This is a genomic window from Pseudomonas sp. NFPP12, assembly GCF_900103205.1.
GTDB classification, from domain to species: Bacteria; Pseudomonadota; Gammaproteobacteria; order Pseudomonadales; family Pseudomonadaceae; genus Aquipseudomonas; species Aquipseudomonas protegens.
The window spans coordinates 1-225,802 of sequence record NZ_FMWW01000007.1 but is presented as its reverse complement, the minus strand read 5'-3'; the positions used below and the strand labels follow the sequence as shown (position 1 = coordinate 225,802).

Below are 225,802 nucleotides of genomic sequence, written 5' to 3'. Positions count from 1 at the left end.
CGTTCTTCATTGCCGGGGTGGCATCGATGTTCGTCAGCCTGCGCTTCTTCGGCGGCTACAAGCACGCCCTGATCGCCACCCAGAAAGCCCTGGACACTCCCGAGGAACCGGCGGCCTGGATCAACCTTGCGGCCAGCCGGCGGGTGGCGTTCCTGGCGGCGTCGCTGCCGGCCTGGATCGGCACCCTGGCGGTGTTCGTCGGCCTGGAAGCGGTGCCGCTGATGCTTCTGGCGGTGTCCACGGCGGTGCTGTTCTACCTCTATCGCATTCCGCGTCAACTGGGCTGATGCTGCGCTGGCTGGCGGTCCTGTGCCTGCTGGCCAGTGTTCCGGCGCTGGCGGCGCAGCGGGTGGTGAGTCTTGCACCATCGCTCTCGGAAATCGTTGTAGAGCTGGGGGCCGCCGAGCTGCTGGTGGGCGTGCTGGATGCCGGTGAACGGCCCGCGCCGCTCAAGGACCTGCCTTCGGTGGGGCGCTACGGCCAGCTGGATATCGAGCGTTTGCTGAGCCTCAAGCCTGATCTGCTGTTGCTCTGGCCGGGCAGTGTCGGCCCGGCCCAGCGCGATCAACTGGCGCGCCTGGGGATCCCCACCCTGGTTGCCGAACCCCATGACTTCCCGCAACTGACCGCGCAGATTGCCGAGATCGGCGAGCGCCTGGGTCGCCCGGCGGCCGGCCGCGAGCTGGCCGCCGAGTTGAACGGGCAACTGGCTGCATTGCGCGTCCGCTATCACCGCGAACCGCCGTTGCCGGTGTTCTATCAGGTCTGGGACCAGCCGCTGTACACCGTGGGTGGTGGGCAGATCATCAGCGAAGCCTTGAGTGTCTGCGGCGCGCGCAATGTGTTTGCCGACCAGCAACTGCCGGCGCCCCAGGTCAGTATCGAGTCGGTGTTGCAGCGCAATCCGCAGGCGATCCTCGCCACCGCCCAGGGACAACTGGATGCCTGGAAGGACTGGCCGCAGGTCGCGGCGGTGCGGCAAGGGCGGTTGCTGCTGGTAAGGGACAAGGGCCTGGAGCGGCCCAGCGGGCAGATGATTGCCGCGACGGCCAGGCTCTGTGCCTTGATCGCACCTGAGCGCTGAGCCCCTTCACCGGCAGGCCTTGCCCTAGGGGCCTGTAGGAGCCGGCTTGCCGGCGAAGGCGGCGGACCTTACAGCTCAGGCGTCCAGGTCACGCCGAGCATCCAGGTACGGCCTTCGCTGCGGTAGCCATAGTCGTTGCCGTTGTACTCGTAGAGCGCGCGGCTATAGGACTTGTCGAAGATGTTGTCGAGTTTCAGGTCCAGCTTCACTTCCTGATTGATCGCCCAACTGCTTCGCAGTCCGAGCAGGCCGTAGCCGCCAATCGGGACCTGCTTTTTCGTGCTCAAGTCTTCACGGCTCTTGCTCACCAGTTGCCAACTGGCACCTAGCGCCAATCGGTCGAACTGCCGGTCTAGATCCAGATTCAAGGTGCGGCGGGCACGGCGCGGCAGTTGATGGCCATCCTTGCGATTGCGCGGATCAATGATCGCGGTGCCGATGCTGGTCTGCCAGCCGAACAGTTCCTGTTTCAGGGCCGCTTCGAAACCGTTGATTCTCGCTGCGCCAACGTTTTCCGGGCGTTGGGCTATGCGGTCATAAATGATTGCGTCCTTGATATCGGTGCGGAAGATCGAGGTCTCCAGGCGAGTGCTTTGCGTCAGCTGGTTACGCCACTGCAATTCATAGCTCTTGGAGTGTTCCGGCTTGAGGTCGGGGTTGCTGAAGCCGGGGTAATACAGGTCGCTGAAGTTGGGCGCCCGGAAACCTTCGCTATAGGAGAGCAGCAAGTCATTGTCCGGGTTGAGCGGCAGGGTAAAGGTGCCGCTCCAGGTGTTCTGGCTGCCATATTGCTGGTTCTGGTCGCGGCGCAGACCCAGCTCGGTGGAGAAACTGTCACCGCGAAAGCGGTGCTGAATGAAGGCCGCCCGGTTCCAGCGGCTGTCTTCGGCAAATCGCGCCGGGCTGGTATTGAGCCGGTCTTCGTACCAGTCAGCGCCGAGGATCAGGCTGTTGTGTTCGTCCAGGCGCAGATCGTTCTGCCAGTTCAGCGAGTCCCGGTAGGTATTGAATACGTTTCGTTCGTCACTGAGTTTGTCGCGCTTGAGGTCGCGGTTCTCGCTATGCCCCAGCTCTACTCGCGACGTCCAGTAATCATTGATGTGCGCATCGAGATAGCCGTTGACGCTGCTGACACTGAAGTCGGTGTAAGGATCCTGGGCGAAGACGTCGTAGCTTGAGTCGTAGCGCCCAAAGGGGTTGTCATAGCGCGTGCGACCACGGTTATCCAGCAGGTTGAGGCCTACCTCCAGGTCATCGTTCAGCGCATGGCTGAGGGTGAAGCTCAACGACTTGTTGCGGTAACCATCATGGTCGGCATCGCTGGGGAACGATTCGTGGGTCCAGTCGATCCCGGCGGTTTCATCCAGGTTGGCGCCGAGGCTGAAGCGTGTCTGTTGATCTCCACCGGACAGTCCCAGGCTGCGCTCCCAGGTCTGGTTGCTGCCAGCGGCGACGCGCATGCGCCCATGGAGCCCCGAGTCCGCTCCGCGTCGGGTGAAGATCTGGATCACCCCGCCAATGGCGTCGCTGCCATAGATCACTGAGCGCGAGCCACGCAGTACTTCCACCCTTTCTATCTGCTCGATACTGATGAACTGCAGGTTACTGTCGCCGCTCGATGAGCTGCTGATGCGCTGGCCGTCCACCAGCACCAGGCTCTGGGCCGAGTTGGTGCCGCGGATGAAGATATTCGGCAGGTTGCCGCGCCCGCCGCCCTGGGCTACCTGCACCCCCGGCACCCGCTGCAGCAGGTCGGTGAGGCTGGTGGGTTGCAGGCGGTCGATGTCTTCCCGGGTGAACACGGTGTTGGCGGCGCTGCTGTCATTGCGCGCTTCTACCTGGCGGTTGGCGCTGATCAGCATTTCGGGCAGTTTCAGGGCCTGATCGCGGTCGGGGGTGTCGGCAAAGAGTTCGGCGCAGGGCAAAAGGCAAAGCGGCAGGGCCAGGCGAGAGAGTTTCATGGCTATTCCGTTGGCGCGGCTCGGCCTTTGCCGCAAAGTGGGAGAGGCTGCACAGTGAAGGCCAAAAAGCGACGCCCGCATGGCGGGCGTGCAACAGCGGCTACAGCTGGCCGTTGTGGATCAAGCCAGGCCCAGCAGCGCCAGGCGCTGGCGCACCGAGGCCTCGATGCCGGCTTCGTCGAGGCCGCACTCGGCGAGCATCTGCGCCGGTTTGGCGTGCTCGACGTAGGCGTCCGGCAAGCCCAGGTGGAGGATCGGCTTGAGGATGTTTTCCCGTGCCAGGTATTCGCTGACCGCACCGCCGGCGCCACCCATGATGGCGTTTTCCTCGATGGTCACCAGCAGTTCGTGGCTGCTGGCGATCTCGCGTACCAGGGCTTCATCCAGTGGCTTGACGAAGCGCATGTCGACCACCGTGGCGTCGAGTTTCTCGGCCACTTGCAGGGCTTCGGCCAGTTGCACGCCGAACACCAGCAGGGCCACTTGCCTGCCCTGGCGGCGGATCACGCCCTTGCCGATCTCGATCGGTTCCAGGCTCTTGTCGATCGGTGCGTTGGGGCCGGTGCCGCGCGGGTAGCGCACGGCCGCAGGGCCGTTGTACAGGTGCCCGGTGCTGAGCATCATGCGCAGCTCGTTCTCGTCGCTCGGGGTCATCACCAGCATGCCGGGGATGCAACGCAGGTAGGAGAGGTCGAAGCTGCCGGCGTGGGTCGGGCCGTCTTCGCCCACCAGGCCGGCGCGGTCGATGGCGAACAGCACGTCGAGGTTCTGTACCGCCACATCGTGGATCAGTTGGTCATAGCCGCGCTGGAGGAAGGTCGAATAGATCGCCACCACCGGCTTGGCGCCCTCGCAGGCCATGCCGGCCGCCAGGGTCACGGCGTGCTGCTCGGCAATTGCCACGTCGAAGTAGCGCAGCGGGAAACGCTCGCTGAAGGCCACCAGGTCCGAACCTTCCTTCATCGCCGGGGTGATGCCCACCAGGCGCGGGTCGGCGGCGGCCATGTCGCACAGCCATTCGCCGAACACACCTGAATACTTCGGCCCGCCGGCCTTTTTCGGCGCGGCCGCCGGGGCGTCCAGGGGTTCCAGCTTGGTAATCGCGTGGTAGCCGATCGGGTCGACCTCCGCCGGGGCGAAGCCCTTGCCCTTCTTGGTCACCACATGCAGGAACTGCGGGCCCTTGAGGTCGCGCATGTTGCGCAGGGTGGCGATCAGGGTCGGCAGGTCATGGCCGTCGATGGGGCCGATGTAGTTCCAGCCCAGTTCTTCGAACAGGGTGCCGGGGACCAGCATGCCCTTGGCGTATTCTTCGGTGCGGCGAGCGATTTCCCAGGCCCCGGGCAGGCGCGACAGCACTTTCTTGCTGCCTTCGCGCATGCTGGCGTAGGTGCGGCTGGAGAGAATCTTGGCCAGGTAGTTGGACAGCCCGCCGACATTGCGCGAGATCGACATGTCGTTGTCGTTGAGGATCACCAGCATGTTGGCGTCCACCTCCGGCGCGTGGTTCAGGGCCTCGAAGGCCATGCCCGCGGTCAGGGCGCCGTCGCCGATCACGGCGATGGCCTTGCGCTCGCTGTTCTGCAGGCGTGCGGCGATGGCCATGCCCAGGGCAGCGCTGATGGAGGTACTGGAGTGGCCGACGCCGAAGGTGTCGTACTCGCTCTCGGAGCGCCGCGGGAAAGCGGCCAGGCCGTCTTTCTGGCGCAGGCTGGCCATCTGCTCACGGCGCCCGGTGAGGATCTTGTGCGGATACGCCTGGTGACCCACGTCCCACACCAGCCGGTCGTCCGGGGTGTCGAACACGTAATGCAACGCGATGGTCAGCTCGATGACCCCGAGGCCGGCACCGAAGTGCCCGCCGGTCTGGCCGACCGTGTAGAGCAATTCCAGGCGCAACTCATCGGCCAGGGTTTCCAGCTCGGCTTCGCCTAACCGGCGCAGGCCGTCCGGCGTCTGGGCGCGGTCGAGCAGCGGCGTGGTCGGGCGTTTGCGGGGAATCTCATGAAACGTCGTGGGCATCAGGCGAATCGTTATAGGTATAGAAAGAGGCGGCAGTTTACCTTATGCATCGCAAGCTGCCCACGCAGAGCGCCGAACTTGGCCGATATGCGGTCCTGCTACGGACCGCCGATCAGCTGCGGCGTTCGACGATATAGCGCGCCAGCTCGCGCAGCGGCTCGGCCGCTGCGTCAAACGGACGCAGGGCATGCAGCGCCTGGTCGCGCAGTTCCAGGGCGTACTCCTTGGCTGCGGCCAGGCCCAGCAAGGCCGGGTAGGTCGGCTTGTCCCGGGCGATATCGGCGCCCTGGCGCTTGCCCAGGGTGGCGGTATCGCTTTCGACATCGAGAATGTCGTCCTGCACCTGGAACGCCAGGCCAATGGCCTGAGCGTAGGTTTGCAGGGCCTTGAGCTCGTCCTTTTCGGCCCGGCCACTGGCCAGGGCGCCAAGAATCACGCTGGCTTCGATCAGTGCCCCGGTCTTGTGCCGATGCATGTATTCCAGGGCCTGCTGGTCCAGCTTGAGCCCCACGGAGCCGAGGTCGATGGCCTGGCCGCCGACCATGCCCGCCGGGCCCGCGGCCTGGGCCAGGGTGGTGACCATGCGCAGGCGGATCTCGGCGCTGGCGTCGCTCAGGGCCGGGTCCAGCAGGGCGCTGAAGGCCAGGCTCTGCAGGCCGTCGCCGGCGAGGATCGCGCAGGCTTCATCGAAAGCCTTGTGGGTAGTGGGCTGGCCGCGGCGCAGGTCGTCATCGTCCATGGCCGGCAGGTCATCGTGCACCAGGGAATAGGCGTGGATCAGCTCCACCGCGCAGGCGGCGCCGTTGGCTTGCTCGGGCTTGCCGCCCAGGGCCTCGCAGGCGGCGTAGGCCAGCAGCGGGCGCACGCGCTTGCCGCCATTCATCACGCTGTAGCGCATGGCTTCATAGAGGCGGGCAAGTTCGGGGCTAGGGGCGGTGAACAGGGTGTGCATTGCAGCGTCGACGCGGGCCTGGCTGGAGGCCTGATAGGCGGTAATCATTCCGGCTGTTCCGCATCGAAGGGCTGTTCCGCCAACTCGCCATCGCGCTCCAGGAGGATCTGCACCTTCTGCTCGGCCTGGGCCAGGGCCGCCTGGCAATCGCGGGTCAGGCCGATGCCTTGCTCGAAGGCGGTCAACGAGTCTTCCAGCGACAGCTCGCCGTTCTCCAGACGCTCGACCAGGGTTTGCAGGTCGGCGAGGGATTGTTCGAAATCTAAGGCAGCTTTTTTGCGGGCCATGGCGGCTATCCCGGTTGACGTTAAACCGGCGCGACACTAGCAGACAGCGGGGTTTCGGGCAAATGAGAAGCGCCCGCTGGCGGGCTTCGGGCGGGGGGCGTTGGGGTAGGGGGGTTGGGGTTTTCACGACGCGCATTGCTCCCGGGATTGAAGGGGGGTGATGGCGCTGTAATGGCACTTGCTGCGGGGGTTTCAGGGCATTGCCGATTCCCTCGCAAATTCCTTTTCCGGCAATTGTGCAACAGGCGCCAAGTCGCTAATCTGCGGCCTTTCCAACGCCCTTTGTTGCCGGGCACTCTTTCTGAATATTTGCAGCCGCGCCGAGGATCTGGCGCCAGGGTTTTCCCATGCATGGCAGGACGCATTACATGCGCGCTCTATCCTCCCTTCTGCTGACCTTGCTGCTGGCCGGGCCGGCATTCGCCGAGCCTTCTGCCGAGCTGCAGGAACCCCTGGCCGGCTGGCGTTATTCCGGCCTGCTGGACCGCACCGAGCAGGATCGCGTGGCCTATCCGACGCCGCCCATCGACCGCGGCATCCAGCGCAACCGCACCCTGATCGAAGGCCAGCTCAAGGCCATTGGCCATTTGCGCCAGCCCCACAGCCTGTCGGTCAACGGCAACCCGTTGAATCTCTATACCGACGAGCAGGGCCGTTTTGCCCGGCCCTATGCGTTCGGTGCCGGCTCCAACAGCGTCGAAGTGCGCAGCTCCGAGGGCAAGTCCCTCAAGCGCGTGCAGTTCTATGAAGCCAACCTGAACAAGACTCCACCGCGCATTCGCGTAGTGCTGGGCTGGGACGATCCCAAGGCCGAGCTGGACATGCACATCATTACCCCCGACGGTCAGCACGCCTTCTTCGGCCACCCCGGCCTGACCAATGGCGGCGGCCTGGACCCGGACGGCGTCGATGGCCCGGGCCCGGAAATGTTCACTATGACCGCACCGCTGCGGGGCACCTACCTGATCTACGTGAACTACTGGGGCAACTTCGGCAGCGGCGGATACAACTTCGACGAAGGCAGCAATCAGAACGAGGTGATCACCTCGCAGATCAACCTGATCCTTAACGAAAACACCGTCGATGAGAAACGCGAGACCTTTATCGTGCCCATGCGGGCCATCGGCGACCTGTTGCTGGTCAAGTCTTTCAACTATTGAACATCCCGCACCACGGATGAATTGGGCTTTGTGAATCATGAGCGAAAACACAGCATCCCCGGCAGCCGGCGTGCCCGGTACTGAACAACCCGCCAGCAAGCGGCGCTGGCCGGTCCTGGTCATGGGCCTGTGCCTGGTGGCGGCCGCGGTCACCGGCGTGGGCTGCAAGCCCAAGACTCCGGTGGCGGAGCTGGCCGGCGACAAGCTGGGCCTGAGCCGCCCCGATGGGCTGCTGGAAACCCATTCCCTGGCGCAGTTGCCCAAGGCCCTGCTGGCAGTGCCTTTCCTCAAGGAAACCCTGACCGAGGATTTCGTCTTCTATTACCAGACCCACGCCGACCGCCTGGGCCTGATCGGCAGCCTGCGGCGGATCATCTACGAGCATGACCTGAAGCTGCAGGACAACCTGATCGAGCAGTTGTTCGACCAGCCGGCCGACGTGGCGCTGTGGCGCGGCGCCGACGGGCGTCTCAAGGACTTCCTGCTGGTGATGGACCGCGGCGGCCTGGCCAAGCTGCTGGAGCCCCTGGCCAAGGTGGCCCTGGATGACACCCAGTTGAGCAAGCTGGCGGACCTGAAGGTCGGTGGCGATGCGGTGACCCTGTACCAGTTGAATTACAACGCCAGCCGGTCCCTGGCATTCGCCTCCCACGGCGACAAGCTGGTGGTGCTGTCCAACCCCGCCAAGCTGTATGACCCCGCCACCGGCGCCGACGACGAGCATGGTGCGGTGTCCACCACCGCCCTGGAGGCCCTGCTCAACGGCGACAAACTGTTCCCCGAGGCCTTTGGCCTGGAAGCGCGCAAGCCTGAAGTGCAGCAGCGGCTGGCAGTCAATTCCAGCGTTCTGGCCATGGGTTACCAGCGCTTTATCCCCAACTTCGCCGGCCTGCGCTTCGACATGGACGACAAGGGCTGGCACAGCTACCTGGCCATGCAAGAGCAGGACAACCAGCCGGCGTTCGACTTCAAGCCGATCTGGCAGGCCATGCCCATGGGCGCCAGCGCCTGCGTAGCCTTGCCCCTGGCGGCGGAGCAGCAGAAGCCGTTGCTGGTCAAGCTGGGCGCCGAAGAAGCGGTGGCCACCACCCTGACCGAGCACATGGCCGGGACCGCCGGCCTGTGCTGGTACGCCGACTCGCGGCTGTACACACCGCTGCTGGTGGCCAGCCTCAAGGACAAGGACAATGCCAAGCTCGATGCGGACCTGGGCAAGCTGTTCGGCTCCATGGTCGGCACCCGGGAAAGCAAGGTGGCGGAGCGCATCTTCCCGGTGGTCGAGCAGCAGAACGGCGACGTGCACCAGTGGCAGCGCCAGGTCAGTTCCAACTTCGGCCAGTACCCGGCCAAGGAAGCCAAGGACCCGCAAACCATCACCGGTCGCGCCTTCATGCAGGTCAGCCTGGCCCGCCATGGCTCGACCTTGGTGTTCTCCCTGGATGACAAGCTTGTGAGCAAGGCCCTGGGCACCCTGGACAAGCGCTTCCCGCCCCTGGCGGACGTGGTGCCCAAGGATGCACTGATGCCGGTGTACCTGGGCCCGCAGTCCCTGGCCCAGCTGATCCAGCAGGAAACCTTCGACAGCCTGCCCCAGGACATGGAGCCGGTGTTCAACAACGCCGCGCAAACCTACTTGGTGCCCAAGCTGCGTACCCTCGGCGGTTATGGCAAGTACGCCCTGACCCTGCCCGAAGGCAGCGAGCCCGACGGTCACTGGCAATGGCTGCCTCTGCAATGGCGTGCCCTGTGAGTGCACTGCGCAAAGGTCTGAGCAGCCTTGGCCTGTTGGCCTTGTTGCTGAGCAGCGCCGTGGGCGCGACCCAGGCTCCGCCCCTGGACGTGCAGCAGTCCCAGGTGTTCCGTGCCTGGTTCGTGCGCATCGCCCAGGAGCAGTTGAGCCAGGGCCCGAGCCCGCGCTGGTACCAGCAGGACTGCGCGGGCCTGGTGCGCTTTGCCGCCAACGAAGCGCTCAAGGTCCACGACAACAAATGGCTGCGGGCCAACGGCATGTCCAATCGCTACCTGCCGCCGGAGCTGCAACTGAGCGAAGGCCAGCGCGGCCTGGCCCAGCAGTGGCAGCAGGGCGGCGGCCAGACCGGGCCCTACGTCAATGCCATCAAGCTGATCCAGTTCAACAGCCATCTGGTGAGCCGTGACCTGGGGCAGGCGCGCCCCGGTGACCTGTTGTTCTTCGACCAGGGCGACGACCAGCACCTGATGATCTGGATGGGCCGCAACATCGCCTATCACACCGGCACCACCACTCCCACCGACAACGGCATGCGCTCGGCTAGCGTGCAGCAACTGATGACATGGAAGGACACTCGATGGATACCCGACTCAGCCAACCCCAACTTCATCGGCATCTATCGACTGAACTTCCTCACCCAATGAGCGAATCCCGTATGTCCCGTTTTCTGTTTCGCCTGACCCTGGCCTTGACCCTGCTCACCCCCGTGGCCCTGGTCAACGCCGAAGACTCGGTGCCGCCCAGCGACTATGCGGCGGTCTCCGGCGAGAGTTTCTTCCTCCTGGCCGACAGCAGTTTCGCCAGCGACGAACAGGCCATGGTGCGCCTCGAAGCCCCGGGCCGTGACTACCGGCGCTTTCGCATGGAGCCCTATGGCGGCGCGGACATCCGGGTGTACCGGATCGACCAGCCGCTGGACTTTCTCAAGCGCCAGAAGAACCTGCACCGGGTGGTCAGCGACGGCCAGTTCAAGGGCGAGGGCCTGTCCAACACCCTGGCCTACCTGTGGGACAACTGGTACCGCAAATCCCGCCGGGTGATGCAGCGCGCCTTCTCCTACGAGTCACGCAAGCAGGTCACCGAAGAGGTGCCGGAACTGAAGGTGGGCAACTCCATGCTGGCGCCGACGCCGTATGACGCCCAGCCGCAATTCGCCCTGATCCCGGGGCTGCCTCTGGTGACCCAGTTCCGTTATCCGCTGTGGCAGGCCAAGCCGATCCAGCCGCCGGCCGGGGTAAACCTGTCCGGTTCCTCCAGCCAGTTCATCACCGTCGCCCCGGGCAACGTCTACATCCCGCTGGGGCAGCTCAAGCCCGGCCTGTACCTGGTGGAGGCCCTGGTGGGCAAGTACCGCGCCACCACCATGGTCTTTGTTTCCAACACCGTGGCGGTGAGCAAGATCGCCGGCGACGAACTGCTGGTCTGGGCCGCGGGCAAGCATGAAGGCAACTCGGTGCCCAAGGTCAATGTGCTGTGGACCGACGGCCTCGGCGTGATGAACAGCGGCGCCACCGACGAACAGGGCCTGGTGCGCCTCAAGCACGTCAGTCCCGAGCGCTCCTACGTGATCGGCGAAGACCAGGAAGGCGGGGTGTTCGTCTCCGAGAACTTCTATTACGACAGCGAAATCTACGACACCAAACTGTATGCCTTCACCGACCGGCCGCTGTATCGCCCGGGGGACTGGGTATCGCTGAAGATCGTCGGTCGCGAGTTCAAGAACGCCCGGGACTCGGTACAGCCGGGTGCCGGCACGGTGAACGTCAGCGTGCTGGATGCCGCCGGCACCGCCCTGCAGAACATGACCCTGAACCTGGACTCCAAGTCCGGCACCCAGGGCCGCTTCCAACTGCCGGAAAATGCCGTGGCCGGTGGTTATGAACTGCGTTTTGGCTACAAGGGCCAGGTCTACAGCAGTGCCTTCCGCGTGGCCGAGTACATCAAACCGCACTTTGAAGTTTCCCTGGCCCTGGCCAAGCCGGACTTCAAGACCGGCGAGCCGGTGAAGGGCAACCTGGTACTGCTCTACCCCGACGGCAAACCGGTGGCCAACGCTCGCCTGCAACTGAGCCTGCGGGCCCAGCAGCTGTCCATGGTGGACAACGAACTGCAGTACATGGGCCAGTTCCCGGTGGAGTTGACCAGCGCCGAACTGACCACCGATTCCAAGGGCAGTGCGACCCTCGACCTGCCGGCGGCGGACAAGCCCAGCCGCTACATGCTCACCGTATTCGCCAGTGATGGCGCTGCGTATCGGGTCAAGACCACCAAGGAAATCCTCATCGAGCGTGGCGCGGCGAGCTTCAGCCTCAGCGCGCCGCAGCGTTTCAGCGCGGCCGGCGACAAGGTGCAGTTCAGCTACGCCAACCAGAACACCAGCGAGCAGAGCAAGAACGTCAAGCCGAGCCGCTACGGTTGGGTGCGCATGGAGGACCAGTCCACCGGCGAGGGCAAGCTGGCTGCCGCCGACAGCGGTTTCGCCCTGGCCTTCGAGCGCCCCGGTACCTACAACCTGACCCTGCGCGACGAGCACGATCGTGTACTGGGCGGCACCAGCCACTCGGTCACTGGCGAGGGCGTGAAAGCGGTGCCGGGCACCGTGGAAATCGTCCTCGACAAGCCCGAGTACAAGGCTGGTGACGAAGCCCTGGCGCTGATCACCTTCCCGGAGCCGATCAACGACGCCCTGCTGTCCCTGGAGCGGGACAAGGTCGAGGCCACGGCGCTGCTGTCCAAGGGCGGCGATTGGCTCAAGGTGGAAAAACTCAGCCCCACCCAATACCGCGCCCGGGTGCCGGTGAAGGACGGCTTTGCGCCGAACCTGACCTTTTCCGTGCTCTACACCAAGGGCGGCGAGTACAGCTTCCAGAACGCCGGGATCAAGGTGCTGACGCCGCAGATCGATGTGGCCATCCATACCGACAAGGACAAATACCAGCCGGGTGACATGGTCACCGTCGACCTGTCTACCCAGTTCGCCGGCAAGCCGGTGCCCGCACACCTGACGGTCAGCGTGGTGGACGAAATGGTCTACGCCCTGCAACCGGAAGTGGCGCCGAGCATCGACCAGTTCTTCTACCACCCGCGGCGCAACAATGTGCGCACCAGCGCCAGCCTGTCGTTCATCAGCTACGACGTGGCCCTGCCGGGCAGCCCCACCGCCCCGGGCAAGGCCAACCGCAGCGAACGCGGGGTCAAGGTACTGGAGCGTCCGCGGCGCGAAGACGTCGACACCGCTGCCTGGCAGCCTGAGCTGGTCACCGACGGTAGCGGCAAGGCGCGTTTCACCTTCCGCATGCCGGATTCCCTGACCCGCTGGCGCATCACTGCCCGGGCCATCGCCGATGATGGCCAAGTGGGGCAGAAAAAGCAGTTCGTGCGTTCCGACAAGGCCCTGTACCTGAAGTGGAGCGGTCCGACCCGCTTCCGCACGGGTGACAAGCCGGACCTGGGGGTATTCGCCTTCAGCCAGTCCGAACAACCCACCAAGGCCGAACTGGTGATCCATTACGCCGGGGAGTCCCAGCGCCTGCCGCTGACCCTCAACAGCGGCATCAACTATGTGGCGCTGCCGGCCATTGCCCCAGGCAATGGCGAGTGGAGCGCCGAGCTGGTGCAGGGCGGCAAGACCGTGGATGCCCTGGCGGTGCGCCTGGTGAGCAGTGCGGCCGGCTGGCAGAGCGTGCAGACCCAGAGCCTGGACGTGGTCACCATCAGCACGCCGCTGGGCCTGCCGGCCGATGCTGCGGACATTCGCCTGCGCCTGGACGACAGCCCGCAAGCGCTGTTCCGTTCGGCCCTGGATGACCTGCTGGAATACCCGTATGGCGGCGTCGAACAGACCGCCAGCCAGTTGCTGCCGTTGAGCGTTGCCTACCCGGCGCTGGCCAGCAATCCGCAGATCCGCGACCGGCTGCGGCTGATGATGCAGAACAGCCGTCTGCGCCTGGTGCACATGGCCGGGCCGGAAGCGGCATTCACCTGGTGGGGCGAAGATGCCGAGCCGGATGCCTTCCTCACCGCCTACGCCTATTACGCCGACTGGAATGCGAGCAAGGTGCTGGACCTGAACCTGCCGCCGGAGCACTGGCAGCGGGTGCTGGAGGTCTACGCCAAGCAGGCTGGCAATACGCCGTTGCTGCAACGGGCGCTGATCCTGTCGTTCGCCCGTGAAATGAAACTGCCGATCAACACCCTGGTCAGCGGCCTGATGGACGACCTGGCCAAGGCCGGTAGCGGCCCGGCAGCCAGCATGCAGGACAACGGCAGCGACAGTCTGGTGATGGACGATCCGGATTCGGCCCTCGGCCTGGCCAGCGCCCGGGTGCTGGCCGCGGCCCTGGCGCGGGATGCCAAGGTCACGCCACCCGCGGCGTTCGTCGCCCAACTGGAAGCGGCGCAGCAGCAATTGGATATCAGCTCCCAGCCGTTCACCCAGGCCCTGAGCCTGTCGCTCAAACCGTTCGACCAAGGCGCGGCGCGTGCCTTGCTGCAACGCCTGCTGCCGTCGCAATCGACCCTGGAACGGGCCCTGGCCCTGACCTGGCTGCAGCGCAGCATCGCCCAGTCGACCCCGGCGGTGGCCTTGAACCCGGGGCAGGGCTGGCAACAGCGCCAGGGCGCCAGCGGTGAAAGCTACTGGCAGTGGCAAGGGGCGCAGGTGCCGACGGTACTGGCCCTGGGCTCTGTGCCGGAACGTCCGCTGCGGGCGTCGGTGAGCTACCTGAGCAAGCTGGACATGGGCACGCCGTCGCCGGTGAACATCACCCGCCGCCTGTTGCGCCTGGTGCCGGGGGACGAAGCCTTCACCTTCAAGCTGGAACCGGTGGGCAACAAGCCGATCGCCAGTGACGGCCTGTACCTGGACGAAGTGATCATCGCCAACGAAGGCAACCGGCCGCTGCTGTACGGCATGCTGGAAGTGCCGCTGCCGCCGGGTGCCGATGTCGAGCGCACCACCTGGGGCATCAAGCTGGCCGGCCCGGCCGGTACGGAGGCGGCGTCCCTGGAGAAGGCTCGTTCCGAACCTGGGCAGATGAGCTACGCGGTGCCGCTGGATGCGTTGAACGACGGCAGCGAAGTGCGCCTGCGCCATCTGGTTCGCTTCTCCCAGAAAGGCCAGTTCAATCTGCCGCCGGCACGTTTCTACCAGGTGTACGCACCGGAGCATCAGGCTCAGGAACGCACCCCGGCCCTGGGTCAGGTCACGGTCAAATAACATGGTGCGGTGCTGGGCCTGGCTATGTCTGTGTTTGCTTCCTGGGTGGGTGACGGCCCAGGACGAGCCTCTGCGCCTGGCCTGGAAAACCGCCCCGGACAGTGAGCTGGTGAGCCTGAGCAAGACCCAGGTTCTGTCTCGCGAGCCGTTGCCCAAGGATCTGCAAGCGCCCCTGGGCAGTGTCTGGAAACTCTTTGTCTACGCCTGGCTGGTGGACACCGGCGCCCAGGAGCCGGCCTATGCCTGCCAGGGCAAGTCCAAGGAAGAGGTCTACTGCTGTGCGGTGGGCGCCAGCATCGCCCGTGATCAGGCGCTGGTACGTTCCTGCGGTTTGTATTTCGAGCCCCAGCGCTTGCAACTGTCCGCCGCTGACTGGCGCCATTACTGGCAGGCCCGCAACGCTCCCGACTGGTTGCAGGACCTCAACCAGCTGCAGCCCCAGACCCGGGTCCCGGTAGCGGAACTGCTGCAGGTGCTGGCGCTGTTGCCGGCCCGGGACACGGCCCGGCGCGTGCTGCTGGATGTGGTGCTCAATGCCGCCGACGGCGCTGTAGTGGGCGCCTTGGGCGGGCGCTTGCGGGTCAAGACCTGGAGCTGGCTGGCGGATCAGGACCCGCAATCGCGCCAGGGTGGTTTTGCCGGCTGGCTGGTGGATGGCACACCTCTGTGGGTGGGCGGGCGTGGCACCAGCCAACGGGTGTTGAAGGACTACGCCCAGGCCCTGAACCAGGAACTGCCGGACAACCCGCCTGTGGATAAAGGCCGCTGTGTGGAGGTCAGCCTGTTTTCCCGCTACCCGCTCAGAAGCGTCAGCCAGGGCGGCCAGCCGGCTAAACCGGGTGCCTTGCAAGGGGATTACCGGGTGGAGTTTGCCAACGGCAACCAGCTGGATATCCACAGCGCCGGCGAGCTGTTCCTGCAGCAAGACCCTGCGGCCCAGCGACTGGTGGCGCGCCTGGACCGTGAGGAATATGTCGCTCGGGTACTGCAGCGCGAAGCCACCAGTGAGCCAGTGGAGGCCGCCAAGGCGCTGGCCGTGGCCATCCGTACCTACCTGTTGCAGAACGCCGGGCGCAGCGGCGAATGCCTGAGCATCGACGACAGCAGCAACCGCCAGCGGGTCGCGCCGCGCCCGGCCACTGCCCAGGCCCGGGCCATTGCCGCCTGGACCAGCGACCTGGTGCTGGCCGGCACTCAAGTCACCTATCACTCGGACCTGAAGGCGCCGGACAAACTGTCCTGGCAACAGGCCGTGGAGCAGGCCCGGTCCGGGCAACGCTACGACGCCATCCTGCTGCACGCCTATCCCCGGGCCAGCCTCAGCCGCTGGGACAACCCCGTGGCCTCCTGCGAACCCTTGCCGGCGGCCCAGGAGTGGCTGCTGCAGCAGCGCCGGCGCTGGCGCCAACCGCTGGAGCAAGAGATCGGCTACAACGAAATCAGCCAGTTCGCCGTGTGCCGCCTGAGTTTCGGCCGGCCCTACGTCGACCGTGAACGGCAACGCATCTATGTGCGGGGCGTGCTCTCGCTGCAAGACCGCCTCGACCTGACTCACGAATACCTGCACCTGGCCTTTGAAGCTCATCCCAACGGCCAGGATGAAACCTACATCGAAGGGCTCGCCCGTCATCTTTTATTGGAATAGGCCATGAAACTTCCTGCTCCCCCGGTCCTCCTGTTCCTTTGTGGAATGTTCAGCCTGCCCATGGCCCTGGCCGACAGCGGCATCCAGCTCGACACCCCCAAGGGCGGCTGGCGCACTCGAGCAATGAATGGTGAACAGTACCTTCAGGAGGTCAACTACCCGGCCTCCTCGGTGAATACCCCCCAGGGCCAGGCCGATACCGCGCGTATTCGCGGGCAGATCAAGGGTGCGCCCAAGGCGAACAAAGAGCCCGGCAAGCTGATCGTCAATGGCGTCAGCATGCCGCTCAAGTTCGATGAGCAAGGCAGCTTCGACCGGCCGTACGCCTTCCCCAACGGCAGCAACAGCGTCGAAGTGCGCAGCCCGGATGGCCAGCAGCGCAAGCGCGTGCAGTTTCTCAACACCGGCGGTGGCGTGACCCCGCCCAAGTTGCGCGTGCTGCTGTCCTGGGACAGCGACAATACCGACCTCGACCTGCACCTGGTAACCCCGGACGGCGCGCACATCTGGTACGGCGACCGCGTGGCTCCGAACGGCGCGACCCTGGATGTGGACGTGACCACGGGCTACGGCCCGGAGATCTTCTCCATGCCGGCGCCGCTCAAGGGCCAGTACCTGGTCTATGTGAACTACTACGGTGGCGGTTATCGCAGTGACGACGATGAAGACGGCGGCCAGGAAAATGCCGTGCAGCCCCTGACCACCGCCCAGGTCACAGTGATTACCGAGGAAGGCACGCCGGATGAAAAGAGCGAGACCTTTGTGGTGCCGATGCGCGCCCCCGGGGAACTGACCCTGGTGCGCAGTTTCAGTTATCCATGACCGGGCTCAACGGATGCGCTTTCCCGGCCATCCGTTCATTGCCCTGAGACAATACGGGCCCCCGGTGTTTGCCTTGCAATGAATCACCATTCATTGGCAGGGAAATGCAGAACATGGGTGCTTTTCAATCGTGGTTGAAGTGCTGTGTAGTGGCCGGAAGCTGTGCCTCCAGCCTGGTGTTGGCCGCGGGCGCCGACGGTTTGCAGCGGGTCAAGGTGGACCTGGTGGCGCCGCCCCAGGTGCATGCTCATGAGCAGGCTGTCAGCGGGCCGCCGAAGGTCGTGCAGTTCCGCATGAACGTGGAAGAGAAAAAGATGGTGGTGGACGATCAGGGCACCACCCTGCAGGCCATGACCTTCAACGGCTCTATGCCGGGGCCGACCCTGGTGGTGCACGAGGGCGACTACGTCGAGCTGACCCTGAGCAATCCGGCCAGCAACAGCATGCCCCACAACATCGACTTCCATGCGGCCACCGGTGCCCTGGGCGGTGCGGCCCTGACCCAGGTGCTGCCGGGGCAGGAAGTGGTGCTGCGTTTCAAGGCTGACCGCAGCGGGACCTTCGTCTATCACTGCGCGCCGCCGGGCATGGTGCCCTGGCACGTGGTTTCGGGCATGAGCGGGACCTTGATGGTGCTGCCGCGCGAAGGCTTGCAGGACCCTGCCGGCAAGCCCTTGCACTATGACCGGGCCTACACCATCGGCGAGTTCGACCTGTACATCCCCAAGGACAAGGACGGGCATTACAAGAGCTACCCGGACCTGGCCTCCAGCTACCAGGACACCCGTGAAGTGATGCGTACCCTGACCCCGAGCCACGTGGTGTTCAACGGCCGTGTCGGCGCCTTGACCGGAGCCAACGCCCTGACCGCCAAGGTCGGCGAAAGCGTGCTGTTCATCCACTCCCAGGCCAACCGCGACAGCCGTCCGCACCTGATCGGCGGCCATGGCGACTGGGTCTGGACCACCGGCAAGTTCGCCAACGCCCCGCAACGCAACCTGGAGACCTGGTTCATCCCCGGCGGTTCGGCCCTGGCGGCGCTCTACACCTTCAAGCAGCCGGGCACCTACGTGTACCTCAACCACAACCTGATCGAGGCCATGGAGTTGGGGGCCCTGGCTCAGGTCAAGGTCGAGGGGCAGTGGGACGATGACCTGATGACCCAGGTAAAGGCCCCCGGGCCCATGACTCCGGCCAAGTGATAGCAGCCGGGGCTCAAGCCCCGGCACCTGGCATCAGAGGTTCAGGGCGAACTTCAGGTAGCCCGGATACACCTGGCGCCAGTCGTCCTGGAAGGTATGGCCTTGCTCATGCTCATGGCTCTGGACCTGGTTGCCGGGTTCCAGGGCCTGTTGCGTGGCGGCGGTGAGCTTCTGGTTGCTCTCGTGCTCCTTGGCGCCATGGACGATGACGATGCGCTTGTCCCGGGCCTTGGTTTCGCCGAAGGGAATCCGGTAGCCGCCGGGTGACAGCAGCAGCGCGCCGCTGTAATGCTGCGGGTACTCGGCGATCAGGTGCGAGGCGTGCTCGGCACCTTGGGAGAAACCCATCAGGACGATGCGCGAGCGATCGATACGGGTCTGCTTTTCCAGTTTCTTCAGCGCTGCGCTGACCGCTTCTTCGGTCGGTGCTACCGAATGCTGCTGCCACATGAATTGGTGCTCGTCGCGCTTGAGAGTGCCGTTGATGCCCACCAGCACGGCTTTTTCCCCCACAAGGTCCGTGCGCATGTCGATGCCGTCGCTGCCTTCGGTACCGAACCCCGACAGCCAGACCACTACCGGCCAGCCCTCGCTCGGGACCTTGCCCTGGGGAATGCTGAAGGCCGCAAGGCCCGCATCCCTGGCCTTGGCCGGGTAGTTCTTCTCGGCGGCCTGCAACAGCTTCTTGTAGGCCGGGTCCTGCTGCAACGATTCCAGTTCGTCGTCTTCCTTGAGCAGCACCAGCTGCCAGAAGCCACGCTCGCGGGCCTGGTCGAGGTATTCGGCGGCGCGCTTGTTCTTGTCCATGGCCGCCAGGCTGCCGGCGGCCTGGTAGGAGGCGTAGGCATTCTTCGGGTCGAGGCGGGCAGCGGTCAGGTAGTAGGCGAGGGCGCCGGCGTAGTTGTCGTGCTGGCTCTTCTCATTGTCCCCGGCCTCGATGAAATCCGCTGGCGTGGCTTCGTCCAGGTACAGGTTGGCCATGCCGGCCAGGCCTTGCCAGCGCCCCTTGGCGACGTCCTGTTGCGCATCGGCATGGGCCCAGGAACTGCTGAGGCTGAGAGCGCTGAACAGCGAGATAAATGACAGGGGCAGGCGTACTGCGGCCGGCAACGACATGACTGAGAGTCCTTTTTCAGTGAAGGAGGTCCCGGGCCGTTGCCCGAAACGGCGCGCAGCTTAGCATGGCGGATCGCCCGGATGGACGACCCGCGCTGTGGCCGGAGTCAGCGCCGAAGCGGTAGGTCAATCGCTCTGGTCGGCAGTGGAAATCACTTCATCGATCTTCCAGCAGCCCTTGTCCTTGATCATCCGCACATCGACGATCTGGGTGGTGTCCGGGGTGTTGCCCAACGTCACTTGCTCCTTGGCGCTGGAGCCCTGGACTTGTGGTTCGCTGACCTTGATCTGGGTCAGCCACTCATCCATGTAGTCTTGGGCCTTGAGGAAGTAGTCCTCTTCCAGGCCGTCGGGGCTGGCCATCTGTTTCTTGATCTTGGTGATCAGCGAGTCGGAGACGTACTTCTTCATTTCCGCCACGTTGTCGGTCAACGGATCCTTGTCTTCGCTGAAGGTTTGCAGGTACCAGCTATAAAACGCCTGGGTTGCGGGCTTTGGCGAACTGGCGCAGTCGGCCAGGGCGACCGACTGATGCATCGCGACCGCTGCCAGCAGCGAGCAGAACAGCATTCTCATGGGGGACCCCTTACGGATGGCGATAGATTTTGTAGGCAGGTTTCTGCACCCGGTAGGAATGCCCCGGGTAGAAACCGTGCAGTTGCTTGAAGTCTGACACCCAGAGTGTGCCGTTGAACATCGCCATGTGACCGTGGGGGTGCCCTGGAATGGGCTGGATGATCACCACATCGCCCGCTGCGGGCGTCTGGCCGGCCGGCTGTTCGATGAAACCTGCAGAAGTCAATGATGAGCCGAAGTCCTTGGCCGAGTGCTTCCTGTGCAGAATCACCCCACCGCCACCGGCTTCGATCGCCTGGCGAGTATAGGCCGCACAGCGCCCCGTACTACCGGCGTGAGCGTGAGCGTTCAAGTGACTGATAGCGGCTTCTTTATTCCACATTCCTTGTCATCCGAGAGTCCTGGAGAGCGGCGAGTTTATTCTTGCCCAAGGGCGCCGGAAATACTGGCTAAGTGCCTTATTTGCCGCCTTTGGGGGGCGTATCACAGTTATCCCGCTGATTGGCAAAACCACGCAGGAGCCAGGCGGCTTGGCCGTTCAGTCCGGCTGCAACTCCAGGGCGCTGCGCGATACCGTGTGCACTCGGTTGCGCCCCTGGTGCTTGGCGTCATACAGGGCTTCGTCGGCCAGGGACAACAGGCGCGGCAGGTCGTAGCCCCGGGTTTCACTGCTGACCACACCGATGCTGACGCTGAGCAACCCGGGTTCCAGCAGAGGCAAGCGGGCAAAAGCCTGGCGAACCCGCTCGGCTACCGTTACTGCGGCCTGCTCATCGGTCGCGGCCAGGAGGCAGGCGAACTCTTCACCGCCAATGCGGGCATATACGTCTTTTGTACCCAGGGTTTCTGCAAGTACCTGGCTGAATGCGACCAGCACCTGGTCGCCGGTCTGATGACCGTAGGCGTCGTTCAGGCGCTTGAAATGGTCCAGATCGCACAGCAGCAGGGCCATTGGTGAGCCCCGGCGCTGGCATTCGATCAGCATCCGCTCGCCATTGACCATGAACGCCCGGCGGTTGCCGATACCGGTCAGGGCGTCGCAGAAGGCCGCCGCCTTGAAGCGCAGTTCGACTCGTTCCTTGACCATGCACAGGGTCACGTAGGCAATGCCGATCACATACAGCATCGATTCGAACAGCATGAAGGAGAAGAGTGGCACCCCGGCACCGTAGCCTTTGAGCGCCTGATCCATGGCCACACCCTGGTCAATAAGGGCACGCACGATGTAGTACGTCGTGTGCAGCAGGGTCAGGACCACCGCCGGCATATAGGCGACCTCCAACTGCTGGCGGCTGCGCCAGAACTCCAGCAGGGTCAGCACGCCATAGGCCGCCGCCAGTAGCGAATACACCGAGACCCGAACCGGCATTGACTGGTAGAACGCCGGCACCACACACAGGATCAGCCAGATGCCGGCCCCGGCCAGCAGGCCCGGGACATGGGGGCGACGCCCGGCGAAGACCCGCATCGCTGTCCAGTTGAGGCCGGCACTCAGCAGCAGGACCACGTTGCCGAGGATTTTCGGCACGAAGTCCATGCCCGTGTCGCGCAGGCTGACCAGCACCACGCCCACCGCCGCCAGCAGCATCATGCCGCCCAGATAAGCCAGTGGCCGCTCACGGGTTTCCCGTAGCCAGGCGTGGAAGGTCAGCAGGCTCATCAGAAAGAAAATGAACACCGAGACTACGAGCAGGGTGGGGATGTGCAGGGCCATGTCCGGAATTCTCGTTAACGTCGCGCTCAAGGGGCAGGAGTCGAAGCCGGCCGCTGCAGAGCGGGCGAATTGCCATCAATGGGCGGGATTGTAGCGAGAACGTGAGTGCCTTGGTGTGGGGGGCAAGGAGTGAAGGTCCTAGCGGAACCTCCCGCAAAGCGCGTTGCCCTGGTAACCGTGCGCGATTGGCCCGAGGAACATGAATGGGCCACAGGCGTAGAAGTCCGAACCGACTTTCTGGTTCACATACAGCAACGCAGCTTCGGCGCCGTTTATATCGTTGCCGTACGAGGTGGCGCTGTAGGACTCGCAAACCGGCAGTTTCAGCGGGATTGGCAGGATCACGAGCAAAACGGTGGTGCCGCACCACTGGCGTTCGGCGGGGCTCTTCTGCGTGCGGGTGATGACTGGGGTCATGGAGTGGCCCACCAGCGTTTGGTGAGCGTCGGTCTTGGTGACTTGCCTTTCGGGCATATCCATCCAGGCACCCACGCACCCGCAAAGGCCAAGGGCTGTCAGCGCCGCCAGCAATGCACCGTTGATGGCTCGCCGCAGGGGCTGAAAATTCACCGCAGGGGATCTTGTGGGAGCTGCAAAGCTGCGTAGGTCGTGCATCCTGCACCTGCTGTCGGAGTGGCCAGTCCTTCCCGTGCTCGGGTTCCAGGCATTAAAAAGCCGGCTTGTGGCCGGCTTCTCGGGGACTGGCTTGGTTCATTTTTGGTAAACCGCACCAGCCTTCAAAACGTACACCCAGCTCTTGCGGCTGGCTGTGGGACTGGGCGAGAAAGTCATCCGCTTCGTCAGGCGCTCTGACCGCTTGAAGGGTCGATGCGCAAATGTGGGGCGCAGCATACGCATATTCGCCGGGAATTCCCAGTGCGAAGCGCGTTCCAGAGGCCTTGAAGCAGTAAAAAGTGCGAAGAATATGTTGCTGGATGCGTGGTCAGCCCGAGGAAGCGGTTCACCGGCAAGCGGGCGCCAGCAGGCAACCGGTGCTGCGTGCGGGCATAAAAAAGCCCCGGATGACCGGGGCTCTTTCTTGAAGCTTGTTGCTCCAAGCTTGCAGTTGCTGCTTAGCCTTTGTAGGCAGCAACCGACTTCAGGATCTCGGCGCGGGCTGCATCGGCATTGCCCCAGCCGTCGATCTTCACCCACTTGCCTTTTTCGAGGTCTTTGTAGTTCTCGAAGAAGTGCTTGATCTGTTCCAGCAGCAGGGCTGGCAGGTCGGTGTATTCCTTCACGTCGACATACAGCTGGGACAGCTTGTCGTGTGGTACCGCGATCACTTTGGCATCGCCGCCGCCGTCGTCGGTCATGTTCAGGATGCCCACTGGACGGGCACGGATCACCGAGCCTGGCGCTACTGGGTAAGGGGTCACGACTAGTACGTCGAGGGGGTCGCCGTCGTCAGCCAGGGTGTTGGGGATGAAGCCGTAGTTGGCCGGGTAGAACATCGGGGTGGCCATGAAGCGGTCAACGAACAGGCAGTCGCTGTCTTTGTCGATTTCGTACTTGATCGGCGCGTGGTTGGCCGGGATTTCGATAGCGACGTAGATGTCGTTCGGCAGGTCTTTGCCCGCCGGAATCTTGCTGTAGCTCATTGGGCGTTGCCCCCGTTAGTTGACCAAATGACTTGGCCGGATTGACCAAAAAGTGGCGGCGATTATAGACACACTCCGCTACCGATGCCACGTACCAAGGGTCGTAGAACCTTGGTTGTACTGTGTCGCGGGCGTGTTCGGGTTTACCGAGCGACCGGCGGCCTGGTTGTCAGGTAACCGGTCTTCAGATGAACAGCTTAAATAGCGCGACAGGACATTAGTGGTGCGTTTGATAGACCGGATCTTCTGCTTGAAGTTGCTGTAACCGGGCCAGTGGATTCTGCCGATAAAACAGCTGTAGTTGTGCATAGACTTTCGGATAGGCCGCCACCAGCAAGTCCGGGGCGCTGAAGAAGTATTCGCTGGTGACGGCGAAGAATTCCGCCGGGTTTTCCGCGGCGTAGGGGTCGATGGCGGTTTCTGCGTCTGGATTGCGGTCCAACTGGTGGTTGAGGTCGTCGTAGGCGCTTTGCATCACTTGCGCCCACTCGCTGACCCGCATGTCGCTGTGCAGCGGCGGCAGGCCGTTGGCGTCGCCGTTGAGCATGTCCAGCTTGTGGGCCAGTTCGTGGATCACCAGGTTGTAGGCTTCCCAGCCTCCGCTGGCCAGGACTCCGGGCCAGGCGAGGATGATTGGCCCCTGCTGCCAGGCTTCGCCGCTGTGCTCGCCATCCCATTCGTGCTCGATACCGCTGGCGTCGCGATGGCGTTGCGGGCTGAGGAAGTCGTCGGGGTAAAGGATGATTTCGTGGAAGCCCTGATACCAGTTCAGGTCCCCCAGGTGCAGCAGCGGCAGCTGTGCCTGGGCCGCCAGTAGCAGGCGCTGTTCCTGGTGCAGCTCGACCCCGGGCAGGGCGGTGAGGTGCTTGTCGTCGAGAAACAGCACGCTGGCCTCGCGCAGCCACTGGTCCTCGGTGGCACTGATGCCGTCGAGGAAGGGCAGGTGCTGGCGTACCCGCTGCCAGGTTTCATCGCTGACCGGGTGCCTGGCCAGCCGGCGCTTGCGGCGCCAGGCGCTGAGGGACCACATGGCGCTTAGCGGGTTTCGGCTTTTTCGGTACTGCGGCCAAAACGGCTGCGCAGTACGCCAATGATCATCGGTACCAGGGACAGGAGGATGATGGCCACCACCAGCAGCGAGAGGTTTTTCTTGATGAAGGGCACGTTGCCGAAGAAGTAGCCCAGGGTCACCAGGCCGCCGACCCAGAGGATGGTGCCGGCCACGCTGAAAGCGAAGAACCGTGGGTAAGGCATGCGCGCCACGCCAGCGACGAAGGGCGCGAAGGTGCGGATGATCGGCAGGAAGCGCGCCAGGGTCACGGTCTTGCCGCCGTGCTTTTCATAGAAGTCATGGGTTTTCTGCAGGTAGTCGCGGCGGAAGATCTTCGAGTCGGGGTTGCTGAACAGCCGCTCCCCTGCCGTTCGTCCAATCACATAGTTGGTGCTGTCGCCAAGGATCGCCGCCAGCATCAGCAGGCCGCCCAGCAGCACCGGGTCCATGCCGCCGCCTGCGGCCACCGCGCCGGCGATGAACAGCAAGGAGTCGCCGGGCAGGAAGGGGGTTACCACCAGGCCCGTCTCACAGAAAATCACCAGGAACAGGATGGCGTAGATCCAGGGCCCGTAGTTGGTCACCAGCATGTCGAGATAAACGTCGAGATGAAGGATTAGGTCGATCGGGTTGAAATCCATTGGGGCACCTGTGATGACAGCCTGGCTCGGCAGGCCTGTGCGATGACTCGGAGAAAGGGACTACAGGGGGGTGTAGCTTTTCTTACGATCCGAAAAGGTCGGCATTATAAGGGCTGACAAGTGAAATGCGTGTTCAGATTGTAGCGGGGCGTTTCGGCTTGGCCGGTGCTTGGTAGGTTGCCGGGAGGGCGCGCGCCAGGGGCGGAAATACCAAAGCGGCCCTGGGGCCGCTGTCTGCAGAGTCAGTCGTCGCTGAGGGGCAGGACGTAGTTCTTGAACTCGGTATCTTCGCGAAAACCCATGGATTCGTAGGTTTTGCGTGCCACTTCGTTGTTGCTGCTGGTGGACACCCGCAGGCGCACGGCGTTGGTTTCCTTGGCCATCTTCTTCGCGGTGCGCATCAGGTTGTCCGCCACCAGCTGGCGCCGGGCGTCTTCAGCAACGTAGATGTCGTTGAGAATCCACACACGCTTGAGGGAGAGGGAGGAAAAGCTCGGGTACAGCTGGCAGAAGCCCAGCAATTTGTTGCTGTCGTCGTCGGCCAGGGCCAGGTAGATCACCGATTCCTTGCGCCGCAGGCGTTTTTCCAGGAAGGCCCTGGACGAATCCGGGTAGGGCAGTGCGCCATAGAATTCGCGGTATTTGACGAATAAGGGGGTCAACAGATCCAGGTGCTCGAGGGTTGCTTGAGTAATCCGCATGGTGGCTCTCAACTTCAAGTGGATGTGACGGCACAGGTTGGATGACTCGGGCAGCCGTGTTGCGATGCTGCCCAAAGCGGCGAAAAAGCGCAATCGTCTTGCAAAGTCACGCTTGGGGCGGGCCCAGGAGGAAGTTGCCCTTCATATCTGCCGGCTCGTCGCTGTCCAGGGTCTGCACTTGCGCCTCGTCTTTGAGGTTCACCCCCGACAGTTGGCGGCGGCAGGCTTCACGCATCAGGTAGAGCAGGCGGTGAGCGGCCATGCCGTAGCTCAGGCCCTCCAGGCGCACATTGGAGATGCAGTTGCGATAGGCGTCGGTGAGGCCGATTTTCGGCTGGTAGGTGAAATACAGCCCCAGGCTGTCGGGGGAACTGAGCCCCGGGCGTTCGCCGATCAGGATCACCGTCATCTTCGCCCCCAGCAGTTGCCCGACCTCGTCGGCCACCGCCACCCGGCCCTGTTCCACCAGCACCACGGGCGACAGCGACCAGCCTTCGGCGGCGGTCTGTTCCTCCATGCGTGCCAGAAATGGCAGGGTATGGCGATGCACCGCCAGGGCCGACAGGCCGTCGGCTACCACCACTGCCAGATCGAACCCGCCGGGATGGGCGCTGGCGTAGTCGCGCAGGGCCTGGGCCGAGTCGTCACTGAGCCGGCGTCCCAGGTCGGGGCGTTGCAGGTAGCTGTGGCGGTCGGTGGCGGCGCTGTGCAGCAGCAGGCTGTCACGGCCGCGCTCGGCCAATTGGGCGCTCAGGCCGGCGTGGTCGAAGGGCAGGTGCACGGCGTCCCGGGCCTGGGCGTGGGCGTATTGGAAGTCCAGTTGAGCATCGGTGGGCAGGCTGGTGCCGGTACGGCCCAGGGCAATGCGTGCCGGAGTCAGGCGGCGCAGTTCCAGCCAGGGGTTCTGCGAATCGGTGGGGTGTTTTTGCATGAGCCTGTTCCTTATCCCAACTGGGCCAGCGCCTGGCGGAAAGCCGGCGGCAGGTTGTTGCCGAAATGCACCTTGCCGTCGGCCTGGGTGAAGATGCCGGTCCTGGCCAGCCATTGCTCGAATTCGGGAGCGGGTTTCAGGCCAAGGGTCTGCCGGGCATAGAGCGCGTCGTGGAAGGACGTGGTCTGGTAGTTGAGCATGATGTCGTCGGACCCGGGGATGCCCATGATGAAGTTGATTCCTGCCACCCCCAGCAGGGTCAGCAGGTTATCCATGTCGTCCTGGTCGGCTTCGGCGTGGTTGGTGTAGCAGATGTCACAGCCCATGGGCACGCCCAGCAGCTTGCCGCAGAAGTGGTCTTCCAGGCCGGCACGGATGATCTGCTTGCCGTTGTACAGGTACTCGGGGCCGATGAAGCCGACCACGGTATTGACCAGGAACGGCTTGAAGTGCCGGGCCACGGCATAGGCGCGGGTTTCGCAGGTCTGCTGGTCGATGCCGAAGTGGGCGTTGGCCGACAGGGCGCTGCCCTGGCCGGTCTCGAAGTACATCAGGTTCTGCCCCAGGGTGCCGCGGTTCAGGCTCAGGCCCGCCTCGTAGCCTTCCTGGAGCACGTTGAGGTTGATGCCGAAGCTGGCATTGGCCGCTTCGGTGCCGGCAATCGATTGAAAGACCAGGTCCAGGGGCACGCCGCGATTGATCGCCTCGATGGAGGTGGTGACGTGGGTCAGCACGCAGGCCTGGGTGGGGATCTCGTAGCGCTGGATGATGGCATCGAGCATTTCCAGCATGGCGCAGATCGAGGCGATGCTGTCGGTGGCCGGGTTGATGCCGATCATCGCGTCGCCGTTGCCGTACAGCAGGCCGTCGAGAATGCTTGCGGCGATGCCCGCCGGCTCGTCGGTGGGGTGGTTGGGCTGCAGGCGGGTGGACAGGCGTCCACGCAGCCCCAGGGTGCCGCGGAACTTGGTCACCACGCGGATCTTCTGCGCCACCAGGATCAGGTCCTGTACGCGCATGATCTTCGACACCGCGGCGGCCATTTCCGGGGTCAGGCCCGGCGCCAGGGCCCGCAGGCTCTGTTCGTCGGCGGCGTCGCTGAGCAGCCAGTCGCGAAAGCCGCCCACGGTGAGGTGGCTGACCGTGGCGAAGGCCTCGCGGTCATGGGTGTCGATGATCAGCCGGGTGACTTCGTCGGACTCATAGGGAATCAGCACCTCTTCGAGAAAGTGCTTGAGTGGGATATCCGCCAGGGTCATCTGGGCGGCAACCCGCTCGCCGTCGTTGAGGGCGGCAACCCCGGCCAGAAAGTCGCCGGAACGGGCCGGGCTGGCCTTGGCCATGACGTCCTTGAGGCTGTCGAAGCGATAGGTCTGAGAACCTACGCTGTGGGAAAATTGGGCCATCTCAGTCTCCGTTTCAACGATGTAGGGGCGTTGCCGAGTGCTGGCGGATCATCAGGATGCCACCTTCTTCAGCAGGTTTTCCAGACGGTTGCCGGCAGCCCGGTGATGGAGGATGGCAAAGGCCTTTTCCGCCACCAGGCTGCCGCCTTCCAGCGGCGGCAGGCCACCGCTGTAGATGTTCGAGATCACGGTGTATTCATAGCGAATGTCGGCATTGCCGCTGAACTGGGCGGCGGCGCGGCGGGCCTGCTCGTCCGGCAGGCGGTAGCCCAGGTAGGCGGACATGCTCCGTGAGGCCAGGGCATCGCCGCCGGGCCGCTCGCCGATCAGCACGATGATCAGCTGGGGTTGCAGGGCCTCGCCCACCGATTCCGCCAGCTTGACCCGGCCATAGGGCGCGAGGATCGGCTGGCCGATGCGCAGCTCGCGGCTGTGCAAGCCGTCCAGCAGCACCGGCAGCAGCTCGGGAATGTTGTGGTGGATGGCCTCGGCACTGAGGCCGTCGGAAATCACGATCTGCACGTCGTTGTATTCTGGTTTAAGGCGCCGCAGCACTTCCTCGGTCAGCCGCGCGCCCAGCTCCGGGTCTTGCAGATGGGCCAGCTTGTCCGGGGCGGCGGTGCGCAACTCACGCAGGGGAATGGCGCCGATTTCGCTGGGGCGCAAGTCGACGTAGATTGCCTCGCGGGCCACTGCCAGGTTGGCGCGTACAGTACGCGACACGCTGTTGGCCGGGCGCGGCCCGGCGTTGTCGAAGCCGTAGGTGGCCGGGGTGGATTCCAGCAGGCGCTGGAAGTCGATGTCCGACTGGCAGAAAATCCTCGGGTTGCCCCAGTTCGGCCCGCGTTCCACGTTGCCGTGGGCGTCTTCCTGGAAAATCCCCTTGCCCAGGGCCCAGCGCAGGTATTCCGGGGCCGGTGCCAGGTCGTGCACCTCGCGCAGGGTCTGGTTGTCGTGGGCGCTGGTGTCGAAGTAGGCGAGCATGCGGTCGGTGCTCAGGTACACGTCCATGAAGAAGTTGGCCCCGGCCGCGGTCAGCAACTCGGTGGCCATCTGCTGGCCTTCCAGGGTTACTTGCGAGTGCAGGGTGTAGCAGGGGGCCATGCCCATGGGCAGGCCCAGCAACTTGCCCATGAACTGGTCCTGCAGGCAGGAATAGGTCATCTCGAAGTTGTCGAGGTGGGTTTCCGGGCCGATGAAGCCGGTGACGTTGTTTACCATGTACGGCCGGTAGCGCCGGGCAAGCCCGTAGCACAGGGCTTCGCAGGTGGTCATGTCGATGCCTTCGTGCTTGCCGTAGGTCAGCTCGCTGCCCTGGCCAGTCTCGAAGTACATGAAGTTTTCCGCCACGTCCCGCAGCGGGCCGCGCTCGGCCATGGTCTGCCAGGCCTGGTCCAGCAGTTGCACGGTAACGTCGAACTCGTCGGTCAGGGTACGTTCGGTGCCCGCCAGGCTCTGGAACATGATCTCCACTGGAGCGCCCTGGTCGAGGCAGGCCAGTTGGGTCTTGATATGGGACAGCACGCAGATTTGGGTGGGTGCTCCGGTTTCCCGGCGCAGCTTGTCCAGGTGGTGGAGCGTGGCGCTGATGTTGTCCACGGTATCGATGGCCGGGTTGAGGCCGATCAACGCGTCCCCCGAGCCCATGCTCAGGCCGGTGTAGACCAGCAGGGTGATGCCGCTGAGGTTGTCGGTGGGATGGTTGGGCTGCAAGCGCGACGACAGGGTGCCGGGCAGGCCCACCAGGGTTCGGGCCTTGGCGGCCGCGCCACTCTTGAGCTTTTTCGACAGCAGGATCAGTTCATGCACATCCAGCAGCTTGGCCAGGGCGGCCACCATCACCCCGGTCAGGGCGCGGCCGATGCGGCGTATTTCGGTGCCGTGGCTGCGCAGCAGGCGATCTTTCAGGGCGCCCAGGGTAAGAGGGGCGATTTCCCCGAACACTTCGTGGTCGATGTCGTAGTTGACCTGCATGACACTGTCGATATGGCCGTGGCGGTCGGTCAGCGGGTGCTGGAAATAGTGATCCAGGGTCAGTTCCGAGAGCACCTTGCGCGCTGCTTCGCGAGTGATTTCATCCACGGCGGCCAGCCCCGCCACACGGTCCCCGGCCTTGCTGATGTCGGCGGCGCCGAGCACCGCCTTGAGGCTGTCGAAGGCGATCTGGCGATCCAGCACCCGGGTGCTGTAGCCACGTTCGGCCGGGACGACGGGAAGGCGGATGTGCTGCAGTTCGGTGAGTGACATGGCAAGACTCTCCTTGGCCGGCATCGGCATCAGTGCACACCGTAAAAGGCGACGGGCACTATGTGCTGATGGGGTGTTCCCAGATTGATGAAGTGCGCCGAGCGTTCACGTACTTCGTCGATGACGATCAGGTTGCAAGAACTGCGCCCCCAATCCGTGGCGTAGTTGCCCAGGACCTTGCCGACGTTGCTCTCCAACAGCAGCACCAGCGGCCATTGGGCTGCCGGGCGGGCAGTGCCCAGGGCCCGGCACAGCAGGGCGCCGAGGTGGCGTATTTCTTCCAGGCCCGGCGCCTGGCCGCCATCGAGCAGTTGCAGGCAGGCACCGTCGCGGCTGCTCAGGGCCAGTTTCAGGGCCGCCTCCAGTTGCTGCCGGGAGGCGCGCACCGATAGACGGGCCACGATGGGCAGGTCCTTGAGCGGCAGTGCTTCGGGCCGGGGCAGGAACAAGGTGCTGCCGGAGATTTCGGTGTTGTGCAGGGTCAGCCCGTAGACCGTGGCCCGGCCACGGTTTTCCGGGACCAGGCGGCGGGCGTCACGCACCAGCCGCGGCTGGCGGGCAATGGCCAGGGCCAGGTCGATGCCCAGGTCGCCGTAGTGGGTGGTGCCGGGCAGGGTTTCACCCTGCAAGTGCCGATACAGCAACTCGCCGACGCCACCGGAAAAGGTCAGCGCCACATCAGGTTCGTGAGCCGGCAGGTTCAGCGGCAGTTGCTCCGTCAACCGGCCCAGCGGGCTGGCAAAGAACGCTCGGTCCCCCGACACGAGCGCCAGCAGGGCGTCGATGTACCAATCCAGCACGGCCTGCAGTTGTGAGCTGTCGAGGAGTTGCCCGGATGTTTTGCCAATCGCCAGGTGATCGAGCAGGGCCCGGCCGAACTCCGACATTCCGCTGAGCCGATAGCTGCCCGGCTCGAATTGCAGGTGCCGGGCACCGATGAAATGGCAACCGCTGGCCAGCACATTGCCCTCCAGGCCCCAGGCGGCATTGGTGGTGCCACCGCCGATATCCAGGTTGAGCATGGGCTGCTGCGCGTGAAAGCGGCTCAGGGCCGAGCAACTGCCCATGAACGCCAGCCAGGACTCCAGGCCGCCATCGTCGGCACGGGTGATCAGTGCGTTACCGATCAGTTGCCCCACCAGTTGCGCCAGGGCCTGGGCGTTGTGCCGACGGGCCGCCAGCCCGGTGATGATCACCCCGCCGGAAAACAACTGCTGCGGACGCACGTCCGCCTGTTCAAGCCAGGTTTCGATCAGGCCGCGGATCGCGGCTTCATCGATGACCTCATCCTTGAAGGGCGTGAACACCGGGTCGCCGCGAAACAGCACCCGGGGTTCGTTGAGGGCCATGCGCCCGGTGATGCAGTGGCTGCTGAGGCTGGCCTGGGCAATCAGCACGCTGCTGGTGGTGGACCCGAAGTCCAGCCCCAGCAGCAAGACCTGGGCGCCGCCGGTGAAGGCTTGCATGCAGGCGTTCCTCGCCGCGACGGAGTCAGGCCGTGGCCTTCTGGCCTGCCGGTTCCGGGGTTTCCAGGGCCGTGCCGCCCAGGTACTCGCCTTCGCCGATGATTCCGGCAGCCCGGTCCTGGGCTTCCAGTTGCAGGGCCTTGGGCACCGACAGCCAATAGGCCAGTCCCACCGCGACGAAGCCGGCGCTGATTTTGCCGATCAATACCGGGAGGATGATGGTCGGCTGGAAGTTGGCGGTGAAGGACAGGTGGTCCCCCAGCAGGAAGGCGGCGCAGACACCGAAGGCGATGTTCACCACCTTGTCCTTGGGCGGCATGAAGCGCACCAGGCGGAACATGGCCAGGATGTTGGCGATGGTGGCCAGCATGCCGGCACTGCCTACCGCGCTGAGGCCGATCTTGCCGCCGAGGTTTTCCAGGGGCTTGCCCAGGTACTTGCGCAGCAGGTAGACCATGGGGAAGGCGCCGGCCAGCATGATGCCGATGTAGCCGGCGGTTTCCAGGGCGCGGGTCTGGTCCTCTGCGTCGGCGATGATCGGGTGGAAGCCCCAGCCGCCGAACACCGCGGAGAAGGCCCCGGTGAAGTACTCGACGATGGAGAACACCAGTACCAGCTTGATCGCCGCGTCCATGGCCCGGCCGAAGATGATGAAACCCTTGATCATCATGTCCGGCAAAAAGCGCAGGCCCAGGGCCAGGGCCACGACGAAGATCAGGATCGGCAGCAGGTTGGCGAAGATGCTGCCCAGGCCCAGGGCCAGTTGGTAGCTGGCTTCGCCGCTGGTGCTGACCAGTTCGCGTACCTGCGGGTTGCTGAAAGCCAGGATCAGGCTGGCGATCATTACGCCCACGGGAATGGTGAGGATCCCGGACATGATCCCCAGGGCCATGTACTTGTGGTCGCGCTTGTCGAGCATCGCCAGGCCCATGGGGATCGAGAAGACGATGGTGGCGCCACCCATGAAGCCGGTGATCAGCGCCATTACCAGCGCTTCCTTGCTGGCGGCCAGGGCCGAGGCCAGCTGATAGCCGCCCATGTCCGAGGCGATGATCATGGTCGCCGCCAGGGCCGGATCGGCTCCCAGGGAATTGAAGAACGGTCCGAAGACGGTTTCGATGACCACGGTGAGATAGGGGATGGAGGCCATGATGCCTGCGGCCGGCACGAAGATGTAGCCGGTGGCGTGAATGCCTTCCATGAATTCCTTGCCCAGGCCTCGCTCGCTGTCATAGATGGCGGCGAAGGCGCCAAGTACGGCGCAGAGCATGATGAGGTAGAGCACGTAGTTGCCGATCTGATCCATTGCGTTTGTCCCTTGTTATTGTTTTTCAAGCAGGGTCTGTGCACGACTGGTTTGGCGCAGAACTTCCGACAGCAGTGTCCCGTCCGGCAAGCCGTCGGCACCGGATCAGAGCAGGTGAACCTGTGCGGCAAGGCCGCGAAAAGGCCTCCCGGCGGCCTGGGCCGCCGGGAGGATCGATCAGAAGAAGCCCAGCGGGTTGATGTCGTAGCTCACCAGCAGGTTCTTGGTCTGCTGGTAGTGGTCGAGCATCATCTTGTGGGTTTCACGGCCGACGCCGGATTTCTTGTAGCCACCGAACGCGGCGTGGGCCGGGTACAGGTGGTAGCAGTTGGTCCACACGCGGCCGGCCTTGATCCCGCGGCCCATGCGGTAGGCACGGTTGATGTCGCGGGTCCAGACCCCGGCACCCAGGCCGAACTCGGTGTCGTTGGCGATCGCCAGGGCTTCGGCTTCGTCCTTGAAGGTGGTGACGCTGACCACCGGGCCGAAGATTTCCTCCTGGAACACGCGCATCTTGTTGGTGCCCTTGAGCAGGGTCGGCTGGATGTAGTAGCCGCTGGACAGGTCGCCCTCGAGTTTTTCCACCTTGCCGCCGGTGAGCAGCTGCGCACCTTCGTTCTTGGCGATGTCGAGGTAGGAGAGGATCTTGTCGAACTGCTGCTCGGAAGCCTGGGCGCCGACCATGGTGTCGGTGTCCAGTGGGTCGCCACGCTTGATCTGCTCGATCTTCTTCATCACCACTTGCATGAATTCGTCGTAGATCGATTCCTGCACCAGGGCGCGGGATGGGCAGGTGCAGACTTCACCCTGGTTGAAGAATGCCAGCACCAGGCCTTCGGCGGCCTTTTCGATGAACTTGGGCTCGGCCTGCATGATGTCTTCGAAGAAGATGTTCGGCGACTTGCCGCCCAGTTCCACGGTGGACGGAATGATGTTCTCGGCGGCGCACTTCATGATGTGCGAGCCCACCGGAGTCGAGCCGGTGAAGGCGATCTTGGCGATGCGCTTGCTGGTGGCCAGGGCTTCGCCGGCTTCGCGGCCAAAACCTTGCACCACGTTGAGTACGCCGGGTGGCAGCAGGTCGCCGATCACTTCCATGAGCACGGTGATGCCCAGCGGGGTCTGCTCGGCGGGCTTGAGTACCACGCAGTTGCCCGCTGCCAGGGCCGGGGCGAGTTTCCAGGCGGCCATCAGGATCGGGAAGTTCCACGGAATGATCTGCCCGACCACGCCCAGGGGTTCATGGATGTGATAGGCCACGGTGTTGCCGTCGATTTCCGCAGCGCTGCCTTCCTGGGCCCGCAGGCAACCGGCGAAGTAGCGGAAGTGGTCGGCGGCCAGGGGAATGTCGGCGTTCAGGGTTTCGCGCACGGCCTTGCCGTTGTCCCAGGTTTCGGTGATGGCCAGCAGTTCGAGGTTCTGTTCGATGCGGTCGGCAATCTTCAGCAGGATCAGCGAGCGCGCCTGCACCGAGGTCGCGCCCCAGGCGTCAGCGGCGGCATGGGCGGCGTCCAGGGCCTTGTCGATGTCTTCGGCAGTGGAGCGGGGGAATTCGGCAATCGGCTGGCCGTTGACCGGCGAGGTGTTGGTGAAGTACTGGCCTTTGACAGGCGCGACGAACTCGCCGCCGATGTAGTTACCGTATTTGCTCTTGAACGAAACGATAGCGCCTTCAGTACCGGGGTGTGCGTAACGCATGGTGGGTATCTCCTGGCTTTTATGCTTATGGGGGAGGACGCGCCGTAGCGCATATCAAGCGTAGAGCAAAGGTCGGGCCAGCGTGCTACAGGCCATATGCATCAAGGGTTTGCGGATGTTTCGAGAGGGCCGCTACGGGGCGCTGTGACGGATCCGGTACAGGCTTGAGTGACAGTTTGTAACCTAAGTGGCACAACCTGTGACTCGGGAGTCAAGCCGGCATTGCAATGCAGCAGCGCCTGGAGGATGCTGGTTCGCGTGTCGAATCTTGTCGGACAAGTCTGATGAGCATTCCTCCTTCATAGTCGATTGCAGCCCGGCAGTGGCGACAGTATTTCGTCTGAGCGTGACAGCGCAGCAGGAGAATAATAAGAAATGCACACTAGCAATTACTTGAGCCGGCATGCCCAGCAGGTGCTCACCGTGGCCCAGGGCAAGGCTCATTTGCAGGGCCCGGGCAGCGATCCTTCCATTGCCCGCTCCTGGCTGCGCTGCCTCGAGGACTATCATCTCGACCCGGCCCAGGTCATGGCCCCTACGGTGCTTGAACATGGCCGCCTGTTGGAGAGCCGCGAGCGCCTGCAAGATGTCTTGCAGATAGCCGGCACCGAGATGGCCAACCTGCACCAACAACTGTCCGGCGCCGGGCATGCGGTGCTGCTGACCGATGCCCGGGGCGTGATCCTCAACTGCATTACCGCCCCCAGCGAACGCAAGATCTTCGAGCATGCCGGACTGTGGCTGGGCGCCGATTGGAGCGAGGCCCGGGAGGGCACCAACGGCATCGGCACCTGCCTGGTGGAGCGCCAGCCGCTGACCATTCACCAGGGCGAGCATTTCCGCGGCCGGCACACCGGCCTGACCTGCTCTGCGAGCCCGGTGTTCGACCCCCATGGCGAGTTGCTGGCGGTGCTGGATGTGTCGTCGGCGCGCCAGGACGTGTCCCGGCAGAGCCAGTTCCACACCATGGCCCTGGTCAACCTGTCGGCGAAGATGATCGAGAGCTGCTATTTCCTGCGTTATTTCGAGAACCAGTGGCTGCTGCGCTTTCATCTGCAGGCGGAGTCGGTGGGGCTGTTCAGCGAGGGCCTGCTGGCGTTCGATGGCGATGGCCGGATCTGTGCGGTGAACCAGAGCGCCCTGAACCTGCTGGGGCATATTCGCGGCGGGTTGCTGGGCAAGCCGGTGGAAAGCTTTTTCGACTGCTCCCTGGATGAACTGCTCGGCCGCGCCAGTATCAATGCCAGCGCCAGTTGGCCATTGCGCACCCGGGACGGGCGACGCCTGTTCGCCTTGTTGCGCGGCCAGCCACAGCCGGCCGCACAACCAGCGGTGCTGCGGGCACCGCAGGCCATTGCGCCGGCGCGGCCCTCGGGGATCTGCCTGGGGGATGACGGCCTGCAGAACGATTTTCGCCGCGCCTCGCGAGTGTTCGAGCGCGATGTGCCGTTGCTGATCAATGGCGAGACCGGCTCCGGCAAGGAGGCCTTCGCCAAGGCGGTGCACCAGGGCAGCGCGCGGGCGGACAAGGCCTTTGTCGCGCTCAACTGCGCGGCTATCCCGGAAAGCCTGATCGAGAGCGAGCTGTTTGGTTATCGCGGCGGCAGCTTTACCGGGGCGCGCAAGGAGGGCATGCGCGGCAAGTTGCAGCAGGCCGACGGCGGTACCCTGTTCCTCGATGAAATCGGCGATATGCCCCTGGCCCTGCAGACCCGTTTGCTGCGGGTACTGGAGGATCGGCTGGTGGTGCCGATCGGCGGCGAGCCGCAACCGGTCAACGTGCGCATCATCAGCGCGACCCACCGTGACCTGCTGGAGCGGGTGCGCGACGGTAGCTTCCGTGAGGACCTGTATTACCGGCTCAATGGCCTGGAGATCGCCTTGCCGGCCTTGCGCGATCGCAGCGACAAATCCCAGTTGCTGGATTTCCTCCTGGCCGAAGAGGCGGGCGGCCAGCCGGTGATGCTGGAGGACGCGGTGCGCCAGAGCCTGTTGAGTTATTCCTGGCCGGGTAACGTGCGGCAATTGCGCAACGTGCTGCGCACCCTGGCGGCCTTGTGTGAAAACGGCCGCATTGGCCTGGATGATCTGCCGCCGCTGATCCGCCACAGCCGCCCGGCGCCGCTGGGCGAAGCGGTAGCAGAGGTGCTGGAGCGGCCACTGGAGGACGCCGAGCGGGTGGCGTTGCTGGCGGCCCTGGAGCAGCAGCGCTGGCACATGACCCATACCGCCGAGCAGTTGGGCGTGAGCCGCAACACCCTCTATAGAAAGCTGCGCAAGCACGGCATCGCGCGCTAGTCCGAGCTGGCGGCCCGTCGGGCTTGCGCCAGCGCAGGCCAGCAGCAACCTCCCGGTCAGCTAATGGGTGCGATTTGCAGCCCTCTACGCTAACCTGCGCCGATGTTTTTCGAGGTCGACTATGCACATCCATATTCTCGGTATCTGCGGCACTTTCATGGGGTCGATGGCGGTTCTGGCCAAAGAGCTGGGCCATCACGTCACCGGTTCCGACGCTAACGTGTATCCACCCATGAGCACCCAGCTGCAGGCCCAGGGCATCGAGCTGACCCAGGGCTACGATCCTGCCCAGCTGGACCCGGCGCCGGACCTGGTGGTGATCGGCAATGCCATGTCCCGCGGCAACCCGGCGGTGGAGTACGTGCTGAACAAGGGCCTGCCCTATGTGTCCGGCCCGCAATGGCTGGCCGACCATGTGCTGCAGGGGCGTTGGGTACTGGCGGTGGCCGGGACCCACGGCAAGACCACCACCAGCAGCATGCTGGCCTGGGTCCTGGAGCATGCGGGCATGAGCCCGGGCTTCCTGATCGGCGGCGTGCCACAGAATTTCGCCGTCTCCGCGCGCTTGGGCGGTACGCCGTTCTTCGTGATCGAGGCTGATGAGTACGACAGCGCCTTCTTCGACAAGCGCTCGAAGTTCGTCCACTACCGCCCACGGACCGCGATCCTCAATAACCTGGAATTCGACCATGCGGATATCTTCCCTGATCTTCAGGCTATCGAGCGGCAATTCCACCATCTGGTGCGGACCATTCCCAGCGAAGGCCTGGTGATCCATCCCACCACCGAGCCTGCCTTGCAGCGGGTGATCGAGATGGGCTGCTGGACCCCGGTGCAGACTACCGGCGCTGGCGGCCAGTGGCAGGTCAAGTTGCTGAGCGCCGACGGTTCGGCCTTCGAGGTGATGTTCGAAGGCGTGAGCCAGGGCGTGGTGGAGTGGGAGCTGACCGGCCAGCACAACGTTGCCAATGCCCTGGCCACCCTGGCTGCGGCACGCCATGTGGGCGTGGTGCCGTCGATGGGCATTGCCGGCCTGAGCGCGTTCAAGAGCGTGAAGCGGCGCATGGAGAAAGTCGCCGAAGTGCATGGCGTGACCATCTACGATGACTTCGCCCATCACCCGACGGCCATCGCCACTACGCTGGATGGATTGCGCAAGCGGGTTGGCGATGCCCCGGTGATCGCCATCATCGAGCCGCGCTCCAACTCCATGAAGCTTGGCGCGCACCGCGATGGCCTGCCGGAAAGCGTCAACCAGGCCGATCAGGTGATCTGGTATGCCCCGGCCAACCTGGGCTGGGACCTGGCCGCCACGGCGGCCTTGTGCACGGTGCCGTCGATTGTCAGCGACTCTCTGGAAGGCATCATCGAGCGGGTGAAGAGCCAGGCCAAGCCGGGCACCCAGGTGGTGATCATGAGCAACGGCGGCTTTGGCGGCCTGCACGGCAAACTGGCCGAGGCGCTGCGATGAACAACGGCCCGGAACGCATCACCCTGGCCATGACCGGTGCCTCGGGCGCCCAGTACGGCCTGCGCCTGCTGGACTGCCTGGTGCGTGAGGACCGAGAGGTGCATTTTCTGATCTCCAAGGCTGCACAATTGGTCATGGCCACGGAAACCGATGTGACCCTGCCGCCCAAGCCGCAGACCATGCAGGCCTTCCTCACCGAATACACCGGTGCGTCGGCGGGGCAGATCCGCGTTTATGGCAAGGAGGACTGGATGTCGCCGGTGGCCTCGGGCTCCGGCTCGCCGGCGGCGATGGTAGTGGTGCCGTGCTCCACCGGCACCTTGTCGGCGATTGCCACCGGTGCCTGCAACAACCTGATCGAGCGCGCCGCGGACGTGACCCTCAAGGAGCGCCGGCAGTTGATTCTGGTGCCTCGCGAGGCGCCGTACTCCAGCATCCACCTGGAGCACATGCTCAAGTTGTCGAACATGGGCGTGACCATTCTGCCGGCCTCGCCGGGCTTCTATCACCAGCCGCAGACTATCGATGACCTGGTGGATTTTGTCGTGGCGCGGATTCTCAATCTGTTGAACATCCCGCAGGACATGTTGCCGCGCTGGGGCGAGCATCATCTGAGCAGCGATGAGTAAGTCCCTGCTGGTGCTGTTGGCCGCCCTGCAACTGGGCGGCTGTGCCACGGCCCGGACCTTGAATGCCGCCCAGCCCGGGGCGCCGGTGGTGTATTCGGGGACGCGCCTGGACTTGTATGCGATGCAGGGTGGGTGCTGCGCCATGGACCGCTTTGGCGCCGAGGCACCGAGCTATCCTGGCGTGGATCTGCCAGCCAGTGCCCTGCTCGATACCCTGTTGCTGCCGCTGTCGGTGCTGACGGTATTGGGGGTGGGGTTTCAGGCAACGGGCGGGTTGTAGTGCTTCGCCGGCAAGCCGGCTCCTACAGGTACGTGCAGGAGCGGCTTGCGGGCGAGCGATTCATTTGCCCAGCTTGCGTAGTTCGTCGGACTCGACGATCCGCGTGCCGGTCTGCTCTTCCAGGGCCAGGCGCCACATGGCCCGGGCCAGTTGGCAGGCTTCGATCCCGCGGTACTTGCCCGGTATCAGCCGCGACAGTGGTCCGGCCAGCTGTTCGCCCAGGCGCGGTTCGATGCGATCCCCCAGCAGCAGGGATGGTCGGCAGATGGTCAGTTGTGGCCAGCCCTGCAGTTTCAGCGCTTCTTCCATTTCACCTTTGACCCGGTTGTAGAAGATCGACGACTTGGGGTCGGCGCCCAGGGCGCTGATCACGATCAGGTGCCGTGCGCCCAGCTCCCGCGCGCGTTTGCCGAAGGCCACCACCATGTCCAGGTCCACCGCACGAAAAGCGGCTTCGGAACCGGCCTGCTTGAGGGTGGTACCCAGGCAGCAGAAGGCGATTTCCACTTTGCCGCTGAGTTGCGGCAGGAATACGGCGGGGTCGCCGACCGGGTTTTCCAGGCGTGGGTGTTCGCTCAGTGGGCGTCTGCTGGGTGCCAGAACACGGATAATGGTGGGCTCGTTGAGCAGACGATCGAGCAGTTGCTCCCCGGTCAGGCCGGAGGCGCCGGCGAGCAGGATATGCTGAGGCGTCAAGTACATGGTCATTCCCCCTTGATACTGTTTCAGCTTAGTTGCTCTGTGCTTCCTTGCTGCTTATAGAGACACTCTGCAGGGCCTTTCGTGCCTGCTGTTTGCGCAATTGTTGCCAATGGGCAATGACGCCTCTGGGCGCCCAGATCTGCGGTTCCGACGCTTCGAAGCCGTCTGCCTGCTCACGCTCGGCAACTATGCCCCGGGCCAGCTTGAATGCATGCTCAAGGTCGTCGGTCTGGTTCAGCGCCTGGGCGAACAGGGCATCGCCAAAGTAGGTGAAGTCGGCCTCTTCCGAGCAGCCGAAGGACACCCGGTCTGCCTGGGATGCGGTCATGATCAGGGTTCGCTCATCCTTGAGGGCCGGAATGAAGCCGCCGGAGTAGCAGGAAGAGATGACGATGATCTTGTCGCGGTTCTTCAGCGGGGCCAGGGCGGTGGCCAGTTCATCGGCGGGCAGGTCTGCCAGCTCCAGGCGCGGCTGGTCCAGCACCAGTTCGTGGGCGCTGGTGCCGTGGCTGGTGAGGTAGATGAACACCAGGTCTTCCGGGCCGCTGCGTTCGGCCAGGGTCTGGGCGGCGCGGCGCAGGTTTTCCCGGGTGGCCATGGGCCGGTTCATCAGGTGGTCGCGGTGATTGACCAGGCGGATCTGGCCGTAGGCGCCGAAGCGACTGGCGAGCATGTTGCTGACATAGTCGGCCTCGCGCAGGAACACGCTCTGCTTGCCGTCGCCGGCCAGAGTCAGGCTGTAGAGTTCGATGGCCGGGGTGGAGGCGGGCACCGTATCGAGGGCTTCCTTGAGCAAGCGGCCCTGGACCAGCAGCGCAGTTTCCAGCGGGTCTGGCAGTAGCTTGCCATCGGCGTCGCGAACCCGCAGGCCGTTGTTCCACACACCGCTTTGCACGCTGCCATCGCGCAGTACCAGCACGCCGTGGCCTTGGTAGTTGTCACTGTCGAAGCCGCCAACGTAGAAGCTGCCATCGCTGAGGTTGAGCCGCCCCTCACCGCTGAAGCGCCAGTCGCTGAAGGTGCCGACATAGTGGCTGCCGTCGGCGCCGGTCAGTTCGCCCTTGCCACTCAGGGCGCCTTCCTTGAACTGGCCGATCCAGACGTCGCCGTCGGAGTTTTCGTAGCGGCCCTTGCCGTTGAGCTGGTTGTGCTTGAAGCCGCCGACGTAGATGTCGCCTTCGGCACTGTTGAAGGTGCCGTTGCCTTCCAGCTGGCCGTTGACGAAGTTGCCGGTGAACTGGTTGCCGCTGGCGTCGCTGCGCTGGCCTTCGCCATTGGGCTTGCCCTTGGCGAACTGGCCCTGGTACTGGCTGCCGTCGTCCAGTTCCAGGCGCCCGAGGCCCGAATACAGGTCGGCCTTGAATTCGCCGCGGTAGGTCATGCCGTCTTCTTTGAGGGTGCCTTCGCCATCCCGGCGGCCGAGCTTGAAGCCGCCGCTGTAGCTGCTGTCCTTGGTGGTCAGCGTGCCCTGACCATGGAACAGCCCTTGCTGGAACTGGCCGCGATAGACCTCGCCGTTGCTGCCGTGCCATTCCCCCTGGCCATGCCACTGGCCCTTGTCGAACTGGCCGGCGTACCAACTGCCGTTGGGGTAGTCGATGCGCCCTTGTCCCTGGAGCAGGCCATTGACCAGGTCGCCTCGATAGCGCCCGCCGTCCGGCAGGCGGGCATCGGGCGGCAACAGCGATTCGCCGTCGCCACAGGCACTGAGCAATAGGGTCAAAACCAGGGGTGCAAGTGGGCGCATAACGGGTTCCGGATAATTAGGGGACCGAGTATGCCGCAGCGGTGTGTCTTATATATAGAGAGGTTGAGCGAAACAGCGTGAGCTGTTTCGCATCGGAGGGATTTCAGACGAAACAGAGCGACAGCGGCTCGGCGATATAGGCCGGTTTTTCCTGGCCGTCGATTTCCAGGGTGGCGGTCGCCTTGAGCAGCCACTGACCGGGTTTCTTTTCGGTGACTTCAGTCAGGTCGACCTTGAGCCGCACCTTGGAATTGACTGGCACCGGCTGGATGAAACGCACGCTGTCCAGGCCGTAGTTGACCACCATCTTCAGGCCCTGGGGCAGCACGAGGATGTCTTCCATCAGTTTGGGGATCAGCGACAGGGTCAGGAAACCGTGGGCAATGGTGCTGCCGAACGGGGTCTGTGCGGCCTTGACCGGATCCACGTGGATGAACTGGAAGTCACCGGTCGCCTCGGCGAAGAGGTTGATGCGCTCCTGGTCGATGGTGAGCCATGGGGAACGTCCGAGTTCCTTCCCGACATAATCTTTGAGCTCTGCAACAGGAACATGGGGCATTGAGACTCTCCTTGGATCAACGATTTATTAGTATTCGACGTTGTGTGGTGCGCTCTGAAACTTCCACTTTAGATCATCATGGCGATCCTTCCCGGTAAACATCCATGCTTTTGGCGAATGCCGGTTCATAGCACCTGCGTGCTTATAATGCGCGACGGGATCTGGCTGGAGAGGCGGTATGTTGTTACGCGGTTTGACATGGCTGGTGCTGTTCCAATTGCTCGGAACGGCGCTCAATCACCTGCTGTTGCCCGTGCTTCCCGGGCCCATCATCGGCCTGTTGCTGCTGCTGGTTTTCCTGGTGGTGCGCGGTGAAGTGGGCGAGCCGCTGAATCTCGCGGCTGGCAGCCTGCTGCGTTACCTGCCGCTGCTGCTGGTGCCGCCTGCGGTGGGGGTCATGGTCTATGCCCGGGACATCGCCGCGGACTTCTGGGCCATTACCGGCGCGCTGGTGTTGTCCCTGGTGATCTCGATGGCTTTTGTCGGCGTGCTGATGCAGCGCCTGGTCAAGCGCCAGGGCCGGCAGGAGGACAGTCAATGATCTTCGATTGGCAGGGGGCCTGGGCCGCGGTGATCCATCACCCGCTGTTTGGCATCGGCATCACGCTGGGTGCCTATCAACTGGTGCTGGCGGCGTTCGAGAAGACCCGCTGGATGTTCCTGCAGCCGGTGCTGGTGTCCATGCTACTGGTGATCGGCGTGCTGCTCGGCTGCGGCCTGAGCTATGCCGAGTACCGCAAGAGCACCGAAATCCTGAGCATTCTGCTGGGCCCGGCGACGGTAGCCCTGGCGGTGCCGCTGTACCTCAACCTGCGACGGATCCGCCAATTGTTCTGGCCGATATTGGCTACGCTGGTGGTGGGTGGCGTCGTGGCTACCAGCCTGGGCGTACTGCTGGGATGGTGGTTTGGTGCCGAGCACATGATCCTAATGACCATGGCGCCCAAGTCGGTGACCTCGCCCATTGCCATGCTGGTGGCCGAGCAGATTGGTGGCGTGGCGGCGTTGGCGGCGGTCTTCGTGCTGATTACCGGAGTGATCGGAGCGATATTTGGCCCGGGCCTGCTCAACCGTTTGGGGGTGCATGGCCCGGAAGCGCGAGGCATGGCCCTGGGCATGACCGCCCACGCAGTGGGCACCTCGGTGGCCTTGCAGGAAAGTGAGGAGTGCGGCGCCTTTGCGGCGCTGGCGATGAGTCTGATGGGCGTGGCCACGGCAGTGTTGCTGCCGTTGGCGGTGTCGTTGCTGGTTTAAGGAAGGAAGTATGAACCTGGCGCTTTTTCCTCTGAATACCGTGCTGTTTCCCGATTGCATTCTCGATCTGCAGATTTTCGAGGCGCGTTATCTCGACATGATCGGGCGCTGCATGAAGCAGGGCAGCGGGTTTGGGGTGGTGTGCATCCTTGAAGGGGAGGAGGTCGGGACGGCCGCCCAGGGCTATGCGCAAATTGGCTGTGAAGCCTTGATCACCGACTTCCACCAGCAGGACAACGGGCTGCTGGGAATCAGGGTCAGGGGCGGTCGGCGTTTTCGCATTCTGCAAAGCGAAGTGCAGAAAGACCAACTGACGGTGGCCCGGGTGCAATGGCTGGAAGAGGCCCCCGAGCAGCCGTTGCAGGATGAGGATGCGGACCTGATTGCGCTGCTCAAGGCCTTGGCCGAGCATCCGATGGTCGAGGCCCTGGATATGGGGGTCGAGGCTACGGGGCAGCTGTCACTGGCCAATCAGTTGGCCTACCTGCTGCCTTTTTCCGAACAGGACAAGATCGACCTGCTGCAACTGGATGACCCGCAGCAGCGTCTGGATGCCATCCAGCAGTTGCTGGACGAGCTGCAAGGCGAACTCTTCGCCTGAGCCGCAGCCTGTAGTGACGGCCGCAGCTTGCCTCTGGCGCCTTTAATAGGCGTACCGCAGCAGGGCGTGAGGCAAGTGCCGTGTCGCCATGTATCCGCACATCAACAGCATGACCGGCAGTAGTAGCCACCAGGCCCTGGCCGGCATCGGCTTGAGCGGGCCTTGCCATTGGCTCAGGGACAGGCTGGCGGCGCAGACACAGGCCGCGAGCATGGCGCCGGCGAGAATGTCGGTTGGCCAATGGGCCCCCAGATAGACCCGGGACAAGGCAATGGAGGCCGCCGGCAGGCAGCCCAGCAACAGCCAGGTCAGGCGCATGCGGGGTGGCTGGCCACGGCCGGCCAGAACTGCCAGGGTCAAGAACAGGGCGAAAGAGCCGGAAGAGTGACCGCTGGGCATGCTGAAACTGGTGAGAGGCTCGCTCAGCACTTCAGGGCGTACCCGTGCGAAGAACCATTTGCTGCCGGTGTTGGCCAGGGCAGTACACAGCAGGGTCGCTCCGGCGAACGCGGCCTGGCGCCATTGGCGCAGGGCCAGGAGCAGCAGGGTCAGCACTGCGCTGAGGATGAACATGGCGCGGAACTCGCCGATCTGGGTGACCATGACCATGATCTTGTCCAGAGCCGGGTCCCGGTGCTCCTGTACCAGGGCGATCAGGCCCTGGTCGAACTGCGTCAGGTACGGATAGCCGATGAACAGCCCTGCCAGAATCAGCAGGCTCAGGCCGGACATCAACAGGGTTGCCCGGCGATGACGCCGCAGGCTGCTGTTGACACTCAGGCCGACAAGCACCACCAGGCTGCCAATGACGATGCCCGCCTGGGGCCAGAAGCCTTCGGGCAGGGGCAGGCGAATCGCCGCACCCGTGGCCCAGCCCGGCAGCAGATAGGCCAACGACCAGCCCGCCGCCGCCAGCAGGCTGACAGCGAGAAAGCGTGGGAACGGCATGTCGAACATTCCAGCCACCATCGGCAGCATTGGCCGTAGCGGGCCGATGAAGCGGCCCACCAGCAGGCTGGCGATGCCATAGCGCTGGAAGTAGCTTTCCGCACCGCTGATCCATTCAGGGTGGTGACGAAGGCCGGGCAAGCGGCGAATGCCTTGGTGGAAATGCCGTCCCAGCAGATAGGACATCACGTCCCCCAGCAATCCGCCGGCAGCACCCAGGAGCAGGGTTTCCCCCAGTGACAGGGCGCCATTCCCGGCCAGTACCGCAATTGCGAACAGCAGGACCGTGCCCGGCACGATCAGGCCCACGATTGCCAGGCATTCCATGCAGGCCACGATGAACACTGCGGCTGCCAGCCATTGGGGGTTGCTGGTTAGCCAGGCGGTCACGCTGTCGAGCCATGGGCCCATAAATTCAACTCCGTTGTTGTTTTTTGCAGAGGTGGGACGGTGGCGTCAGCCGAGCACCAGGTAGTCGCGCCCTTCGACCTGGCCGCGACGCATTGGGTTGCGCGTGCAGTAGGGGGCGTAGGCGGCATCGACAAAGCGATACATCAGGTGTTCGTCACGCCCATGGGGGATGCCCAGGCGGGTGGTCTGGAGGATGTGTGGCACGGCGGCGCCCACATCTTCGACGAAGAGGATCTCGTGATCGAAGCGTTTCGCATCCCAGACCGGAACCTTCAGGCCCAGGGCCTTGCACAGCAGGGTCTGGCCGGCGCAGAGCTTTTGCGCGGGGCGCGGCCGGCCACTGGCGTCCGGATTGTTAAGCAGCATCTGCGCCAGGCTGGCAGGGCCGGAGACTTCATCGACCCAGGGATAGGCGGACTTGATCAGTACGGCATTGCCAGGGCCCCGGGCGCTGAAGTTCAGGGAGTCGCCGCCGCGGGCGTAGTACATATAGATGTGGCCGCCGTCCAGAAACAAAGCCTTACGCTTTTCTGTGTAGCCGAGGGAGGCGTGGCTGCCTTTTTCCTCGCAGTAATAGGCTTCGGTTTCGATAATGCGCGCGGACAGCCACAGATCGCCGACTTTATGGCGGATGACTTTGCCCAACAGTTCGCGGGCCAAAAGCTCGGCATCACGGTCGAAAAAGCCGTCCGGCAGGGCTTTTGGCAGTTTTGCAGAGGTCAGAATGGACATGGTGGCGAAGGGTTATGGCGGAAAAGGTGACGCAATGGTAACAACTCCAGGCTTAATTCAGGCTGAACGCTGGGTATTTGCACTCCATTTCGACCATCCGCCCGTGACCGCTGTCCGTGGGCCGGCGCGACAGCTATAATCAGCCGCTTTCCTCTTTGCCAAGACCACACCAGACCATGACTGAGTCCGTTCTTGACTACATGACCCGCCTGGGTCGCGCTGCCCGCCAGGCTTCCCGGGTGATCGCCCGTGCCACCACCGCGCAAAAGAATCGTGCGCTGCTGGCGGCTGCCGATGCGTTGGACGCGGCACGACCGGAACTGACTGCGGCCAACGAGCAGGACCTGGCCAACGGCCGGGCCAATGGTCTGGAGCCGGCTCTGCTGGATCGCCTGGCGCTGACCCCGGCGCGTATCGACGAAATGATCGAAGGCCTGCGTCAAGTGGCCAAGCTGCCTGACCCCATCGGTGAAATCCGCGACATGCGCTACCTGCCGTCGGGTATTCAGGTGGGCAAGATGCGCGTGCCCCTGGGGGTGATCGGCATCATCTACGAGTCGCGCCCGAACGTGACCATCGATGCGGCCAGCCTGTGCCTGAAGTCGGGCAACGCCACCATCCTGCGCGGCGGTTCCGAGGCGATCCATTCCAACCGCGCCATCGCCACCTGCATTCAGCAGGGCCTGGCGGCGGCCGACCTGCCGCCTCACGTGGTGCAGGTAGTGGAAACCACCGACCGCGCTGCGGTTGGAGCGCTGATCACCATGCCCGAGTTCGTCGACGTGATCGTGCCCCGTGGCGGCAAGAGCCTGATCGAGCGGGTCAGCCGTGACGCCAAGGTGCCGGTGATCAAGCACCTGGACGGCGTCTGCCACGTGTATATCGATGTCGCGGCGGACTTGGACAAGGCCATTCGCATTGCCGACAACGCCAAGACCCAGCGCTATGCACCGTGCAACACCATGGAAACCCTGCTGGTTCATTCCGCCATTGCCGAGCGCGTATTGCCGCCATTGGCCGCGATCTACCGCGACAAGGGCGTCGAGCTGCGTGGCTGTGCGCAAACCCGCGCACTCCTCGGTGCCGGTGTGTTGGAAGCAACCGAAGAAGACTGGCGCACCGAGTACACCGCGCCGATCCTCTCGATCCGCGTGCTGGACAATCTGGAGCAGGCCATCGAGCACATCAATACCTATGGCTCGCACCACACCGACTCGATCGTCACCGAAAACTTCAGTGACGCCCGGCGCTTCCTTAACGAGGTGGATTCCAGTTCGGTCATGGTCAATGCCTCGACGCGCTTTGCCGACGGCTTCGAGTACGGCCTGGGCGCGGAGATCGGCATTTCCACCGACAAGCTGCACGCCCGTGGCCCGGTTGGGCTGGAAGGGCTGACCAGCGAGAAGTACGTAGTCTTTGGCGACGGTCACGTGCGTACTTGATGGGCAAACGTATCGGTCTGCTGGGCGGCACCTTCGATCCAGTGCATATCGGCCACTTGCGTGGCGCGCTGGAGGTGGCGGAATCCATGCAACTCGATGAGCTGCGCCTGGTACCCAGTGCCAGGCCGCCCCATCGGGATACACCGCAGGTGTCGGCTCTCGATCGTCTGGCGATGGTCGAGTGTGCGGTGGCGGGCGTTTCACCCCTGGTGGTGGACGACCGTGAGCTGAAACGGGACAAGCCGTCCTACACCATCGACACCCTGGAACAGATGCGGGCCGAGCTGGCCGCAGATGACCAGTTGTTTCTGTTACTGGGCTGGGACGCGTTTTGCGGCCTGCCCACCTGGCATCGTTGGGAAGAGTTACTCCAGCATTGCCACATCCTGGTGCTGCAACGCCCGGATGCCGACAGCGAACCGCCGGATGCCTTGCGCAACCTGCTGGCAGCGCGTTCGGTGAGCGACCCTTTGGCCCTGCAAGGGCCTGGGGGACACATTGCATTCGTCTGGCAGACGCCGCTCGCGGTGTCCGCCACCCAGATCCGTCAACTGCTGGCCAGCGGTAAGTCGGTACGTTTCCTGGTGCCTGACGCGGTCCTGGCCTATATCGATGCACACGGGCTTTACCGTGCGCCGAACTGAAGGAGCGCTGCCGGCCTGTGCTGAGCGGCGTTCCAAACATACGAGCTAAACGAGTTTTATATGACTAACCAAGTAATGAAAGGCGAAGATCTGGTCAAGGTGGCTGTCGCCGCGCTGGAAGACGTCAAGGCCCAGGACGTCCTGGTGATCGATGTTCGCGACAAGCAGAGCATCACTGACTACATGATCATCGCTACCGGTACCTCCAACCGCCAGATCGGCGCGATGCTGGAAAAGGTCCGTGAAATGGTCAAGGCCCAGGGCGTGCGCCCATTGGGTGAAGAAGGCAAGGGCGACAGTGACTGGGTGCTGCTGGACCTGGACGACGTGATCGTGCACATGATGACCGCCTCGGCTCGTCAGTTCTACGACCTGGAGCGTCTGTGGCAGGGCGCCGAGCAGAGCCGCGCGGCCGATGGCAAGCACCACAGCCCGGAGCATGGCCACGAGCACTTCACCAAGCTCAACAAAGACCAGCAATAAGGGACGGCTGTGCGCCTGCGTCTGATCGCTGTCGGTTCACGCATGCCCAAGTGGGTGGAAGAGGGTTGGCACGAGTATGCCAAGCGTCTGCCATCCGAGCTGGCGTTGGAACTGGTGGAAATTCCGCTCAATACCCGGGGCAAGAACGCCGACGTGGCTCGCTTCATCCGTCAGGAGGGCGAGGCCATGCTGGCCAAGGTCGGGCATAACGAGCGCATCGTCACCCTCGAGGTGCATGGCAAACCCTGGAGCACCGAGCAACTGGCGGTGGAACTGGATCGCTGGCGTCTCGATTCGCGCACCGTGAATTTCATGGTCGGCGGCCCGGAAGGGCTGGCGCCGGAGGTCTGTGCGCGGGCGGATCAGCGCTGGTCGCTGTCGCCGCTGACCTTGCCGCACCCGCTGGTACGGATTCTCATCGGTGAACAGCTGTATCGCGCCTGGACCGTGCTGTCCGGGCACCCTTACCACAAGTAGCCCGCGCCCCTCATGTCCCAGCCGATCCGCATCAAGGACCACGAAAAAGACGCCCGTCTGGTGCGTGGCCGTGTCGTGTTCGGCGCCATCATGGTGGTTTGCCTGATCGGTGTGCTGATTGCCCGGCTGTATTACCTGCAGGTGATCCAGTACGACTATCACTCCACCCTTTCGGAGAACAACCGAGTCCACGTGCAGCCGATTCCACCGACTCGCGGGTTGATTTTCGACCGCAATGGCGTGGTGGTGGCGGACAACCGGCCCAGCTTCAGCCTGAGCATGACCCGCGAGCGCTCTGGCGACTGGCAGCAGGTGCTCGACGTGATCGTCGAGGTGCTGGAGCTGACTCCGGAAGACCGGGTGCTGTTTGAAAAGCGCATGAAGCAGGGGCGTCGGCCTTTCGAGCCGGTGCCGATCCTGTTCGAGCTGACGGAAGAGCAGATCGCCCGGATCGCGGTGAACCAGTTCCGCCTGCCCGGTGTGGAAGTGGTGGCCCAGTTGGTCCGGCATTACCCCCAGGGCGCGCATTTTGCGCACTCCGTGGGCTATATGGGGCGGATCAACGAGAAAGAGCTCAAGTCCCTCGATCCGGTGAACTACAGCGGCACCCACCATATCGGCAAGACCGGCATCGAGCGCTTCTACGAGCCTGAGCTGCACGGCCAGGTGGGTTACGAAGAGGTCGAGACCAATGCCCGTGGCCGGGTGCTGCGGGTGCTCAAGCGCACCGACCCGATTCCCGGCAAGGACATTGTCCTGAGCCTGGACATCAAGTTGCAGGAAGCCGCGGAACTTGCCCTGGGCGGGCGCCGTGGCGCGGTGGTAGCCCTGGATCCGAGTACCGGTGAAGTGCTGGCGATGGTCAGCCAGCCGAGCTTCGACCCCAACCTGTTCGTCACCGGCATCAGCTTCAAGGCCTATGCCGAGCTGCGCGATTCCATCGACCGGCCGCTGTTCAACCGGGTGCTGCGGGGCCTCTATCCGCCGGGTTCGACCATCAAGCCGGCGGTGGCCATTGCCGGGCTGGATGCCGGCGTGGTCACGGCTTCGACCCGGGTCTACGACCCGGGCTACTACCAGTTGCCCAACTACGACCACAAGTACCGCAACTGGAACCGTACCGGTGACGGTTATGTCGACCTGGATACCGCGATCATGCGGTCCAACGACACCTATTTCTACGACCTGGCCCACAAGCTGGGGATCGACCGGCTGTCCGCCTACATGAGCAAGTTCGGTATCGGCCAGAAGGTCTCTTTGGACATGTTCGAGGAGTCGCCGGGCTTGATGCCGACCCGCGAATGGAAGCGCGCCACCCGGCGCCAGGCCTGGTTCCCGGGGGAGACCCTGATTCTCGGGATCGGCCAGGGATACATGCAGTCCACGCCGTTGCAGCTGGCCCAGGCCACCGCCCTGGTCGCCAGCAAGGGCAAGTGGAACCGGCCGCACCTGGCCAAAAGCATCGAGGGCGAGAAGCCGGTGGATCACAACCCGATGCCGGACATTGTCCTGCGTGACCCCTCGGACTGGACGAAGGTCAACCATGGCATGCAGCAGGTGATGCACGGTGCCCGGGGCACCGCGCGCAAGGCTGCGGCCGGTTCGCCGTACCGGATTGCCGGCAAGAGTGGTACCGCCCAGGTGGTGGCGATCAAGCAGGGCGAGAAGTACGACCGCTCCAAGGTCCAGGAACGGCATCGTGACCACGCCTTGTTCGTCGGCTTCGCGCCGGCGGAAAACCCCAAGATCGTGGTCTCGGTCATGGTCGAGAACGGTGAGTCGGGCTCCGGCGTCGCGGCACCGGTAGTGCGTCAGGTGATGGACGCCTGGCTTCTCGGCCAGGACGGCCAGCTCAAGCCCGAGTTCGCCAGCCCTATCAGCGCGGAGGCTACGGCCCGTGAAGAGTAATTTTGACCGCATCCTCTCCAGTGAGGATGTGATGCGCCGTCGCGCGACGCTGTTGCAGCGCCTGCATATCGATGGCCCGCTGCTGGTGCTGCTGCTGACCCTGGCTGCCGGCAGCCTGTTCGTGCTGTATTCCGCCAGCGGCAAGAGTTGGGACCTGCTGGCCAAGCAGGCCACTTCATTCGGTATCGGCCTGGTGTCGATGATCGTCATCGCCCAGTTCGAGCCGCGCTTCATGGCCCGCTGGGTGCCGCTGGGCTACGTGTTCGGCGTGGTGCTGCTGGTGGTGGTAGATGTCATGGGCCACAACGCCATGGGAGCGACCCGCTGGATCAACATCCCCGGGGTGATCCGCTTCCAGCCATCGGAGTTCATGAAGATCATCATGCCGGCGACCATCGCCTGGTACCTGTCCAAGCGCACCCTGCCACCCCATCTCAAGCATGTGGGGATCAGCCTGGTGCTGATTGGCATTCCGTTCATCCTGATCGTGCGCCAGCCTGACCTGGGTACGGCCTTGCTGATCCTGGCCGGCGGCACCTTCGTGCTGTTCATGGGCGGCCTGCGCTGGCGCTGGATCCTCAGCGTGCTGGCGGCTGCGGTTCCCGTGGCCATCGCCATGTGGTTCTTCATCATGCACGACTACCAGAAGCAGCGGATCCTGACTTTCCTCGACCCGGAGAGCGATCCGCTGGGCACCGGCTGGAACATCATCCAGTCCAAGGCCGCCATCGGCTCCGGTGGGGTGTTCGGCAAGGGCTGGCTGCTGGGCACCCAGTCGCACCTGGACTTTTTGCCGGAGAGCCACACCGACTTCATTATCGCTGTCATGGGTGAGGAGTTCGGCCTGGTGGGCATCTGTGCGCTGCTGCTGATCTACCTGCTGCTGATCGGGCGCGGGCTGGTGATCACCGCCCAGGCCCAGACACTGTTTGGCAAATTGCTCGCGGGCAGCCTGACCATGACGTTTTTTGTTTACGTTTTCGTCAACATCGGTATGGTCAGTGGCTTGTTGCCGGTCGTAGGGGTGCCGTTGCCGTTCATTAGCTACGGAGGAACTTCGCTGGTGACGCTACTGTCAGCGTTTGGGGTTTTGATGTCGATCCATACCCATCGCAAGTGGATCGCGCAGGTTTGATTAAGGTGAAGAATTCAATGCAAGCAATGCGTGGCTGGGCCGCTCGGCAGGCGCCGTGGGTCGGTCTGGTAAGCATCCTTGGTGCAGCGCAGCCCGCGTTCGCCGGTGATTACGAAGGTTCGCCCCAGGTGGCCGAATTCGTGGGCGAAATGACTCGGGACTATGGTTTTGCCGGGGAACAGCTGATGGCTGTGTTCCGCGAGGCCGAGCGCAAGCAGTCGATTCTTGACGCCATTTCGCGGCCCGCCGAGCGGGTCAAGCAGTGGAAGGAATACCGGCCGATGTTCATCACCGACGCGCGCATTGCCCGCGGTGTGGATTTCTGGCGCCAGCATGAAGCGGTGCTGGCCCGCGCCGAGCAGGAATATGGCGTACCGGCCCAGGTAATTGTCTCGATCATCGGCGTTGAAACCTTTTTCGGTCGAAATACCGGGAATTACCGGGTGATCGACGCATTGTCCACCCTGGGGTTCGATTATCCACCCCGTGCCGAGTTCTTCCGCAAGGAACTGCGCGAGTTTCTGCTGCTGGCGCGTGAGGAGCAGGTCGATCCATTGAGCCTCAAGGGTTCCTACGCCGGAGCCATGGGCCTACCACAGTTCATGCCCAGCAGTTTTCGGGCTTATGCGGTGGACTTCGACGGTGACGGCCACATCAATATCTGGACCAACCCCGATGATGCCATCGGCAGTGTGGCCAGCTATTTCAAACGCCACGGCTGGGTGGCCGGCGAACCGGTGGTCAGTCGCGCCGATGTGCGTGGCGATCGGGTAGATGAAGGCTTGACCACCGGGATCGAACCGACGAAAACCGTCGGGGAGTTGCGGGCCCTGGGCTGGTCGAGTCATGATGCGCTGCGCGATGATATGCCGGTCACCGCTTTCCGTCTGGAAGGTGACAATGGCCCGGAATACTGGATGGGCCTGAAGAATTTTTACGCGATCACTCGCTATAACCGCAGCGTGATGTACGCCATGGCCGTACATCAGTTGTCTGAACAGCTGGTCCAAGCACGGGGCGTCAAGTAATGCTGGCAATGCCAATTCGCAAACCCCTGAAGCTGGTGGCTTTTGCCGCGTTGTCCTTGCTGGTGGTCAGTTGCTCGACGAGTCGCTCGCCGCAGCAGAAATCTTCCACCGCTGTGCGTTCCATGCCGGGCCTGGACGTCAACCGCGCCCACAAGGATGGCGCACCGTGGTGGGATGTCGACGTTTCGCGCATCCCCGATGCGACCCCGACCCTGCATACCGGCCCCTACAAGGCCAACCCCTACACGGTACTGGGCAAGACCTATTTCCCCATCCAGGAATCGAAGAACTACGTGGCCTCCGGCACGGCGTCCTGGTATGGCACCAAGTTCCACGGCCAGAACACCGCCAATGGCGAGGTCTATGACCTGTACGGCATGAGTGCCGCGCACAAGACCCTGCCGTTGCCCAGTTACGTGAAGGTCACCAACCTGGACAACAATCGCAGCGTGATCCTGCGGGTCAACGACCGTGGGCCGTTCTATTCCGACCGGATCATCGACCTTTCCTACGCCGCGGCCAAGAAGCTCGGCTATGCCGAGACCGGCACCGCCCGGGTCAAGGTCGAGGGCATCGATCCGCAGCAATGGTGGGCTCAGCGTGGCCGTCCGGCGCCGCTGATGCTCAACGAGCCGCAAGTGGCGCAGAATAGCGCGCCGGTGGTCACGGCCTCGGCCGGCACTGTCGAACAATGGACCCCGCCGCCCCAGCAGCACGCGGCGGCTGTGGTTCCCGTACAAGTGAAAAACACGGCAGCAGCTTCTGGCCAGTATCTGCAGGTGGGCGCCTTCGCCAACCCTGACGCTGCCGAGCTGTTGAGGTCGAAATTGAGTGGCATGGTGAGCGCCCCGGTGTTCATCAGCTCGATCGTCCGCAATCAACAGACGCTGCATCGGGTCCGCCTGGGGCCATTCGGCACGCCGGGTGAGGCCCAGCAAGCGCAGAACAGCGTACGCCTGGCGAACCTTGGGCAGGCCAGCGTGGTCTCTGCCGAGTAAGAATACTGAAGATTGAAGATCCGCTTGCGGTATTGGGGGGTGGGTCCTGGTTGTTGGCTCGTCGAACAACAAAAGCCCGGCAAGGGTCAGTGAGTGAACAACTGCACACGCGACAGCCCTTTAGAAGGCTGTCTGAAATAGTTTTGCCCGCAAGGGCAAGTTTCCATTAGCAACTTCGAGAGACGGATGAACATCACCACCTTTGCCAAACGCCTGTGCCTGCTTGTCCCGCTGATCATCACGCCCGCCGCCTGGGCGGTCGAAGCGATGCCGTCGCCACCACAACTGGCCGCCAAATCCTATGTGCTCATGGACGCCAGCAGCGGTAACGTGCTGGTGGAGAACAATGGTGACCAGCGCCTGCCGCCGGCCAGCCTGACCAAACTGATGACCGCCTACATCGCGACCCTGGAAATCCGTCGCGGCCAGATCGGCGAGAACGATCCGGTGACCGTCAGCGAGAACGCCTGGCGTACCGGCGGCTCGCGGATGTTCATCAAGGTGGGTTCGCAAGTCACCGTCAGCGACCTGCTGCACGGCATCATCATCCAGTCGGGCAACGACGCCAGCGTCGCGGTTTCCGAGCATATCGCCGGTAGCGAAGACGCGTTCGCCGACATGATGAACAAGACGGCTACCGACCTGGGCATGAGCAACAGCCACTTCATGAACCCTACCGGCCTGCCGAACCCAGAGCACTACTCGTCGGCCCACGACATGGCGGTGCTGGCTCGCGCGATCATCCACGAAGACCCTGCGCACTACGCGATCTACTCGCAGAAGGAGTTCTTCTGGAACGGCATCAAGCAACCCAACCGCAACCTGCTGCTGTGGCGCGACAAGACCGTTGATGGCCTGAAGACCGGCCATACCGACGAAGCCGGCTACTGCATGGTGTCCTCGGCGGTGCGTGATGGCATGCGCCTGATCGCCGTGGTGTTCGGAACCAACAGCGAACAGGCTCGTGCTGCTGAAACCCAGAAGCTGCTGACTTACGGTTTCCGTTTCTTCGAAACCCAGACCTTCTACCAGAAGGGCACCGAGCTGGCCCAGGCCCAGGTCTGGAAGGGCACCACTCATCAGGTCAAAGCCGGTCTGGCCGAAGACCTGACCATGACTATGCCTAAAGGCCAATTGAAAAAGCTCGCCGCCAGCATGACCATGAACCCGCAACTGATCGCGCCGATCGCCAAGGGCGACGTGATTGGTAAAGTCGAAGTGAAACTGGACGACAAGGTGGTGCACAGCGCTGATCTGATCGCCCTGGAAGCGGTCGACGAAGGTGGTATCTTCCGTCGCATGTGGGATAGCATCCGTCTATTCTTCTACGGCTTGTTCAACTGATATTGTCGACCTGCGTGGCCCTCGTTCCCCAGTGGAGCGGGGGCCATGTCCGTCGTCCGGCTATACGAGGCCGTTACCGCCATGACAGACACTGACGTTAAGTCGCACAAGATTGAGTTTCCCGTCGATGACTATCCGATCAAGGTGATCGGTGACACGGTTGTCGGCTTCAAGGACACCGTGATTGAGATCCTTGCCAAGTACGCCAAGCTGGACATCAAGTCCCTGGCCGAGCGTCAAAGCAGCAACGGCAAGTACACCACCGTACAACTGCACATCACCGCCACCGGTGAAGACCAACTGCGTGATATCAATAGTGCCCTGCGTGCTACCGGTGTCGTCCACATGGTGCTGTGATGCCACAGACGCTGGGCTTTCGTGAGCTTGGCCAGATGGCTTACGAGCCGGTCTGGCAAGCGATGCAGCGCTTTACCAATGAACGCGGTACCGATGCACCGGATGAAGTCTGGCTGGTGCAGCATCCACCGGTATTCACCCAGGGCCAGGCCGGCAAGGCCGAGCACCTGTTGCTCCCGGGGGATATCCCCGTGGTGCAGGTGGACCGCGGCGGCCAGGTGACCTATCACGGCCCTGGCCAACTGGTGGCCTACCTGCTGCTGGATGTGCGCCGATTAGGTTTCGGTGTGCGGGACCTGGTCAACCGCATGGAGCACTGCCTGATCGAGCTGCTGGCCAGCTACGGCGTGCCGGCGGCGGCCAAGCCCGATGCACCGGGCGTCTACGTCAATGGGGCGAAAATCGCCTCCCTGGGCCTGCGTATCCGTCACGGATGCTCTTTTCACGGTCTGGCCTTGAACGTGGACATGGATTTGCAGCCGTTTCGACGGATTAACCCCTGTGGTTATGCCGGGTTGGCGATGACCCAGCTGAGCGACCATGCAGGGCCGATTGAATTTGCCGAGGTAAGTGCCCGGCTGCGTGCGCAGCTCGTCAAACACCTCGACTATGCTGAGCAGACGACCCTAACGGGCGGAATCGACTGATATGACTACTGCGCAAGACGCTGTTCAAACCCTGATCCCGACGCTGGATATCTCCGAGCGAGCGGCCCGTCCGAAAGTTGAAACCGGCGTCAAATTGCGCGGTGCGGAAAAGGTCGCGCGCATTCCGGTGAAGATCATTCCGACTACCGAACTGCCGAAGAAACCGGACTGGATTCGCGTACGCATCCCCGTCTCCCCGGAAGTCGATCGGATCAAGCAGCTGCTGCGCAAGCACAAGCTGCACAGCGTCTGCGAAGAGGCGTCCTGCCCGAACCTGGGCGAGTGCTTCTCCGGCGGCACCGCGACCTTCATGATCATGGGCGACATCTGCACCCGTCGTTGCCCCTTCTGTGACGTTGGTCATGGCCGTCCGAAGCCTCTGGATGTCGACGAGCCGATGAACCTGGCGGTGGCCATCGCCGATCTGCGCCTGAAATACGTGGTGATCACCTCGGTGGACCGCGATGACCTGCGTGACGGCGGTGCCCAGCACTTTGCCGACTGCATCCGTGAAATCCGCAAGTTGTCGCCGAACGTGCAGTTGGAAACCCTGGTTCCCGACTACCGTGGCCGCATGGATGTCGCCCTGGAAATCACCGCAGCCACGCCGCCGGACGTGTTCAACCACAACCTGGAAACCGTGCCGCGCCTGTACAAGGCCGCCCGTCCTGGCTCGGACTACCAGTGGTCGCTGACCCTGCTGCAGAAATTCAAGCAACTGGTGCCGCATGTGCCCACCAAGTCCGGGCTGATGCTGGGCCTGGGTGAAACCGATGACGAAGTCATCGAGGTCATGAAGCGCATGCGCGAGCACGACATCGACATGCTGACCCTTGGCCAGTACCTGCAACCGTCGCGCAACCACCTGCCGGTCCAGCGCTTCGTGCACCCTGACACCTTCGCCTGGTTCGCCGAGGAAGGTTATCGGATGGGCTTCAAGAACGTTGCTTCCGGCCCGCTGGTACGTTCTTCGTACCATGCCGACGAACAAGCGAAACTGGCCAAGGCAGGCCTGGTTTCCTGATCTGCCTGCCCGCAAGGCGCACGTCTTGCGGGCAGTTCCCCGGCTCTTTCGAGCACTTTCGCAGCGCCCGCCGCTTTTTAAATCCCGCCTCTTCTGTTTGACACCATTCATGGCTACTGTGCTTGGGTGAATTCACACAGGGAGAATCTGCATGCCTATCCAACCGACTGCTGCGCTGAACGCCCACCTGCCGGTGCCGGCGCTGGCCGCAGAAGGCGTTATCGGCCTTATTGCACCTGCCGGTCCCGCAGCGCTGGATACTGAAAAAGCCCACCAATGGATGCGCTCCAGGGGATACAGCCTACGGATCTTCCCGGGTGTCGGGTTGCAGGAGGGGTACCTGGCCGGTAGCGACGAAGCGCGCCTCAAGGACCTGCATGAGGCTTTCGCCGACACGGACATAGACGCCATTCTGTGCCTGCGTGGCGGCTACGGCAGCCCCCGCCTGCTGGACAAGATCGATTTCGATCTGTTGCGGCGCAATCCCAAGCCCTTTGTCGGCTACAGCGATATCACCGCCCTGCACCTGGCGATCAACCGTTATGCCGGATTTGTGAGCTTTCACGGGCCGATGCTCAACGCCGACCTGTTGGGCGACAAGCAGGCGCCCACCGAGGCCTCCTTTTTCAATCTGCTTCGAGGCCAGGCCCGGGCTGGCAGCCTGCTGCCCCATCCCGTGGCCTTCCCCTTGACCACCATCGAGCCGGGCATTGCGCTGGGCTCCCTGCTGGGCGGGAACCTGTCGCTGATCGCCAGTACCCTGGGCACCCCGTATGAGATCAATACCGACGGCATCATCCTGTTTATCGAGGATGTCAATGAGCCGCTGTACCGCATAGATCGCCTGCTCAATCACCTGCGCCTGGCCGGCAAGCTGGAAAATCTGCGTGGGGTATTGGTGGGGGATGTGGCCGGTGTGGATTTTGCGGCGTTGTGCGCTTTGCTCAAGCAGACCTTCGAACCGCTGCGGATTCCGGTGCTGGCGGGATGGCGCAGTGGTCACTGCGACCCCAACCTGACCTTGCCCATGGGCGCGTTGGTCAGGCTGGATGCGGGAGCCAGGGAAGTGACCCTGGCGCAGGATGTGGTCTTCAAGTAATCGCAGGGCCGGAGAGGGGAGTGTTTCCACTGCGCCGGACCGGCTCCTAACGATTGCGCAGGCTTTCCAGCAGCTTGTGGGTCGGATAGCCATCCGCGGGCCAGCCCAGTGCCTGTTGGGCATTGCGAATGGCCTTGCGGGTGTTGGCGCCGATGATGCCGTCGGGATTACCGGCGTCATAGCTGTTGGCTCTGAGCAGTGTCTGTAGCTCGATGCGCTCGGAGCGGCTCAGGGGCAGGTCGTCCTTGGGCCAGCTGCCGCTGATCTGGCCGGCTCCGCCGAAGCGTTCGGAGAGCAGGTTCACCGCCAGGGCATAGGACGAGGAGTTGTTGTATTTGAGCACTGCCCGGAAGTTGTCCAGGATCAGGAACGCCGGGCCGCGGTAACCCGCTGGCAAGAGCAGTGAGGCCGACAGGTGTTCCGAGCCGTAAGGCAGGGCCTTGCCATTGGCAGGAGTCATGCCCAGGCGCATCCATTCGCCCACGGTCTTGCGGGTGGAGGCGTCGGCCAGGGCGTAGTCGAAACCACTGTTGAGCTGTACTTCAAGACCCCAGGGCTGTCCTTGCTGCCAGCCGGAACTCTGCAGATAGTGCGCGGTGGAGGCCAGTGCATCGGCCGGGCTGTTCCAAATATCCCGGCGGCCATCGCCGTCGAAGTCCACGGCGTGGGTGTTGTAGGTGGTGGGAATGAACTGGGTCTGGCCCATGGCTCCGGCCCAGGAGCCGAGCATTTTCTCGGGCTGTATATCGCCATGCTGGATGATCTGCAGCGCAGCGATCAATTGGCTGTTGGCAAACGCCGGGCGCCGACCTTCATAGGCCAGGGTGGCCAGGGAGCGAATGACCGATTTGTTGCCCTGGAAGTCGCCGAAATTGCTTTCCATGCCCCATACCGCCACCAATGCCTGGCGGTCGACGCCGTAGCGCTGTTCGATCCGTTGCAGGATGTCGCTGTACTGCACCAGCAGTGCCTGGCCCTTGCGTACCCGGACCGGGGACAGCGCCCCCTCCAGGTATTCCCATACTGGGCGGCTGAACTCGGGCTGGCTGCGGTCGGCCTTGATCACGCTCATGTCCGGTGTCACGCCGGCAAAGGCGCGATCAAATACTTCGGCACGGATACCGGCGCCCAAGGCTTCGGCACGGAAGGCGTTCAACCATTGGTCAAAGGTCTGGGTGGGCTGGATATCCAGGTTGTCGACGGTCAGGGGCGCGACAGTGGCAGGTGCGGCAAGAGGGGCTGCCTGGAGGTTGGGCAGTGGCTGGGCGTCGGCGGCGGTGGGTTTTTCCGCGCAGGCGACTAGCAGAATAAGGCTGGAGGCAGCGATCAGTTGGCGCATGTGCCAACGACGGGAAAGACAAAAGGGCATGCACGGGTCCAGAGAGAATAACAATCAGGTGCAGACCTTATCATGCCGGCGGGGTTCTGGGCTTCAGGCAGCCAGAAAGTAAGAAGCCTCCCAGCTTTTAGACTGGAAGGCTTCGCGGCGGTAGCTGCCTTTGCCCTTGGCCGGGCGTTCCTGACGGCTGCGGAACAGTGGCTGGGCGACGATGGATTTGGCCTTGTTGGGGCCATGCTTGGATGGCTTGCTCATGCTCAGTACTCACTTTGGGAGGGAGGTGTTGCGGCGCAGATCATCGGCCAGAGTCGGGCCGCTGTCCAGCATCATGGATGCAGAAAATTGTAAGCGTGACGGGGTGGCAGCTTTACTCGGCCGCAAGCGCCAGGCGCTGGCCGGCCATCAGCAGCGATAAGCGGCTCAGGCTGCTCCAGGGCGAGCCACTGGCCTGTCCCTTGATCTGCGCATCAATGCGCTGGGCATCGAGCAGCAGTTGGCCCCAGCGTTGTGCGGAGTAGCGCTGCAGGGCTTTGCTCATCAGGGGTTTGCGTTTGTCCCAGACGGGCGGGCGAGCCTGGCTGAAGACCTTGTCCAATGGCACGCCCTGGCTGAACTGCAGGGCCAGGTTGGCCAGCAGGCGCAGTTCCCGGGACAGTGCCCAGAGAATCACCGGTGGTTCCACGCCTTCGCCGCGCAAGCCTTCCAGCATGCGCAGGGCATGGGCCGCCTCACCATTGAGGATGGCGTCCACCAGGCCGAATACGTCGAAGCGGGCACTGTCGGCCACCGCCGCCTGGACCGTTTCGACGGTAATCTGCCCGCCCTCGGCCATCAGCTTGAGCTTCTCGATTTCCTGGGCTGCGGCCAGCAGGTTGCCTTCGACCCGGGCGGCGATCAATTCGACGGCATCCTGGCTGGCGGACAAGCCGGCCTGGGACAGGCGCTGGCGAATCCACTGCGGCAGCTGGTTGGCATCCACCGGCCAGATCTGTACGAACTGAGTCTGGACACCCTCGACCAGAGCCTTGCCCCATTTGGTTTTCTGCGCGCTGCCATCGAGTTTGGGCAGGCTGATCAACAGCACTGTGTCTTCGGCAGGCCGCGAACAGTATTCGATCAGCGCTGCTGCGCCTTTGTCACCAGGCTTGCCCGAGGGCAGGCGCAATTCCAGCAGGCGTTTTTCAGCGAACAGCGACATGCTGGCGCCTGCTTGCAGCAGGGTGCCCCAGTCGAAGCTGGCATCGGCGCTGAATACCTGGCGCTCATCGAACCCCTGCTGGCGTACGGCAGAGCGAATGGCGTCGGCGGCTTCCTGGCAGAGCAGGGGATCATCGCCGCTGATCACGTAGATCGGCGCGAGAGTGCCTTGCAGGTGTTTGCCGAGTTGTGCAGGGGCGAGTTTCATAGGCGGGTGCCAGGGGGGCGCCGGAGCGCCCCGCGTGGCTTACTGGTTCGGCAGTTCCATAGGGGACTGTTGCGGGGTTTCCGCCTCAGCCTTGCGTGCGGCTTCCAGGGCGTCGGCTTCTGCCTTGGCCTTGGCTTCGGCGGTCGCCTGCAGCTGGGCAAGCTGGTCCGGGGTCAGCAATTGCAGACGGATCAGCATGCGCTGGATCAGGTCGCGACGCATTTCCTTGCGGGTCTCGGAAGACTCCTGGTCGGAACCGGTGATGTTGTTGCCGTCGTGCAGGAAGACTTTCTGCACTTCCAGTTTGTCGTCCAGCAGGTGCAGGTTGTCGTGAGTCAGGATCTCATACTTGAGCGTGGTGCCAATCTCGTACTCGGCCGAGCTGCCACCGCCGGTGTAGCTGAGGGTACGCTGGGAGTTCTCCTCGCTCAGCAGCACCAGCTTGTAAGGTGCGCCGGCGTGCACTCGCACACCGCTGCTTTCCAGCTGTTGCTTGAGCATCTTGATGGTGGTGCCGTAGGCGTCCCGGGCGCTCAGGTCCAGTTCCTTGATGGACAGCTCCTGGGTTCCAGTACCGCGCAGCTGGAAGCCACAGGCGCTCAGCAGCACGGCCAGGCCCATCACCAGCAGATTACGTTTGATCATGTATTGCTCCCCTTGAAACCAGATGGGCCAACCTTGTGGCCCTGGAGGTTTTATTCGGCGCCCGATCCTGGACCGTGCGCCTGATCCAATTAGCTGGCGACGATGTTGACCAGTTTGCCCGGCACCACGATGACCTTGCGAATCGTCAGGCCTTCGGTGAAGCGCAGTACGTTCTCGTTGCTGCGAGCGGCCGCTTCGACTTCTTCACGGCTGGCGCTGGCTGGCATCTCGATCTGGCCACGCAGTTTGCCGTTGACCTGGATCACCAGTTGCAAGCTGTCCTGCACCAGCGCGCTTTCGTCCAAGGCTGGCCAGCCGGCATCGATGATCGCGCCGCTTTGACCCAGTTGGCCCCACAGCTCATGGCTGATGTGTGGAGTGATCGGGGCGAGCAACAGGGCTACGGTCTGCAAGCCTTCCTGCAGCAGTGCACGGTCCTGCTCGCTGCCTTGCGGCGCTTTTTCCAGGACGTTCATCAGAGTCATCACCTGGGCGATGGCGGTGTTGAATTTGTGATGCTGACCCACGTCCTGGCTGGCCTGCTTGATGGCCAGGTGGATTGCACGGCGAATGGCTTTCTGTTCGTCGCTCAGTGTCGCTACATCCAGAGCCCCCGGCAGCCCCTGGCTGACGTGGGCCTGGGCCAGGCGCCAGACGCGCTTGAGGAAGCGGTGCGCGCCTTCAACGCCAGAGTCGGACCATTCCAGGCTCATGTCGGGCGGCGAGGCGAACATCATGAACAGGCGGCAGGTATCGGCGCCGTATTGTTCGATCATCGATTGCGGGTCGACGCCATTGTTCTTCGACTTGGCCATCTTCTCGGTGCCGCCGATCTCCACCGGCAGGCCGTCGGAGATGAGTTTGGCGCCAATGATCTTGGCCTTGCTGTCACGCTCCAGCTCGACATCCGCCGGGTTGTACCAGGTGTAGCTGCCATTGGCTTCGCGACGGTAGTAGGTCTCGGCAATCACCATGCCCTGGGTGAGCAGGTTCTTGAACGGCTCGTTGGAACTCACCAGGCCTTCGTCACGCATCAGCTTGTGGAAGAAACGCGCGTAGAGCAGGTGCAGGATGGCGTGTTCGATACCGCCGATGTACTGATCCACCGGCAACCAGTGGTTGGCCGCGGCCGGATCTACCAGGCCGCCTTCATAGTGCGGCGAGGCGTAACGGGCGTAGTACCACGAGGACTCGACGAAGGTGTCCATGGTGTCGGTTTCACGCTTGGCAGGTGCTCCGCATTTCGGGCAGTTGCACTCGTAGAACTCGGGCATGCGCGCCAGTGGCGAACCGGCGCCATCAGGAACCACGTCTTCCGGCAATACCACCGGCAACTGCTCTTGCGGGACGGGTACATCGCCGCAGCTGTCGCAGTGGATGATCGGGATCGGGCAGCCCCAGTAGCGCTGGCGGCTGATGCCCCAGTCCCGCAGGCGGAACTGGGTGCGCGATTGGCCGAGGTTCTTCTTCAGCAGCGCCACTTCGATGGCATCGAACGCGCCAGGGAAGTCCAGGCCGTTGAACTCGCCGGAGTTGATCAGCTCGCCATGCTCGCCGTAAGCGTCCTGCCAGGGCGCCGGAGTTTCATCGCCAGCGCTGGTGCGTACCACGGCCTTGATCGGCAGGTTGTACTTGGTGGCGAACTCGAAGTCGCGCTCATCGTGGGCCGGTACGGCCATGACTGCGCCGTCGCCGTAGTGCATGAGCACGTAGTTGGCGACCCAGACCGGGAGTTTTTCACCGGTCAACGGGTGCTCGACGAACAGCGAAGTCGGCAGGCCTTTCTTTTCCTGGGTCGCCATGTCGGCTTCGGCGACGCTGCCACCCTTGCATTCGGCGATGAAGGCCTGCAGTTCGAGGTTGTCCTGCGCCGCCAGGGTGGCCAGCGGGTGCTCGGCTGCCACGGCAACGTAGGTCGCGCCCATCAGGGTGTCTGGACGGGTGGTGAAGACTTTCAGGGTCCCGGCTTCGCCGATGGAGGCCTGGTCGTAGGGAAATTGCACTTCCATGCCACGGGACTTGCCGATCCAGTTGCGTTGCATGGTCTTGACCTGCTCGGGCCAGCCCGGCAGTTCGTCGAGGCTCTCCAGCAGTTCATCCGCATAGGCGGTGATCTTGAAGTAGTACATCGGAATTTCGCGCTTTTCGATCAGCGCGCCGGAACGCCAGCCGCGGCCGTCGATCACCTGTTCGTTGGCCAGCACGGTCTGGTCGATGGGGTCCCAGTTCACGGTGCCGTTCTTGCGGTAGATCACGCCTTTTTCGAACAGACGGGTGAACAGCCACTGTTCCCAGCGGTAGTAGTCCGGCTTGCAGGTGGTGACCTCGCGGGACCAGTCCACCGCCAGGCCCAGGCTGCGCAGCTGGGTCTTCATGTAGGCGATGTTTTCGTAGGTCCACTTGGCGGGAGCCACGTTGTTTTTCATCGCGGCGTTTTCCGCCGGCATGCCGAAGGCGTCCCAACCCATGGGTTGCAGAACGTTCTTGCCTTGCATGCGCTGGTAGCGGGAGATCACGTCGCCGATGGTGTAGTTGCGCACGTGCCCCATGTGTAGCTTGCCGCTGGGGTAAGGGAACATCGATAGGCAGTAGTAAGTTTCCTTGCCTGGCTGTTCACTGACTTCAAAGGACTTTTGCTCGTCCCAGAACGACTGGGCGGCGGCTTCGATTTCACGGGGCTGATAGTGTTCGTGCATGGCTACTTTTGTACTGAATAGGGGTGGCCTAATCCTCTTCAACGCAACTTCGGGTGGCGATGACGCCAAATGCGGCGTTTTTCAGTGCCCGATGGAGCTGGAAGTGGAGTTACAGGAAGCGCCGTAGCATACATGACCGCACTCTGCCGAGGGAAACCCTGATTGCTCGGGCGGGCCGTTGGTCGCGGCGGCGCGTCGCTTTCGGCTGTCCGACTAAGCTCAAAAAGGGGAGTGAGTCTTATCTTCGATGAGGTGAACGGATGCTTGAATCGCAGCGAAAAGCAACAGAACCGGAGGTGTATGAAAGGCTCCTCAATCGACTGGCTCTGGCCCTGGATGCGGCAAAAACGGCGGATCGACTGCGCAATGAGCGGCCTATCGAGCTGGAGCTGCGGGGTTTGAGCCGGGCGGAGTTTGAATTGATCAGGGCTTATCTGGCCCGCCATCAACGTGAAATGCAGATCAATCCAATGGGCAGTCTGCAACACCAGGAGGTGCCTCGTTCGGCCAAGATCATTTGGCTGAAGGATCAGGCGCCCCTCAAGGCATCGGTGGAAGTCCGATCTCAGCAGTTCAAGTAGGTCCCAGGGCCCCTTATCGGGTTGAGCGAGGTCGCGGCCGAGGACCTCGGGAGCAAAAATACCAGGCATTGGTTGTTGCTGGGCAGGTATCCCCTTTAGGCTTCGGGCATCTTGTTGGAGATGCTCGATGCCTTTTCGCTATTTCATCAAACAGTTGCTGCTGCCGCCCGGCATTCTATTGCTGTTGCTGCTGCTTGCCTGGGGCTTGCGCCGTTCCCGGCCACGGCTGGCAGGTTGGTGTTTTGCCTTGGGGCTGGGCGGTTTCTGGCTGATGAGCCTGCCGGTCATGGTGGAGTGGGGGGCGCGCAGTCTGGAGCGCCTGCCGCCTTTGCCGCAAAGCCAATGGGCGAGCCTGGCCGAGCAGGCGGATGTGATAGTGGTGCTGGGTTCGGGGCGGGAGCGGGGCGATCCGGCGTGGGGCTCCGATCAGCCCACCGGCGTGGGCCTGGAGCGCGAACGCTATGCCGCGCGTCTGGCCAAGGCCTCCGGGCTGCCGGTGCTGACCAGTGGCGGCCTGCATTACGGTACGCCGCCCACCGAGGCTGCGTTGATGGCGCAATCCCTGCTCGATGACTTTGGCGTGACGGTGCGCTGGCAGGAAGGCCGCAGCCGCACTACCTGGGAGAACGCGCAGTTCAGCGCCGAGGTCCTGCTGCCATTGGGGATCAAGCGTGTGGTGGTGGTGACCCAGGCCTGGCACATGCCCCGCTCGGTGTGGAGTTTCGAGCACGCCGGGTTTGAAGTGGTGCCTGCGCCCGTGGGGTTCCTGGGAGTGGATAACGCCCGTCCGCTGGGAGGCTGGATGCCCGAGTTCAAGTCGATCTGGCAGAGTGGCCAGTTGCTCAACGAGGCAGTGGGCCAATTGGGCTACCGGTTGTTCTATCGCTGATGGCAATCCGGCACCCTCGGGAGCCGGATTGCCAGCGAGGGCCCTCAAACGGTCTTGGCAATACGGCTGGCCAGCAAGGCCCAGCCAAATAGCAGGGTGCAGAGCACCACCAGCGGCCAGGAGCGCCATTGCAGATACGGCGTCAGGTTGTGCATGGGCACGACCTCGCCGTACAGAATGCCGCGTTCGAACTGGGGAATCTGCACCGTGATCCTGCCGAACGGATCGATCAGCCCGGTGACGCCGTTGTTGGTCGCGCGAATCATCCAGCGCCCGGCTTCCAGGGCGCGCATCTGTGCCATCTGCAAGTGTTGCAGGGGGCCGATGGAAGTGCCGAACCAGGTGTCATTGCTGATGGTCAGCAGCAGGTCGCTACGGGCCGAAAGGCTGGCGGCGAATTCGGGGTAGACCACTTCGTAGCAGATGAACGGCGCTATCTGATAGCCCTTGGCCTGCAGCAGCGGCTGGTCGGCCGGGCCGCGGGCGAAGTCCGACATCGGCAGGTTGAAGAAGTCGATCAGGCCGCGCAGCACTTCCTGCAGGGGCACGTACTCGCCAAAAGGCACCAGCTTCTGCTTGAGGTAGGTGCCGTCCCCTTCGCCGGTCACGGTGATGCCGTTGAAGTAGCGTTTTTCATGGCGTACCAGTTGGCGCACCGGAACGCCGGTAATCAGCGCGGAATGACGGTCGGCGGCAAAGTTGCCCATCATCGTCAGGTAGCCTTCGGCCGACTCCTTGAGCACCGGTACTGCGGTTTCCGGCCAGACCAGCAGGTCTACGCGCTTGCTGCGAAAACTCATGTCGCGATACAGCGCCAGCTGGGCGTTGAGCTCGGCCGGGTCCCACTTCATGCTCTGTTCGATATTGCCCTGGATGGCGGCGACCGATAGCGGCTCTCCGGCCGGGCTGGTCCAGGCATGGCCTTTCAGGGCCAGGCCCACGACCCAGGGGGTTGCCAACAGGAGCAGGCCCGCAACGATGAAGGCTTTGCGCCCGGCCTTGATCAGTCGCGGCAGGTTGTAGAGCAGCGCTGCGGTGAGGGCCAGGGAGAAGGAGATCAGCCAGATGCCACCCAGCGGCGCGAGCCCGGCCAGTGGGCCGTCAAGCTGGCTGTAGCCGGAATACAGCCAGGGGAAGCCGGTGAGGAACCAGCCACGAAAGGCTTCCTGGCCCAGCCACAGGGCCGCAAATGCCAGGGCGTCCGCCAGCGGCGCTTCATTGCGTCGCAACCAGCGGGCCCAGAGCCAGGCAGGCAGTGCGAAAAACCAGGCGATGGCGGCGATGAAGGCCAGCATCAGCAGGCCGGCAAGCAGAGCCGAGGCGCCGCCATAGGTGTGAATGCTGACGTAGATCCAACTGGTGCCGGCCCCGAACAGGCCGAAGCCGAAGCACCAGCCGCGGCCCAGGGCCTGGCGCGGTGTCAGCTCGCGCAGCCCGGCATAGAACAGGCCGACTGCCAGCAGCGCCAGAGGCCAGATGTTGTAGGGGGCCAGGGCCAGGGTGGTGATGGCGCCGGCGATCACGGCCAGCAGGTTGCCGGGCCAGCCGGGGCGGGTTGAGCGCTGCAAGAGGCGTTTCATCAGCTCTTTCCTGTGTCGTACCGGGCGAGGCACGAGGAGAATGGTTGGGTTGTTTCAGATGAGCGTCGAGTCACGCAGCGCTGCTCGGCCGATGCGTCCCCGCACTGTATCGCCTGAGGCCGGGCAAGTGGCCTCAAGACGATATCGCGGTGCGGGGGAGGGCAGATGACCCGTTTCCTCAGCGGGAAATGGGGGTCAGGCGCAGCAGATGAATCCGCCGGCTGTCGGCGTTGAGCACGCGGAAGCGATAGGCGCCGATTTCAGTGATTTCGTTGCGTTTTGGCAAGTGGCCGAACGCACTCATGACCAGGCCGCCTACGGTGTCGAATTCGTCGTCGGAAAAGTCGCTGTCGAAAAACTCGTTGAAGTTCTCGATGGGCGTCAGCGCCTTGATCAGGAAGTCGCCGCTGGGCAGTGGCTTGATGTAGCTGTCTTCCTCGACGTCATGTTCGTCCTCGATGTCGCCGACGATCTGTTCCAGCACGTCTTCGATGGTCACCAGGCCCGCCACGCCGCCGTATTCGTCGATGACGATGGCCATGTGGTTGTGGTTGGCGCGGAACTCGCGCAGCAGCACGTTCAGGCGCTTGGACTCTGGGACGAAGGTCGCCGGGCGCAGCAGGTCCTTGATGTTGAAGCTGTCACCGTTCTCCTTGAGGATCAGCGGCAGCAGGTCCTTGGCCAGCAGGACGCCCATCACGTCGTCATGGCTTTCGCCGATCACCGGGTAGCGCGAGTGCGCCGAATCGATGACTGCGGGCAGGAACTCCCGAGGGGTCTGGGTCGCCTTGATGCTGATCATTTGCGAGCGCGGAACCATGATGTCCCGGACTTGCAGGTCAGCGACCTGGATGGCGCCTTCGACGATGGCCAGCGCTTCGCTGTCCAGCAACTTGTTCTGATGGGCTTCGCGCAGCAGCTCCAGCAGCTCCTGGCGGTTTTTCGGCTCATGGGCAAAAGCCTGGGTCAGTTTGCCCAGCCATGACTTTTGCCCGTTGCTCGATCGATCTTCGCTCATAGCGATTGCTCTGAATCCTTGGTTGTTACAGGGGGTTGTTGATCAGCTTTCGTCGTCTGCATAAGGGTCCGGATGGCCCAGTTCTGCAAGCAACGTTCGTTCCAGCGCTTCCATTTCTTCGGCTTCGTCGTCATCTATATGGTCGTAGCCCAACAGATGCAAGCAGCCGTGAATCACCAGATGGGCCCAGTGGGCCTGAAGTTCCTTGCCTTGTTCAGCCGCTTCGCGCTCGACCACCGCAATGCAGATCACCAGGTCCCCCAGCAATGGGATATCCAGCAGCTCATCCGGTACATCGGCAGGAAATGACAGCACATTGGTGGCGTAATCCTTATGACGCCAGGTGTGGTTCAGCTCACGCCCTTCTGCTTCGTCCACCAGGCGGATGGTCAGTTCCGAATCGGCGGTGCGCTGGCGCAGGGCCAGCTCGCACCACTGGCGGAACTGTTCATCGCTGGGGGCCGGCTGTTGGCTGGCGCGCTGCAGGTCAAGCTCAAGCATCGTGGCGGTTGCCTCGGTCTGCGGCAGCCTTGGCGGCCTCGTCGGCAGCGTGCAGTTCGAAGCGCTCATAGGCTTCGACGATGCGTTGCACCAGCGGATGGCGCACCACGTCCTTGGGCATGAAGTGAGTGAAGCTGATACCAGGCACATCCTTGAGTACGTTGATCACATGGGCCAGGCCGGACTTGGTGCCCTTGGGTAGGTCGACCTGGGTGATGTCGCCGGTGATCACCGCAGTGGAGCCGAAACCGATCCGTGTCAGGAACATCTTCATCTGTTCCACGGTGGTGTTCTGGCTCTCATCGAGGATGATGAAGCTGTTGTTCAAGGTGCGGCCGCGCATGTAGGCCAGGGGCGCGATCTCGATGACCTGGCGTTCGATGAGCTTGGCCACGTGTTCGAAGCCGAGCATTTCATACAGGGCGTCGTACAGCGGGCGCAGGTAGGGGTCGATCTTCTGGGCCAGGTCGCCGGGCAGGAAACCGAGCTTTTCGCCGGCTTCTACCGCCGGGCGCACCAGCAGGATGCGTCGCACCTGCTCGCGTTCCAGGGCGTCCACGGCGCAGGCCACGGCCAGGTAGGTCTTGCCGGTACCGGCCGGGCCAATGCCGAAGTTGATGTCGTTGCCGAGGATCTCTTTGACGTAGCGCTGCTGATTCAGGCCGCGGGGGCGAATCATGCCTTTCTTGGTGCGCAGGGCCACGGCGGCATCGGCTACCGAAGGGTTGTCCAGCTCTTGCACGGCAGACTCCTGCAAGAACAGGTGGACCAGGTCCGGCGACAGCTCGGTGCCCTTGGTTTCCCGGTAGAGACGGCGCAGAAGGTTTTCCGCGGAGGTGGTTTGCTTGGGTTCGCCGATCAGTTCGAACTGATTGCCGCGGTTGCGGATCTCGATCGTCAGGCGCTGTTCGATCAAGCGCAGATGCTCGTCGAATTGCCCGCACAGATTGGCGAAGCGGCGAGCCTCGAAGGGCTCGAGGATGAAACGATGAGGTTCTATGGGTGCGTTCAAGGTCGTTTTTAGCCGCCCAACGGCAATTAAGATGAATTCAAGGATAACGCCAGCAGCCTGGGTGCGAAAGCTCTTATGCGGAGCAAGGGCTGCTGGGGCTTTTCCCTGCCAGGTTATTGCAGCAGGGAGCCGCGCAGCGAGTGAGGCTGCGCCGAGTCGATGTACACGTCGGCGAACTGGCCGATCAGCGTGGGATTGTCACAGCGGAAGTTGACGATGCGGTTGTTCTCGGTCCGTCCCTGCAGTTCGCCCGGGTCTTTCTTCGAGTAGTCGGTCACCAGGATGCGCTGGGTAGAGCCGACCATTTGTCGGCTGATTTCAAAACCTTGCTGGTTGAGGCGGTGCTGCAAGGCGTTGAGCCGTTCCTTTTTCACCGCCTCCGGTGTTTCGTCGGCCAGGTCGGCGGCCGGTGTTCCCGGCCGTTGGCTGTAGACGAAGGAGTAGGAGAAGTCGAAACCGACGTCTTCGATCAGTTTCATGGTCTGCTGGAAATCCTTCTCCGTCTCGCCTGGGAAGCCGACGATAAAGTCCGAACTGATGCAGATTCCCGGAACAGCCGCCCTGAGCTTGCGCAGCTTGGACTTGTACTCCAGGGCGGTGTGATTGCGCTTCATGGCCGCGAGGATCCGGTCCGAACCGGATTGCACCGGCAGGTGCAGGTGCTTCACCAGTTCTGGTACTTCGGCATGCGCCTGGATCAGGCTGTCGGAGAACTCCAGCGGATGTGAGGTGGTGTAGCGGATTCGCTCGATGCCATCGATCGCGGCAACCACACGAATCAATTCGGCCAGGTCGGCCATGCGCCCGTCGTGGGTTTGGCCGCGATAGCCGTTGACGTTCTGGCCCAGCAGGGTCACCTCGCGGACGCCGTTTTCCGCCAGGTGGATGATCTCGGCAATCACATCGTCGAAGGGCCGGCTGACTTCTTCGCCGCGGGTGTAGGGCACGACGCAGAAGGTACAGTACTTGCTGCAGCCTTCCATCACCGAGACATAGGCGCTGGGGCCATCGATCCGGGGCTCGGGCAGGTGGTCGAACTTTTCGATTTCCGGGAACGAGACGTCGACCTGCGGCAATTTGGTGATGCGCGCGACGTCGATCATTTCCGGCAGGCGGTGCAGGGTCTGCGGGCCGAAGACCACGTCCACATAGGGGGCGCGGTCGCGGATGGCCGCGCCCTCCTGGCTGGCCACGCAGCCGCCTACGGCGATCACCATGTCCGGATTGGCCAGTTTGAGCTCACGCCAGCGCCCGAGCTGGGAGTACACCCGGTCCTGGGCGCGTTCGCGAATGGAGCAGGTGTTGAGCAGGATGACGTCCGCATCTTCGGCGCGTGCGGTGACTTCCAGGGCCTGATGTTCGCCCAGCAGGTCCACCATGCGCGAGCTGTCGTACTCGTTCATCTGGCAACCGTGGGTTTCGATGTAAAGCTTCTTGGCCATGGACGGGATCATCACGTGATTCAAAGAACCGCGCATTATAGGGGCCATGCCCACAGGTTCCTAGGGTTGTGCATCGGGTAGCTATGCTATAGTTCGCGCCCTATTTTTGTCCCCTGATGTGTTACCCGCCCGCCATGACCAAACGTGAAGCTCCAATCTACAAGGTGATTTTCCTTAACCAGGGCCAGGTGTTCGAAATGTACGCCAAGCAGATCTATCAGAGTGATCTGTGGGGTTTCCTGGAAGTGGAAGAGTTCGTCTTTGGCGAGCGCACGCAAGTGGTCGTTGACCCGAGCGAGGAGAAGCTCAAGGCCCAGTTCGAAGGTGTAGTGCGCAGCTTTGTGCCGATGCATTCGATCGTGCGCATCGATGAAGTCGAGCGCCTGGGTACGCCGAAGATCAGCGAGGCCCGCGGGGTGAGCAACGTCATGCCGTTCCCGATGCCGATGCCGGAAAAGTAAGCCTGGCCGATTCCGTCTTACCGGGAGGGCGGTTGTCTGTGTGGAAGCCGGCTCACCGGCGACTGAGGCGCAAATGCCTACGGCAGGGGCGAGAAAGGTGAACGCCCATCGGCGCTCTGCAGTTCCATCAGGTATTTGCGGAAAATCTGTCCCAGTACCTGGGTCGCAACTTCCAGTTCGTCGCGCTGCATGTGCTCGGCGACTTCGTCGGCGGTGTCCAGGGCGTCTTCGGCGCCATTGACCGCAGCCATCTTCAGCACGATGTAAGCCTGGACGTTATTGGCCGGCACGCCTTCGCCGTGGAAGAACATGGTGCCCAGCTTGAATTGCGCCTGGGCATGGCCTTGCAAGGAGGCCTTTTCGAAGTAGCTCAGGGCTTGATTGAAATCTTGCGGCGCACCTTTGCCCTCGTAGTAGAACTCACCCAACTCGTATTGCGCCTCGGCATCCCCCTCGTCGGCGGCCTTCTGGCAGGCGGTGAGGGCCTCGGCCTGATCCTGAGCCTGGGGATCGAGGGTGCAGCGACCCAGCGCCGGGATCAACAACGAGTTGCCACCTGCTTGTGCATGCGCGAGCAGGGGCTGAAGGAGCAACAGGCAGCCCAGTGTCAGGGCGCGGCCGGTGCGGTTCATGGGAATCGACTTACCTCTGAGGGGCGCGGGGCCCAGCGTGGGGCCCAATAAGCGCGCATTATGAAATAAGCAGGGCCCACCTTACAAAGTCTTTACTCGTTTTTCTGCTGCGTGGGCGCTATATCCCAAGGATTCATCAGCATTTCCAGGTTTCACTGGAGAAAATTCAAGTAAAGACTACAACGGGCGTGATTTTTCACACGCCCGCCGTTCAGCGCTTACTTCAGGGCGGCGAATGCCCGCTCTGCCGCATCCAGCGTCAGTTGCAACTCGGCCTCGCCGTGGGCGATGGAGGTGAAGCCCGCTTCGAAGGCACTCGGCGCCAGGTACACGCCGCCTTCCAGCATCAGGTGGAAGAAGCGCTTGAACAGGTTGGCGTCGCTGGCCATCACATCGTCGAAGGTGACGATGTCATCGGCACCGCTGAAGTACAGGCCGAACATGCCGCCAGCCTGGGTGGTGACGAACGGAATGCCTGCTGCATCGGCGCGTTGTTGCAGGCCTTCGAGCAGACGGCTGGTGTAGTCGCTCAGTTCGGCGTGGAAGCCCGGGCGGCTGATCAGGCGCAGAGTGGTCAGGCCAGCGGCCATGGCCAGCGGGTTGCCGGACAGGGTGCCGGCCTGGTAGACCGGGCCCAGGGGCGCGATGTGCTCCATGATCTTGCGCTTGCCGCCGAAGCAGCCTACCGGCATGCCGCCGCCGATGATCTTGCCGAAGGTCGACAGGTCGGGTGTCACGCCGTAATGGGCCTGAGCGCCACCGAGGGCAACACGGAAACCGGTCATCACTTCGTCGAAGATCAGCACTACGCCGTGCTGATCGCAGAGGCGACGCAGGCCTTCGAGGAAACCCGGTGCCGGGGGTACGCAGTTCATGTTGCCGGCCACTGGTTCAACGATGATGCAGGCCACTTCCTGGCCTACTTCGGCGAGCATTTTTTCCACCGCCGCAATGTCGTTGAAGGGCAGGGTCAGGGTGTGCTTGGCGAAAGCCGCGGGCACACCGGCGGAGCTCGGCACGCCTTGGGTCAGGGCGCCGGAGCCAGCCTTCACCAGCAGGCTGTCGGAGTGGCCGTGGTAGCAGCCTTCGAACTTGATGATGCTGTCCCGGCCGGTGAAGCCACGGGCCAGGCGAATGGCACTCATGGTGGCTTCGGTGCCCGAACTGACCATGCGCACCATTTCCATCGACGGCACGATGGAGCACACCAGGTCGGCCATTTCGGTTTCCATGGCGGTCGGTGCGCCGTAGGACAGGCCGTGTTCCAGTTGCTTGCGCACGGCGTCCAGGACATCAGGGTGGCTGTGGCCAAGAATCATCGGGCCCCAGGAGCCAACGTAGTCGACATAGCGCTTGTCGTCTTCGTCGGTGACGTAGGCACCTTCTGCGTGTTTGAAGAACAGCGGGGTGCCGCCCACGCTCTTGAAGGCGCGGACAGGCGAATTGACGCCACCTGGGATGTGTTTCTGGGCGTTGGCAAACAGGGTTTCGGAACGAGACATGATCGGGCTCTCAAAAATCAGCTGTTGAATAGGGCGTTGAAGGCGCGGGCGCGGCGGGTCACTTCCTCGGCGCTCTCGGCGCCGAACAGGCCGTGGACCACCGCCAGCAGGTCGGCGCCGTGGTTCACCAGTGGCGCGGCGTTGTCCAGGGTGATGCCGCCGATCACGCAGATCGGCAGGTGCAGGCTGGCCCGGGCCTGGTCCAGCAGCTCCAGGCTGGCCGCAGGCGCGCCGGGTTTGGTGGTGGAATTGAAGAAACGGCCGAAGGCGACATAGCTGGCGCCTTCCTTGGCGGCTTGCTCGGCCAGTGGCAACTGGCTGTGGCAGGTGGCACCGATGATCGCCTGGCGGCCCAGCAAGGCCCGGGCCGGGGTCAATGGGCCGTCAGTCTGGCCCAGGTGCACGCCGGCACCGATACGCGCCGCCAGCTCGGCATCATCGTTGATGATCAAACGGGTCTTGTAGCGCTCGCACAAGGCCCGCAGGGTTTCGGCTTCCCGCAGTCGGCGGGCCTGGTCGTCGCTTTTGTCGCGGTACTGCAACAGCGTGACACCGCCTTCCAGCGCCGCCTCCACGTACTTCAGAAACTTGCCGGCCAACAGTTGGCTGTCGGTGATGGCGTACAGACCACGTAGTTTCATTGAGCAGGCCTCATGACATTACGAGCAGAAATCCAGCGGCAAACGGCGCGGAACGAACTGGCCACGGCCAAGCTGTTCGGCATCGCGCAGGGTGCGCCAGGTGTAATCCAGGGCGGACTTCACCGCACTGGCCTGGTGTTCACCTTGGGCCAGGCGGCCGGCCAGTGCGCTGGCCAGGGTGCAGCCGGAGCCGTGGTAGCTGCCCGGCAAGCGCTGGCAGGTATAGGTTTCGCGCAGACCGTCACGGCTGTACAGGCGATTGTGGACTTCGTGTTCATCGCCGTGGCCGCCGGTGATCAGCAAATGCTTGACGAAGGGCAGGAGTTTTTCGGCGCATTGGTCGGCGCTGCCTTCAGGCAGTTCCGCGAGAATTCGGGCTTCGGGAAGGTTGGGGGTGGCAATGGTTGCCAGGGGCAGGAGGCGCTCGCGCATGGCGTAGCCGACCTCATCCTTGCCCAGCCGGCCACCGCCGCCGGCGCGCAACACCGGATCGCAGACCACTGGCAGGTGCGGGTGGGCCTGGAGCAGCTCGACCACGGTGTCGACCATCTCCAGGGAACCGAGCATGCCCAGCTTGACCGCCGCTACCGTGGAGTCGTTGAGCACGGCATTGGCCTGGGCCAATACCCACTCGCGATCCAGGACGCGGAAGTCGCTGACATTGACCGTGTCCTGCACGGTCAACGCGGTGACAGCCGGAGCTGCATGACAACCCTGAGCCAGCAGGGCTTCGATATCTGCCTGCAGGCCGGCGCCACCACTGGGGTCGTGGCCGGAGAGACAGAGGACAACGGGGCGAGAGCTGTAGATATTCATGGGCGGCGAGCTTACCACCAAACGTTTTTTTTCGCGGCGCTCGACATATAAGAGCGGGGCGATCTGGCGCCGGCCAGCCCACTTGACCGAAGCAACAGCTCTAGCCCGCTGGATTGCGCTGAAAGCCCCGTTCTAGAGCCTTTAGACTAAAACTTACAATGGTGTTCAATGGCCATCAGCGGCTATGCTAGAGTGGATTCAAATCAATAACAGGTCATGCCGGTTCTACGTCTGCTCAAGGGAAATGGGGGACTTCCTGACACCACCGGACAAGCCACGCTGGGGCTTTATGCACTATTTGCTGATGTTGCTGTTGAGCTTGCCGATGCTGGCTGGCGCCGCCGAGTTCGACGAGTTCACTCAACGCCTGTCCTTGGGCCGAGTGATGCAAGTACTCGAAGACGCGGGGGGTGAGGCGACCATTGCCGATGTCAGCTCGGGGCCTCTGGCTGAACAATTCAAACCCCACGATAAAGACACCCTCAACGCCGGTTATTCGCGCTCGGCGTTCTGGCTGAAGATCGACCTCGACTACCGCCCCGCCAACCCGAGCGCACAACGCAGCTGGTTGCTGGAGTTGGCCTATCCGCCTCTGGACCACCTTGAACTGTACGTCCCTGACGAGTCTGGTGGTTATCGCCTGGCGGGTCGTACCGGGGATGCCTTGCCCTTCGACAGTCGAGAGATTCGCCAGAACAACTACCTGTTCAACCTGAATTTTTCTCCCCACGAGCACAAGACCGTCTACCTGCGGCTGGCCAGCGAAGGCTCGATCCAGGCGCCGGTGAGCCTGTGGTCCAGCAGTGCTTACCTGGAAGCCCAGCCGGTGCGGTTGTATGTGCTCGGGCTGATTTACGGCGTGCTGCTGGGGATGTTGGTGTACAACCTGTTCATCTACCTCAGCGTGCGGGACACCAGCTACCTCTACTACATCTTCTATATCGCTTCCTTCGGTCTCTATCAGCTGTCGGTCAACGGCGCCGCAGTGGAGTACTTCTGGCCCGACAGCCCCTGGTGGGCCAATGCCGCGACACCGTTCTTCATCGGTTCGGCAGGTTTGTTCGGCAGCCAGTTCGCCCGCAGCTTCCTGCAGACTTCCCGCCACAGCCCCTGGGTCGACCGCGTACTACTGGCCTTGATGGCCTTTGGCGCGCTGGTCATGGCGCTTTCACTGATGACCAGTTATGCCCTGGCATTGCGCCTGGCCACCACCCTGGCCCTGGTGTTCACCGTGGTGATCTACGTGGCCGGGATTGTCGCCTGGTGTCGAGGCCTGCGCGTGGCACGCTATTTCATCATCGCCTGGTCGGCCTTTTTGTTTGGAGGGGTGATCAACACCTTGATGGTGCTGGGTTACCTGCCGAATGTGTTCCTGACCATGTACGCCAGCCAGATCGGCTCGGCGATCGAAGTGGCGTTGCTGTCCCTGGCCCTGGCCGATCGCATCAATGCCATGCGTGAGCAACAGGCCCAGACACTGCTCGAAGCCGGGCAGAAGCTTGAAGTGCTGAACCAGCAACTGGCCCACAGCAACCGGCTCAAGGACGAATTCCTGGCCACCCTGACCCATGAGCTGCGGACCCCGATGAACGGCGTCATCGGCTCCCTGGAACTGATGCAGACCCTGGAACTGGATCCGGAGCTGGAGCAATACCAGCAGACAGCGGCCGGCTCGGCGCGGGACATGATGCGCATGGTCAACGGCATTCTGACCCTGACCGAGCTGCAGGCCGGCAAGCTCAGCGCCCAGCGTCAGCCGTTCAGCCTGCGCTCCCTGCTGACGACACTGCAGACCCAATACGGCGCCAGTGCCGCCGCCAAGTCGCTGGCTTTCCAGATCGACTTGAGCGCCGGGCTGCCCGATCGCTTGCAGGGCGATCGCTGCAAACTCAGCCATTGTCTGGAGTGCCTGCTGGACAATGCCATCAAGTTCACCCCTTCGGGCAGCGTGGTGCTGCGGGTGCTCACGCGTTCCGTGTCGGCGCAGCGGGTCAGCCTGAGTTTCGAGGTGATCGACAGCGGTATTGGCTTCGTCAACCTGGATGAAGCGACCCTGTATCAGCGTTTCTTCCAGCTCGATGGTTCCATGACCCGTGAATATGGCGGGCTGGGTATCGGCCTGGCGATCTGTCGGCAGTTGGTGGAGTTGCTGGGCGGGCAATTGACCCACGAATCCACGCCAGGCCGAGGCAGTTGTTTCCGCCTGCTGGTGGAGTTCGACGCCCAGGAACCCGCCCCGCGCTCGCCGGCGGCAGTGGCGCGACGCTTGCCCCGGGACTGCACCGTGCTGCTGGTGGACGACAACGACGTCAATCAGTTGGTGGTCAGGGGCATGCTGCTCAAGCTGGGCTACCAGGTGCGCACCGCCGGTAGCCCTACTGATGCCCTGCAATTGCTCGGGCGTGAGCTGGTCAGTGCGGTGTTGATCGATGGCGAGATGTCCACGGCGCAACTGGGGGCGTTTCGCTTGCAGGCCCAGGCGCTGCCCGGCTATTCCCAATTGCCCATCCTGCTGGCCTGCGTGCCCGGCAAAGAGGGCTGCCCGGCGGGGGCTGGCTCCGACTATCTGGCTAAACCGGTGAAGTTCGAGGCCTTGCAAACGGCATTGTCGAGATATGTGCTCTCTGTGGAACAGGGCGAAAGCGCCGACATTTAGGCAAGTATGCCACTTTGTTCGGGGTGGGGGCGGTGCTTAACTGGGGTCTTGGCACACCCTGAAGGAGCCCCGCGATGAACCTCCACCAGTTCGCTGAAACCCACGAAGTCACCAACCAGCCGCCAGCTTTGGACGGCGCCAATCTCTATCGGATCGACCTGCCGCTGCAGCAATGGATGCGCCGTTTCGATGCCGGTTGGGCCGAGTCGCGGGTCGACGCCTATGGCGCCCTGGCCGGTGGTCCGTTGATGGAGGCGGGGTTCCTGGCCAATCAGAACAAACCGGTATTTTCCAGCCACGACCGCTTTGGCCATCGGATCGATCTGGTGGAGTTTCATCCCGCCTATCACCAATTGATGCAGGCGGCGATCGAAGCCGGCCTGACTTCGCTGCCCTGGACCGATCCGCAAGCGGGGGCCCACGTTGCCCGCGCCTCCATGACCTATCTGCACAGCCAGGCCGAGGCCGGCAGCGGATGCCCGCTGACCATGACCTTCGCCTGTGTACCGGCCTTGAAGCTGCAACCGGATATCGCCGACCAGTGGCTGCCCAAGATCCTTGCCACCCGGTACGACCCGCGCAATGTCGGCATGCAACACAAGGCCGGGCTGACCATCGGCATGGCGATGACCGAGAAACAGGGCGGCACCGATGTGCGTGCCAACACCACCCGGGCCTACCCGGTGGGGGCTGGCGGCCCCGGGCAGGCGTACGAGCTGGTGGGCCACAAATGGTTCTGTTCGGCGCCGATGTGCGATGCCTTCCTGACCCTGGCCCAGACCGACAAGGGCCTGACCTGCTTCCTCCTGCCCCGGCACCGTCCCGATGACACGCGCAACCAGTTCTATATCCAGCGCCTGAAGAACAAGCTCGGCAACCTTTCCAACGCTTCCAGCGAAGTGGAGTTCCGCGGCGCCCTGGCCTGGATGATTGGCGAGGAAGGCCGCGGCGTGCCGACCATTATCGAGATGGTGGCCATGACCCGTTTCGATTGCATGGTCGGCTCCAGCTCCCTGATGCGCCAGGCCCTGACCCAGGCCAGCCATCACTGTGCCCATCGCACCGTGGGCGGGAGGGTGCTCAGCGAGCAGCCCCTGATGCAGAACGTGCTGGCCGACCTGGCCCTGGAAAGCGAAGCGGCCCTGGCCCTGAGCATGCGCATGGGGCGGGCCCTGGATCATCTGGACGATGCCCAGGAGGCGAAGTTTTCCCGGCTGGTGACGGCGGTGGGCAAGTACTGGATCTGCAAGCGGGCCCCGGCGATGATCAACGAGGCGGCGGAGTGCATGGGCGGTGCCGGTTATGTCGAGGACAGCATCCTGCCACGGCTGTACCGCGAGGCGCCGGTGAACTCCACCTGGGAAGGCTCCGGCAACGTGCAATGCCTGGATGTGCTGCGAGCCTTGTCGAAGGAGCCGGGCGTGCTGGACGCCTTGTTCGCCGAATTGGGCGATGGCCATGGCGACAAGCGCCTGGCCGCCCATATCAACGGGCTGAAGGAGAGCTTCAAGGACACCGGCGACATTCAATACCGTGCTCGTCAACTCACCGAGGACATTGCCCTGGGCCTGCAGGCCAAGCTCTTGCTGGAAGCCGGCAACCAGGTGGTCAGCGACGCCTTTATCGCCAGCCGCCTGGGCGGCCAGGGCGGGCGGGTCTACGGCACCTTGCCGCGTGGCCTGGACGTGGCAGCCATTGTCGCCCGCTCCTCCCCTCAGGGCTTCTGACCCTCCCTGGCGCCGGCTTCCCGGCGCCTGCGGTGATTACGCTGTTCCCGTGGGACGGTCTTGCAGGCAAGATGAACACCTGCAAGTTCAGAACACAGGATGCTTATCGTGACCGAAGCTTTTATTGTCGTTCAAACCGCCGAGCAAGCCGTGGACCGGCTTGCCGCCCTGCATGAGCGGGCCACCACGGCGCTGAGCCAGGCGCTCAAGCGTTATCTCAAGGACCGGGTCGAGCCGGATGCCGAGCAACGAGCACTGTTTCGCTACCCTGAGTTGCGCCTGACCTACCACTGCCACGGCGAAGTCCCACAGACCACAAGGGCCTATGCCAAGGTCCAGTTGCCGGGCACCTACAGTGTCACCGTGACCCATCCTGCAGCCTTCCGTAATTACCTGCTCGAACAATTGGTGCCGTTGATGCACGACTTCACCGTGACGGTGGAAGTGGGCGTCAGTGAGCAGAACATTCCTTATCCCTATGTCGTGGAGCAGGGCGACGAGCTGGCAGGTTCCGGCGTGACCGCTGCGGCGCTGGCGCGGGTGTTCCCGAGTACCGACCTGTCGGCCGCCACCGACGGCATCGCCGATGGCCTCTACGATTGGGAAAATACCCATCCGCTGCCCCTGGCGCTGTTCGATGCCGCGCGAGTGGATTTCTCCCTGCGGCGCCTGGTGCACTACACCGGTAGCGACTGGCGTCATGTGCAGCCGTGGATCCTGCTGACCAACTATCACCGCTATGTGGACCAGTTCATCGTTCATGGCCTGGAGCAGTTGCGCAGCGATCCGCGCTTTGTGCGCATGGTCCTGCCGGGCAACGTGATCATCGAAAAAAGCATGGATCACGGCGAGGCCTCGGCCATCGCCGCCGGTGTGGTCTGGCACCGCTACCAGATGCCGGCCTACCACTTGCAGGCCAGCGATGGCCACGGTGTGACCCTGGTGAATATCGGTGTCGGCCCGTCCAACGCCAAGAACATCACCGACCACCTGGCGGTGCTGCGTCCGCATTGCTGGCTGATGATCGGCCACTGCGGCGGCCTGCGGCAGTCCCAGACCATTGGCGACTACGTGCTGGCCCACGCTTATATGCGGCGCGACGGCATTCTCGACCGCGTGGTGCCGCCGAACATTCCGATTCCGGCCCTGGCCGAAGTCCAGTTGGCGTTGCAGCAGGCGGCGGCCAATGTCACCGGGGAAAAGGGCGAACAACTGAAGAAACGCCTGCGCACCGGCACCGTGCTGACTTACGACGACCGCAACTGGGAGTTGCGTTGGGCCGAGGAACGCCCGCTGATCAACCTGTCCCGGGCCGTGGCGGTGGACATGGAAAGCGGCACCATCGCCGCCCAGGGGTATCGCCTGCGAGTGCCGTACGGCACCTTGCTGTGTGTCTCGGACAAGCCATTGCACAGTGAAATCAAGTTGCCGGGCGCGGCCAACGCCTTTTATGAGCGTGCGGTCAGCCAGCATCTGAAGATCGGCATCGAAGCGGTGGACCTGATGCGCAGCGAGCTCAACTCCCTGCACTCGCGCAAACTGCGCAGCTTCGACGAGCCGCCTTTCCGCTAAGCGTTTAAGCCATGGTCATTTGGCGGTCAGGCCACTAGCATTGTCGGTCCTGATCGCTGAATGTTCCTGCTCCCATGTCCCGTCCGCCCCGTCCCGCTTCCCGCCGTCCTGGCGCCAAACCGTTTTCCTCCTCTCCCGCCAAGCGTGTGGCCAAGGCCGCGCCGGTCGAGCCGAAGCTGATCCTGTTCAACAAGCCTTTCGATGTGCTGACCCAGTTCAGCGATGGCGAGGGGCGGGCCACGCTCAAGGACTTCATTGCAGTTCCCGGGGTCTACCCGGCCGGGCGCCTGGATCGCGACAGTGAAGGGTTGCTGCTGTTGACCAATGACGGGCAGTTGCAGGCGCGCATCGCCGATCCCAAGCACAAGCTGGCCAAGACCTATTGGGTGCAGGTCGAGGGCGAGCCCAGTGCCGAACAGCTGCAGCGCTTGCGCGAAGGTGTGCAGTTGAATGACGGCATGACCCTGCCGGCCGAGGCGCGCCAGCTCGAAGAACCGACGCTATGGCCGCGCAACCCGCCGGTGCGCTTTCGCAAGAGCGTGCCCACCAGTTGGCTGGAGCTGGTGATACGCGAGGGGCGCAACCGCCAGGTAAGGCGCATGACCGCTGCGGTGGGGCTACCGACCTTGCGCCTGGTGCGGGTCAGGATCGGCGACTGGACCCTGGACGGCCTGGAGCAGGGCCAGTGGAAAGAGGTGGCTGCGCGCTTATAAGGCGCCGGACTCGATCAGGCCGATCACCACGCTCTTGATGATGAATGCTGCAACGCCCAGGCCCAGCACGAAGAACAGGATGAACGAGCCGAAGCGCCCGGCCTTGGACTTCTTGGCCAGGTCCCAGACGATGAAACCCATGAAAATGATCAGAATGCTGACCAGGCCGGTCATCATCCACTCTTCGAATACTGCTGGGTCCATCACTCATCTCCAGTGCAGGCAGGGCAAAAAATGCCGGGCGAGTATACGCCAACGCCCGCGGCCCAAGCATTGATCTGCATGCGTTATGTCGCCACAGCGGGGGCCGGGATTCAGTTGCGCAGGTGGGTCAGCGGCAGTTCGGTGCTGTTGAGCACCTGATTGAGCACGAAGCTCGAACGCACGCTGGTCACGCCCTCGATACGGGTCAGATGGCCGAGCAGCAGCTTCTGGTAATGGTCCATGTCCGGTACCACCACCTTGAGCTGGTAGTCGGCATCGACCCCGGTCACCAGGCTGCACTCCAGCACCTGGGGCAGGCTGCGGATCGCGGCTTCGAAATTCTCGAAGCGTTCCGGCGTGTGCCGGTCCATGCCGATCAGGACATAGGCGGTCAGGCTCAGACCGAGCATCTTGCGGTCCAGCAGGGCGACCTGGCGGGAAATGTAGCCATCGTCCTCCAGCTGCTTGACCCGGCGCGAGCAGGGCGAGGGTGACAGGCCGATGCGCTCGGCCAGTTCCTGGTTGGAGATACGGGCGTCGCGTTGCAACTCCGCCAAAATGCTCAGGTCGTAGCGGTCGAGTTTGCTCATCAATCGGGCCTTTGTCGTAACTATTGCGTTGAATTATCTATCTTGAGTTAAAAATTGCGCAAGTGGTGTTTTTACAAGCAATCTTCGCAATCCTCTGTCTTCGCTGCGCGCCTATTCTTATCACCAGAATCACTGCCCGGACATAGAGTCCACTGCGGCCCGCCGAATCAGGCCTGCCGCGGCCGCCAATCCCACAGGGTTGAGCCGGCCCCCGGGCTACACACTGTCCAGAAGACGGAGTGAGGTGAGCCGGCGTCAAAAGCGCCGAGCACGGACAAAATCTCAAAGGGCGGCCGACGGGCCGCCCTTTTTTATTGCCTGCGAAATAAGTCTCGTGACTGATAACCTGATGCAGAACCGCCCATGGCTTTTTCAGTCTTATGTACAGGCCCCCCCTATCCGCAGTGAGGAATAGCATGAAGTCGCGCATCTGGCGTATGGCAGGTGTTGGTGTGTTGTGCCTGAGCGTCAACGCTCAGTTGCTCGCCGATGAGCGAGACGAGAATCGGCCGCCTGCGCAGCATGGCGCTCCCGGGGGCGAGCAGCGAGAGCATCAAGGCCAGGGCCGCCCGGAAAATGCCCCGCCGCGGCCCGCCAATGTTCCCAACCGTCCACCACCCAGTGCGCAGCCACAGCGGCCGCAGAATGAAATCATTCGCGGCGATAACAGCCGTCAGTTTGAGCACAACGGCCAGAACCCGGGAGGGCAGTGGCAGAACCGGCCTCAGCACGATCCCAATCAGCAGGTTCGCCCGGCCCCTGTGCCACAACCCCAGGTGCAGCAGCCAAACAACCTGCCGATCCAGGGCCGCCCCGACACCGTGCGCCAGACCCAGGAGCCACAGCGTGGCTACTATCAGGACATTCCCCGGCGCAACGACTACAACCAGCATTGGCAGGCTGGCGGCCCGGGCTCTCGGCCAGGTGGCGGCCATCCCAACGACTACCGCTGGCCGGGCCGCCCTGATGGCCATGGCAATGGCTGGGGCCCCGGGCCGCAGTACCGCCCCGGGTATGTGATCGACCGCTTCCCCGGGCGCAATGACCGGGTCGCCTATCGCGGCCAGGATTACTTTTTCTCTGGTGGTTACTGGTACCGCCCGCAAGGCCCGCGCTATGTGGTGGTGCGCCCGCCCTATGGCATTCGCGTGACGTACCTGCCCGACTATGCGCGGGAAGTCTGGATCGGCAGCGCGCTGTTCTTTCTGGCGGCAGGGGCCTACTACACCTACGAAGCCAACACCCAGCAGTACGTGGTGGTCGAGCCACCTGCCGGCGTGCCGGTTGCGGACCCGCAGCAGAGCGGCAATGGCTATGACGTGCTGGCCTACCCGGTCAACGGCCAGTCGCCGCAGCAGATCGACCAGGACCGTTACGACTGCTATCGCTGGGCGGTGCAGCAGAGCGGCTTCGATCCTGCGAGCGTGACCTATCAGCCGGCCCCGCAAGTGGTCCAGGCCTACCGCCAGGCCCAGGGCAACTGCTTGAGCTCACGGGGCTATCAGGTGACCTACTGAGCCCTGGCTGCCTTCACCACTTCCTGCGGGTCGGCGTGCACCAGCACTTCGGCCCGTGGATAGGCCTTCTGGATGGCATCGGCGGCCTGGTCGCTGATGCCATGGGCCACCGAAAGGGTCAGTTCCCCGGGTAATTCCAGGTGCAGTTGGACAAACCAGTGGCTGCCGGAAATCCGTGTGCGCAGGTCATGGGCCCCCAGTACTCCCGGCACACTGCACGCCAGCTCCAGCATGTGCTGGCTGACGTCCGGTGGCAGCTCCTGGTCCATCAGCACCGAGAAGCTCTCCCGGGCGATCTGGATCGCGCTCCAGAGAATGTAGACGGCAATCCCCAGGCCGAACCAGGCGTCCACCTGATGCAGGTCGAACGCCGCCAGTACCAGGGCCAGCAGGATGCTGCCGTTGAGCATCAGGTCGGAGCGGTAGTGCAGGGAATCGGCGCGCACTGCATTGGAGCCGGTCGCCCGGATCACCCGGTGCTGCAGGAGCAGCAGGGCGATGGTCAGCGCCAGCGACAGGACGATCACCCCGATGCTCAGCCAGGGCGCGCCTACCGGTTCCGGATGTTGCAGGCGTTGCGCCGCCTGGAAGGCAATCAGAACCGCGCTGCCGGCGATGAACAATGCCTGGGCCATGCCCGCCAGGGACTCGGCCTTGCCGTGGCCATAGCGGTGGTCGTCGTCTGCCGGGCGCAGGGCGTAATGCACTGCCAGCAGGTTGAGCAGCGAGGTGAAACCGTCCAGCACCGAGTCGGTGAGCCCGGCGAGCATGCTCACCGAGCCGCTGAGCCACCAGGCGACAGCCTTGGTCACGATCAGTATGCCCGCCACGGTGACCGAGGCGCGGGTGGCCAGGCGCAGGAGGCGGGCGTGTTCCGAGTTGGCGGTCATTGATGGCGGGTTCCTGGGTAAAAGTGATCAGGCAGCAGGTTGCAGGCCGTACAGCGCCAGTTGCTGCACGCTGCCCTTGTGCTGGATCAGGCGTGGGTCATCCAGGGGGAAACTGCCCCCCAGTTCGCTTTCCAGGATGGCCTGCAGCTTGCGGTTGTCGACTTTACCGTCGGCGCCGATGGCCTGTTGCAGTTTTTCCGGCGCGATCTGCGCGGTCTTGCCCGGCTCCAGGTAGATGGCCCCGGTGGCGAAGTCGACGCCGAAGGCGATCAGCCCCGGGATCACGTAGAACAGCAGGCCAACCGCATCCAGCACAGCCACCAGGGGATCGATCTTGCCGTCGATCTGGCCGCGCCGGTCGGGGAAGAAGATCGAGCCGCAGGCGGTGAGTTGGGTCAGCAGGGTGGCCACCAGAACGCCGCCGATGACACGGTGGGAAATACGCATGGAAATCTCCTAGCAAGCACGAAAGCAACGAGGGATGAAGCGGGGTGTTGAGTCTTGTCGATCAGCACTCAGACCATGATTAACCCCAGGCAGTTCGCCGTTATACTCGCGCCTCTGTTTTGGAGCCAGCATGAATTCTTTGCCAATTGATGAAGTTTTGCCTGCACTGCGTACCGCCCTGGCGACACGCCATGAAGCGGTGCTCGAAGCCCCGCCCGGTGCCGGCAAGACGACCCGCGTGCCCCTGGCGCTCCTGGACCAGGACTGGCTGGCCGGACAGACCATCCTCATGCTCGAGCCCCGGCGCCTGGCCGCCCGGGCCGCCGCCGAGCGCCTGGCCAGCGAGCTGGGAGAGAAAGTCGGCGAGACCGTGGGTTATCGCATCCGCCTGGACAGCAAGGTCGGCCCGCGTACCCGCATCGAGGTGGTCACCGAAGGCATCCTCACCCGGCGCCTGCAGGATGACCCGGCCCTGGAAGGCGTCGGCCTGCTGATCTTCGATGAATTCCACGAACGCAGCCTGGACGCCGATCTGGCCCTGGCCCTGAGCCTCAATGGCCGCGAGCTGTTTCGTGACGAGCAACCACTGAAGATCCTGCTGATGTCGGCGACGCTGGAAGGCGAGCGCCTGTCGACCCTGCTCGGCGATGCGCCGATCCTGCGCAGTGAAGGGCGCATGTTCCCGGTGGCCCAGCGCTGGGGCCGACCCTTCCAGCCCGGTGAATTCATCGAGCCAAGGGTGGTGCAGACGGTGCTCGAGGCCCTCAACGATGAAAGCGGCAGCCTGCTGGTGTTCCTCCCCGGCCAGGCGGAGATCCGCCGGGTGCACCAGCAGTTGGCCGAAGCCTTGGGCGAGCGCAGCGAGATCCTGCTCTGCCCGTTGCATGGCGAGCTGGACCTGGCAGCCCAGCGCGCAGCCATCGACCCGGCGCCGTCGGGCAAGCGCAAAGTGGTGCTGGCCACCAACATTGCCGAAACTAGCCTGACCATCAATGGCGTGCGGGTGGTGGTGGATGCCGGGCTGGCGCGGGTACCGCGTTTCGATCCCGGCAGCGGCATGACCCGCCTCGATACCCAGCGTATCTCCCGGGCCAGCGCCACCCAGCGCGCCGGGCGTGCCGGGCGTCTGGAGCCCGGCGTGTGCTACCGCTTGTGGTCGGCCGATCAACAGGAGCAACTGGCCGCCTATGCCAGTGCGGAAATCCTCCAGGCGGACCTGGCCGGATTGGCCCTGCAACTGGCGCGCTGGGGCGTGACGCCAAATCAACTGGTATGGCTGGACGCTCCCCCCAGTGCCGCTTATGCCCAGGCCCAGGACTTGCTGGTGCGCCTGGGGGCGTTGAATGACGATGGCAGCCTGACCCGCCACGGCCAGGCCATGGCCGAGTTGCCGGCTCACCCGCGCATTGCCCATCTGCTGCTGCGCGGCCAGTCCCTGGGGTTGGCGCCGATGGCTTGCGATGTCGCGGCGCTGCTGGGGGAACGGGATATCCTGCGCGGCGCCGGCGCCGACCTGCACAGCCGCCTGGTGCTGCTTGGCGGGGAAGAGCGTGCCGCTCGCGGAGCCCAGGGCGGGGTGCAGCGTGCCCGACAACTGGCGCGCCAGTACCGGGGCTATCTGCGCGGGCAGCCCGAGGCTGCGGTGGCCGACCCGGAGCACCCGCGCTGGCTCGGCGCCCTGTTGGCCCTGGCCTATCCCGATCGGGTGGCCCAGCAGCGGCGCCCCGGCGGTGCCGAATACCGCCTGGCCAACGGCCGCGCGGCGCTGTTCAGCGAAACTGACAGCCTGATGAAGCAACCCTGGCTGGTGATCGCTGACCTGGGCAGCCGCCAGGGGCAGCGCGAGGAGCGCATCTACCTGGCGGCGGATTTCGATCCGGTGTTGTTCGATTCGGTACTGGCGGAGCAGGTGCGGCAAGTCGATCAGCTGGATTGGGACGAGCGCGAAGGCGTGTTGCGGGCCGAACGCCAGCGCAAGGTCGGCGAACTGGTGCTCAGCCGCGAACCGCTAAGCGGGCTGGATGAGTCCGCCCGCACTCAGGCCCTGGTCAATCTGGTCCGGCGCAAAGGCCTGGAGCTGCTGCCCTGGACCCCGGAGCTGCGCCAGTGGCAGGCCCGGGTAGCGTTGCTGCGCCAGCTGGACCTGGAGGCCACGGGCGCCAGCCAATGGCCGGATGTCAGTGACGGGGCCTTGCTCAAGGGGCTGGAGCAGTGGTTGCAGCCCTACCTGGGCAAGGTCTCGCGGCTCAGCCACTTCGCCAACCTGGAACTGGCCGGAATTATCCACAACCTGCTGCCCTGGCCACTGCCTCAGCGCCTGGATGAGCTGGCCCCCCATCACCTGACGGTGCCTTCCGGGTCGTCGATTCGCCTGGACTACAGCGAGCATCCACCCATCCTGGCGGTACGCCTGCAGGAGCTGTTCGGCCTGGCGCAAACACCGCGCATTGCCGGTGGCCGCCAGGTGGTCAAGTTGCACCTGCTGTCTCCGGCACGACGTCCGGTACAGGTCACCCAGGATCTGGCGAACTTCTGGCGCAGCACCTACGCCGAGGTGAAAAAGGACCTCAAGGGCCGTTACCCCAAGCACTACTGGCCGGATGACCCGCTGATCGCCGAAGCCACGGCGCGGGTCAAACCGCGCAAATAACCCGAACTCCCGTACTGCCCTGTAGCCGCTGCCGAGCGTGCGAGGCTGCGCCCGGGGGCGCAGCCCCCGCAAAACGGACGCCTCGGTGTGTCAGGCGGAATCTGGGCCAAGCTGTTGCGATCGCCGCCTCGGCAGCGGCTACAGGTGATGGGTGCCGCTCTGGGGGTTATTGCGCCGGCAAGAGGAACCGGGCCAGCACCGGCAGGTGGTCGGAGATGCGCAAGGTATCGTCCTGGCGCACCCGGGATTCGACTCGCTTGAGCCGCGGGCTGTAGAACAGATAGTCCACCGTGCGATCCGGGCCGTCGAGGCTCGGGTCGTTGGGGTAGTGGGTCAGCCAATGCGCGCGGTCGACGCCGCTGGCCTGGGTGTTGCTGGGGATCATCGGGTATTTGTCCCACAGCAGGTGCAGCGGGCTGTCGGCACTGTAGGGCGCCCGTTGCACGTCGCTCAGTCGCTGGTACTGGCCCAGGGGCAACAGGTTGAAATCCCCGCCAATCAGCCAGGGCGTGCCGCGGCCTTCGAGTTTATCCAGGACTTTGCCAATGGCTGCGACCTGCCTTGATTGCGTCTGGCCAGGCGTGCGAGCACGTTCCAGATGGGTATTGAGCACCGCCACCTGGCCGCCGTCGTTCAGGGGCAGGTAGCTCAGCAGCAGGGCCTCCCTGGGCTGGAACTGCCGGCCGATGAAGCCGTGTTCGGCTGTGGGCAGTTGCAGGCGTTCGGCGTGATCGATGCGATAGCGGCTGAGGGTGGCCAGTTGTCGGCCGACACTGCCGAAAATATGCGGCGATGGTACGAAATCGGCTTTCCAGTCGTAAGCCTGGGTGCTGCAGGGGTAGAGATCGGTAAGGCGTTCCTGCAGGAGTTTGAGCTGGTCCTGGTAGGCGCTGGCCTTGGCACCGTTGTCCACTTCCTGCAGCAGCACCAGGTCCGGTTGTTCGTCGCGGATCACGCGAGCCACTTCGTCGAGGCTGAAGGCCATGTCCTCCAGGGTCGGCTGCTCGTCCTCGCCCTGTGCCTGGTCGTTCCAGAACACATAGCGCTTGCCCGCCAGGTACTGCAGGTTCCAGGTCATCACTTTCAGGGCCTGGCCCGGCACCAGCGGCGCGGCCTGGGCACTGCAACTGACAGCGAGGCTTTCCTTGGCTTCCGGGCGCCAGGTCAGGCTGTAGACCAGCCCGGCCAGCACCAGACCGATCAACAACAGGCTCAACAGGGTGATGCGAAGTAGACGGATCATCGGCTCGGCTTATGGCGTTGCAGGATGGCCCCGGAGCATAACCGAGAGCACGGCCGTCACCCAAGGGGCAGAGCGGCCGGGGGAGGATTCAGCGCTTGTCCGGCTGCTCGCTGATCAGCATGAACAGGCGGAACAGCACCACGCTAGTGAACAGCTGCAGGAAGCTGTAGGCGCTATCGATGGCCAGGGACAGCAGCGGGTTCAGCGGTTCGGAATAGGCCGCTTCACTGGCACCCTTGAGCAGCCACAGCGGGGTCATTACCGCCAGGATGCACACCAGGATCCGCAGGAAGTGCCCACGGCTGAGGCGGAAACTTTCACTGATGGCCGCCAGCGGCGCCATGCCCTTGAGCACCAGCAGGTACTCGGCGAAAGCCAGTACCACCATCAGCCACAGCCCCGGCAGGAAATACAGCGACAACCCCAGCAGGATCAGCAGGGTGCTGACCGCCGTCAGCAGGGCAAAACGCGGCCACAGGGTCAGGGCCATGGCCAGCAGGTCCCGGGTACGCGGCGACTCGCCCCGGGTGCGGGCGTCGAGAAACAGGATCAGCGCACCGGTGTACAACGGATACACCAGAAGGCCCACCACCACGCTGTAGCCCGGGAAGGTATCGGGGCCCAGGGCACTGTTGACCCCTTGCTGCAGCAAGGCTTCGAGAATCACCAGCGGCAGGCACAGCTGGGCGATCTGCCCGAGGTTGCGCTGGAAGAAATACAGAGAGTCACGCAGTACATCTAACGGATTCATTCGATGAGATCGCAGTTGAAGAAGCGGTTGCACACTTTAACCGATGCAGGCCCCGCCCGAGCAAACGTAAACCTTGGGTAAAGACCATTGAAAGTCGTCGCACCAGCCCCATAACTGGTGCGTACCACCGCTCTGTCCGAGCGGCGGACCAGATTTCTACCGGCAATCTAAAGAGGTCGCCATGAACAACCAAGAGCAAACCCTGATCGATGGACTGTTTTCACGGTTGCAGCAAGCCGAAACGGATTCAGCCCCGCGCGACGCCCAGGCAGAGGCGCGGATCAAGGAGCATCTGACCCGCCAGCCTGCGGCCGGGTATTTCATGACCCAGGCGATCCTGGTGCAGGAGGCCGCACTCAAGAGCCTCAACGAGCAGAACCAGCAGCTGACCCAGCAAGTCCAGCAATTGCAGGCTGACCTGCAACAGGCCCGGGCCCAGGCCAGTGCTCCGGCACCGGCGGCCAGTGGCGGTTTCCTGTCGAGCATCTTCGGCGGTTCCCGCGAGCCACAGCCGGCACCGAGCCAGAGCGCACCGCCACCGTCGTCCGGTGGTGGCTGGCGTGAACCGGCGCGTTCTTCCTTTGGCGCCCCCGCGCAACAGAACTTCGGCGCGCCGCAGCAGAATTACGCCGCACCGCCACAGAACTATGCACCGCAGCAGGCACCGGCGGCGGGTAGCAGTTTCCTGGGCGGCGCCTTGAAAACTGCCGCCGGCGTTGCGGGCGGGGTCATGCTGGCCCAGGGCATCAGCAGCCTGTTCCATAACAACCAACAGCCCCAGGAAATCGTCGAAGTCATCAAGGAAGAGCCGGCGCCGGCCAGCGACAACAGCGGCTGGGGCAATGACGAGCAGCGCCTGGCCAACAACGACTCCTGGGGCAACAACGACCAGGGTGGCTTCAGCAACGCCGACTACGACAACGACGACAGCTCGTTCTTCTCCGACGACGACTCCTTCGTCTGACCTGCGTCGGTCCGGGGCAAACACCTGCCCCGGACCGATTATTCGCGGAACAATCCCTGCGACTGGCATACTGGGCGACTTTTCGGGGCCCGAGGCCCGATCCAGCCCCTGCGCTGCTGCGCCATGAGGATTAGCGGTGAAGAAAATCGCTGTGTTCGCCGATGTCCAGAACCTCTACTACACCGTTCGTCAGGCCTATGGTTGCCACTTCAACTATGCGGCGCTGTGGGCGGATATCAGCAAGCAAGGGCAGATTGTCGAAGCCTATGCCTATGCCATCGACCGTGGTGACAGCAAGCAACAGCAGTTCCAGCAGATCCTGCGCAACCTGGGCTTCACGGTAAAACTCAAGCCCTATATCCAGCGCAGCGACGGCTCGGCCAAGGGCGACTGGGACGTGGGCATCACCATCGACATCATGGACGCTGCGGCCCATGTCGACGAAGTGGTGCTGGCTTCTGGCGACGGTGATTTCGACCTGCTGCTGGAGCGCATCATCCACAAGCACGGGGTCAGCGCGGTGGCCTATGGCGTGCCGGGGCTGACCGCCAATTCGCTGATTCGCGCGGCTACGCGCTATGTACCGATCGAAGGCGCCTTGCTGCTTAAAAGCTGATCAATTTTCATACGGAGCAGGACAGGTTTGGAACGCATTGCCGTCATCGACTTTGAAACCACCGGGATCTCCCCGAGCAGCAGTTGCCGGGCCACGGAAATAGCCGTGGTGATCCTTGAGCAGGGGCGCATCGTCGAGCGTTACCAGAGCCTGATGAACGCCGGCGTGCGGGTGCCGGCCTTTATTGAGCAACTGACCGGCATCAGCAATGCCATGCTGCGCAGCGCGCCGCCGGCGGAGCAGGTGATGAACGAGGTCAACGAGTTCGTCGGCATCACGCCGTTGCTGGCCCACAACGCGGCCTTCGACCAGAAGTTCTGGGATTTCGAGCTGGGCCGGATCAAGCGCACCCGCCTGCAGAACTTCGCCTGTTCGCTGCTGCTGGCGCGGCGCCTGATGCCGGCGGCTCCTAATCACAAGCTGGGCACCCTGACTTCATTCGCCGGCCTGCCGCACACCGGCCAGGCTCACCGCGCCATGGCCGACGCCGAAATGGCCGCCAACCTGGTGGCGCATCTGGCCGGCGAACTGAGGCACAAGCATGGCCTGCGCGAGCTGTCCCATGACTTCCTGTGCAAACTGCAGAAGGTTCCCGCGGCCAAAGTCCCCGAACACCTCAAGCGCCACCGCGGGTTCTGAGGCCCGAGGTTCATTTGCTTTCCAGTTGCCCCAGGGGCACGCGCCGTTCAATGGCGCTGGAGAGCACGATGGAGGTCTTGCTGAAACCGAACTGGGCCACGCGGTTGATCAACTCCTCCAGCTCCGGCATCGATCCCACTGCGGCCTGCATGATCACGCAGGGGTCGCCGGTGACCCGGTGGCACTCGGTGAGCTGGGGAATCTTGATCAGTTCGTCATAGGCCTTCTGGTTGCCGTGCTGGGCCAGGCGCAGTTCGATCACGCACTGGATCGGCAAGCCGACCTTGGCCATGTCGACTTTGGCCTGGTAGCCGGTGATCACTCCGCTGGCCTCCAGCTTGGCCACGCGTTCGGCCACCGCCGGTGCTGAGAGATTCACCTTGCGTGCCAGTTCGGCGTAACTCGCCCGGCCATTTTCCAGCAGGCTGGCCAGGAGCATGCGGTCGTACTTGTCCATGGAAGGCTCTCGATCTATCCAGCTTTCGAAAGCACGGTATATAGCCCTTATCTCCATCTTTTGGAAAGTGTACGGGCGTTATAAACAGGTTTTGTAACTTAAGTTCCCTGGGCCGAGTTTCTAGAATAGACCTCCCCCTGCCTGCCTCAGAGCCGCCCCCCATGCCTGGCCAAAGCCGTTTTCCGCTGCCGTTGATCGCCGCCTTTTTTGCCCTCTACGTGATCTGGGGCTCGACGTACCTGGTGATTCGCATCGGCGTCGAATACTGGCCGCCACTGATGCTCGGCGGCATTCGCTTCATCATCGCCGGTAGCCTGATGTACGCCTTTCTGCGCTGGCGCGGGGTGCCGGCGCCGACCTGGGCGCAATGGAAGGCCGCAGGGATCATCGGTGTGCTGCTGTTGAGCTGTGGCAATGGTGCGGTAACGCTGGCCGAACACTCCGGGGTGACCTCCGGCGTCGCGGCGCTGGCGGTGGCCACGGTGCCTTTGTTCACCCTGCTCTGCGGGTATTTCTGGGGCGCACGCAACACGCGCCTGGAGTGGGCCGGGATCGTCCTCGGGATGATTGGCATCGGCATGCTCAACCTGGGGTCCAACCTGCAGTCGAGCCCGATGGGCGCCGCCTTGCTGCTGTTCGCTGCGGCGGCCTGGGCTTTCGGCTCGGTGTGGAGCAAGCATTTGCCGCTGCCCCAGGGCGCCATGGCCAGTGCCGCGGAAATGCTCGTCGGTGGCGTGGTACTGATGATCGGCAGTGCCCTGAGCGGTGAGCATCTGGACACCCTGCCTCCGATGGAAGGCTGGCTGGCCCTGGCCTACCTGGCCGGTTTCGGTTCGATCATCGCCTTCAACGCCTACATGTACCTGCTCAAGCACGTGCGCCCAGCCGCGGCCACCAGCTACGCCTATGTCAACCCGGCGGTGGCGGTGCTGCTGGGCATCGTCTTCGTCGGCGAAACCATTGGCATCGAGGAGGCCATGGCCATGCTGGTGATCATCAGTGCCGTAGTGCTGATCGGCCTGCCCCAATGGCGCAAGCCCAAGGCCGCGGCCCAGGAAGAGGCGGCCTGATCACTGTCCCGGTGGCAGGCCGGCCAGGCTCCGTTGGAGAAAGTCGCCGATGACCTGGCTCGCTTGCTGGTGAATCGCTTCGCGGCTGCGCTGGCCGCCGTCCCGGCAGATGATTTCATCCTCGGGGTTCTCTTCCCGGAGCAGGGCCGGGGCACCTGGCTTGCAGATTTGCATGAAGCTGAAATGGCTGGCATCGGCGATCACCAGCAGGCTGGAGGTGGCCGACGGCAGGAGGGTTTCCAGGTAGCCCGACTCCTGCTCCACCGGCATGCTGGCAATATCGACTCCTGCTCCCAGGATCAGGGTCGGCGTCTGCACCGCTGACAAGCTTTGCGGGGTGAACCCACGGACCAGCCCCGGGTCCAGGGAGACGACCGCCTTGATTCGCGGGTCCCGCAGGTCGGTGCCCAGAGAACCCTGGTTTTGCGGCGCAATCCCCAGCTCCGGAGCCAGCCCGCACAGACGCGGGTTGGGATGCAGCCGACATTCCTCCAGGAAGCGTTGCGGGCTATAGCGGGCGCCGGCCAATGCGGTGACCGTCCAGCCGCCCAGCGAATGGCCGATGGCGGCGATGCGCTGCGGGTCGACCGCGCCTGCCAGGGACTTGTCAGCGCTCAGTGCGTCTATGACCCGGCTCAGGTCCCGGGGACGCTGCCAAAGCTTCGCCGCTTCTTCCGGACGCTGGTCGAAACTCGTGGTGCCCGGGTGGTCAGGGGCGGCGACCACATAACCCTGGCCGACCAGCGAAGTGACCAGCCAGCTGAGGTTGCGCCAGTTGCCGCGATAGCCGTGTGACAGGACCACCAAGGGATGGGCCGCAGGGGCAGGAGAGGCATCCTTGATGGTGGGCAGGCCCTGGAAGATCGGGTTCTCTGCCGATACCAGAAGCGGGCTGGCGGTTTCGGTGGGGTACCAGAGGGCGACATGCAGGGGGCGCTGCTTGCTTGCATCGGGCAGGGTTATTTCACGAAAACCGACGAGCTCGGCGGCGCAGGCCAGGGGCAGCAACAGGGAGAGTGAAAGGCCCGCTAGCATCCGTGCGGACAGGGCAATCTTGGGCATTGAAGAACTCCATGGGCAAAACGTCAGTGGTCTGCCAATGGGCGCGCTGGGTGGAATCGAGCGGCGATCGACGGCAGTGGGGGGGGGGCGACGACTGGGGCAATCGCCGCCCACCCTTTTAACCCACATTGCCCGGAAAGGGTGACCCGATTGTGCAGCTGGCTGTCACCCACTTCGCGTCAGTTACAGGTACCGGCGTCGAGCCAGACCTTACCGGAGCCGTCTGGCCCGGTGAACGCCGGGTTGCCCGGCTCACTGCCCTTGACCCACCAGCGAGCGATGTAAAAGCGCCCGTTATGGCTGACTCGGTCCTTCGCCACATAGGTGCCCTGGGCCGACCATGGGCCCTGGCAAGCGGCACTTTCTGCCTTGACCGTCACGCTGTGCTCGCGAGTCACGCTGTGATGGCCGTTGCCCAGGCTCAGGGTGATGCGGTAGGTGACGTCTTGTGCTGTTTTGGGGGCGACGAACTTCATCGAGGTCCCGGCCGCCTGGAAGTCCACGCTCGGGTTCACATTCCAGCGATAACTCAGCGGCAGGCCAGCAGGGTCGCTGGAACCTTTGGCGTCGAGCACCAGCGTTGCTCCGGCTTTGGCCTGGCCCGGGCCGTCGATGCTGGCCACTGGCGGCTTGACCGCCGGCTTTTCGCCTTCGCTGTTGCACGGACCCAGGTCACGCCAGACCTTGCCGGAGCCATCGGGCCCGGTGAAGGCCGGGGTGCCCGGTTCACTGCCCTGGGTCCACCAGCGCGCTTCGTATTGACGGCCTTTCCACTGCACCTGGTCCTTGGCTACATAGGTACCGTGAGCCTGCCACTGGGGCTTGCAGCTGCCGCTGCCGGCCTTGGCTTTGATCAGTATTTCGTGGGTCTTGAGGGTGCTCTGCTTGCCGTTGCTCAGGCTCAGGGTGAAGCGGTAGCGGGTGTCATCGGCCAATTCTGGTGCGGTGAAGGCAATGCGCGGACCGTCGTAGGTAAAGTCCAGCTTGGGCGAGGCTTCCCAGGCAAAGCTCAGGGCCGCGCCTTGTGGGTCGCTGGAGGCGGACGCATCCAGCACGATCTGTTCGCCTGCATTGGCTTCAGTCTTGCCGCGGATCACGGCCACTGGCGGGGTGCCGGCATCCACAGGTTTGAGCGAGGTCACCTTGACCTGGTTGTCGGCGCTGAACTCACCGTCTGCCAGCAAGCTCCAGGGGCCATTGAGGCTGTGGCTGGAGTACACCTGGTAGCCCTTGATATTGCCCGCCTGGCCCTGGTCCTGGCGTGGCAGGTAGCGCAATTGAGAGAAACTGTTATGGCTGCCCATGTCGATCACGATCTGGTGGGGATAACGCGCGTCGGTGGCCGAACTCCAGTAGGAGTTGGGGTTGTCATCGAGCACGTTCGAGCCCGAGGTGGTGCCGGATGCCACGCTGCTGGTTGAGTGGACACGCCAGCTGTTTCGAGGAAGGGGCTCGCCTTTGGCGCTGGCCAGCATCAGTTCGGCGATGCTGGCGTTGTTCTTGCCGTCCACCGAAGAGGTCGCTACGAGCTTCAGGTAGGTGCCTTGGGCCGTTTCCTGGGTGTGGCCGTAAGCGTTGCCTTGCAGGATCAGGTCTTCAGCCGCCATACCTTCGGTCCTGATAGCCAGGTACCAGCGGCCCGGCTTTGGATCCTTGGCCCCGAGACCGACTATCTGGCTGAGGGTCGAGCGGTAGTCGTAGCTGGTGGTGGTTGGTTGAGCACCATACTTGAGCGACAACTGGACCTGGCCGCCCTTGTTGGTACTGGTGCCGGGCACCACGGTGAAGGCCAGGCGCTGGGTGCCTGCCGGTACATCCAGTGGGAAGTAGCGGGTCTGGCCTTTGGCCTGGTTGATCCGTTCTTCTAGAATCGTGATCAGGTTTTCACTGTCCAGCGGCACGAGTGAGGGGGCGTAGGCGGAAATCTTCGCAGCGTTCTCGCGCCAGACCCGGGCCATGTTTGCCGTTCGAGCATCGCCCAGGGGCACGCCGAGGTGGTCCTTGAGGTCCGGGTTGGAGAAGTAGCCGACGTGGTTGCCGCAGAGGATGGTGCCGACCCGACCGTTGTTGTGGCCGAAGCGGTAGTTGTCGTTGCCGTCGTTGCAGTGGTTGCCGCCGATGTTGTGTGCCAGTTCGTGGCGGAAGGCGGCCGAGGCGCTGATGGCGTTGACCGAGTAGCGGCCGTTCACGTAGGCCCAGCCGGCGGCGGTGTCCACCCCGGGTGTACCAACGGTGAATGCGGCGACCAGGTCCGGGCTGTATTTGCGCATGCCATCGGCGAACAGGTTTTTGACATCGGCCAGCACCGGGGTGGTGATCGGGTAGTCGTTGGCTATCACCTGGGTGCCGGCCAGGCGCACACGCACATTCTTGATCTGCGAGTTTTCCACGGCACGGTTGACCGAGGCGACCTGGGCCAGGGCATAGGCCTCGTGGTCACCGATGTAGTTGGCGGCTTTCTGGGTGAAGCCTGCCAGCAGATCGATGACGATCTCGCCCTGGGCGTTGCGGTGGGTCAGGTAGCTGCGCTGACCGCTCTGGGTCTCGATCAGGTTGGGTACGTCGTCGCCTTCGTTGGGCACGGAGTCGATATTGCGCGGGTCGAAGGAGTGTTGGTTGTTGAGGCGAATCAACGACTGTTCGCCACTGGCGTTGCCGCGAATCATCAGGTTACTGTCAGGCATCAGGGCGATGAAGCTGCCGTCGCCACGGGCGGCGACAAACATTTCCTGTGCGGCGCTCTGGGAGCGGTTGTTGCTTTGCAGCGTGCCGACCATGACCTTGAGGCCCTTGAAACTGTCGTTTCGGTCCGGAATGAGGCTGCGCAGGCGCATGCCGATTTCCTGCTGCAGACGTTCGGTTCCCGCGTCGACGATGTTGCGCTGGGCCGGATTGGCCATTAGCGCCTGGATATTGATGAAGGGGCCGTCGGCTGCGCTTTCGGCGCGTGGCAGGGCCGCATCGGCAGGTTCATCGGCGGCCTGTACCAGGCCCGCCATGGGTAGCAATACAACAGTTCCCAGGCTGGCCACACAAAGGCGGGTGGCACGAGACAGGGTATTCAATCTGAAGGTCGGCATAACCATTCCTGGATATACACAGCGCGGCGCAAACCTGGCGAACAGGATCGTGAAAGCGTCCGCGCTGATGATGTGGATGAGGAGTTGTGCCGGCGGCGGGCATCATAGGCAGCGGCGCTGGTGCCGTATATTCGAAGCCTGGCTTTTAGTACCTGTCCTAGGGAACTTGCCCGTACGAAGGGCAAGAGCACTGTTGTGCCAGGGGCGTTTGCCGTGTGTCGGGTGCTGCCGGTGGAGGGGGCAGAAGGGGCGGCGAGTTGGCCAGAACGGCCGGGGAGACGGGGTGGTTGCAATAAAAAAACGCCGGGCAATGCCCGGCGCGGTGGCTTCAGCCTGAACAGGTCACTCGAACCCGCTCAGCAAGACGAGGGCGAATAACACTGCCGCCAGGGCCAGGGAAAACAGCAGGCTGATTCCCGCCACTCGCCATAGCGAGAAGAAGCGCCCGTTGCCGGCCTTGTGCTCTATCACCTGGGGGCCGAACAGTTGGCGTGCGTAGGCGTTCATCCCGTAGATCGGCGGAAGGATGAACACCACCGCAGGGATACTTTCCGGAAGGAAAAAGCCTGCCACGCTCATGGCAATGAAAAGGCCGATGCCCATGGCCCAGACTTTGTTCACTTCGCTCTCGCGGCCCATGGCCTTGAGGTTCTGGCTGATGAAATAGGCGCCGGCCACGGAGGTGCCGATGAAGGTGCTCAGGCCAATGGCCGCCACGCTGTAGAGGCACAGGCTCTGATCGGTTGGCTTGCTGGCCCGGAGTTCGGCGGCAGGGGCCTGGAAGGGATTTTGGTTGTCCATGCGCGGTGAGGCTCCTTGGGAAGGGCAAAGGGGCGGTTGAGTGCCAGCTCGGGTGTTGCGCCGCCCTTGTGCGCGACCCGTGGCAAACAGTGGGGCGAGCATACACTTACCGGGGCGGGCTTGGCAGGCCTGGGGCGGCCCGGAAGCGAGCCCCTGAATTAGGGTAAACTGCCGCCCATTGCGTCCCTGTGCTGACTTTTTCCTACGGTACCCCCATGACATTCGCCACTCTTGGCCTGATCGAACCCCTGCTGCGCGCTCTCGAAACCCTCGGCTACCAGACCCCGACCCCGGTGCAGGCGCAAGCCATTCCGGCAGTGCTGGGCGGGCGTGACCTGATGGCCGCGGCCCAGACCGGCACCGGCAAGACCGCCGGTTTCGCTCTGCCGCTGTTACAGTTGCTGACCCTGGAAGGGCCGAAAGTCGATAGCAACTCGGTACGCGCGCTGATCCTGGTGCCGACCCGGGAACTGGCCGAGCAGGTCCACGAAAGCGTGCGCCAGTACGCCGAACACCTGCCGCTGCGTACCTATGCGGTGTACGGCGGGGTCAGCATCAACCCGCAAATGATGAAGCTGCGCAAAGGCGTGGACCTGCTGGTGGCGACTCCGGGGCGTCTGCTGGACCTGTTCCGTCAGAATGCGGTGAAGTTCAGCCAGTTGCAGACCCTGGTGCTGGATGAGGCCGACCGCATGCTCGACCTGGGTTTCTCCGAAGAGCTCAAGAGCATCTACGCAGCCCTGCCGAAGAAACGCCAGACCCTGTTGTTCTCCGCCACCTTCTCCGACGCCATCCGCCAGCTGGCCGGGCAGATGCTCAACGATCCGCTGAGCATCGAGGTCAGCCCGCGCAACGTGGCTGCCAACACGGTCAAGCAATGGGTGGTGCCGGTGGACAAGAAGCGCAAGCCGGAGCTGTTCAGCCACCTGCTGCGCAAGAATCGCTGGAAGCAGGTGCTGGTGTTCGCCAAGACCCGCAACGGTGTGGATGCGCTGGTGGAGAAACTCCAGGGCCAGGGCGTGAATGCCGACGGCATCCATGGCGACAAGCCACAGGCCACGCGTCAGCGCGCCCTGGACCGGTTCAAGGCCAGTGAGATCCAGATCCTGGTGGCCACCGATGTGGCGGCCCGCGGCCTGGACATCGAAGACCTGCCCCTGGTGGTCAACTTCGACCTGCCGATCGTGGCCGAGGACTACATCCACCGTATCGGGCGTACCGGCCGTGCCGGTTCCACCGGCGAGGCGATTTCCCTGGTGTGCGCCGACGAGGTGAACCTGCTCTCGGCGATCGAGATGCTCACCCGCCAGACCCTCAAGCGCCATGAGGAACAGGATTTCGAACCCGAGCACCGGGTGCCGGAAACCGACGCCAGTGGCCAGGTGGTGAAAAAGCCGAAGAAGCCCAAGAAACCGAAAACCTCCGGCGGTGGCGGCAAGCGCAACCTGGGCAAGTGGGTGGACAGCGGCGAAGTGGCCGAAGCTCCGGCGGTGAAACCGGTGCGCAAGGTGCCGGCGTTCAACACCGGGCCGCGCAAGCGCAAGCCTTGATCTGATATCGCGCCGGGCCCTTCGCCGGCAAGCCGGCTCCTACCCTTGCGTAGGTGCCGACTTGCCGGCGAAGCTGTTTATGGCTGGCGCCGCAACCACTTCAGCATCCCCAGCCCCGCCTGGCGCCCGCTGGCAAAGCAGGCGGTCAACAGGTAGCCGCCGGTCGGCGCTTCCCAGTCGAGCATTTCCCCTGCGCAAAAGACCCCAGGCATCTGTTTCAGCATCAGGTTTTCGTCCAGGGCTTCAAAAGGCACGCCGCCGGCGCTGCTGATGGCTTCGTCCAGCGGCCGGGGCCTGACCAGCGTCAACGGCAGCGCCTTGATCGCGGCGGCCAGGAGCGCCGGATCGTTGAAGCTCTCTGCCGGGGTCAGCTCCCGCAGCAACGCCGCCTTCACCCCCTCGATCCCCAACTGGCTCTGCAAGTGCTTGGCCATGGACCGCGAGCCGCGTGGCTTGGAAAGGGCGGCCTGGACCTTATCCAGGGGCTTGTTCGGTAGCAGGTCGATATGGATCGTCGCCTGCCCGTGCCGGTTGATGGATTCGCGAATCGGCGCCGACAGTGCATAGATCAGGCTGCCCTCGATGCCGCTGGCGGTGATCACGCATTCCCCCAGCCGTGGCACGTCGTCATCAAGGCCGATGGCCACGTTCTTCAGCGGCGCGCCGGCGAATTTGCTGCGCAGCAGTTCGCTCCAGGCGTTGACCTCAAAGCCGCAATTGCTCGGTTGCAAGGGCGCAAGCTGCACACCGCGCTGTTCCAGCAGGGGCATCCAAGCCCCGTCGGAACCCAGTCGTGCCCAACTACCGCCGCCCAATGCCAGCAGGACCCCATCCGCCCGTACCGCACTTTCACCCTCGGCATGCCGGATGCGCAGGCTGCCGTCGGCATTCCAGCCCAGCCAGCGGTGCCGGGTGTGGATAACGACTCCGGCATCGCGCAGGCGCTTGAGCCAGGCGCGCAGCAGCGGCGCAGCCTTCATGTCGGTAGGAAACACCCGGCCGGAGCTGCCGACAAACGTCTGGATACCCAGCTCATGAATCCATTGGCAGAGTGCCTCGGCGCCGAACTCGCGCAGCAGCGGGGCGATTTGCGGCGCACGCTCGGCGTAGCGCGAGAGGAAGGCCGGATAGGCTTCGGAGTGGGTGATGTTCATGCCACCGACCCCGGCCAGGAGGAATTTTCGGCCCACCGATGGCATGCCGTCGTACAGGTCGACCTGAACCCCGGCCTGGCTCAGTACCTCGGCGGCCATTAGGCCGGCGGGGCCGCCGCCGATAATCGCGACGCGGGAAGTAAGGGTGGGGGACATCAAAAAGCCTAGAAAATGGAAGGGGTGGTTATTGTAAGCAATGCTCGGGAACAGCGCCTGCTGGATGAGTTGCCGGCCAGTGCCGTCTTCATTCAAACGACCTGTACCCATCCGGGTTATTCGACTGCCAACGCCACGTATCTTCCATCATCTCCTTCAAACCGCGTTCTGCCTTCCAGCCCAGGTCGTGCAGTGCCTTGGACGGATCCGACCAGCATTGCGCAATGTCGCCCTGACGGCGTGGGGAGAGGGTGTAGGGAATGGTGCAGCCAGAGGCATCCTCGAATGCCCGGATCATTTCCAGTACTGAGTAACCCACCCCGGTCCCGAGGTTCCAGGCATTTATACCGGTATGCTGGGAAATGTAGTTCACGGCTGCTATGTGCCCTTTGGCAAGATCAACTACATGAATGTAGTCACGAACACCGGTGCCGTCGGGGGTGGGATAGTCGTTGCCATAGATGGAAAGTCTTTCGAGCTTTCCCACAGCGACACGGCTTATGTAGGGCAATAGGTTTTCCGGCAGGCCGTTTGGGTCTTCGCCCATCAGTCCACTCTGATGGGCGCCCACCGGATTGAAGTAGCGCAACAGGGCGACTGACCAGCGTGGATCGGCGGCTGCCATATCCTGCAGTATCTTCTCTACCATCAACTTGGAGGTGCCATAGGCGTTGGTAGGTGTTCCCAACGGGCTGCTTTCGACCAGCGGTATCTGCACCGGGTCGCCGTACACTGTGGCAGAGGAACTGAACACCAGGCGGTAGACGCCTGCGGTGGCCATGGCCTGGCACAAGGTGATGCTGCCACTGACGTTGTTCTGATAGTAGGGCAAAGGCTGTTTTACGCTCTCTCCGACGGCTTTCAGGCCCGCGAAGTGCAATACCCCATCGATCTCGTGCTGGCTGAAAATACGGTCAAGGATGGCGCGGTCGCAAACATCACCTTGAACAAATACAGGGGTGGCACCGGTTATTTGTTGCACGCGCTGTAGCGAGAGCATGGAACTATTGCACAGGTTATCCAGAACCACCGCCTCATGGCCGGCCTGAAGCAATTCCAGCACCGTGTGTGAGCCGATATACCCTGCACCGCCAGTTATTAAGAACCGCATAGTTATGAGCCTGTTTCAAGTGAGTGCTGACAGTCCGGTCGCAATGTTATCTGGAACTGATGGTGGAAATTGAAAAAATGATACAGCACTGCCAACAGTTTTCTGTGTGAGTTCGTTGCGGGCTCTTTGCTTGAGCAGCACTTCACCCATGTTTTCCAGCTAATAACAAACTACTTGAGCTCTACCCGAAGATCGTAATCTCAGGGTTTAAGGTGAGATTGTATTCGTCGGTTTTGATCATCACTGTTTTCAATAAACTGTGGTGTTATGGAAAGGTGGTTTTTATATCTGGGTAACTTTTCTGTGTGGGTGCCTTCACGCAAATACACGGTGAGGTGCTGGTAAAAAGCGCTCGACCATGTTCATCCACGTGTTGAAAGTTGAACTAAACGTTTATGCCTTTCCTGAAACGCTTTCATATTGGGGGGCGTGCTTGTCGGCGATCAGGTGCAGTTGGAGATGCTTGGGCGTTTCTCGATTGATCTTCTTGAGAAACTCCAGCCACTGCTGATGTTGTCATTCAATACTCCCCATCCCCCTTGAAGCCAGTCCAGGTTTGCGAAAAGCGCCAGGGAGGCGGGTCTGCGCCCTGATCAAAAAACAGGCACCGCTCTGCAGGCCTTGCAGAGCAAGGGGCCTAGCGTCTTTCGCGCAGGTTATCCACAGGCGGCTCCACAGGGATTGGGGGTAAGACACTCACAACTGTATGACCGTCTGATGTCACTGATCAAAAAACAGGCGATGGCCTTGAGGCCCCGTGGGACAAGGGCTGCAGAGGCTTTCTCCCAGCTTATCCACAAGCGGTTCCACAGTGGATGTGGGTAAGGCCTGCGGATGTCAGTAGCACCCTGACGATTCCCAGACCTTCTGGGCACTGTGGTGAAGAATGCCGTGGCGCCGGGCCAGGGCCTGGCGGTCCTTGCTGTAGCCGCCGCCGATCACGCCGACTATCGGGATGTCGCGGCCCAGGCAATGGCGCATGACCCGTTCGTCGCGTTCGGCCACGCCGGCATCAGTGAGTTTGAGGTAGCCCAGGGCGTCGTCCTGATGCACGTCGACCCCAGCGTCGTACAACACCAGGTCCGGCTGGTACAGGGGCAGCAGGTAGTTGAGGGTGTCGTCCACCACGTTCAGGTAGTCGGCGTCGCCCATGCCCATGGGCAGCGGGATATCCCAGTCGCTCTGGGCCTTGCGCGCGGGGAAGTTCTTTTCACAGTGCAACGAGACGGTCACCGCGTCGGCGGTATGTTGCAGGATCCGCGCGGTGCCATCGCCCTGGTGCACATCGCAGTCGAATATCAGCACCCGGCCCACGCGCCCGCTTTCCAGCAGGTAATGGCTGATCACCGCCAGGTCGTTGAAGATGCAGAACCCCGCCGGGTAGTCATAGTGGGCGTGGTGGGTGCCGCCGGCCAGGTGGCAGGCCAGGCCATGTTCCAGTGCCTGTTCGGCGGCCAGCAAGGAGCCGCCGACGGCACGCACCGTGCGCCGTGCCAAGGCTTCGCTCCAGGGCAGGCCAAGACGCCTCTGGTCCTCCCGGGACAACTCGCCGCTCATGTAGCGTTCGATATAGGCCGGGTCGTGGGCCAGGGCGAGGATTTCTGCCGGGCACAGCTCGGGGCGCAGCAGGTCGGCGTCGCGGGTCAGGCCGCTGGCCACCAGGTGATCGCGCAGCAGGCGGAACTTGTCCATGGGAAAGCGGTGCTCCGGCGGGAACTCGGGGCTGTAGTCGTCGTGATAGATCAATGGCAATGGCATGGCATTTTCTTAGAGGAACCCGTGAAGGATCCTACCAGCGATGTAGACTTGCACCCACGGAAACGGAGGGCACTGATGGAGCCGATACTGCAACTCGAAAGCGCGCGCCTGCTGCTGCGTCAATGGCGCGACGATGACTTGCCGGCATTTGCGGCGATGTGCGCCGATCCGCAGGTCATGCGCTACTTTCCGGCGCCTTTGAGCCGTCTGGAAAGCGCGGCGCTGATCGGTCGGGTGCGTGGGCATTTCGCCGAACATGGCTTCGGACTCTGGGCCCTGGAGCGTAAGGATAGCGGTGAGTTCATCGGTTTTACCGGTCTGGGCGTCGTGGGTTTCGAAGCGCCCTTCACGCCGGCGGTGGAAATCGGCTGGCGCCTGGCCCGCGAGCACTGGGGCCTGGGTTACGCCAGTGAGGCCGCCTGGACCGCCCTGCGCTGCGCTTTCGATCGTCTGGCGCTGGAGGAGGTGGTGGCGTTCACGACCCGGACCAATCTGCCGTCGCAGAAGGTCATGCAGGCCATTGGTATGCATCACACCGTCGAGGATGACTTCGAACACCCGAACCTCGCTGGCGATCACCCGCTGCGCGAGCATGTGCTGTACCGCATTACCCGCGAACAATGGTTGGAAACCTTGCATGGATAGCAAGCGCGCACGTTTAGAATGTGCCGATGAGGTGCGACCCCAATTGATTTGACCGCCGCAGCCGAGATTGCGCGGTTTTGCTCTGTGTGAGGAGAGTCTGAATGAGTCATGTGCTGGATGATCTGGTCGATCTGTTGACCCTGGAAGCCATCGAAGAAAACCTGTTTCGCGGTCGCAGCCAGGACCTCGGTTTTCGCCAGCTGTTTGGCGGCCAGGTGCTCGGCCAGTCGTTGTCCGCGGCCAGTCAGACGGTGGAGGAGGCGCGCCATGTACATTCCATGCATGGCTACTTCCTGCGCCCCGGGGATGCCGCGCTGCCGGTGGTCTACCAGGTGGACCGGGTGCGCGACGGCGGCAGCTTCAGCACCCGGCGAGTGACGGCGATCCAGAAGGGCAATCCGATCTTCACCTGCAGCGCCTCGTTCCAGTACGACGAACAGGGTTTCGAGCACCAGAACAGCATGCCCCAGGTGGTCGGGCCGGAAAACCTGCCATCGGAGCTGGAGATCACCACCCAGCGCGCCCACCTGATTCCCGAGCACATGCGCGAGAAGCTGCTGTGCCCCAAGCCGATCGAAGTGCGCCCGGTGACCGAGAAGGACCCCTATAACCCGCAGCCCATGGATCCGGTGAAGTACGTCTGGTTCCGCGCCGACGGCGCCCTGGCCGACAGCCCGGCGCTGCACAAGTACCTGCTGGCCTACGCTTCGGATTTCGGCCTGCTGACCACCTCGATGCTGCCCCACGGCAAGTCGGTGTGGCAGAAGGACATGCAGGTCGCCAGCCTCGACCACGCTCTGTGGTTTCACGCCGACCTACGCGCTGACGACTGGCTGCTGTATGCCATGGACAGCCCCTGGGCCGGAAACTCCCGGGGCTTCTCTCGGGGCAGCGTGTTCAACCGTGCCGGGCAGTTGGTGGCCTCGGTGACTCAGGAAGGGTTGATCCGCCATCGCAAGGATTGGGCATGAGTCTTTCAGAGATAAAACATTGGGTGTTCGACATGGACGGCACCCTGACCATCGCTGTGCATGATTTCGCGGCGATCCGCGAGGCGCTGTCGATTCCTGCCGAGGATGACATCCTCACACACCTGGCGGCCTTGCCGGCGGACGAATCCGCGGCCAAGCATGCCTGGCTGCTGGAACACGAGCGCGACCTGGCCCAGGGTTCGCGCCCGGCGCCGGGTGCGGTGGAACTGGTGCGGGAACTGGCCGGGCGCGGTTATCGCCTGGGCATCCTCACCCGCAATGCGCGGGAGCTGGCCCATGTGACCCTGGAGGCCATCGGCCTGGCGGACTGCTTTGCCGAGGCCGACGTGCTGGGCCGCGACGAAGCACCGCCCAAGCCCCATCCGGGCGGTTTGCTGAAGCTGGCCGAAGCCTGGGATGTCTCGCCGTCACGGATGGTCATGGTGGGGGACTACCGCTTCGACCTGGACTGCGGGCGGGCCGCCGGGACCCGTACGGTGCTGGTCAACCTGCCGGACAACCCCTGGCCGGAGCTGACCGACTGGCATGCCCGGGATTGTGCGCAGTTGCGCGACCTGCTGTCGGCCTGAGGGCCCTGTTCGCCGGCAAGGCTCCCGTCGGAGCCTTGCCGGCGAAAGCGTCGTTCCAGGCAGCGCCTTTCTTTACTTGAACACTGCCGCCTGCCCCTCGGGCGAGGTGAACATCCGGTCACCGTCATGCCCGACTCCGGGCACCTCCACCAGCCGTTGCAGCAAGCCTTGCGGATGACGCCGCACCAGGTAGTCGAAGTAGTTGTGCCCGCGAATCAACCGGTACGCGCCCTGGGTCTCGGCGGCGCAGCTCTTGTCCAGGGCGGGATGGTTGGGATCGGTGTCCTGCTGGCCCAGCAGGTAGGTGATGTCGCGCGTCACGTAGCCCTGTTCAAGCTGCGCCGGGGAATGGCCGCCGGCATAGGCCGGTAGCCGGTTCAGGCCGTACTTCCAGTCGTTGAAGCCCGGGCAACTGGCCGGTTCGAATGCCACCGGGCGCCATGCGTCGAAGTAGGCGTAGGACGACGGATTGGCGATCACGTAGCGCAGGCCGATCCCGGCCTTTTCCAGCTCGGGGTGGCTGCCGGTGCTCAGCGCATAGCGCTGCACCACCTGGGCGCCGCCGGAGTGACCGGCGATCACCACTTCCTTGAGTGCCGGAAAACGTTTGCGGTCTTCCAGGCGCTGGAGGATGGCATCGAGCACCGCATAGGAGCTGACGGCCTGCGGGCCCACTGAAGGCTCGCCGGCCATCCAGCCATTGCCCTTCCAGCGCAGTAGCGCGTCTGGCAATTGATGGCGGGCGATGTCGCTCTGGTTGAGAAACTGCGGGGCGATCACCAGGGTTGTTGTGCTTTGCCCGGCCTGCCCGGCAGCGCTTTGCCCACTGTGCAGATACGTCTGGGCGTTGCGCAGCCGGCCGTGAACGATGATCAGGGCCCGCTCTACGCCCGGCAGCGGCTGGCGCCAATCCTGGCTCAGGCCCAGGGCCAGTTGCCCGCCCTCCAGGGGCAGGCGTTGCGGGCTGATGACCTTGACCCCCTGTTCCGCCGCCTGGGCGCCGCAGCCACCCAGGCACAGCAGCAGGGCCAGCAAGCGGCGCATCTACAGGCTCCTGGCGCTGAAGGTATCGCACTGGCTGACCTGGCCCTGGCTGAAGCCGGTCTTGAACCAGCGCACTCGCTGCGCCGAGGTGCCGTGGGTGAAGGAGTCCGGCACCACCCGGCCCTGGCCTTGCTGCTGCAGGCGGTCGTCACCGATGGCATTGGCGGCGTTCAGGGCTTCTTCCACATCCCCGGGTTCCAGCCAGTTCAGGCGCTTCTGCGCGTGATAGGCCCAGACCCCGGCAAAGCAGTCGGCCTGCAGCTCCTGGCGTACCAGCAGGCCGCCATCGCCTTGCATTTGCTGGCCTTGCTGGCGCGCGGCCTGGATTTTTGCCGAGACCCCGAGCAGGGTCTGCACGTGGTGCCCGACTTCATGGGCAATCACGTAGGCCTGGGCGAAGTCGCCGGCGGCGGAAAAGCGCTGGGCCATCTCCCGGAAGAAGTCCATGTCCAGGTACACCTGGCGATCGGCGGGGCAGTAGAAGGGCCCGCTGGCGGAAGTGGCCGCGCCACAGGCGGAATTGACCCGGCCCCGGAACAGGATCAGCTTGGGCGGCTGATACTGGCGGCCGGCTTGCTGGAAGATCTGGCCCCAGGTGTCTTCGGTGTCACCGAGGATGGCGCGGACAAACTCTGCCTGTTCGTCATTGGCCGGTGGTGCCTTGCGTGCCTGGGTGGTGGCCGGCGCTGAAGTCTGCCCGCTCTGCTGGCCCAGCAGTTGCCCGAGGATCTGCAGCGGATCCTGGCCGGTGGCCCAGCCGATGCCGACGATCAGTACGATCGCCGTCAGGCTCAAGCCCTTGCCTCCACCGAACCGCATGCCACCGCCACCGCCGGCGCTGCTGTCATCTCGCGCGTCCACGACGTTGTCGCTGCGCCGGCCTTTTTTCCAAAGCATGGGGGTGTCCTCGTTTTTTCTGCTGGTCAGTGTTGCTGGTGGCTCGAACCGGCGCCAGTCCGGTCGTCAGGGATTTTTCTGCACGCTACCATGGCCCGGTTACGGATCGATCCGGTCCAGGCGCATTCGGGGCTCCCTATTGAACATCGATACCCGCATCAAATTCCGTCACTTGGTGTGTTTTCTTGAAATGGCCCGCCAGGGCAGCCTGGCCCGGGCGGCCGATGTCCTGGCGGTGAGCCAGCCGGCGATGTCGAAAACCCTCAAGGAACTGGAAGCGTTGCTGGAGACCCGGCTGTTTGCCAGGAGCAAGGCCGGCCTCAGCCTGACCGAGGCCGGGCGGGCCTTCCTGCGTTATGCCGGGCCTTCGGTGCAGGCCCTGCGGGAAGGTGTCAGCAGCCTGCGCGGCGGTGAGTACGCCGCCGGGCTGGTGCGCATCGGTGTGCTTTCCACGGTGGAAAGCCTGCTGCTGCCGGAGGTGATGCGGCGCCTGCATCAGCGCCATTCGGCGCTGACCGTGAGTGTGCTGACCGGCCCCAGTGCTTACCTGCTGTCGCAATTGCGGGTCGGCGACCTGGACCTGGTGGTGGGGCGCATGACCGAGAGCCCGGAGATCCACGGCCTGAGCTTCGAGCACCTGTACAGCGAATCCATGACCCTGGTGGCCCGCCCGCAGCATCCACTGGCAACCGGCCCTCTGGACCGCGACGCGGTGAGCGCCTATCCCCTGGTGCTGCCCCTGGCCGGCACCAGCATTCGCAAGCACGCCGACAGCCTGTTCATCCAGTGCGGCATTGCCCCGTCGCAACAGCGTCTGGAAACCCTCTCGGTGGCCCTGAGCCGACGCTACACCTTGTCCAGCGATGCGCTGTGGATCGCGCCGCTGGATGCCGTGCGCCTGGACCTGGCCAATGGTGAACTGCGGGAGCTGGACCTGGGCCTGCGCGAACCCGGTGGCTCGGTGGGGATTTCCAGCAATGCCAGCCTGCCCTTGTCGCTGGCGGCGCAATGGGCGGTGGAGGTGCTCCGGGAAGTGGGGCTGGCCTATCGCGAGGGCAGTTATCCATAACCATTTGGTTATTGATTGAGGGCGGCATTTCAATTTTCCCCGCTCCTGGTTTGTTTGAAACTGCGCCGGCTGCGCTCCATAAATCAAACAACAGGAGATCGACATGTCTGATGCAGACAGCAGTCGCTTCGTGATTCGCGACCGTAATTGGCACCCCAAGGCCCTGACCCCCGACTACAAGACCTCCGTCACTCGTTCCCCGCGCCAGGCGCTGGTGAGCATTCCACAATCGGTCAGTGAAACCACAGGCCCGGACTTTTCCCACCTGCGCACCGGGCGTTTCGACAACGACCTGCTGCTCAACTTCAACAACGGTGGCTTGCCCGTGGGCGAGCGGATCATCGTTTCCGGGCGGGTCTGCGATCAGTACGGCAAACCCATTCCCCATACCCTGGTGGAAATGTGGCAAGCCAACGCCGGCGGCCGCTACCGGCACAAGAACGACCGCTACCTGGCGCCCCTGGACCCGAACTTCGGTGGCGTCGGCCGGGCCCTCACCGACCGTGATGGCTACTACAGTTTCCGCACCATCAAGCCCGGCCCCTACCCATGGCGCAACGGCCCCAATGACTGGCGCCCGGCGCATATCCATTTCTCCATCAGTGGCCCGTCGATCGCCACGCGCCTGATCACCCAGCTGTATTTCGAAGGCGACCCGCTGATCCCGCTGTGCCCGATCGTCAAGTCCATCGCCAACCCGGACGCGGTACAGAGCCTGATCGCGCGCCTGGACATGGGCGGCGCCAACCCCATGGATTGCCTGGCCTACCGCTTCGACATCGTGCTGCGCGGCCAGCGCAAGACCCACTTCGAGAACTGCTGAGGAGCCTGACATGCCTGTTCAACTGCTGCCTGAAACCCCCTCGCAAACGGCCGGCCCCTATGTGCATATCGGCCTGGCCCTGGCGGCCGCGGGAAACCCGCCGCGCCCCGAGGAAATCTGGAACCAGATGGCCAAGGCCGATGCGCCGGGTGAGCGGATCCTGCTGATCGGCCACGTCTACGATGGCAATGGCCACCTGGTGCGCGATTCATTCCTGGAGTTCTGGCAGGCCGACCACGCCGGGGTCTACGACCCGGTGTTCGATACGGAGAAACCGTTCAACTGCTTCGGTCGCACCGCCACCACCTTCGATGCCGGGGAGTGGACACTCAACACGGTCAAGCCCGGGGTGGTGAACAACGCTGCTGGCGTGCCCATGGCGCCGCACATCAACCTGTCGCTGTTTTCCCGGGGGATCAATATCCACCTGCACACCCGGCTGTACTTTGCCGATGAGCCGGAAGCCAACGCCCAGTGCCCGGTGCTGAACCTGATCGAACAGCCCCAGCGCCGGGAAACCCTGCTGGCCCATCCTTGTGAGGTCAATGGCCAGCGTGCCTACCGTTTCGATATCCGCATCCAGGGTGAAGGCGAGACAGTGTTCTTCGATTTCTGAAGCATCGCCAAGCCAGGGATGGCCAGCGCTCGAGAATCCGCCCCCTGACGCCACGCTGCGGTGTCAGGGGGCGCTTCGTTTCAGTGGTCGAAGTGGTCCCACACCGGAGCGAAATCCGGGCTGACCTGACGCTGGTCCTTGGGCAGGGCGGCGATCAGCGCCCGGTCTGCATCGTCCAGGTGGATCTTCAGGGACTCCAGGTTGGCCAGCTGGTTGGCCCGGCTGCTGGCCTTGGGGATGGCTGCCACATTGTCCTGGTCGAGCAGCCACTTGAGGGCCACCTGGGTCGGCAGCACGCCGTGCTTGGCGGCGATCTGCTGGATTTCGGCCACCTCTGAGACCTTGTTGCGCGCCAGCGGGGTATAGGCGGTCAACACCATGTCGCGTTCGCGGGCGTAGTCCAGAAGGCCGCTCTGGCCCAGCAGCACGTGGTACTCCACCTGGATCGCCGACAGCGGCGCGCCCAGCCCTTCGATCACTCGGCGCAGCAGGGCCAGGGGAAAGTTGGCCACGCCAATGTGTTTCACCAGCCCCTGCTCCTTGAACGACACCAGGGTTTCGATGCTGCGTTCCAGTTCCCAGTCGCTGGTGGGCCAGTGAATGTGGAACAGGTCGATGTAGTCGGTTTGCAGGGCTTTCAGGCTGCGCTCCAGTGAGTGGCGCATGGCGGTGGGTTGCAACTGGTCCCACCAGACCTTGGTGGTGACGTGGATCTGCTCCCGGGGCACAGGAGTGTTGGCCAGGGCCTGGCCCACCGCTTCTTCGTTGTTGTAGGCCTGGGCGGTGTCGATATGCCGGTAACCCAGTTCCAGTGCCTGTTCCACGGCGCGGGTGCATTCCTGGTCGAGCATTGGCCAGGTGCCCAGGCCGAGCTTGGGCAGGTGCAGGCCGCTGTGGGTGAGGACGGGGCAGTCAAGGGTATGAGGCATGGGCAATCTCCCTGTGGATAAAAGAGCACAGCCGGTTGAGGGGCGAGTGACGATCCGGGCTGCGGGGGTGTTGCTGAAGGTTGGACAGCATTGGCGGGCGGAAAATGCCCGGAAAATCGATGCGGCGGGCAAGCCGTTATTTTGCGTTTTATGGAAGCGGGTTCCAAAAAATATACGAGCTCGGCTACCCTGCCACAAGGCGCCGTGCCGGGTACAAGACTCGAACGGCGCCGATTCCGGGCGGTAATCGAACACCGCTGCCCGGTTCCCCAACCGGCCGCTTGTCTCTAGAATCGGCCAAATTTTGTCGGGACCCGACCATGGCTGGCAGTCAAATCGAACGCGTCTTCAGTGTTCTCGAACGTCTTACCGCTGATCCCCGTGGGCTGCCGCTGCAGACCCTGGCCGAGCAACTGGAGATTCCCAAAAGCGCCACCCACCGCTTGCTGGCGGAGCTGATCCGCCTGGGTTATGTGCGGCAGAACCCGGACAACCTGCGCTACCAGCTGTCCACGCGGCTGGTAGCCATGGGCTTTCGCTACCTGTCCGCCAGCGGCGCCGATATCGTTCAGCCAGTACTGGACCGCCTGGCGGTCGAATCCGGCGAGCTGGTGCGCCTGGGCGTGATCGAAGGCGAGCGCCAGACTTGGATCGCCAAGTCCCAGGGCGCCCGTTCCGGCTTGCGCTACGACCCGGACATGGGCCGTGAGGCACCGTTGTTCTATACCGCCTCCGGGCATGCCTGGCTGGCCACCCTGAGTGATGCCGAGGCCCTGTCCCTGGTGGAGCGCCAGGTGGCCGAGCCCCCGACGGACCTGGGGCCCAACGCTCCGCGCTCGAACATCGAACTGCTGGAGCGTCTGCGCCTGGCCCGGGAGCAGGGCTATGCCTGGGTCGAAGAAAGCTCCGCCGTGGGCACCTCGGCGATCGCCGCGGTGGTGCGCCATCCCATTGATGGCCGGGTCGTGGGCGTGCTCAGCGTTGCCGGGCCCAGCGCACGCCTGCCTCTGGCGCGGCTGCACGAACTGGCGCCACTGCTGTTGCAGTTTGCCGAGGAACTGTCGGCCGCCAGCCAGGCGTCCGAGTTGTTCAATTGAGGTAACGCCGCAGGGCCTTGCTTGGCGATCTGCTGTCGGGCGAGTGATGGCCTTAATACCGCCGCGTCTGTTGCACAGCCGTTCGCAGCCTGCGGCAGCGGCTACGTAGACCTCGACTCGGCACAAAGCTGTTCGATAATCGGACGGTATTTTTTATCCCTCTTGTGTGAAAGTGGAACTGAGTTCTAAATATTTGAAATTCAGTGTCCCTATAACAATCACAAGAGGATCTTCCATTGAGCACGCCACTGCGCATCGCCCTGATCGGCGTCGGCAATATGGGGCAGCAGCACTATCAGCACCTCAAGACTCTGGCCGAGGCCTGCCTCTGCGCGGTGGCCGATCCCGGCCCCCAGGCGGCGGCTGTCGCCGCACAATGGCAGGTGCCGCACTTTGCCGATCACCAGACCTTGCTCCGGGAAGTCCGCCCGGATGCGGTGATCGTTGCCAACCCTAACAACCTCCATGTCAGCACCGCCCAGGATTGCCTCGCCGCAGGCGTGCCGGTGCTGCTGGAAAAACCGGTGGGCGTGCATCTGGATGAAGTGCGCGAATTGGTAGCGGCCACGCGGACCACTGGGGTCCCGGTGCTGGTGGGGCATCATCGACGGCACAACCCATTGATCGCCCGCGCCCATGAACTGCTGCGTAGCGGCGCCCTGGGGCGCCTGACCAACGTCACCGCACTCTGGCAATTGCAGAAGCCCGAGCGCTATTTCGACATTCCCTGGCGCCGCGAGGCCGGGGCCGGCATGTTGCTGACCAACCTGATCCACGACCTGGACCTGTTGCGCCACCTGTGCGGCGAGGTGCGCCAGGTCCAGGCCATCACCAGCAACAGCGTGCGCGGCTACGCCAACGAGGATTGCGCAGCGGTGCTGCTGCAATTCGACAACGGCGCCCTGGGCAGCCTGACCGGTTCCGACGCCGCGGCCGCGCCCTGGAGCTGGGAGCTGGATTCCGGGGAAAACCCGGTGTACCCGCGCCAGCCAGACCAGCCCTGTTACTTGCTGGCCGGGACCGCAGGCGCCTTGAGCATTCCCCAACTCAAGCGCTGGCACTACGCCGAAGCCGGGGCCGGTTGGCATGAGCCTCTGCTGATGGAGCAAGAGGCCTTTGACCCGGGCGAAGCCCTGCGCCTGCAGTTGCAGCACTTTGTCCAAGTGGCCCGGGGGGAAGTCGAGCCTCTGGTCAGTGCCGCCGATGCCGCGCGCACCCTGGCGCTGATTGAAGCGATTCGAGAGGCCGCCGCCACCGGCCGTGCCTGCACCCCAACCCTGATTGAGTGAAGAACGCATGAGTGAGCGGATTTTCTCCCTGGCCAGCCTGACCGTGCTGGAGCTTTCCCCGCCGCAGATGGTCGAGGTGGCGGCCCAGGCCGGCTACAGCCACGTTGGCCTGCGGCTGGTGCCGGCGACGCCGCAAGAGCATCATTTTCCCTTGGTGGCGGATGCCGATCTACGCCGCCAGACCCTGGCCCGGTTGCGTGATACCGGAGTGCGGGTGCTGGATGTGGAAATCCTGCGGCTCAAGCCGCAGACCCGGATCAAGGACTTCGAGGGCGTGCTGGCAGTGGGCGCCGAGTTTGCCGCCAGCGAGTTGCTGGTGGCGGGCAATGACCCGGATGAAGCCCGCATGACCGACAACTTTGCCGCCTTGTGTGATCTGGCGGCGCAGTATGGCTTGCACCCCCATCTGGAGTTCATGCCCTGGACCGATGCGCGCAACCTGGAGCAAGCCGTGCGCGTGGTGGAGAACGCCGCTCGCAGCAACGGCTGCGTGCTGGTGGACGCCTTTCACTTCGACCGCTCGGGATCGCGCCTGGAGGACCTGGCCAAGGTGGCTCCGGCCCGGTTGCGGTATGCCCAGTTGTGCGACGTGGCCGGGCCGCGGCCGGACGATATGCAGGAAATCTTGCGCCAGGCCCGTAACGAGCGGCGTTTCCCGGGGGAGGGCGATTGCGATCTGGCGGGGCTGCTCAAGTGCCTGCCGGAAAACCTGCCCCTGAGCCTGGAGATTCCTACGGTGCAATTGCTGGAGCAGGGCGTGAGTGCCTTGCAGCGAGCACAGATGGCCCTGGACAGAACCCGGGAGTTGCTGGCTCGGATTTGAAGCCGCGCAGGCCTTTCGCCGGCCTGCCGGCTCCTGCCAACATCCGGTAGGGGCCGGCTGGCCGGCGAAGCCGTTTCTACACTTGCCCCAAGGAAAGCCCATGACCCGCAGCACGCCCCTTTCCGGGATCAACCACCCTTTCAAGGGCATTGTGCTGATCGTCCTGGCGACCTTTCTGTTCGCCAGCCACGATGCCCTGTCCAAATACCTCTCGGGATTCTTTCCGGTGATCATGGTGGTCTGGGCCCGTTACCTGATCCACACCCTGCTGATGGCCGGGATCTTCCTGCCGCAATCCGGCCTGCGGGTACTACGTAGCAAGCGACCGCTGCTGCAACTGCTGCGGGCCTTGTGCCTGTTGAGCACCAGTTTGCTGTTCACTTCGGCGCTGCTGTTCATTCCCCTGGCCGAGGCCACGGCGGTCAACTTTCTCGCCCCGGTGCTGGTCACCGCGTTGTCGGTGCCTTTGCTTGGCGAGCAGGTGACCCGGGGCCAGTGGCTGGCGGTGATCTGCGGTTTCGTCGGGGTGCTGATCATCGTGCATCCGGGCGGCGAGCTGTTCACGCCGGCGGTGTTGCTGCCGTTCTGTTCGGCGCTGTTCTTCTGTTTCTATCAACTGCTCACACGCAAGCTGGCCGAGCATGACAGCCCCACCACCAGCAACTTCTTTGCCGGGCTGTGCAACACCCTGGTGATGACGGCGCTGGTGCCGTTCTTCTGGCAGACCCCCGGGTTCCTCCATGGTTTGCTGATGCTGGCATTGGGCGCCTGCGGCATGAGTGCCCACCTGTTCCTGACCCAGGCCTTTCGTCATGCGGCGCCGGCGCTGCTGGCGCCCTTCGGCTATTGCCAGATTGTCTTTGCCGGGTTGCTGGGCTGGTTGCTGTTCGGCCACGCGCCGTCGTTGATCACCCAGGTGGGCATCATCGTGATCTGCCTCAGCGGGCTGGCGGCGGCCTGGCAGCAACGCCGCCGCTGAGACGGTTCAGAAACGCAAGCGCACCACCAGGTTCTGCAGGCCGGCCGCCAGGTGCGACAGCTCCTGGCTGGTGGCGTTGGTGCGGGTGGCGGCGTCGGCGCTTTCCAGGGACAGGTCGCGGATGTTCAGCAGGTTGCGGTCCACTTCACGGGCCACCTGGGCCTGTTCTTCCGAGGCACTGGCGATCACCAGGTTGCGCTCGTGGATCTGTTCCATGGCCCGGGTGATTTCCCCCAGGGCCAGCCCGGCCTGCTCGGCGATGGACAGGGTCTGGGCCACTCGCTGACTGTTGCCGTGCATGGACTGCACCACGCTGTCGGTGTCGCCCTGGACCCGGCCGATCATCTGTTCGATTTCCTGGGTCGACTGCTGGGTGCGATGGGCCAGGGCCCGCACTTCGTCTGCCACTACGGCAAAACCACGGCCGGCTTCCCCAGCCCGCGCGGCCTCGATGGCGGCGTTCAGGGCCAGCAGGTTGGTCTGTTCGGCAATGGCGCGGATCACGTCCAGCACCTTGCCGATTTCCCGTGACTGCTCGGCCAGGGTCTGCACTTGCTGCAGGGCAATGCCGACATCGCTGCTCATGGCCTGGATCGAGTCCAGGGTCTGGGTCACCCGGGCTTGTCCCTGGGTGGCCTGGGCGGTGGACTGGCGGGTGGTATCGGAGGTGGACACTGCGTTGCGTGCCACTTCCTCGACGGCCGCGGTCATCTCGTTGACGGCCGTGGCTGCTTGCTCGATTTCGTTGTGTTGCTGCTGCAGCCGGCTGGAGTCCTGATGGGTGCTCTGGCTCATCTGTTGCGCGGCGGCGGCCAGTTGGGTCGAGGTGCTGCTGATCAGTTGCAGGGTTTCACGCAGGCTGGCCTGCATCCTGGCCAGGGCCTTGAGCAGGCGCGCGGTTTCATCGCTGCCCTCGCAGTGGATGGGGTGGCCGAGATCGCCGGCGGCCACTTGCTCGGCCACGCTCACAGCCTGGCGGATGGGCACGACGATGCTGCGAATCAACAGCCAGGCCAGGCACAGGGTCAGCAGGGCGACGGCGATCAGGGCGCCGATCACCGTGATTTTTACTTGGGTGTAAAGCACGTCTGCATGCTGGGCCGACTGGCTGACTTCCTCGGCCGTCAGGTTCATCAGCTCGGCGAACTGGTCGCCGGTCTGGGTCGAGTAATCCTGGATCTTGCCGTTGAGCAGAGCCGTCATCTCGCTGCTGCGATTGTCCCGGGACAGGGCTTCGTACTGGGCCAGGGCCTGTTGGTAGCTCTTGACCGTGGCGAGGAATGCTTCGTATGGCCCCCGATTGTGATCGCCCACCAGCGGCGCGAACCTGGCCAGGGCCTGGTCGAGCCAGGCTTGTACCTGATGCAGGCGGGCAATGGTGCTTTCCAGCACTTGCGGTTCACGGTTGAGGGCCATGCGCAGGCTCAGCACGCGGATGCTCAACACGTAGTCGCGCACTTCTCCCAGGTAGCGGGTGCTGGGCAGGGAAATGTTCTCGGTGTGTTGGCCGGTGGCGCGGACTTCGGCCACTTGCTTGAGGGCGAACAGCCCCTGCAGCAGGACCAGCAGGGCAATCACGCCGAAGCTGATCACGGCGCGTTGGGCGATGCTCAGGTTACCGAGCGTCATGGGACGATCTCCGAGTCTGGAAAAACAAAAGGGGGGGAGGGCGAGCAGATAAAAAAACGCAGGCCCGGAGTGGGCCTGCGTGAAAGGAGCATCAGTCTTCTACGCGGGGAATCTTGCGCGGGGCCATGAAGTACATCCAGGTCAGGGCAATGAAGTACATCGCCGGGATCAGGGTGAACAGCAGGGTGTAGTTGTTGTTGGTCACGGTCAGGATGTGGCCGACGATCTGGGTCATGAACATGCCGCCGATGGCCGCGCACATGCCGCCGAAGCCGAACACCGTGCTCATCATGTGCTTGGGCGTGTAGTCCATCACCAGGCTCCAGATGTTGGCGGTCCAGGCCTGGTGCGCGCCGATCCCCAGGGAGATGGCGAACACGGCCAGCCACAGGTTGGCGGTGCCGGCGGCCATGATCACGCCGATGATGCAGCAGGCGAACAGGAACATCGACAGCAGCCGCGCCTTGATCGGGTTCATGCCGCGCCCGATCAGGAACGAAGAGAGGATGCCGCCGCCGACGCTGCCGAAGTCGGCGGTCAGGTAGATGATGATCAGCGGGATGCCCATCTGGGTCACGTTGATGCCCAGGTTGTACTGCTGGTTGAGGAACGGCGGCAGCCAGTACAGGTAGAACCAGAACACCGGCGCTGTCATCGCGTAGGCCAGGGCGAAGGCCCAGGTGCCGCGCATGCGCAGGATGCGGCTGAAGGGCACGCGGGTTTCTTCCGGCTCCACCTGTTGCTGGATGTAGGCCAGCTCGGAGGCTTTGACGCTTGGATGATCTTCAGGGTTGAAGTACTTCAGGCCCCAGAACAGCAGCCAGATGCCACCCAGCGCGGCCATGCACAGGAACGCGGCCTGCCAGCCCCAGGCGTGGAGGATCAGCGGCAGCAGCATGGGCGTGAACATTGCGCCGACGTTGGTCCCGGCGTTGAAGATCCCGGTGGCCACGGCCCGTTCGCCGGCCGGGAACCACAGCCGCGTGGTCTTCACGCAGGCCGGGTAGTTGGCGGCTTCGGTGAGCCCGAGAATGAACCGGCAGACCATGAAGCCCGCCGCCGAGGTGGCCAGGCCGTGGGCGCCGGTGGCCAGGCTCCACAACAGCACGGCGAAGAAGAACACCCGCTTCACCCCAACCCGGTCGATCAGGCGGCCCTGGAGCACGAAGCCCACGGCGTAGCCGACCTGGAACCAGAAGTTGATGTTGGCGTAGTCCATCGCCGTCCAGTTCATTTCCTTGGCCAGGATCGGCTGCATCACGCCCAGTGCGGCGCGATCTATGTAGTTCAGGGTGGTGGCGAAGAACACCAGGGCGAGCATGCCCCAGCGGGTCTTGCCGACCGCCATGGCGCCGCGGATCTTGTCGCCGATGCCGCCGGCAACGCTGAGGCTCGGGGCGATGCGAGAGCTTTGGGAAGGAGTCATGTGGGCCATCCGTTCAGTGACTGGCGAGCCGGGGCTCGTCGGAACTCAAGGGCGCGTGACCAACCGTCGGCGGGGGCATGGCAGCCCGGGAACCTGCGGGTTGATCGGCTGGGGCGGCGCGTCGCTGCGGCAGATGCCGGGCAGGCGAACGCCATCGGGTCGGCTGCAGCTCAGGGCTGTAGCGCGGCGTATTCCAGGGTGCCGGTTGAGGCCGTTGGCGGTATCAGCCAAAGGGATGTGCAGCAGTGAAGGGCGTTGAGTGCAAGCATGAGGGTGTACCCGATTTTTGAAATTTTTATGGTGTGTTCTGGGTCTGGGTGATTGAAGCCGGGGGTTTGGGGCCGGCTCAACGTGCTATCGATGGTGCGCAGTGGCTGAAAAATCGTCAATTCGCCAATCTGTATTTTGTTCGATAATCGAACACAAAACTAACTGGTTCGTACACTTTAACAAGGCCTGTGGAATAATCCGCAACATCCAATAAAAAGCCGCGGTCCCCCTGTGCCCGACTGGCCGTCCTTACCCGGGAGTCGAATCATGCAGCGTTCCATTGCCACCGTGTCCCTGAGCGGTACCCTGCCGGAGAAACTCGAAGCCATCGCCGCCGCCGGGTTCGACGGCGTGGAGATCTTCGAGAACGACCTGCTCTACTACGACGGCAGCCCTCGGGAAATCAAGCAGATGTGCGCCGACCTGGGCATTGCCATCACCCTGTTCCAGCCATTCCGGGATTTCGAGGGCTGTCGTCGCGACCGTCTGCCGCGCAACCTGGAGCGCGCCGAGCGCAAGTTCGACCTGATGCAGGAGCTGGGCACCGACCTGGTGCTGGTGTGCAGCAACGCCTCGGCGGACAGCCTGGGGGACCGGCAGATCCTCATCGACGACCTGCACCTGCTGGCCGAGCGGGCCGCTGCCCGGGGCCTGCGCATCGGCTACGAAGCCCTGGCCTGGGGCCGTCACGTGAATACTTATCAACAGGTCTGGGACATCGTGCGCAGCGCCGATCACCCAAGCCTCGGGGTGTTGCTGGACAGCTTCCACACCCTGTCGCTCAAGGGCGACCCGGCGGCGATTGCCGAGATTCCGGGGGACAAGATCTTCTTCGTGCAGATGGCCGATGCGCCGATCCTGGCCATGGATGTGCTGGAGTGGAGCCGGCATTTCCGCTGCTTCCCCGGCCAGGGCGAATTCGACCTGCCGGGCTTTCTGGCGCCGATCATCAAGAGCGGCTACACCGGGCCGCTGTCCCTGGAGATCTTCAACGACGGCTTTCGCGCCGCGCCGCCGCGGGCCAACGCCGCCGATGGCTTGCGCTCGCTGCTGTACCTGGAAGAGAAGACCCGCGAGCGCCTGCTGCAGGAAGGCCAGCCGGTGGCGAACATCGACACCCTGTTCGCGCCGCCTGCGGTGCAGGCCTATGGCGGCACCGAGTTTCTCGAGTTCGCCGTGGACGAGGCCCTGGGCGCCAAGCTCGGCGGCTGGCTGGAGCGCCTGGGTTTCGCCAGGGCCGGGCAGCATCGCTCCAAGAGCGTCAGCCTGATGCGCCAAGGGGATATCAACCTGATCCTCAACTCCGAGCCCTATTCCTTCGCCCACAGTTTCTTCGAGGCCCACGGCCCTTCGGTGTGTGCCACGGCAATCCGGGTCAAGGACAGCGCCAAGGCCCTGGAGCGGGCGGTGGCCTACAAGGGCCAGCCCTATCGCGGCCTGGTGGGCCCCAATGAGCTGGAGCTGGCGGCGGTGCGCGAGCCCGATGGCAGCCTGATCTACCTGGTGGATCAGCAGCAGGGCGGCCAGCACCTGTACGACACCGATTTCAATATGCACAGCGGCGTGGTGGCCAAGGGTGGCCTCAAGCGCATCGACCACATGGCCATGGCCCTGCCGGCGGACAGCCTGGACAGCTGGGTGCTGTTCTACAAGAGCCTGCTGGACTTCGAGGCCGACGACGAAGTGGTGCTGCCCGACCCCTACGGCCTGGTGAAAAGCCGCGCCCTGCGCAGCCGTTGCAGCTCGATCCGCCTGCCGCTGAACATCTCGGAAAACCGCAACACGGCGATCTCCCATGCTTTGTCCAGCTATCGCGGTTCCGGAGTGCACCACATCGCTTTCGATTGCGACGATATCTTTGCCGAAGTCAGCCGGGCCAAGGAGGCTGGAGTGCCGCTGCTGGACATCCCGCTCAACTACTACGACGACCTGGCGGCACGCTTTGATTTCGACGACGAATTTCTCAGCGAACTGGCCTACTACAACGTCCTCTACGACCGCGATGCCCAGGGCGGCGAGCTGTTTCACGTCTACACCGAGCCTTTCGAAGGGCGCTTCTTCTTCGAGATCATCCAGCGCAAGAACGGCTATGCCGGCTACGGTGCGGCCAACGTCGCGGTGCGCCTGGCGGCCATGGCCAAATCACGCAGCGGTGCCGTGCGCCAGGCCAAGTTGTAGAAGATTGTTAACGACGGCGGTAACGGCCGCCGTCGCGCTTTCTTTCGCAGGGTGACGCGGCCCATAATCGCCCGCGTGTGCAGTGATGGCCGTGAGCCCAGAATGACAATGACCAGTGAACGCTCGATTGCGCCCGATGAGCCTGCTCTCGAACCGCGCAAGAGTCGCAAGAACAACCCGGAAAAGACCCGCGAGAACATCCTTCAAGAAGCCATTGTCGAGTTCGTCCAGCAGGGCTTGTCCGGCGCGCGAGTGGATGCGATCGCCGAACGCATCCATACCTCCAAGCGCATGATCTATTACTACTTCGGCAGCAAGGAGCAGCTGTACGTCGAGGTGCTGGAGAAGCTCTACGGCGATATCCGCAGCACCGAGAGCCGCCTGCACCTGGCAGAGCTGGCGCCGCAGGAAGCGATTCGCCGGCTGGTGGAGTTCACCTTCGATCACCACGACCGCAACGTCGATTTCGTGCGTATCGTCAGCATCGAGAACATCCACAAGGCCGAGTACGTGAAGCAGTCCGGCGTGATCAAGGCCATGAACAACACCATTCTCCATGCCCTGGGCGAGATCCTCGAGCGCGGCGCGCGCGAAGGCGTGTTCCGCGGCGGCCTGGATCCGCTGGACGTGCATTTGCTGATCAGCTCGTTCTGTTTCTACCGGGTCTCGAACCGCCACACCTTTGGCGAGATCTTCCAGATCGACCTGCCGGATGAAGGCATCACGCAACGCCACCGGGAGATGATCTGCGAGTCGGTGCTGCGCTACCTGCAGGCCTGATCCCACTCTTTGTAGGCGCTGGCTTGCCAGCGAAAGCGCCCGTAAGATCGCCATCGCCACCAAGGCTTCTGCAACCTGCACCACGACAAGGAAGGCACCATGGGCAACCCCGTTCCAACCCTGAAAATAATCCTGATCCTGATGATCGTGGTCGACACGTTCTGGTTCGGCGAGCGCCTGCTGTCCCTCACCGGGTTCAGCATGTTCGACTGGTTGCCGTCGTCGGTGATCAGCCTGGTGGGCATCCTCGGCAGCCTGCTGATGATTCTCTTCAATGTGCTGCTGATCGGCCTGCTCTCGCGCCTGCAGCTCAAATCCGACTAAGCAGGCTGTAGCCGCTGCCGCAGGCTCGCCAGCGCCCTGAAGGCAGCAGCTGCTACCGAAGCCTGTCTCAGCCGTTCATGCTGTGAAAGTGCGCCAGCATGCGCTGCGGGTCCGCGCGCTGGCCGCTGAACAGCTCGAACGCCTTGACCGCCTGGAACACCGCCATGGTGCCGCCGTCCAGGGTCCTGCAACCCAGGGCCCGGGCGTTGCGCAGCAGTTCGGTTTCCAGGGGAAAGTAGACGATCTCGGCAACCCACAACTGCGCTCGCAGCAGTTCCACCGGCACCGGCATGCCCGGCAGCTTGGCCATGCCCATGGGCGTGGTGTTCACCAGCCCGTCGGCGCTGTGCAGGGCACTCGACAGATCACCGCCTGCCCGGGCCCGGGCGCTGCCGAAATGCTGGTTGAGGTTGTCCGCCAGGCTTTGCGCCCGCTGCGGCTCCACGTCAAAAATGTTCAGTTGCTCCACGCCTTCACTCAGCAGGGCGTGAGCCACTGCGGCCCCGGCACCGCCGGCGCCCATCTGCACCACCTGGCGCCTTGCCACGTCCGGCAGGCCGCGGCGAAAGCCCTCGGCAAAACCCAGGCAGTCGGTGTTGTGGCCGACTCGTTTGCCATCCTTGAGCACCACGGTGTTCACCGCACCGATGCCCCGGGCTTCCGGGGACAGTTCGTCGAGCAGCGGCAGGATGCTCTGCTTGCAGGGAAAGGTGATGTTCAGGCCGGTGAAGCTCATCTGCTCGGCGGCGCGCAACAGTTCAGGCAGGGCGCTGCTGTCCAGGCCCAGTTGATCCAGATCGATCAACCGGTACAGGTAGCGCAAATGCTGGGCATCGCCCTCTTGTTCGTGCAGGGCCGGGGTGCGGGAGGCCTGGATGCCGGCGCCAATCAGCCCGGCCAGAACACTGGCTTGCCGGCTCATGCGCCTTGCTCCTTGAACCGCTGGCTGAAGTGTTCCAGCGCCAGGCGATAGCCATGGCTGCCAAAGCCGCACATCACCGCCTGTGCGATGGCGGAAACGAAGGAGTGATGGCGAAACGGTTCGCGCGCGTGGACGTTGGACAGGTGCACTTCGATCACCGGCAGCTCGCTGGCCACCAGGGCGTCACGGATTGCCACCGAGGTGTGGGTCCAGGCGGCCGGGTTGATCAGGATGCCGGCGCAGCGACCACGCGCCCCGTGGATCCAGTCGAGCAACTCGCCTTCGTGGTTGGTCTGGCGAAACTCCACGGCGAGGCCGAACTCCTCGGCGGCGCGGCCGCACAGGGCGGAAATGTCAGCCAGGGTTTCGTGGCCGTAAGTGGCCGGCTCGCGGGTGCCGAGCAGGTTCAGGTTCGGGCCGTTGAGCACCAGAACGATAGGACGCATGGGGTAAATCTCCGTTGTTATTGTCGGCCTCGGGAGAGCGTACGAGGCGTTGAAAGGTAAATTGTACTAACTGGTTAATTTGGTCAATTGGCGGTAGATGCGCAACGGGGGGCGGGCGGATTAAGTGTTCGGTAATCGAACGGCAGCGTAGGGCTCGCAGGTGCAAGGCTGCCGCCAATGAGTGCTTATATCAATTGAAAATCATTCTCGACTGACCGTAAGATGCCCGGCAATTTCCTTCATGTTCCAGGGAGTCGGTTTGTCGGACGTGGATCTCAAGGGACTGTTTCTCAAGCATGCCGCTGCCTTGCGTGGGTACCTGGCGCGCAAGATACGGGACCCGCAGTTGGCCGCTGATCTGGTGCAGGAGAGTTTCCTGCGGCTGGCCGAGCACACGCGCGGCGAGCGTATCGACAACTCCCAGGGCTATCTCTACCGCACGGCGAACAATCTGCTGATCGACCATGTACGTCAGGAGGCGCGGCGCAAGACCGAGACCGTGCCCCATGAGGTGCTGGCCGACATCGAGGATGAGGCGGCCGGGCTGGAGGCTCAGGCGATGGCGCAGCAACAGCGCAAGGCACTGAAACAGGCGATCATGGAACTGCCCCCGCGGACCCAGGAAATCTTTCGCCTCAACCGTATCGAAGGCATGACCCACGCCGAGGTGGCCCGGCACCTGAATATTTCCGACAGCTCGGTGCAAAAGCACTTGTCCCGGGCGCTGGCCTATGTGATGCAGCGTTTGCAGGCTACCGACGGTCGGCCGGTCGACGAGTGAGTTACGGTAAAAGTCGGGGTCAGACGTCACTGCTTATATATAACGAGAAATCGAGATTCACACGTGAATAGCCAGGGTCCGCAAGAGCGCAGTATCACCGAGGCCGCCGCCGACTGGGCGGTGCGTTTGCACGCGGGAGGCCTGAGCGCCACCGAGCAGGCGCAGCTTGCCCAATGGCAGGCCGCCGACCCGCGTCATCCCCAGGCTCTGGTGTTTGCCCGGCAGACCTGGGAGGCCCTGGGCGAGTTGCGCCTGGACCCCGAACTGGCGGCCACTGCCCCACCACGGCGCCAGGCGGCGCGGCCTGCGGCGACAATACCGCGCCCGCGCCGTCGACGCCGGCTGGTGCGGGCCGCCAGCGCGGCGATGCTGGTACTGGTGGTGGCCCTGGGCTGGCTGCAAGGGCCGCAGGCGCTGCTGTACCTGCAGGCTGACTACCTTACCGGCAAGGGCGAGGTGCGCACCGTACAACTGGCCGATGGCAGCCAGGTGGAGCTGGATTCGGGCAGCGCCATTCGCCTGGACTACAGCGGCGACAAGCGCCAGGTTCAATTGCTGGCCGGCTCCGCGGTGTTTGACGTGGCGCCCATGGCCGGCGAGGAAAAACGACCTTTTATCGTGCAGAGCGCCGGCGGCCAGACCCGCGCCCTGGGCACCCGTTTCGTGGTCGGGCGCGAGAGTGCTCAACAAGCCTGGGTCGGCGTGTTGCAGCACAGTGTCGCGGTGAGCCTGGATGCCCCGGCGCAACGCGGGGCCTCCGAGCGGGTGCTGCAAGAGGGGCAGAGCGTGCGCTATGACCCGCAGTCGGGGGTGGTGGCGCTTGATGGGCTCGACCTGCAGCGGGCTACCAGTTGGCGGCGCGGCGTCCTGGTGTTCGACCGCCAGCCCCTGGGCCTGGTGGTGGAGCGCCTCAATCGCTATCGGCCCGGGCGGGTGGTGCTGACCAACAGTGCCCTGGCCCAGCGTCAGGTCAGCGGTGTCTTCCGCCTGGACATGCTCGATGCAGCCCTGGTTACCCTGACCCAGGAACTGCAGGTGCAGCGTTTCGACCTGGCCGGAGTCAGCCTGATTTACTGAGGCCTGCGGGCCTTTTTCCACCCTTGTGCAAAATAATTCAAAAAAACCTTACTGAGTTTTCCTGCCTGGCACGTCTAGCTAATTGAGATGCATTCGCATAAACAAAAATAGCCAGCGCAGGAACAAGGGACATGAGGGTAGGCAGTCGCACTGGAATTCACGCAGCAAGTCGTTTGGCCCTGGCCATTCACTTGGGCGTCGCAGGGCTGTTGGCAGGAGGCGGTTTGCTGCACGCGGCGGAGCCTGTGGGTGCAGCCCCACAGAGCGCCCAGCAGCAACGCGAGATGGATTTCGATATCCCCGCCCAGGCCCTCGGCAGTGCAGTGCTGGTGTTTGCCGAGCAGGCCGGGGTGCAAGTGCTGTTCGACAGCCTGCGCCTGCATGGCTTGCACAGCTCGTCGCTCAAGGGCCGCTACAGTGCCGAGGAGGGCCTGGCGCGGCTGCTGGGCAATGCGCCGGTGCAGTACCGCTTCACCGGCGAGCGCCAAGTGACCCTGAACCGGGTGGAAACCGGCCGTGACGGCGCCCTGGCCCTGGCGCCCACCACCATCTCCGGCAACCTCGAAGGCCGCCAGAGCGACTGGGTGTATAACGCGCCGCGTTCGGTGAGCGTGGTCGGCCGCGAGCAGCTCGATCGCAACCCGCCCCGGCACGCGGCCGACATGCTGGAGGAAACCTCCGGTGTGTATTCGGCAGTCAGCCAGCAGGACCCGGGCCTGTCCGTGAATATCCGCGGCCTCCAGGACTATGGCCGGGTCAACATGTCGGTGGACGGCATGCGCCAGAACTACCAGCAGAGCGGCCACCAGCAGCGCAACGGCACCCTCTACGTCGACCCCGAGCTGCTCTCCGAGGTGGTGGTGGAGAAGGGCGCTACTTCGACCATGGGCGGCGCCGGGGTGATTGGCGGGGTCGCCAATTTTCGCACCGTCGAAGCCCGTGACCTGCTCAAGCCCGGCCAGGAAATCGGTGGCCGGATCCGCGTGACCAGCGGCCTGGGTGGCCGCAGCAACGGCACCCATTTCATCGGCAGCACCGCCTTCGCCATCGGCACCGAGGTCTGGGACATGCTGCTGGCCGCCAGTGAACGGCACCTGGGGGACTACAACCCGGGGACCAAGGGCGGCATTGGCGAGCTGCGTACCGGCAGTTGGATGGACCCGTCGATCAATGACCGGGTGAAGAATTCCAAGGTGGCCTATTCCGCTTCCGTGATGCGTTCGCGCCTGGCCAAGCTGGGGCTCAACCTGCCCCAGGACCAGCGCCTGCAACTGAGCTACCTGACCACCCAGGTGTCCTACGACGACGCCAACATGATGAACGTCGAGAACCAGCAACAGCTCTGGGAAAAGCTCGGCAGCAGCGATGTGCGCTCGCAGAACTTCGGCCTCGACTACAGCTACACCCCGGACAACCCGCTGATCGACTTCAAGGCCAAGCTCTACTACGTCGACAACAGCAACGACCAGAGCACCCTGACCCGGCGCAGCAGCCCCGGCTACTCGATCACCTACCAGACCGACACCTATGGCGCTCAGGCGCAGAACACCTCGACCTTCGCGCTCGGCGAGCTGGCCACGCTGAAGGCCAACTACGGCCTGGAATTCTTCTATGACAAGGTCCGCCCCGACTCCAGCCAGCCGGTGCCCAAAGGGTCGGCGGTCAGCGCTTCGCCCGCGGCCAGCATGACCCCCGAGGGCGATCGTGCCCTGGGCAGCCTGTTCACCCGCCTGGATTTCGACTACGACGGCTGGTTGAACCTCAACGCCGGTTTGCGCTACGACCGCTACCGCCTGCGGGGCGAGACCGGAATCAACACCCGCACCTTCGTGATCGGCAAGACGCCCCAGCAGATTTCGGTGCCGGTGGCCTATGACATCGACAACGAGGAAGGGCGCTTCTCGCCGACCTTCGGCCTGTCGGTCAAGCCGGGCGTCGAATGGCTGCAGTTGTTTGCCAGCTATGGCAAGGGCTGGCGGCCACCGGCGGTGACCGAAACCATGATCACCGGCCGGCCCCACGGCGGCGGCTCGGAGAGCACCTTCCCCAACCCCTTCCTCAAGCCGGAGCGTTCCAGCACCTGGGAAGCGGGGATCAACGTCTTCAAGGAAAACCTCTGGTTCAACGATGACCGCCTGGGGATCAAGGTGGCGTACTTCGATACCCGGGTCGATGACTTCATCTATATGGCCATGGGTGTGCAGCCCCCTGGCTATGGCTCGCCCGGCATCGGCAACAGTGCCTATGTCAACGACCTCAGCAGCACCCGCTTCAAGGGCGTGGAGTACCAGCTGGACTATGACGCCGGTCGCGCCTACGGCCAGCTGAACTACACCCGCATGATCGGCGACAACGATTTCTGCACGAAAGTCGCCTGGCTGGGGGGCGTGACCCAGCCGGTGAAGAATGGCAGTGGGCGTGGCGCGATCGTCACCGGCATGCGTCCCGATGATGCAGCCAACAACGCCAGCCGCTGCAATGCGGCGATCCTCGGTTCGGCCGAACACATGCCCATGGACCGCGGCACCCTGACCCTGGGCGCGCGCTTTTTCGACCGCAAGCTGGATATCGGCGCCCGAGCCCGCTACAGCGCCGGCTATTCGATCGCCGGCTCCGCCACCGGCACCGTGAGCCAGACCGGCGTCTACCCGGCCGATTGGAAGCCCTACACCGTCTACGACCTGTATGGCAGCTACCGGGCCACTGAAGAACTGACCCTGCGCCTGGCCATGGAAAACGTTACCGACCGCGCCTACCTGGTGCCCCTCGGCGATGTCCTGGCCTTCACCCTCGGCCGTGGCCGGACCTTGCAGGGCACCGTGGAGTATCAGTTCTGACCGCTTTTGCCCATTGATGGGCAAAACCGCAGCAGGCAGTGGCCTGCTGCGGACATGACCCCCCTAATGTATTGGAGTTTTGCATGAGCATTTCGATCTCTTACAGCGCTACCTACGGCGGTAATACTGTTGCGCAATACCTGACTGACTGGTCGGCCTACTTCGGCGACGTCAACCACCGCCCAGGCGAAGTGGTCGACGGCACCAACACCGGTGGCTTCAACCCGGGCCCGTTCGACGGCACCCAGTACGCCATCAAGAGCACCGCCAGTGACGCGGCCTTCGTTGCCGACGGCAACCTGCACTACACCCTGTTCAGCAACCCGAGCCACACCCTCTGGGGCTCGGTGGACACTATCTCCCTGGGCGACACCCTCGCCGGTGGTTCGGGCAGCAACTACAACCTGGTTAGCCAGGAAGTCAGTTTCACCAACCTGGGCCTCAACAGCCTGAAGGAAGAAGGTCGTGCAGGCGAAGTGCACAAGGTGGTCTACGGCCTGATGAGTGGCGACAGCTCGGCGCTGGCCGGCGAGATCGATGCCCTGCTCAAGGCGATCGACCCAAGCCTGTCGGTGAACTCCACCTTCGACGACCTGGCCGCTGCTGGCGTTGCTCACGTCAACCCGGCTGCTGCAGCCGCTGCCGATGTTGGCCTGGTGGGTGTGCAGGACGTGGCCCAGGACTGGGCGCTGGCCGCCTGAGTGCAGGCCTGAGGCATAAAAAAGCGAATGCAGGATCGCTCCTCCATTCGCTGGCTTGACTCACCTCCGTCGCCCGAGTTTTCGAAGGCCAGGGCGGCGGCGGTGGCAAATTCTGGGGAGCGCCGTGGTGCCTGTCAACGCACCGGGCGCGCCTCTTGTCGTTCCGCTCTGCCCGAGCGGAAGGCCCTGTAACCCTAAACTCTCCACAGGACACCTTGATGAGCAGGCCGAATCCACTTGCCGCTTCCGAGACGCTGGCGGCCTTGACGGCCTACAAGGGCGGCTTTTTCAACATCGGCCTGTTCTCGGCGGTGATCAACCTGCTGATGCTGGCCCCGGCCCTTTACATGCTGCAGGTCTACGACCGGGTGCTGGCCTCGGGCAATCAGATGACCCTGCTGATGCTGACGCTGATGATCCTCGGCCTGTTCGGCCTGATGGGGGCGTTGGAGTGGGTGCGTAGCCAGGTGGTGATCCACCTCGGTACCCAGATGGACATGCGCCTGAACCAGCGGGTGTATGACGCCGCTTTCGAAGCCCAGCTCAAGGGCAGCCCCCAGGCCGCCGGCCAGGCTTTGAACGACCTGACCGCGCTGCGCCAGTTCGCCACCGGCAATGCCTTGTTCGCGTTCTTCGATGCGCCCTGGTTTCCGGTCTACCTGCTGGTGATCTTTCTCTTTCACCCCTGGCTCGGCCTGCTGGCCCTGGCCGGCGCGGTGCTGCTGGTGGCGCTGGCCTGGATCAACCAGCATATCTGCCAGGCACCCCTGGCCCAGGCCAGCCAGTTGTCGATCATCACCAGCCAGCAGGCCACCGCCAACCTGCGCAATGCCGACGCGATCGAAGCCATGGGCATGCTCGGCGCCCTGCGCGAGCGCTGGTTCATCGGCCACCAGGGCTTTCTCGCCCAGCAGAACCTGGCCAGCGAAAAGACCGCCACCATCAGCGCCTGGTCCAAGGGCGTGCGCATGGCCCTGCAGTCCCTGGTGCTGGGCCTGGGCGCCTGGCTGGCGGTGCAGGGCCAGATCACCCCGGGGATGATGATCGCCGGCTCGATCCTAATGGGCCGCGTGCTCAGCCCCATCGACCAGTTGATCGCGGTATGGAAGCAATGGAGCTCGGCGCGCCTGGCCTACGAGCGTTTGTCCGAGTTGTTGCAGGCCAACCCGCCACGGCCGGCGCGCATGAGCCTGCCGACGCCCAAGGGCAAGTTGAGCGTCGAACAGCTGAGTGCCTGTGCCCCTGGCAGCCGGCGCCCGGCCCTGAGCAACCTCGGTTTCACCCTGGAGGCCGGCCAGGTGCTGGGGGTGATCGGCCCTTCCGGTTGCGGCAAGTCCACCCTGGCCCGGCTGTTGGTCGGTGCCTGGATGCCCCTGACGGGAAAGGTACGCCTGGATGGCGCAGACCTGGCTCAGTGGGACAGGCAGCAACTGGGACCGCATATCGGTTACCTGCCCCAGGACATCCAGCTGTTCGCCGGCAGCATCGCCGAGAACATCGCGCGTTTTGCCCAGCTGGACTCGGATCAGGTCCTGCAGGCCGCACAAATGGCCGGGGTGCACGAACTGATCCTGCAATTGCCCCAGGGCTATGACACGCGCCTGGGCGAGGGCGGTGCCGGGTTGTCCGGCGGGCAGCGCCAGCGCATCGGCTTGGCCCGGGCCCTGTATGGCCTGCCGGCGCTGATCGTGCTCGACGAGCCCAATTCCAACCTCGATGAGGCCGGTGAGCAGGCGCTGCTGCAAGCCATCAGCCAGCTCAAGCAGCGGCAGCGAACCCTGGTGCTGATCACCCACAAGCCCAACGTGCTGACCCTGACCGACCAGTTGATGATCCTGCGCGACGGCCAGTTGCAGGCCTATGGTCCTACGGCGCGGGTGCTGGAGGCGAACCAGAAGGCCAAGGCCGCGCCGCCGCCGGCTGTATCGATGAGCAATCCGGCGAGCAGCCCGGTGACCAGCTTGAACATGAACTACCGCCTGGGCGTGGCCGGCGGCGAAGGGAAAAAAGCATGAAGGCGAATTTATCCACAGGTCCTGCTGCGCCGGTCGCGGGGCCGGCCGCCAGCAATGTGTTGTCCCTGGACGACAGGAAGTACTCACGGCTCGGCTGGCTCCTGGTGCTGGGAGGTTTTGCCGGGTTTATCGGCTGGGCCGCCCTGGCGCCGCTGGACAAGGGCGTGGCGGTGTCGGGCAAGGTCATGGTCTCGGGCCATCGCAAGACCGTACAGCACCAGAGCGGCGGCATCGTCGAGCGGATCGAAGTCAAGGAAGGCGACCGGGTCAGCGCCGGGCAGGTGCTGCTGCGCCTCAACGAGACGCCGCTGCGCACCCAGATGCAGTCCCTGCGCAGCCAGTACCTGGGCTCGCTGGCCAGCGAAGCGCGGCTCAATGCCGAGCGCGACGGCGCCAGCGATATCGTCTTCGACCCGCAACTTCAGGCCCTGGCCAGCGAGCCGGACGTGGCCGCCAGCCTGTCGTTGCAACGGCAGCTGTTCAGCAGCCGGCGCCAGGCCCTGAGCATGGAACAGCAAGGGATCGCCGAGACCATCGCCGGCTCCGAGGCGCAGTTGCGTGGCACCCGGGATTCCCAGGCCAGCAAGCTGGCGCAGCGCCGCGCCTTGAATGAACAGTTGCAGGGCCTGCGGGAACTGGCCCGGGACGGCTATATCCCGCGCAACCGGCTGCTGGACAGCGAGCGCCTGTACGCGCAGATCGACGGCTCGATCGCCGAGGACTTCGGCCGCATCGGCCAGTTGCAGCGGCAGATCCTCGAATTGCGCCTGCGCATCCGCCAGACCACCGAGGATTTCCAGAAAGACCTGCGCAGCCAGTTGGCCGATACCCGGGTGCGTACCGAGGACCTGCGCAATCGCCTGGCCTCCGCCCAGTTCGAACTGGCCAACAGCCAGGTGCGCGCCCCGGCCGCCGGGGTGGTGGTGGGGCTGGAGGTGTACACCGAGGGCGGGGTGATCAAGCCGGGCCAGCCGCTGATGGACATCGTGCCCCAGGACGAGCCGTTGCTGGTGGAGGCGCGGGTGCCGGTGCAACTGGTGGACAAGGTGCACCCGGGGCTGCCAGTGGAGCTGATGTTCTCGGCCTTCAACCAGAGCACCACGCCCAGGGTGCCGGGGGAGGTGACCCTGGTGTCCGCCGACCGGCAGGTGGATGAGCGCACCGAGGAGCCTTACTACACCCTGCGGGCCACGGTCAGCGCCCAGGGCATGCAGCAGTTGCAGGGCTTGCAGATCCGCCCGGGCATGCCGGTGGAAGCCTTCGTCCGTACCGGCGAACGCTCGATGCTCAACTACCTGTTCAAGCCCCTGCTGGACCGGACTCACATGGCGTTGGTGGAAGAATGATTCGAGCCTGGTGCTACTACCTGCCCCTGCTGTGCCTGTTGGGCAGCCCGTCGGTCCAGGCCCTGGGGTTGCTGGACGCCTATGACCTGGCCTTGCGCAATGACCCGACCTTCCAGGCAGCGATCAAGGAACGCGATGCCGGGGAAGAGAACCGGGCCATCGGCCGTGCCGGGCTGCTGCCGAACCTGTCCTGGAGCTACAACAATTCGCGCAACCAGTCCGAAGTGACCCAGGAGACCGTTCGCGGTGATGTCACCAATGACCGGGACTACCGCAGCTACGCCTCGACCCTGACCCTGCAGCAACCGCTGCTGGACTACGAAGCCTATGCGCGCTACCGCCAGGGCTCGGCCCAGGCGCTGTTTTCCGACGAACGCTTTCGTGGCAAGAGCCAGGAACTGGCGGTGCGCCTGCTCAGTGCCTACAGCCAGGCGCTGCTGGCCCAGGAGCGCATCGAACTGAGCCGGGCGCAGAAGCGTGCCTACGCCGAACGCTTGCAGCTCAACGAACGCCTGCTCAAGGGCGGCGAGGGCACCCGCACCGATGTGCTGGAGACCCAGGCCCGGCTGAGCCTGGCCCTGGCGCAGGAGATCGAGGCCCAGGACCAGCAGGACGCGGCCCTGCGCGAGCTGCAAGCCATAGTCGGCGAACCGTTGCAGATCGACGAACTGGACCCGCTGACCCGGCAGTTCCAGATCCAGCCGCTGCTGCCCAACCGCTTCGACAGCTGGCGTGACCTGGCCATGGCCAACAACCCGGACCTGGCGTCCCAGCAGCAGGCGCTGCGAGTGGCGGAGTATGAAGTGGAGCGCAAGCGCGCCGGGCACCTGCCCAAGGTGAGTTTGTATGCCAGCAGCCGTCAGACCAGTTCCGATTCGGAAAGCTCCTACAACCAGAAGTACGACACCAATACCGTGGGCATCCAGGTCAGCCTGCCGCTGTTTGCCGGTGGCTCGGTATCGGCCTCGACCCGCCAGGCGGCCAGCCAGCTGTCCCAGGCGCAGTTCGAACTGGATGCCAAGACCGCCACCACCCTCAACGAACTGCGCAAGCAGTTCAACCTCAACACCAGCGCCGCGGCCAAGGTCCGGGCCTATGAAATGGCCGTCAGCTCCGCCGAGGCCCTGGTGACCGCGACCCAGAAGAGCGTGCACGGCGGCGAGCGGGTCAACCTGGATGTGCTGGACGCCGAGCAACAACTGTTCACCGCCCGCCGCGACCTGGCGGATGCCCGGCATGCCTACCTGTTGGCGCGGATCCAGCTCAAGTACTACGCCGGCCTGCTCAACGAACAGGACCTGCAGCAACTGGCCGGCTACTTTCGTCCTCTCGGCTGACCTTGTAGCCGCTGCCGCAGGCTGCGACCGGGGCGCCGCCCCGCACACCCGGCGACGCAGACGTGCCTGATGCGCCGCGGTGTCAGGTTTGCGCCTGCTTCGCAGTCGATCGCAGCCTGCGGCAGCGGCTACAGGAAACGGTAGGGGATCGGCGGCCCAGAATGACAACGGCCGTCTCGAGGACGGCCGTTGGGGAGCGGGGCCAATCAGCGGCGGGTCAGCAGGACCCCGGATTCCATGTGGTGGGTCCAGGGGAACTGGTCGAACAGCGCGCAGCGGGTGATGCGGTGGGTGTCGTGCAACTGGGCGATGTTGGCCGCCAGGGTCTGCGGGTTGCAGGAGATGTACAGGATGTTGTCGAAGCGCCGGGTCAGTTCGCAGGTGTCCGGGTCCATGCCGGCCCGAGGCGGGTCGACGAACACGCTGCCGAATTCGTAGCTCTTGAGGTCCACGCCCTGCAGGCGGCGGAACGGCCGAACTTCGTTCAGGGCTTCGGTCAGCTCTTCGGCCGACAAGCGCACCAGGGTGACGTTATCCACAGCGTTTTCGCTGAGGTTGCTCAAGGCCGCATTCACCGAGGTCTTGCTGATCTCGGTGGCCAGCACCTTGCGCACCCGGGTGGCCAGGGGCAGGGTGAAGTTGCCATTGCCGCAGTACAGCTCCAGCAGGTCGTCCTGGCGCTCGCCCAGGGCTTCATAGGCCCAGTTGAGCATCTTCTGGTTCACCGTGCCGTTGGGCTGGGTGAAGGCGCCTTCGGGCTGGCGGTAGCTGAAGGTACGCCCGCCGACTTCGAGCTTTTCCACTACGTAGTCCTGGCCGATGACTTCGCGCTTGCCCTTGGAGCGGCCGATCACGCTGACCTTGAGGTCGGCGGCCAGCTGGCTCGCGGCCTTGTGCCAGTGCTCGTCCAGTGGGCGGTGGTAGCACAGGGTGATCATCGCGTCGCCGGCCAGGGTGGTGAGGAACTCCACCTGGAACAGCTTGTGGCTCAGGGGCGCGCTGGCTTGCCAGGCGGCCTTGAGCCGGGGCATCAATTGGTTGATGCGCTGGCTGGCGATGGGGAACTCCTCGATGAGGATCGGCGTGCGCTTGTCGTCCTGGGAGAACATCGCGTAGTGCCGTTCCCCGGCCTCGCGCCACAGGCGGAACTCTGCCCGCAGGCGGAAGTTCTGCAGGGGCGAGTCGAAGACCTGAGGCTCGGGTGCATCGAAGGGGGCCAGCAGGTCGCGCAAGCGCGCGACCTTGTCATTCAACTGGGTGGTGTAGCTTGCGGCGTCAAAAGTCATGCGGGGTAACCGAGCTTGATCACGAACAGGATCGACAGGATCACCAGGGGCGCGTTCAGCTCACGGGCACGGCCCGACAGCAGCTTGATCACGGTCCAGGCGATGAAGCCGAAGGCGATGCCGTTGGCGATGGAATAGGTGAACGGCATGGCCAGGGCGGTGACCACCACGGGAGCGGCGACGGTGATGTCTTCCCAGTCGATTTCCGCCAGGCCCGAGGTCATCAGCACAGCGACGAACAGCAGGGCCGGTGCGGTGGCGAAGGCCGGCACGCTGGCCGCCAGTGGCGAGAAGAACAGCGCCAGCAGGAACATGATCGCCACCACGATGGCGGTCAGGCCGGTGCGGCCGCCGGCGCTCACGCCCGCCGCGGATTCGATGTAGCTGGTGGTGGTCGAGGTGCCCAGCAGGGAACCGGCCATGGCGGCGGTGCTGTCGGCGATTAGCGCCCGGCCCATTTTCGGCATGTGGCCGTCCTTGCCCATCAGCCCGGCGCGCTTGGCGACGCCGATCAGGGTGCCGGAGTTGTCGAACAGGTCGACGAACAGGAAGGCGAAGATCACGCTGATCAGGCCGATATCCAGGGCGCCCTTGATGTCCAGTTGCAGGAAGGTCGGGGCCAGGGACGGTGGCATCGAGGTCACGCCGCCGAACGGGGTGACGCCCATGAGAATGGAGACGACGGTCACCGCGAGGATGCCGATCAGCACCGCGCCTCGCACTTTCAGGGCTTCCAGGGCCACGATCAGGGCAAAACCCAGGGCCGCGAGGATAGGGGCCGGTTTGCTGAGATCGCCCAGGCCCACCAGGGTCGACTCGTTGCCCACGACGATCTGGGCGTTATGCAGGGCGATCAGCGCCAGGAACAGGCCGATACCGGCGGCAATGGCCGAGCGCAGGGGCAGGGGGATGCTGTTGATGATCCATTCGCGGATGCGGAAGATCGACAGCAGGAAGAACAGCACCGCCGAGATGAATACCGCACCCAGGGCCACCTGCCAGGTGTGGCCCATGTGCAGGACCACGGTGTAGGTGAAGAAGGCGTTCAGGCCCATGCCCGGTGCCAGGGCGATCGGGTAGTTGGCGATCAGGCCCATGACTGTGGAACCGATGGCCGCCGCCAGGCAGGTGGCAACGAAGATCGCGCCCTTGTCCATGCCCGTCTCGCCGAGAATGCTCGGGTTGACGAAAAGGATGTAGGCCATGGCCAGGAAGGTGGTCACGCCCGCAAGAATCTCGGTGCGCACGTTGGTGTTGTGTGCCTTGAGTTGAAACAGCCTTTCCAGCATGTCTGCTCCCCGTGGCGCCGCCGGGCGCCGTGAATGTATCGACTCCAACAGCAAAGCACAGACTTTATAAGGTGCCTGCGGATTTGCTCTGGGTCGGAAAAAGCCGCGCATCATACCAGCAGCGTGGGCCAATGGCTGCGATCGTCGGCGATGTTTTGCCGCGCTGGCAAGTAGCGCATACTGCGCCCTGGTTTTAGGGGGGATTTATGCGCAGCACAGTGAAAATGACAGCCCTGGCATTGCTCGGCGCGACAGCCTGCTGGCTGGCGGCCCCGGCCATGGCGCGCTCGGCCCCGCCGCTGAGCCGGGTGGAGATTCTCAAGGTGCTGTCACCTTCCTGCGGCCTGGAGGATGTCTCCGACGGTCGTGAACGGACCCAGTGCGATCACAACGGCCCGAACATCAAGGTCTACGTGCTGGAGATCGGCTACGGTCGCGAGCCCCATGTGACCCTGGACGGCTTCGAGGTCGATGGCACCCGTTCGCCGGTGTGCGAGGACGGCTCCAGCTATGTGCCCTGTGGCAACTCGGGGACTACCGTCGGCTATGTCTATGTCTTCGACCTGGCGGGCAAGCAGGAGGGCACCTTCAGCTTTCGCAACACCTCGCTCAACGCCCCGGGCAACAGCCTGGGCGCGCAGATCTACATCAAGTGACGGCGCCCTGAACGGCAGCCGGCAAAGCTGACTAAGCTCTAAAGACCTCCACGCGGAGTCATCCCCATGACCTTCAGAGCCCTGGTCACCCTTGCCGAAGGCATCGACGACCTGCAAAGCGTGACCTTGATCGACGTACTGCGCCGTGCCGAAGTCGAAGTGCTGGCCGCCAGCGTCGAAGGCCGGCGCATGCTCACCTGCGCCCGGGGCACCCGCTTGACCGCCGACGCCATGCTGGTGGACGTGCTGGCCCAGCGCTTCGACCTGATCGTATTGCCCGGCGGCGCGGTGGGCGCCCAGCACCTGGCGGCCCATCAACCGCTGCAGCAACTGCTCAAGGATCAGGCCGCAGCGGGGCGCCTGTTCGCCGGCATCGCCGAAGCCCCGGCCCTGGCCTTGCAGGCGCATGGCGTGCTGCGCCAGCGGCGCATGACCTGCCTGCCCAGCGCCAGCCATCATCTGCTGGGCTGCACCTTTGTCGACCAGCCGGTGGTGGTGGACGGTAACTGCATCACCGCCCAGGGCTCCGCCGCGGCCCTGGCGTTTGCCCTGGCCCTGGTGGAAGCGCTGTGCGGTCGCGGCAAGCGCGCCAAGGTGGCTGGAGAGCTGCTGGTTTAGGGCTCAGCCAACATGGGCCGCGATGGGCTCGATCAGCGGTTGCAGTTCCTGCTCGGTGTGCCAGATGTCGTAATCGGCCTGTACCGCCAGCCAGACCTTGGCCTTGCCGATCCCGGCGCGTTCCAGCCTGACCGCCAGTTCTGCGCGGATTGGCGCATGGCCGTTCAACACCTTGGACAGGTGCGGGCGGGCGTAGCCGATATGCCGCGCCAGCTCCGTCACGCTGATGCCCAGTTCGGGCAAGATATCCAGGCGCAGGGTGTCACCGGGGTGGGGCGGGTTGTGGATGGGCATGATCTTGCCTCCTGTTCAGTGGTAGTCCAGATAATCCACCAGCTCGATATCCGAACCTACGAAACGAAAGATCACTCGCCAGTTGCCGGACACTACCAGGGACCAGTAGCCAAGCAGGTCGCCCCTGAGCGGGTGCAGCCGCCAGCCCGGCAGATTGAGGTCTGCCGGTTCGCTGGCGTGATCCATGAACGACAGCTGGCGGGCCAACCGGCGTGCATGCTCGGCCCGTATTCCACGAGTCGATCCGGTTTCATAGAAGGCGCGCAGGCCTTTGTGCTGAAAGGACTTGATCATGGAGTGCGGGTGTAAGGCGATACCTTACACTCTTCGTAGCGGTTTTGTATTGCAGAGAATGATCAACAACCTGTTACGAGGCCCCCCACGGGGCGTTTCTCTGTCGCAGCTCGGTTCGGCAAGGAGTCGGGCACGGGGCTTGTGAACGGGTAACAAAGGCTAACCAGCCGCTTCTTGCACCGCCCGTCCCATCACCCCTATAGTTCGCGCCGTCGCTGCCAATTCAGCGGCCGGGTTTGGTCACCCGAAATTAGAAGGCGCACGCGCCACCCTGGTTTGCAGGCACTTTTTCGTGTCCGCACGCTTAATGGTGGGCTGTGCGCGGGACACCTTCGGGTGTGCCGGGTGCCTTCTTCCCGGTTGACCAACCTGTGCACAGTCCGCCACCCATCGTTTGGTCACGATTGGGGCGGTCATTCATAAAGAAGGATCTAATGATGAATACCCCGGAAACTGCTGCTCACTATGTGCCGCTTAAATCCAACATAAGCCGGCCAGGTGTGTTTTTTATCAACGCCAATGCCTCCCCTGAGGCGCTGCACGAAGCCGCCGAGCAACGCATGCGCACGGCTGCCAATCTGCTGGAAACCCTCTGCTGCCTGAATTTCAGCCACGGCGATGTGAAGGACATCCCGCACATCATCGACGTGCTCTATGTACTGACCCAGGATGGTTGCGACCTGCTGGAGGCGGCGAAATGGCGAGCCGCTGCTGAAGCTCAGCCCAGCCACTGAGGCTTGAACCTGGCCGCGCCAGCCCGGCGCGGCTTCAGGCCTTGGGTTGCTCGAGCCGTTCGATCATCCGATCGCGCTGGGCCAGGGTCGGGAACAGCTTGATCCAGACGCCGGTCACCAGCAGCGTGCCGACCCCGCCCAGCACCACCGCCGGCACCGTGCCGAACCAGTGGGCGGTCAGCCCGGATTCGAACTCCCCCAACTGATTCGAAGCGCCGATGAACAGGCCGTTCACCGCGCTGACCCGGCCGCGCATTTCGTCCGGGGTCTCCAGTTGCACGAAGGAGGCGCGGATCACCATGCTGATCATGTCCGCCGCCCCCAGCACCACCAGCACCGCCAGGGAAAACCAGAACGAGGTCGAGAGGCCGAAGGCGATGGTGGCCACGCCAAACACCCCGACCGCGGTGAACATCACCCGCCCGACCTTGCGCTCGACGCTAAAACGCGCCAGCCACAGGGACATCAGCAAGGCCCCCACCGCTGGCGCCGAGCGCAGCAGCCCCAGGCCCCAAGGGCCGGTGAGCAGGATGTCCTTGGCGAACACCGGCAGCAGCGCGGTGGCGCCACCCAGCAATACCGCGAACAGGTCCAGGGAGATGGCGCCGAGGATGTCCGGGCGGCTGCGGATGAAGCGGATGCCCGCCAGCAGCGAATCGAGGGTGGCCTTGCCCTTGTTCAACGGGGTCTGCCGGGCCGGCAAGTTGAGCATCAGCAGGCAGGCGATCAGGTACAGGACCACGGTGGGGCCGTAGACCCAGACGCTGCCGAAGGCGTACAGCAACCCGCCCAGGGCCGGGGCGACGATGGTCGCCGACTGCTGCGCCGATTGCGCGGCGGCCACCGCCCGGGGAAACAGCGCCGCGGGCACGATGCTCGGCAGCAGGGCCTGGGTGGTGGGCATTTCGAAGGAGCGGGCGCCGCCGAGCAGGAAGGCCAGGATGAAGATCATTTCCCGGGTGACGCTGTCGGTCAGGCTGCCGACGGCCAGGGCCAGGGCGATCAGGGCTTGCAGCGACTGGCAGATGGCCGCTACCCGGCGCCGGTCGTAGCGGTCGGCCACATGCCCGGTGTGCAGCATGAACAGCACCCGCGGGGCGAATTCCACCAGCCCCACCAGACCCAGGTCCAGCACATTGCCGGTCAGTTGGTAGAGGTTCCAGCCAATGGCCACGGTGAGCATCTGGAAGCCGCTGGCGGTGAAGATCCGCGCCAGCCAGAACGCGATGAACGGACGATGGTGACGGAGCAGCAGAGGGTCTTGGCTGGGCATCGGGCGGTAGATCTGAGCGGGGAGTGCCACGAGATTATCACCAAGATGTAACCAATAGTTGCGGCTCGGGGAAAATTCGTTAGCCGCGCATCTATCTTGTTTTTCGCTCGAACACCTGGTCGCGAACCCTGTAGCCGCTGCCGCAGGCTGCGAACGGCTCCGAAGGAGACGCCAGGATCTTGAATACGCCGCAGGTTCGACGGGAAGTTGCCAGCCAAGGCCCTGCGTACTGAACGCGGCCCGGCCTTTCGCAGCTTCGCAGGCTGAGCAGCGGCTACAGGCGTTTTGTGTGGGAAAAAGCCGGGAAAACCCCGGGCTTGAGAGGGTGAGGCAAGCTGTCACGCGGCAAATAACCACAGAGTTGCATGGCGAAATTAGGACTACTCTTTCAACGTTGCTTGATCCAGATCAAAACCTTTTTGCAAAGGCTGATGTGGTGGCCCAAGTGCCAGACTCCCTGCGTAGCGATGGTTTAAAAAAGAACGAATCCGAATTCGCCGCACTCCATATCCGTGGGGGCAGTGGGTGCAGGCCTCTGGCCGGCAGCCGGTATTACCTGATAGAGGAAAGCTTATGTTCGGTTTAGAGGCTCTTGATCTCGCCCGAATTCAGTTCGCGTTCACCATCTCGTTCCATATCCTGTTCCCGGCGATCACCATCGGCCTGGCGAGCTACCTGGCGGTACTCGAAGGCCTCTGGCTGAAGACCCGCGACGACACCTACCGCGATCTCTACCACTTCTGGTCGAAGATCTTTGCCGTCAACTTCGGCATGGGCGTGGTCTCCGGCCTGGTGATGGCCTACCAGTTCGGCACCAACTGGAGCCGCTTCTCGGACTTTGCCGGGTCCGTCACCGGCCCCTTGCTCACCTATGAAGTGCTCACGGCCTTCTTCCTCGAAGCCGGTTTCCTCGGGGTGATGCTGTTCGGCTGGAACAAGGTCGGGCGCAAGCTGCACTTCTTCTCCACGGTGATGGTGGCCATCGGCACCCTGATCTCGACGTTCTGGATCCTCTCGTCCAACAGCTGGATGCAGACCCCGCAAGGCTATGAAATCGTCAACGGCCAGGTGATCCCGGTGGATTGGCTGGCGGTGATCTTCAACCCGTCATTCCCCTATCGCCTGGCGCACATGGCTGTAGCGGCGTTCGTCGCCACGGCGTTCTTCGTCGGTTCGTCCGCAGCCTGGCACTTGCTGCGCGGGCGGGACAACCCGGCCATTCGTCGCATGCTGTCGATGGCCATGTGGATGGCCCTGATCGTGGCGCCGGTGCAGGCGGTGATCGGCGACTTCCATGGCCTCAACACCCTCAAGCACCAGCCGGCGAAAATCGCCGCCATCGAAGGCCACTGGGAGAACGTCGGCAATGAGCCGACCCCGCTGATCCTCTTCGGCTGGCCGGACATGAAGGCCGAGAAAACCCGCTTCGCGGTGGAAATCCCTTACCTGGGCAGCCTGATCCTCACCCACTCGCTGGACAAGCAGGTGCCGGCGCTCAAGGAGTTCCCACCCGAGGACCGGCCCAACTCGACCATCGTCTTCTGGTCGTTCCGGATCATGGTCGGCCTGGGCATGCTGATGATCTTCACCGGCCTGTGGAGCCTCTGGCTGCGCAAGCGCGACACCCTCTACACCTCGCGCCCGTTCCTGTACCTGGCGTTGTGGATGGGCCCGTCCGGGTTGATCGCGATCCTGGCCGGCTGGTTCACCACCGAGATCGGCCGCCAGCCGTGGGTGGTCTATGGCCTGATGCGCACGGCGGATGCCTCTTCCGGCCACAGCTTTGTGCAGATGAGCATCACCCTGGCGCTGTTCGTGGTGGTGTACTTCTCGCTGTTCGGCGTGGGGATCGGCTACATGATGCGCCTGGTGCGCAAAGGCCCGGTTACCAACGAAGGTGCCGAAACCAGCCACGGTGGCCCCGGCCAGAAACGCACCCCGGCCCGTCCGCTGTCCGCAGCCGACGATGACCACGACGCCGACCACGGCACCCGCCTGAACAAGGGGAACTGAGTCATGGGTATTGATCTTCCGCTGCTCTGGGCCGTGATTATCATCTTCGGCATCATGATGTACGTGGTCATGGACGGCTTCGACCTGGGGATCGGGATTCTCTTCCCGTTCGTCAAGGACGACCGCGACCGTGACGTAATGATGAACACCGTCGCGCCTGTCTGGGACGGCAACGAAACCTGGCTGGTACTGGGCGGCGCGGCGTTGTTCGGCGCTTTCCCGCTGGCCTACTCGGTGGTGCTCTCGGCACTCTACCTGCCGCTGATCCTGATGCTGGTGGGCCTGATCTTCCGCGGCGTGGCCTTCGAGTTCCGCTTCAAGGCCAAGGAAGACAAGCGCCACATCTGGGACAAGGCCTTCATCGGCGGCTCGGTGGCGGCGACCTTCTTCCAGGGCGTGGCCCTGGGGGCATTCATCGATGGGCTGCCGGTGGTCAACCGCCAGTTCGCCGGAGGTTCCCTGGACTGGCTGACCCCGTTCACCCTGTTCTGCGGCCTGGCGCTGGTGGTGGCCTATGCCTTGCTCGGTTGCACCTGGCTGATCATGAAAACCGAAGGCAAGCTGCAACTGCAGATGCATGACCTGGCGCGGCCCCTGGCCTACGTGGTGCTGGCGGTGATCGGCGTCGTCAGCATCTGGACGCCCCTGGCCCACGCCGAGATTGCCGCGCGCTGGTTCACCCTGCCGAACCTGTTCTGGTTCCTGCCGGTGCCGATCCTGGTGCTGGTGACCATGTACGGCCTGCTCCGCGCCGTGGCCCGCAACGCCCACTACACGCCGTTCCTGCTGACCCTGATGCTGATCTTCCTCGGCTACAGCGGCCTGGGCATCAGCCTATGGCCGAACATAGTGCCACCGTCGATCTCCATCTGGGACGCCGCCGCGCCGCCGCAGAGCCAGGGCTTCATGCTGGTGGGCACCTTGTTCATCATCCCGTTCATCCTGGGTTATACCTTCTGGAGCTACTACGTGTTCCGCGGCAAGGTCACCCACGAAGACGGTTATCACTAGGTAGGAGCCGGCTTGCCGGCGAAGAGGCCTTCGCGCCTTGCGCCGAGCTTGCGGTCGCTTTCGCTGGCACGCCAGCTTCTACGGGAATCCGGGTTAGGCAGGAGTTGAGGTCATGAGCGGTAAACACTCTTTGCAGGAAATCGAACAGGCGGAAAAGAAGCCGCTGTGGCAGCGCCTGGGTTGGCTGGTATTGATCTGGGGTGGCAGTGTCCTGGCCCTGTTCGTGGTCGCCAGCCTGATGCGCATGTTCATGAATGCCGCAGGCCTGACCACCCACTGATCATCCCATCCCGTTGCCTTGCGGCACGGTTTCAACCCTCCCTTGGTGGAGGGTTTTTTTTGCCTGTCGAAAAGACAGCTGTGTTCTGGCGAGCCCTTACTTGCGGGCCTTGAGGATGACGAACTTGGGGGTTGCCGCCACTTGCTCGACGCCGCGGAACAGCCGCGCCAGCTTGCTGTGGTAGCCCAGGTGGCGGTTGCCGACGATGTACAGCGCGCCCCCTACCACCAGGGCCTCCCGGGCCTGCTGGAACATGCGCCAGGCGAGGAAGTCGCCCACCACCTGCTGCTGGTGGAACGGCGGGTTGCACAGCACCACCTCCAGGGATTGCGCTGCCTGGCCGGCCAGGCCGTCGCCGGCTCGCATTTGGGCTTCGCGCTCGCCCAGCACGGCCTGCCAGTTCTCCCGGGCCGATTGCACCGCCATGAAGGATTCGTCCACCAGGGTGTAATGGGCCTGGGGGTTGTCCAGGGCGCTGGCAATGGCCAGTACGCCGTTGCCGCAGCCCAGGTCCGCGACCCGGGCGCTGCCGAGGTTCTGCGGCAGGTGCGGGAGGAAGGCGCGAGTGCCGATGTCCAGGCCTTCGCGGCAGAACACGTTGGCGTGGTTGAGCAGCTCGATGGCCGGCTGTTCCAGGCGATAGCGGGTCGGGTAGGGCGACACGACGGGCTGCTTGTCTTGCGGCGTGGCAATCAGCAGCCGAGCCTTTTTCACCGCCAGCGAGGCCTGGACCGGGCCGATGTAGCGCTCCAGCAAATCACCGGCGGCGCGGGGCAGGTGCTTGATCATCGCCGCCGCCACCACCTGGGCGCCGGGGGCCAGCTGCCCTTGCAGGCGGATCAGTTGCTCTTCCAGCAGGGCCAGGGTCTTGGGGACGCGGATCAGCACCCGGTCGAAGGGGCCGGCCAGGGCCTCGCTGGCCGGCACCACGCGCACGGCGTCGAAGGGCAGGCCGTTGCGCACCAGGTTCTTTTCCAGGGCCAGGGCGCCCAGGTAGGAGTCGCCACTGCTGCTGACCTGGACCTTGCCCAGCAGGCTCGCGGCCAGGGCGCCGAAGCTGTCGTTGAGCACCAGCACCCGGGTGTCGCTGGCCGGTTGTTGTTCGGCCAGGTGATTGAGCAGGTATTCGTCCGCCGCGTCGAAGGCTTGCAGTGGCTCGTTCTGCTGTTCGGGCTGGCGGATCAGGTCGAGCTGGGCGAAGGGGCTTGCAAGCAGGGGCATGGGGCGGACTCTAGGTAATCGGTGAATGTCCCGGCGGTGGGGGCTGTCGAGCGCACGGGAACCCTCGGACAGCGGCAGCGCGGGCTGTTCGAAGCGGGGCTAAATGGTACGTTTTTTTGTCGCTGATTGCCCGCGCTCTATGCCACTACAAACCGCCGGTGTTTCTGCGCGGCGCTTTGCGGGACACTAGCGCATCGGTTTTGTGGAGCCTGTCATGACTGCCAGTGAAGAAAAATACACCCGCCAGACCCTGCTCGAGGTCCAGCCCCTGACCTCCAGCCTGTTCACCCTGCGCACCACCCGGGATGCGGGTTTTCGCTTTCGTGCCGGGCAGTTCGCTCGCCTCGGGGTGACCAAGGCCGACGGCAGTACGGTGTGGCGCGCCTATTCCATGGTGTCGTCGCCGTTCGATGAGTTTCTCGAGTTCTTTTCCATCGTGGTGCCCGGCGGCGAGTTCACCAGCGAGCTGAGCCGCCTGGAAGTGGGGGACAGCCTGCTGGTGGATCGCCAGGCCTTTGGCTACCTGACCCTGGACCGTTTCGTCGATGGTCGCGACCTCTGGTTGCTATCCACCGGCACCGGGATTGCGCCGTTCCTGTCGATCCTCCAGGACTTCGAGGTGTGGGAAAAATTCGAACGCATCATCCTGGTCTACAGCGTGCGCGAGGCCAAGGAGCTGGCCTATCAGCGCCTGCTGGCCGAGTTGCCCCAGCGCGAATACCTGGCGGAATTTGCCCACAAGCTGCAATTCATCAGCACCGTGACCCGCGAGCAGCATCCGGGCAGCCTCAACGGGCGCATCACCCAGTTGATCGAGAGCGGTGAGCTGGAGCGCGCCGCCGGCGTGGAGCTGAGCCCCGAGCACTCCCGGGTGATGCTCTGCGGCAACCCGCAGATGATCGATGACACCCGCGCCCTGCTCAAGCAGCGGGGCATGAGCCTGAGCCTGACCCGGCGACCGGGGCAGGTGGCGGTGGAAAACTACTGGTAATGAAAACGGCGCCATCAGGGCGCCGTTGTCGTATTGCGGGATCAGCCTCAGGGCTTGTTGTTCTGAGCCTTGAGCAGATCGCGGATCTCCCCCAGCAGCTCTTCTTCCTTGGTCGGTACCGGCGGCAGCGTCGGGGCCACGGCCTCTTCGCGCTTGAGACGGTTGATCACCTTGACCCCCATGAAGATGGCGAAGGCAATGATCACGAAGTCGATGATGCTCTGGATGAACTTGCCGTACGCCAAGACCACTGCCGGCGTATCGCCCGCAGCCGCCTTGAGCGTGACCGCCAGATCCCCGAAGTTCACCCCACCGATCAGCAGGCCGATTGGCGGCATGACCACGTCGCCAACAAAGGACGAGACGATCTTGCCGAACGCGGCGCCGATGATGATACCGACGGCCATATCGACCACATTACCTTTGACCGCGAAGGCCTTGAATTCACTTAGCACGCCCATAGGTTATTCCTTGCTACAGATGAGGTTGGTTACGGCAGTGTAATTCAGCAAAAAGCATTTTGCCGAAACAACTTTTTACAGCTCGCGGGGTTATCGACCGATAAAGAGGCAAATAGTTTATTCAAAGTGCCATCAAATCGCGCGCGATATACCCCGCGCCCCACGATATAACCAGTACATTCTGTCAATCGAGCGGTTACGGCCTTTCTATTTATCTTTCAAATATTTAGTCACTAGCCTCTAGCAGGCGCATCGAGATGCGCCTTATATAACTAGAGGAATACAACATGACCGCTTCTCTTGGCCTTGGGAGTCTTTCCCAGCGACGCGTACTGGGCGTGCTTGCCGCCAGTATGCTTTCCCTTTCCGTACAGGCCGCCACGCTGACCCGCGACAACGGTGCGGCAGTGGGCGACAACCAGAATTCGCAGACTGCGGGCGCCACCGGCCCGGTGCTGTTGCAAGACGTGCAGTTGATTCAGAAACTCCAGCGGTTCGACCGCGAGCGCATTCCAGAGCGTGTGGTGCATGCCCGTGGCACGGGTGCCCACGGTACTTTCACGGTAACCGACAACCTCACGGACCTGACCCGTGCCAAGGTGTTTGCCGCCGGCGAAGTGACCCCGGTATTCGTGCGTTTCTCGGCGGTGGTGCATGGCAACCACTCCCCGGAAACCTTGCGCGATCCACGGGGCTTCGCCACCAAGTTCTATACCGCGGACGGTAACTGGGACCTGGTGGGCAACAACTTCCCGACCTTCTTCATTCGTGATGCCATCAAGTTCCCGGACATGGTGCATGCGTTCAAACCCGATCCGCGCACCAATCTCGACGATGACTCGCGGCGTTTCGACTTCTTCTCCCATGTTCCAGAAGCCACCCGTACTCTGACCGAGCTGTATTCCAACTCCGGCACTCCGGCCAGTTACCGGGAAATGGACGGTAATGGTGTGCATGCCTACAAGTTGATCAACGCCAAGGGCGAAGTGCACTACGTGAAGTTCCACTGGAAGAGCCTGCAGGGTCTGAAGAATCTCGACCCGAAACAAGTGGTGGACGTACAGGGCCGCGATTACAGTCATATGACTAATGACTTGGTAACCCACATTAATAAAGGGGACTTTCCCAAGTGGGACTTGTATGTCCAGGTATTGAAACCCGAAGACCTGGCCAAGTTTGATTTCGACCCGCTGGACGCTACCAAGATCTGGCCCGGTGTGCCCGAGCGCAAAGTCGGGCAGATGGTGTTGAACCGCAATCCGGCCAACGTATTCCAGGAAACCGAGCAAGTGGCCATGGCACCGGCCAATCTGGTGCCAGGCATCGAACCGTCGGAAGACCGCCTGCTGCAAGGCCGGGTGTTCTCCTATGCCGATACCCAGATGTACCGCATCGGCGCCAATGCCCTGCAACTGCCGATCAACGCGCCGAAGAACCCGGTGAACAACGGCAACCAGGACGGCGCGATGAACCTGGGCCACAGCAGCACGGGGGTCAACTACCAGCCAAGCCGCCTGATGCCACGCGAAGAGCCGCAGACCGCGCGCTACAGCCAGATGGCGCTGGCGGGCAGCACCCAGCAGGCGAAGATCCAGCGCGAGCAGAACTTCAAGCAGGCCGGTGACCTGTACCGCTCCTTCAGCAAGAAGGAACGCCAGGACCTGATCGACAGCTTCGGCGGCTCCCTGGCCACCACTGATGATGAGAGCAAGCACATCATGCTGTCGTTCCTTTACAAGGCCGACCCTGAATATGGCACTGGGGTGACCAAGGTGGCCAAGGGCGACCTGGCCCGAGTCAAGGCCCTGGCGGCGAAGTTGAGCGACTGATCGAGCGAGCCTTACCCGTCACGCCCGCCCGGGCGTGACGTCTTTTTCCGACAGAGGAGTCGCGCCATGCGTCTTTTTATAGCGCTGCTGTCAGTGGCCTGGTCGTTTGCCGCCTACGCGCAGCCTACGGCCGAAGCAGCGGCCGCCGCCGACCCGGTGGCGGTCAAGGTCCAGCTGGAAAACTATTATTTCGATGCCGCCCGCCGTGGCGATGTGGAAATGCTCGACACCTTTATCGCGGCCGGCTATTCCCTCGATACCCAGGATGAAAAGGGCTACACCGCGCTGATCCTCGCGGCCTATCACGGCCAGGGCCCGGCGGTGGAGCGCCTGCTGGCCGCTGGGGCCAACGCCTGCGCCCAGGACAAGCGTGGCAACACGGCCTTGATGGGGGCGATCTTCAAGGGCGAGGTGCAGATCGCCCGGCGCCTGCTGGCCGCCGATTGCAGCCCCGACCAGCGCAATGGCGCCGGGCAGACCGCCGCCATGTACGCCGGGTTGTTCAAGCGGGTCGAATTGCTCGACGCCCTGGCCGCCAAGGGCGCCGACCTGAATGCCGAGGATCCCCTGGGCAATAGCGCCACGCGCCTGGCCAGCGGGCAGATACGTACCGCCGCACCGCGCTGATCCGCGCCAGCTGAGCTATCATCGCGGTTTTTGCCGGGGGTTCAGATGGCCAAGGCCAAGCGCATGTACGGCTGCACCGAGTGCGGCTCCACCTTTCCCAAATGGGCCGGGCAGTGCGGTGAGTGCGGGGCCTGGAACACCCTGACCGAGACCATGATCGAAAGCGGCGGCGCGGCGGCGCCTGCCGGGCGCACCGGCTGGGCCGGGCAGCAGGCGCAGATCAAGACCCTGGCGGAAGTCAGCGTCGAGGAAATCCCGCGTTTCTCCACCGCTTCCGGTGAACTCGATCGGGTGCTGGGCGGCGGCCTGGTGGACGGTTCGGTGGTGCTGATCGGTGGTGATCCGGGGATCGGCAAGTCGACCATCCTGCTGCAGACCCTGTGCAATATCGCCACGCGCATGCCGGCGCTGTATGTCACCGGTGAGGAATCCCAGCAGCAGGTGGCGATGCGCGCCCGGCGCCTGGGCCTGCCCCAGGACCAACTGCGGGTGATGACCGAGACCTGCATCGAAACCATCATCGCCACGGCCCGGGTAGAAAAACCCAAGGTCATGGTGATCGACTCGATCCAGACGATTTTCACCGAACAACTGCAGTCGGCCCCGGGCGGCGTGTCCCAGGTGCGCGAGAGCGCGGCCTTGCTGGTGCGCTACGCCAAGCAGAGCGGCACGGCGATCTTCCTCGTCGGCCACGTGACCAAGGAAGGCGCCCTGGCCGGGCCGCGGGTGCTGGAGCACATGGTGGACACCGTGCTGTATTTCGAAGGCGAATCCGACGGGCGCCTGCGCTTGCTGCGGGCGGTGAAGAACCGTTTCGGTGCGGTGAATGAGCTGGGTGTATTCGGCATGACTGACCGCGGATTGAAGGAGGTCTCCAATCCTTCGGCGATTTTCCTGACTCGTGCCCAGGAAGAGGTTCCGGGCAGCGTGGTGATGGCCACCTGGGAAGGCACCCGGCCGATGCTGGTGGAGGTCCAGGCGCTGGTGGATGACAGCCACCTGGCCAACCCGCGCCGGGTGACCCTGGGCCTGGACCAGAACCGCCTGGCCATGCTGCTGGCGGTACTGCATCGCCATGGCGGCATCCCCACCCACGATCAGGATGTGTTCCTCAACGTGGTGGGCGGGGTCAAGGTGCTGGAAACCGCCTCCGACCTGGCGTTGATGGCCGCCGTGATGTCGAGCCTGCGCAACCGTCCGTTGCCCCATGACCTGCTGGTGTTTGGCGAAGTCGGCCTGTCGGGTGAGGTGCGCCCGGTGCCCAGCGGTCAGGAGCGCTTGAAGGAAGCGGCCAAGCACGGCTTCAAGCGAGCTATCGTGCCCAAGGGCAACGCGCCGAAAGAGGCGCCGCCGGGCTTGAAGATCATTGCCGTGACCCGCCTGGAGCAGGCGCTGGATGCACTTTTCGAGTAAGCATGCTGGTCTTTTTTGAAAGGAAGCAGGTGATATGGCCATGAGCGGATTCAGGAGGCGGGTGTTGGGTTGGGGGTTGCTGGGCTATTGCGGCCTGGCCCTGGCACAGCCGGCCGAGGTGCCGGAAGGCTATCGGATTGCCCAGCAGGTGCTGGTGGGCGACGGTTCGGTGCTGGAGGTGCTGGAGGATGTGCGCATCACCCCCCAGTTGCATGCCGATAGCTGGGGCAATGGCCTGGACGCCGACAGCTTTGCCGAGCCGGAGGGGGATCAGCCGAGCGCGCCGTTGGGAGCCCAGGCGCGCCTGGTGTCCGATAGCGGCGAGGTACTGGCGCAGAAGTCCCTGGGCTACCCGATGGCCACCGTGGAAAAGGCACCGCTGAACGGCCTGCCGTCCCCGGCGTTTTTCCTGACCATCGACCAGACCGCTCCCATGGGCAGCTACAGCGGCCCGGCCACCCAAGTGCTGATGCCGGAGCAGAATCAGTTGGACCCGGTGCTGTGCCAGGGGGAGGGCGCGGAGAAGCAGCCGCTGGTGTTTGCCCAGACCGGCAAGGCGGCCTGGCAGATCGTACCGTCCGTTGGTGGCGGCACGGAAAGCATCCAGCAGGTGTCGTCCGCTTCATCGATGGAGAACGAAGAGTTCGTCACCACCTATCGCACCTTCCGTTATGCCGACGGCCAGTGGACTGTCGCCACGCGCCAGCAGGCGGGTTACTGGGACACGGAAAGCGAGTTTCCCGAGCCCGCGCTGTTTCCCTGAAAGGGCATCAGATATCGATTAAGGCCCCGAGCTCGCGCTCAAGCTCCTCGGGGTCTCCCAGGTTCAACTCGATCAGGCGCCTGAGGTGCTCGATGGACTCAAGGCCGATGTGCAGGCAGACGAAGCCCAGTTGGCCCTTATTGTCATGGGCCAGTTGTACGTCCATGCGCACATCGGCGTCGGAGCTCAGGTGAATGTCGGCCTCGAAGGGGCGCGCCGGGTCGCCCAGCCACGGATCGGGGCGCTCGATCAGCAGGCCCTTCAGTGAAAGATCCAGCAGCCGTACCGGCCAGCGGTGGGTGCCTTGGCTGAGTTCGGTCCGGGCATCGAAGGCGATGCGTTTGAAGCGTCGGCGGTCGTCGTGTTGCTCGGTCATGGGCTGGCCCTCTGCATGGTGCCCTGAACTATAGACCCCGGTTCGCGCCTGTCGCTACAACCAGCGCCGGACCTTGCGGCAGTAGTCACGGTAGGGCTGGCCAAAGAGCTCCAGCAGTTGTCTCTCGTCCGGGCGGATCACCGTGCGGTTCATCAGGTACAGCAGCCCCGGCAGCAACAGCCAGGGCCACAGGTTGCCCAGCAGCAGGGCAATGGCGCAGTAGCCCAGGGTGTCGCCCAGGTTGATCGGGTTGCGCGAGATGGCGAAGGGGCCATCGCGGAGCAACTGGTCGGGCTGGTCGAAGTTGCTGGAGGTGGTGCGCTGTTGCCGGAAACGCCACATGGCCCAGAACGACAGGCCCTGCCCGAAGACGATCAGGATCACTGCCAGGCTGCGCACGCCGTTATTGACCGGCAGCGGCAAGGGCAGCCAGCCGCTGAGAAAAAGCGCCAGGGTCAGGCACAGTAAATACAGGAGTGGCGGTGGCAATGGCGGTTGTTCGGGTGGCGTTGACATGGAGGTTCCTGCGCCAGGGCTCAAGCGTGCGACTGTCGGCAAGTGCCCAGGGTTCCGTTTTTTTCCTGGCGTGCGCCGCTCAGGCAGATCGGGAGCAAGAAAAACCGCCCTCATAAGTTAAAAGAAGGCTCTAGACCAACGTGGGGGGTGGTCTTTAAGAGCAGTAGCGCTACACTCGAAACGCGGTTTTTCTATCCTCCTGGCTGGAATAAAAAAATGAAAAATAATAATAGCCTGTTGCGCCATGTTCCTTGGCTGCTGCTGGCAATCGTAGGAGCTTGCGCCCTTGGCGTAGTTGCATTGCGTCGCGGCGAGGCGATCAACGCCTTGTGGATTGTGGTCGCCGCCGTGGCCATCTATCTGGTGGCGTACCGGTATTACAGTCTGTTCATTGCCAACAACGTGATGCAGCTGGACCCGGGCCGGGCCACGCCCGCCGTGGTCAACAATGATGGTCTGGACTACGTCCCGACCAACAAGCACATCCTCTTCGGTCACCACTTCGCGGCCATTGCCGGCGCAGGCCCCCTGGTGGGCCCGGTGCTGGCGGCGCAGATGGGCTACCTGCCCGGCACCCTGTGGCTGATTGCCGGGGTGGTCCTGGCCGGCGCGGTGCAGGACTTCATGGTGCTGTTCCTGTCCACCCGGCGTAACGGCCGTTCCCTGGGCGACATGGTCCGTGAGGAAATGGGCCGCATCCCCGGGACCATCGCGCTGTTCGGCTGCTTCCTGATCATGATCATCATCCTCGCGGTGCTGGCGCTGATCGTGGTCAAGGCCCTGGCCGAGAGCCCGTGGGGCATCTTCACGGTGATGGCGACCATCCCGATCGCGGTGTTCATGGGCGTGTACATGCGCTACATCCGCCCGGGCCGCATTGGTGAGATCTCGTTGATCGGCGTGCTGCTGTTGCTCGGCTCCATCTGGCTGGGTGGCCAGGTGGCGGCGGATCCGGTGTGGGGCAAGATGTTCACCTTCACCGGCGTGCAGATCACCTGGATGCTGATCGGCTACGGTTTCGTCGCGGCAGTACTGCCGGTGTGGCTGATCCTGGCACCGCGGGACTACCTGTCGACCTTCCTCAAGATCGGCACCATCATCGCTCTGGCGATCGGCATCCTGATCACCATGCCCGAGCTGAAGATGCCGGCCCTGACCCAGTTCACCGACGGCACCGGCCCGGTGTGGAAAGGCGGCCTGTTCCCCTTCCTGTTCATCACCATCGCCTGTGGTGCGGTCTCCGGCTTCCATGCGCTGATCTCCTCGGGCACCACGCCCAAGCTGCTGGATAACGAAGCCAACGCCCGCTACATCGGCTACGGCGGCATGCTCATGGAGTCCTTCGTGGCGATCATGGCCATGGTCGCGGCCTCGGTGATCGAGCCGGGCGTGTACTTCGCCATGAACAGTCCGGCGGCCATCGTCGGCGGCGACGTGGTGGCGGTAGCCCAGACTGTCAGCAGCTGGGGCTTTGCGATCAGCCCGGACCAACTGCAGGCGGTGGCCAAGGACATCGGTGAAAACACCATCCTGGCCCGTGCCGGCGGCGCGCCGACCCTGGCAGTGGGGATCGCGCAGATCCTCCACCATGTATTGCCGGGTGAGAACACCATGGCCTTCTGGTACCACTTCGCGATCCTGTTCGAAGCCCTGTTCATCCTCACTGCGGTGGACGCCGGTACCCGTGCCGGGCGCTTCATGCTCCAGGACCTGCTGGGTTCCTTCGTTCCGGCGCTGAAACGCACCGAGTCGTGGACCGCCAACCTGATTGCCACCGCAGGCTGCGTGGCGCTCTGGGGCTACCTGCTGTACCAGGGCGTGATCGATCCTCTGGGCGGCATCAACACCCTGTGGCCGCTGTTCGGCATCTCCAACCAGATGCTGGCCGGTATCGCCCTGATGCTGGGTACCGTGGTGCTGATCAAGATGAAGCGCCAGCGCTACATCTGGGTCACCCTGCTGCCGGCTGTGTGGCTGCTGATCTGCACCACCACCGCAGGCTTCATCAAGCTGTTCGACGCCAACCCGGCGATCGGCTTCCTGTCGCTGGCGAAGAAATACAGCGATGCAATGGCCAACGGCCAGATCATCGCTCCGGCCAAGGACATCACGCAGATGCAGCACGTGATCTTCAACGCCTACACCAACGCGACCCTGACAGCCCTGTTCCTGCTGGTGGTGTTCAGCATCCTGTTCTACGCGCTCAAGGTCGGCATCGCCGCCTGGGGCAGCAAGGAGCGTACGGATAAAGAATCGCCCTATCAGGCCGTGCCGGACGCGTAACTCGAGGATTGCAACGATGTTCAATGACCTGAGTCGCCTCGGTAAATACCTCGGTCAGGCCGCGCGCCTGATGGTCGGCATGCCCGACTACGACAACTACGTCGAGCATATGCAAACCAAGCACCCGGACAAGCCGGTGATGTCGTACGAGGCGTTCTTCCGGGAACGCCAGGAGGCGCGATACGGCGGCAAGGGCGGTCCGAAGTGCTGTTGAAACACAGCGTTTGAGCCACACCCCTGTAGGAGCCGGTTTGCCGGCGATAGCGGTTCTTCGGACGCCATCGCCGACAAGCCGGCTTCTACGTTTTTATGCGTGGGAGATCCTGTTTTGCACAACCCTATTCCCGTGACCGTGCTCAGCGGTTTTCTCGGCGCCGGCAAGACCACTTTGTTGCGCCACCTGCTCAAGGCCGAGCACGGCCTGAAAATCGCCGTGATCGAGAACGAATTCAGCGATGCCGGCATCGACACCCAGTTGCTGGGCGAGCAGCCGGTACAGGTCATGACCCTGTCCAACGGCTGCGTCTGCTGCACCATCCACACCGACCTGACCAAGGCCCTGTACCTGTTGCTGGAGCGTCTGGACAGCGGCGAGATCGACTTTGACCGGCTGGTGATCGAGTGCACCGGGCTGGCCGATCCGGCGCCGGTGGCACAAACCTTCTTCATCGATGAGGAACTGCGCGAACGCTATATCCTCGACGGCATCATCACCCTGGTGGACGCCAAGCACGCCGAGTTCCACCTGACCCAGACCATTGCCCAGGCGCAGATCGGTTTTGCCGACCGGCTGCTGGTGAGCAAGCGTGACCTGGTGGACGAGGCGACTTTCGAAGCCCTCGGCCAGCGCCTGACCCGGATCAACCGCCGGGCACCGATCCGCCTGGTGGAGCACGGCCAGATCGACCTGGCCGAACTGCTGGATGTGCGGGGATTCAATCTCAATGCCGACCTGGGGGGCGGTCTCAGCCTGCGGCCAGTGAGCAAGGCGCCGTCAGTGGACCGGATTTCCAGCCTGGTGCTGCGCACCGAGCAAGCCCTGGACCTGGATCGCCTGAGCGAATTCATGAATGAGCTGCTGGAAGACCACGGCAAGCAACTGCTGCGCTACAAAGGTGTGCTGAGCGTTATCGACGAGCCCCGGCGCATGGTGTTCCAGGGCGTGCTCAAGCTCTATGGCTTCGATTGGGACAGCGAATGGGCCGAAGGCGAAGTGCGCGAGAGCGTGATGGTGTTCATTGCCGACGATCTGCCGGAAGAGAAGATCCGGCAGGGGTTCGAGCGGATGCTCGCGGGCTGATGGCGGCTACAGGCCGCCCAGCAGGCGCTGCTCCAGGTGCGCCAGGTGCTGGTTCATCAGGGTTTCGGCCTTTTCGGCATCGGCCTCCTGTAGTGCATCGATGATCTTCGAGTGTTCCTGCCAGGAGCAGTAGTTGCGGGCCTGGCCCTCGAACTGGGCGATGGCCAGTGAGGTCAGGGGCACCAGGCTGCCGAGGAACTGTGCCAGGGGCCCGTTGCCGGCGATTTCCGCCAGTTGCAGGTGGAACTCCCCGGACAGGCGGATAGCCGGCCCGCGCTGGTCGCGGGCAATGGCCTCGCGCTCCTGGGCGATCAACTCGCGCAAGGGTTGCAACTGGCGCCGGGGCTGCTGGCAGGCCAGGCGCACCAGGGTGATTTCCGTCAGGCGCCGGGCATGCAGGATCTGCCGGGTCTGTTCCAGGTCCGGCGCCGCCACCTGGGGCCGGTAATTGGGCCGCAGGATCACCACTTGCTGATGGGAAAGCCGCGCCAGGACCTGGCGCACTATGCTGCGGCTGACGCCGAAGGCCTGCCCCAGGCTGTCTTCGGTGAAGCGGCTGCCGGGAGCGATGCGCTGTTCGAGAATGGCGTCGAAGATCTGCGGGTAGACATCATCCACCAGCAGCTTCCTTTCGCCCTGCGGGCGCCTTGGCAGGCTGGCCACCCGGGTGAAGGGATTGTTTTTCAGGGCGTAGCTGACCATGGCCTGTCTCCAGTCCGGTTGCTGACTCGGGGGGATTACTGGGCGCTGTTGCCCAGGTGATCGTCCGGGATATTCAGTTCGATGCCCATGCGCTGGCCTTCCTGGAGGATGTGCCGGCGCATCTCGGCGCTGGCCAGGGCGCTGTTCTTGTTGCGGATGGCCCGCACCACCGCCTCGTTTTCTTCCAGGCGTTCGGCCAGGTGCTCCGGTGAATTGCGCAGGATCTGTGCACTTTGCTTGAGGGCATTGCTGGTCTGTTGCACCACGTTCTGGAAGATCGGGTTGCTGGTCAGGGTGAACAGTTCCTCGTGGAAGGCGATGTAGGCGTTGACCCCGGCTTCGCTGTCGCCGGCTTCAAGGGCTTCGCGCATGTCCATCAGGGTCAGGCGCAACTGGCCGACTTCCTTGCTGCTGATGGATTGCGCCACCAGGCCGACGATGAAGGGCTCCAGGGTGTAGCGCAGTTGCAGCACGTCTTCGAGGCTGGCCCCGGCCACTGCACTGTCGCTGCCCTGCGCTTCGTCCAGGGGGGTGTCCAGCACCACCACGCCTTTGCCGGGCATGGAGCGCACCAGGCCCAGGGTCTCCAGGACGATCACCGCTTCGCGCAGGCTGGGGCGGCTGATGCCCAGTTGCTCGGCCAATTCGCGTTGCCCTGGCAGCATGTCGCCGGAGCGCCACTGGCCGCGGGCCAGGGCGGCCCGGAGCTTTTCTACCACTGAATTCACCACTGTTGACGAGCTGATCACTGTTGACTCCATGAACGATTAATAGCGCGCTGTTGCCGCGCCGAGTGTTGTGCCTGCCGATGACAGGCACAAGGTCGGGTCAAAATTCCTGCTGGTGGGCGCCGGTCACCGGTTTTCGCGCCTGGAAGGTGTAGCCCTGCTGGCCGCTGAGCACCTTGTTGGCCCGCTGCACGTCGATGTCCTTTTCCCAGCGGGCGATGGCGACGGTGGCCACGCAGTTGCCGATCAGGTTGGTCAAGGCGCGGCCAATGCCCATGAACCAGTCCACCGCCAGCACCAGCACCAGGCCCACCACCGGAATCGCCGGGATTGCAGTCAGGGTTGCCGCCAGGATCACCAGCGCCGAGCCGGGGATGCCGTGGGCGCCCTTGGAGGTGATCAGCGACACCAGAAGAATGGTCAAGAGGTCCGACATGGACAGCGGAGTGCCGGTGGCGTTGGCAATGAAGACGATGGCCAGGGTCAGGTAGATGGAGAAGCCGTCGAGGTTGAACGAGTAGCCGGTGGGAATCACCAGGCCTACGGTGGAACTGCCGATCCCCAGGTGTTCCAGCTTGCGCATGATCTGCGGCAGCACGGCGTCGGAGGAAGCGGTGCCGAGGACGATCAGCAACTCTTCGCGCAGGTACTTGAGAAAGGGCAGCATGCGCAGGCCCGACAAACGCATCACCAGGCCCAGGATCACCGCAACGAAGGCAAAGCAGGTCAGGTAGAACAGCCCCACCAGGCTGCCCAGGTGCTGCAGCGAATCCAGGCCGTACTTGCTGGTGGTGAAGGCGATGGCACCGAACACGCCGATGGGCGCCAGACGCACGATCATGCCCATGATGCGGAAGATCACATGGCTCAGTTCGTTGATCAGCCGGGAGATGCCCGAGGCGGCTTCACCCACCAGGTTAAGGGCGCTGCCGAACAGCACCGAGAACAGCAGTACCTGGAGGATGTTGTTCTCGGCGAAGGCACCGATCACCGAGGTGGGAATCAGGTCCATGAGGAACTGAGTGGTGGTGTGCATGTGCTGGCCACGCTGGGCGATGTCGCCCATGTCCGCGGTGGACAGTTGCTCCAGATGGATGTTGGCGCCGCTGCCGATGCCGGTGCTGAAGGCCATGATCAGGCCGATCACCAGGGCCACGGTGGTGAGGATCTCGAAGTAGATCACCGACTTGAGGCCGATGCGGCCGACCTTTTTCAGGTCGCCGGCACCGGAGATGCCGCTGACGACCACGCAGAACACGATCAGCCCGATCAGCATCTTGATCAGCTTGATGAAACCATCGCCTAGGGGTTTGAGCTGGGAGGAGTATTCGGGGAGGGTGAGTCCGCACACGATGCCGAGCATCAGTCCGAGGACAACCTGGAGGAAAATCGAACGCGAGCACCATCTGAGCATGGGGGGAATCCTGGTCGGTGTCCTGTCTGCCGTGCGCGGGGGATGCGCAGCGGATGGAGGACTTAATTATTGTGGTCTTACCGGTATGTCCAGTGCAGGCGCAGTCTACGCTCGGGTTTTATGGGTTTACAAGGGGGAGGGTGCAGATTGGCTTTACCGGTCTGACCAGTGGTTTTTCCTCCCCTGGCCACTGTAGCCGTTGTCGCAGGCTGCGATCGGCCGGACCAGCCGCCCGGGTATCCTGCGTTCGCAAGACCTCGCAGGCTCCTTTCACCGCCTGTCTGCGCGGCCCTGCGGGCACAAAAAAGCCCGGCACTGGGCCGGGCTTTTTCTGCTGCGGTCTGCGGGCTGATTAAGCGCCGTATACCGGCAGCTTCTTGCAGATGGCCTTGACCTTCTCACGCACGGCGTCGATCACCGCTTCGTTGTTCAGGTCCGCCAGGATGTCGCAGATCCAGCCGGCCAGTTCCTTGCACTCGGCTTCCTTGAAGCCACGAGTGGTCACGGCCGGAGTACCGAAGCGCAGGCCGGAGGTGACGAACGGGGAGCGTGGATCGTTTGGCACGGAGTTCTTGTTCACGGTGATGAAGGCTTTGCCCAGAGCGGCGTCAGCGTCCTTGCCGGAGATGTCCTGCTTGATCAGCGACAGCAGGAACAGGTGGTTCTTGGTACCACCGGACACCACGTCGAAACCGCGCTCGATGAACACTTCGGCCATGGCCTGGGCATTCTTCACCACTTGTTCCTGGTAAGCCTTGAACTCAGGCTGCAGTGCTTCCTTGAAGCAGATGGCCTTGGCGGCGATCACGTGCTCCAGTGGGCCGCCCTGGGCGCCAGGGAATACGGCGGAGTTGAGCTTCTTCTCGATGTCGGCGTTGGCGCGAGCCAGGATCAGGCCGCCACGTGGACCGCGCAGGGTCTTGTGGGTGGTGGTGGTCACGACGTCAGCGAATGGCACCGGGTTCGGGTAGACGCCAGCGGCGACCAGACCGGCCACGTGGGCCATGTCGACGAACAGGTAGGCACCGACCTTGTCGGCGATATCGCGAAAGCGCGGGAAGTCGAGGATCTGCGAGTAGGCAGAGAAGCCGGCCACGATCATTTTCGGCTTGTGCTCGACGGCCAGGCGCTCGACTTCGTCGTAGTCGATCAGGCCGTTGGCGTCGATGCCGTACTGGATAGCGTTGTACAGCTTGCCGGAGGAGGACACCGCGGCGCCGTGGGTCAGGTGACCGCCGTGGGCCAGGCTCATGCCCAGGATGGTGTCGCCGCCTTGCAGCAGGGCCAGGTAGACCGCGGCGTTGGCCTGGGAACCGGCGTGTGGCTGGACGTTGGCGTAGTCGGCGCCGAACAGCTCCTTGGCGCGGTCGATGGCCAGCTGTTCAACCACGTCGACGTATTCGCAGCCGCCGTAGTAACGCTTGCCCGGGTAACCTTCGGCGTACTTGTTGGTCAGTACCGAGCCTTGAGCTTCCATCACCGCTGGGCTGGTGTAGTTTTCCGAAGCGATCAGCTCAATGTGCTCTTCCTGGCGCTGAGCTTCTTGCTCCATGGCGGCAAAGAGATCGGCGTCGTACTTGGCAATAGTCAAATCACGGCTGAACATGGCGGTCCTCAAGGATCGGGGGCAGAAAAGGGAGGCATTCTAACCCAATGGGTTTTAGATGGCATATGAAAGGACATCATGTCGCAGACAAGTGGCCTTCACTTGGGTACGGGCTCGTGCAGGAGCTGGCTTGCCAGCGAAGAGGCCCCTGAGACCGCCTTCGCCGGCAGGCCGGCAATTACGCAAGCAGGAGATGTTAGTCGAACATGAACAGGGCGTCGTTGCTGAACTGCGCCTCGAAGCGGTTGGCCGGCATCGGCCGGCCGAACAGGTAGCCCTGGACCTCGTCGCAGCCATGTTCGCGCAGGAACTCCAGCTGTTCGTGGGTTTCCACGCCTTCGGCGATCACCGCCAGGTTCAGGCTGTGGGCCATGGCGATGATGGCGCGGGCGATCTGCGCATCCTGCTCGCCGGACGGCAGGCCGTCGACGAAGGTGCGGTCGATCTTCAGCACGTCGATGGGGAACTGCTTGAGGTAGTTCAGCGATGAGTAGCCGGTGCCAAAGTCGTCCACCGCGATGCTCAGGCCGAGGTTCTTCAGGCCATCGAGAATCTGCATCGCCTCGCTGACTTCGCGCATCAGGATACTCTCGGTCAGTTCCAGCTCCAGGCACGCCGGTGGCAGGCCGGTGTCCTTGAGGATGGTGGCGATGCGCATGCCCAGCTGGCCGTCGGAGAACTGCCGGGCGGAGATGTTCACCGAAACCTTCGGCACCCGCACCTTGGCCTGGTGCCAGGACTTGAGCTGGCGGCAGGCTTCACTGATCACCCAGTCGCCCACATCCACCACCAGCCCCAGTTCTTCGAGCACCGGAATGAAGTCACCCGGCGGTACCAGGCCGCGACGCGGGTGGCGCCAGCGCAGTAGCGCCTCGGCGCCGGTCAGGCGCTTGCCGTCGCCGCTGAACTGCGGTTGGTAATAAAGCACGAATTCTTCCTGCTCCAGGGCGTGGCGCAGGTCGCTTTCCAGTTCCAGGCGCTCCAGGGCGCTGGCGTTCATGTCCGCCTGGTAGAACTGGAAGTTGTTCTTGCCGCGTTCCTTGGCGTGGTACATCGCGGTGTCGGCGTTCTTCATCAGCTGGCTCAGCTCGTTGCCGTCCTGGGGGCTCAGGGCGATGCCGATACTGGCGGTGACAAAGAACTCGCGGCCTTCGAGGACGAAGGGTTTGACCAGGCTGGCGAGAATCTGCTCGGCCACATGGATCGCCCGGTTCAGGGCCATCTCACGGCTGGAGCGCGGCTGCAGGAGCAGGGTGAATTCGTCGCCGCCCATGCGTGCCACGGTGTCGTCGTCATCGACGCAGCCCAGTAGGCGCGTGGCCATTTCCTTGAGCATGCGATCGCCGGCGGCATGGCCCAGGGAGTCGTTGATCGGCTTGAAGCGGTCCAGATCGAGGAACATCAGCACCACCCAGGACTTCTGTCGTTCTGCCGATTGCAGGGCGGTGTGCAGGCGGTCCTGGAACAGGGTGCGGTTGGGCAGGTGGGTCAGGGCGTCGTAGTAGGCCAGGCGGTGGATGCGCTGTTCACTGGCCTTGCGTTCGCTGATGTCGCTGAAGAAGCACACGTAGCTGGCCAGGTCGCCTTCATCGTCGAGCACTGCGGTGATCCCGACCCACGCCGGGTAGTGCTCGCCATTGCGGCGCTTGAGCCAGACTTCGCCTTCCCAGGTGCTGTGCTGGTTCAGTTGCTTGAGTACATAGCGCAGGTGGGCTTCCTGCTGGTCGTCCACGGTGAGCATGTTCGGCAACTGGTCGAGCACCTGGGACACCGCGTAGCCGCTGACCCGGCTGAACGCCTCGTTGGCCTGGACGATATAGCCGGCGGGGTCGGTGATCAGGATCGCCGAGGTCGAGTGCTCGAATACCGTGGCCGCCATGCGCAGGTCCTTTTCCGCTCGGCGCTGCTGGCTGATGTCGCGGCCGACCCCGAGCACGCCCTCGAAGGCGCCATGCTCGTCCCACACCAGTACCAGGCGCAGTTCGATGGGGATCTTGCGGCCATCGGCCCGCAGGCAGTCGAACAGGAACAGCTGGGTCTGCACCTGGCTGCGCAATTGCGCCAGTTGCTCGGGTTTGTCCAGGGCCTTGCTGACCCGGTCCATGAGGGTATAGATGCCGCTCAGCTGCTGCGGGTTGGCGATGGTCGACTGCCAGCCGTTCTGGAAGATCCACTCCACGTCGTAGCCGAGCACCGCGTGCACCGAGGGGCTGACGTAGTTCAGCGAAAGCTTGCTGTCGGTGGAGAAGATCACGTCGCTGATGCTTTCGGCGAGCATGCGGTAGCGCTGCTCGCTGTCACGCAGGGACTCGCTGGCCTCGATCTGGTCGGTGATGTCCTTGGCCACGCCGATGATCCGCGTCACCTGGTCGTAGCGGTCCCGGGCCAGGGCCTGCTCGCGGATCTCGAAGCGCCGCCACTGGCCGCTGCGGTGGCGGAAGCGCAACTGGCATTGCAGCAATTGGGCATAGGCCGAGTGCCGCTGCTCCTGGCGCAGGCGGTGATAGAGGTCGGCGTCTTCCGGGTGCAGGAGGATTTCCCAGAAGTACTCGCCCATCTGGTGCAGCTCGGTCTTGTTGTAGCCCAGGGTCTGGCCCAGGTGGTGGTTGCTGAAGATCATCCGCTGGCTGATCACATCCTGTACGTATAGGTGATCGGGCACGGTGCGCACCACGTCCGACCAGAACCCTTCGCGCTCCAGCAGTGAAAGTTCGATCAGCTTGCGGCTGGTGATGTCGCTGATGCTGAGGATCACCGCGCTGTAGTCCGCGATGGCCTCGGGCAGGCGCAGGACCAGCCACAGATGCTGGTCGTTGCCCTGGGCGTCGCTGAGCTTGATCTCCAGTTCCAGCTGTTTCTGCTGGTTGATCACGGCTTCGAGCAACTGGCTGCCGATGGCGTTGCCGTTCTTCGGGCTGCCTTCGATCAGCAGTTGCCAGGCCTGCTCGCTGGATTCGACGTTGAGCAGGCGCAGGGCAACCTGGTTGACCTCGGTGATGCGCAATTCACTGAGCAGTTGCAGGCGGTGGCCAGGATCGCTGGCCTGCCAGCGCTTGAGTTGGTCGCTGTTGTGCAGGTTGTGCTTGTCGAGCAACCCTGGAAGCCCGGAGATATCCATGACGCACAAGGCCACGCCGGTGCCTTCGAAAATGTCCTGATAGCGCCGCCGGCCTTCGTGCAGTTGGCGCTGGCGCCGGCGCATGTTCAGCAGGGCGATCACCGGCAGCAGGGAGAAGGCCAGGCCCAGCAGGCACTTGCCAATGAAGGCAGGCAGCAGCGCCTCGAGCACGGCCCGCTGGTCGAACAGGCCGCGCAGTTGCCAGTCGCTGTTGCTCAGGGGCACCAGCAGTACGCTGCTGGCCATTTCGTCGGGATCCAGCATGCCTGGGGTTGAAGTGCTGCGCTCATCGCGCTTGATCACCTGGTGGCTGAGGCGGTTCTCGATCACCCAGGTGGGCTTGAAGCCTTCTTCGCTTTGCCGTACCAGGGTCTGCAGAAAGCTCGGAGCCAGGCGCAGGACCCAGTAGCCGCGGCTCCCGCCGCTGGACTGGTGCAGCAGGACATGCACCACCGAGCCATCGGCGGGGTTGCTGTAGTAGTAGCGTTGGGCATGGCTGCGCTGGACCAGCTCGGCGAGCCACAGGGCGTCCTGGCTATCGGTGGCGCTGTCGCTGAGGATCTGCCCCTTGCTGTCCAGCAGGGCAAAGCTGCGTACGTCCGGCAGCGAGCGCTGGAGTTTCTGAAGCAGTTGCTGTTGCTGCTGGCTGTCCTGCGGCGCCTCGATGATGGGCAGCAGATTGAGGGCGATCTGGGCGTTGAGCGCCAGGTTCAGGCTCAGGTGGTCGGCCAGGTCGGCGCTGTAGTCGATGGCATGCTGACGCTGGTCGTGGCGGGTCTGTTGCAGTTGATCGAGCAACTGCCAGAACAACAGGGCCAGCAGCAACAGCACCAGCGTCGCCAGTGCGCCTTTGAGTGTGCCACGCATAGGATAGGCCGGCCCGGGGGCAGCGGCGCGCGCGGGCTTTGGCGAAGTGACGTTGAACAAGCTGTGATCCTGCGGTTTGGCTGGGCTGGCGCGACGTGCACTATAAGCCGGACGCCCGAAGGGCGGCTAGCATGCCTTGAGTTGTGGCAAAGTGCCAGTCCCGCCTGGCTGGACCTGGATCGTGCATTGAGGTAGTTTTGCCGGTTACGCGGGAGCGTTCCAGCTCCAGACAATCAGGCTTTTTCCGCCCGTCGGTATTGATCATGGTCAATGCCGGCGCAGCGCATGGCCTGGCCCGGGCCCGGCCCGTTCTATTCATCTGTCACTGACGCTAGGTTCACCATGGCTCAATACGTCTTCACCATGCATCGGCTGGGCAAGGTTGTTCCGCCGAAGCGGGAAATCCTGAAAAACATCTCCCTGTCCTTTTTCCCTGGCGCTAAGATCGGCGTGCTGGGCCTCAACGGTTCGGGCAAGTCCACGCTGCTGAAGATCATGGCCGGCGTCGACACCGAGTTCGAGGGCGAAGCCCGCCCGATGCCGGACCTGAACATCGGTTACCTGCCCCAGGAACCCCAGCTGGACCCGGCCAAGACCGTGCGTGAAGTGGTCGAGGAAGCGGTCAGCGTGATCAAGGACGCCCAGGCGCGCCTGGACGAGGTCTACGCCGCCTATGCCGAGCCGGATGCCGACTTCGACAAGCTGGCCGCCGAGCAGGCCAAGCTGGAAGCCATCCTGCAGGCCAGCGACGGCCACAACCTGGAGCGCCAGCTGGAAGTGGCCGCCGACGCCCTGCGCCTGCCGGCCTGGGACGCCAAGGTCGAGCACCTGTCCGGTGGCGAGAAGCGTCGTGTGGCCCTGTGCCGCCTGCTGCTGTCGGCCCCTGACATGCTGCTGCTCGACGAACCCACCAACCACCTGGACGCCGACTCCGTCGCCTGGCTGGAGCACTTCCTCCACGACTTCCCGGGCACCGTGGTTGCGATCACGCACGACCGTTACTTCCTGGACAACGTTGCCGGCTGGATTCTGGAACTCGACCGCGGCGCCGGCATTCCTTACGAGGGCAACTACTCCGGTTGGCTGGAAGCCAAGTCCGACCGTCTGGCCCAGGAATCCAAGCAGCAGTCGGCCCATGAAAAGGCCATGAAGGAAGAGCTGGAGTGGGTGCGCAAAGGCGCCAAGGCCCGCCAGTCGAAATCCAAGGCTCGTCTGCAACGCTTCGAGGAAATGCAGTCCCAGGAATTCCAGAAGCGCAGCGAAACCAACGAGATCTACATCCCGGCCGGCCCGCGCCTGGGTGACAAGGTCATCGAATTCAAGAACGTCACCAAGGGCTACGGCGATCGCGTGCTGATCGACAACCTGTCGTTCTCCATGCCCAAGGGCGCCATTGTCGGCGTGATCGGCGGTAACGGTGCCGGTAAATCGACCCTGTTCCGCATGCTCATGGGCAAGGAAACCCCGGATTCGGGCAGCATCGAGATCGGTGAAACCGTGCAGCTTGCCTGCGTGGACCAGAGCCGTGAGGACCTGGACGGCAGCAAGACCGTGTTCCAGCAGATCTCCGACGGTTCCGACCAGATCCGCATCGGCAACTACGAGATCCCGTCGCGTACCTACGTCGGCCGTTTCAACTTCAAGGGCGGCGACCAGCAGAAGTTCGTCAAGGACCTGTCCGGTGGTGAGCGCGGCCGCCTGCACCTGGCCCTGACCCTGAAGGAGGGTGGCAACGTCCTGCTGCTCGACGAACCTTCCAACGACCTCGACGTTGAAACCCTGCGCTCCCTGGAAGAAGCCCTGCTGGACTTCCCGGGCGCCGCCATTGTGATCTCCCACGATCGGTGGTTCCTGGACCGGGTGGCCACTCACATCCTGGCGTACGAAGACGACTCCCAAGCGGTGTTCTTCGAAGGCAACTACACCGAGTACGAAGCCGATCGCAAGAAACGCCTAGGCGAAGCCGCAGCGCAACCGCACCGGGTACGGCACAAGAAGCTGGCCTGATCGGTTAACTGCTTGAAAAAACGGGGCCTTCGGGCTCCGTTTTTTTATGCCTGGCAGAAACCTGGGCGGTTAATTTTGGGGCGTGGCTCAACGTTCAAAGTGAGTGCAAAGCAGTCAATTTTTGTCACCAATTCGGTGCGTAAAACAGCTGAAGAACCGGGCTATTTATATTTATTGCACCATTTAAATTCATATCTGCGACATTTTGCGCTGTCGCGGTGCGGATTGAATTGATAAAGTCCCGGGCAAATCTCTTCTTAACGACAATAAATTTGCCGAGACTTCCCATGATCGAATCCGTCGAAGACTTCCTCGCCCGCCTGAAAAAACGCGACCCGGACCAGCCTGAATTCCATCAGGCGGTGGAAGAGGTCCTGCGCAGCCTCTGGCCGTTTCTCGAAGCCAATCCGCACTACCTGAGCTCCGGTATTCTCGAGCGGATCTGTGAGCCGGAACGCGCGGTGGTGTTTCGCGTGTCGTGGGTCGACGATCAGGGCAAGGTCCGGGTCAACCGCGGCTTCCGCATCCAGATGAACAGCGCCATCGGCCCGTACAAGGGCGGCCTGCGCTTCCATCCCTCGGTCAACATGGGCGTGCTGAAATTCCTCGCCTTCGAGCAGACCTTCAAGAACTCCCTGACCTCCCTGCCCATGGGCGGCGGCAAGGGCGGTTCGGACTTCAACCCCAAGGGCAAGAGCGACGCCGAGGTGATGCGCTTCTGCCAGGCCTTCATGAGCGAGCTGTACCGGCATATCGGTGCCGACGTTGACGTCCCGGCCGGTGACATCGGCGTGGGTGCCCGGGAAATCGGTTTCCTCTTTGGCCAGTACAAGCGCCTGAGCAACCAGTTCACGTCGGTGCTGACCGGCAAGGGCATCAGCTACGGTGGCAGCCTGATCCGCCCCGAGGCCACGGGCTTTGGCTGCGTGTACTTCGCCGAGGAAATGCTCAAGCGCCGTGGTGATCGGGTCGAAGGCAAGCGCGTGGCCATCTCCGGCTCCGGCAACGTGGCCCAGTATGCGGCACGCAAGGTCATGGACCTGGGTGGCAAGGTGATCTCCCTGTCCGATTCCGAAGGCACCCTGTATTGCGAGTCGGGCCTGAGCGAAGAGCAGTGGCTGGCGGTACTGGAACTCAAGAACGTGCAGCGTGGGCGTATCAGCGAGCTGGCGAGCCAGTTCGGCCTGGAGTTCCGTGCCGGCAAGACTCCGTGGGACCTGCCGTGCGATATCGCCTTGCCCTGCGCCACGCAGAATGAACTGGACGCCGAGGCGGCCCGTACCCTGCTGCGCAACGGCTGCACCTGTGTCGCCGAAGGTGCCAACATGCCGACCACTCTGGAGGCTGTGGATATCTTTATCGACGCGGGCATCCTCTTCGCCCCGGGCAAGGCGTCCAACGCCGGTGGCGTGGCGGTGAGTGGCCTGGAAATGTCGCAGAACGCCATGCGTTTGCTGTGGACCGCGGGTGAAGTGGACAGCAAGCTGCACAACATCATGCAGTCGATCCACCACGCTTGCGTGCACTATGGCGAAGAGAATGGCCGGATCAACTACGTGAAGGGCGCGAACATCGCCGGCTTCGTCAAGGTCGCCGATGCCATGCTGGCCCAGGGTGTGGTCTGAACCGTCTCAGGCCGGTTCGATGCGGATGATCTCGATCAACTGATTGCCCGCCGGCCTTTGCCACAGGACTTCGTCCCCCGGTTGTGCTCCCAGTAGGGCACGACCCAGGGGCGAGGCCCAGTTGATCAGGCCCCTGGCCGCATCCGCTTGATCCTCCCCCACCAGTTGCACGCTGTGCTGGCGATCCTGTTCATCGGCGAAGGTCACCCGGCTGCCGATCTGCACCTTGTCGGTTGAAGTGGCCGTCGTCACCACTTGGGCGCTGTGCAGGCGCTGGGTGAAATAGCGCAGGTCGCGCTCAAGTTCGGCCATTCGCTGCTTGTCGGCGTCATCCCCCAGGTCGTTTTGCTCGCTGTGCTGGCTGTGCAGCAGGGCAACCCTGGCCTGCAATTCGGCAAGGCCCTGGGGCGTGACGTAATTGGGCTGGGCGCTGATCTGGCGCTCCACCGGCTGCTCGGCCTGGGCGGCTTGATCTTCATTGACGAAAGCGCGGCTCACGGTTTTCTCCTTGAAGGGAGGCGGGTGGACCATGGTTGCAGGCTTTTCACCTGGGCGGTTACCTGAAAGCGACCTACGGCGAGCGATAGGCCCGGGCCGCATCGCGGTCCTTTTCCTGCTGCCAGGCTCGCTCGCGCTCGTCCCAGTGCCGCTCTCGATACTCGTTGCGGTCCTGGTTCTCCAGCATGGCCTGGCATTGGCGGAAACCATCGTTCCAGCCTTCGGCGTATTGCGCGTCCTTGAGGTAGCGCGGTACGTCCTTGCGAAACTCTCCGCTCATGGAACCCGCCGCCTGGCGGCCGCTGACGCAGCCGGCATCGAAGCCATCGGCAAAGGCCGGCGGATAGCCCTGCGCCAGCAGATGCTCATGGGTTGATTCACAGCCACCGACTAGCGCCAGCAACAGCGCTGCCCACCCGTACCGCCACATTTTCGTCTCCCAGGCTTCCTCTGCGTGAAGTCTAGAAGGGCGTTTGTCAGCAAGCCGTGAAAGCCGGGTGATCAACCCATTTATCCGTGGCCGCTGGTGCAGGCTGCGACAAGGTTCGCAGCACCTTCCAGGGCCCTTGAGAGCGGCCTCTGGCTGCCTTTAGTAGTGATACCACTTGAGTTCGAGCATGACCTCGTTGACCGGAGTCGCCAGTTGGCTGAACTCCCGCTGTGCGCTCAGGCGCAGGCCCAGGTTGCGCGACAGCTCCCACTGCTGGTTGAGGCTCAGGCTGCGGCGTACCTCGCCATTGGTGAAGTAGTCGCCCTTGGCCTCAAGGCTGAAGTTGCCCAGCGGGTTTTTCCACAGCAGCCCGGAGTTGAAGCCCGCTGCCGGGGCGATGAAACCAGCAAAGTCGGCGTTGTGCTCGACTCGCACCGTGCCCAGGACAAAGCCCAGGGTGTCCTCGCCCAACTGCCAGGTGCCGCCGGCCCCGCCGTTGACGTGGCTGACCAGGGTCTCGTCGTCGTGTTTGCCCGGTACTCGCTCCAGGCCGCCGGTGACCTGCCAGGACCAGGGTTGCAGCAGGTCGTTGCGTGGGGTCAGGGAACGGATGGTCGCCAGGTCCAACTGTTGCAACTGCCAGTGGTTGCCTTCGTACTGGCGCAGCTTCATCTGCAGGATCTCGATCTGCGCCCCCAGGGGGAAGCCTTCGGCGTTGTCGTTGAGGTCGTGATAGGCCATGCGCAGGCCGTACTCGGCGAAGGCCTTGTCGTCCCGGGTGCCGACTCCCAGCTGCCAGGTGCGCGACTGGTGGCCGTCTTCCGGCAGGCCGGGGCGCTGGATCTGCAGCTCCGGTGCCGGGTTCTGGTTGATTGCCCGCAGCAGTTCGAAACTGCGTTGCGAGCGCTGCGCATCTCGCTCCAGGCCGTTGGCCCGGTAGCGTTCAAGACGGTAGGCGGCATCCACGATCAAGGCCTGGCGATCCCGGGGCAGAGCCTTCAGCTCAGGGGCCTGCAATTGCTTCTGGTCAGCGCTGACCTTGAGCACCCATTGCTGTTCCTCCGGGTCCAGGGGCTGGGCGCGGCTCAGCAGCTCCCGCTCCCGGGACGGGCGATAGTCGATGCGTTCCACCAGCCCGGCGTCCTTGACTGCCTTGACCGTATCGGTAGGGATCGCCGTCAGCGGGAACTGTTCGGTCAGGCGCAGGCTAGGGCGCGCCACTTGCAGCAGTTCCAGGAGCCGGTAGGAGCAGTTTTCATCGAAGAAGAAGTAGTCGAACTTGATCTGCTTGAGTTCCCAGACATGCTCCACCATGCGTTCGGTTTCGGCCTGGGTCAGGTTCAGGCGGTACTCCCACAGGTCGCGGTTTTCCAGGCTGCGGTATTCCGAGAGCTTCTCCTGGTAGGGCACCAGAGCGAACAGCCCCGGATAGCCGCCCATCAGGCCTTTCCAGGCGTAGAGAATGCTGTTGTCCGAGCCCTCGATATAGGCCCCGAAGTTGATTGCGTAGCTGAGCAGCGCGGTGTTGTTGCTCTGTACGTCCGCCTGATCGATGCGCAGCAGGGTGTGGCCGAACATCGACGAGGGGCTGTTCAGGTAGGCCGCGGGAAAGATCATCACCGTGCTGTGGGGCGAGACATCCTTGAACCATTGCTTGAACTCGGCGCACTCCACCGGAGGCAAGTCATTCAGGCCCAGTTGCGCCTTGAGCCAGCGGGTGCGGGACGGATAGACGCACTGGGCATGCTGGTCACCCGCATCGGCGGGGGCGTAGAGGGCGTTCAGGGTCGCGGCCAGCTCAGCGTCGGGATGATGGGCACCGTCGGCAGCGAGGAAGAATTTCGGGTCGCTGACATAACTGCGCCAGCCGCCGAGCTTGGCAGTTTCGTAGTGACCTATGGATATCCAGAAGGGGTCATTGGCCAGTTGCTGCAAACGTTGAGGGTCGATGTGAGGCGCGGCATACAGCGGGGCGCAGACACAGAGCGCCAGGTAGGCAAGGCGTTTGAGCATGTTGGGCAACTTAAGTCGGAAATACAAAGACCCAAGGTGGGCAAGGTCCGGAAAATAAAACCCGCTCCTCGCGAGGAGCGGGTGGGGCGAGCTTAAGCTGGGGTTGCGTACTTGGCCAGGCGCGCGTCGTTTTTCAACACGGCCAGGGTATTGGTGTGCACATCTTCCGCGGTCACGTCAGCCTTGCTGAAGATCTGTTGGAAGTGCTCGTGGGTAACCGCGGCAAAGTGCGCGCGATCCTCAGGGGCTACACCGAGTACCACGGCGTAGGTGGTCAGGGCTTCGCCTTGACCCTTGGCCATGTCTTCGGAGAGCTCGTTCATCATGCCGTTCATGGCGAACCAGGACTTGCCGCCATAGGTCAGCGAGGCATTGGTCGAGCAGCCGTTGGTACCGGAGGTCATGCCGAAAGTGGCGTTGCCTGAGGTGCCGTTGGTGGTGGATGCGAGGAAGTGCGCCGGAGTGCCGCGTTGGCCTTCGAACAGCATGTTGCCCCAGCCGCAATCCGGGCCGCCTGGCGCCTGGGCCATGGCGTTGAGGGATACAGCGGTGAAAAGAGTACCGAGAAGAATCCGTTTCATAGCGTTGTTCTCTTTGTGTGCATACCAATGGACAGGGAGACTGGCCCATGTGGGCGCCAGTGGGCCGGTTATCTATCCAGCCGCGCAGTTTGGAGTTTAGGCAGGTTCCTCAGGTTCCGTAACTATTTACAAAACAATACCTGAAACAGCTGGTTTTACTTGGTGCGGGTCGTGGCCTGCGGCTTGTCTATGCTTTCCCCTGAGGCGCGCCTTGCCAGCCGGGCATACCCGGCGCCAGAATGCCGCCATCTGCCCCGCCTGATGTAAGGAAGCCCGATGCCTGATCCTGTTGCTGCCAGCCTGCGTCTTGCGCCTGAAGCGCTGACCCGTCCTTTCTCTGCTGAACAGTTCAGCTTCTCCACAACCAATGATCTGGAGCCCTTCCGCGGTGTGCTAGGCCAGGAACGTGCGGTCGAAGCCTTGCAGTTTGGCGTGGCCATGCCGCGCCCCGGCTACAACGTCTTTGTCATGGGCGAGCCGGGCACCGGCCGCTTCTCTTTCGTCAAACGCTATCTGAAGGCCGAAGGCAAGCGCCTGCAGACCCCGTCGGACTGGGTCTATGTCAACAACTTCGACGAGCCCCGGGAACCCCGGGCACTGGAGCTGCCAGCGGGGGCCGCGGGCAGTTTCATCAGCGACATCAACGGCCTGATCGATAACCTGCTGGCCACCTTTCCGGCGGTCTTCGAGCACCCTTCGTACCAGCAGAAGAAGAGCGCCATCGATCGCGCCTTCAACCAGCGCTATGACCGCGCCCTGGATGTGATCGAGCGCCTGGCCCTGGAAAAGGACGTGGCGCTGTACCGCGACAGCAGCAACATCGCCTTTACCCCGATGTTCGAAGGCAAGGCCCTGGACGAGGCTGAGTTCGCCCAGTTGCCCGAGGCCGATCGCGAACGCTTCCACGAGGACATTTCCGCCCTGGAGGAGCGCCTCAACGAAGAACTGGCGAGCCTGCCGCAATGGAAGCGCGAGTCGAGCAACCAGTTGCGCCAGCTCAATGAAGAAACCATCACCCTGGCCCTGCAGCCCTTGCTCGCGCCGCTGTCCGAGAAGTACGCGGAAAACGCCGCGGTCTGCGGTTACCTGCAGGCCATGCAGGTCTATCTGTTGAAGACCGTGGTCGAACAACTGGTGGACGACAGCAAGACCGACGCCGTGGCGCGCAAGCTGCTGGAAGAACAGTACTGCCCGAGCCTGGTGGTCGGTCACCCGGCCAGCGGTGGCGCCCCGGTGGTATTCGAGCCCCATCCGACCTACGACAACCTGTTCGGGCGCATCGAGTACAGCACCGACCAGGGGGCGCTCTACACCACCTACCGGCAGTTGCGCCCTGGCGCCTTGCACCGGGCCAATGGCGGTTTCCTGATTCTGGAAGCCGAGAAGATGCTCAGCGAACCCTTTGTCTGGGACGCGCTCAAGCGCGCCCTGCAATCGCGCAAGCTGAAGATGGAGTCGCCACTGGGCGAGATGGGCCGCCTGGCCACTGTGACCCTGACGCCGCAGGTGATTCCGCTGCAGGTCAAGGTCATCATCATTGGCGCCCGCCAGTTGTATTACACGCTGCAGGACCTGGATCCGGACTTCCAGGAGATGTTCCGGGTACTGGTGGATTTCGACGAAGACATTCCGATGGTGGACGAAAGCCTGGAGCAGTTCGCCCAGTTGCTGAAAACCCGCACCTCGGAAGAGGGCATGGCGCCACTGACCGCCGACGCCGTGGCGCGGCTGGCCACCTACAGTGCGCGCCTGGCGGAGCATCAGGGGCGCTTGTCGGCGCGTATCGGTGATCTGTTCCAACTGGTCAGCGAAGCCGATTTCATCCGGCACCTGGCTTCGGATGAAATGACCGACGCCGGGCATATCGAGCGCGCGCTGAAGGCCAAGGCCACGCGTACCGGGCGGGTGTCGGCGCGGATTCTCGACGACATGCTGGCGGGCATCATCCTCATCGACACCGATGGTGCAGCGGTAGGCAAGTGCAACGGCCTGACGGTGCTGGAGGTCGGGGACTCGGCCTTTGGCGTACCGGCGCGGATCTCGGCCACGGTCTACCCCGGCGGCAGCGGTATCGTCGACATCGAGCGCGAGGTCAATCTCGGCCAGCCGATTCACTCCAAGGGGGTGATGATCCTCACGGGTTACCTGGGCAGCCGTTACGCCCAGGAGTTCCCCCTGGCGATTTCCGCGAGCATCGCCCTGGAGCAGTCCTATGGCTATGTGGACGGTGACAGTGCTTCGCTGGGCGAGGCCTGCACGCTGATTTCGGCGCTCTCCAAAACCCCGCTCAAGCAGTGCTTCGCCATTACCGGCTCGATCAACCAGTTTGGTGAGGTGCAGGCGGTCGGCGGGGTTAACGAGAAGATCGAGGGCTTCTTCCGTCTGTGCGAGGCCCGTGGCCTGACTGGGGAGCAGGGGGCGATCATTCCCCAGGCCAACGTCGCCACACTGATGCTCGACGAGAAGGTCTTGCAGGCGGTGCGAGCCGGGCAGTTCCATGTGTATGCGGTGCGCCAGGCCGATGAGGCCCTGAGCCTCCTGGTGGGCGAGCCGGCTGGTGAGCCGGATGCCGAAGGGCAGTTCCCCGAGGGCAGCGTCAATGCGCGTGTGGTGGAGCGGCTGCGGGTGATTGCCGAGATGATCAGCGAAGACGACCTGAAGGAGGCCGAGAAGGAACAGGCCCAGGAGGCGTTGGCCGATACCAAGCCGGCGTGATGCTGTTCGATGGCGAGGGGGGTGTTCCCTCGCCATTGGCGCCAGGCCGCTGACGCCAATTTTTCAAAATAGACCATTCGGCGCCTGTTGGATCGGTCAACTTTGTTTATCAGGCTTTTCTTCTATTCTCAGGGCAAGGAGAACGACAGTCGTCGCTGGATCGAAACAGCCTTGCGTTGAAGGCTGAATAGTGGATCTACCGAGGGTCGCCGCCATGTCGCGCAACCTTTGCCTTACTCGCCAATGCCTTGGCCTGGTTACCCGTATCGAATGCATTGTTCGCCCTTTGGCGGGGGACAACGGTATGTGGACCCTTCTCTTCGCCGCCGGAATGGCCGGTGAACAACCCTCGGCGATCAAGTCCCAGGGGCCGTTCTGCGGACCTGTGGTGGCCGAATCGATCCTCGATTCGATCGTTGAAAGCCTGACTACCCACGGTTACCAACTGGCCGACGATCCGCAGATATGGTGCCTGCATCTGCAGGCCCAACTGCGGCAGATCAACGGTGAGCGGGGGCGTCACGCCGGGGATTTCCAGTTCCATCCCGAACACTGATGGCTAGGGTGGTGTCGGCTCGGCTTTGTCGAGTTTGACCTCGAAGCCGTATTCGACGGCATTGAGTTCGCTGCGCTCGTAGCTTTCCAGTTGGCTGGGCTGGCCGTAGAAGTAATGCACGTCGAACAGCGCGGGCCCGTTGTTCGAGGCGTCGTGGCTGACGGCAAGGATCTCCTTCAGGTACTGGCCACTGTCGTCCTTGGCATAGAAGCGCCAGGCATCCCCGGGAAAGAGCTTCTGGTCGACTATCAGGGCATTGCCCTTGAGCTCCAGGCCCTTGGGCAGTTGCTGGGCATTGATGGTTTTTTTCTCGATGTTGGCGAGAAACAGCGGGATAGAGCCGACGGCATAGGCCGGGGTTTCCGGGAACAGGTTCAGGTCATAGGTGATGACGCCACGCATGGGGTCGATTTCAAAGGCCTCGTCCGGCAGTTCGATCGGTTCGCCACGCTGGCCCTTGTCGTCCTGAGTGAAGAAGGTCAGCGGGGTGTCGCCGGCATTGAACTCCGAGCCCAGCAGTTCGTCGTTGAAGGTCCGCGGGTGGCTGAACTCAATGCGTGCTGCACTGGCATCTTCTACCGATTGGCTGATGGTCACGGACTTTTTCAATGAGTCCTCATCAAGCTCCGCGCCCTTGAGGTAGCTGGCGGCCTGATCGTCATAGACCACCACCGGCATCGGCAGTGGCTGGATGTTCTTGTCGGTGGTGAGCCGATCGAAGCGGTGTACCGGCAGGTCGAGGTCCTTGCGGGTCACACTGGCCTGAGCGAAGTCGAGTACGGCGACCTCCAGCTTGTCGATCTGGCCGTTGAAATACACCTTGGCGTAATGCTGGGTGTGCTGCTGGTCGAAGGCTTTCTGCTCATCCTCCAGTTGCTTCTCGAACGCCTCGCTCCAGCTCTTCTGCTTTTGCATCTCGGCCAGTTGCTGGCGGTAAAAGGCGACCTGCTGGGCGCTCTCATTGATCGAGCCCGACCGAGAGAGGATTTGTCCGCTGCTGTCCCGAGCCTGCGCCAGCAAGGGGTTGAGGGAGGCGTCGTCGGCTTCCTCAGGCAGGGCGGCGTTATTGCTCAGTTCGATTTCGGCGACATTCTTTTCCAGCGCCAGCAAGGTCAGGCTGATGTTGCCGTCCTGGCGTGGCTTGCCGATGTCGGCCCGGGTCAGTTCGAAGGTCAGGGTGCGGCCGGGAGCTATCACTTCCAGTTTGCCCTGCAGCGAGACTGGCTGCGGCTGGTTCTTGTTGTCCACTTCCAGGCCCTCGATGAAGGGATAGGTCACGGTCAGGTCATCCGGGTTGGTCAGGTTGGAACTTGACGGGCTGAGTTGAATCCCCGGGTCGGTTTCCGACCATTCGGGCTGAAAGGGGATGACCTTCTTGTTGCTCAGGGTGACGGACTGCCACTCCAGGCCATGGGGAAAGGGGAACTGCGCGGGCATGTTGAAGCTGAAGGGGAACACCGGCTGCAGGTCGGTCAGGTAGTCCGAGCTGGAGGGCTTGCGCAGCACGAACAGGCCATTGACGTAGGTGTCCACCAGCGCCTGGGCCGTGGGGTAATGCTTGAGCAGGGCCAGGCTGTCGTCACCGTATTCGGTTTCGATCGGCTTGCTGTCGAGCTTGATCTGCGCACGCTCCAGCAGCAGCAGTGAGCCGCCGAGGTCGGCGATGGCGTCCTTGAGCTTGGGGTCCTGGATGGCGTCCAGGGATTTTTCAAACTGTGCGGTCCTCTCTTCGAGGCTGGCCTGCTTCTTTTCGTCGCTGGGTGAACAGCCGCCGCTGATCAGCAGCGCCAGACCAAGGCCGAAGCTGGCCAAAGGCAATCGCAAATCCATTTTCCAGTCTTCCTGTCCAGTGTCGGTGGGCGGTGGCAATGGCTTCGACACTAGCAGAAAAAACGTTCGGAAAAACCCGTGGGTCAGGGGATTGTCTGTGGTTTATGGGCTTTTGGCGCGCTGATATACTCGCCGCCGTTTTTACACCGGGTACGAGATTCAATGGAACGTTTTATCGAAAATGCAATGTATGCCTCACGCTGGCTGCTGGCGCCGATCTACTTCGGATTGTCCCTGGGCCTGCTGGCACTGGCATTGAAGTTTTTCCAGGAAGTCTTCCACGTTATTCCCAATGTGTTCTCCATGGCCGAGTCCGACCTGATCCTGGTGCTGCTGTCGCTGATCGACATGGCGTTGGTGGGTGGCCTGCTGGTGATGGTGATGATTTCCGGCTACGAAAATTTCGTGTCGCAACTGGACATCGATGAGGACAAGGAAAAGCTCAGCTGGCTGGGCAAGATGGATTCTTCGTCGCTGAAGATGAAAGTGGCGGCGTCCATCGTCGCGATCTCCTCGATCCACCTGCTGCGGGTGTTCATGGACGCCAAGAACACCCCCACCGAGTACCTGCTGTGGTACGTGGTGATCCACATGACCTTCGTGATCTCGGCATTTGCCATGGGGTACCTGGACAAGCTGACCAAGCACTGACCGCCCCTGCCCACCGGACACCTGCCGCCCGGCCGTTGCGAAACGGACGGGCGGCGTTGTTTGTGGCTTGTGCTTTTTCCGGGGGGGGCATATCCCTGTAGGGGTCATGGCTTTCAATTGCACGAGGTGCGCTCATGAACCTGCAGGAAATGAATGCCTACGCCATTGCCGGAAAAGTCGATGAGTTGAACCTGATTTCGCTGGAAGGCGGAATCTACCTGCTTGAGGCGCGCATGCACGGGGCTGCATACCCGTTGAGCGACGCCCATGGGCAGATGTTTCATCTGCGTTCGGTGGAGCATGCCCGTGAAGTGCTGCAGTCGTTTCCCAAGCTGCCGTTCAACCTGATCCACACCTCGGTGCATGACGAGATGTGCGGGTTGTCTGCCAGCGCCGAGGAAAGCCTCAAGGTGCCGATCACCCTGCACTCCGGCTGGTAGCGTCGGGGTTGCGCTGATTGTCGCCGGACTTCTGTGCTAGTCTGCTCGCCCTTTTGGTTCCGGGCGCTCCGGAAGGTGCTGTGTTTCCACGGCCTTTCCCGAGCCGTCCGCACAGCGGAGCAGTGTCATGTCCGAAGTAAATCTGTCCACCGACGAAACCCGCGTCAGCTACGGCATTGGCCGTCAGCTGGGCGACCAACTGCGTGACAACCCGCCACCGGGCGTGAGCCTGGATGCAATCCTGGCCGGTCTGACCGACGCTTTCGCCGGTAAGCCGAGCCGTGTGGGTCAGGAAGAAATGTCTGCCAGCTTCAAAGTCATCCGCGAAATCATGCAGGCTGAAGCCGCTGCCAAGGCCGAAGCGGCTGCCGGTGCCGGTCTGGCATTCCTGGCGGAAAACGCCAAGCGTGAAGGCATCACCACCCTGGCTTCCGGCCTGCAGTTCGAAGTGCTGACCCAGGGCGAAGGCGCCAAGCCATCCCGTGAAGACAGCGTTCGCACTCACTACCACGGCACCCTGATCGACGGCACTGTGTTCGACAGCTCCTATGAGCGCGGCCAGCCTGCCGAATTCCCGGTTGGCGGCGTGATCGCTGGCTGGACCGAAGCGCTGCAACTGATGAACGCCGGTAGCAAATGGCGTCTGTACGTGCCGAGCGAACTGGCTTACGGCGCACAAGGCGTGGGCAGCATCCCGCCGCACAGCGTCCTGGTGTTCGACGTCGAGCTGCTGGACGTTCTGTAACCCCTGTAGGAGCCAGCTTGCTGGCGATGAAGGCTGCGCACTCGCGGTCTGCTCATCGCCGGCAAGCTTGCCCCTTGATCGGCTTAGGTTTCATAGACGGATTTTTGCGCCCAGGCTTTGACCATCGGTGCCGGTCGGCCGCAAGGCTCTGGCGTAGCAGAACAAAAACAGGTTGCGCACCAATTCCTTGAGTACCAGCGGTTCGCTGGAGCTCAGGCCGTTCAGGTCCAGATCTCCCTGGTCCTGCAGCTCGTTCAGGGCTTCCTCTTCCAGCACCGCACAGACTTCCCCGGTTTCCCGATGCAGGATTCGCAGGTAAGGGTGTGGGCGGTCCAGCCAGGCATCAATCAAATAAGTCATGGTCGTCATCTCCTTGAATGGGGTTCAATGAGAATAATTCTTATTCAATGAATAGCAAGTGCCTATTGGCGGTTTCTGCTTTTTTCTGTGCAGAAATTGTTTTCGATCAAATCGACTGGCTTTCTGCTAGCAAGGTTGCGGGTTGACCGAGCGGGGAGGGGCGTAGGGGGGGGCCCTCTCGCGGCGGGCGCGAGAGGGGGGGGATTCAGACCTTGCGGACGAACTCGGACTTGAGTTTCATCGGGCCGATACCGTCGATCTTGCAGTCGATGTCATGGTCGCCATCGCACAGGCGGATGTTCTTGACCTTGGTGCCGACCTTGACCACCAGCGAGGTGCCCTTGACCTTGAGGTCCTTGATCACGGTAATGGTGTCGCCGTCTTGCAGCACGTTGCCCACCGAATCTTTCTTCACGGCTTCATCGGATACGGCTTCGGCTTCACCGCTGGCGGACCACTCGTGGGCGCACTCAGGGCAGATCAGCTGGGTGCCGTCCTCGTAGGTGTATTCGGAATTGCATTTTGGGCAGGGTGGCAAAGTGCTCACTTAAGCTCCTCAAAGTCAGGATGGCTAAAAAGCGCACATTGTATAGGGTTTTGTGGGCGAGAGGGGATGAAGGGGCGGCAGGGCAACGAGCCGGCTCCTGTGATGAGCAGGAGCCGGGCTGTTTAGTGGGTGCGGGCGACGGCGAATTCGCTCAGTTCCACCAGGGCATCGCGGTACTCGCTCGGTGGCAGGGCTTCCAGGCAAGTGATGGCGCGCGCAACGTAATCGCGGGCCAGTTGTGCGGTGTAGTCCAGGGAGCCCGAGGCCTCGACGGCGGCACGGATGCTTTCCAGATCTTCGATGCCGCCTTTCTGGATCGCCTGGCGAACCAGGGCTGCCTGCTCCGGTGTGCCTTCGCGCATGGTGTAGATCAGCGGCAGCGTCGGCTTGCCTTCTGCCAGATCGTCACCGACGTTCTTGCCCAGGGTCTCGGCATCGCCGCGGTAGTCCAGCAGGTCGTCCACCAGTTGGAAGGCCACGCCCAGATGGTCGCCAAAGGTGCGCAGGGCCTCGGCCTGTTCCTCGGTGGCGCCGGCCAGTGCGGCGGCGCTGTGGGTCGAGGCTTCGAAGAGCATCGCGGTCTTGCCACGGATGACTTCCATGTAGGTTTCTTCGGTGGTGCTGGCGTCACGCACCTTGGAGAGCTGCAGGACTTCGCCTTCAGCGATGATCCGGGTGGCCTGGGACAGGATGCGCATGACCGGCATCGAGCCCAGCTCGACCATCATTTCGAACGAGCGCGAGTACAGGAAGTCGCCCACCAGTACGCTGGGAGCGTTGCCCCACATGGCGTTGGCGGTTGAGCGGCCACGGCGCATGCCGGACATGTCGACCACGTCGTCATGCAGCAGAGTGGCGGTGTGCAGGAATTCGATGGTGGCGGCCAGCAGGCGCAGGTCGTCGCCTTCGCGGCCCAGGGCCTTGCCGCACAGCAGCACCAATAAAGGACGCAGGCGCTTGCCTCCGGCCGAGGTGATGTAATCGCCGATTTTGGAAACCAGCGGAACTCGGGAGGTCAGCTGTTTCTTGATGATGCCGTCGACGGCGCTAAAATCGTCCGCCACCGCGCGGTAGAAAGCTTGGGGTTGCATCAGCGACAGGTGCTCCAGAAGGGTTGCGCGGCATGCTAGGACCCACGTCCGCGGGTGTCAAGGCGCGGTCCCGCACGGCTAAAGCCCCGACGGGCTGTAATTTGTCAGGGTAAAACACTGGGGTATAGTCGCGTGCTGCCATTAAACCCAGGTTTCAGGGGGTTAGGTCCCCGGCGTCAGGGCTGGCAGCGTTGTCCGACGTGGCCTGAACGGCACTTGCAAGGCCATTGAGCCTTGCGTACAATCGCGCACCCTGAACTTCCTGGGCAGCACCTGCCTTACGCAATTGCACTTGGGCCGTTCCAGCCCCATGCAGCCATGCCAGCCAATACCTCTTCTTATAAAGAGCTGGGTGAGCAGGATTATCGGAGAAATACCATGTACGCAGTAATCGTTACCGGCGGTAAGCAATACAAGGTCGCTGAAGGTGAATACCTGAAGATCGAAAAACTGGAAGTCGCTACTGGCGAATCCGTGACTTTTGACCGCGTTCTGTTGGTCGCCAACGGCGACGACGTGAACATCGGCGCACCTGTTGTTGCTGGCGCAACCGTCAAGGCTGAAGTGATCTCCCAAGGTCGTCACGATAAAGTCCGCATCATCAAGTTCCGTCGCCGTAAGCACCACATGAAGCGTATGGGCCACCGCCAGTGGTTCACCGAGATCAAAATCACCGGTATTCAGGCTTAATTTCAGCCTAATTCCTCACTAGGAGAATTGAACTCATGGCACACAAAAAAGCTGGTGGTAGTACCCGTAACGGTCGCGACTCAGAAGCCAAACGCCTTGGCGTGAAGATGTATGGCGGCCAGGTCATCAAGGCCGGCAACATCATCGTGCGTCAGCGCGGCACCCAATTCCACGCTGGCTACGGCGTTGGCATGGGTAAAGATCACACCCTGTTCGCGAAAATCGAAGGCGTGATCAAGTTTGAAGTAAAAGGCGCCTTCGGTCGTCGTTACGTGAGCGTCGTCGCAGCTTAATTGCGCGATCGCTGGAAAAGCCCTGTCTCGCGACGGGGCTTTTTCGTTTGTGGGATGAGTCTCTTGCAAAACTGTTTGTACGAGCTGCCAGCGTTGGATGTTTCGGTCGTTGATTGAGGTCGCTGCGCTCATTTTTGCAAGAGTCTTATGTCTTAGTGCTTTTCAGCTCGCCCGTGTGGCGAGAGGCGTTTGAACATGAAGTTTGTTGATGAAGTATCGATTCGAGTAAAGGCTGGCGACGGCGGCAATGGTTGCATGAGTTTCCGTCGGGAAAAGTTCATCGAGAACGGTGGTCCCAACGGTGGTGATGGTGGTGATGGCGGCTCGATCTACATGGTCGCCGACGAAAACCTCAATACCCTGGTGGACTACCGCTACACCCGGCACTTCGATGCCGAGCGCGGCTCCAACGGCGGCAGTACCGACTGTACCGGCAAGAAGGGTGAGGATCTGGAGCTGCGGGTTCCGGTCGGTACCACGATCATTGATGCGGGCACTCAGGAAGTCATTGGCGACCTGACCAAGGCTGGCCAGCGGTTGATGGTGGTGCAGGGCGGCTGGCACGGTTTGGGCAACACCCGTTTCAAGTCCAGTACCAACCGTGCGCCGCGCCAGACCACTCCGGGCAAGCCGGGTGAGCAGCGTGATCTCAAGCTGGAGCTGAAGGTGTTGGCGGACGTGGGTCTGCTGGGCTTGCCGAATGCGGGCAAAAGTACCTTTATCCGCTCGGTGTCCGCGGCCAAGCCGAAGGTGGCCGATTACCCGTTCACCACCCTGGTGCCGAACCTGGGTGTGGTCAGCGTCGATCGCTGGAAGAGCTTCGTGATCGCCGACATTCCGGGTCTGATCGAGGGTGCTTCCGATGGTGCCGGCCTGGGGATTCGCTTCCTCAAGCACCTGGCGCGTACGCGCATCCTGCTGCACCTGGTGGACATGGCGCCGCTGGATGAAAGCAGCCCGGCGGATGCGGCAGAGGTGATTGTCAATGAGTTGATGAAGTTCAGCCCGTCCCTGGCCGAGCGCGAGCGCTGGCTGGTGCTGAACAAGTCCGATCAGATCCTCGAGGAAGAGCGTGAAGAGCGGGTCAAGGAAATCGTTGACCGCCTGGAGTGGACGGGGCCGGTATACGTGATCTCGGCCATCTCCAAGGATGGTACCGAGCGCCTGAGCCGCGACATCATGCGTTACCTGGAGGATCGTGCCGATCGCCTGGCAGCCGACCCTGCCTATGCCGACGAGTTGGCTGAGCTGGATCAGCGCATCGAAGACGAGGCGCGTGCCCAGTTGCAAGCCCTCGACGATCAGCGTGCTCTGCGCCGCAGTGGCGTGAAGAGCGTCCATGACATCGGTGATGATGACTGGGACGAAGAAGACGTTGACGATGAAGATGGTCCGGAAATCATTTACGTCCGCGACTGATTCGGCAGGAGCGGGCTTGCCCCGCGAAGACGGTTTATCTGGCAGGGTGCGGTGTTATCATCGCTGCCAAGCCAGCTTCCAAGGCGCCGCTCATTTGAGCGGCGTTTTGGTGTCTGCAGGATACAAATACGAATAACCCCATGAGTGGCGCTCGGTCGCGTCGCTCGCTGGCAAAGGTTGAATAAGATGCGGAGCAAGGTGACAGGTGCGCAGCGCTGGGTCGTTAAGATCGGCAGTGCGCTGCTGACGGCGGACGGCAAGGGGCTGGATCGCACGGCAATGGGTGTGTGGGTGGAGCAGATGGTGGCCTTGCATGAGGCCGGCGTCGAGCTGGTACTGGTTTCCTCCGGTGCTGTAGCGGCCGGCATGAGCCGCTTGGGCTGGACCGCACGACCGAGTGCGATGCATGAGTTGCAGGCCGCTGCGGCCATCGGCCAGATGGGGCTAGTGCAGGCCTGGGAGTCGAGCTTTGCCGAGCATGGCCGGCATACTGCACAGATTCTCCTGACCCATGACGACCTCTCCGATCGCAAGCGCTACCTCAATGCTCGCAGTACCTTGCGTGCCCTGGTGGAGCTCAAGGTGATCCCGGTGATCAACGAGAACGACACCGTGGTGACCGACGAGATCCGCTTTGGCGACAACGATACCCTGGCGGCGCTGGTGGCCAACCTGGTTGAGGCTGATCTGCTGGTGATTCTTACCGACCGTGACGGCATGTTCGATGCCGACCCGCGTAACAATCCTGATGCCCAGCTGATCTATGAGGCGCGGGCCGACGACCCGGCGCTGGATGCGGTGGCCGGTGGTACGGGCGGTGCGCTGGGGCGTGGCGGCATGCAGACCAAGTTGCGTGCGGCGCGGCTGGCTGCGCGTTCCGGGGCGCATACAATCATCGTTGGTGGGCGTCTGGATCGCGTGCTGGACCGCCTCAAGGCTGGCGAGCGCATTGGCACGTTGCTATCGCCGGAGCGCGGCATGCTGGCGGCGCGCAAGCAGTGGCTGGCCGGGCATCTGCAGACCCGTGGCACCCTGGTGCTGGATGAGGGGGCGGTGTCGGCTCTGTCCCAGGGTAACAAGAGCCTGTTGCCGGTGGGGGTCAAGCAGGTCCAGGGTGGTTTCCGGCGTGGTGAGATGGTGGTGTGCGTAGCGCCGGATGGTCGTGAGATTGCCCGTGGCCTGGCCAACTACAGTGCGCTTGAGGCGCAGAAGATCATTGGTCAGCCGTCCGACGCTATTGTCGGTGTCCTGGGGTATATGGCGGAGCCTGAACTGGTACACCGCGATAATCTGATTCTGGTGTAAGTGGCGTAAGGAAAAGCGTATGCGCGTAGCAAAAGGATTGTTGGGCTTGCTCTTGGCGATGCCGTTCATGGTGTCGGCGGAAGAGATCGGTCAGGTGTCCACGGTGTTCAAGTTTGTCGGGCCGAACGATCGGATCGTGGTCGAGGCGTTCGATGATCCCAAGGTCGATGGGGTGACGTGCTATCTGTCGCGAGCCAAGACGGGTGGGCTCAAGGGTGGCCTGGGTTTGGCGGAAGATCGTGCGGAGGCCTCCATTGCCTGTCGTCAGGTGGGGCCTATTGCGTTCAAGGGTGAGCTCAAGGATGGCGACGAGGTATTCAAGGAGCGCACCTCGCTGGTATTCAAGACCATGCAGGTGGTGCGTTTCCTGGATAAGAAGCGCAATACCCTGGTGTACCTGGTCTACAGCGATCGCCTGATCGAGGGTAGTCCGCAGAATGCGGTGACGGCTATCCCGATCCTGCCCTGGCCGCACCCGTAACGGAGTTTCTCCTGGCATGCTGGCCCTCTGTTGAAGGCGGGGCTGGTTTGCCGGGTGGGTAAATCGCGGGCAATAAAAAACCGACCCTTGGGTCGGTTTTTTAACAAGCGTGTCGCTTAGGCTGCAGCAGCAAGGTTCAGAGCCTTGATGTGGCCATTCAGACGACCTTTATGGCGAGCAGCCTTGTTCTTGTGGATGATGCCTTTATCGGCCATGCGGTCGATAACTGGCACAGCCAGAACATAAGCAGCTTGCGCTTTTTCAGCGTCTTTTGCGTCGATGGCTTTAACTACATTCTTGATGTAGGTACGAACCATGGAACGCAGGCTGGCGTTGTGGCTGCGACGCTTCTCAGCCTGTTTTGCACGTTTTTTGGCGGAAGGTGAGTTGGCCACCGTCGAGCTCCTCGAAAGACTTTTTGGGAAATAGCAAACAAAATAGGCCGCGAATCATGCCGATGAGTTGAAGTCTTGTCAAGGGCGGGTGATGCGTTCCGCTGAGTGGTCGATCTGAAGAGGCGGGATATTTATTTCCGGCGCTTGACCTGTAAACTCGCGAGCTTTGGCTCTGTGCTGTTGCGGCGCGGAGTATCGCATAAGTGGGTGTCTTTTCGCCTGCTGTTTATCTACAAGGCGCAAAACCTTTTCATGAACCTGCTCAAGTCGTTGGCCGCCGTCAGCTCTATCACGATGCTTTCCCGGATACTGGGGTTTGTGCGTGACACCATCATCGCGCGCACTTTCGGTGCCGGGATGGCCACCGATGCCTTCTTCATTGCCTTCAAGCTGCCCAACCTGCTGCGGCGCATCTTTGCCGAAGGCGCGTTCTCCCAGGCGTTCGTGCCGATCCTGGCAGAGTACAAGAGCCAGCAGGGGGAAGAAGCGACCCGTACCTTCATTGCCTATGTCTCGGGTCTGCTGACCCTGGTCCTGGCGCTGGTGACGGCTTTGGGCATCATCGCCGCGCCCTGGGTGATCTGGGCCACGGCACCGGGGTTCGTCGACTCTCCGGAAAAGTTCGCCCTGACCTCTGACCTGTTGCGGGTGACCTTTCCTTATATATTGCTGATCTCGCTGTCGTCTCTGGCCGGGGCAATCCTCAACACCTGGAATCGTTTCTCGGTGCCGGCCTTCGTGCCGACCCTGCTCAACGTCAGCATGATCATTTTTGCGGTGTTTCTGACGCCGTATTTCGATCCGCCAGTGATGGCTCTGGGCTGGGCGGTGCTGGCTGGCGGCCTGGCGCAGTTGCTGTATCAGCTGCCGCACCTGAAGAAGATCGGCATGCTGGTGCTGCCGCGCCTGAACCTGCGGGATACCGGGGTCTGGCGGGTGATGAAGCAGATGCTGCCGGCGATTCTCGGGGTTTCGGTGAGCCAGATCTCGTTGATCATCAACACCATCTTCGCCTCTTTCCTGGTAGCCGGTTCGGTGTCGTGGATGTATTACGCCGACCGCCTGATGGAGCTGCCGTCCGGTGTGCTGGGGGTGGCGCTGGGCACCATTCTTCTGCCGACCCTGGCCAAGACCTACGCCAGCAAGGACCGCCACGAGTATTCGCGGATTCTCGATTGGGGCCTGCGCCTGTGTTTCATCCTGGTGCTGCCGTGCTCCCTGGCCCTGGGTATCCTCGCCGAGCCGCTGACCGTGTCACTGTTCCAATACGGTGAGTTCAGTGCCTTCGATGCGTCCATGACCCAGCGTGCGCTGGTGGCTTATGCCGTGGGTTTGCTGGGGATCATCGTGATCAAGGTGCTGGCGCCAGGCTTCTATGCGCAGCAGAACATTCGTACACCGGTGAAAATCGCCATCTTTACGCTGATCGTCACCCAACTGCTGAACCTGGCTTTTATCGGCCCCCTGAAACACGCGGGCCTGGCCCTGGCCATCAGCGCCGGGGCCTGTATCAACGCCGGACTGCTGTTCTACCAGTTGCGCAAGCAACAGATGTTCCAGCCGCTGCCGGGGTGGGGGCGGTTCACCTTGAAGTTGCTGTTGGCGGTAGCGGTCATGTCCGCGGTGTTGCTGGGCCTGATGCATTTCATGCCGGCCTGGGATCAAGGCCACATGCTCCAGCGGTTCCTGCGCCTGGGCGTGCTGGTGGTGGCTGGGGTGGTGGCATATTTCGGCATGCTGGCGCTGCTGGGCTTCCGTTTGCGCGACTTCAATCGCAAGGCCTTGAACTGACGGCTGTTTAGTCGCCAGGGCAGGGCAGGCATCGGTTTTGTCGGATCAACCACATTGGGTGCGGTGCTGCCTGTCGTCGGCCGCCGGGTGTGGTTATAATCGACCACTTTATGAGCAAGAAGCGCGTTATGCAGCTGGTTCGAGGCCTCCACAATCTGCGCCCCCAGCATCGGGGCTGCGTCGCCACTATTGGCAACTTTGACGGTGTTCACCGTGGTCACCAGGCTATCCTGGGCCGGCTGCGCGAACGTGCGCTCGAGTTGGGCGTGCCCAGCTGCGTGGTGATTTTCGAGCCCCAGCCGCGGGAATTCTTTGCCCCCGAGACGGCTCCGGCGCGTCTGGCCCGCCTGCGGGACAAGCTGCAGTTGCTGGCTGACGCCGGTGTCGACCGGGTGCTGTGCCTGGCCTTCAACCAGCGCCTGAGCAAACTCAGCGCCAAAGAGTTCGTCGAGCGAATCCTGGTGGATGGCCTGGGTGTACAGCACCTGGAGGTGGGTGATGACTTCCGCTTCGGTTGCGACCGGGTCGGTGATTTTGACTTCCTGCAGCAGGCCGGCGCCACCCACGGCTTTACCGTCGAGGCGGCGCAGACCGTCGAGCTCGACGGCCTGCGGGTGAGTAGTACCCAGGTCCGCAATGCCCTGGCCGCCGCCGATTTCGATCTGGCCGAGCGCCTGCTGGGTCGCCCGTACCGCATTGCCGGGCGGGTGTTGCACGGCCAGAAACTGGCGCGCCAGTTGGGTACGCCCACTGCCAATGTGCAGTTGAAGCGCCGTCGCGTGCCGCTTTCCGGGGTGTACCTGGTGAGTGTCGATCTCGATGGCAAGACCTGGCCCGGCGTCGCCAATATCGGCGTGCGGCCCACTGTTGCAGGTGATGGCAAGGCCCACCTGGAAGTACATCTTTTAGATTTTGCCGGCGATCTGTATGACCGGCGTTTGACGGTGGTTTTCCACCACAAGCTGCGTGAAGAGCAGCGTTTCGCCTCCCTGGAGGCGTTGAAGACGGCGATCAATGCGGATGTTGCCGCCGCCCGTGCCCAAGTGGCACGTATCCATAGCGCCAATCGCTAATGAAGAGCCTTAAATGACCGACTATAAAGCCACGTTAAACCTTCCGGACACCGCCTTCCCAATGAAGGCCGGCCTGCCTCAGCGCGAACCACAGATTCTGCAGCGTTGGGACAGCATTGGCCTGTACGGAAAGTTGCGCGAGATTGGCAAGGATCGTCCCAAGTTCGTACTGCACGACGGTCCTCCCTATGCCAACGGCTCGATTCACATCGGTCATGCGGTCAACAAGATTCTCAAGGACATGATCATCCGCTCGAAAACCCTGGCGGGTTTCGACGCGCCTTACGTTCCTGGTTGGGACTGCCACGGTCTGCCGATCGAGCACAAGGTCGAGGTGACCCACGGCAAGAACCTGTCCTCGGACCAGACCCGCGAGCTGTGCCGCGCCTACGCTTCCGAGCAGATCGAAGGGCAGAAGGCCGAGTTCATCCGCCTGGGTGTGCTGGGCGACTGGGCCAATCCCTACAAGACCATGAACTTCGCCAACGAGGCCGGGGAGATCCGTGCCCTGGCGGAAATGGTCAAGGGCGGCTTCGTGTTCAAGGGCCTGAAGCCGGTGAACTGGTGCTTCGACTGCGGCTCGGCCCTGGCTGAAGCAGAAGTCGAGTATCAGGACAAGAAGTCCGCGACCATCGACGTGGCCTTCCCGGTCGCCGACGAAGCCAAGCTGGCTGGCGCCTTCGGCCTGGCCAAGCTGGCCAAGCCTGCTGCCATCGTGATCTGGACCACCACCCCCTGGACCATCCCGGCCAACCAGGCGCTGAACGTACACCCCGAGTTCAACTACGCCCTGGTCGACACCGGCGAACGCCTGCTGGTGCTGGCCGAAGAGCTGGTGGAATCCTGCCTGGCCCGCTACAACCTGGAAGGCTCGGTGATTGCCACGGCTCCAGGTTCGGCCCTGGAACTGATCAATTTCCGTCATCCGTTCTACGATCGTCTGTCGCCGGTGTATCTGGCCGAATACGTGGAGCTGGGTGCCGGCACTGGCGTGGTTCACTCGGCCCCGGCCTATGGTGAAGACGACTTCGTGACCTGCAAGCGTTATGGCATGGTCAACGACGACATCCTCAACCCGGTGCAGAGCAACGGTGTCTACGCGACATCGCTGGAGTTCTTCGGCGGCCAGTTCATCTGGAAGGCCAACCCGGCCATTGTCGACAAGCTGAGCGAAGTCGGTGCGTTGCTGCACACCGAAACCATCAGCCACAGCTACATGCACTGCTGGCGCCACAAGACCCCGCTGATCTATCGCGCCACCGCGCAGTGGTTCGTTGGCATGGACAAGCAGCCGGAAGCCGGCGACACCCTGCGCCAACGCGCCCTGCAAGCCATCGAAGACACCCAGTTCGTACCGGCCTGGGGCCAGGCACGCCTGCACTCGATGATCGCCAACCGCCCGGACTGGTGCATCTCCCGCCAGCGCAACTGGGGTGTGCCGATCCCGTTCTTCCTGAACAAGGAAAGCGGCGACCTGCACCCACGCACTGTCGAGCTGATGGAAGAAGTGGCCCAGCGCGTCGAGCAGGAAGGCATCGAGGCCTGGTTCAAGATGGACGCCGCTGAGCTACTGGGCGACGAAGCCGCCCAGTACGACAAGATCAGCGACACCCTGGACGTCTGGTTCGACTCCGGCACCACTCACTGGCACGTGCTGCGCGGTTCGCACCCCATGGGCCACGAAAGCGGTCCGCGGGCCGACCTGTACCTGGAGGGCTCCGACCAGCACCGTGGCTGGTTCCACTCGTCCCTGCTCACCGGTTGCGCCATCGACAACCACGCGCCGTACCGCGAACTGTTGACCCACGGCTTCACCGTGGACGAGAACGGCCGCAAGATGTCCAAGTCCCTGGGCAACGTGATCGCGCCACAGAAGGTCAACGACACCCTGGGTGCCGACATCATGCGCCTGTGGGTCTCGGCCACCGACTACTCCGGCGAGATGGCGGTTTCCGATCAGATCCTGCAGCGCAGCGCCGACGCCTACCGGCGGATCCGCAACACTGCGCGTTTCCTGCTTTCCAACCTGAGCGGCTTCAACCCGGCCACCGACCTGCTGCCGGCCGAAGACATGCTGGCCCTGGACCGTTGGGCCGTGGACCGTACCTTGTTGCTGCAGCGCGAGCTGGAGCTGCACTACGGCGAATACCGCTTCTGGAACGTCTACTCCAAGGTGCACAACTTCTGCGTGCAGGAGTTGGGCGGCTTCTACCTCGACATCATCAAGGACCGCCAGTACACCACCGGCGCCAACAGCAAGGCGCGCCGTTCGGCGCAGACCGCGCTGTACCACATCTCCGAAGCGCTGGTGCGCTGGATCGCACCGATCCTGGCCTTCACCGCCGATGAGCTGTGGGAATACCTGCCGGGCGAGCGTAACGAATCCGTGATGCTCAACACCTGGTACGAAGGCCTGACCGAATTGCCCGCTGACTTCGAACTGGGCCGCGAGTACTGGGAAGGCGTGATGGCCGTCAAGGTTGCGGTGAACAAGGAGCTGGAAGTTCAGCGCGCGGCCAAGGCCGTCGGTGGCAACCTGCAAGCCGAAGTCACCCTGTTTGCCGAGGATGGCCTGGCCGCTGACCTGGCCAAGCTGAGCAACGAACTGCGTTTCGTGCTGATCACTTCGACCGCCAGCCTGGCCCCGTTTGCCCAGGCACCAGCGGACGCCGTGGCCACTGAAGTACCGGGCCTCAAGCTCAAAGTCGTCAAGTCGGCCTTCCCCAAGTGCGCCCGTTGCTGGCACTGCCGTGAAGACGTCGGCGTGCACCCTGAGCACCCGGAAATCTGCGGTCGTTGCGTAGACAACATCAGCGGAGCAGGCGAGGTCCGTCACTATGCCTAACGCCGCAGGCCGTTTCGGCCGTCTGGGCTGGCTGTGGTTGAGCGTGCTGGTCCTGGTCATCGACCAGGTCAGCAAGCTGCACTTCGAAAGTTCGCTGAGCATGTACCAGCAGATCGTGGTGATCCCGGATTACTTCAGCTGGACCCTGGCCTACAACACTGGCGCCGCCTTCAGCTTCCTCGCCGACGGCTCCGGCTGGCAGCGCTGGCTGTTCGCCCTGATCGCGATTGCGGTCAGTGCGGTGCTGGTAGTCTGGCTCAAGCGTCTGGGGCGCAATGAAACCTGGCTGGCCATCGCTCTGGCGCTGGTGCTGGGCGGGGCCCTGGGTAACCTGTACGACCGCATCGCCCTGGGCCATGTGATCGATTTCATCCTGGTGCACTGGCAGAACCGCTGGTACTTCCCGGCATTCAACTTCGCCGACAGTGCCATTACCGTTGGCGCGGTGATGCTGGCCCTGGATATGTTCAAGAGCAAGAAAACCGGAGAAGCCGTTCATGACTGAACAGGTATTGACTGAGCAACGCATCGGTCAGAACACGGAAGTCACTTTGCATTTCGCATTGCGCCTGGAGAACGGCGACACCGTAGACAGCACGTTCGACAAGGCCCCGGCGACCTTCAAGGTCGGCGATGGCAACCTGCTGCCAGGGTTCGAGGCGGCGCTGTTCGGCTTCAAGGCCGGCGACAAGCGCAACCTAACCATCGAACCGGAAAACGCCTTCGGCCAGCCCAACCCGCAGAACGTGCAGGTCATCCCGCGTTCGCAGTTCCAGGACATGGAGCTTTCGGAAGGCTTGCTGGTGATCTTCAACGATGCGGCGAACACCGAGTTGCCAGGTGTGGTCAAAACTTTCGATGACGCGCAGGTGACCATCGACTTCAACCACCCGCTGGCCGGCAAGACCTTGACCTTCGACGTTGAAATCATCGACGTCAAAGCGCTTTAAAAGCATCGCCGGCATGCCGTCTTCTATTATCCAGGAGCCGGCTGCCGGCGATCCGCTGTCTACAACGATCTAACTTCTTGCGCGCAAGACACGAGGCACAGCATGCAAATCAAACTCGCCAACCCCCGTGGCTTCTGCGCCGGCGTGGACCGGGCGATCGAAATCGTCAATCGCGCCCTGGAAGTCTTCGGGCCGCCGATCTACGTCCGGCATGAAGTGGTGCACAACAAATTTGTCGTCGAAGACCTGCGCAATCGTGGAGCGATCTTCGTCGAAGAGCTGGAGCAGGTGCCGGATGATGTCATCGTTATCTTCAGCGCCCACGGTGTTTCCCAGGCAGTGCGCAGCGAGGCTGCAGGTCGTGGCCTCAAAGTGTTCGACGCCACCTGCCCGCTGGTGACCAAGGTGCATATCGAAGTGGCGCGCTACAGCCGCGACGGCCGTGAATGCATCCTGATCGGCCACGCTGGCCACCCCGAGGTCGAAGGCACCATGGGCCAGTACGACGCCAGCAATGGCGGCGCCATCTACCTGGTGGAAGACGAAAAGGATGTGGCCGAATTGCAGGTGCGCAACCCCGAGCGCCTGGCATTCGTGACCCAGACCACCTTGTCCATGGATGACACCAGCCGGGTGATCGATGCCTTGCGCACGCGCTTTCCGGCCATCGGCGGGCCACGCAAGGACGACATCTGCTACGCCACACAGAACCGTCAGGACGCGGTCAAGCAACTGGCCGACGAATGCGACGTGGTGCTGGTGGTCGGCAGCCCCAACAGCTCCAACTCCAACCGCCTGCGCGAGCTGGCCGAACGCATGGCCACCCCGGCCTACCTGATAGACGGTGCCGAAGACCTGCAGCGCAGCTGGTTCGATGGTGTGGAGCGCATCGGCATTACCGCCGGCGCCTCGGCCCCGGAAGTGCTGGTGCGTGGCGTGATCCAGCAACTGCAGGCCTGGGGTGCCACCGGCGCCGATGAGCTGGCCGGCCGCGAAGAAAACATCACCTTCTCCATGCCCAAAGAGCTACGGGTTCGCTCGCTGCTCTGATCAGCCGACGCCTGCACACAAGGCCTGCTCGGCGTTTTCACTGCGCAGGCTGACCCTCCCGCTACGTGACAGCACCACTTGATGGCGGCTGTACTCCTGGCCTGCCTGGCAGACATGGAGTGTTCCGGCCTGGAAGGCGCCACTGGGCAGCAACGGATGGCCCAGGGCACTGAAGCGCACGAAGTGCTGCACCGGGCGATTGCCCACGATCAATACCTGCCCACTGCCTTGGCGCTCGATCAGTTGCGGGTTGCGTGCGTCCTGGGCGCCCTTGCCGCTGATATCCAGGATGATCCTCCAGCCCCGGCTCCAGTCGTCCTCCAGACCATGGATCAGGACCGTGCGCTGGTGCAGGATCGCTGCCGCCCGGGCGTTGCGCAGGCCACTGGCGAGCATCTGCGCGGCGTCCTGCTGGCGATTGGAGCGCAGCAGCTCACTCATGGCGCTACCGGAAAGCGGCAGCAGCAGGGCCAGCAGAACCAGTGCGGTCAGCAGTTCAATCAGGCTGAAGCCTTTCTCATGCATGGGGTCTCCCTCCCTGGGGACGACGGTTTCACGCAATCCGTGCGTGTTCATTGAGCAAATGGCCAAAGCGCCGGTCTATGGAGGGTCCGGGCGCTTGCCTGTTATAGCCGATGACACTTCCAAGGCCGGCCATGAATTTGCATACAAAGGGTTTCACCTTGCTGGAATTGCTCGTCGCCCTGGCGATCGCGGCCCTTCTTCTGGGCCTGGTGGTGCCAGCCTATCGCACCACCGTGCAGCGAGTGCGTGCCGACACCGAGATCAATCAACTACGTCAGGCCCTGGCTTACGCACGGTTGGAAGCGATCAATCGCCGACAGAGGGTCGGGATTCGCCCGGCTGCCAAGGACGCTCCCTGGAACGGCGAATTGATGGTGTATGCGGGGCAGGACCCCGGAGGCAATGTATTGCGGGTTGTTCCAGCCATCAGTCCGGGCGCCACCCTGACGCTAACCTCAGATGACCACAGCATCGATTTCAATCGCCTCGGCGGCTTGGCGGCCAGTGATGCGCTGCACATCGTCTATGGACTGGACCAGCAGCGGCGGGTGATCAGTGTCTGTCTCAATGGGCGGGTGATAGCAGCGGAGAACTGCGGATGAACGTGCGGGATGCACAGGATGGCATGACCCTGATCGAGGTGCTGGTGGCGCTGTTGATACTGGCGGTGGGCCTGCTGGGTGCGGCGGCGGTGCAGATCAAGGCGCTGCAGTACACCGACAGCTCGCGGATGACCACCCAGGCCAGCTTTATCGCCTATGACATGCTCGACCGGATCCGCGCCAACGCCGCCGCCGACTACAGCGTGGCGATACCGGCAGAGGGCAACCCGGGCAATGTGCGGGATCAGGACCTGTACGACTTCGCCGCCAATATCGCGAGCTTCGCCGGCCCCAGCGGCAAGGGCAGCATCAGCGTCAAGCAGCATGTCTACACCATTCGCATCACCTGGGACGACTCCCGTGCCGAAGGCCGGGAGGGCAGCCTGCGTAGCCTGGAGCTCAGCAGCCGGGTTGCAGCGCAACCGGGAGGCTTGCCGTGAACCGGGCCGATAGTGGCTTCGGCCTGGTGGAGATGATGCTGGCACTGGCCTTGAGCCTGGTGCTGGTACTGGGGGTGGCCCAGGTATTCATTGCGGCGAAGAACACCTACCAGAGTCAGAGCGCTGCCGCCTACCTGCAGGAGGATGCTCGCTTTGTCCTGAGCAAGATGCTTCAGGAAATCCGCATGGTGGGGCTGTTCGGTTGCCTGCGGACCATCAGTGATGCCAGCACGGCACGGGAGTTCTCGCACTATGCGGCGACACCGATCCAATGGGACAACGCCGAGCAGAAACTGACCCTGATCACCGCCGATGTCGGGGACGATGGCGGTGCGCCGACCTGGAGCGTGGTCAGCGACTGCCAGCGCAGCGCCGTAGCCTATTCAGGCGCTCATCGAGGGGCCGGCGCTGAGCAGGTGTTCGCCCTGCGCCGGCTGTTCTACAGCCTGAAGAATCGCCAGTTGCTGCTGGGCAGTGGCCTTGGCAAGCAGCAAGCGGTGCTGCTGGACAACGTCGAAGCCTTTGATGTGAGTTTCGGCATGGCCCGTTCGGCCACCGACATTGCCGCCTCCAGCTACAGTCGCAACCCATTGGACCCGGAACGGATCCGCAGTGTGCGCTTGCGCCTGACCCTGGCTGACCCCCATGACCGCGTGCGCCCGCAGACCTATAGCGTGGTCGCGGCCCTGCGCAACAGGTTGCCCTGATGACGCGCTTGCGAGGTCGGGTTCCTCTCGGGCAGCGGGGTATGGCGTTGCTGGTCAGCCTGGTGTTCCTGTTGCTGCTGACCCTGATCGGGCTCTCGTCGCTGCAGAACGCCACCCTGCAGGAAAAAATGGCCGCCAGCCTGGCTCTGCACAACCGCGCATTCCAGGCCGCCGAAGCCGCGCTGCGGGTGGGGGAGAGTGCGGTGCAGCAGGATGATTTTCGCTTGCCGGTATGTGCCAGCCCTGTTCAGTGCGCGCCTCCCGCCGAATCAGCGCTGGTCAAGGCTCCTGGAGTCAATGCTGCTTCGGCGGTGCTGTGGATCGCTAGCGGCTCTGGCTTCTACGGGGTGCAGAACCTCGGTGTTTCACAGGATGCGGTGAATGTGCCGAGCAATACTCCGGCCACCTTGTATCGCGTGACCGCTGTCGGTCTGGCCGGGCAATCGCGCAGTGTGCTGGAGAGCATCTATGCCAAGTATTGATCGGGGCATGCGTCGGCCCGGTTGGCGAAGCCTGGGCGCGCTGCTGCTGAGCCTGTTGCCGGTGCCTCTAGCCATGGCGTTCAACCCTGCCAGCCCCCCGCTTCTTGGTGCCGCGGCGGTGGCGCCGAACGTGATGCTGGTGCTGGATGACTCCCAGGGCATGAACAGCATTGTCCATGCCCGGGAGTTCGATCCGCTGCTCGCCCGGGCTGCGGTCTGGCGCTGTGCCGGAGTGGGGGGCGAGTGTGCTCGGGGTGAGCGACTTGCAGGCCAGGCGATTGCCTTGTCCAGCCTCGGCGAGTCGGGGTGCCGGGCAGGCTTTCACAGCTTCCATGATCCCGAGCGTGGGGTGCGCTGCCTGAAGCTGCCGGACCCGGTTGGGGCGGGAAATACGCTGTACTCCGCGGACTACCTGTCCTGGCTACTGGCGCAGGCCAAGGGACGGGAGCGAGACTTCACTGACGGTTCCATTCCCAACGACTACCGGATGAATGTGGCGCGGCGGCTGGCCACGGCCCTGGTTACCCGGTATCGCTGGCTGCGCCTGGGGTTGGCCACCTTCAACCCGCCGGCCCCGGGTGATCCGGGCCCTGGGGGTTACATTGCCCGTCCCATCAGTGACCTGTCGGCCATTGAAGGCGCTGTGAGCCCGGCCCAGGCCGAGGCCAATTACCAGGCCCTGCTGGCGACAATCAACGGCCTCAAGGCCGGCGGTCATACGCCGTTGGCGGAAACCTACTACGAGATCACCCGCTACCTGCGCGGCATGGTGCCGTACTACAACCTTTCACCGGCGCTCTACAGCAGCCCCATTCAATACCGTTGCCAGAAGAACTACGGGGTGGTGATCAGTGCCGGCGCGGCGGATCACGATACTCAGTTCCCGCTCAACGACCCTTTAGGGGCGGGGCGCCTGCCCAACTGGGACGGGGTCGGCAACGATGGTGGCGAGCGCGATGGGCAGACTCTATTCCTCGATGACCTGGCCAAGTTCGCCTTCGATATCGACTTGCGTGGCCCAGGAGTGGATGAGGCCGGTAAAAGCTGGGCGGAGGTGGATTTCCCCCGTCAGTACCTGAATACCTTCACGGTGGGTTTCCAGGCCCACAATCCTCTGCTGATGGGCGCTGCGGACTACGGCCAGGGTGAGTATTTCCAGGCCCGCAGCAACCTTGAAGGCGTGCTGGCAGGCGTTCTGGGCGAAGGCGTAGCCAGTGCCGTGACTGCCGGCAGTGGTGTACTGGATGCCGCCAGTGGTCGTTATTACCAGAGCCAGTACGACCCGGTCGATTGGCATGGCACGATCCGCGCCTACGGCATCGACAATCAGGGCCGAGTGGCTGTCGGTTCGCCGTTGTGGAGCAGCGATAGTGGCGTGGATGGTGCCGGCGCGGCGGTAATCCATGAGACCTGGAACACTGCCAGCCGGCGTCCGGTGAGCCTGGCCTACGGCAACTTGTCCACCGCTCAGCGTGGCGAACTTGAGCAGTCGTTGCCTGCAGGTGTCAGTGGCGCCGAGTTACTGCGCTGGAGCCAGGGCCGCTCCGTGAGCGGGCTCAGGGAGCGCCGCTATCAGTTGGGAGATATCGTCAATTCGCCGCTGGTGCTGGCAACTGCCGGGCAGCGCAGTGCTGTCGATGGGGCTGCCGGGGGCGACTACAGCCGCTACCTGGCACAGAAGGCCACGGCCATGGCGACGCGCTTGTTGGTGAACAGCAATGACGGGTTGTTCAATGTGTTGGACCCGGCCAGCGGTGAGCGCCTCTATGGCTACATGCCCTCCAGCGCGTTGGGCGCCCTGGCGCAGGTCGCAGATCCCGGTTATCGGCGGGGCGAGCGCCATCGCTATCTGGTGGATGGTCCCCTGGCGGTGTTCGATGGGCAGCGGGGCGGTGCCTGGCAAACCCTGGCCCTGGGGGGCGTCGGGGCGGGCGGCAAGAGTTTCTTTGCGGTGCGTCTGTTCGACGCCGTGCACGGCAATGCGCCTGGCGCCTTGTGGGAAATCGGCGCTCCTCCCGAGCCGGACCGCAATCATCCTTTCAATGACCTGGGGTATGCCTATGCCCGCCCACAGGTAGCGCGCTTGGCCGATGGACGCTGGGCGGCTTTCATCGGCAATGGCTACGGCAGCCATTCCGGGGTGGCAGCGCTGTATGTGGTGGACCTGAATGATGGCTCGCTGATTCGCGAGATCGCCATTGACGACCAGCCTGACAATGGCCTGTCGTCCGTCACCCTCAAGGTCAATGCACGCAATGAAGTGCAGGCGGCCTATGCGGGCGACCTCAAGGGGCGAATGTGGAAATTCGAGCTGTCCGGCAACGATAGCGCCAGCTGGCATCTGGCATTTGCCGGGCAGCCCTTGTTCCGCACCGCGGGAGGCGCCAGCCAGCCGATCAGCGCACCGCCGCGCCTGCTCGATCATCCCCGTGGTGGCCAATTGGTGCTGTTCGGTACGGGCAAGCTCAACGAGACCCGGGACAAGCAAAGCCGGGCGCGCCAGGGATTCTATGGCGTGTGGGACGCCGAGGGCGGTCCTGGGGGCATTGGCGAAAGTCAGTTGCAGGTGCAGCACCTTGAGGCCGGGTTCAGCGCGGCGGCCGGCAGTTTCCTGCGCAGCACCCTCAACGAGGTGCGTTATCCGGCGCAGCGCGGCTGGTACCTGCCCCTGGTACAAGGTGGCCTGGCAGCCGGCGAGCGGGTGCTCAACGAGGCGACCCTGGTGGCCGGCAGGGTGGTGTTCAGCACCCTGCAACTGGAGCCCGACGACCCTTGTTCGAGTGCCAGCAGTGGGAAATTGATCGAGCTGGAGGCGTTCAGCGGTAAGATGCTCGACGCTGCGGTGCTCGACACCAATGGCGACGGGGTCGTGGATGACCAGGACCAGCCCTCCAGCGGCGTGCGCTACGTCGGCACCGTGCCCAGCCTTGGCGGAGTTGCCAGCAATGGCGCCCGCAAGATCATCAGTGACTCCAGGGGTGGCATCAGCACCCTGGTGGAAAGGCCCGGCGGTGGCAGCCGGCGCATCCTGTGGCGACAAATCCAGTAAGCGAGATTCTTGACCATGCGCAGATCCAACCAAGGTTTTACCCTGATCGAAATCATGATCGTGATTGCGATCATCGGTCTGGTCCTTACCTTGAGCCTTCCCAGCATCACCGAATACGTGAAAAAACCGCACCGCAGCGAAATCGCGGTACTGCTTACCGAGCAGGCGCAGCAGCTTGAACGGCATTTCTCCAAGGCTGGGGTCTACAGCAACGCCCCGGACCTGAGCGCCGGCAATGAGTACTACAGCATTACCGCAACCCTGACCGACACCGGTTTCTCCCTGACCGCGACCCCGAAGGACGATGGGCTGATGGCGGCGGACAAGTGCGGCAGTTTCAGCATCGACCAGACCGGCGCGACCCGCATCAGCGGCCAGGCCGAAGGGCTGACCGCCAAGGATTGCTGGGGGCGCTGAGCACCTGATTCGGGCCGCGGCGCCCACTGTCTTTCTCATGATTGGATCGGACTATGGCTAAGCAACAGCAAGTGCTGGTGGTGGGCGGCGGGGTGATCGGCCTGCTCACCGCCTTCAATCTGGCGTCCCAGGGCCAGCAGGTACGGCTTCTGGAACGTTCGGACCTGGGGCGTGAATCGTCCTGGGCCGGTGGTGGGATCGTCTCGCCGCTTTACCCCTGGCGCTACAGCCCGGCGGTCACTGCCCTGGCGCACTGGTCGCAGGATTTCTACCCACAACTGGCCCAGCAACTGTTCAGTGCCACCGGTGTCGACCCGCAAGTGCATGTCACCGGCCTCTACTGGCTGGACCTGGAGGATGAAGCCCAGGCCCTGGAGTGGGCCAAGCGTGAAGGCCGGCCGCTGAGTGCTGTGGATATCTCGGCGGTGCATGACGCGGTGCCGGTGCTGGGCAATGGTTATCAACAGGCGATCTACATGGCCGATGTGGCTAACGTGCGCAACCCGCGCCTGGTCAAATCCCTGAAGGCGGCGTTACAGGCGTTGCCTAATGTGCAAATCGATGAGCAATGCACCGTCAGTGGTTTTATCCGCGAAGGCCAGCAAGTGGTGGGGGTCGATAGCTCGCTGGGCGAGGTTCGCGCCGATCAGGTGGTGCTCTGCGCGGGGGCCTGGAGTGGCGAACTGCTGGGCAGCCTGGGCCTGGAACTGCCGGTGGAGCCGGTGAAGGGGCAGATGATCCTCTACAAGTGTGCTGCCGACTTTCTGTCCTGCATGGTCCTGGCCAAGGGGCGCTATGCCATCCCGCGGCGCGATGGCCACATTCTGGTGGGCAGCACCCTGGAGCATGAAGGCTTCGACAAGACCCCGACCGTTTCGGCCCTGGAGAGCCTCAAGGCCTCCGCGGTCGAGCTGATTCCCGCCCTCGCCGAGGCCGAGGTGGTCGGGCACTGGGCCGGGCTGCGCCCGGGCTCTCCGGAAGGCATTCCCTACATCGGGCCGGTTCCGGGCTTTGCTGGCCTGTGGCTCAACTGCGGGCACTACCGCAATGGCCTGGTGTTGGCGCCGGCCTCCTGCCAGCTGTTCTGCGACCTGCTGCTGGGGAACCCGCCGATCATCGACCCGGCGCCTTATGCGCCTGAAGGTCGGATCTAGTCCAGCCCGAGCTTCTTCATGCGGTAACGCATCGAACGAAACGACAGGCTCAGCCGCCGGGCCGCCGCCGTGCGGTTCCAGCGGGTTTCCTCCAGGGCCTGGAGCAGCAGTTGGCGCTCCACCTGTTGCAGGTGCAGCGCCAGGTCTAGCTGGGTAGCCGCCGCCGATGATCGGGCTTCAAGGCTGCCGGCTCTGGGCAACTGCAGGTCGTCTGTTTCTATCCAGCGTCCTTCGCATAGGGTCTGCGCCCGTTCCAGCAGGTTTTCCAGCTCTCGCACGTTGCCCGGAAAGTCATAGCGCTCCAGGGCTTGCAGGGCTTCGGGACGTAGCTGGACGGCAGGCTGTCCGCTGTCCCTGGCCAGACGCTGCAGGACGTGCCCGGCCAGTGCGGGGATGTCGCCACGGCGCTCGCGCAACGCAGGGACTCGCAACTCGATGACGTTCAGGCGGTAGTAGAGGTCCTGGCGAAAGCGTCCGGTCTCTACCTCGTTTTTCAGGTCCTTGTGGGTGGCACAGAGAATCCGCACGTCGACGGTTTTTTCCTGTTGGCTGCCTACAGGGCGCACGGATTTTTCCTGCAAGGCTCGCAGCAGTTTTACTTGCATGGCCAGGGGCAGGTCGGCGACCTCATCAAGAAACAGGGTGCCGCCGTGGGCGGCCAGAAATAACCCGGGCTGATCGCTGACGGCGCCACTGAAGCTGCCTTTGCAATGGCCGAAGAGTTCACTCTCCATCAATTCGGAAGGAATCGCCCCGCAGTTGACCGGGACGAACGGGTATCGGGCCCTGGGGCCAAGCTGGTGGAGCAGACGGGCGACCCGTTCCTTGCCACTGCCGGATTCACCGCTGATATAGACCGCCGCCAGGCTGTGGGCCAGCTTGTCGATGTGGCGACGCAGGGCATTCATGGGCGCCGAGTCTCCCAGCAATTGCCGGGCTGGGTCATCCGTTGCGCAGTCCGTGGCCTGCTTCAGGCTGGCACCTACCCAAGCGCGCAGTTGCTTGAGGTCCAGAGGCTTGTGCAGCAACTGGCAGGCTCCGGCCTGCAGGGCGCCCGCGCTGGCCTGTGCACAGGCGCCGTTGCTTAGCAGCGCCACAGGAAGGTTGGGGTGGGACTGGCGGATGTGCCGCAGCAGCTCCAGCCCGCTGCCGTCCGGTAGCTGCAGGTCGGTCAGGCACAGGTCAAAGCGCTCACGGGCCAGGCGGCCACGGGCTTCCTGCAGGGTGCGCGCACTTTGGGTGTGCAAGCGCATTCGGCCCAGAGTGATCTCCACAAGGGCGCGGGTTTCCGTGGCGTCATCGACCACCAGCACCGATTGCCGTGGGTTCATGGCGGCTGCAGTTTTCATCCGTGAGTGAGGAGCGGGCGACAGTGCTCGCCCGATGGGCGTGAACTCAAGTCTAGGCCCGACGGGGTAGCGGCGCAGGGGATGGGCCACTGGTCATCCTGCCGGGCGTCCTGAAGGTGCGCGTCGTCGGGACGTTGTGGTGCCCGTGGATGGGGGGCTACAGCGCTCTGCCCGAGAGCGAAACGGCGAGTGGGCGCCAACAGGCTATTTTGTCGCCAATTGTTCGGCCGGGGTTGGCACTTGGGCCTTCCCGTTCCTGAGTAGAGGTTCGAAGCCTGGGAGAGGCGAGGGAGGAAGGGGGCGACGAGCCGGTTCATGCGCTGACCAAGGCCTGGAATAGTCCGTGTCAGACGCCATTTTTCGCCCCCGAGTTCCTTGCCTCGGCTATCCGCAGTGGGCCTGGCGGCTCAGCGGTCCTGGTTTCCCGGCCCTTGTTGCAGGTGTGCCTGGCTGCAGTACCACTGTTGCGACTGGCTCAGGGCCCGGTCCTGGGGCAGGTGCACGCCGCAATGGGCGCAACGCACCATGGGCGTAGTGGCCGGTTCATTGGGGGAGCGAGGGGCGGCGACAGGACGCTTGAACTTGCGCCAGAACCATACCGCGGCGGCAATCAGAGCGATCCAGAACAGTAGACGAACCATGGCAACCAGCTTTTTGAAGGGGGAGGGGGCAGTTTAGCCAAGCGCCCGACGGGCGCACAGGCCCATCAGTGCGCGGGCATAAAAAAGGGAGACTTCAAGTCTCCCTTTCCGGCCTGCGGGGTGATCAGTCGAACACGCCGAAGGTCATGTAGCTGAACCAGGAACGGTCGCTATTGTTGTTGCCGGCAGCCTCGTGCTCTTCTTCCTCGACCACGTCGCCGTTGCTGTCTTTAGGCTTGAGCTCGGACGGAATGGCGTCCTTGGCATCCTGGTACTGCTTCATCACGTCCTGGTTGGCGCGGGTTTCTCCCGGCGGCAGCGGTGGACGGGACTCGATCAGGCCCAGGGTGGCCTTGCTCAGCCACGAACGGTTGTCGGCCTCAGCCACGCGTGGCACGAACTGACCGTCCACCAGGCTTGGGTGGTTGGGGTAGTTGAGCTTGAGAGTTTCCAGGCTGGTGGCAGCCAGTTCATCCAGGTGCAGGCGCTGGTAGGCCTCGGTCATCACCGCCAGGCCGTCGCCGACCGATGGGGTTTCCTGGAAGTTCTCCACTACGTAGCGGCCACGGTTGGCGGCGGCGACATAGGCCTGGCGGGTCAGGTAATAGTCGGCTACGTGGATCTCGTAGGCAGCCAGCAGGTTGCGCAGGTAGATCATGCGCTGCTTGGCGTCCGGCGCGTAGCGGCTGTTGGGGAAGCGGCTGGTCAGCTGGGCGAACTCGTTGTAGGAGTCGCGGGCGGCACCCGGGTCACGCTTGGTCATGTCCAGCGGCAGGAAGCGCGCCAGCAGGCCGACGTCCTGGTCGAACGAGGTCAGGCCCTTGAGGTAGTAGGCGTAGTCCACGTTCGGGTGCTGGGGGTGCAGGCGAATGAAGCGCTCGGCGGCGGACTTGGCGGCCTCCGGCTCGGCATTCTTGTAGTTGGCGTAGATCAGCTCGAGCTGTGCCTGATCGGCGTAGCGACCAAAGGGATAGCGCGATTCCAGGGCCTTGAGCTTGGCAGTGGCGCTGGTATAGCTGTGGTTGTCCAGGTCGGTCTGCGCCTGCTGGTACAACTCGACTTCGCTCAGGTTTTCGTCAACGACTTCCTTCGATGAGCAAGCAGCGGTCAGTGCGAGGATGGCGATCAGCAGCAGGTGTTTCACTTGCATGGCGGCTTGCGTCCCTATGACGGCCGCTGTCTTGGGCGGGGCCGTCCTGTTATGATGAGCGCCCCGTTGAAAGCCTCGGGGCAAAAGACGCCGTATTTAACCACAAGCGCGCAGCCGAAACCAAAGGCTGTGCCGACGCCCAGTCCGAGCATGTCCGATAAAATTGAACTTCGCGCAGAGGTGCCGTCCGAACTGGGCGGTCAACGCCTCGATCAAGTCGCCGCCCAACTATTCGCTGAGCATTCGCGCTCGCGCCTTTCCGCCTGGATCAAGGACGGCCGCCTGACTGTGGACGGAGCGGTCATCCGCCCGCGGGACATCGTGCACGGCGGCTCCATTCTTGAGCTGACTGCCGAGCAGGAGGCCCAGGGCGAGTGGATCGCCCAGGATATCGAGCTGGATATCGTCTATGAAGATGACGATATCCTGGTGATCAACAAGCCTGCGGGCCTGGTGGTGCACCCGGCTGCCGGCCATGCCGACGGCACCCTGCTCAATGCCCTGCTGCATCACATCCCGGACATTATCAATGTGCCGCGGGCCGGTATCGTCCACCGCCTGGACAAGGACACCACAGGACTGATGGTGGTGGCCAAGACCATCCAGGCGCAGACCCAACTGGTGGCCCAGCTGCAAAGCCGCAGTGTCAGCCGCATCTATGAATGCATCGTGATCGGCGTGGTAACCGCCGGGGGCAAGATCAACGCTCCGATCGGCCGTCATGGCCAGCAGCGCCAGCGCATGGCGGTGATGGAAGGCGGCAAGCAGGCCGTCAGCCACTACCGGGTCCTGGAACGTTTCCGTTCCCACACCCATGTTCGGGTCAAGCTGGAAACCGGTCGTACCCACCAGATCCGGGTGCACATGGCCCACATCAACTTCCCGCTGGTGGGGGATCCAGCCTACGGCGGCCGCTTCCGCATTCCGCCGGCGGCGAGCCAGACCATGGTCGACTCGCTGAAGAACTTCCCGCGCCAGGCCCTGCATGCACGCTTCCTGGAGCTGGATCATCCGACCACCGGTATCCGCATGAGCTGGGAATCGCCGCTGCCGGACGATTTCGTCTGGCTGCTGTCGCTGCTCAAGCAGGACCGTGAGGCGTTCATCGGATGAATGACTGGCTGATTCCCGACTGGCCCGCGCCGGCCGGAGTCAAAGCCTGTACTACCACCCGCGCTGGCGGCGTCAGCCTGACGCCGTTCGACAGCCTCAACCTGGGCGACCATGTCGACGATCAGCCGCAAGCAGTGGCCGAGAATCGCCGTCGCCTGAGCGAACACTTCGGCATCGCCCCGGCCTGGCTGCAACAGGTGCACGGGGTGGCCGTGGCCCACGCCGATCCTTCCATGGCCGCGACCGCGGACGCCAGTTGGTCCGCCACCCCGGGCGTTGCCTGTGCGGTGATGACGGCCGACTGCCTGCCGGCACTGTTCTGCAACCGTGCCGGAACCCGAGTCGCCGCGGCCCATGCCGGCTGGCGCGGGTTGGCGGCGGGCGTGCTGGAAGCCACCCTCGACAGCCTGGATACGCCCTGCGCCGAGGTGCTGGTGTGGTTGGGGCCGGCCATTGGCCCGCAGCGCTTTGAAGTGGGGCCCGAGGTGCGTGAAGCCTTCTTCGCCCAATTGCCGGCAGCCGAGCAGGCCTTTGTGCCGAGCGCCAATGCCGGGCGCTTCATGGCCGATATCTATCAGCTGGCGCGCCTGCGCCTGGCTGCCTGTGGTGTGACTGCCGTGTACGGTGGCGGCTACTGCACCGTCAGCGATCCCCGCTTCTTTTCCTACCGGCGCAGCCCGCGTACCGGGCGTTTTGCCTCCCTTATCTGGCTTGAGCGCTAGACTAATCTGACTTGTGTCAAGCTGCTGACGCTTGAATCTCCCAGAATCGACCGCATCTAGTGAAACATCTGGCAGGTTTCTCTATTTAGGTGTGTCCATCGCTCCGGCCTGCTCAAAAGGAAGGTGACTAATGCGTATAGACCGATTAACCAGCAAATTGCAGCTGGCCTTATCCGATTCTCAATCTCTGGCGGTTGGCCTCGATCATCCGGCCATTGAACCGGCGCACCTGATGCAGGCGCTGCTGGAACAGCAGGGCGGCTCGATCAAGCCTCTGCTGATGCAGGTGGGCTTCGACGTCAACAGCCTGCGCAAGGAACTGAGCAAAGAGCTCGACCAGCTGCCGAAAATCCAGAACCCCACTGGCGACGTCAACATGTCCCAGGATCTGGCGCGCCTGCTCAACCAGGCCGACCGCCTGGCGCAGCAGAAAGGCGACCAGTTCATCTCCAGCGAGCTGGTGCTGCTGGCCGCCATGGATGAGAACAGCAAACTCGGCAAATTGTTGTTGGGCCAGGGCGTGAGCAAGAAAGCCCTGGAGAACGCCATCAACAACCTGCGTGGCGGTGAAGCGGTGAATGACGCCAACGTCGAAGAGTCGCGCCAGGCCCTGGACAAGTACACCGTCGACCTGACCAAGCGCGCCGAAGACGGCAAGCTTGATCCGGTAATCGGCCGTGACGACGAAATTCGCCGGACCATCCAGGTGCTGCAACGCCGGACCAAGAACAACCCGGTGCTGATTGGTGAACCAGGCGTGGGTAAGACCGCCATCGCCGAAGGCCTGGCCCAGCGGATCATCAACGGCGAAGTGCCCGATGGCCTCAAAGGCAAGCGCTTGCTGTCCCTGGACATGGGCGCCTTGATCGCCGGCGCCAAATATCGTGGCGAGTTCGAAGAGCGCCTCAAATCCCTGCTTAATGAACTGTCGAAGCAGGAAGGGCAGATCATCCTGTTCATCGATGAGCTGCACACCATGGTCGGCGCTGGTAAAGGCGAAGGCTCGATGGATGCGGGCAATATGCTCAAGCCGGCCCTGGCCCGTGGCGAGCTGCACTGCGTGGGCGCCACCACGCTCAACGAATACCGCCAATATATAGAGAAGGACGCAGCCCTCGAGCGGCGCTTCCAGAAAGTGTTGGTGGATGAGCCGAGCGAGGAAGACACCATTGCTATCCTGCGTGGGCTGAAAGAGCGCTATGAGGTGCACCACAAGGTGGCGATCACCGACGGCGCGATCATTGCCGCGGCCAAGCTCAGCCATCGTTACATCACCGATCGGCAGTTGCCGGACAAGGCCATCGACCTGATCGACGAGGCCGCCAGCCGCATCCGCATGGAGATCGACTCCAAGCCGGAAGTGCTGGACCGTCTGGAGCGGCGCCTGATTCAGCTCAAGGTTGAATCCCAGGCCCTGAAGAAAGAAGACGACGAGGCCGCGATCAAGCGCCTGGAGAAACTCCAGGAAGAGATTGTCCGCCTGGAGCGTGAATACGCTGACCTGGAAGAAGTCTGGACTTCGGAGAAAGCCGAAGTGCAGGGTTCTGCGCAGATCCAGCAGAAGATCGAGCAGTCGCGCCAGGAACTGGAAGCGGCGCGTCGTAAAGGCGATCTCAATCGCATGGCCGAGTTGCAGTACGGGGTGATCCCGGACCTGGAGCGCAGCCTGCAGATGGTCGACCAGCACGGCCACAGCGAGAACCAGTTGCTGCGCAGCAAGGTTACCGAGGAAGAGATTGCCGAAGTGGTGTCCAAGTGGACCGGCATTCCAGTGTCGAAAATGCTTGAAGGCGAGCGCGACAAGCTGCTGAAGATGGAAAGCCTGCTGCACGAGCGGGTGATTGGCCAGAACGAAGCCGTGGTGGCGGTGGCCAACGCTGTGCGCCGTTCCCGAGCCGGGTTGTCCGACCCGAACCGGCCCAGCGGTTCGTTCATGTTCCTCGGCCCGACCGGCGTGGGTAAGACCGAACTGTGCAAGGCCCTGGCGGAATTCCTCTTCGATACCGAAGAGGCCATGGTGCGGATCGACATGTCCGAGTTCATGGAGAAACATTCCGTGGCTCGCCTGATCGGTGCGCCACCAGGCTATGTCGGTTATGAAGAGGGCGGTTACCTGACCGAAGCCGTGCGTCGCAAGCCGTACTCGGTGATTCTGCTGGACGAGGTCGAGAAGGCGCACCCGGATGTGTTCAACATCCTGCTGCAGGTCCTGGAAGATGGCCGTCTGACGGACAGCCACGGGCGTACCGTGGATTTCCGCAATACGGTGATCGTCATGACCTCCAACCTGGGGTCGGCGCAGATCCAGGAGCTGGTAGGGGATCGCGAGGCACAACGTGCGGCGGTGATGGACGCGGTGTCCACCCACTTCCGGCCGGAGTTCATCAACCGGGTCGACGAAGTGGTGATCTTCGAGCCTCTGGCACGGGATCAGATCGCCGGCATCACGCAGATCCAGTTGGGTCGCCTGCGCAGTCGCCTGGCGGAGCGCGAGCTGAGCCTGGAACTGAGCGACGAGGCCTTGGACAAGCTGATCGCTGTGGGTTACGACCCGGTGTATGGCGCACGGCCGCTGAAACGGGCCATCCAGCGCTGGATCGAGAACCCGTTGGCGCAGTTGATCCTCTCCGGCGGTTTCCTGCCGGGAGCCACGGTTACCGCCTCGGTGCAGGACGACGAAATCGTCTTCGCCTGATCACTGATCGGTGGGTTTATAGAGGAGGCCTCGCATTGCGAGGCCTTTTTTTTCACTAGGGCGTTGAACTGTAAGGAAAAGGCTTGTAAAGTGCGCCCCGCAGTCAGTCACCCCCGAGGTTTTTTCTGATCAAGAAGAAACCGGCAATGAAGTCGCAAATCATTGTCTTAAAAGCAATTTAAGGGGTTGACAGGGGTTTTTAAGATTGTAAAATAGCGCGCCTCAGAGACATGAACGTAGCGATGCGAACAAGTCGAAGAGGATGAAGTAAAAAGTTGTAACTTGAAATATGTAGTTCCGTGATAGCTCAGTCGGTAGAGCAAATGACTGTTAATCATTGGGTCCCAGGTTCGAGTCCTGGTCACGGAGCCAATTTCAAACCGGGGTATAGCGCAGTCCGGTAGCGCGCCTGCTTTGGGAGCAGGATGTCAGGAGTTCGAATCCCCTTACCCCGACCATTTTTGGGTCGTTAGCTCAGTTGGTAGAGCAGTTGGCTTTTAACCAATTGGTCGTAGGTTCGAATCCCACACGACCCACCATTTTTGAAACCAGTTAGCGCTGGAATCGAATCTTAAGAACAGAGGCCAAAAGCGCTGTTCGAAGAAGGCGCCTCTAGAAGGTGCCTTTTTTTTACCGGGGTATAGCGCAGTCCGGTAGCGCGCCTGCTTTGGGAGCAGGATGTCAGGAGTTCGAATCCCCTTACCCCGACCATATTCACGAAAAAGGGCACCTCATTGAGGTGCCCTTTTTCGTATGCCTGTGGAAAAGTTCGCAGCCCCGCTGGCGTCGAGCCTAGGGTAGGTTACCTACAGCCCTTGATGCCTCGATTGTGCTTGTGCTGAATGTTCTCCGTCACAGTATTTGGCTGATGACTCGAGTCATGGCTGAAGCGGCGAGCCTTTTCTGTGGGGGAGGGCGTTTTCCAGGCAGTTGAGTCAACTGCCAATGATGTTGTGCCGCGGCCCGTACGGCAGCCCGGTGATATTGCACGCGCCGTGCTCGTCGACGATCAGGATGTCGTGTTCCCGATAACCGCCGGCACCGGGCAGGCCTTCGGGCAGCCTGATCATCGGTTCGATGGACACCACCATGCCGGGCTCAAGAATGGTCTCCACATCCTCACGAAACTCCAGCCCGGTCTCGCGCCCATAGTAGTGGTTGAGGATGCCGAACGAATGGCCATAGCCGAAGGTACGGTATTGCAGCAGGTCGTGCTCCAGGTAGAGGGCGTTCAGTTGTCGAGCGATATCGCTGCAGCGTGCGCCGGGCTTGACCAGTTGCAGCCCGGCTTCATGCACCTGGACGTTGATCTCCCACAATCGCAGGCAGGCGTCGGGGCAATGGCCGAGGAACAGCGTGCGCTCCAGGGCGGTGTAGTAGCCGGCGATCATCGGGAAGCAGTTGAGGCTCAGCACTTCTCCTGGGCTGACCCGTCTCGAGGTCAGTGGATTGTGGGCACCATCGGTATTGAGCCCGGACTGAAACCAGGTCCAGGTATCCATCAGTTCGGCCCCCGGAAACGCCTCGGCAATCGCCCGCACCATGGCCTGGGTGGCGTGTCCGGCCACCTCGTATTCCGGTACCTGGTCGTGCAGGGCTTCGATGGCGGCGGCCCCGCCGATGTCTGCAATCCGCGCACCCTGGCGGATCAGCGCTTGCTCTTCGGCGGACTTGAGCATGCGCAGGTTCATGCAGGGCGCGGCGATGTCCAGTAACTGTGCCTGGGGATAGAGCTCGGCAAAGGCCCGGTGATTGGGCAGGGTCAGATGATCGAACTCCAGCCCCAGGCGCGAAGCGCGGGGCAGGGCCTGCTTGACCGCGACGAAGAAATTGCCCCGCTGCCAGTCGGTGTAGATCACCTGGGCATCGCAGGTCGCCCGTCGCCCCGGTTGGCCGCCGTCGATATTGGCGCTGATCAGCACGCTGTGGTCCTGGGTCACCACGAGGGCGTACTGGCGGCCGAAGGAGCAATACAGGAAGCCGGCGTAGTAGTTGATGTTGTGGTACGAGGTGAACAGCGCGGCGTCAATGTCCTGTTGCGCCATGTAGGCCCGCAGGGCGCCCAGGCGTCGAGCGTATTCTTTGGGGGAGAAGGTGGCAGGGGCTTTGTCGCCGTTGTGCAACTCAAGCGTCTGGGGCATCTGCATGGCCTGGGTCCTTGTCTGCTATGAGCGATGCATGGCGCCACACGGGGTGGGCCGTGACACAGCATTGCAGCAGATAGGGCGGGGGCAGGCATGTGCGGTACCGACCTTGAGCTGGTTGTCAGCGCTGTTTTGCGGGTCATGGCCATGGGCGCCGATGACGCTGGGGCAAGCGTTGGTTGCACCGCAAACCTAGTATTTCTTATAGGTTTTGCCTGGCCCGTTGCTGCCGGGCGTGGCATTCTGGCCCTTCGCTGTTAAGGATCAACAGTAAGGAAGCGGCAAGGATGCAGAGCAGGCTCGCGGAATTTGATACCCATCTTTTGTCCGGAAACTCGCTGCATGAGCGAATGACGGGAACCATGACACTGGCCTCGGAACTGGGTTTCGATGCCCTGGTTTATGACTACAGCCCGGTGCCTTTCGATCAGGCAGGCGAGCTGATCATCCCCAGTGCCATGGTCTGCAATACCCCCAGGGACTGGCTGGAGCTCTGGTGCGATCAGGGTTACTACCATATCGACCCGGTCCAGCAGGTTGCTCTGGACAGCTCCTCGCCCTTTATCTGGTCCTACAAGCCCGAGGCGGAAACCGTCCTGCGCCAGGCCCTCGGGCAGCAGCACGCTCCGGTATCCAGTTACCTGCACCATCATCAAATGGCCCATGGCATGACTGTGCCCATCCATTTACCCAGGGGCGGTTTCGCCAGCCTCACCGGTTTGCGCTCCGGCAATGCCACGGTGGCATTACAGGACTTGCAACAGGTTCAGGGCCACTTCACCCTGCTTGCTCATGCGTTGCAGGAGCATCTCTATCCACAGCTCAGCAAATGCGTTCGCAGTTATCCGGTTGATCTGACCCGGCGTGAACGCGAGTGCCTGAAATGGGCTGCAGAGGGCATGACTTCCGACGAGATTGCCGAGCGCCTGCAGCGTTCGCAGGCCACGATCAACCTGCACCTGACCTCGGCGATGCACAAGCTGGGCGCCAGGAATCGGGTTCAGGCGGTGGTTCGCGCGGTTCACTATCGCCTGCTGGGGAACTGAGGCGAGTAGCGCAGGCTCTGCCGCACTGGAGGCGTTGGAGCGCGGAACGGAAGATTGAACGACACAGGCTGATTGTCATCAGGGAGCGATGCGCAATGAATGCAAGCAAACCACCACTGGAAGGCTATGCCTCCTTTGGCGTCCATCAGACGTGGTATCGGGTCACCGGGGATCTGCACAGCGGACTTACGCCCCTGGTGATTCTGCACGGCGGTCCGGGCTGCACTCATGACACCCTGGACGCCTTCAGGGATGTGGCCGCCAGTGGTCGGGCGATCGTTCAATTCGATCACCTGGGAAGTGGCCTCTCCACTCGTCTGGATGGCAAGCCGCCGTCGTTCTGGAGCCTTGAACTCTACCTGGAGCAGTTGGACAACCTCCTGGACCACCTGCGCATCAGTCAGGACTACGCCCTGCTGGGTCACTCCTGGGGAGCTGCGCTGGCCAGCGAGCACGGGGTGCGCGCGCCGGCCGGCTTGCGTGCGCTGATCCTGGCCAATGCGCCAGCCGACATGCGCACCTGGGAAGCCGAGACCCTGAAACTGCGCACAGCCCTGCCTGAGGAAGCGTTGCAGGTGCTGGCCTGGCATGAGCAGCCGGGCTCCCCTCGTGGCGCCGAATATGTGCAGGCCTGGCAGTTGTACTTTGAACGGCATGTATGTCGGCTGCGCCCGTGGCCTGAAGAGGTGGCGCGGATGTTTGCCCAGGGCCGTGGTGCCGATGGCGCGGAGCGGAGGGGAGGTTTTCCGCTGATGGACAACCTGCGGGACTGGAGCATCGTCGAGCGCCTGGAACGCATCGAGGTGCCGACGCTTTTGATCTGTGGCCGCTACGATGAAGCCACGCCAGTTGTGGTCAGACCCTACCTGGAGAAGATTCCCGGCATTCGCCTGGCGTTGTTCGAACACTCCAGCCACATGCCCCACGTCGAGGAGCGGGTCGCCTGCATGGGCACCGTCGTGAATTTTCTCGATGAATGCCTGTAACCGCACGCCAGCACCCCACGCTACGTTGCGTAGCGGGGGCGTGGTTTTTCAGGGGCCTAGTGCAGCTTCAGGCGTGGATCGGTACCGCGGCCGATTCGGCTGCCAAGCATCAGCATCGCGGTGCGGAAGACTCCGTACAGCGCCATCTGGTGCATGCGATACAGCGAGATGTAGAACATCCGCGCCAGCCAGCCTTCGAGCATCACGCTGCCAGTGAGGTTGCCCATCAAGTTGCCCACCGCCGAGAAGCGCGACAGCGAGATCAGTGAGCCGTAGTCGGTGTACTTGTAGGTCGGCAGGTCCTTGCCTTCGATGCGCAGCTTCAGCGACTTGGCCAGCAACGAGGCTTGCTGGTGCGCGGCCTGGGCCCGTGGCGGCACATTGCGGTCGCTGCCTGGTTGCGGGCAGGCGGCGCAGTCGCCGAAGGCAAAGATGTTCTCGTCGCGAGTGGTCTGCAGGGTCGGTAGTACCTGCAGTTGGTTGATGCGGTTGGTCTCCAGGCCGTCGATGTCCTTGAGGAAGCCTGGCGCGCGAATGCCCGCGGCCCAGACCTTGAGGCTGGCGGGAATGGTCTGGCCGTCGGCGGTGATCAGGCTGTCGGCGGTCACTTCGCTGACCGAGGCGTTGGTCAGCACCTTGACCCCGAGTTTCTCCAGGGTCTTGTGCACCGGGCCGCTGATGCGTTCGGGCAGGGCAGGCAGCACCCGTGGCCCGGCCTCGATCAGGGTGATGTGCATGTTTTCCGGGAGAATCCGGTCCAGCCCGTAGGCCGCCAGTTCATGGGCCGCGTTGTGCAGTTCTGCCGCCAGTTCCACGCCAGTGGCGCCGGCGCCGACGATGGCCACGCTGATCTGCTCCACGGCATCGGTCTGCCCGGCATGGGCTCGCAAATAGTGGTTGAGCAGTTGCTGGTGGAAGCGCTCGGCCTGCTTGCGGGTGTCGAGGAACAGGCAATGCTGGGCCGCGCCCTGGGTGCCAAAGTCGTTGGTGGTGCTGCCCACGGCGATCACCAGGGTGTCGTAGCCCAGCTCCCGGGCCGGCAACAGCTCCACGCCTTCTTCGTCGTAGGTGGCGGCCAGTTGGATCTTCTTGCGCTGCCGATCGAGCCCGCTCATGCGGCCCAGCTGGAACTCGAAGTGGTTCCATTTTGCTTGGGCGACGTAGTTGAGTTCGTCTTCGGAGGAGTTCAGCGAACCGGCAGCCACTTCGTGGAGCAGCGGTTTCCAGATGTGGGTCAGGTTGGCGTCCACCAGCATCACACTGGCGGTGCCGCGCTTGCCCAGAGTCTTACCCAGGCGGGTCGCCAACTCCAGGCCGCCGGCGCCGCCGCCAACGATGACAATACGATGAGTCATGGGGATATCTCGCAAGGCTAAAAGAAATCGGTGCAGTCAACCGAGCGAGCGCGAAGCAGCTCATAGCGTCAGGTAACTGATGAAACGGCTCAACAGGCCCAGGGCGACGGTCACCGCAATCACCACCACGAGGAGCATCCACGGCCGAAAGGGCCGGCGCTCGACTCGATGCTGGGGCAGTTGCAGGTATTCTTCGACATGGCGTTGGTCGTCGGGGTTCAGGCGGCTGCTCATAAAAGACCTCGTCAGATAGACGTCGCAACGTTGAGGAATGTTACAGCGCGGTGTTATCCGGCATGAACGGAGCATAGCCGCTGCCGCGTGAGGGCTCGCTGGCACGGGCCCGGCGTTGGCAGGCAAGTGTGCTTTTTTACCATTGCCGGGCGGATTGCGCCATGGCTACACAGGGCGCATTGACCGGCGTTACAAACTGATGCCGACGTCGAAGAGGATGCTGCGGCCCAGGTTGCTGCGCAGGAACTCCGGTGCATCCGGGTGGGCGAACAACACGCGGGCGAACGTCGGCCCCACCAGGGACAGCGAGCGCCAGCCCTGGCGCAGGTATTCGGTGGGGGGCGGGAAGTGGCTGTTGAGATCCAGGACTTCGCGTTTCAGGGCGGCGAAGGCAATGATGTCCAGCTCGCCGAGGTTCATTCCGCGTTCCTGATAGTTGTGGGCCTTCTTGCGCAAGGTCGGTGCCAGGCGCAGCAAAAGTTCGCTGGCCGGGATGCGCTTGGGCTTGGCTTCGCGGCGCACCAGCTGGCTCAGGGAGAACGCGCTGCGCCGGCGCTGCAGTTCGTCACGCCATTCATCGTTGAGCCTGCGGCCTTCGTCGAGGACGAAGAACACTTCGAAGCTGGCCTCGCGAAACAGCACATCGGGGGGCTCTTGCCCGGCGGCGGTGAACTCGTCGTTGCGGTAGGGAATGTTCAGGCCTTGCAGCAGGCGCTGGCAGACCCAACGCTCACGCTCCCATTTGCGGGCATTGGACAGGAACGCGTTGGCTTGTTCGGCCTGGATGGTAAGCAGGCGCAAAAAATCTGAGTCATCCATACCCCCAAGCTTAGCGCTCAAATATGACCTTAAAAACCACGGCCGTGCAAAAACCTCCGCAGGTGTTGCCGGCAACCTCGCTGGAGCCTGTCCAGGGGCGGTGTAGACTGTCTGCCGTCCAACCATTCGATAAGGAGTGCGCAGTGAAGCGCTGGTCAATGCTGTTGCTGGCCCTGTTGCCGTTGTGGGCCCAGGCCCTGGAAATAGGAGAGCGCCTGGCGCCCTGGACCCTGCTGGATCAATTCGACCAGCCCTACAGCCTCGATTCCCAGGCGCGGATCCTGTTGGTGGCACGTAGCATGGACGCCGCCAAAGTGGTGAACGCGGCGCTCAAGGACAAACCCAAGGGCTACCTGCAGGAGCGCCACGGGGTGTTTGTCGCCGATATCCAGCGCATGCCGACAGTGATCGCCAAACTGTTTGCGGTGCCGGCCATGAAGGATTACCCCTACCGAGTGATGCTCGATCGCGATGGGCGCGTGGCACCACGCTATCCCGCCGCCGAGGATCAGGTGCTGTGGCTGCAACTGCAGGATGGGCAACTGGTCGCCCGGCAGGCGTTCGCCACGGCCGCGCAATTGGCTGCGGCGCTGGAGCGGGCCCAGCCATGATCAGCGCGGCGCTGCTGTCGCCGCAAAGCCTGATTGGCGGCTGGCTGCTGTATGTGCCAGTACTGATCTGGGCGGTACTGCGGGCGCCCTGGGTCGAGCTGTTTACCGACAGCCGGCGCCAGCACTTGCTGTTTGGCACGGTGTTCGCCTTGTTTCTGCTGTGGCTTGTGCGCCGGGATTTCGACACCGGGGTCTCCTACCACTTCATCGGCATGACCGCAGTAACCCTGCTGCTGGACTGGCCGCTGGCGATAGTTGGCGGCTTGATCGCACAGTTGGGCCTGCTGGCCCTGGGCCGGCAGGACCTGGCGGCGCTGGGGGTCAATGGAGCCTTGCTGATCCTGCTGCCGGTGGCGGTCACCGAGGCCTGCGCCTGGCTGGTGGAACGGGCCCAGCCGCGCAATCCCTTCGTCTATATCTTCTGCTCGGGGTTCTTTGCGGCGGCACTCTCGGCATTGTTATGCCTGCTCTGCGGCCTGGGCCTGCTGTGGTTCGACGAACGCTTTGCCATGCCCGAATGGCTGGAAGATTTTGTCGGCTACCTGTGGCTGATCATCTTCCCGGAAGCCTTTATCAACGGCATGGTGATCAGCGCCCTGGTGGTGTTCTGCCCGGAATGGCTGGAAACCTTCAACCGCACCCGCTACCTGTCGGCTCCCTGGAAAGACGAGGATCCGCGCCCTTGATCCATATCAATCCACGGTGTTTTGCCGGGCTGCATGCTCGGCAAAAATCTCAGGAGTGCGGTCATGAGTGTCTACCAGTGGGCCCGGCAGGAAGTGCGCGACAGTCTGCACAATGCTCAGCAGGAAGGTTTTGAACCGGGGTTGAGCCTGCGCGCCCTGCTCAGTGCGGTGGTGCAGCAAAGCAAGAGTGTGCGCAGCATCGAGGACCTGGCAGACGAGCTGCAGTTTCTTGCGGAGAACCTCGACGACGATCAGGACTACAGCTTCATGCGGCCCTGACCGGCGCCGGGGTCAGCACTCAGTGAGCGCGAGGGGGCAGCTCTTCGGAGAACAGGTCGTCCTCGGCATCCGGGCTCACCGGAATCTTGTGCTCCTCGGCAGCCCAGGCGCCCAGGTCGATCAGCTTGCAGCGATCGGAACAGAAGGGCCGATTGATGTTGGCCGCGGTCCATTCCACAGGGGCGCCACAGGTTGGGCATTCGACGGTCAGGGGTTGGCTCATGACTGGCCTCCACGCAAAGTTAGGTAAAAGTGATGCAGGCGCTCGACCTCGCTGCGCAACCAGGCGTGGTCGCGGTCGTTGACCAGCACGTCATCGGCATGGCGCAGGCGTTCCTCACGGCTGGCCTGGGCCTGGAGAATCGCCTGGACCTGCTGTTCGCTGATCTGGTCGCGCTGCAGGGTACGCTCGATCTGCAGTTGCTGGGGCACGTCGATCACCAGAATCCGCTGGGTCATCCGCGACTGGCCGGATTCGATCAGCAGCGGCGACACCAGGATTGCGTAGGGCGATTCGGCGCGGGCCAGGTGGCTGACAATTTCCTCGGCGATCAGCGGGTGCAGCAGGGCTTCCAGCCAGCGACGCTGTTCGGGCACCTCGAAGATCAGCTTGCGCAGAGCCGCGCGATCCAGTTGGCCGTCGGCCAGCAGCACGCCTTGGCCAAAGTGCCGGGCAATCTGTTCCAGGGCCGGGCGGCCTGGCTCCACTACCCAGCGGGCGGCATGATCGGCATCGATCACATGCACCCCCAGGTCGATGAAGTGCTGGGCGGCGGCACTTTTGCCGCTGCCGATGCCGCCGGTCAGGCCGAGGGTCCAGGGTGTGTTAACGGAGCGAGTCATTGGAAACCGACAAACTGCAGATAGAAGTCGGTTATTTGACCACCCCAGAGCAAGGCAATCCAGCCGGCAATGGCCAGAAAGGGTCCAAAGGGGATTGGCGTCGAGGTCTTTTCCCGGTGCAGGCGCAGCAGGATCGTGCCGAGAATCGCCCCCAACAGGGATGACAGCAGCAGGGTCAGCGGCAGGATCTGCCAGCCGCCCCAGGCCCCGAACAGGGCCAGCAGCTTGAAATCACCGTGGCCCATGCCCTCCTTGCCGGTCAGCAGCTTGAACAGCCAGAACACCGACCACAGGAACAGGTAGCCGATCACCGTCCCCCATAGCGCATCCTCCAGGCTGATCAGCAGGCCGAAGCTGTTGGCGATCAGCCCCAGCCACAACAGTGGCAGCACCAGCACATCCGGCAGCAGCTGGTGATCGGCGTCGATCAGGCTCATTGCCAGCAGCCCCCAACTGAGGATCAGCATCAGCCCGGCCGCCCAGCCGAAGCCGAAGTGCCAGGCGATAAAACCCGAGATCAGCCCGCAGGCCAGTTCGGTCAACGGGTAGCGCGGGCTGATGGAGCTATTGCAGTGGGCGCAGCGGCCACGCAGCCACAGGTAACTGAGCAGCGGAATGTTTTCCCAGGGGCGGATCGGCTGCGCACAGTGCGGGCACTGGGAGTGCGGCAGCATCAGGTTATAGGGCGCAGCCACAGGTTCCGGCTCCAGCCCCAGCACGTCGCGGGCCTGGGCTCGCCAGTCGCGTTCGAGCATTTTCGGCAGGCGCCACACCAGCACGTTGAGAAAGCTGCCGACGATCAGGCCCAATACCAGGGCCGCAGCCACGAAGGCCATGGGGTAGAGAGTGAGGGCGTCAGTCAGGGGCATGTTCAGATCGCTGTACCGAGTTGGAAGATAGGCAGGTACATGGCAACCACCAGGGCGCCGACGATACCCCCCAGGACCACCATGATCAACGGCTCCATGAGGCTGGTCAGGCTGTCCACCAGGTTGTCCACCTCGACCTCGTAATGGATCGCGACTTTTTCCAGCAGATGATCCAGGGTTCCGGACTCTTCGCCGATGGCGGTCATCTGGATCGCCATGGTCGGGAAGATGCCGCTGGCGCGCATGGCAAAGTTCAATTGCATGCCGGCGGCGACCTGCTGGCGGATCCGTTGCACCGCTTGCCTGAAGACCGGGTTGCCGCTGGCTCCGGCCACTGAATCCAGGGCCTGCACCAGGGGAACGCCGGCGGCGAAGGTGGTGGCCAGGGTCCGTGCGTAGCGGGCCACCGCGGATTTGTGCAGCAGTGGCCCGGCCAGGGGCATGTGCAAAAGGCCGACATCCAGGCGGTCACGCAAGCTCGGGGAGCGCTGATAGGCCAGGCGCGCCGCAAGCCCGCCCAGCACACCGGCAGCCAGCAGCAGCGTCCCCTGCTGCTGGATGAAATGTGACAGAGCGATGACCCACTGGGTGAGCAGTGGCAGCTCGGCATTGAAACCGGCGAACAAACTCTGGAATTGGGGGACCACCTTGAGCAGCAGGATGCTGCTGACCACGACCGCCACGCCGATCACCGCCAAGGGATAGACCATGGCTTTCTTCAGCCGCGCCTTCAGCTTCTCGCTCTTTTCCTTATAGGTGGCGACTCTCTCCAGCAGGGTATCCAGGGCGCCGGCCTGCTCGCCGGCGTCCACCAGGTTGCAGTACAGCGGGTCGAAGTGGCGCGGCTGTCTGCGCAATGCCGTGGCCAGGCTGGAGCCGGCCTCGATGTCGCGCTTGAGGCTGGCCAGCAGTTGGCGCATCTGCGGATGCTCGAAACTTTCGGCAATGATGTCGAAGGATTGCAGCAGCGGCACCCCGGCCTGCATCAGCGTGGCCAACTGCCGGGTGAGCAGGGCAATGTCCCGTGCCCCGACTCGCTGATGCAGGCGCAGCCAGCCCTTGGGTTTGCGTCGGACTCGGGTTGGGGTGATGCCCTGTCTGCGCAATTGCGCCCTGATCAGGGCCGGGGTCGCGGCGCTGAGTTCTCCGGTGAGGGGGCGGCCCTGGCTGTCGGTGCCGTGCCAGAGATAGACACTGGTCGCGGGTGCTTTTACCGCCATGGTTCGATCCTTGGTGCAAGGGTGGATAGGGAGGCGCAAGCGCCCTGCTGTGTTCGAACGGGTGATAGATCACCCTGACCCCCGGACGTTCCTTGGTGGGGGCGCGAGCCGACCGTCGGGTCGCCAGGCACCTGTCCAAGCCTAGCTGGCGAGGCGCTGCCCGAGAGGGGCAGGGGCTGACGAAATTTGTCAGTTTGTGCGACTCCTTGCGCTCAAGGCCATGGGCTATCGCGGCTGCAGGCCACGTAATCCGTGGGTTATCCCCTGGCACAGGCTGTGCTTCACGCCTTTGTGCTCATGCAACATTCGTCCATGCCAGGAGGCAACCCATGAAACATCAATCCGGTTTTACTCTGATCGAATTGCTGGTGGTGGTAGCCATCATCGGCATCCTCGCCACCGTGGCGATGCCGATGTATGCCAAGTACCAGGCGCGGGCCAAGGTGATTGCCGCCCTGTCCGAGGCGTCGGCCCTGAAGGTCAACGTCGAGGATCTGCTGAACCAGGGGACTGATCCGACCCTGGCCCTGGCCGGGGGCACGGCCCAGACCGCCAACTGCCGGATGAGTGCCGGCGGGACGGCGGCCACCGGTGAAGGCAGCATTGGCTGCACCCTGCTCAATGCGCCGGGGCCGGTGCTGAACAAGACCCTGACCCTGACCCGTTCGGCGACTTCAGGATGGACATGCACCACCACTGTGGAGGCCGACTATGCGCCCAAAGGCTGTGGTACGGAGGGGGCTTGAGGAGGCTTTTAACGATTGGCCAGGCCGCGCTGAAAAAGCCGCAACTTGCATGCAGATTGGCGGGCAGTCATGCATTTTGCATGATGCCGAATTATTAATGATTTTATAACTTATTGATTTTTAAGAATATTTATAGGCTCCTAGACTTGGCACAGCACCTGCAATATCCCTCATAACCCTGTTGCCAGGACACGGCGCAGGCTTTCTTAAAGAACAGGAGTTACTCGTATGAAGAAGTTCGCTATCGCTGCCGCAACTGCTACCGCTCTGACCCTGACCATGGCTAACGCAGCATTTGCGCAGACCACTCAAAACACCCAGTCGCCCATGGTGGTGGCTGCCGGTGAAGTGACCAAGGCCAAAGAGGCCACCTCCGATACCTGGATCACCACCAAAGTGAAAAGCGATCTGGTAACCGAGAAGGGCATTCCTGGCACCGACATCAAGGTTGAAACCAACAAGGGCGTTGTTTCGCTGTCGTCCACTGTTGCGGTAACCGAGGCTCAGAAAGCTACCGCCGTGGCCATCACCAAGAAAATCAAAGGCGTCAAGGCAGTTTCCGCTGACGGCCTGAAAGCCGAGTAACACTCACGCTTCTCGCCTGGACAGGGAGAGGGTGCGGTAGACGAGCCCAGTGATACGTCTGCCGCTTCTCAAAAGGGTTCATGCGGAAGATCACAAGGACGTGATCATTACAGGCCCCGGCACTGAGTGTCGGGGCCTGTTCTATTGTGGGCGCCAGGCAGGCGCTGCAGGAGAGACCGGCCGGGCTGGGTGGAGCCCGGCGCGAGAGGTTTATTCGCTGTCCAGGTGCAGCGGGGTGACGACCCGGCCATCGCTTTCGGCCTGGCCCAGGTTGGCATCGATGAAGTAGACCCGGTCGTCGGCCAGTTGGCCCTTGTCCACCAGGAAGTCCTTGATGCTGCTGGCGCGCTCCTGACCCAGTTGTCGCAACAGCACGTCGCTGCTGCTCCAGAACTTGATCAGACCTTCACGCAGCTTGGCGCTGCGTTCGTCGCGGCTGAGCTGGGTCCATTCCGCCGGCGGCTGCTGTTTCAGGCGGGTGCGGTAGATGCCTTCCAGCAGAGGGGCCTTTTCGCCCTCGGGAACCTGCAGCAGGGACGCCTGGGCGGGGACCTTGTCACCGCGGCGCTGGAGGATCTTGTAGTAGTTGTACTGGTATTCGCGCTCCAGCCGCTGTTCGGCGATCAGCGGGCCGTCACTGCTCTGGGCGCTGGTACCTTCGATTTCCAGGCGCAGGGTCGGACGCTCCTTGAGCGCCTTGGCCAGGGTGGTCAGGGCCGACTCGGATTCCTTGCTCAGGTCGCTGGAGCCTGGAGCGAAGGACACGTTGCTCAGGTCTTCCGAGCCACCACCGCTGACCAGCCCGCCAATGAACTTGAAGGGTGCCTGGGCGGCGCGCAGCACCAGATTGCGCAGGGTCTGCCAGACAATCGGCATCACGCTGAACTGCGGGTTGTTCAAATCACCGGAGATAGGCAGCTCGATGGAGATCTTGCCGTCCGTATCTTTCAGCAAGGCCACTGCCAGGCGGATCGGCAGATCCACGGCGTCCGGGCTGTCGACCTTTTCCCCCAGTTGCAGCTGCTCGACCACCAGTTTGTTCTCGGCCTTGAGCTGGCCCTTGGTGATCATGTAGTGCAGGTCGAGGTTGAGCCGGCCCTTGCGGATGCGGAAACCGGCGAATTTCCCGGAGTAGGGGGTCAGGGTGGTCAGTTCCACTCGTTTGAAGCTGGTGGCAATATCCAGGGCGGCCATCGGATCGAACGGGTTGACGCTGCCCTTGATGGTCACCGGCGCATAGCGGTCGACCTTGCCCTTGACGTCCACGTCTGCCGGCTTGGCCTGGCGGCTGTCGATGGTGCCGACATGGCCGTTGAGCTGCTGGATGGCGGTAGCGAAGTTAGGCGTCAGGCTCAGGTCGGCGAAGTTCGCCGAACCGTCGTTGATGGCGATTTCACCGATGTGGATGCCCAGGGGCTTGCTTGAGCTTGGCTCGGCCTTCGTCGAGGATTTGCCACCACTACTGGGTGGTTGTGGAATCAGCAGGTCGTCGATGTTGGTGGTGCGGTCATCGTTGATGATGAAGCGTGCATAGGGCTGCATCAGGTTGACCCGGCTGATGGTCAGGCTGTCACCGTGCTGATAGTTCAGGCCTTCTACCACCACTTGTTTCCATTTCACGAAGTCGCGGGTCTTGAGGGTGTCCAGGGTGTGCAGCTGGTCCACATTGGCCCGGCCGGTGACGCTGAAAGTCAGGGGTTCGACTTTCTTCAGGTCCACTGCCAGATCACTGCCGAGCATGCCGCTGCGCAGTTCCAGGCGGATGAACGGGCTGATATAGGACTGGGCGACGCGCAGGTCGATGTCCCGGGTCTGCACCTTGAGTTTGGCGCTGACGGGGTTGAGGTTGACCTCGCCGGTGGCGTTGACCTTGCCTTGTTTGCCCAGGCCGGTATCGAGCTTGAGGGTGAAGGGCGACTGGTTGAGGCTGTCGAAGTTCTGCAGGTCCAGGTTCAGCGGCCCCAGCTCCAGGGCTACGGCGGGCTTGGCCTTGCGATCGGCCAGGTGCACCTGGTAGTTGCGCAGTTGCACGTCCTTGAGCAGCACCTGCCAGGGTTTACCTGGTACTGCTGGTTCCTTGGGCGCGTCGGCAGCGGCCGGCTCGGGTTTTGGCGCCGGTTTGGCCGGCTGACTGGCGAAGAGCTTTTGCCAGTCCAACTGGCCATCGGCTTCAAGGGCGGCCCAGGTTTCGAGCTTTTGGCTGCGGACCTTGCCGACAATCACGTGCTGCTTGGCCAGGTCGACTGTGGTTTCGCTGACGTCCAGGCGCTCCAGACGCGCCAGTGGGCGACCGTCCGGGGCCTTGATGGCAAAGGGCGCGACGCTGATGGAGGTGTTGTCCAGCAGCAGCTCGGTTTCCTTGGCCAGGCTGAATTTGTAGTGGGTACTGAGGTTGACCACGCCGTCTTCCAGCACCAGCGGCACCGCATCGCGCACATAGGGCCACCAGGCTTTCATCTTGCCGTCGGTGACTTTCAAGGTGCCTTCGGAGGTCAGCGGCGTCACGCTGAAGTTGCCGCTCCAGTCGATCTGCCCGCCCTCGGGGCCGCTGGCGACCAGCGTCATGTCGGCGCTGTCGTCCGGCAGGGTACTGAGGTTCTTCAACTCAAAATCGAGCTTGTTGTAGAGGAATTCGATGGGTTCGCTGGGGCGCAGGTCCTGGAAATGCAGGTAGCCGCCGGCCAGCTTGATGCGTTCGATGCGTACCGGGAAGGGTTTTGCGTTGGGGTCGCTTGGGGTCGGTTCGCTGGCCGGCAGCTTGAACAGGGCCAGGAGGTTGAGCTTGCCTTCCTTGTCGAAGAGGATTTCGGTCTTGGGCTGGTCCAGCTCGACATCCGCCAGGTGCAGCGCACGTTTCCACAGGCTGTCCAATTGCAGATTGGCGTAGAGGCGATCGAAGGCGATCTGCTCCTTGCCCGGTTCACCGATGCTCAGGCCCCAGAGGGTCAGCTCCAGGCTGAAGGGATTGAGCTCGATGCGCTGGATATGGGCTGGGGTGGTGGCGTAGTTGGCCAATTGCTGGTTGGCCACCCGCAAGGCAATGCCCGGCAGAATCAGAAAGCCCAGCAGACTGTAAAGGGCGAGAGCGGTCAACAAGGCGCAAAGAGCGCGAATCAATCCTTTGGTCATGCGAGGCTTCATCTATCTGAATCGGAAGTGCCTTGGAGTATGGCACGCGTTTACGGTTCCGAAACCACTCCAGTCTTCAGGATTGTTCAGATTTCCTGCTCTTGGTCAAAGTTGCAGGATCAAGGTTTTCAGTGGGGGTTGCCCGTCTTGGGAGGGGAAGTCCGCGGCGGGCGCCAGGACCTGGCAGTCGCGAACCGGACGCCCGGCCTTCTCGGCGCAGCGCAGTACTTGTTCACGCCAGTCCGGCATTGAGACCTTGGCCAGGTTGTTGCAGCAGATCAGCACGCCGTCTTCGGCGGTGGCCAGCAGTGCCGGCTTGAGCAGGCTCTGGTAGTCACGCAGCAGGTCGACCGTGCCGAAGGCGCTTTTGGCCCAGGCTGGCGGATCCAGCAGTACCAGGTCGTACTGGCGCTGTTCAAGGCGCGGATAGCTGGGCAGTTTCTGCCCGCGGCGCTGGCTGATGGGCAGGCCCGCCAGTTGGCGGATGGCCGGGAAATAGTCCGACTGCACGAACTGCATCTGTGGCAATTGCGGGTTGAGCTGGCCGTTCTCCCGTCCGACGGCGAGGTTGCCCTCGGCGAAGTCCAGGTTGCATACCTCGCGCGCGCCGCCAGCTGCGGCGCTGAGGCCTACGCCACAGGTGTAGGCGAAGAGGTTGAGCACGCTTTTACCCGCGCTGTGCTGCTTGACCCAGCCACGGGCGTTGCGCAGGTCGAGAAACAATAGCGGGTCCTGCCCGGCGTGGCGTCCACGCACGCGGTAATTCAGGCCCCATTCGTGGCCAACCAGGTCCTCCAGGGCGGCCTCTTCGGCGCGGTACACCGAGTCTTCGCGGTCGATCCGCGAGTTGCCCCGGGAGCGGTCGTTGTAGACCAGCAGGGTCGACAGGTTCAGATGCTGATTGATGCTGGCGTGCAGTTGCAGCAGGGCGTCGCGTTCCAGCGTCTGGTGAAAGCTCTGTACCAGCAATTGCGGGCCATAGCGGTCGATGGTCAGGCCGCCGGCACCTTCCTGGCTGCCGTGGAACAGGCGATAGCAGTCGGTGCCTTGCTGATGCAGCTCGGCGAGCAGGTCCTGGCGGTGATCGAGAGCGGCGCGCAGCGCCTGATTCAAGGAGGACATGCGGAGCGCCTTGGAGCTGAGGAGTGAGGCGCGGCAGTTTACCAGCGTCCCGTCCGTTGTAGGAGCCAGCTTGCTGGCGAAGGCGCTCTCACGGGCACCTTCGCTGGCAAGCCAGCTCCTACAAGGAGGGCGGTTTTGCGTGGAGGTTAGCGCTCGATCGCCAGGGCCACGCCCTGGCCGCCGCCGATGCACAGGGTCGCCAGGCCCTTTTTGGCATCACGCTTGATCATTTCATGCAGCAGGGTCACCAGCACCCGGCAGCCCGATGCACCAATCGGGTGGCCGATGGCGATCGCACCGCCGTTGACGTTGACCTTGCTGGCGTCCCATTCCAGCTCCTTGGCCACCGACAGCGACTGCGCGGCGAAGGCTTCGTTGGCTTCGATCAGGTCCAGTTGGTCCAGGGTCCAGCCGGCCTTGTCCAGGCAGCGGCGAGTGGCCGAGACCGGGCCGATGCCCATGATCGCCGGGTCGACGCCGGCGTTGGCGTAGGCGGCAATTTTTGCCAGCACCGGCAGGCCCAGGGCCCGGGCCTTGCTGGCGCTCATCAGCATCACCGCGGCGGCGCCGTCGTTCAGCGCCGA

Annotated in this window: 206 protein-coding genes, 4 tRNA genes and 2 pseudogenes (1 of these 212 cut by a window edge); 116 read left to right on the top strand and 96 right to left on the bottom strand. The window is 63.2% G+C overall.

Features of this window, described 5'->3' with window-relative positions; translation table 11 throughout:
• Together BLS75_RS28935 and BLS75_RS28930 are read left to right on the top strand one after the other, a co-directional pair.
• On the top strand, positions 1-287 hold the 3' portion of the coding sequence (locus BLS75_RS28935) for a hypothetical protein (RefSeq protein WP_011063729.1). The gene continues 133 nt to the left of window position 1, outside the view; only the last 287 of its 420 coding nucleotides appear in the window; its start codon lies off the left edge, out of view; it ends in the stop codon at positions 285-287.
• Positions 287-1,084: a cobalamin-binding protein gene (locus tag BLS75_RS28930; protein ID WP_011063728.1), complete on the top strand. Its 798-nt coding sequence runs from the start codon at positions 287-289 to the stop codon at positions 1,082-1,084. The genes BLS75_RS28935 and BLS75_RS28930 overlap by 1 nt, the downstream gene beginning before the upstream one ends.
• Before the next feature lie 68 nt (positions 1,085-1,152).
• Here BLS75_RS28930 and BLS75_RS28925 read toward each other — a convergent pair whose 3' ends face one another.
• From BLS75_RS28925 to BLS75_RS28910, 4 genes are all read right to left on the bottom strand, one after another.
• Positions 1,153-3,045, bottom strand: coding sequence for a TonB-dependent receptor plug domain-containing protein (locus BLS75_RS28925; RefSeq protein ID WP_072452875.1), 1,893 nt, complete (start codon positions 3,043-3,045; stop codon positions 1,153-1,155).
• Positions 3,046-3,165: 120 nt separating this feature from the next.
• Entirely contained in the window at positions 3,166-5,067 is a 1,902-nt protein-coding gene (gene dxs / locus BLS75_RS28920; protein ID WP_011063726.1) for a 1-deoxy-D-xylulose-5-phosphate synthase, read from the bottom strand.
• A gap of 112 nt (positions 5,068-5,179) precedes the next feature.
• Positions 5,180-6,067, bottom strand: a complete 888-nt coding sequence (gene ispA / locus BLS75_RS28915; protein WP_019092778.1) for a (2E,6E)-farnesyl diphosphate synthase — start codon at positions 6,065-6,067, stop codon at positions 5,180-5,182.
• Positions 6,064-6,306 carry an exodeoxyribonuclease VII small subunit gene (locus tag BLS75_RS28910; RefSeq protein WP_011063724.1) on the bottom strand — a complete coding sequence of 81 codons (243 nt, stop codon included), beginning with the start codon at positions 6,304-6,306 and terminating at the stop codon, positions 6,064-6,066. The genes ispA and BLS75_RS28910 overlap by 4 nt, the downstream gene beginning before the upstream one ends.
• 368 nt (positions 6,307-6,674) lie before the next feature.
• On the opposite strand from BLS75_RS28910, the gene BLS75_RS28905 reads away from it, so the two are divergent.
• The 7 genes from BLS75_RS28905 to nirK all read left to right on the top strand — a co-directional run bounded on the left by BLS75_RS28905 (position 6,675) and on the right by nirK (position 18,103).
• The gene (locus BLS75_RS28905) at positions 6,675-7,466 is read left to right on the top strand and encodes a YfaP family protein (RefSeq protein ID WP_019092777.1); all 792 of its coding nucleotides are present in this window, start codon (positions 6,675-6,677) and stop codon (positions 7,464-7,466) included.
• A 37-nt stretch (positions 7,467-7,503) separates the two neighbouring features.
• On the top strand, positions 7,504-9,216 hold the full coding sequence (locus BLS75_RS28900; protein WP_072452877.1) for a DUF2138 domain-containing protein: 1,713 nt from the start codon (positions 7,504-7,506) through the stop codon (positions 9,214-9,216).
• On the top strand, positions 9,201-9,860 hold the full coding sequence (locus tag BLS75_RS28895; RefSeq protein ID WP_015637191.1) for a DUF1175 domain-containing protein: 660 nt from the start codon (positions 9,201-9,203) through the stop codon (positions 9,858-9,860). The genes BLS75_RS28900 and BLS75_RS28895 overlap by 16 nt, the downstream gene beginning before the upstream one ends.
• Positions 9,857-14,434 (top strand): alpha-2-macroglobulin family protein, encoded by a 4,578-nt coding sequence (locus BLS75_RS28890; RefSeq protein ID WP_072452879.1) that lies wholly within the window; start codon positions 9,857-9,859, stop codon positions 14,432-14,434. Before BLS75_RS28895 ends, BLS75_RS28890 begins: the two co-directional genes overlap by 4 nt.
• Position 14,435: 1 nt before the next feature.
• Positions 14,436-16,079, top strand: a complete 1,644-nt coding sequence (locus BLS75_RS28885) for a DUF2300 domain-containing protein (protein WP_011063719.1) — start codon at positions 14,436-14,438, stop codon at positions 16,077-16,079.
• A 3-nt stretch (positions 16,080-16,082) separates the two neighbouring features.
• Positions 16,083-16,901, top strand: a complete 819-nt coding sequence (locus tag BLS75_RS28880; protein ID WP_072452882.1) for a YfaP family protein — start codon at positions 16,083-16,085, stop codon at positions 16,899-16,901.
• Between the two features lie 113 nt (positions 16,902-17,014).
• The gene (gene nirK, locus BLS75_RS28875) at positions 17,015-18,103 is read left to right on the top strand and encodes a copper-containing nitrite reductase (RefSeq protein WP_011063717.1); all 1,089 of its coding nucleotides are present in this window, start codon (positions 17,015-17,017) and stop codon (positions 18,101-18,103) included.
• A 33-nt stretch (positions 18,104-18,136) separates the two neighbouring features.
• Here the strand turns inward: nirK and BLS75_RS28870 are convergent, their stop codons facing one another.
• The 15 genes from BLS75_RS28870 to BLS75_RS28800 form a co-directional block, all read right to left on the bottom strand.
• Complete coding sequence (locus tag BLS75_RS28870) at positions 18,137-19,219, bottom strand: dienelactone hydrolase family protein (RefSeq protein WP_072452884.1); 1,083 nt, start codon at positions 19,217-19,219, stop codon at positions 18,137-18,139.
• A 126-nt stretch (positions 19,220-19,345) separates the two neighbouring features.
• Positions 19,346-19,795: a DUF3828 domain-containing protein gene (locus BLS75_RS28865; RefSeq protein ID WP_011063716.1), complete on the bottom strand. Its 450-nt coding sequence runs from the start codon at positions 19,793-19,795 to the stop codon at positions 19,346-19,348.
• A gap of 10 nt (positions 19,796-19,805) precedes the next feature.
• Positions 19,806-20,177: a hypothetical protein gene (locus BLS75_RS28860; RefSeq protein ID WP_011063715.1), complete on the bottom strand. Its 372-nt coding sequence runs from the start codon at positions 20,175-20,177 to the stop codon at positions 19,806-19,808.
• Between the two features lie 156 nt (positions 20,178-20,333).
• Positions 20,334-21,509, bottom strand: coding sequence for a GGDEF domain-containing protein (locus tag BLS75_RS28855; protein WP_072452886.1), 1,176 nt, complete (start codon positions 21,507-21,509; stop codon positions 20,334-20,336).
• 138 nt (positions 21,510-21,647) lie between these two features.
• Positions 21,648-22,124 (bottom strand): hypothetical protein, encoded by a 477-nt coding sequence (locus BLS75_RS28850; RefSeq protein WP_219737502.1) that lies wholly within the window; start codon positions 22,122-22,124, stop codon positions 21,648-21,650.
• A gap of 458 nt (positions 22,125-22,582) precedes the next feature.
• Positions 22,583-23,110 (bottom strand): inorganic diphosphatase, encoded by a 528-nt coding sequence (gene ppa, locus BLS75_RS28845; protein ID WP_011063696.1) that lies wholly within the window; start codon positions 23,108-23,110, stop codon positions 22,583-22,585.
• A gap of 217 nt (positions 23,111-23,327) precedes the next feature.
• Positions 23,328-24,140, bottom strand: a complete 813-nt coding sequence (locus BLS75_RS28840) for a M90 family metallopeptidase (protein WP_072452888.1) — start codon at positions 24,138-24,140, stop codon at positions 23,328-23,330.
• Positions 24,141-24,145: 5 nt separating this feature from the next.
• Positions 24,146-24,802, bottom strand: coding sequence for a DedA family protein (locus tag BLS75_RS28835; RefSeq protein ID WP_072452891.1), 657 nt, complete (start codon positions 24,800-24,802; stop codon positions 24,146-24,148).
• 242 nt (positions 24,803-25,044) lie between these two features.
• On the bottom strand, positions 25,045-25,503 hold the full coding sequence (locus tag BLS75_RS28830; protein ID WP_011063693.1) for a GNAT family N-acetyltransferase: 459 nt from the start codon (positions 25,501-25,503) through the stop codon (positions 25,045-25,047).
• Positions 25,504-25,609: 106 nt separating this feature from the next.
• Complete coding sequence (gene eutC / locus BLS75_RS28825) at positions 25,610-26,434, bottom strand: ethanolamine ammonia-lyase subunit EutC (RefSeq protein ID WP_041120010.1); 825 nt, start codon at positions 26,432-26,434, stop codon at positions 25,610-25,612.
• 11 nt (positions 26,435-26,445) lie between these two features.
• A complete protein-coding gene (locus BLS75_RS28820; protein ID WP_011063691.1) occupies positions 26,446-27,840 on the bottom strand; it encodes an ethanolamine ammonia-lyase subunit EutB in 1,395 nt (464 codons plus the stop codon).
• A gap of 51 nt (positions 27,841-27,891) precedes the next feature.
• Complete coding sequence (locus BLS75_RS28815) at positions 27,892-30,087, bottom strand: ethanolamine ammonia-lyase (protein ID WP_011063690.1); 2,196 nt, start codon at positions 30,085-30,087, stop codon at positions 27,892-27,894.
• Positions 30,088-30,116: 29 nt separating this feature from the next.
• Positions 30,117-31,553, bottom strand: coding sequence for an ethanolamine ammonia-lyase reactivating factor EutA (locus tag BLS75_RS28810; RefSeq protein WP_072452893.1), 1,437 nt, complete (start codon positions 31,551-31,553; stop codon positions 30,117-30,119).
• 25 nt (positions 31,554-31,578) lie between these two features.
• A complete protein-coding gene (gene eutH / locus BLS75_RS28805) occupies positions 31,579-32,859 on the bottom strand; it encodes an ethanolamine utilization protein EutH (protein WP_011063688.1) in 1,281 nt (426 codons plus the stop codon).
• Between the two features lie 177 nt (positions 32,860-33,036).
• A complete protein-coding gene (locus BLS75_RS28800; RefSeq protein ID WP_011063687.1) occupies positions 33,037-34,557 on the bottom strand; it encodes an acetaldehyde dehydrogenase ExaC in 1,521 nt (506 codons plus the stop codon).
• Between the two features lie 375 nt (positions 34,558-34,932).
• Between BLS75_RS28800 and BLS75_RS28795 the strand changes: the two genes are divergently transcribed.
• The 4 genes from BLS75_RS28795 to BLS75_RS28780 all read left to right on the top strand — a co-directional run bounded on the left by BLS75_RS28795 (position 34,933) and on the right by BLS75_RS28780 (position 39,235).
• Positions 34,933-36,855 (top strand): sigma-54-dependent Fis family transcriptional regulator, encoded by a 1,923-nt coding sequence (locus BLS75_RS28795; RefSeq protein WP_072452895.1) that lies wholly within the window; start codon positions 34,933-34,935, stop codon positions 36,853-36,855.
• Between the two features lie 121 nt (positions 36,856-36,976).
• Complete coding sequence (mpl, locus tag BLS75_RS28790) at positions 36,977-38,326, top strand: UDP-N-acetylmuramate:L-alanyl-gamma-D-glutamyl-meso-diaminopimelate ligase (RefSeq protein ID WP_072452897.1); 1,350 nt, start codon at positions 36,977-36,979, stop codon at positions 38,324-38,326.
• A complete protein-coding gene (gene ubiX, locus BLS75_RS28785) occupies positions 38,323-38,955 on the top strand; it encodes a flavin prenyltransferase UbiX (protein WP_011063684.1) in 633 nt (210 codons plus the stop codon). The genes mpl and ubiX overlap by 4 nt, the downstream gene beginning before the upstream one ends.
• A complete protein-coding gene (locus BLS75_RS28780; protein ID WP_011063683.1) occupies positions 38,948-39,235 on the top strand; it encodes a YceK/YidQ family lipoprotein in 288 nt (95 codons plus the stop codon). The genes ubiX and BLS75_RS28780 overlap by 8 nt, the downstream gene beginning before the upstream one ends.
• A gap of 60 nt (positions 39,236-39,295) precedes the next feature.
• Here BLS75_RS28780 and BLS75_RS28775 read toward each other — a convergent pair whose 3' ends face one another.
• The 3 genes from BLS75_RS28775 to BLS75_RS28765 form a co-directional block, all read right to left on the bottom strand.
• Positions 39,296-39,937 (bottom strand): oxidoreductase, encoded by a 642-nt coding sequence (locus tag BLS75_RS28775; RefSeq protein WP_072453046.1) that lies wholly within the window; start codon positions 39,935-39,937, stop codon positions 39,296-39,298.
• Positions 39,938-39,965: 28 nt separating this feature from the next.
• Positions 39,966-41,684: a C13 family peptidase gene (locus BLS75_RS28770; RefSeq protein ID WP_011063681.1), complete on the bottom strand. Its 1,719-nt coding sequence runs from the start codon at positions 41,682-41,684 to the stop codon at positions 39,966-39,968.
• Positions 41,685-41,787: 103 nt separating this feature from the next.
• The gene (locus BLS75_RS28765; RefSeq protein ID WP_015637175.1) at positions 41,788-42,243 is read right to left on the bottom strand and encodes a MaoC family dehydratase; all 456 of its coding nucleotides are present in this window, start codon (positions 42,241-42,243) and stop codon (positions 41,788-41,790) included.
• A 178-nt stretch (positions 42,244-42,421) separates the two neighbouring features.
• Here BLS75_RS28765 and BLS75_RS28760 point away from each other — a divergent pair, with 178 nt between their 5' ends.
• Genes BLS75_RS28760 through BLS75_RS28750 form a run of 3 tightly spaced genes read left to right on the top strand, consistent with a single transcriptional unit; the run spans position 42,422 to position 44,098 of the window.
• Positions 42,422-42,784, top strand: a complete 363-nt coding sequence (locus tag BLS75_RS28760) for a CidA/LrgA family protein (protein WP_011063679.1) — start codon at positions 42,422-42,424, stop codon at positions 42,782-42,784.
• On the top strand, positions 42,781-43,497 hold the full coding sequence (locus tag BLS75_RS28755; RefSeq protein WP_011063678.1) for an LrgB family protein: 717 nt from the start codon (positions 42,781-42,783) through the stop codon (positions 43,495-43,497). The genes BLS75_RS28760 and BLS75_RS28755 overlap by 4 nt, the downstream gene beginning before the upstream one ends.
• A 10-nt stretch (positions 43,498-43,507) precedes the next feature.
• Positions 43,508-44,098: an LON peptidase substrate-binding domain-containing protein gene (locus BLS75_RS28750; RefSeq protein WP_015637174.1), complete on the top strand. Its 591-nt coding sequence runs from the start codon at positions 43,508-43,510 to the stop codon at positions 44,096-44,098.
• A 42-nt stretch (positions 44,099-44,140) separates the two neighbouring features.
• Here the strand turns inward: BLS75_RS28750 and BLS75_RS28745 are convergent, their stop codons facing one another.
• Together BLS75_RS28745 and BLS75_RS28740 are read right to left on the bottom strand one after the other, a co-directional pair.
• Entirely contained in the window at positions 44,141-45,457 is a 1,317-nt protein-coding gene (locus BLS75_RS28745) for a bifunctional DedA family/phosphatase PAP2 family protein (protein ID WP_072452899.1), read from the bottom strand.
• A gap of 45 nt (positions 45,458-45,502) precedes the next feature.
• The gene (locus tag BLS75_RS28740; protein WP_011063675.1) at positions 45,503-46,189 is read right to left on the bottom strand and encodes a DNA-3-methyladenine glycosylase; all 687 of its coding nucleotides are present in this window, start codon (positions 46,187-46,189) and stop codon (positions 45,503-45,505) included.
• A 176-nt stretch (positions 46,190-46,365) separates the two neighbouring features.
• Here BLS75_RS28740 and BLS75_RS28735 point away from each other — a divergent pair, with 176 nt between their 5' ends.
• From BLS75_RS28735 to BLS75_RS28675, 13 genes and pseudogenes are all read left to right on the top strand, one after another.
• Entirely contained in the window at positions 46,366-47,631 is a 1,266-nt protein-coding gene (locus BLS75_RS28735; protein ID WP_011063674.1) for a glutamate-5-semialdehyde dehydrogenase, read from the top strand.
• Complete coding sequence (gene nadD / locus BLS75_RS28730) at positions 47,631-48,275, top strand: nicotinate-nucleotide adenylyltransferase (protein WP_011063673.1); 645 nt, start codon at positions 47,631-47,633, stop codon at positions 48,273-48,275. The genes BLS75_RS28735 and nadD overlap by 1 nt, the downstream gene beginning before the upstream one ends.
• A 75-nt stretch (positions 48,276-48,350) precedes the next feature.
• A pseudogene (gene rsfS, locus BLS75_RS28725) lies at positions 48,351-48,758 on the top strand (ribosome silencing factor); the annotation flags it as partial.
• A gap of 9 nt (positions 48,759-48,767) precedes the next feature.
• A complete protein-coding gene (gene rlmH / locus BLS75_RS28720) occupies positions 48,768-49,235 on the top strand; it encodes a 23S rRNA (pseudouridine(1915)-N(3))-methyltransferase RlmH (RefSeq protein WP_011063671.1) in 468 nt (155 codons plus the stop codon).
• Positions 49,236-49,247: 12 nt separating this feature from the next.
• Complete coding sequence (gene mrdA, locus BLS75_RS28715) at positions 49,248-51,143, top strand: penicillin-binding protein 2 (protein ID WP_011063670.1); 1,896 nt, start codon at positions 49,248-49,250, stop codon at positions 51,141-51,143.
• A gap of 31 nt (positions 51,144-51,174) precedes the next feature.
• The gene (gene rodA, locus BLS75_RS28710) at positions 51,175-52,278 is read left to right on the top strand and encodes a rod shape-determining protein RodA (protein ID WP_015637169.1); all 1,104 of its coding nucleotides are present in this window, start codon (positions 51,175-51,177) and stop codon (positions 52,276-52,278) included.
• Positions 52,279-52,295: 17 nt separating this feature from the next.
• Entirely contained in the window at positions 52,296-53,306 is a 1,011-nt protein-coding gene (mltB, locus tag BLS75_RS28705; RefSeq protein ID WP_011063668.1) for a lytic murein transglycosylase B, read from the top strand.
• Positions 53,306-54,304, top strand: coding sequence for a septal ring lytic transglycosylase RlpA family protein (locus tag BLS75_RS28700; RefSeq protein WP_011063667.1), 999 nt, complete (start codon positions 53,306-53,308; stop codon positions 54,302-54,304). The genes mltB and BLS75_RS28700 overlap by 1 nt, the downstream gene beginning before the upstream one ends.
• A gap of 186 nt (positions 54,305-54,490) precedes the next feature.
• Positions 54,491-55,648: a D-alanyl-D-alanine carboxypeptidase family protein gene (locus tag BLS75_RS28695; protein ID WP_011063666.1), complete on the top strand. Its 1,158-nt coding sequence runs from the start codon at positions 54,491-54,493 to the stop codon at positions 55,646-55,648.
• 81 nt (positions 55,649-55,729) lie between these two features.
• Positions 55,730-56,005, top strand: coding sequence for a DUF493 domain-containing protein (locus BLS75_RS28690; protein WP_011063665.1), 276 nt, complete (start codon positions 55,730-55,732; stop codon positions 56,003-56,005).
• A complete protein-coding gene (gene lipB, locus BLS75_RS28685) occupies positions 56,005-56,652 on the top strand; it encodes a lipoyl(octanoyl) transferase LipB (protein ID WP_011063664.1) in 648 nt (215 codons plus the stop codon). The genes BLS75_RS28690 and lipB overlap by 1 nt, the downstream gene beginning before the upstream one ends.
• A 1-nt stretch (position 56,653) precedes the next feature.
• Complete coding sequence (gene lipA, locus BLS75_RS28680) at positions 56,654-57,676, top strand: lipoyl synthase (protein ID WP_011063663.1); 1,023 nt, start codon at positions 56,654-56,656, stop codon at positions 57,674-57,676.
• Between the two features lie 151 nt (positions 57,677-57,827).
• Positions 57,828-58,775, top strand: a complete 948-nt coding sequence (locus BLS75_RS28675) for a S66 peptidase family protein (protein ID WP_072452901.1) — start codon at positions 57,828-57,830, stop codon at positions 58,773-58,775.
• Between the two features lie 46 nt (positions 58,776-58,821).
• Here the strand turns inward: BLS75_RS28675 and BLS75_RS28670 are convergent, their stop codons facing one another.
• From BLS75_RS28670 to leuS, 5 genes are all read right to left on the bottom strand, one after another.
• Positions 58,822-60,144: a lytic murein transglycosylase gene (locus BLS75_RS28670; RefSeq protein WP_072452903.1), complete on the bottom strand. Its 1,323-nt coding sequence runs from the start codon at positions 60,142-60,144 to the stop codon at positions 58,822-58,824.
• A gap of 63 nt (positions 60,145-60,207) precedes the next feature.
• Positions 60,208-60,369 (bottom strand): alternative ribosome rescue factor ArfA, encoded by a 162-nt coding sequence (gene arfA, locus BLS75_RS28665; protein ID WP_015637164.1) that lies wholly within the window; start codon positions 60,367-60,369, stop codon positions 60,208-60,210.
• A 112-nt stretch (positions 60,370-60,481) separates the two neighbouring features.
• Entirely contained in the window at positions 60,482-61,519 is a 1,038-nt protein-coding gene (gene holA / locus BLS75_RS28660) for a DNA polymerase III subunit delta (protein WP_072452905.1), read from the bottom strand.
• A 39-nt stretch (positions 61,520-61,558) separates the two neighbouring features.
• Entirely contained in the window at positions 61,559-62,164 is a 606-nt protein-coding gene (lptE, locus tag BLS75_RS28655) for an LPS-assembly lipoprotein LptE (protein WP_072452915.1), read from the bottom strand.
• Between the two features lie 89 nt (positions 62,165-62,253).
• Complete coding sequence (gene leuS / locus BLS75_RS28650; RefSeq protein ID WP_072452916.1) at positions 62,254-64,860, bottom strand: leucine--tRNA ligase; 2,607 nt, start codon at positions 64,858-64,860, stop codon at positions 62,254-62,256.
• A 260-nt stretch (positions 64,861-65,120) separates the two neighbouring features.
• Between leuS and BLS75_RS28645 the strand changes: the two genes are divergently transcribed.
• Positions 65,121-65,441, top strand: a complete 321-nt coding sequence (locus BLS75_RS28645) for a hypothetical protein (RefSeq protein WP_072452917.1) — start codon at positions 65,121-65,123, stop codon at positions 65,439-65,441.
• Between the two features lie 127 nt (positions 65,442-65,568).
• Entirely contained in the window at positions 65,569-66,330 is a 762-nt protein-coding gene (locus BLS75_RS28640; protein ID WP_072452918.1) for a YdcF family protein, read from the top strand.
• Between the two features lie 44 nt (positions 66,331-66,374).
• On the opposite strand, the gene lnt is transcribed toward BLS75_RS28640, so the two are convergent.
• From lnt to miaB, 5 genes are all read right to left on the bottom strand, one after another.
• Entirely contained in the window at positions 66,375-67,898 is a 1,524-nt protein-coding gene (gene lnt, locus BLS75_RS28635; RefSeq protein WP_072453048.1) for an apolipoprotein N-acyltransferase, read from the bottom strand.
• 190 nt (positions 67,899-68,088) lie between these two features.
• Positions 68,089-68,928: an HlyC/CorC family transporter gene (locus BLS75_RS28630; RefSeq protein ID WP_011063653.1), complete on the bottom strand. Its 840-nt coding sequence runs from the start codon at positions 68,926-68,928 to the stop codon at positions 68,089-68,091.
• A gap of 42 nt (positions 68,929-68,970) precedes the next feature.
• Entirely contained in the window at positions 68,971-69,429 is a 459-nt protein-coding gene (gene ybeY / locus BLS75_RS28625; RefSeq protein ID WP_011063652.1) for an rRNA maturation RNase YbeY, read from the bottom strand.
• A complete protein-coding gene (locus BLS75_RS28620) occupies positions 69,422-70,441 on the bottom strand; it encodes a PhoH family protein (RefSeq protein WP_011063651.1) in 1,020 nt (339 codons plus the stop codon). Before BLS75_RS28620 ends, ybeY begins: the two co-directional genes overlap by 8 nt.
• A gap of 113 nt (positions 70,442-70,554) precedes the next feature.
• Positions 70,555-71,883, bottom strand: coding sequence for a tRNA (N6-isopentenyl adenosine(37)-C2)-methylthiotransferase MiaB (gene miaB, locus BLS75_RS28615; protein ID WP_011063650.1), 1,329 nt, complete (start codon positions 71,881-71,883; stop codon positions 70,555-70,557).
• 134 nt (positions 71,884-72,017) lie between these two features.
• Between miaB and BLS75_RS28610 the strand changes: the two genes are divergently transcribed.
• Positions 72,018-72,344 carry a DUF1820 family protein gene (locus BLS75_RS28610; protein ID WP_007927079.1) on the top strand — a complete coding sequence of 109 codons (327 nt, stop codon included), beginning with the start codon at positions 72,018-72,020 and terminating at the stop codon, positions 72,342-72,344.
• Positions 72,345-72,421: 77 nt separating this feature from the next.
• Here the strand turns inward: BLS75_RS28610 and BLS75_RS28605 are convergent, their stop codons facing one another.
• From BLS75_RS28605 to BLS75_RS28590, 4 genes are all read right to left on the bottom strand, one after another.
• Positions 72,422-72,976 carry a tetratricopeptide repeat protein gene (locus BLS75_RS28605; protein ID WP_011063648.1) on the bottom strand — a complete coding sequence of 185 codons (555 nt, stop codon included), beginning with the start codon at positions 72,974-72,976 and terminating at the stop codon, positions 72,422-72,424.
• Between the two features lie 218 nt (positions 72,977-73,194).
• On the bottom strand, positions 73,195-74,478 hold the full coding sequence (gene hemL, locus BLS75_RS28600) for a glutamate-1-semialdehyde 2,1-aminomutase (RefSeq protein ID WP_011063647.1): 1,284 nt from the start codon (positions 74,476-74,478) through the stop codon (positions 73,195-73,197).
• Positions 74,479-74,495: 17 nt separating this feature from the next.
• Positions 74,496-75,119 (bottom strand): thiamine phosphate synthase, encoded by a 624-nt coding sequence (thiE, locus tag BLS75_RS28595; protein WP_072452919.1) that lies wholly within the window; start codon positions 75,117-75,119, stop codon positions 74,496-74,498.
• Positions 75,120-75,137: 18 nt separating this feature from the next.
• Positions 75,138-75,935 (bottom strand): hydroxymethylpyrimidine/phosphomethylpyrimidine kinase, encoded by a 798-nt coding sequence (locus BLS75_RS28590; protein WP_072452920.1) that lies wholly within the window; start codon positions 75,933-75,935, stop codon positions 75,138-75,140.
• A gap of 289 nt (positions 75,936-76,224) precedes the next feature.
• On the opposite strand from BLS75_RS28590, the gene BLS75_RS28585 reads away from it, so the two are divergent.
• The 4 genes from BLS75_RS28585 (at position 76,225) to BLS75_RS28570 (ending at position 82,603) form a co-directional block, all read left to right on the top strand.
• Complete coding sequence (locus BLS75_RS28585) at positions 76,225-78,591, top strand: hybrid sensor histidine kinase/response regulator (RefSeq protein ID WP_072453050.1); 2,367 nt, start codon at positions 76,225-76,227, stop codon at positions 78,589-78,591.
• Between the two features lie 74 nt (positions 78,592-78,665).
• Positions 78,666-80,318, top strand: coding sequence for an acyl-CoA dehydrogenase family protein (locus BLS75_RS28580; RefSeq protein WP_065363626.1), 1,653 nt, complete (start codon positions 78,666-78,668; stop codon positions 80,316-80,318).
• A 99-nt stretch (positions 80,319-80,417) separates the two neighbouring features.
• On the top strand, positions 80,418-81,890 hold the full coding sequence (amn, locus tag BLS75_RS28575; protein WP_015637154.1) for an AMP nucleosidase: 1,473 nt from the start codon (positions 80,418-80,420) through the stop codon (positions 81,888-81,890).
• 146 nt (positions 81,891-82,036) lie between these two features.
• Positions 82,037-82,603 (top strand): pseudouridine synthase, encoded by a 567-nt coding sequence (locus BLS75_RS28570; RefSeq protein ID WP_161466734.1) that lies wholly within the window; start codon positions 82,037-82,039, stop codon positions 82,601-82,603.
• Here the strand turns inward: BLS75_RS28570 and BLS75_RS28565 are convergent.
• Together BLS75_RS28565 and BLS75_RS28560 are read right to left on the bottom strand one after the other, a co-directional pair.
• Positions 82,598-82,807, bottom strand: a complete 210-nt coding sequence (locus BLS75_RS28565) for a DUF2788 domain-containing protein (RefSeq protein ID WP_003228500.1) — start codon at positions 82,805-82,807, stop codon at positions 82,598-82,600. The genes BLS75_RS28570 and BLS75_RS28565 overlap by 6 nt on opposite strands.
• A gap of 110 nt (positions 82,808-82,917) precedes the next feature.
• Positions 82,918-83,397, bottom strand: coding sequence for an Lrp/AsnC family transcriptional regulator (locus BLS75_RS28560; RefSeq protein ID WP_011063640.1), 480 nt, complete (start codon positions 83,395-83,397; stop codon positions 82,918-82,920).
• Between the two features lie 416 nt (positions 83,398-83,813).
• Here BLS75_RS28560 and BLS75_RS28555 point away from each other — a divergent pair, with 416 nt between their 5' ends.
• Entirely contained in the window at positions 83,814-84,914 is a 1,101-nt protein-coding gene (locus BLS75_RS28555) for a DUF6515 family protein (RefSeq protein ID WP_011063639.1), read from the top strand.
• On the opposite strand, the gene BLS75_RS28550 is transcribed toward BLS75_RS28555, so the two are convergent.
• Positions 84,908-85,804, bottom strand: coding sequence for a cation diffusion facilitator family transporter (locus BLS75_RS28550; RefSeq protein ID WP_072452921.1), 897 nt, complete (start codon positions 85,802-85,804; stop codon positions 84,908-84,910). The genes BLS75_RS28555 and BLS75_RS28550 overlap by 7 nt on opposite strands.
• 27 nt (positions 85,805-85,831) lie before the next feature.
• Positions 85,832-86,251: a hypothetical protein gene (locus BLS75_RS28545; RefSeq protein ID WP_011063637.1), complete on the bottom strand. Its 420-nt coding sequence runs from the start codon at positions 86,249-86,251 to the stop codon at positions 85,832-85,834.
• A 130-nt stretch (positions 86,252-86,381) separates the two neighbouring features.
• Here BLS75_RS28545 and hrpB point away from each other — a divergent pair, with 130 nt between their 5' ends.
• Positions 86,382-88,901, top strand: a complete 2,520-nt coding sequence (hrpB, locus tag BLS75_RS28540; RefSeq protein ID WP_072452922.1) for an ATP-dependent helicase HrpB — start codon at positions 86,382-86,384, stop codon at positions 88,899-88,901.
• Between the two features lie 166 nt (positions 88,902-89,067).
• On the opposite strand, the gene BLS75_RS28535 is transcribed toward hrpB, so the two are convergent.
• A complete protein-coding gene (locus BLS75_RS28535) occupies positions 89,068-90,144 on the bottom strand; it encodes an endonuclease/exonuclease/phosphatase family protein (protein WP_015637151.1) in 1,077 nt (358 codons plus the stop codon).
• An 88-nt stretch (positions 90,145-90,232) separates the two neighbouring features.
• Positions 90,233-90,895, bottom strand: coding sequence for a YciC family protein (locus tag BLS75_RS28530; RefSeq protein WP_019093827.1), 663 nt, complete (start codon positions 90,893-90,895; stop codon positions 90,233-90,235).
• Between the two features lie 181 nt (positions 90,896-91,076).
• Here BLS75_RS28530 and BLS75_RS28525 point away from each other — a divergent pair, with 181 nt between their 5' ends.
• The 3 genes from BLS75_RS28525 to BLS75_RS28515 all read left to right on the top strand — a co-directional run bounded on the left by BLS75_RS28525 (position 91,077) and on the right by BLS75_RS28515 (position 93,114).
• Positions 91,077-91,859 carry a DUF2076 domain-containing protein gene (locus tag BLS75_RS28525; protein WP_072452924.1) on the top strand — a complete coding sequence of 261 codons (783 nt, stop codon included), beginning with the start codon at positions 91,077-91,079 and terminating at the stop codon, positions 91,857-91,859.
• A gap of 136 nt (positions 91,860-91,995) precedes the next feature.
• Complete coding sequence (locus BLS75_RS28520) at positions 91,996-92,475, top strand: NYN domain-containing protein (protein WP_011063632.1); 480 nt, start codon at positions 91,996-91,998, stop codon at positions 92,473-92,475.
• 27 nt (positions 92,476-92,502) lie between these two features.
• Positions 92,503-93,114 carry a 3'-5' exonuclease gene (locus BLS75_RS28515; protein WP_011063631.1) on the top strand — a complete coding sequence of 204 codons (612 nt, stop codon included), beginning with the start codon at positions 92,503-92,505 and terminating at the stop codon, positions 93,112-93,114.
• A gap of 10 nt (positions 93,115-93,124) precedes the next feature.
• On the opposite strand, the gene BLS75_RS28510 is transcribed toward BLS75_RS28515, so the two are convergent.
• On the bottom strand, positions 93,125-93,571 hold the full coding sequence (locus BLS75_RS28510) for an Lrp/AsnC family transcriptional regulator (RefSeq protein ID WP_011063630.1): 447 nt from the start codon (positions 93,569-93,571) through the stop codon (positions 93,125-93,127).
• A gap of 161 nt (positions 93,572-93,732) precedes the next feature.
• Here BLS75_RS28510 and yedA point away from each other — a divergent pair, with 161 nt between their 5' ends.
• Positions 93,733-94,641, top strand: a complete 909-nt coding sequence (gene yedA / locus BLS75_RS28505) for a drug/metabolite exporter YedA (protein WP_011063629.1) — start codon at positions 93,733-93,735, stop codon at positions 94,639-94,641.
• Here the strand turns inward: yedA and BLS75_RS28500 are convergent, their stop codons facing one another.
• The 3 genes from BLS75_RS28500 to BLS75_RS28490 all read right to left on the bottom strand — a co-directional run bounded on the left by BLS75_RS28500 (position 94,642) and on the right by BLS75_RS28490 (position 99,584).
• Complete coding sequence (locus BLS75_RS28500) at positions 94,642-95,703, bottom strand: alpha/beta hydrolase family protein (protein ID WP_072452925.1); 1,062 nt, start codon at positions 95,701-95,703, stop codon at positions 94,642-94,644.
• Between the two features lie 179 nt (positions 95,704-95,882).
• Positions 95,883-98,783: a discoidin domain-containing protein gene (locus tag BLS75_RS28495; protein ID WP_072452926.1), complete on the bottom strand. Its 2,901-nt coding sequence runs from the start codon at positions 98,781-98,783 to the stop codon at positions 95,883-95,885.
• A 342-nt stretch (positions 98,784-99,125) separates the two neighbouring features.
• Entirely contained in the window at positions 99,126-99,584 is a 459-nt protein-coding gene (locus BLS75_RS28490) for a hypothetical protein (protein WP_072452927.1), read from the bottom strand.
• Positions 99,585-99,799: 215 nt separating this feature from the next.
• On the opposite strand from BLS75_RS28490, the gene BLS75_RS28485 reads away from it, so the two are divergent.
• Positions 99,800-101,134, top strand: a complete 1,335-nt coding sequence (locus BLS75_RS28485) for an RNA helicase RhlE1 (RefSeq protein WP_011063626.1) — start codon at positions 99,800-99,802, stop codon at positions 101,132-101,134.
• Positions 101,135-101,211: 77 nt separating this feature from the next.
• Here BLS75_RS28485 and BLS75_RS28480 read toward each other — a convergent pair whose 3' ends face one another.
• The 3 genes from BLS75_RS28480 to BLS75_RS28470 form a co-directional block, all read right to left on the bottom strand.
• Positions 101,212-102,444: a TIGR03862 family flavoprotein gene (locus tag BLS75_RS28480; protein ID WP_176876779.1), complete on the bottom strand. Its 1,233-nt coding sequence runs from the start codon at positions 102,442-102,444 to the stop codon at positions 101,212-101,214.
• An 88-nt stretch (positions 102,445-102,532) separates the two neighbouring features.
• Complete coding sequence (gene galE / locus BLS75_RS28475) at positions 102,533-103,555, bottom strand: UDP-glucose 4-epimerase GalE (protein WP_072452932.1); 1,023 nt, start codon at positions 103,553-103,555, stop codon at positions 102,533-102,535.
• Between the two features lie 837 nt (positions 103,556-104,392).
• On the bottom strand, positions 104,393-105,313 hold the full coding sequence (locus BLS75_RS28470) for a histone deacetylase family protein (protein WP_072452933.1): 921 nt from the start codon (positions 105,311-105,313) through the stop codon (positions 104,393-104,395).
• 75 nt (positions 105,314-105,388) lie between these two features.
• Here BLS75_RS28470 and BLS75_RS28465 point away from each other — a divergent pair, with 75 nt between their 5' ends.
• The 3 genes from BLS75_RS28465 (at position 105,389) to BLS75_RS28455 (ending at position 107,519) form a co-directional block, all read left to right on the top strand.
• Positions 105,389-105,958, top strand: coding sequence for a GNAT family N-acetyltransferase (locus BLS75_RS28465; protein WP_065363634.1), 570 nt, complete (start codon positions 105,389-105,391; stop codon positions 105,956-105,958).
• 101 nt (positions 105,959-106,059) lie between these two features.
• On the top strand, positions 106,060-106,929 hold the full coding sequence (gene tesB, locus BLS75_RS28460; protein ID WP_011063621.1) for an acyl-CoA thioesterase II: 870 nt from the start codon (positions 106,060-106,062) through the stop codon (positions 106,927-106,929).
• A complete protein-coding gene (locus BLS75_RS28455) occupies positions 106,926-107,519 on the top strand; it encodes an HAD family hydrolase (protein WP_011063620.1) in 594 nt (197 codons plus the stop codon). Before tesB ends, BLS75_RS28455 begins: the two co-directional genes overlap by 4 nt.
• Positions 107,520-107,591: 72 nt before the next feature.
• Here BLS75_RS28455 and BLS75_RS28450 read toward each other — a convergent pair whose 3' ends face one another.
• Positions 107,592-108,563 carry a hypothetical protein gene (locus tag BLS75_RS28450; protein ID WP_072452934.1) on the bottom strand — a complete coding sequence of 324 codons (972 nt, stop codon included), beginning with the start codon at positions 108,561-108,563 and terminating at the stop codon, positions 107,592-107,594.
• On the bottom strand, positions 108,564-109,460 hold the full coding sequence (locus tag BLS75_RS28445; RefSeq protein ID WP_011063618.1) for a KPN_02809 family neutral zinc metallopeptidase: 897 nt from the start codon (positions 109,458-109,460) through the stop codon (positions 108,564-108,566).
• A gap of 139 nt (positions 109,461-109,599) precedes the next feature.
• On the opposite strand from BLS75_RS28445, the gene pcaQ reads away from it, so the two are divergent.
• From pcaQ to pcaG, 3 genes are all read left to right on the top strand, one after another.
• Positions 109,600-110,529, top strand: coding sequence for a pca operon transcription factor PcaQ (gene pcaQ / locus BLS75_RS28440; protein ID WP_011063617.1), 930 nt, complete (start codon positions 109,600-109,602; stop codon positions 110,527-110,529).
• A gap of 103 nt (positions 110,530-110,632) precedes the next feature.
• Positions 110,633-111,352, top strand: coding sequence for a protocatechuate 3,4-dioxygenase subunit beta (pcaH, locus tag BLS75_RS28435; protein WP_011063616.1), 720 nt, complete (start codon positions 110,633-110,635; stop codon positions 111,350-111,352).
• Positions 111,353-111,362: 10 nt separating this feature from the next.
• Complete coding sequence (gene pcaG, locus BLS75_RS28430; RefSeq protein ID WP_072452935.1) at positions 111,363-111,968, top strand: protocatechuate 3,4-dioxygenase subunit alpha; 606 nt, start codon at positions 111,363-111,365, stop codon at positions 111,966-111,968.
• A gap of 80 nt (positions 111,969-112,048) precedes the next feature.
• Here pcaG and BLS75_RS28425 read toward each other — a convergent pair whose 3' ends face one another.
• Positions 112,049-112,897, bottom strand: a complete 849-nt coding sequence (locus tag BLS75_RS28425) for an aldo/keto reductase (protein WP_072452936.1) — start codon at positions 112,895-112,897, stop codon at positions 112,049-112,051.
• Between the two features lie 320 nt (positions 112,898-113,217).
• Between BLS75_RS28425 and BLS75_RS28420 the strand changes: the two genes are divergently transcribed.
• From BLS75_RS28420 to BLS75_RS28405, 4 genes are all read left to right on the top strand, one after another.
• Positions 113,218-113,994, top strand: coding sequence for an IclR family transcriptional regulator (locus BLS75_RS28420; protein WP_072452938.1), 777 nt, complete (start codon positions 113,218-113,220; stop codon positions 113,992-113,994).
• A gap of 236 nt (positions 113,995-114,230) precedes the next feature.
• Positions 114,231-115,283: a Gfo/Idh/MocA family protein gene (locus BLS75_RS28415; RefSeq protein WP_072452940.1), complete on the top strand. Its 1,053-nt coding sequence runs from the start codon at positions 114,231-114,233 to the stop codon at positions 115,281-115,283.
• 7 nt (positions 115,284-115,290) lie between these two features.
• Positions 115,291-116,106: a sugar phosphate isomerase/epimerase family protein gene (locus BLS75_RS28410; protein ID WP_072452942.1), complete on the top strand. Its 816-nt coding sequence runs from the start codon at positions 115,291-115,293 to the stop codon at positions 116,104-116,106.
• Between the two features lie 100 nt (positions 116,107-116,206).
• Positions 116,207-117,085 carry a DMT family transporter gene (locus BLS75_RS28405; RefSeq protein ID WP_072452955.1) on the top strand — a complete coding sequence of 293 codons (879 nt, stop codon included), beginning with the start codon at positions 116,207-116,209 and terminating at the stop codon, positions 117,083-117,085.
• A 6-nt stretch (positions 117,086-117,091) separates the two neighbouring features.
• Here BLS75_RS28405 and BLS75_RS28400 read toward each other — a convergent pair whose 3' ends face one another.
• Together BLS75_RS28400 and BLS75_RS28395 are read right to left on the bottom strand one after the other, a co-directional pair.
• Entirely contained in the window at positions 117,092-118,714 is a 1,623-nt protein-coding gene (locus tag BLS75_RS28400) for a methyl-accepting chemotaxis protein (RefSeq protein ID WP_072452956.1), read from the bottom strand.
• 91 nt (positions 118,715-118,805) lie between these two features.
• The gene (locus BLS75_RS28395) at positions 118,806-120,140 is read right to left on the bottom strand and encodes an MFS transporter (protein ID WP_011063608.1); all 1,335 of its coding nucleotides are present in this window, start codon (positions 120,138-120,140) and stop codon (positions 118,806-118,808) included.
• 537 nt (positions 120,141-120,677) lie between these two features.
• Here BLS75_RS28395 and quiC point away from each other — a divergent pair.
• From quiC to BLS75_RS28380, 3 genes are all read left to right on the top strand, one after another.
• Positions 120,678-122,588, top strand: a complete 1,911-nt coding sequence (gene quiC / locus BLS75_RS28390; RefSeq protein ID WP_072452957.1) for a 3-dehydroshikimate dehydratase QuiC — start codon at positions 120,678-120,680, stop codon at positions 122,586-122,588.
• A 102-nt stretch (positions 122,589-122,690) separates the two neighbouring features.
• The gene (locus BLS75_RS28385; RefSeq protein ID WP_072452958.1) at positions 122,691-123,368 is read left to right on the top strand and encodes a TetR/AcrR family transcriptional regulator; all 678 of its coding nucleotides are present in this window, start codon (positions 122,691-122,693) and stop codon (positions 123,366-123,368) included.
• A gap of 99 nt (positions 123,369-123,467) precedes the next feature.
• Positions 123,468-123,692: a hypothetical protein gene (locus BLS75_RS28380; RefSeq protein ID WP_015637127.1), complete on the top strand. Its 225-nt coding sequence runs from the start codon at positions 123,468-123,470 to the stop codon at positions 123,690-123,692.
• A 67-nt stretch (positions 123,693-123,759) separates the two neighbouring features.
• Here the strand turns inward: BLS75_RS28380 and BLS75_RS28375 are convergent, their stop codons facing one another.
• Both BLS75_RS28375 and aroQ read right to left on the bottom strand, forming a co-directional pair.
• Positions 123,760-124,614, bottom strand: a complete 855-nt coding sequence (locus BLS75_RS28375; protein ID WP_011063605.1) for a shikimate dehydrogenase — start codon at positions 124,612-124,614, stop codon at positions 123,760-123,762.
• Positions 124,611-125,060, bottom strand: coding sequence for a type II 3-dehydroquinate dehydratase (gene aroQ, locus BLS75_RS28370; RefSeq protein ID WP_011063604.1), 450 nt, complete (start codon positions 125,058-125,060; stop codon positions 124,611-124,613). The genes BLS75_RS28375 and aroQ overlap by 4 nt, the downstream gene beginning before the upstream one ends.
• 259 nt (positions 125,061-125,319) lie before the next feature.
• On the opposite strand from aroQ, the gene BLS75_RS28365 reads away from it, so the two are divergent.
• From BLS75_RS28365 to BLS75_RS28335, 7 genes are all read left to right on the top strand, one after another.
• Entirely contained in the window at positions 125,320-125,841 is a 522-nt protein-coding gene (locus BLS75_RS28365; RefSeq protein WP_011063603.1) for an RNA polymerase sigma factor, read from the top strand.
• Between the two features lie 63 nt (positions 125,842-125,904).
• Positions 125,905-126,918, top strand: a complete 1,014-nt coding sequence (locus BLS75_RS28360; RefSeq protein ID WP_072452959.1) for a FecR family protein — start codon at positions 125,905-125,907, stop codon at positions 126,916-126,918.
• A gap of 131 nt (positions 126,919-127,049) precedes the next feature.
• Positions 127,050-129,755, top strand: coding sequence for a TonB-dependent receptor (locus tag BLS75_RS28355; protein ID WP_072452960.1), 2,706 nt, complete (start codon positions 127,050-127,052; stop codon positions 129,753-129,755).
• 83 nt (positions 129,756-129,838) lie between these two features.
• Positions 129,839-130,456 (top strand): heme acquisition protein HasA, encoded by a 618-nt coding sequence (locus BLS75_RS28350; RefSeq protein ID WP_011063600.1) that lies wholly within the window; start codon positions 129,839-129,841, stop codon positions 130,454-130,456.
• A 218-nt stretch (positions 130,457-130,674) separates the two neighbouring features.
• The gene (locus BLS75_RS28345) at positions 130,675-132,471 is read left to right on the top strand and encodes a type I secretion system permease/ATPase (protein WP_072452961.1); all 1,797 of its coding nucleotides are present in this window, start codon (positions 130,675-130,677) and stop codon (positions 132,469-132,471) included.
• Positions 132,468-133,817, top strand: coding sequence for an HlyD family type I secretion periplasmic adaptor subunit (locus tag BLS75_RS28340; RefSeq protein ID WP_011063598.1), 1,350 nt, complete (start codon positions 132,468-132,470; stop codon positions 133,815-133,817). The genes BLS75_RS28345 and BLS75_RS28340 overlap by 4 nt, the downstream gene beginning before the upstream one ends.
• Positions 133,814-135,154 carry a TolC family outer membrane protein gene (locus tag BLS75_RS28335; RefSeq protein ID WP_011063597.1) on the top strand — a complete coding sequence of 447 codons (1,341 nt, stop codon included), beginning with the start codon at positions 133,814-133,816 and terminating at the stop codon, positions 135,152-135,154. Before BLS75_RS28340 ends, BLS75_RS28335 begins: the two co-directional genes overlap by 4 nt.
• A 206-nt stretch (positions 135,155-135,360) precedes the next feature.
• On the opposite strand, the gene trmA is transcribed toward BLS75_RS28335, so the two are convergent.
• Both trmA and BLS75_RS28325 read right to left on the bottom strand, forming a co-directional pair.
• The gene (trmA, locus tag BLS75_RS28330; RefSeq protein WP_072452962.1) at positions 135,361-136,440 is read right to left on the bottom strand and encodes a tRNA (uridine(54)-C5)-methyltransferase TrmA; all 1,080 of its coding nucleotides are present in this window, start codon (positions 136,438-136,440) and stop codon (positions 135,361-135,363) included.
• Complete coding sequence (locus BLS75_RS28325; protein ID WP_015637118.1) at positions 136,437-137,729, bottom strand: NCS2 family permease; 1,293 nt, start codon at positions 137,727-137,729, stop codon at positions 136,437-136,439. Before BLS75_RS28325 ends, trmA begins: the two co-directional genes overlap by 4 nt.
• 206 nt (positions 137,730-137,935) lie before the next feature.
• Here BLS75_RS28325 and BLS75_RS28320 point away from each other — a divergent pair, with 206 nt between their 5' ends.
• Positions 137,936-138,385, top strand: coding sequence for a DUF4879 domain-containing protein (locus tag BLS75_RS28320; protein ID WP_015637117.1), 450 nt, complete (start codon positions 137,936-137,938; stop codon positions 138,383-138,385).
• A 66-nt stretch (positions 138,386-138,451) separates the two neighbouring features.
• Positions 138,452-139,003, top strand: coding sequence for a DJ-1 family glyoxalase III (locus BLS75_RS28315; RefSeq protein WP_072452963.1), 552 nt, complete (start codon positions 138,452-138,454; stop codon positions 139,001-139,003).
• Positions 139,004-139,006: 3 nt separating this feature from the next.
• Here the strand turns inward: BLS75_RS28315 and BLS75_RS28310 are convergent, their stop codons facing one another.
• Together BLS75_RS28310 and BLS75_RS28305 are read right to left on the bottom strand one after the other, a co-directional pair.
• Positions 139,007-139,297: a HigA family addiction module antitoxin gene (locus BLS75_RS28310; RefSeq protein WP_072452965.1), complete on the bottom strand. Its 291-nt coding sequence runs from the start codon at positions 139,295-139,297 to the stop codon at positions 139,007-139,009.
• A 15-nt stretch (positions 139,298-139,312) separates the two neighbouring features.
• Positions 139,313-139,591 carry a type II toxin-antitoxin system RelE/ParE family toxin gene (locus BLS75_RS28305; protein WP_011063591.1) on the bottom strand — a complete coding sequence of 93 codons (279 nt, stop codon included), beginning with the start codon at positions 139,589-139,591 and terminating at the stop codon, positions 139,313-139,315.
• A gap of 437 nt (positions 139,592-140,028) precedes the next feature.
• On the opposite strand from BLS75_RS28305, the gene BLS75_RS28300 reads away from it, so the two are divergent.
• Entirely contained in the window at positions 140,029-140,325 is a 297-nt protein-coding gene (locus BLS75_RS28300; protein WP_019096028.1) for a hypothetical protein, read from the top strand.
• 34 nt (positions 140,326-140,359) lie between these two features.
• Here BLS75_RS28300 and BLS75_RS28295 read toward each other — a convergent pair whose 3' ends face one another.
• The gene (locus BLS75_RS28295) at positions 140,360-141,598 is read right to left on the bottom strand and encodes an MFS transporter (protein ID WP_015637113.1); all 1,239 of its coding nucleotides are present in this window, start codon (positions 141,596-141,598) and stop codon (positions 140,360-140,362) included.
• Positions 141,599-142,171: 573 nt separating this feature from the next.
• On the opposite strand from BLS75_RS28295, the gene BLS75_RS28290 reads away from it, so the two are divergent.
• From BLS75_RS28290 to BLS75_RS28280, 3 genes are all read left to right on the top strand, one after another.
• Positions 142,172-143,611 (top strand): cytochrome ubiquinol oxidase subunit I, encoded by a 1,440-nt coding sequence (locus tag BLS75_RS28290; RefSeq protein ID WP_011063588.1) that lies wholly within the window; start codon positions 142,172-142,174, stop codon positions 143,609-143,611.
• A 3-nt stretch (positions 143,612-143,614) separates the two neighbouring features.
• The gene (gene cydB / locus BLS75_RS28285) at positions 143,615-144,622 is read left to right on the top strand and encodes a cytochrome d ubiquinol oxidase subunit II (RefSeq protein WP_072452966.1); all 1,008 of its coding nucleotides are present in this window, start codon (positions 143,615-143,617) and stop codon (positions 144,620-144,622) included.
• A 112-nt stretch (positions 144,623-144,734) separates the two neighbouring features.
• Complete coding sequence (locus BLS75_RS28280) at positions 144,735-144,902, top strand: DUF2474 domain-containing protein (protein WP_072452967.1); 168 nt, start codon at positions 144,735-144,737, stop codon at positions 144,900-144,902.
• 96 nt (positions 144,903-144,998) lie between these two features.
• Here the strand turns inward: BLS75_RS28280 and BLS75_RS28275 are convergent, their stop codons facing one another.
• Positions 144,999-146,123 (bottom strand): methyltransferase, encoded by a 1,125-nt coding sequence (locus tag BLS75_RS28275; RefSeq protein WP_072452968.1) that lies wholly within the window; start codon positions 146,121-146,123, stop codon positions 144,999-145,001.
• Positions 146,124-146,337: 214 nt separating this feature from the next.
• Here BLS75_RS28275 and BLS75_RS28270 point away from each other — a divergent pair, with 214 nt between their 5' ends.
• On the top strand, positions 146,338-147,114 hold the full coding sequence (locus BLS75_RS28270; RefSeq protein ID WP_053153998.1) for a ferredoxin--NADP reductase: 777 nt from the start codon (positions 146,338-146,340) through the stop codon (positions 147,112-147,114).
• A gap of 47 nt (positions 147,115-147,161) precedes the next feature.
• On the opposite strand, the gene mscL is transcribed toward BLS75_RS28270, so the two are convergent.
• Entirely contained in the window at positions 147,162-147,575 is a 414-nt protein-coding gene (mscL, locus tag BLS75_RS28265; RefSeq protein WP_011063583.1) for a large-conductance mechanosensitive channel protein MscL, read from the bottom strand.
• 287 nt (positions 147,576-147,862) lie between these two features.
• Between mscL and katB the strand changes: the two genes are divergently transcribed.
• From katB to BLS75_RS28245, 4 genes are all read left to right on the top strand, one after another.
• On the top strand, positions 147,863-149,404 hold the full coding sequence (gene katB, locus BLS75_RS28260) for a catalase KatB (protein ID WP_072452969.1): 1,542 nt from the start codon (positions 147,863-147,865) through the stop codon (positions 149,402-149,404).
• A gap of 66 nt (positions 149,405-149,470) precedes the next feature.
• On the top strand, positions 149,471-150,031 hold the full coding sequence (locus tag BLS75_RS28255; RefSeq protein WP_015637109.1) for an ankyrin repeat domain-containing protein: 561 nt from the start codon (positions 149,471-149,473) through the stop codon (positions 150,029-150,031).
• 45 nt (positions 150,032-150,076) lie between these two features.
• Positions 150,077-151,444 (top strand): DNA repair protein RadA, encoded by a 1,368-nt coding sequence (gene radA, locus BLS75_RS28250; protein ID WP_011063580.1) that lies wholly within the window; start codon positions 150,077-150,079, stop codon positions 151,442-151,444.
• A 40-nt stretch (positions 151,445-151,484) separates the two neighbouring features.
• On the top strand, positions 151,485-152,207 hold the full coding sequence (locus BLS75_RS28245) for a hypothetical protein (protein WP_239690696.1): 723 nt from the start codon (positions 151,485-151,487) through the stop codon (positions 152,205-152,207).
• A gap of 7 nt (positions 152,208-152,214) precedes the next feature.
• On the opposite strand, the gene BLS75_RS28240 is transcribed toward BLS75_RS28245, so the two are convergent.
• Both BLS75_RS28240 and BLS75_RS28235 read right to left on the bottom strand, forming a co-directional pair.
• Positions 152,215-152,583, bottom strand: a complete 369-nt coding sequence (locus tag BLS75_RS28240) for a PilZ domain-containing protein (protein ID WP_011063578.1) — start codon at positions 152,581-152,583, stop codon at positions 152,215-152,217.
• 54 nt (positions 152,584-152,637) lie between these two features.
• Positions 152,638-153,099, bottom strand: coding sequence for a methyltransferase family protein (locus tag BLS75_RS28235; RefSeq protein WP_015637107.1), 462 nt, complete (start codon positions 153,097-153,099; stop codon positions 152,638-152,640).
• Between the two features lie 216 nt (positions 153,100-153,315).
• Between BLS75_RS28235 and BLS75_RS28230 the strand changes: the two genes are divergently transcribed.
• The 3 genes from BLS75_RS28230 to yjiA all read left to right on the top strand — a co-directional run bounded on the left by BLS75_RS28230 (position 153,316) and on the right by yjiA (position 156,682).
• Positions 153,316-155,382 carry a carbon starvation CstA family protein gene (locus tag BLS75_RS28230; protein ID WP_011063576.1) on the top strand — a complete coding sequence of 689 codons (2,067 nt, stop codon included), beginning with the start codon at positions 153,316-153,318 and terminating at the stop codon, positions 155,380-155,382.
• 16 nt (positions 155,383-155,398) lie between these two features.
• Positions 155,399-155,596, top strand: coding sequence for a YbdD/YjiX family protein (locus BLS75_RS28225; protein ID WP_007937254.1), 198 nt, complete (start codon positions 155,399-155,401; stop codon positions 155,594-155,596).
• Between the two features lie 114 nt (positions 155,597-155,710).
• Positions 155,711-156,682 carry a GTPase gene (gene yjiA, locus BLS75_RS28220; protein WP_015637106.1) on the top strand — a complete coding sequence of 324 codons (972 nt, stop codon included), beginning with the start codon at positions 155,711-155,713 and terminating at the stop codon, positions 156,680-156,682.
• 6 nt (positions 156,683-156,688) lie between these two features.
• On the opposite strand, the gene BLS75_RS28215 is transcribed toward yjiA, so the two are convergent.
• The 5 genes from BLS75_RS28215 to BLS75_RS28195 all read right to left on the bottom strand — a co-directional run bounded on the left by BLS75_RS28215 (position 156,689) and on the right by BLS75_RS28195 (position 165,117).
• Positions 156,689-157,384: a GntR family transcriptional regulator gene (locus BLS75_RS28215; protein ID WP_072452982.1), complete on the bottom strand. Its 696-nt coding sequence runs from the start codon at positions 157,382-157,384 to the stop codon at positions 156,689-156,691.
• 35 nt (positions 157,385-157,419) lie between these two features.
• Positions 157,420-158,133, bottom strand: a complete 714-nt coding sequence (locus BLS75_RS28210) for a FadR/GntR family transcriptional regulator (RefSeq protein WP_041119954.1) — start codon at positions 158,131-158,133, stop codon at positions 157,420-157,422.
• Positions 158,134-158,212: 79 nt separating this feature from the next.
• Positions 158,213-159,526, bottom strand: a complete 1,314-nt coding sequence (locus BLS75_RS28205; RefSeq protein WP_015637104.1) for a C4-dicarboxylate transporter DctA — start codon at positions 159,524-159,526, stop codon at positions 158,213-158,215.
• A 352-nt stretch (positions 159,527-159,878) separates the two neighbouring features.
• Entirely contained in the window at positions 159,879-161,132 is a 1,254-nt protein-coding gene (glyA, locus tag BLS75_RS28200; protein WP_041119952.1) for a serine hydroxymethyltransferase, read from the bottom strand.
• 196 nt (positions 161,133-161,328) lie between these two features.
• A complete protein-coding gene (locus BLS75_RS28195; protein ID WP_092214997.1) occupies positions 161,329-165,117 on the bottom strand; it encodes a bifunctional diguanylate cyclase/phosphodiesterase in 3,789 nt (1,262 codons plus the stop codon).
• A gap of 342 nt (positions 165,118-165,459) precedes the next feature.
• Here BLS75_RS28195 and ettA point away from each other — a divergent pair, with 342 nt between their 5' ends.
• A complete protein-coding gene (gene ettA / locus BLS75_RS28190; protein ID WP_011063569.1) occupies positions 165,460-167,124 on the top strand; it encodes an energy-dependent translational throttle protein EttA in 1,665 nt (554 codons plus the stop codon).
• A 287-nt stretch (positions 167,125-167,411) separates the two neighbouring features.
• Positions 167,412-168,749, top strand: coding sequence for an NADP-specific glutamate dehydrogenase (gene gdhA / locus BLS75_RS28185; protein WP_041119950.1), 1,338 nt, complete (start codon positions 167,412-167,414; stop codon positions 168,747-168,749).
• Positions 168,750-168,755: 6 nt separating this feature from the next.
• Here the strand turns inward: gdhA and BLS75_RS28180 are convergent, their stop codons facing one another.
• From BLS75_RS28180 to BLS75_RS28165, 4 genes are all read right to left on the bottom strand, one after another.
• On the bottom strand, positions 168,756-169,247 hold the full coding sequence (locus tag BLS75_RS28180) for a GreA/GreB family elongation factor (RefSeq protein WP_072452986.1): 492 nt from the start codon (positions 169,245-169,247) through the stop codon (positions 168,756-168,758).
• 73 nt (positions 169,248-169,320) lie between these two features.
• The gene (locus BLS75_RS28175; protein WP_011063566.1) at positions 169,321-169,677 is read right to left on the bottom strand and encodes a hypothetical protein; all 357 of its coding nucleotides are present in this window, start codon (positions 169,675-169,677) and stop codon (positions 169,321-169,323) included.
• A gap of 159 nt (positions 169,678-169,836) precedes the next feature.
• Positions 169,837-171,690 (bottom strand): Lnb N-terminal periplasmic domain-containing protein, encoded by a 1,854-nt coding sequence (locus BLS75_RS28170; RefSeq protein ID WP_041119947.1) that lies wholly within the window; start codon positions 171,688-171,690, stop codon positions 169,837-169,839.
• A 92-nt stretch (positions 171,691-171,782) separates the two neighbouring features.
• Entirely contained in the window at positions 171,783-172,271 is a 489-nt protein-coding gene (locus BLS75_RS28165; protein WP_011063564.1) for a DUF3015 domain-containing protein, read from the bottom strand.
• Positions 172,272-172,547: 276 nt separating this feature from the next.
• Here BLS75_RS28165 and BLS75_RS28160 point away from each other — a divergent pair, with 276 nt between their 5' ends.
• On the top strand, positions 172,548-174,986 hold the full coding sequence (locus BLS75_RS28160) for a Lon protease family protein (protein WP_015637098.1): 2,439 nt from the start codon (positions 172,548-172,550) through the stop codon (positions 174,984-174,986).
• 214 nt (positions 174,987-175,200) lie between these two features.
• Positions 175,201-175,542 carry a PA4575 family protein gene (locus BLS75_RS28155; protein WP_015637097.1) on the top strand — a complete coding sequence of 114 codons (342 nt, stop codon included), beginning with the start codon at positions 175,201-175,203 and terminating at the stop codon, positions 175,540-175,542.
• Between the two features lie 3 nt (positions 175,543-175,545).
• Here BLS75_RS28155 and BLS75_RS28150 read toward each other — a convergent pair whose 3' ends face one another.
• Entirely contained in the window at positions 175,546-177,372 is a 1,827-nt protein-coding gene (locus tag BLS75_RS28150) for a hypothetical protein (protein WP_072452988.1), read from the bottom strand.
• A 162-nt stretch (positions 177,373-177,534) separates the two neighbouring features.
• Between BLS75_RS28150 and BLS75_RS28145 the strand changes: the two genes are divergently transcribed.
• From BLS75_RS28145 to BLS75_RS28135, 3 genes are all read left to right on the top strand, one after another.
• Positions 177,535-178,023, top strand: coding sequence for a TIGR00645 family protein (locus tag BLS75_RS28145; protein ID WP_015637095.1), 489 nt, complete (start codon positions 177,535-177,537; stop codon positions 178,021-178,023).
• A gap of 134 nt (positions 178,024-178,157) precedes the next feature.
• Complete coding sequence (locus BLS75_RS28140; protein WP_011063559.1) at positions 178,158-178,463, top strand: DUF6482 family protein; 306 nt, start codon at positions 178,158-178,160, stop codon at positions 178,461-178,463.
• A 127-nt stretch (positions 178,464-178,590) separates the two neighbouring features.
• The gene (locus BLS75_RS28135) at positions 178,591-179,208 is read left to right on the top strand and encodes a BamJ family beta-barrel-assembly machinery protein (RefSeq protein ID WP_007924751.1); all 618 of its coding nucleotides are present in this window, start codon (positions 178,591-178,593) and stop codon (positions 179,206-179,208) included.
• Positions 179,209-179,298: 90 nt separating this feature from the next.
• On the opposite strand, the gene BLS75_RS28130 is transcribed toward BLS75_RS28135, so the two are convergent.
• The 3 genes from BLS75_RS28130 to BLS75_RS28120 form a co-directional block, all read right to left on the bottom strand.
• A complete protein-coding gene (locus tag BLS75_RS28130) occupies positions 179,299-179,568 on the bottom strand; it encodes a PA4570 family protein (RefSeq protein WP_011063558.1) in 270 nt (89 codons plus the stop codon).
• 205 nt (positions 179,569-179,773) lie between these two features.
• Positions 179,774-180,115, bottom strand: a complete 342-nt coding sequence (locus BLS75_RS28125) for a zinc ribbon domain-containing protein YjdM (RefSeq protein WP_011063557.1) — start codon at positions 180,113-180,115, stop codon at positions 179,774-179,776.
• Positions 180,116-180,237: 122 nt separating this feature from the next.
• Positions 180,238-181,206, bottom strand: a complete 969-nt coding sequence (locus BLS75_RS28120) for a polyprenyl synthetase family protein (protein WP_011063556.1) — start codon at positions 181,204-181,206, stop codon at positions 180,238-180,240.
• A gap of 378 nt (positions 181,207-181,584) precedes the next feature.
• Between BLS75_RS28120 and rplU the strand changes: the two genes are divergently transcribed.
• The 5 genes from rplU to BLS75_RS28095 all read left to right on the top strand — a co-directional run bounded on the left by rplU (position 181,585) and on the right by BLS75_RS28095 (position 185,394).
• Positions 181,585-181,896: a 50S ribosomal protein L21 gene (gene rplU, locus BLS75_RS28115; protein ID WP_003228361.1), complete on the top strand. Its 312-nt coding sequence runs from the start codon at positions 181,585-181,587 to the stop codon at positions 181,894-181,896.
• A 35-nt stretch (positions 181,897-181,931) separates the two neighbouring features.
• Positions 181,932-182,189, top strand: coding sequence for a 50S ribosomal protein L27 (rpmA, locus tag BLS75_RS28110; RefSeq protein ID WP_003228360.1), 258 nt, complete (start codon positions 181,932-181,934; stop codon positions 182,187-182,189).
• 195 nt (positions 182,190-182,384) lie between these two features.
• Complete coding sequence (cgtA, locus tag BLS75_RS28105; RefSeq protein WP_011063554.1) at positions 182,385-183,608, top strand: Obg family GTPase CgtA; 1,224 nt, start codon at positions 182,385-182,387, stop codon at positions 183,606-183,608.
• Between the two features lie 186 nt (positions 183,609-183,794).
• Complete coding sequence (gene proB / locus BLS75_RS28100; protein ID WP_011063553.1) at positions 183,795-184,913, top strand: glutamate 5-kinase; 1,119 nt, start codon at positions 183,795-183,797, stop codon at positions 184,911-184,913.
• A gap of 19 nt (positions 184,914-184,932) precedes the next feature.
• Positions 184,933-185,394 carry a CreA family protein gene (locus BLS75_RS28095; RefSeq protein ID WP_072452991.1) on the top strand — a complete coding sequence of 154 codons (462 nt, stop codon included), beginning with the start codon at positions 184,933-184,935 and terminating at the stop codon, positions 185,392-185,394.
• A 116-nt stretch (positions 185,395-185,510) separates the two neighbouring features.
• On the opposite strand, the gene rpsT is transcribed toward BLS75_RS28095, so the two are convergent.
• On the bottom strand, positions 185,511-185,789 hold the full coding sequence (rpsT, locus tag BLS75_RS28090; RefSeq protein ID WP_007924739.1) for a 30S ribosomal protein S20: 279 nt from the start codon (positions 185,787-185,789) through the stop codon (positions 185,511-185,513).
• Between the two features lie 252 nt (positions 185,790-186,041).
• On the opposite strand from rpsT, the gene murJ reads away from it, so the two are divergent.
• The 6 genes from murJ (at position 186,042) to ispH (ending at position 193,498) form a co-directional block, all read left to right on the top strand.
• Positions 186,042-187,580, top strand: coding sequence for a murein biosynthesis integral membrane protein MurJ (gene murJ, locus BLS75_RS28080; protein WP_011063551.1), 1,539 nt, complete (start codon positions 186,042-186,044; stop codon positions 187,578-187,580).
• Between the two features lie 128 nt (positions 187,581-187,708).
• Positions 187,709-188,653 carry a bifunctional riboflavin kinase/FAD synthetase gene (ribF, locus tag BLS75_RS28075; RefSeq protein ID WP_176876778.1) on the top strand — a complete coding sequence of 315 codons (945 nt, stop codon included), beginning with the start codon at positions 187,709-187,711 and terminating at the stop codon, positions 188,651-188,653.
• A 13-nt stretch (positions 188,654-188,666) separates the two neighbouring features.
• Entirely contained in the window at positions 188,667-191,498 is a 2,832-nt protein-coding gene (gene ileS / locus BLS75_RS28070; protein WP_015637091.1) for an isoleucine--tRNA ligase, read from the top strand.
• Positions 191,491-192,003, top strand: coding sequence for a signal peptidase II (gene lspA, locus BLS75_RS28065; protein WP_011063548.1), 513 nt, complete (start codon positions 191,491-191,493; stop codon positions 192,001-192,003). Before ileS ends, lspA begins: the two co-directional genes overlap by 8 nt.
• Positions 191,996-192,448, top strand: coding sequence for an FKBP-type peptidyl-prolyl cis-trans isomerase (gene fkpB, locus BLS75_RS28060; RefSeq protein WP_011063547.1), 453 nt, complete (start codon positions 191,996-191,998; stop codon positions 192,446-192,448). The genes lspA and fkpB overlap by 8 nt, the downstream gene beginning before the upstream one ends.
• Positions 192,449-192,550: 102 nt before the next feature.
• Positions 192,551-193,498, top strand: a complete 948-nt coding sequence (gene ispH / locus BLS75_RS28055) for a 4-hydroxy-3-methylbut-2-enyl diphosphate reductase (RefSeq protein ID WP_072452995.1) — start codon at positions 192,551-192,553, stop codon at positions 193,496-193,498.
• Here ispH and BLS75_RS28050 read toward each other — a convergent pair whose 3' ends face one another.
• Positions 193,499-194,023, bottom strand: a complete 525-nt coding sequence (locus BLS75_RS28050) for a GspH/FimT family pseudopilin (RefSeq protein ID WP_072452997.1) — start codon at positions 194,021-194,023, stop codon at positions 193,499-193,501.
• Positions 194,024-194,154: 131 nt separating this feature from the next.
• On the opposite strand from BLS75_RS28050, the gene BLS75_RS28045 reads away from it, so the two are divergent.
• From BLS75_RS28045 to thiO, 7 genes are read left to right on the top strand one after another with little or no spacing between them, the layout of a single operon-like run.
• Entirely contained in the window at positions 194,155-194,625 is a 471-nt protein-coding gene (locus BLS75_RS28045) for a GspH/FimT family pseudopilin (protein ID WP_011063545.1), read from the top strand.
• Complete coding sequence (gene pilV / locus BLS75_RS28040; protein WP_015637088.1) at positions 194,622-195,065, top strand: type IV pilus modification protein PilV; 444 nt, start codon at positions 194,622-194,624, stop codon at positions 195,063-195,065. Before BLS75_RS28045 ends, pilV begins: the two co-directional genes overlap by 4 nt.
• Positions 195,062-195,772 (top strand): PilW family protein, encoded by a 711-nt coding sequence (locus tag BLS75_RS28035; RefSeq protein ID WP_072452999.1) that lies wholly within the window; start codon positions 195,062-195,064, stop codon positions 195,770-195,772. The genes pilV and BLS75_RS28035 overlap by 4 nt, the downstream gene beginning before the upstream one ends.
• Positions 195,772-196,254 (top strand): pilus assembly PilX family protein, encoded by a 483-nt coding sequence (locus tag BLS75_RS28030; protein ID WP_236203389.1) that lies wholly within the window; start codon positions 195,772-195,774, stop codon positions 196,252-196,254. Before BLS75_RS28035 ends, BLS75_RS28030 begins: the two co-directional genes overlap by 1 nt.
• The gene (locus BLS75_RS28025) at positions 196,241-199,303 is read left to right on the top strand and encodes a pilus assembly protein (protein ID WP_072453003.1); all 3,063 of its coding nucleotides are present in this window, start codon (positions 196,241-196,243) and stop codon (positions 199,301-199,303) included. Before BLS75_RS28030 ends, BLS75_RS28025 begins: the two co-directional genes overlap by 14 nt.
• A 15-nt stretch (positions 199,304-199,318) precedes the next feature.
• Positions 199,319-199,720 carry a type IV pilin protein gene (locus BLS75_RS28020; protein ID WP_072453005.1) on the top strand — a complete coding sequence of 134 codons (402 nt, stop codon included), beginning with the start codon at positions 199,319-199,321 and terminating at the stop codon, positions 199,718-199,720.
• 53 nt (positions 199,721-199,773) lie between these two features.
• Entirely contained in the window at positions 199,774-200,874 is a 1,101-nt protein-coding gene (thiO, locus tag BLS75_RS28015) for a glycine oxidase ThiO (RefSeq protein ID WP_047289300.1), read from the top strand.
• Here thiO and BLS75_RS28010 read toward each other — a convergent pair.
• The 3 genes from BLS75_RS28010 to BLS75_RS28000 all read right to left on the bottom strand — a co-directional run bounded on the left by BLS75_RS28010 (position 200,871) and on the right by BLS75_RS28000 (position 204,014).
• Positions 200,871-202,205 (bottom strand): sigma-54-dependent transcriptional regulator, encoded by a 1,335-nt coding sequence (locus tag BLS75_RS28010; protein ID WP_072453007.1) that lies wholly within the window; start codon positions 202,203-202,205, stop codon positions 200,871-200,873. The two genes, thiO and BLS75_RS28010, sit on opposite strands and share 4 nt — an antisense overlap.
• A gap of 425 nt (positions 202,206-202,630) precedes the next feature.
• The gene (locus tag BLS75_RS28005; protein ID WP_015637081.1) at positions 202,631-202,864 is read right to left on the bottom strand and encodes a PP0621 family protein; all 234 of its coding nucleotides are present in this window, start codon (positions 202,862-202,864) and stop codon (positions 202,631-202,633) included.
• Between the two features lie 124 nt (positions 202,865-202,988).
• Positions 202,989-204,014 (bottom strand): outer membrane protein assembly factor BamD, encoded by a 1,026-nt coding sequence (locus tag BLS75_RS28000; protein ID WP_011063536.1) that lies wholly within the window; start codon positions 204,012-204,014, stop codon positions 202,989-202,991.
• A 150-nt stretch (positions 204,015-204,164) separates the two neighbouring features.
• Between BLS75_RS28000 and rluD the strand changes: the two genes are divergently transcribed.
• The 7 genes from rluD (at position 204,165) to BLS75_RS27965 (ending at position 209,255) form a co-directional block, all read left to right on the top strand.
• Entirely contained in the window at positions 204,165-205,127 is a 963-nt protein-coding gene (gene rluD / locus BLS75_RS27995) for a 23S rRNA pseudouridine(1911/1915/1917) synthase RluD (protein ID WP_011063535.1), read from the top strand.
• Positions 205,124-205,849, top strand: a complete 726-nt coding sequence (gene pgeF, locus BLS75_RS27990) for a peptidoglycan editing factor PgeF (protein WP_072453009.1) — start codon at positions 205,124-205,126, stop codon at positions 205,847-205,849. Before rluD ends, pgeF begins: the two co-directional genes overlap by 4 nt.
• A gap of 130 nt (positions 205,850-205,979) precedes the next feature.
• Positions 205,980-208,544, top strand: a complete 2,565-nt coding sequence (gene clpB / locus BLS75_RS27985; protein WP_011063533.1) for an ATP-dependent chaperone ClpB — start codon at positions 205,980-205,982, stop codon at positions 208,542-208,544.
• A 296-nt stretch (positions 208,545-208,840) separates the two neighbouring features.
• Positions 208,841-208,916, top strand: a tRNA-Asn gene (locus tag BLS75_RS27980).
• A 9-nt stretch (positions 208,917-208,925) separates the two neighbouring features.
• Positions 208,926-209,002 (top strand) — tRNA-Pro (locus BLS75_RS27975).
• Between the two features lie 5 nt (positions 209,003-209,007).
• Positions 209,008-209,083: transfer RNA gene (locus BLS75_RS27970), tRNA-Lys, on the top strand.
• A 95-nt stretch (positions 209,084-209,178) separates the two neighbouring features.
• Positions 209,179-209,255: transfer RNA gene (locus tag BLS75_RS27965), tRNA-Pro, on the top strand.
• Positions 209,256-209,479: 224 nt separating this feature from the next.
• Here BLS75_RS27965 and BLS75_RS27960 read toward each other — a convergent pair.
• Complete coding sequence (locus BLS75_RS27960) at positions 209,480-210,691, bottom strand: aminopeptidase P family protein (protein ID WP_072453018.1); 1,212 nt, start codon at positions 210,689-210,691, stop codon at positions 209,480-209,482.
• Between the two features lie 284 nt (positions 210,692-210,975).
• Here BLS75_RS27960 and BLS75_RS27955 point away from each other — a divergent pair, with 284 nt between their 5' ends.
• Positions 210,976-211,734 (top strand): LuxR family transcriptional regulator, encoded by a 759-nt coding sequence (locus BLS75_RS27955; RefSeq protein ID WP_072453020.1) that lies wholly within the window; start codon positions 210,976-210,978, stop codon positions 211,732-211,734.
• A 95-nt stretch (positions 211,735-211,829) separates the two neighbouring features.
• Positions 211,830-212,720, top strand: a complete 891-nt coding sequence (locus BLS75_RS27950) for a proline iminopeptidase-family hydrolase (protein WP_072453021.1) — start codon at positions 211,830-211,832, stop codon at positions 212,718-212,720.
• Positions 212,721-212,776: 56 nt separating this feature from the next.
• On the opposite strand, the gene BLS75_RS27945 is transcribed toward BLS75_RS27950, so the two are convergent.
• The 3 genes from BLS75_RS27945 to BLS75_RS27935 form a co-directional block, all read right to left on the bottom strand.
• Positions 212,777-214,075 carry an NAD(P)/FAD-dependent oxidoreductase gene (locus BLS75_RS27945; RefSeq protein ID WP_011063529.1) on the bottom strand — a complete coding sequence of 433 codons (1,299 nt, stop codon included), beginning with the start codon at positions 214,073-214,075 and terminating at the stop codon, positions 212,777-212,779.
• 60 nt (positions 214,076-214,135) lie between these two features.
• Positions 214,136-214,309, bottom strand: coding sequence for a DUF3094 family protein (locus tag BLS75_RS27940; protein ID WP_015637073.1), 174 nt, complete (start codon positions 214,307-214,309; stop codon positions 214,136-214,138).
• Positions 214,310-214,498: 189 nt separating this feature from the next.
• On the bottom strand, positions 214,499-215,128 hold the full coding sequence (locus BLS75_RS27935) for a DUF1780 domain-containing protein (RefSeq protein WP_011063528.1): 630 nt from the start codon (positions 215,126-215,128) through the stop codon (positions 214,499-214,501).
• Positions 215,129-215,271: 143 nt separating this feature from the next.
• Here BLS75_RS27935 and BLS75_RS27930 point away from each other — a divergent pair, with 143 nt between their 5' ends.
• The 3 genes from BLS75_RS27930 (at position 215,272) to BLS75_RS27920 (ending at position 216,704) form a co-directional block, all read left to right on the top strand.
• Positions 215,272-215,739 carry a hypothetical protein gene (locus BLS75_RS27930; RefSeq protein WP_026019989.1) on the top strand — a complete coding sequence of 156 codons (468 nt, stop codon included), beginning with the start codon at positions 215,272-215,274 and terminating at the stop codon, positions 215,737-215,739.
• Positions 215,736-216,425 (top strand): energy-coupling factor ABC transporter permease, encoded by a 690-nt coding sequence (locus tag BLS75_RS27925; protein WP_047289276.1) that lies wholly within the window; start codon positions 215,736-215,738, stop codon positions 216,423-216,425. Before BLS75_RS27930 ends, BLS75_RS27925 begins: the two co-directional genes overlap by 4 nt.
• A gap of 63 nt (positions 216,426-216,488) precedes the next feature.
• On the top strand, positions 216,489-216,704 hold the full coding sequence (locus BLS75_RS27920) for a hypothetical protein (RefSeq protein WP_011063525.1): 216 nt from the start codon (positions 216,489-216,491) through the stop codon (positions 216,702-216,704).
• A 19-nt stretch (positions 216,705-216,723) separates the two neighbouring features.
• On the opposite strand, the gene yacG is transcribed toward BLS75_RS27920, so the two are convergent.
• Genes yacG through BLS75_RS27900 form a run of 4 tightly spaced genes read right to left on the bottom strand, consistent with a single transcriptional unit; the run spans position 216,724 to position 219,636 of the window.
• Positions 216,724-216,927, bottom strand: coding sequence for a DNA gyrase inhibitor YacG (yacG, locus tag BLS75_RS27915; protein ID WP_047289273.1), 204 nt, complete (start codon positions 216,925-216,927; stop codon positions 216,724-216,726).
• The gene (gene coaE / locus BLS75_RS27910; RefSeq protein WP_072453023.1) at positions 216,924-217,547 is read right to left on the bottom strand and encodes a dephospho-CoA kinase; all 624 of its coding nucleotides are present in this window, start codon (positions 217,545-217,547) and stop codon (positions 216,924-216,926) included. The genes yacG and coaE overlap by 4 nt, the downstream gene beginning before the upstream one ends.
• The gene (locus BLS75_RS27905) at positions 217,544-218,416 is read right to left on the bottom strand and encodes a prepilin peptidase (RefSeq protein ID WP_072453026.1); all 873 of its coding nucleotides are present in this window, start codon (positions 218,414-218,416) and stop codon (positions 217,544-217,546) included. Before BLS75_RS27905 ends, coaE begins: the two co-directional genes overlap by 4 nt.
• A 2-nt stretch (positions 218,417-218,418) precedes the next feature.
• Positions 218,419-219,636 (bottom strand): type II secretion system F family protein, encoded by a 1,218-nt coding sequence (locus BLS75_RS27900; RefSeq protein WP_072453029.1) that lies wholly within the window; start codon positions 219,634-219,636, stop codon positions 218,419-218,421.
• A 329-nt stretch (positions 219,637-219,965) separates the two neighbouring features.
• On the opposite strand from BLS75_RS27900, the gene BLS75_RS27895 reads away from it, so the two are divergent.
• On the top strand, positions 219,966-220,382 hold the full coding sequence (locus BLS75_RS27895) for a pilin (RefSeq protein ID WP_072453032.1): 417 nt from the start codon (positions 219,966-219,968) through the stop codon (positions 220,380-220,382).
• A gap of 228 nt (positions 220,383-220,610) precedes the next feature.
• Entirely contained in the window at positions 220,611-220,967 is a 357-nt protein-coding gene (locus BLS75_RS27890) for a BON domain-containing protein (protein ID WP_011063519.1), read from the top strand.
• 210 nt (positions 220,968-221,177) lie between these two features.
• On the opposite strand, the gene BLS75_RS27885 is transcribed toward BLS75_RS27890, so the two are convergent.
• The 3 genes and pseudogenes from BLS75_RS27885 to BLS75_RS27875 all read right to left on the bottom strand — a co-directional run.
• Complete coding sequence (locus tag BLS75_RS27885; RefSeq protein WP_072453034.1) at positions 221,178-224,096, bottom strand: DUF748 domain-containing protein; 2,919 nt, start codon at positions 224,094-224,096, stop codon at positions 221,178-221,180.
• Positions 224,097-224,201: 105 nt separating this feature from the next.
• Positions 224,202-225,218: a class I SAM-dependent rRNA methyltransferase gene (locus BLS75_RS27880; protein WP_072453037.1), complete on the bottom strand. Its 1,017-nt coding sequence runs from the start codon at positions 225,216-225,218 to the stop codon at positions 224,202-224,204.
• 146 nt (positions 225,219-225,364) lie between these two features.
• Positions 225,365-225,802 (bottom strand): annotated as a pseudogene (locus BLS75_RS27875) (acetyl-CoA C-acetyltransferase); the annotation flags it as partial.

Bases quoted from the DNA above. Each gene is read 5' to 3' on its own strand.
- BLS75_RS27880 (WP_072453037.1), bottom strand. From the start codon at position 225,218: ATGTCCTCCTTGAATCAGGCGCTGCGCGCCGCTCTCGATCACCGCCAG.
- BLS75_RS28280 (WP_072452967.1), top strand. From the start codon at position 144,735: ATGAGCGGTAAACACTCTTTGCAGGAAATCGAACAGGCGGAAAAGAAG.
- BLS75_RS28355 (WP_072452960.1), top strand. From the start codon at position 127,050: ATGAGGGTAGGCAGTCGCACTGGAATTCACGCAGCAAGTCGTTTGGCC.
- BLS75_RS28325 (WP_015637118.1), bottom strand. From the start codon at position 137,729: ATGCTGGAAAGGCTGTTTCAACTCAAGGCACACAACACCAACGTGCGC.
- BLS75_RS28315 (WP_072452963.1), top strand. From the start codon at position 138,452: ATGACCTTCAGAGCCCTGGTCACCCTTGCCGAAGGCATCGACGACCTG.
- leuS (WP_072452916.1), bottom strand. From the start codon at position 64,860: ATGCACGAACACTATCAGCCCCGTGAAATCGAAGCCGCCGCCCAGTCG.
- BLS75_RS28545 (WP_011063637.1), bottom strand. From the start codon at position 86,251: ATGCGTATTTCCCACCGTGTCATCGGCGGCGTTCTGGTGGCCACCCTG.
- BLS75_RS28775 (WP_072453046.1), bottom strand. From the start codon at position 39,937: ATGTACTTGACGCCTCAGCATATCCTGCTCGCCGGCGCCTCCGGCCTG.
- BLS75_RS28910 (WP_011063724.1), bottom strand. From the start codon at position 6,306: ATGGCCCGCAAAAAAGCTGCCTTAGATTTCGAACAATCCCTCGCCGAC.
- BLS75_RS28490 (WP_072452927.1), bottom strand. From the start codon at position 99,584: ATGGACAACCAAAATCCCTTCCAGGCCCCTGCCGCCGAACTCCGGGCC.
- BLS75_RS28420 (WP_072452938.1), top strand. From the start codon at position 113,218: ATGGCTGGCAGTCAAATCGAACGCGTCTTCAGTGTTCTCGAACGTCTT.
- ybeY (WP_011063652.1), bottom strand. From the start codon at position 69,429: ATGCTTGAGCTTGACCTGCAGCGCGCCAGCCAACAGCCGGCCCCCAGC.
- BLS75_RS27925 (WP_047289276.1), top strand. From the start codon at position 215,736: ATGATCAGCGCGGCGCTGCTGTCGCCGCAAAGCCTGATTGGCGGCTGG.
- hemL (WP_011063647.1), bottom strand. From the start codon at position 74,478: ATGTCTCGTTCCGAAACCCTGTTTGCCAACGCCCAGAAACACATCCCA.
- BLS75_RS28050 (WP_072452997.1), bottom strand. From the start codon at position 194,023: ATGCATGAGAAAGGCTTCAGCCTGATTGAACTGCTGACCGCACTGGTT.
- BLS75_RS28770 (WP_011063681.1), bottom strand. From the start codon at position 41,684: ATGCGCCCACTTGCACCCCTGGTTTTGACCCTATTGCTCAGTGCCTGT.
- rplU (WP_003228361.1), top strand. From the start codon at position 181,585: ATGTACGCAGTAATCGTTACCGGCGGTAAGCAATACAAGGTCGCTGAA.
- yedA (WP_011063629.1), top strand. From the start codon at position 93,733: ATGCCTGGCCAAAGCCGTTTTCCGCTGCCGTTGATCGCCGCCTTTTTT.
- BLS75_RS28310 (WP_072452965.1), bottom strand. From the start codon at position 139,297: ATGCCCATCCACAACCCGCCCCACCCCGGTGACACCCTGCGCCTGGAT.
- BLS75_RS28010 (WP_072453007.1), bottom strand. From the start codon at position 202,205: ATGAACCCACGGCAATCGGTGCTGGTGGTCGATGACGCCACGGAAACC.
- BLS75_RS28900 (WP_072452877.1), top strand. From the start codon at position 7,504: ATGAGCGAAAACACAGCATCCCCGGCAGCCGGCGTGCCCGGTACTGAA.
- BLS75_RS27935 (WP_011063528.1), bottom strand. From the start codon at position 215,128: ATGGATGACTCAGATTTTTTGCGCCTGCTTACCATCCAGGCCGAACAA.
- BLS75_RS28305 (WP_011063591.1), bottom strand. From the start codon at position 139,591: ATGATCAAGTCCTTTCAGCACAAAGGCCTGCGCGCCTTCTATGAAACC.
- cgtA (WP_011063554.1), top strand. From the start codon at position 182,385: ATGAAGTTTGTTGATGAAGTATCGATTCGAGTAAAGGCTGGCGACGGC.
- BLS75_RS28160 (WP_015637098.1), top strand. From the start codon at position 172,548: ATGCCTGATCCTGTTGCTGCCAGCCTGCGTCTTGCGCCTGAAGCGCTG.
- BLS75_RS27950 (WP_072453021.1), top strand. From the start codon at position 211,830: ATGAATGCAAGCAAACCACCACTGGAAGGCTATGCCTCCTTTGGCGTC.
- BLS75_RS28470 (WP_072452933.1), bottom strand. From the start codon at position 105,313: ATGCCATTGCCATTGATCTATCACGACGACTACAGCCCCGAGTTCCCG.
- BLS75_RS28780 (WP_011063683.1), top strand. From the start codon at position 38,948: ATGAGTAAGTCCCTGCTGGTGCTGTTGGCCGCCCTGCAACTGGGCGGC.
- BLS75_RS28610 (WP_007927079.1), top strand. From the start codon at position 72,018: ATGACCAAACGTGAAGCTCCAATCTACAAGGTGATTTTCCTTAACCAG.
- BLS75_RS27885 (WP_072453034.1), bottom strand. From the start codon at position 224,096: ATGACCAAAGGATTGATTCGCGCTCTTTGCGCCTTGTTGACCGCTCTC.
- BLS75_RS27905 (WP_072453026.1), bottom strand. From the start codon at position 218,416: ATGCCCCTGACTGACGCCCTCACTCTCTACCCCATGGCCTTCGTGGCT.
- yacG (WP_047289273.1), bottom strand. From the start codon at position 216,927: ATGAGCCAACCCCTGACCGTCGAATGCCCAACCTGTGGCGCCCCTGTG.
- BLS75_RS28800 (WP_011063687.1), bottom strand. From the start codon at position 34,557: ATGCGTTACGCACACCCCGGTACTGAAGGCGCTATCGTTTCGTTCAAG.
- BLS75_RS28590 (WP_072452920.1), bottom strand. From the start codon at position 75,935: ATGAATATCTACAGCTCTCGCCCCGTTGTCCTCTGTCTCTCCGGCCAC.
- BLS75_RS28700 (WP_011063667.1), top strand. From the start codon at position 53,306: ATGCTGGCAATGCCAATTCGCAAACCCCTGAAGCTGGTGGCTTTTGCC.
- ppa (WP_011063696.1), bottom strand. From the start codon at position 23,110: ATGAGCTACAGCAAGATTCCGGCGGGCAAAGACCTGCCGAACGACATC.
- BLS75_RS28170 (WP_041119947.1), bottom strand. From the start codon at position 171,690: ATGCTCAAACGCCTTGCCTACCTGGCGCTCTGTGTCTGCGCCCCGCTG.
- BLS75_RS27955 (WP_072453020.1), top strand. From the start codon at position 210,976: ATGCAGAGCAGGCTCGCGGAATTTGATACCCATCTTTTGTCCGGAAAC.
- BLS75_RS28020 (WP_072453005.1), top strand. From the start codon at position 199,319: ATGCGCAGATCCAACCAAGGTTTTACCCTGATCGAAATCATGATCGTG.
- ettA (WP_011063569.1), top strand. From the start codon at position 165,460: ATGGCTCAATACGTCTTCACCATGCATCGGCTGGGCAAGGTTGTTCCG.
- murJ (WP_011063551.1), top strand. From the start codon at position 186,042: ATGAACCTGCTCAAGTCGTTGGCCGCCGTCAGCTCTATCACGATGCTT.
- pilV (WP_015637088.1), top strand. From the start codon at position 194,622: ATGAACGTGCGGGATGCACAGGATGGCATGACCCTGATCGAGGTGCTG.
- dxs (WP_011063726.1), bottom strand. From the start codon at position 5,067: ATGCCCACGACGTTTCATGAGATTCCCCGCAAACGCCCGACCACGCCG.
- BLS75_RS28860 (WP_011063715.1), bottom strand. From the start codon at position 20,177: ATGTGGAATAAAGAAGCCGCTATCAGTCACTTGAACGCTCACGCTCAC.
- rluD (WP_011063535.1), top strand. From the start codon at position 204,165: ATGTCCGATAAAATTGAACTTCGCGCAGAGGTGCCGTCCGAACTGGGC.
- BLS75_RS28850 (WP_219737502.1), bottom strand. From the start codon at position 22,124: ATGCACGACCTACGCAGCTTTGCAGCTCCCACAAGATCCCCTGCGGTG.
- lipB (WP_011063664.1), top strand. From the start codon at position 56,005: ATGCCACAGACGCTGGGCTTTCGTGAGCTTGGCCAGATGGCTTACGAG.
- BLS75_RS28240 (WP_011063578.1), bottom strand. From the start codon at position 152,583: ATGACCGAGCAACACGACGACCGCCGACGCTTCAAACGCATCGCCTTC.
- rodA (WP_015637169.1), top strand. From the start codon at position 51,175: ATGCGCCGTCGCGCGACGCTGTTGCAGCGCCTGCATATCGATGGCCCG.
- BLS75_RS27900 (WP_072453029.1), bottom strand. From the start codon at position 219,636: ATGGCGGTAAAAGCACCCGCGACCAGTGTCTATCTCTGGCACGGCACC.
- BLS75_RS28495 (WP_072452926.1), bottom strand. From the start codon at position 98,783: ATGCCGACCTTCAGATTGAATACCCTGTCTCGTGCCACCCGCCTTTGT.
- BLS75_RS28795 (WP_072452895.1), top strand. From the start codon at position 34,933: ATGCACACTAGCAATTACTTGAGCCGGCATGCCCAGCAGGTGCTCACC.
- BLS75_RS28225 (WP_007937254.1), top strand. From the start codon at position 155,399: ATGTTCAATGACCTGAGTCGCCTCGGTAAATACCTCGGTCAGGCCGCG.
- BLS75_RS28855 (WP_072452886.1), bottom strand. From the start codon at position 21,509: ATGGCCCTGCACATCCCCACCCTGCTCGTAGTCTCGGTGTTCATTTTC.
- BLS75_RS28695 (WP_011063666.1), top strand. From the start codon at position 54,491: ATGAACATCACCACCTTTGCCAAACGCCTGTGCCTGCTTGTCCCGCTG.
- trmA (WP_072452962.1), bottom strand. From the start codon at position 136,440: ATGACTTTTGACGCCGCAAGCTACACCACCCAGTTGAATGACAAGGTC.
- BLS75_RS27960 (WP_072453018.1), bottom strand. From the start codon at position 210,691: ATGCAGATGCCCCAGACGCTTGAGTTGCACAACGGCGACAAAGCCCCT.
- ispH (WP_072452995.1), top strand. From the start codon at position 192,551: ATGCAAATCAAACTCGCCAACCCCCGTGGCTTCTGCGCCGGCGTGGAC.
- nadD (WP_011063673.1), top strand. From the start codon at position 47,631: ATGGGCAAACGTATCGGTCTGCTGGGCGGCACCTTCGATCCAGTGCAT.
- mscL (WP_011063583.1), bottom strand. From the start codon at position 147,575: ATGGGCGTGCTAAGTGAATTCAAGGCCTTCGCGGTCAAAGGTAATGTG.
- BLS75_RS28480 (WP_176876779.1), bottom strand. From the start codon at position 102,444: ATGTCCCCCACCCTTACTTCCCGCGTCGCGATTATCGGCGGCGGCCCC.
- BLS75_RS28195 (WP_092214997.1), bottom strand. From the start codon at position 165,117: ATGCGTGGCACACTCAAAGGCGCACTGGCGACGCTGGTGCTGTTGCTG.
- BLS75_RS28120 (WP_011063556.1), bottom strand. From the start codon at position 181,206: ATGCAACCCCAAGCTTTCTACCGCGCGGTGGCGGACGATTTTAGCGCC.
- BLS75_RS28385 (WP_072452958.1), top strand. From the start codon at position 122,691: ATGACAATGACCAGTGAACGCTCGATTGCGCCCGATGAGCCTGCTCTC.
- fkpB (WP_011063547.1), top strand. From the start codon at position 191,996: ATGACTGAACAGGTATTGACTGAGCAACGCATCGGTCAGAACACGGAA.
- BLS75_RS28830 (WP_011063693.1), bottom strand. From the start codon at position 25,503: ATGCGGATTACTCAAGCAACCCTCGAGCACCTGGATCTGTTGACCCCC.
- BLS75_RS28895 (WP_015637191.1), top strand. From the start codon at position 9,201: ATGGCGTGCCCTGTGAGTGCACTGCGCAAAGGTCTGAGCAGCCTTGGC.
- nirK (WP_011063717.1), top strand. From the start codon at position 17,015: ATGGGTGCTTTTCAATCGTGGTTGAAGTGCTGTGTAGTGGCCGGAAGC.
- BLS75_RS28755 (WP_011063678.1), top strand. From the start codon at position 42,781: ATGATCTTCGATTGGCAGGGGGCCTGGGCCGCGGTGATCCATCACCCG.
- arfA (WP_015637164.1), bottom strand. From the start codon at position 60,369: ATGAGCAAGCCATCCAAGCATGGCCCCAACAAGGCCAAATCCATCGTC.
- BLS75_RS28335 (WP_011063597.1), top strand. From the start codon at position 133,814: ATGATTCGAGCCTGGTGCTACTACCTGCCCCTGCTGTGCCTGTTGGGC.
- pcaH (WP_011063616.1), top strand. From the start codon at position 110,633: ATGTCTGATGCAGACAGCAGTCGCTTCGTGATTCGCGACCGTAATTGG.
- BLS75_RS28445 (WP_011063618.1), bottom strand. From the start codon at position 109,460: ATGCTTTGGAAAAAAGGCCGGCGCAGCGACAACGTCGTGGACGCGCGA.
- BLS75_RS28690 (WP_011063665.1), top strand. From the start codon at position 55,730: ATGACAGACACTGACGTTAAGTCGCACAAGATTGAGTTTCCCGTCGAT.
- hrpB (WP_072452922.1), top strand. From the start codon at position 86,382: ATGAATTCTTTGCCAATTGATGAAGTTTTGCCTGCACTGCGTACCGCC.
- BLS75_RS28455 (WP_011063620.1), top strand. From the start codon at position 106,926: ATGAGTCTTTCAGAGATAAAACATTGGGTGTTCGACATGGACGGCACC.
- BLS75_RS28865 (WP_011063716.1), bottom strand. From the start codon at position 19,795: ATGAGAATGCTGTTCTGCTCGCTGCTGGCAGCGGTCGCGATGCATCAG.
- BLS75_RS28630 (WP_011063653.1), bottom strand. From the start codon at position 68,928: ATGAGCGAAGATCGATCGAGCAACGGGCAAAAGTCATGGCTGGGCAAA.
- BLS75_RS28025 (WP_072453003.1), top strand. From the start codon at position 196,241: ATGCCAAGTATTGATCGGGGCATGCGTCGGCCCGGTTGGCGAAGCCTG.
- BLS75_RS28375 (WP_011063605.1), bottom strand. From the start codon at position 124,614: ATGAGCCGGCAAGCCAGTGTTCTGGCCGGGCTGATTGGCGCCGGCATC.
- BLS75_RS28765 (WP_015637175.1), bottom strand. From the start codon at position 42,243: ATGCCCCATGTTCCTGTTGCAGAGCTCAAAGATTATGTCGGGAAGGAA.
- BLS75_RS28510 (WP_011063630.1), bottom strand. From the start codon at position 93,571: ATGGACAAGTACGACCGCATGCTCCTGGCCAGCCTGCTGGAAAATGGC.
- radA (WP_011063580.1), top strand. From the start codon at position 150,077: ATGGCCAAGGCCAAGCGCATGTACGGCTGCACCGAGTGCGGCTCCACC.
- BLS75_RS28820 (WP_011063691.1), bottom strand. From the start codon at position 27,840: ATGGCCCAATTTTCCCACAGCGTAGGTTCTCAGACCTATCGCTTCGAC.
- BLS75_RS28410 (WP_072452942.1), top strand. From the start codon at position 115,291: ATGAGTGAGCGGATTTTCTCCCTGGCCAGCCTGACCGTGCTGGAGCTT.
- mpl (WP_072452897.1), top strand. From the start codon at position 36,977: ATGCACATCCATATTCTCGGTATCTGCGGCACTTTCATGGGGTCGATG.
- miaB (WP_011063650.1), bottom strand. From the start codon at position 71,883: ATGGCCAAGAAGCTTTACATCGAAACCCACGGTTGCCAGATGAACGAG.
- BLS75_RS28135 (WP_007924751.1), top strand. From the start codon at position 178,591: ATGTCCGAAGTAAATCTGTCCACCGACGAAACCCGCGTCAGCTACGGC.
- tesB (WP_011063621.1), top strand. From the start codon at position 106,060: ATGAGTCATGTGCTGGATGATCTGGTCGATCTGTTGACCCTGGAAGCC.
- BLS75_RS28150 (WP_072452988.1), bottom strand. From the start codon at position 177,372: ATGGATTTGCGATTGCCTTTGGCCAGCTTCGGCCTTGGTCTGGCGCTG.
- holA (WP_072452905.1), bottom strand. From the start codon at position 61,519: ATGAAACTCGCCCCTGCACAACTCGGCAAACACCTGCAAGGCACTCTC.
- BLS75_RS28215 (WP_072452982.1), bottom strand. From the start codon at position 157,384: ATGGTCAGCTACGCCCTGAAAAACAATCCCTTCACCCGGGTGGCCAGC.
- BLS75_RS27895 (WP_072453032.1), top strand. From the start codon at position 219,966: ATGAAACATCAATCCGGTTTTACTCTGATCGAATTGCTGGTGGTGGTA.
- BLS75_RS28350 (WP_011063600.1), top strand. From the start codon at position 129,839: ATGAGCATTTCGATCTCTTACAGCGCTACCTACGGCGGTAATACTGTT.
- quiC (WP_072452957.1), top strand. From the start codon at position 120,678: ATGCAGCGTTCCATTGCCACCGTGTCCCTGAGCGGTACCCTGCCGGAG.
- aroQ (WP_011063604.1), bottom strand. From the start codon at position 125,060: ATGCGTCCTATCGTTCTGGTGCTCAACGGCCCGAACCTGAACCTGCTC.
- BLS75_RS28535 (WP_015637151.1), bottom strand. From the start codon at position 90,144: ATGATCCGTCTACTTCGCATCACCCTGTTGAGCCTGTTGTTGATCGGT.
- gdhA (WP_041119950.1), top strand. From the start codon at position 167,412: ATGATCGAATCCGTCGAAGACTTCCTCGCCCGCCTGAAAAAACGCGAC.
- ribF (WP_176876778.1), top strand. From the start codon at position 187,709: ATGCAGCTGGTTCGAGGCCTCCACAATCTGCGCCCCCAGCATCGGGGC.
- BLS75_RS28925 (WP_072452875.1), bottom strand. From the start codon at position 3,045: ATGAAACTCTCTCGCCTGGCCCTGCCGCTTTGCCTTTTGCCCTGCGCC.
- BLS75_RS28565 (WP_003228500.1), bottom strand. From the start codon at position 82,807: ATGGACCCAGCAGTATTCGAAGAGTGGATGATGACCGGCCTGGTCAGC.
- rpmA (WP_003228360.1), top strand. From the start codon at position 181,932: ATGGCACACAAAAAAGCTGGTGGTAGTACCCGTAACGGTCGCGACTCA.
- BLS75_RS28500 (WP_072452925.1), bottom strand. From the start codon at position 95,703: ATGCCCAAGATTGCCCTGTCCGCACGGATGCTAGCGGGCCTTTCACTC.
- mltB (WP_011063668.1), top strand. From the start codon at position 52,296: ATGCAAGCAATGCGTGGCTGGGCCGCTCGGCAGGCGCCGTGGGTCGGT.
- BLS75_RS28400 (WP_072452956.1), bottom strand. From the start codon at position 118,714: ATGACGCTCGGTAACCTGAGCATCGCCCAACGCGCCGTGATCAGCTTC.
- BLS75_RS28000 (WP_011063536.1), bottom strand. From the start codon at position 204,014: ATGCAAGTGAAACACCTGCTGCTGATCGCCATCCTCGCACTGACCGCT.
- BLS75_RS28130 (WP_011063558.1), bottom strand. From the start codon at position 179,568: ATGACTTATTTGATTGATGCCTGGCTGGACCGCCCACACCCTTACCTG.
- BLS75_RS27945 (WP_011063529.1), bottom strand. From the start codon at position 214,075: ATGACTCATCGTATTGTCATCGTTGGCGGCGGCGCCGGCGGCCTGGAG.
- BLS75_RS28205 (WP_015637104.1), bottom strand. From the start codon at position 159,526: ATGCTCAGATGGTGCTCGCGTTCGATTTTCCTCCAGGTTGTCCTCGGA.
- thiO (WP_047289300.1), top strand. From the start codon at position 199,774: ATGGCTAAGCAACAGCAAGTGCTGGTGGTGGGCGGCGGGGTGATCGGC.
- pcaG (WP_072452935.1), top strand. From the start codon at position 111,363: ATGCCTGTTCAACTGCTGCCTGAAACCCCCTCGCAAACGGCCGGCCCC.
- pgeF (WP_072453009.1), top strand. From the start codon at position 205,124: ATGAATGACTGGCTGATTCCCGACTGGCCCGCGCCGGCCGGAGTCAAA.
- BLS75_RS28930 (WP_011063728.1), top strand. From the start codon at position 287: ATGCTGCGCTGGCTGGCGGTCCTGTGCCTGCTGGCCAGTGTTCCGGCG.
- BLS75_RS28550 (WP_072452921.1), bottom strand. From the start codon at position 85,804: ATGACCGCCAACTCGGAACACGCCCGCCTCCTGCGCCTGGCCACCCGC.
- BLS75_RS28870 (WP_072452884.1), bottom strand. From the start codon at position 19,219: ATGTCGTTGCCGGCCGCAGTACGCCTGCCCCTGTCATTTATCTCGCTG.
- BLS75_RS28340 (WP_011063598.1), top strand. From the start codon at position 132,468: ATGAAGGCGAATTTATCCACAGGTCCTGCTGCGCCGGTCGCGGGGCCG.
- BLS75_RS27940 (WP_015637073.1), bottom strand. From the start codon at position 214,309: ATGAGCAGCCGCCTGAACCCCGACGACCAACGCCATGTCGAAGAATAC.
- lptE (WP_072452915.1), bottom strand. From the start codon at position 62,164: ATGATCAAACGTAATCTGCTGGTGATGGGCCTGGCCGTGCTGCTGAGC.
- BLS75_RS28155 (WP_015637097.1), top strand. From the start codon at position 175,201: ATGTCGCGCAACCTTTGCCTTACTCGCCAATGCCTTGGCCTGGTTACC.
- BLS75_RS28030 (WP_236203389.1), top strand. From the start codon at position 195,772: ATGACGCGCTTGCGAGGTCGGGTTCCTCTCGGGCAGCGGGGTATGGCG.
- galE (WP_072452932.1), bottom strand. From the start codon at position 103,555: ATGCGGTTCTTAATAACTGGCGGTGCAGGGTATATCGGCTCACACACG.
- cydB (WP_072452966.1), top strand. From the start codon at position 143,615: ATGGGTATTGATCTTCCGCTGCTCTGGGCCGTGATTATCATCTTCGGC.
- BLS75_RS28580 (WP_065363626.1), top strand. From the start codon at position 78,666: ATGAACCTCCACCAGTTCGCTGAAACCCACGAAGTCACCAACCAGCCG.
- ubiX (WP_011063684.1), top strand. From the start codon at position 38,323: ATGAACAACGGCCCGGAACGCATCACCCTGGCCATGACCGGTGCCTCG.
- BLS75_RS28005 (WP_015637081.1), bottom strand. From the start codon at position 202,864: ATGGTTCGTCTACTGTTCTGGATCGCTCTGATTGCCGCCGCGGTATGG.
- BLS75_RS28645 (WP_072452917.1), top strand. From the start codon at position 65,121: ATGCTTGAATCGCAGCGAAAAGCAACAGAACCGGAGGTGTATGAAAGG.
- katB (WP_072452969.1), top strand. From the start codon at position 147,863: ATGACCGCTTCTCTTGGCCTTGGGAGTCTTTCCCAGCGACGCGTACTG.
- BLS75_RS27920 (WP_011063525.1), top strand. From the start codon at position 216,489: ATGAGTGTCTACCAGTGGGCCCGGCAGGAAGTGCGCGACAGTCTGCAC.
- BLS75_RS28230 (WP_011063576.1), top strand. From the start codon at position 153,316: ATGAAAAATAATAATAGCCTGTTGCGCCATGTTCCTTGGCTGCTGCTG.
- BLS75_RS28640 (WP_072452918.1), top strand. From the start codon at position 65,569: ATGCCTTTTCGCTATTTCATCAAACAGTTGCTGCTGCCGCCCGGCATT.
- BLS75_RS28585 (WP_072453050.1), top strand. From the start codon at position 76,225: ATGCACTATTTGCTGATGTTGCTGTTGAGCTTGCCGATGCTGGCTGGC.
- BLS75_RS28840 (WP_072452888.1), bottom strand. From the start codon at position 24,140: ATGTGGTCCCTCAGCGCCTGGCGCCGCAAGCGCCGGCTGGCCAGGCAC.
- thiE (WP_072452919.1), bottom strand. From the start codon at position 75,119: ATGAAACTACGTGGTCTGTACGCCATCACCGACAGCCAACTGTTGGCC.
- BLS75_RS28175 (WP_011063566.1), bottom strand. From the start codon at position 169,677: ATGTGGCGGTACGGGTGGGCAGCGCTGTTGCTGGCGCTAGTCGGTGGC.
- BLS75_RS28485 (WP_011063626.1), top strand. From the start codon at position 99,800: ATGACATTCGCCACTCTTGGCCTGATCGAACCCCTGCTGCGCGCTCTC.
- glyA (WP_041119952.1), bottom strand. From the start codon at position 161,132: ATGTTCAGCCGTGATTTGACTATTGCCAAGTACGACGCCGATCTCTTT.
- coaE (WP_072453023.1), bottom strand. From the start codon at position 217,547: ATGACTCGCTCCGTTAACACACCCTGGACCCTCGGCCTGACCGGCGGC.
- BLS75_RS28555 (WP_011063639.1), top strand. From the start codon at position 83,814: ATGAAGTCGCGCATCTGGCGTATGGCAGGTGTTGGTGTGTTGTGCCTG.
- BLS75_RS28450 (WP_072452934.1), bottom strand. From the start codon at position 108,563: ATGCGCCGCTTGCTGGCCCTGCTGCTGTGCCTGGGTGGCTGCGGCGCC.
- BLS75_RS28890 (WP_072452879.1), top strand. From the start codon at position 9,857: ATGAGCGAATCCCGTATGTCCCGTTTTCTGTTTCGCCTGACCCTGGCC.
- BLS75_RS28300 (WP_019096028.1), top strand. From the start codon at position 140,029: ATGAATACCCCGGAAACTGCTGCTCACTATGTGCCGCTTAAATCCAAC.
- BLS75_RS28165 (WP_011063564.1), bottom strand. From the start codon at position 172,271: ATGAAACGGATTCTTCTCGGTACTCTTTTCACCGCTGTATCCCTCAAC.
- BLS75_RS28560 (WP_011063640.1), bottom strand. From the start codon at position 83,397: ATGAGCAAACTCGACCGCTACGACCTGAGCATTTTGGCGGAGTTGCAA.
- ileS (WP_015637091.1), top strand. From the start codon at position 188,667: ATGACCGACTATAAAGCCACGTTAAACCTTCCGGACACCGCCTTCCCA.
- BLS75_RS28395 (WP_011063608.1), bottom strand. From the start codon at position 120,140: ATGACTCCTTCCCAAAGCTCTCGCATCGCCCCGAGCCTCAGCGTTGCC.
- ispA (WP_019092778.1), bottom strand. From the start codon at position 6,067: ATGATTACCGCCTATCAGGCCTCCAGCCAGGCCCGCGTCGACGCTGCA.
- BLS75_RS27890 (WP_011063519.1), top strand. From the start codon at position 220,611: ATGAAGAAGTTCGCTATCGCTGCCGCAACTGCTACCGCTCTGACCCTG.
- BLS75_RS28255 (WP_015637109.1), top strand. From the start codon at position 149,471: ATGCGTCTTTTTATAGCGCTGCTGTCAGTGGCCTGGTCGTTTGCCGCC.
- BLS75_RS28750 (WP_015637174.1), top strand. From the start codon at position 43,508: ATGAACCTGGCGCTTTTTCCTCTGAATACCGTGCTGTTTCCCGATTGC.
- proB (WP_011063553.1), top strand. From the start codon at position 183,795: ATGCGGAGCAAGGTGACAGGTGCGCAGCGCTGGGTCGTTAAGATCGGC.
- BLS75_RS28675 (WP_072452901.1), top strand. From the start codon at position 57,828: ATGCCTATCCAACCGACTGCTGCGCTGAACGCCCACCTGCCGGTGCCG.
- BLS75_RS28810 (WP_072452893.1), bottom strand. From the start codon at position 31,553: ATGCAAGCCTTCACCGGCGGCGCCCAGGTCTTGCTGCTGGGGCTGGAC.
- BLS75_RS28320 (WP_015637117.1), top strand. From the start codon at position 137,936: ATGCGCAGCACAGTGAAAATGACAGCCCTGGCATTGCTCGGCGCGACA.
- eutH (WP_011063688.1), bottom strand. From the start codon at position 32,859: ATGGATCAGATCGGCAACTACGTGCTCTACCTCATCATGCTCTGCGCC.
- mrdA (WP_011063670.1), top strand. From the start codon at position 49,248: ATGTCCCAGCCGATCCGCATCAAGGACCACGAAAAAGACGCCCGTCTG.
- BLS75_RS28270 (WP_053153998.1), top strand. From the start codon at position 146,338: ATGACTGCCAGTGAAGAAAAATACACCCGCCAGACCCTGCTCGAGGTC.
- BLS75_RS28235 (WP_015637107.1), bottom strand. From the start codon at position 153,099: ATGTCAACGCCACCCGAACAACCGCCATTGCCACCGCCACTCCTGTAT.
- BLS75_RS28345 (WP_072452961.1), top strand. From the start codon at position 130,675: ATGAGCAGGCCGAATCCACTTGCCGCTTCCGAGACGCTGGCGGCCTTG.
- BLS75_RS28425 (WP_072452936.1), bottom strand. From the start codon at position 112,897: ATGCCTCATACCCTTGACTGCCCCGTCCTCACCCACAGCGGCCTGCAC.
- lspA (WP_011063548.1), top strand. From the start codon at position 191,491: ATGCCTAACGCCGCAGGCCGTTTCGGCCGTCTGGGCTGGCTGTGGTTG.
- eutC (WP_041120010.1), bottom strand. From the start codon at position 26,434: ATGCAAAAACACCCCACCGATTCGCAGAACCCCTGGCTGGAACTGCGC.
- BLS75_RS28245 (WP_239690696.1), top strand. From the start codon at position 151,485: ATGAGCGGATTCAGGAGGCGGGTGTTGGGTTGGGGGTTGCTGGGCTAT.
- BLS75_RS28275 (WP_072452968.1), bottom strand. From the start codon at position 146,123: ATGCCCCTGCTTGCAAGCCCCTTCGCCCAGCTCGACCTGATCCGCCAG.
- BLS75_RS28465 (WP_065363634.1), top strand. From the start codon at position 105,389: ATGGAGCCGATACTGCAACTCGAAAGCGCGCGCCTGCTGCTGCGTCAA.
- BLS75_RS28095 (WP_072452991.1), top strand. From the start codon at position 184,933: ATGCGCGTAGCAAAAGGATTGTTGGGCTTGCTCTTGGCGATGCCGTTC.
- BLS75_RS28745 (WP_072452899.1), bottom strand. From the start codon at position 45,457: ATGGGCCCATGGCTCGACAGCGTGACCGCCTGGCTAACCAGCAACCCC.
- BLS75_RS28045 (WP_011063545.1), top strand. From the start codon at position 194,155: ATGAATTTGCATACAAAGGGTTTCACCTTGCTGGAATTGCTCGTCGCC.
- BLS75_RS28145 (WP_015637095.1), top strand. From the start codon at position 177,535: ATGGAACGTTTTATCGAAAATGCAATGTATGCCTCACGCTGGCTGCTG.
- BLS75_RS28295 (WP_015637113.1), bottom strand. From the start codon at position 141,598: ATGCCCAGCCAAGACCCTCTGCTGCTCCGTCACCATCGTCCGTTCATC.
- BLS75_RS28880 (WP_072452882.1), top strand. From the start codon at position 16,083: ATGAAACTTCCTGCTCCCCCGGTCCTCCTGTTCCTTTGTGGAATGTTC.
- clpB (WP_011063533.1), top strand. From the start codon at position 205,980: ATGCGTATAGACCGATTAACCAGCAAATTGCAGCTGGCCTTATCCGAT.
- BLS75_RS28525 (WP_072452924.1), top strand. From the start codon at position 91,077: ATGAACAACCAAGAGCAAACCCTGATCGATGGACTGTTTTCACGGTTG.
- BLS75_RS28140 (WP_011063559.1), top strand. From the start codon at position 178,158: ATGAACCTGCAGGAAATGAATGCCTACGCCATTGCCGGAAAAGTCGAT.
- BLS75_RS28530 (WP_019093827.1), bottom strand. From the start codon at position 90,895: ATGAATCCGTTAGATGTACTGCGTGACTCTCTGTATTTCTTCCAGCGC.
- BLS75_RS28835 (WP_072452891.1), bottom strand. From the start codon at position 24,802: ATGGATTTCAACCCGATCGACCTAATCCTTCATCTCGACGTTTATCTC.
- BLS75_RS28605 (WP_011063648.1), bottom strand. From the start codon at position 72,976: ATGAACCGCACCGGCCGCGCCCTGACACTGGGCTGCCTGTTGCTCCTT.
- amn (WP_015637154.1), top strand. From the start codon at position 80,418: ATGCTTATCGTGACCGAAGCTTTTATTGTCGTTCAAACCGCCGAGCAA.
- BLS75_RS28290 (WP_011063588.1), top strand. From the start codon at position 142,172: ATGTTCGGTTTAGAGGCTCTTGATCTCGCCCGAATTCAGTTCGCGTTC.
- BLS75_RS28380 (WP_015637127.1), top strand. From the start codon at position 123,468: ATGGGCAACCCCGTTCCAACCCTGAAAATAATCCTGATCCTGATGATC.
- BLS75_RS28670 (WP_072452903.1), bottom strand. From the start codon at position 60,144: ATGCCCTTTTGTCTTTCCCGTCGTTGGCACATGCGCCAACTGATCGCT.
- BLS75_RS28815 (WP_011063690.1), bottom strand. From the start codon at position 30,087: ATGTCACTCACCGAACTGCAGCACATCCGCCTTCCCGTCGTCCCGGCC.
- BLS75_RS28760 (WP_011063679.1), top strand. From the start codon at position 42,422: ATGTTGTTACGCGGTTTGACATGGCTGGTGCTGTTCCAATTGCTCGGA.
- BLS75_RS28405 (WP_072452955.1), top strand. From the start codon at position 116,207: ATGACCCGCAGCACGCCCCTTTCCGGGATCAACCACCCTTTCAAGGGC.
- BLS75_RS28885 (WP_011063719.1), top strand. From the start codon at position 14,436: ATGGTGCGGTGCTGGGCCTGGCTATGTCTGTGTTTGCTTCCTGGGTGG.
- BLS75_RS28735 (WP_011063674.1), top strand. From the start codon at position 46,366: ATGACTGAGTCCGTTCTTGACTACATGACCCGCCTGGGTCGCGCTGCC.
- lipA (WP_011063663.1), top strand. From the start codon at position 56,654: ATGACTACTGCGCAAGACGCTGTTCAAACCCTGATCCCGACGCTGGAT.
- BLS75_RS28740 (WP_011063675.1), bottom strand. From the start codon at position 46,189: ATGTCCATTCTGACCTCTGCAAAACTGCCAAAAGCCCTGCCGGACGGC.
- BLS75_RS28905 (WP_019092777.1), top strand. From the start codon at position 6,675: ATGCGCGCTCTATCCTCCCTTCTGCTGACCTTGCTGCTGGCCGGGCCG.